This window comes from Bradyrhizobium guangzhouense (assembly GCF_004114955.1).
Lineage (GTDB): Bacteria > Pseudomonadota > Alphaproteobacteria > Rhizobiales > Xanthobacteraceae > Bradyrhizobium > Bradyrhizobium guangzhouense.
On sequence record NZ_CP030053.1, the window covers coordinates 6,779,242 to 7,007,626 of the forward strand.

Here is a 228,385-nt window from a genome sequence, read left to right on the forward strand (position 1 = left end):
GCCTCATTGCCCTCTCCGCCACGCTGCGCAGGTGGCGCATAACCCAAATTCTACACCCCGGCGGAGAGCCGCGCATCGCCCGCTCGCGCGAATCCGCCGCCAAAAACCGCTTCGGCAAAATCAACTGTAACGGCCGTCCCTTTGATCCCGTGAGCGCGGCGAAATGTCGGCCACGGCGGCGGATCGCGCGGCGAGCTGCTGCGGTGCGGCGTCACGCTGTGTGCAGCGCTCGTGTGCGGGTCAATATCTCCAATAAAATCAGATATATAGCCGATCACGACGCGATCGTGACTTGGCTTGACTTGATTATGTGCGGTCAGTATGGTCCGCGCGGCTTTTGAGGGTGGCGGGCGTAATTTCCATTCAACCGCAGCGTTTCGGGTCTTCGTGGCATGGCTCAGGACACGGGACACAGCGGGAATGGAGATCGCGATAGATCGCCCGAGGAAGCTGCGCTTTCCGAACGGCTCGGAAGTCTCGATCAGCGGTTGTCCGAATTTCGCGGCCGCCACATCAAGACCGAGCAACCCGCAGGTGACGGTGGAGACGGAGCGGCCAGAGCCTCGGCGATGGCGCTTGGTTTTCGGTTATCTTCCGAGTTGGTCGCCGGTGTCGCTGTCGGAGCGGGGATTGGCTGGGGTTTCGACCGCTTGCTGTCGACGTCGCCTTTCGGATTTATCGTGTTCATGCTGCTGGGCTTCGTGGCCGGCGTGGTGAACGTGGTGAGGTCGGCGGGCGCAGGTCAGAACAGGCGCGGTGGTTCGTAAAGCCGATCCGACCCACGGAGAGGAATTGTCGCGCCGGTTTCGCCGGTGCGGGCCGGCCCGGCCGGCAGACCGAGACACGCCGGCTCGTCCGGCAGACCAAGAGATGCCGCGCCGATGAAAATCGATCCAATCCACCAGTTCAACATCGAGCCTCTCTTCACGATCGGCCATATCGGCCATCAGACGATCGCATTCACCAATTCATCGCTCTACATGCTGGTGGCCGTCGCCGTCATCTCGATCCTGATGTTGGCCAGCGGCACGCAGCTGGTTCCGGGCCGCCTGCAGTCGGTCGCCGAAATCTCCTACGAGTTCGTCGCCTCGACCATCCGTTCGACCGCCGGCACGGAAGGCATGAAGTTCTTCCCGCTGGTCTTCTCGATCTTCATGTTCCTCTGCGTCTCGAACCTCGTCGGCGTCATCCCCTATACCTTCACGATCTCGAGCCATCTGATCGTGACCGTCGCGCTGGCGCTGCTGGTGTTCTTCACGGTGCTGATCTACGGCGTCGCCAAGAACGGCCTGAAGTTCTTCAAGATTTTCGTTCCTCACGGCGTCCCCGGCTACATCCTGCCGCTGGTCATGTTCATCGAAATCCTGTCGTTCTTCCTGCGGCCGGTTTCCCACAGCGTCCGTCTGTTCGCCAACATGCTGGCGGGCCATATCGCGCTCAAGGTGTTCGCGGGCTTCGTCGCCATGCTGGGCTTCTCGCTCGGCGCGATCGGCTGGGTCGGCGGCGTGCTGCCGCTGGCGCTCACGATCTCGCTCTACGCGCTCGAGATCCTGGTCGCGTTCCTGCAAGCTTATGTGTTTGCGATCCTGACCTGCATCTACCTCAACGACGCCATTCATCCGGGACACTGAGCGGTCCGGGGAATTTCCACCCAAAACCCAATCTTTCTTCCAAGGAGTCTAAAATGGATCCGACAGCAGCAAAACTTATCGGCGCGGGCATCGCATGCATCGGCATGGGCGGCGCGGGCGTCGGCGTCGGCGTGATCTTCGGTAACTACCTCGCCGCAGCCGTTCGCAACCCGTCGGCTGCCCAGGGCCAGTTCGGCAACCTGATCTTCGGCTTCGCCGTGACCGAAGCGCTCGGCATCTTCTCGCTGCTGATCGCGCTGCTTCTGCTGTTCGTTTTCTAAAGAACGACTTCTTCGCGCCGCTTCATCCGAAGCGGCGCGTGACAGCAACAGGAGTACTCCATGGCCGAGAGTCATGGCGAGGCGAAAGCTCCGGAGACCGGCGCCCACACCGAAGCCGACGGCGGTCATCACGCCGGCGCGTTTCCGCCGTTCGACAGCAGCACCTTCGCTTCGCAGCTGGTGTCGCTCGCGATCTTCTTCGTCGCGCTTTACGTGATCGTGTCCAAGCTCGCTCTGCCGAAGGTCGGCGGTGCGATCGAAGCGCGTCAGAACAAGATCGAGGGTGACCTCGCCGAGGCGCAGACGCTGAAGGACCAGTCCGAAGCGGCGCTGAAGGCCTACGAAGGCGAGCTCGCTTCGGCGCGTTCGCGGGCGCAGGCCATCGGCAACGAATCCCGCGACAAGGCGAATGCGCAGGCGGACGCCGAGCGCAAGGCGCTGGAAGAGCAATTGGCGACCAAGCTCGCCGAGGCGGAGAAGACCATCGCCTCGACCCGCACGGCCGCCATGAGCAATGTCCGAGGCATCGCGGCCGATGCGGCAGGCACCATCGTGCAGCAGCTCACGGGCGTCGTTCCGGACGCAGCGTCGGTCAATGCCGCCGTTGATGCGTCCTTGAAGGGTTAGTCGATATGTTCTTCGAACCTGAAACATGGGTTGCCGTCGCCTTCGTCATCCTGATGATCGTGTTCGGCTATGTCGGGGTCTTCAAGAGCGCGATGTCGGCGCTCGACAAGCGCGCCGAGCGCATCAAGGCCGAGCTCGACGATGCGACGCGCCTCAAGCAGGAAGCCGCCAAGGTTCTGGCCGACTACAAGGCCCGCAGCGCCTCGGCCGAACGCGAGGCCGCCGACATCATCGCCAACGCCAAGAGCGAAGCCGAGCGCATCGCGGCCGAGGCCAAGGCGAAGATGGAAGACTTCGTCGCCCGCCGTACCAAGACCGCGGAGAGCAAGATCGCGCTCGCCGAGGCCCAGGCGCTGGCCGATGTCCGCGCCGCAGCCGCGGAAGCCGCCGTGCAGGCCGCCTCCACGATCCTGTCGCAATCGGTCAAGGGACAGGTCGCCGACGATCTGCTCGCCAAGGGCATCACCGAGGTTCGCCAGAAGCTGAACTGAGGATAGAAGCCTCACCCATCAAAAAGCCGGCGCTGATAGCGCCGGCTTTTTTGTTTGTGCGAGGTTGCATCTCCAAACGAGCTGTCATCGCCCGATTTAATCGGGCGATCCAGTACTCCGAGACGATTGTGACTCCTCGATAAGCCGCGGCCTACTGGATGCCCCGGTCAAGCCGGGGCACGACAGCTGAGCGAGTGGCCTACTTCTTCTTCCGCACCTTCGGCTCGGGGCCCAGCGCCTGCGGGTCGAAGCCGACATAGAAGATGTAGGAATCGGCAACCGCCGCCGACGGCACCGGATAGGAGAGGTCCTCGGCGACGAAGGTAAAGGGCACGCTGCCGCCCTCCGTCATCTCGACCGTGGTCCGGTAGGCCTTCGAGGCGATCACCTTCTCGCCGACGCCGCCCTGCACGACAGCGACACGCAGGGGGACTTCGACCGTCGCAGGTGCGCCCGCGGGGCCAGCGATGACGCGGCCCTGGATGCCGATGTGCGCCGTGATCTCGCTGCCATTGCGGATGCATTCGCGCGCCATCTTGCTGATCGAGGCCTGGAAGCGCACGTCGTTGCCGACCGCCGCCTTGCCGGTCGCGCCGACGCCATAGGTGGACGCTCCGGCGCGCACCGTGACCTGCGGGCAATCGATTTCGTCATCGGCAGGCGCGCCCGGCGCGGGCGCAGGCTTGGCAGGCTCGTCGGGTTTGCCACCAAACAGGCTCTTGAAGCGGTCGGTCAGCGATTGCGCTGCGACCGGCGACACGGCCGCAAATGACACCGACAGCGCCAGCGCGATCACCGGACCCCGCCGCAGCGCATTCCGCAATGATCGAAGTTCATTCATGGACGCCAGTACTCCATCACGACATCCCGGCCGATCGGCCGGCTCGTGCGGGTTATATCGCCAAAATCGGCGATCCCAAGGCAGTAAAAAGTGGTGATCCCGGCGCGCAGGGGTAGCTCAGCCGCGGAAATCCTCGTGCAGCAGGCCGAACAGCAGATGGTCCTGCCAGACCCCGTTGATGCAGAGATAGCGGCGCGCCAGCCCCTCGCGGGAGAAGCCGCACTTCTCCAGCACCCGGATCGACGGCGCATTGGTGGGGATGCAGGCGGCCTCGACCCGGTGCAGATTGAGCTCGCCGAACAGCGTCGGCAGCAGCACCCGGAGCGCTGCGGTCATGTAGCCGCGATGGGCATGCGGCTGGCCGACCCAATAGCCGATGGTGCCGGCCTGAACAATGCCGCGCCGGACATTGGCCAGCGTGATGCCGCCGACCATGGCGCCGTCGAGCTCACGGAAGATCAGGAAGGGATAGGAGCGGTCCGCGGCGATGTCCTCGGAATAGCGGCGCAGGCGGCGACGGAAGCCGGAGCGGGTGAGATCGTCCGACGGCCAGATCGGCTCCCACGGCGTCAGATAATCGCGGCTGGTCTCGCGCAGATGCGCCCATTGCAGGAAGTCCGACATCTGCGGCGCGCGCAGCAACAATCCGTTGCCGCGGGGGGCGAGAGCAGCAGGTCCACTGGACGGCAGGCGAAACAGGGCCATGGTGATGCTTCCCGGGGTGGGCGTACGCCAGCGCGGCTCCTGGTGCAGCCGCGCCTTTTAGTGAAGCCGCGCCTTGGCGCGCGCCCGGGTCAATCCTTCCGCAAAAGATACCGCCGTGTCCAGACCCCTGCCGCTGCCTAATGCGACAACTGCAGGGCGGCTGCGCGAAAGCAGCGCACGCGCCGCATCGCGGGTCGATTCGACGCTGACGGCATCGATCCGGGCCACCAGCTCCTGCACGGTCTGCGGCCGCCCATAGGCCAGCACGTGCCGGGCGAGCTGCTCGGCGCGCGAGGAGCAGCTCTCCAGCGCCATCAGCAGCCCCGCCTTCATCTGCGCCTTGGCGCGGGCGATCTCGGCCTCGGTCAGGGTCTCGACCGAATCATTCATGATATCGACCACGACCTCCATCATTTCGGGCGCGTCGGCGGGATCGGTGCCGGTGTAGAGGCCGAAGAAGCCGGTGTCGGTATAGGGCGCGTGGAACGAGTAGATCGAATAGCAGAGGCCGCGCTTCTCGCGCACCTCCTGGAACAGTCGCGACGACATTCCGCCGCCGAGGATGTTGGTGAAGACCTGCAGCGAGAACAGCGACAGATCGGTCTGCGGCACGCCTTCCAGCGCCAGCGTCAGATGCGCCTGCTCGAGCTCGCGATGCACGACCTTGACGCCGCCCTTGCCGAACTGAGCTGCCTGCGGCTTCGGCCCCGGCGTTGCCTCGAAGCTCGCAAAGCGCTTCTCGGCCTCGGCGACGACCTGCTTGTGATCGACGGCGCCGGCCGCCGCCACCACCATGTCGGGGCCGCGATAATGCGTCGACAGGTAGCTCCGCAGCGAGTCGCGATTGAAGCTTTTGAGCGTCTTGGCGGTGCCGAGCAGCGAGCGGCCCATCGGCTGGTCGGGATAGCAGAGCTCGTTGAGATGCTCGAACACGACGTCGTCGGGCGTGTCCTGCGCCGCGCCGATCTCCTGCACGATGACGTTCTTCTCGCGCTCGAGCTCGTCGGGCTCGAAGGCGGGATTGGCGAGAATGTCGGCGAGCACGTCGAGCGCCAAGGGCACGTCGGCCTTCATCACCCGGGCATAATAGGACGTGGTCTCGGTCGACGTCCCGGCGTTGAGGTCGCCGCCGACCGCCTCGATCTCCTCGACGATTTCACGCGAGGAGCGAGCGGTGGTGCCCTTGAAGGCCATGTGTTCGAGCAGATGCGAGATGCCGTGCTCGTTCGGCTTCTCGTCGCGGCCACCGACGCCGGCCCAGACGCCGAGCGCGGCGGTCTCCAGATGCGGCATGTTGTCGGTGACGACGGTCAGGCCGGAGGCAAGCTTGGAAATCTCGACGCTCATCCGGCAACTCCCTGTTTTGCGGCGCGGCTGACCGACAGCACGAACCGCTCGACCTCGGCCTGATCGTTCTTCATCACCTTCATATGTTCTGGTTTGGTCATGAGGCCGTCGAGCCAGGCCGGCAGAAGCGGCCGCTGGCCGCAAGCGGTCTCCACGGCATCAGGGAATTTGGCGGGGTGCGCGGTCGAGAGCACGATGTTGGGCACGCTCGTGTCGGTGGTGTCGCGATCGGCGACGGCGAGCGCGACGGCGGTGTGGGGATCAACGAGCTCGCCGGCCTCGCGCCAGGCGGCGCGGATCGCGGCCGCGGTCTCGGTCTCGTCGGCTCGGCCGGCGTCGAATTCCTCGCGGATCGCGGCGAGCATCGCGTCGGGCAGGACGAAGCGGCCCGACTGCTTCAACTGTTCCATCAGCCGGCGCACGCTCGAGGCATCGCGCTTGCCCGCCTCGAACAGCAGCCGCTCGAAATTCGAGGAGATCTGGATGTCCATCGACGGCGAAGCGGTCGCGTGCACCTCCCGCACCTCGTAGATGCCGGTCTTGAGCGTGCGGGCGAGGATGTCGTTGACGTTGGCGGCGATGCGCAGCGTGCGCACCGGAAGACCCATCCGCTTGGCGACATAGCCTGCAAAAATATCGCCGAAATTGCCGGTCGGCACGATGAAGTCCACCGCCCGCGCCGGCGCACCGGCGGCCACCGCTGACGTGAAGTAGTAGACCACCTGGGCAACGATCCGCGCCCAGTTGATGGAATTGACGCCGGACAGCGAGGTCGCGTCGCGAAAGCGATGGTTGTTGAACATCCCCTTCACGAGCGCCTGGCAGTCGTCGAAATTGCCTTCGACGGCGAGCGCGTGGACATTGGCCGCGCCCGTCGTCGTCATCATGCGCTGCTGCACCTCGGAGATGCGCTTGTGCGGAAACAGCACGATGAGGTCGACATTCTCCAGCCCCGCGAAGGCTTCGACCGCGGCACCGCCGGTGTCGCCTGACGTTGCGACCACGATGGTGGTGCGTTGGCCGCGCTTGGCGAGCACATGATCCATCAGCCGCGAGATCAGCTGCATCGCCACGTCCTTGAAGGCGAGCGTCGGACCGTGAAACAGCTCCAGCACGAATTGATGCGGCGACATCTGGCGCAGCGGCACCACGGCCGGATGACGGAAGGTGGCATAGGCCTCGTTCGCCATGCGGCCGAGCTCGGCGTCCGGAATCTCACCGCCGACGAACGGACGGATGATTTCGACCGCGACCTCCCAATAAGGCCGACCGAAGAAGCCGGCGATGGTCTCCGTCGACAGCCGCGGCCAGGTCACCGGCACATACAGGCCGCCGTCGCGGGCAAGCCCGGTCAGCATCACGTCGCAGAAGCCAAGCTCAGGGGCCTCGCCCCGGGTCGAAATATAACGAGTCAAACTGCCCTCCAAAGGCTGGCACGGTCCCAGTCCGGGCCTTAAGCCTTTGATTTCACGATGTTCCTAGTTCAAGCCAGAGGCTTTGCGGCACCATAGAGTGTTTTGCAGGGCCGCACCATGCCCAACGAAAAAGGGCTGCGGCGATGCCGCAGCCCTTCTCTTGGAAGGTCTGTCGTTGATGTGTGCAGACCCGGTTTTCGTCGCGAGGCCGTCTGCCCCGAAAATCGCTGGTTCGAGCTATCGTTTCCTGTCACGGAATCGTCAAGGAGAAAAACGGCGTGCGACACCAAATGTTCCAGTTTTTCCCGATAAGCCCGGGCGCAGCGTCGGCGATCGCGGCGCCCGGTGCCTGGCACCATTGCCTCTTTTTCCCGACGCTGCGCACGAACGAGGAACGAACGCCCGGCCGCCCCATTATGTCGGCGGAAGGTCTCCGCCGTCGTCCACCATTGCCCGGACGCGCGACAGGCCGGCCCGCCGACTGAGCCGGCTGCATCCTGGAGCAGCCGGCTCAGTCCCTGGCGGGTCAGTTCATGCCGATTTCCACCGCGATCCGGATCAAGTCGGAATGGTTCTTGGCTCCCAGCTTCTGCTTGAGCAGGGAGGTGGTGTTGGCGACGGTCTTGTAGGAGATACCGAGGGCCTCGGCGACTTCGACGATCTTGTTGCCGCGGCCGAGCAGGCGGAGAATTTCGAGCTCCCGCGGCGTCATTTGCGAGGCCGGGTTCGCCTTGATCGCAGCACCCGAGAAGGTCACGGCCTCAGCGAGCTGAGGCGAGATGAAATTGTCGCCCGCGACCACCTTGCGCACGGCCTTCAGCAGGATCCGGGGATCGTCGCCCTTGGAGACATAGCCCTGCGCCCCGAGCTCCACCGCGCGCACCACGAAGGCAGGATCGTCATTCATGCTGAACATGATGATCTTGGCGTCCGGATCGTCCTTGCGGATCCGGCGCATCAGCTCGAAGCCCGAGACGTCAGGCAGGCTGATGTCGATGACCGTGACGTCCGGCCGCTTGCTGATATAGGCCTTGTGTCCGGATTTGGCGTCGCTCGCCTCATCGATGCGGATCGAATGGTCGGAGGCAAACAGGGTGCGACAACCTGACAGCACAACGGGGTGGTCGTCGACGATCAGGACCCGGGTCGCCAGCTTGGTTGTATCTTGCATCGCGCACTCTCTTGTTTTGGCGACTCATAGACTGGCGGGAACAAATGGAAAGAGAGAATCCCGCCAATGCGCGTTAGAATTGACCTAATGTGGCAACGACTTCCATTTAGAACCCAATTGTTCCTCCCGCTCGGCGTGAGCTTTGTCGCCGCGCTGGCCATGGGGGGCGTGTTGCTCCAGAACTTCTCGGCCAGCCAGCTGGCCGACGAGAACGAACCTGGTCGACGCTCAGTCCGGACCATCGCTGTCGCACTCAACAGCACCCTGAGCGCGTCAGACAATCCGCGCAAGCTGCTCGATGCATTCGTCGGCTCATTGGGCACCTCCAATGACATCCAATTCCGCCCTGCGGAGGCGGGTCCCGCGCCTTCCGTGAGGGACGGCCTGCATGGCGTGCATGGCGTGCCGCAATGGTTCGTGAACCTGATCGCCATCCCGGATATCGACGCGGCATCTCCCGTGATCATCGACGGCAGACGCGTTGGCGACATCGTGTTCGTGCCCGACATGACGGCTGATCTGTTCGAGAAATGGGTCGGCCTTCTGGCCCTGACGAGCCTCATCGCCGTGCTGATGGTGTTGACCGGAACGATCGCCTATCTATTCGCGAGATCCGCGCTGCGGCCGCTGCAGGATCTCGGCGCAGGCCTGACGCGCATACGGCGCGGCGATTATGCGACGCCGATCCCGGTCGCGGGGCCGCCGGAAATCCGGCAGAGCTGTGAGGAGGCCAATGCCCTTGCCGCGACGCTCGCGCAATTGAGCCAGCACAATCGCGAGCTGTTGCATCGCCTGGTGTCGCTCCAGGATGATGAGCGGCGCGATCTCGCCCGCGAGCTGCACGACGAGCTTGGCCCGCTGCTGTTCAGCATCCGTGCCGGCACGATCGCATTGAGCGAAGCCTCGCCGCAGACGGGACATCTCGGCAACTCCGTGCAGGAGGTGATGCGATCCATCGAGGCGCTGCAGCAGACCAACCGCCGCATCCTCGACCGGTTGCGGCCGCTCTACATCGAGGAGCTGGGGCTCGAGGCCAGCCTGCGGACGCTGCTCCGTAATTTCCGCGCGCAGGCGCCGCATATCGGCCTCACCGCAACGATCGATCCTGATCTCAACGGGATCAGCGGGCCACTGGCCCAGACCGTCTACCGCGTGATCCAGGAGGCGTTGACCAACGTGCTGCGCCACGCCGGAGCGGGCAATGCCCATGTGGAGGCGACGATATCAGGCGATGCCCTCACCATCGAAGTCTCCGATGACGGAGGCGGCTTTCCCGCCGACAATGTCTTCGGCCGCGGCCTGACCGGCATGCACGAGCGCGTGCGCGCGCTCAGCGGCTCGCTGTCACTGCTGCGTGCGGACGAACGCACCTATGTGCGCTGCCGCCTTCCACTGGAGGAGATGAGGGGCGAGCCGATCTAGACTAGCACACGCCGCAATCGTGCGAGTCCTGCTGCGCCGGCTCGCATAGCGTGCTGTGGATCTTGCCTTCCGCACTGAAACGAAACGATGCGCGAATGCGCAGCGCGCCCGCAACCGAATATTCGAGATCGATGCCGTTCTGGGCCGGGTGGATTTCCTCCAGGCCGAAGCCCGCCGAGGAAAAGGCGCTCAGCTTCGGTCCCCAGTAGGTTTCGATCTCGCGGCGGCCGCGATAACGCCGCGTGCCGTTGCACGTGCATTCCAGCTCGGCATCGTCGGCATAGAGGTCGAGCAGCGTCGCGAGGTCGCCCTTGCGGCAGGCATCCACCCAATCGACGACAAGTCCCATCTGATCGAAATCGCTCAACGCCAGCAATCCTGTTTGCCGCGGAAAAAACCTGGAGGCGGCTTAAGGTCACCCTCGTGAATATGCGCTGAATAATAAAGCCCGGGCGATTGCGGGTTCCCACCGGAAACCTACGGACCCGCGCTGCTCTGTCGCCGTCCCCTCGCCCAGACGGCAAAGGCGATCAGCACGGCGCCCGCCAGGGTGAACCAGGTGATGGCATATTGCAGATGATCGTCCTTCAGATGCACGTCGAGCGGTCCCGGACGCGGAATGCCGTTCGCCGGCACCGGCTGCTCGAGATCGACGTAGAACGGCGCAGTCGTGCCCCAGCCCAGGGCGCCGGCGATCGCCAGATGATCGCGTACGAACCACAACCGCTTGACGCGATTCTCGGCCGGCGTCAGCCATCCGGCCTCTTCCGGGAATCGGAGATAGCCGGTGAGCGCGACGGGCGTGCCGGTAACCAGCTTCTGCACCGCGCGATCCTCGACGCTGCGCTCCTGCATCGTGTTCTCGACGAAGCCCGTATCGATCACCACGATCTCCCCGCCCGGCAGCCGGGCCGGCAGGAACGCCCAGGTGCCGGGCGTTGATGCGTCCTTGCGCACCGCGGAGCCGGACGAATAGACCATCGCGTCCGGCAGGGGCGCATAGGTCGCGGTGAAGCTGACGCGGCGAAACTCGTCGCGCGCAGGGGTCAGCGCGGCCCATTGCTGGGGCGGCGGCAGCGCAACGGGTGCTGCCGCGAGGCGCTCCGTGAGCGCGGCGATCAGCTCGTGCTTGGCGGTGCGGCGCTGCAATTGCCAGATTCCGAGCGCGACGAAAGCCGCGGTCAGCAAAAGCGTGAACAGCATGAAGCCGGTCACGCCGGGCTTGCTCGAAGTCTCGTTCATTTCGCGCGGTCGATCAGCCGGCCGGGTGCCGCCTTGTGATGGAATTGCAGCGCGATCAGGAGGGACTTCATCGAGCGTAACGGCAGCAGCGTGGTGGCGAGGATCAGGGGCAACCAAAGCACCGCGTGCAGCCAGAATGGCGGCTGATACTTGGCCTCGACGACGAGCGCGCAGCCGACCACGATCGCGCCGGCCAGCATGATGATGAAGATCGCCGGACCGTCGCCGGCGTCGATGAAGGCGTAGTCGAGGCCGCAGCGGTTGCAGGAGGGCGCCAGCGTCAGGAAGCCCGCATAGAGCTTGCCCTCGCCGCAGCGCGGGCATTTGCAGGCGAGCCCGCGCAGCGCGCTTTGCAGCACGGTGGGCTGGGTCTGTGGCGTCTCGGTGGTTTCGTTCATCACACCCAAGCCTAGCACAGTTTCGGCCAAGATCCCCGCGGGATCCCGGTAGCGCGAAAACGAAAGGGCGGCCCTGCGGCCGCCCTTTGCAGATTGATCCGTTACGGCTCAGTGCGCGCCGTGGGCCATGGTCTCGGCGCCGTGTCCCCAGACATAGATACACAGGAACAGGAACAGCCAGACCACGTCGACGAAATGCCAGTACCACGCGGCGAACTCGAAGCCGAGGTGCTGCTTGGGCGTGAAGTGGCCGGCATAGGCGCGTGCCAGGCACACGATCAGGAAGATGGTACCGACCAGCACGTGGAAGCCGTGGAAGCCGGTCGCCATGAAGAAGGTCGCGCCGTAGACGTTGCCGGCGAAGGAGAACGCCGCGTGGCTGTACTCGTAGGCCTGCACGCAGGTGAAGGTCGCGCCCAGCAGGATGGTGAGGATCAGGCCATACTTCAGGCCCTGGCGATCGTTCTCGAGCAGGGCGTGATGCGCCCAGGTGACCGTGGTGCCCGAGGTCAGCAGGATCAGCGTGTTGAGCAGCGGCAAATGCCAGGGATCGAAGGTCTCGATGCCATGGGGCGGCCAGGTGCCCGGCACCGCGCAGGCGCCGGCAGCCGTGCCGAGGCCGCAGCCGAAGATCGCGTCCCGGGTGGCGTGGACGGCATCGGCCGGGAACAGCGCGGCGTTGAAATAGGCCCAGAACCAGGCGACGAAGAACATCACCTCGGAGGCGATGAACAGGATCATGCCGTAACGGTGATGCAACTGCACGACGCGGGTGTGGTCGCCCTTGTACTGGGCTTCCTTGATCACGTCGCCCCACCAGCTCGCCATGGTGTAGAGCACGCCGACGGTGCCGACACCGAACACGATCGGCGCGGCCGAGAACATGTGGTGCATCCAGGAGATCGCGCCGACCGCCATGATGAAGGCCGAGATGGAGCCGACCACCGGCCACGGAGACGGATCGACCAGATGGTAGTCGTGATGCTTGCCTTGCGCGGTAGCCATTGCGGTCTGTCTCCTCAATCCCGTGCCTATCAGGCACTTATCCCCTTAGTCCAACCCCGGAGCGTCAACCCGGCGGCTGGAGATTTCCCTTGCGCTTGTCGTCATCGCCGGATGCGAGCGGCTTCACCACCGGATCCTTCACCGCATAGAACGTGTAGGACAGCGTGATGGTGCTGAGCCCGTCATTGTCGTGGTCATTCACGATCGACGGATCGACATAGAACACCACAGGCATCTCGCGCTTCTCGCCGGGCGCCATGGTCTGCTCGGTGAAGCAAAAGCAATTGATCTTCTCGAAATAGGACCCGACCGTCAGCGGCGCGACATTGTAGGCGGCCTGCCCTGAGGTGGTGCGCGCGGCCTGGTTGGTGACGGTGTAATAGATGGTCGTGACCTGGCCGATATTGACCTCGATTTCGGTCTGCTCGGGCTCGAACTTCCAGGGCAGGCCGGGCGCGACGTTGGCATCGAAGCGCACGGCGATCTTGCGGGCGATCGGGCCGCTGGCGGGCGCCGAGGTCGCGACTTGCGTCGTGCCGTTGAAGCCGGTGGCGCGGCAGAACCAGTTGTAGAACGGCACTGCGGCGTAGGACGCGCCGATCATCAACGCGACCACGCCGCCGCAGATCGAGGCGACCAGCACGTCGCGGCCCACGCCACCCGAACGGCCCGTCTTGGCCGTTCGGCGCTCGTCCTGAGATATGGTCGGCTTCTGATCCATCTTCCCCTACAGCGGCCGAACTAGAACCGCCGGTCCCTTGACCATGGTGACGGCGAAGAAAAGGATGACGAGCACGCCGAGCGCCAAAGCGATTGCAATGGAGCGCTGACGACGGCTCTTCTTCTGCGCCTCGGTGAGGACGATTCCATCTGGCTCGGGTTTGTCAGCCATTCCTGCCTCATGCGCCCCCAACCATTGCAGCAAGCGCCCGGAACACGACCTCGGCCAGCAAGGTCGCGAACAGCGCGAACAGGTACAGGATCGAGAAGGCGAACAGCTTTCGCGTCGCGCGCAGCGACTGGCTGCGCTCGCGGCGCATATAGACGTTGATCGCGAGCACCAGCATGCCGGCGCCAAGGATCAGCGAGACAATGCCGTAGACGGCGTCGAAATAGCCGAGCGCCCAGGGTGCCGCAGCCACCGCAATCAGCACGATGGTGTAGAGCAGGATCTGGAGGCGGGTCGCGTCCGGACCGGCGACATTGGGCAGCATCGGAATGCCGGCGCGGGCATAGTCGTCGGAACGAAACAGCGCCAGCGCCCAGAAGTGCGGCGGCGTCCAGAAGAAGATGATGGCGAACAGCAGCAGCGGCTCGACGTCGACCGTGCCGGTGACGGAGGCCCAGGCCACCACCGGCGGCAGCGCGCCGGCGGCGCCGCCGATCACGATGTTCTGCGCGGTCCAGCGCTTCAGGCCCATCGTGTAGATGACGACGTAGAAGAAGATGGTGAAGGCGAGCAGCGCGCCTGCGATCCAGTTGACGAGGATGCCGAGCGTCATCACCGAGAAGAAAGCGAGCGTCATGCCGAACGCCATCGCCTCGGGCCGGGTGACACGGCCGCGCGGGATCGGACGGTTCGCGGTGCGCGACATCTTCGCGTCGATATCGCCCTCGAGCGCCATGTTGAGTGCGCCGGAGGCGCCGGCTCCGACGGCGATGCAGAGCAGCGAGGTGATCGCGAGCACCCAGTGGAAATGTCCCGGCGCCATCGCCATCCCCACCAGCGCGGTGAAGATCACGAGCGACATCACTCGCGGCTTGAGCAGCGCGAGGTAGTCACCAACCTCGGCCTCGGAGATGCGGGGATTGATGTCGATGGCGTTGTGATCGAGGACGGACACTTAAACCTACTCGTTTCGTTGTAGAGCCGCGGCGCCCGTCACGGGCGCCGCGGGAGTCGGGTTGCTTACTGCACGCGGGGCAGCACTTCGAACTGGTGGAAGGGCGGCGGCGAGGGCAGCGTCCATTCCAGCGTGGTTGCGCCGGCGCCCCAGGGATTGTCGCCCGCCGGGACCTTCTTCATGAAGGCGTCGAACACGCAGTAGAGGAAGATCAGCACGCCGAAGCCCGAGATGTAGGAGCCGATCGACGAGATCAGGTTCCAGCCAGCAAACGCATCCGGATAGTCGACGTAGCGGCGCGGCATGCCCGACAGGCCGAGGAAGTGCTGCGGGAAGAACACCAGGTTGACGCCAACGAAGGTGAACCAGAAGTGCGCCTTCGCGATCGTCTCGTTGTACATGTAGCCCGTCATCTTCGGGAACCAGTAGTACCAGCCGGCGAAGATCGCGAACACGGCGCCGAGCGACAGCACGTAGTGGAAGTGCGCGACGACGTAGTAGGTCTCCTGCAGCACGCGATCGACGCCCGCGTTCGCCAGCACGACGCCGGTGACGCCGCCGACCGTAAACAGGAAGATGAAGCCCACGGCCCAGATCATCGGAGCGCGGAACTCGATCGAGCCGCCCCACATCGTGGCGATCCAGGAGAAGATCTTCACGCCGGTCGGAACCGCGATCACCATCGTGGCGGCAACGAAGTAGGCCTGCGTCGCCGAGGACATGCCGACTGTGTACATGTGGTGCGCCCACACCACGAAGCCGATGCCGCCGATCGCGACCATGGCGTAGGCCATGCCGAGATAGCCGAACACGGGCTTGCGCGAGAAGGTCGAGACGATCTGGCTGATCATGCCGAAGCCGGGCAGGATCAGGATGTACACCTCGGGGTGACCGAAGAACCAGAACAGATGCTGGAACAGCACCGGATCGCCACCGCCCTCGGGGTTGAAGAAGGTGGTGCCGAAGTTACGGTCGGTGAGCAGCATGGTGATCGCGCCGGCAAGCACCGGCAGCGACAGCAGCAGCAGGAACACCGTCACCAGGATCGACCACACGAACAGCGGCATCTTGTGCAGGGTCATGCCCGGCGCGCGCATGTTGAAAATCGTGGTGATGAAGTTGATGGCGCCGAGGATCGACGAGGCGCCCGCCAGATGCAGCGAAAGGATCGCGAAGTCGACGGCCGGGCCCGGGTGGCCCGAGGCCGACAGCGGCACGTACATGGTCCAGCCGGCGCCGACGCCATTGGCACCGGGCTCGCCCTCGACGAAGCTCGACATCAGCAGCAGCGCGAAGGAAGCCGGCAGCAGCCAGAACGAGATGTTGTTCATGCGCGGGAACGCCATGTCGGGCGCGCCGATCATCAGCGGCACGAACCAGTTGCCGAAGCCGCCGATCATTGCGGGCATGACCATGAAGAAGATCATGATCAGGCCGTGCGAGGTCACGAATACGTTATAGGTGTGCGTTTCGTGGAATATCTGGACGCCCGGGAACATCAACTCGGCACGGATCGCGATCGACATCGCGGCCCCGATGATGCCCGCGATGACCGCGAAGATCAGGTACATCGTGCCGATGTCCTTGTGGTTCGTCGAATAGACGTAGCGACGCCATCCGGTCGGATGGGCGTGCTCGTGGTCATGTCCGTGGTCTTGCGCGTGATCGCCGTGTGCCGCTGCGCTGGTTGCCATTTTCAAATCCTGCCTTGCGTCCCGTTCGGACCTTGGAGGTCCCGCCCTTTATGTCGCTTTCAGTCCCTCTGAGCCGTCGCCCGGCGCTTATTGCGTCGGGCCGGCTGCCGAGGCGAAGGTGCTGGTGTCGCCGCTCGCAAACTTCTTCTTCGCCGATTCAACCCAGGAAGCGAATTCCTGGTCGTTCACCACGCGAATCGCGATCGGCATGAAGGCGTGGTCCTTGCCGCAAAGCTCCGAGCACTGGCCGTAGAACATGCCTGTCTTGGTGGCCTTGAACCAGGTTTCGTTCAGCCGCCCCGGAATGGCGTCGATCTTGACGCCGAAGGCCGGCAGCGCGAAGGCGTGGATGACGTCGGCGCCGGTGACCTGGACACGAATCACCTTGTTGACCGGCACCACCATCTCGTTGTCGACGCCGAGCAGACGGGGCTGCTTGTCCTGGGCCAACAGCGAGTCGAACTCGAACTTGCCGTTATCGGGGTAGGCGTAGGACCAGTACCACTGCTTGCCGGTCGCCTTGATCGTCAGGTCCGCCTTCGGCACGTCGAGCTCGAGGAACAGCAGGCGGAACGACGGCACCGCGATGCCGACCAGGATCAGCACCGGCACCAGGGTCCACACCACCTCGATCAGCGTGTTGTGGGTGGTCCGCGACGGCACCGGATTGGCCTTCGCGTTGAACTTCACCACCACGATCACCAGCAGCGCCAGCACGAACAGCGTGATCACGATGATCAGCACAGACAAGAAGTTATGGAACCAGACGATGTTGTCCATCACCGGGGAGCCAGAGCCTTGCAGATGCCATTCCCACGGCTCGGGCTGCCCGAGCTCGGCGAATGCCGCGCCGCCCGTCGCCAGCATGATGCCAGCCGCCACCACGGCGATGGTGGCCATTCCCAGCAAATGACGGCCCACCCGACTCATCGACATCCTCATGCCGTTCGCGCTCCCCTAACGAAATCACCCCAGGTGCATTCCCCTATTTTTGGGGAACGCTTATTCGATCCGCCCGTCTGACAAACCGCCGCGCAAGAATACCTCTAAGAGGAATTGGGGCCAGATCGCTAGAACGCCGAAATCAAGCCTCTCAAACCATAATTCTTGATCTATCGCAATGCAGTCTTAAGGCCCCTCTGTCAGCGATCACCCGCAAGATATTTCCTAGTAACATCAGACAAAAATACCGTTTCCCGGGATGCCGCGGCTTGACAGCCGGATTGCCCGCTGTAGGCACAGGCGCAGGGCCCCGCAGGAACCTGATTCGTGGCGGCAATGGCGGCCAAGGCGGCGCGGAATTTGCTTGTGAATTGCCTTCAAGACGCCGTCATTCCCGTATCAGTCCTCCAGCGCGAACGACCCGAGCGAGCAGAGGGACCGACCCCGATGGGGCTTTCGAGATGCATGGCTAGATCGGCTCCAAGATCGGCCCTATGGCCGGCTGACCGCCTCACGGCGCTGATCTGTCTTCTGGTCGCTGGCCTTTTCCTTGCCTTACCCGGCCTTGCCCATGCGCAGGGCGCGGTGCGCTCCGTTCATGGCGACTGGCAGATCCGCTGCGACACCCCGCCGGGCGCCCAGGCCGAGCAATGCGCCCTGATCCAGAGCGTGGTGGCGGAAGACCGCTCCAATGCCGGCCTCACCGTGATCGTGCTGAAGACCGCCGATCAGAAGAGTCGCCTGATGCGCGTGGTCGCCCCCTTGGGCGTGCTGCTGCCCTCCGGCCTCGGGCTGAAGCTCGACAACCAGGATGTCGGCCGCGCCGGCTTCGTCCGCTGCCTGCCCAATGGCTGCGTCGCCGAGGTCGTCATGGACGACAAGCTGCTCGGCCAGCTCCGCAGCGCCAAGACCGCCACTTTCATCATCTTCGAGACGCCCGAGGAAGGCATCGGCTTCCCGCTCAGCCTGAACGGGCTCGCCGAGGGCTATGACAAGCTGCCGTAGGGGCTGCTCCGACTTAGTAAATCTCAAGGCACACGGTGCTATCGTCGGCCTCGAAGGACTGAATCGTCGTCACGTGTCGGCGAAGCAAAGCGGCAATCATCGCCGTCGTCTGATTGCCAGTTCGAATCCAAACCACTTTGGGCGGAGAACCCAGCAGGCTCGCCATCTCCGCAAAATCGACATCTTGGGTGACGATCGCGAAGCCATTTGCCTTTGCGAACTCCCAAAGCGCACGATGCTGAGATTCTGATCGAAAAGCAGCTTCATATCGGCGCGGTCACCAATCGCCTCTCGCGGTCAGCAGCATAGGCCAGGCAAGCGCGGATATCGTCGTCCGTCAATTCGGGGAACTCATCAAGAATTTGGGCATGAGTCTGACCAGCAGCCAGCCAGCCGAGCACGTCCGCTACTGCAATCCGCATGTGCCGGATGCAGGGCCGCCCTCCGCGCTTTCCGGGTTCTATGGAGATGATATCCCGGTAATTCATGCAGGTAGCATACCATTGATCGGCATCCGATGCAGCACCTGCGTCAGGGGGGGGGCCGACGTCCAGCTCAGATCCTGTCGTTTCCGTAATGTGACGGCCCCCTCGCGGAACCGGTCCGAAACCATTATCTTGCCTCACATCCCCCGATAATGGACGGACGCATGACCAACCCTGCCACAACCTCCCTGCTCGACCGCGCCAATCTCGACCGCGACCTGGTTCGCAGCGAGGTCGCGCGCGGGCTCTCCGGTGCCGATGACGGCGAATTGTTCCTGGAATACAGCCAGACCGAAGCGCTGATGTTCGACAATGGGCGGCTGAAGCAGGCGACCTACGACACCTCGCAGGGTTTTGGCTTACGCGCCGTCAAGGATGATGCCGTGGGCTACGCCCACTCCTCCGACGTGTCGCTGCCGGCGCTGATTCGCGCCGCCGATGCGGTCGCGGCCGTGCGCGGCGGCTATTCCGGCAGCTTTGCCGCGCCGCCTCCGCACACCAATGTGCGCCTCTATGGCGATGAAAACCCGCTGGACGCACCAGGCTTCGAGACCAAGGTAAAACTGCTCGCCGAGATCGACGCCTATCTGCGCGACAAGGATCCGCGGGTGCGGCAGGTCAGCGTCAGTCTCGGCGCGACCTGGCAGGTGGTCGAAATCCTGCGGCCCGACGGCGAGAGCTATCGCGACATCCGCCCGCTGGTGCGCGTCAACATCTCCGTCGTCGCAGGGCAAGGCGACCGCCAGGAGAGCGGCAGCAAGGGCTATGGCGGCCGCGCCGGCTATGCCGAGTTCATCGAGACCAAATCGTGGCGCGATGCCGCTGACGGCGCGTTGCGCGAGGCCTTGGTCAATCTGGAATCGATTCCCGCTCCCGCGGGCGAAATGGACGTCGTGTTGGGCGCGGGCTGGCCCGGCGTGATGCTGCACGAGGCGGTCGGGCACGGCCTCGAGGGCGACTTCAACCGCAAGAAGACATCTGCGTTTGCCGGCCTGATGGGCCAGCAGGTTGCAGCCAAGGGCGTCACAGTCGTTGACGACGGCACCATTGCCTCACGGCGTGGCTCGCTGTCGATCGACGACGAGGGCACGCCGACCAACCGCACCGTGCTGATCGAGGACGGCATGCTGGTCGGCTACATGCAGGACCGCCAGAATGCGCGGCTGATGAACATGAAGCCGACCGGCAACGGCCGTCGCCAGGGCTATGCCCATGTGCCGATGCCGCGCATGACCAACACCTACATGCTCGCGGGCGACCGCGACCCGGCCGAAATTCTCGCGTCGGTGAAGAACGGCGTGTTTGCCGCGAATTTCGGCGGCGGGCAGGTCGACATCACCTCGGGCAAATACGTGTTCCAGTGCACCGAGGCCTACAAGATCGAGAACGGCAAGCTGGGCGCGCCGCTCAAGGGCGCCATGCTGATCGGCAACGGGCCGACCGACCTGCATCGCATCCGCATGATCGGCAACGATCTCGCGCTCGATACCGGCATCGGCACCTGCGGCAAGAACGGCCAGGGCGTGCCCGTCGGCGTCGGCCAGCCGTCGCTTCTGATGGAACGCATTACGGTGGGTGGAACGGGCGCATGAGCGTTGAGAAGGTAACTGCCGCTCCCAAGCGGAAGAGCTCCGGCTGGGCCGGCCAGTTGATGCAGCTTGCCGGCATCGTCGCCGCCGTCTTCATCGCCAAGGGCGCGCTCGCTGAGCCGTTCTACGTGCCGTCGGGCTCGATGGAGCCGACGCTGCTCATCGGCGACGCGCTGCTCGCTTCGAAATTCCCCTATGGCTATGGCACCTCCTCGCTGCCGATCCAGATCAACCTGCCGGAAACCGGCCGCGTCTTCGCCGAAACCCCGAAGCAAGGCGACGTCGTCGTGTTCCGCTGGCCCGGCGACCGCTCGCAGGCCTGGGTCAAGCGCGTCGTCGGCCTTCCCGGCGACCGCATCCAGATGCGACAGGGGCAGCTCTTCATCAACGACCGTCCCGCCGAATTGAAGCCCGACGGCGTTGGTGCCGCCGAGGACGACAATGGCGGCAGCGAGCCGGCCTACCGTTACGTCGAGACACTGCCGAACGGCGTCTCGCATCTGATCTTCAAGATGCGCGATAACGGTCCGCTCGATAACACGCCCGAGGTTACAGTGCCGCCCGGCCATCTGTTCGTGCTCGGCGACAACAGGGACAATTCGGCCGATAGCCGCGTGCCGCTGCGCTCCGGCGGCGTCGGCCTTTTGCCGGTCGACAATCTGGTCGGCCGTGCCGATGCCGTGCTCGGCTCCTGGGATCTCGGCATGCGCGGCCAGCCGGTCTGGACCTGGCTCTCCGGCTTCCGCCTCGCGCGGTTCTTCACTGCCGTGCACTGAAGTGGGCTCATGACCTTCGACGACGTCAGAAAATTTGCGCTGACGTGGCCGGAGGTCGAGGACGGCACCTCCTACGGCACATCAGCTCTGAAGGTGCGCAAGAAGTTGCTGGCGCGCCTGAAAGAGGATGGCGACAGCCTGGTGATGCCTGACGTGCCGATCGACGAGCGCGCGATGCTGGTCGAGAGCCAGCCGAAGATCTTTTATTTCACCGATCATTACGCAGACTATCCGATCGTGCTGATCCGCCTGTCCGAGGCGAAGCGCGCGATCGTGGAGCCGCTGTTGCGGCGGCGCTGGCGCGTGCTGGCATCGAAGGCGGTGCGGGCGGACTATGATGCGCGCGCAAGCAAGTGACTGACTCATGGATGAGGCCCGCTTCCTCGCGATGGCGCTGACGAACCCGGTCAACGTCGCGATCCTTGACGAGCTTCATCGGCTCGCGCTGCCGGATGCGTGGCTGGTGTCGGGATGCCTGGTGCAAACGGTGTGGAACGTGCTCACGGGCCGCGCCGTCGATCACGGCATTGCCGATTACGACATCTTCTATTTCGACCCCGATACCTCCTGGGACGCGGAGGACGCGGTGATCCGCAAGCTGCAAGCGCGGCTCGATCATCTCGGCGTCAAGATCGAAACGCGCAACCAGGGCCGCGTGCACCTGTGGTACCCGGCCAAGCATGCCCTGCCCTATCCGCCGCTGTCCTGCGCGACTGACGGCATCGACCGTTTCCTGACGCGGAACACGCAAGTGGGCGTGAGGCGTGCGGACGATGGCTTCGTCGTTTATGCACCACACGGGCTTGACGATGTCGCAGGCCTGATTGCGCGTCCCAATCCGGGCCCGAATTTCTCGGCGGCGAATTACATGGCGAAGGCGGCGAGATGGAAGGCGCTATGGCCGGAGCTGACAGTGATTGCCGCGCAGTGAGCTGCCGTGGGGTGGATTAGCGAAGCGCAATCCACCACCTTCGATTCCGTGGAGACAGACAGTGGTGGGTTACGCCTTCGGCTGACCCACCACGGAATCACGACACCTTTCCTACCTGACCACACCCGACGTGAACCCGGCCTTCCGCCGTGGCGGCTTGATATCCTTTTTCAGGAAGCAGCGCGCCTCGCGCCCGGTGTAGCCGGGGCGGGCATAGGTGAAGGCGCGGCACTTGTTGTCGGCGACACAGGCGGCCTTGCAGGCCTCCTCGCCCTCGCCTTCCTTGAGGTCGAAATTGCGCAAATCGCCGCCGGGGCGGTCGATCGAGGTCTCGACGCCCTCGACGCGCGGCTCGATCACGCCGGCACCGCGCACCCCGGAGATGCAGCAATTGGCAGGCTGTCGCGGCGGCACGGTATTCTTGAGCCAGCACACCGCCGCGGCTCCATCGACATCAGGATAGCTGAAGCTCCAGGCGCGGCAGCGACGATCACGCTCACAAAGCAGCGCGCAATCCTCGGGATCACCCGACGTGACCGGCGTGCTGAAATAATCGCCGCCGGGACGGTCGAACGCCGTCTGGGCGCGCGCAGGGACGCTCGCAAAGGCGAGCGCGAGCAGCGCGGCACAGGCCACGGCACAAGCCAAAGCCCTTGCCATCATGACCTTTGCCATGACGGCCCCAGGCAGGCGGCCCTTCCCCATCGGAACAGCTTTCGAGTTATTGACGGCGCTCAGGTTTTTCGGCCGGTCATTTGATCGCCGCAAACCTGTACGGGCGATGAACGGCCTAGAACCTGGTCGTTGGCCTATTTGCCTAGAGCTAGAACGCGTATTCCGCGTAGGCCGGTTCCACCGAGCCGTTCCAGGCGCCGTTGAACTTCTCGAGCATCTCCTCGGCCGGTGTCCGGCCAGAATCGATGATGCGATCCAGCGGCTCCAGATGCCGGGTTTCGTCGCGGCCGATGGCGTCGATGCGGCCGCGGCGACGCAGGCCCGCATGTGCCAATACGAGGCATTCCTTGGCGATCTCGAACAGATAACGGTCCTTGATCCGGGCCTTGAAGCCGAAGCGCGGCACATCGTCACGCAGCGCCTGGCGCTCATGTGCGGTCCAGTGTTTCACCATGTCCCAGGCCGCATCGAGCGACACATCGTCATAAAGCAGCCCCACCCAGAACGCCGGCAGTGCCGGCAGCCGGCCCCAGGGGCCGCCGTCGGAGCCGCGCATCTCGAGATAACGCTTCAGCCGCACCTCGGGAAAGATCGTCGAGAGATGATTGGCCCAGTCCGACAATGTCGGACGCTCGCCGGGGAGATTGTTGTTGCGGCCGTCGAAGAAAGCGCGGAACGAGGAGCCCGACACGTCGATATATTCGTCGCCGCGCTTGACGAAGTACATGGGCACGTCGAGCGCGTAGTCGACATAGCGCTCGAAACCCATGCCGTCCTCGAACGCCCACGGCATCATGCCTGACCGCGCATTGTCGGTGTCACGCCAGATCTCGGAACGGAACGACAGGAAGCCGTTCGGCTTGCCTTCGGTGAACGGCGAATTGGCGAACAGGGCGGTCGCGACCGGCTGCAGCGCCAGCGAGACGCGCAGCTTCTTGACCATGTCGGCTTCGGAGGAGAAGTCGAGATTGGTCTGCACCGTGCAGGTCCGGTACATCATATCGAGGCCGTATTGCCCGACCTTCGGCATGTAGTTGGTCATGATCTTGTAGCGGCCCTTGGGCATCACAGGGATGTCGGCGCGCGACCAGGACGGCGTCATGCCGAGGCCGAGGAAGCCGATGCCGAGCGGGGTCGCGATCTCGCGCACCTGCGCCAGATGCGCCATCAGCTCGCTCTGGGTCTGGTGCACGTTCTCGACCGGCGCGCCTGACAGCTCGAACTGCCCGCCGGGCTCGAGCGAGATCGCCCCGCCTCCGGTAACGTCATAGAGACCGATGATGTTGCCCTTCTCCATGATCGGCTCCCAGCCGAGCAGGAGCTTCATGCCGTCAAGCAGCGCACCGATGCCGCGTGCGCCTTCGTACGGCACCGGACGGTGACCTTCGAGCGTGAACGGCGTCTTCTCGTGCTCGGTGCCCATGCGGAATTCGGACGGGTCCTTGCAGCCGGCCTCGAACCACGCCACGAGCTCGTCGCGCGATTGCAGCGGCGTCATATCGATCTGGTCTCGCGCCATATCAAACTCTAATCAAAACGGCGCTTCGATCGAAGGCGCGCAGGTGACGGGGATGGTCCGCGAACCCCCAGGGGTGCACGGACGAGCTGGTTTGCCGTGCGGTCATCGCGACGGCGTGGTTTCGTTGACGTTGACGACGGGCGGCAGCTTCATCTCGCCGCACGAGCACCCCAGCCGGTCGAGCAGACCGCTGAGCTTGACGGCATCGGCATCGGAGAGTTTCGAGCCGACATATTTCTCGATCGCAGCCGAGTAGGCGCCCCACATCCGCTTCTGCAACTCGCGGCCGGCCTCCGTGATCTCGACGAACTGGCCGCGCTTGTCGATCTTGCATTCACGCCGGGAGGCGAGCCCCTCGTCGACCAGGCGGTCGATCAGCCGCGAGGTGGAGTATTGCGGGATCAGCATCTGCCGCTCGAGTTCCACCGGCCGTAATTCGCCGCTCGGCGCGCGCGACAATTCCAGCAGCGCGTCGTACCATGCCAGTGGCGGGTAGCCGGCCTTCTTCAGGTCCTGCTCCACGCAGTCGAGCACGCGGCTCTGCACCCGCATCAGGCGGATCCAGGCACTGGTGGCCTCGGTTGATGGTTTGCGTTTCATGGTCCCGCTCAAGCTCGTCGTCCGCTTCTTACCCCACTCGATGCACCTGCATCAATCTTGACTATTGGATGCAGATGCATGTAGGCGTTCTTTCGCCCCAACCAAGCGTCAAGAGGAGGAAATTCCATGAAACTGTATTACTCGCCCGGCGCCTGCTCGCTGTCCCCCCATATCGCGCTTCTGGAGGCCGACCTGCCCTATGAGCTGGTCAAGGTCGATCTCCGGGCCAAGAAGCTCGAAAACGGTGAAGACTATCTGAAGGTCAATCCGAAGGGTCAGGTCCCCGCGCTGGGCCTCGATAACGGTGAGATCGTGACCGAAGGCCCGGTCATTGTCCAGATGATCGCCGACAAGGCCCCGGCCAAGGCGCTGGCACCCGCGCGCGACAGTTCCGAACGCTACAAGCTGCTCGAATGGCTGAACTTCCTCACCTCCGAGGTGCACAAGAGCTTCGGCCCGATGTTCGCGCCGGCGCTGAACGACGAGGCCAAGGCCTTCTTTAAAGACCGTGTCATGGGCAAGCTGAAGCACATCGACAGCCAGCTCGCCGGCTGCGACTACCTCATGGGCAAGCAGTTCTCGGTCGCCGACGGCTACCTCTTCACCATGCTGACCTGGGGTGACCGGATGAAGTTCGACCTCTCGGCGATGCCGAACCTGACCGCCTACAAGGCCCGCGTCGCGGCCCGGCCGAAGGTGCAGGAAGCGCTGACGAAGGAAGGGCTGGCGCAGGCGAAGTAAGTCCGCACAGGACGCAAACACACGAAAGGCCGGATCGACGATCCGGCCTTTTTGGTTTCTTGCGTAGCCCGGATGGAGCGAAGCGCAATCCGGGGTCTCTGCCTCCAGCAAGATTGTCCCGGATTTCGCTGCGCTCCATCCGGGCTACAAGTGCCTCAGGCCGCGGCTTTCTTCGGCGCGAAACGGCCGTAGAAGGTCTCGCCCTTTGCCGCCATCTCTTCCAGCAGCTTCGGCGGCGTGAAGCGCGAGCCGTACTTCGCCTCGAGCTTGTGGCAGAGCTCGACGAACTTCTTGGGTCCCATGAAGTCGATGTAGGACAGCGTGCCGCCGGTGAATGGCGCGAAGCCGAAGCCGAGGATCGAGCCGACATCCGCTTCACGCGGATCGGTGATGACGTGATCCTCGACCGTGCGTGCGGCTTCCACGGCCTGCACCACGAGGAAGCGCTGCTTCAATTCCTCGACGTCGAGCGTATCAGGATCGAGCTGCTTCGGCTGCAGCGCCGAGAGGCCCGGCCACAGGCTCTTCGAGCCCTTGCCCTCGGGATAGTCGTAGAAGCCCTTCTTGTTCTTACGGCCGAGGCGGCCCTGCTTCTCGACCATCTCGACCATCAGCTTCTTCTGATCGGGATTGATGGCGTTGGGGCCGAGATCGGCTTCGGTCGCCTTCATGATCTTGAGGCCGAGGTCGAGCGCGACCTCGTCCGAGAGCGAGAGCGGGCCGACCGGCATGCCGGCCATCTTGGCGCAGTTCTCGATCATCGCCGGCGGCACGCCTTCGAGGAACATCTCGTTGCCCTCGGCGACGTAGCGGCCGACGCAGCGGTTGGCGAAGAAGCCGCGGCTATCGTTCACAACGATCGGCGTCTTGCCGATCTGGCGGACATAATCCAGCGCGGTCGCGAGCGCGACATCGCCGGTGTTCTTGCCCTTGATGATCTCGACCAGCATCATCTTCTCGACCGGCGAGAAGAAGTGGATACCGACGAACTTGCCCTGGTCCTTGAAGCTCTCGGCCAGCGAAGTGATCGGCAGCGTCGAGGTGTTCGAGGCGAAGATCACGTCGGGCTTGAGATACTCCTGCGCCTTGGCAAACGTCTCCGCCTTGACCTTGCGGTCCTCGAACACGGCCTCGATGACGAGGTCGACGTCCTTCAGCGCAGCATAGTCCGCGGTCGGCGTGATGCGCGCGAGCAGCTTCTCGGCATCATCAGGCTTGGCGCGGCCCTTCTTGATCTGATCCTCGATCACCTTCTGCGCATGGGCCTTGCCCTTGTCCGCGCTCTCCTGGTCGCGATCGATCAGGACGACGTCGAGGCCGGCACGGGCCGAGACGTAACCGACGCTCGCGCCCATGAAGCCGGCGCCGATCACCGCGATCTTCTTCACCTTGGTCGCGGGCACGTCCTTCGGACGGCGCGCGCCCTTGTTCAGCTCCTGCATCGACAGGAACAGGCTGCGGATCATCGCCGCCGCTTCCTTCGAGCGCAGCACCGAGGTGAAGTAGCGCGACTCGACGCGGAGTGCCGCGTCGATCGGCAACTGCAAGCCTTCATAGACGCAGCTCATGATCGCGCGCGCGGCCGGATAGTTGTCGTAGGTCTCGCGGCGATAGATGGCATTGCCGGCCGGGAACATCATCATGCCGGCCTTGGAGAACACCGGGCCGCCGGGCAGCTTGAAACCCTTCTCGTCCCAGGGCGCGACCGCCTTGCAGCCGCCCTTGATCCACTCCTTCGCGGCCTTGATGAGGTCAGCAGCCGGAACGATGGCGTGAATGAGGTTCAACGCCTTCGCCTTCTCGACGGTGACCGGATCGCCCTTGAGCAGGATCGTCATCGCATCCTGCGGCGGCACCAGGCGCGGCACGCGCTGCGTGCCGCCGGCGCCGGGGAACAGGCCGACCTTGACCTCGGGCAGGCCGAGACGCGTCTTGGGATTCTCTGCGGCCACGCGGTAGTGGCAGCACAGCGTGATCTCAAAGCCGCCGCCGAGCGCGAGGCCGTTGATCGCCGCGGCCCACGGCTTGCCTGACGTTTCGATCGAGCGCAGCACCTGCGAGAAGCGGCGGCTCTGCTCGAACAGCATCTGGTTCGCGGCGGTCTCGCCCTGCTCCTTGAAGACCTTGGCGTAGGCCTGGTTCATGCCCTCGAGCATGGACAGGTCAGCGCCGGCGCAGAAGGCTTCCTTGGCGGAGGTGATGACGACGCCCTTCACGGCGGCGTCGGCCGTGGTTGCCTTGACGATCGCATCGAGTTCGCTGGTCGAGGTCTCGTCGAGCACGTTCATCGAACGACCCGGAATGTCCCAGGTGACCAGCGCGATGCCGTCAGCGTCGGTCTCAACCCTAAAGTTCTTGTAAGCCATGTTGGTTGCTCCTCTGTGCCGCAGCCGATTTCAGGCGCGGCGGTTGACTGTGGTTTCGTAGGGTGGGTTAGCCGAAGGCGTAACCCACCGCTTGGCTGTCCACGCGGAGAGAGAAGAGGTGGGTTACGCCGAGCAGATGCACTTCGTGCATCTGCAGGGCTAACCCACCCTACATTCTTAGACGCGCTCGATGATGGTCGCGGTGCCCATGCCGCCGCCGATGCACAGCGTGACCAGGGCGGTGGACTTGTTGGTGCGCTCGAGCTCGTCGAGCACGGTGCCCAGGATCATCGCGCCGGTGGCGCCGAGCGGATGACCGAGTGCGATGGCACCGCCATTGACATTGATCTTGGCGTTGTCGATGTCGAAGGCCTGGATGTAGCGCAGCACGACCGAGGCAAACGCCTCGTTGAGCTCGAACAGATCGATGTCGGACTTCTTCATGCCCGAGCGCGCGAACAGCTTTTCGGTGACGTCGACCGGGCCGGTCAGCATCATCGCCGGCTCCGACCCGATGTTCGCGAACGCACGGATTTTGGCGCGCGGCTTCATGCCGTACTTGGCGCCCGCTTCCTTGCTGCCGAGCAGTACGGCGCCGGCGCCGTCGACGATGCCCGAGGAATTGCCGGCGTGGTGCACGTAGTTGACGCGCTCGATCTCGGGATGCGACTGCACTGCGACGCCGTCGAAGCCGCCCATCTGCGCCATCATCGTGAACGACGGCTGCAGCTGCGCCAGCGACTGCATCGTCGTCGAGGGACGCATATGCTCGTCCTTGGCGAGGATTGTGAGGCCGTTGATGTCCTTCACCGGCACCACCGACTTGTTGAAGCGACCCTCGTCCCAGGCCTTGCCGGCGCGCTGCTGGCTCTGCACGGCATAGGCGTCGACGTCGTCGCGCGAGAAGCCGTATTTGGTGGCAATCAGATCGGCCGAGACGCCCTGCGGCATGAAATAAGCCGGCACCGCCATCGACGGGTCCATCGGCCAGGCACCGCCCGAGGCGCCGATGCCGACGCGGCTCATGGATTCGGCGCCGCCGCCGATCACCAGATCATGCTGGCCGCTCATGACCTGGGCTGCAGCAAAGTTCACGGCATCGAGGCCGGAAGCACAGAAGCGGCTGATCTGCACGCCGGGGACGGCTTCGCCGAGACCGGCCTTCAGCGCGGCAAAGCGCGCGATGTCGGAGCCGGCCTCGCCGACCGGATCGACCACGCCGAGCACGACGTCGTCGACGGAATCTTCCGGAAGGTTGTTGCGATCCTTCAGCGCCTTCAGCGGCACGGTGGCGAGCGCCAGCGCCGTGACTTCGTGCAGCGCGCCGTCCGCCTTGCCGCGGCCGCGCGGGGTGCGAACGTGATCGTAGATGAATGCCTCAGGCATGACGCCCTCCTGATCTGTTGTTCGAATTCTATTGGTACGGAAGCAGGCTCAGAACGCTTCCGCCGGCAATTCCATGATGGTGGCGCAGCCGGACTGGATGCGCGCGAGATTGGCCGCGGTCTCCGGCAACATCCGCTCCATGAAGAAGCGGCCGGTGACGAGCTTGGTCGAGAGATAGGGCGTCGCGCCGCTCTCGGCAATCTTGGCGTTCGTCACCTTCGCCATCTTGGCCCACATGTATCCGAGCGCAACGAAGCCGAAGAGATGCAGGTAATCGGTTGCGGCGGCGCCCGCATTGTCAGGCTTCATCATCGCGTTCTGCATCAGCCAGGTGGTGGCCTGCTGGAGATGGCCGAGCGAGGTCGAGAGCGGCGCGATGAAGGGCTTGAGCGCCTCGTCGCCGCCATTCTCCTTGGCGAAGGCCATGACCTCGCCGAAGAAGGCCATGATGGCGCGGCCACCGTCGCGCGGAAGCTTGCGGCCGACGAGATCGAGCGCCTGGATGCCGTTGGCGCCTTCATAGATCATGGCGATGCGGGCATCGCGCACGAACTGCTCCATGCCCTGCTCGGCGATGTAGCCGTGGCCGCCATACATCTGCTGCGCCTGCACCGCATTGGCGAAACCATAGTCGGTGAGGAAGCCCTTCAGCACCGGCGTCATCAGGCCCATGTGATCGTCGGCGGCCTGACGGTCCTTCGGGTCCTCGGAGCGATGGGCGACGTCGCTCTTCAGCGCGGTCCACATCACGAAGGCGCGCGCGGCCTCGTTGAAGGCGCGGATCGAGAGCAGCGTGCGGCGCACGTCGGGATGCACGATGATCGGGTCGGCCGGCTTGTCCGGCGCCTTCACGCCGGTGAGCGAGCGGCCCTGCATGCGCTCGCGCGCATAGGCGACCGCGTTCTGGTAGGCGACCTCGGACTGCGCGAGGCCCTGCACGGCGACGCCGAGGCGGGCCTCGTTCATCATCACGAACATGCCCTGCATGCCCTTGTTCTCTTCGCCGATCAGCCAGCCGGTGGCATTGTCGTAGTTCATCACGCAGGTCGAGTTGCCGTGGATGCCCATCTTGTGCTCGATCGAGCCGCAGACGACGCCGTTGCGGGCACCGACTGAGCCATCCGGATTCACGAGGAACTTGGGCACCACGAACAGCGACACGCCCTTGATGCCGGCGGGCGCGCCCTCGATGCGGGCGAGCACGAGGTGGATGATGTTGGAGGCGAGGTCATGCTCGCCGGCCGAGATGAAGATCTTGGTGCCCGTGATCTTGAAGCTGCCGTCGGCCTGGCGCACCGCCTTGGTGCGGAGCATGCCGAGGTCGGTGCCGCAATGCGGCTCGGTCAGGTTCATGGTGCCGGTCCATTCGCCGGCGACCATCTTCGGAACGTAGGTCTGCTTCTGCTCCGGCGAGCCATGAACGATCAGGGCGGCGGTCGCGCCCATGGTGAGGCCGCCATACATCGAGAACGCCATGTTGGCGGAGATCTGGAATTCGTTGACCGCCTGGCTGAGCGTCACCGGCAGGCCCTGGCCGCCGAACTCGGTCGGCGCCGACAGGCCGAGCCAGCCGCCCTCCGCCACCTGCTTGAAGGCGTCCTTGAAACCCTTCGGGGTGGTGACGCTGCCGTCGTCCGCGCGCTTGCAGCCTTCGAGATCGCCGACGCGATTGAGCGGCTGCAGCACCTCTTCGGCGAGCTTGGCGGCTTCGCCCAGAATCGCCTCGCGCACGTCGCTCGAGGCATCGGAGAAGCCGGCGAGATTGTCGTAGCGGTCGATCTGGAAGACGTCGTTGAGCAGGAAGTTCACGTCTTCGACGGGGGCTTTGTAGATCGGCATGATGGTCTCCCGGCAAGCCTTGGTGATGCTGATTTAGGATTGGGCGGCGAGCTGCTCCGCCATCAGGCGATGCAGCATGTTGATGGCCTTGAGCGGACGCACCATCACCTTGAAATGGGTGATGCGTCCCTCGCCATCGAAGGTGATGATGTCGACGCCGTTGATCTCGATGCCGTCGATCATGGTCTTGAATTCGAGCACGGCGCCGTCAGCGCTCTTCCACTCGCCGACATAGCTGAAGCCGGGACCGCCGAGCACCTTCTCGGCACTGGCGAGATATTTGAAGGTGATGTCGCGTCCGCGCTGCGGGGTGTGCACGACCGGGCTCTCGAACACGGCGTCGGGATGCAGCAGCTCCCACAACGCCTTGGTGTCGTGGGACGTCATGTAGGCGTACCAGGAGTCGAGGCCGGTCATTGTCAGGTGCCTCCCAAAGGGCTTTGGCAAAAACGCGAAAACAACCCCATGCACAGTAGCGAAAACAGGAATGCCCAGGGGTCTTCTTCCGGGGGTCTGGAGCCCACCTCATATGCACATTGACGCATATGCGTCGATGCGCATAAAGTCAAGCTGGTTGGTTAATGCGACAGGGAGGCAGGTCACATGGCGCTGGGCGACGCGATCCTCGCATGCCTGACGGAACGTCCGATGACGGGCTACGAGCTCGCCAAGACGTTCGATTCCTCGATCGGCTTCTTCTGGAAGGCCGACCACCAGCAAATCTACCGCGAGCTCTCCAAGCTGCGCGACCGCGGCTACATTCAGGGCCGCGAGGTCGTGCAGACAGGCAAGCCCAATAAGCTGATTTATACGCTGACTCCGGAAGGCCGAACAGCGCTGCGGCACTGGGCCGCGCGGCCGAGCACGCCGCCCTCGATCAAGGACGATCTGCTGGTCCGGCTGCATGCGCTCGACAGCATCGACATCGACCCGATCCGCACCGATCTGATGGACCGGCTGGAGCACCACCGCGACCGGCACGAGAACTACGAGAGGATCCTGAAGAAGCGTTTTCCCGATGGCACCGCGTCCGATGTGCTCGACCTCGGCAATCTCCTGCTGCTGCGCCTCGGCGCGCGGCACGAGCAGATGGTGGCCGACTTCTGCGAGGAGGCGCTCGAGGCGCTGTCGGCGATGTCAGGCAAGGGCACGGTGGTGCCGCTGGAGGACGGCAAGCGGGAGAAGGGCTGAGGCTGGCGGCGCCGGCTTCGCCAAGCACTCGACTGTCATCGCCCGGCCTTGACCGGGCGATCCAGCACTCCGAGACGGCGCGGCTGGAATCGAGAAGCTGCGGCGTACTGGATGCTCCGCCTTCGCGGGGCATGACACCGGTTGTTGGGTTGCCGGACGCGCGCCACGCCTACCCCCCAGGTTCCCGCCGCCCAACTTTAAGACACCGGCGACGACTTCCTTAACCCGTTATTTACCGTAACAGGAAAAAGTCTGACTTCGAGGCAGACGACCCGCGCCAAATCCGATTGTCTTTGCAACTGGCACGCGTGGGGAGACTGGAGGCGTCGGGTGGGGCGCCGGAGTCGGAACCGGACAGAGTCATGAATTCGCGCGTATCGTGGAGTGTTGACGGCATCGATCCATCCGTCCGAGAGCGGGCCGAAGCTGCTGCGCGCCGTGCCGGCATGTCACTCAACGATTGGCTGAACTCCACGCTCGGCGAGACGGCCTCGCCGAACTTTCGCGGGCCCTACGAGCAGCCGCGCCAAGACCAACGTCAGGATCAACGTCAAGATCCGCGTTCGCAGCAGATGCAGAGTCAGGAGAGTCGCGAAGTCGCTGACATCCATCAGCGGCTCGACGCCATCACCCAGCAGATCGAACGGATTTCAAAGCCCGCCGCCCCGCGTCAGGACTCTTCTCGTGAAAGAGACGTCTCGCGCGAGCAGGGCGTCGCCCGCCAGCTCAACGATGCGATCTCGCGGCTCGACGCCCGCCTGTCGCAGATCTCGCGGCCCCAGCAAGCGCAGCCGCAGCAGCCTCCGGCGGCGCGCCCGGCGCCTGCGCCCTCTCCCGTTGAAACGCGCCATCGCCAGGCCGATGCGGTCGAGCGCGCGGCGGCGCAGGTCTATCGCAATTCGCCTCCCTTGAGCCCCGCGTCGTTCGACGTCGCCGTTGCCGAGATCACCGCGCGCCAGAGCGAGCTCGACGGATTCGCACCGCGGCAGGTGCCGCCGCGCGCCGCGCCGTCGATCGCGCCCTCCGCGGCTCCCTACGCGCCCCCCATGACACCCATGGCGGCGCCGCCCGCGCCTGCCTATACTCCGCCGCCACCGCAAGCGGGGCCGGATTTTTCCTCGCTCGAGCGCCATCTGCTCAAGATCACGAGCCAGATCGAGTCGCTGCAGCGGCCGGACCAGACCGAGCAGGCGATCAACGGCTTCCGCGCCGAGCTCGCCGAGATCCGCAACGCCATCACCGAGGCGATGCCGCGCCGCGCGATCGAATCGATCGAGAACGAAATCCGCTCGCTGCACCGTCGCATCGACGAGACCCGCTCCAACGGCACCGACGGCCAGGTGCTGTCGGGCATCGAGCACGCGCTCTCCGACATCAAGCAGGTGCTGCGCACGCTGACGCCGGCCGAGCAGCTCACCGGCTATGACGAGGCGATCCGCAACCTCGGCGCCAAGCTCGATTTGATCCTGCGCGCCAATGACGATCCGTCGACGGTGCGCCAGCTCGAGGGCGCGATCTCGGCGCTGCGCGGCATCGTGTCCAACGTCGCCTCCAACGAAGCACTGGCACGCCTCTCCGAGGACGTGCAGCTGTTGTCGTCCAAGGTCGACCAGGTCAATCGCGCCTCGGACCGCGGCGACAGCTTTGCGGTGCTGGAGCAGCGCATCGCCGCGCTCACCGCGGCGCTGGAAACGCGCGAGCGGCCGCAACCCGCCGAGAGCACCGAACATCTGGAAGCCGCGATCCGCGCGCTGTCCGACCGTTTCGACCGCATGCAGGTCGGCAACGACTCCGCCTCGACCTTCGCGCATCTCGAGCAGCGCGTCTCCTATCTCCTGGAGCGGCTGGAGGCCGCCTCGGATCAGCGCGGCGGCAATTTTAGCCGTGTCGAGGACGGGCTGCACGACATCCTCAGGCATCTGGAGCGCCAGCAGGCGACCTATTCCGCCCTCGCCGAGAGCCGCAATGCGGCGCCGTCGCCCGATTCCGGCATGGTCGACCTCGTCAAGCGCGAGCTGTCCGACATCCGCTTCAGCCAGGCCGAGACCAACCGCAGCACCCAGGATTCGCTGGAGGCCGTGCACAACACGCTCGGCCATGTCGTCGATCGCCTTGCCATGATCGAGGGCGATCTGCGCGCGGTGCGAACGGCACCGCCGGCCCCTGCACCACAGCCGATGACAGCGCCCATGCCGGCGCCGATGCCGATGGCGGCTCAGCTCGAGCCGGCGCCGATGGCACGCGAGCAGCGGCCGGCTCAGCCGCAGCAGCCGAAATACGATCCGAAGCCCGAACTGCCGAATCCCGCCGCCCAGCAGCATCCGCAATCCGGCTTCGTCGCCGCGCCGCGCGAATTTCACGCCGCCGCGCCTGCAGCGCCGCCGCCGCCGATGGCACAGCAGGTCGCACCACCTTTGCCGCCGCGCGCGATCAGCGAGATCCTCGAGCCGCACACGGCCCCGGTGCGCGCCGCGATCGCGCCCGAACTGCCGCCGGATCATCCGCTCGAGCCCGGCACCCGTCCGAGCGGTCGCCCCGCCACGCCGTCCGAGCGCATCGCTGCGTCCGAAAGCGCGATCAGCGAAATCCCGGCCGCACCGAAAGAGCCGGTGTCGTCGTCGAGCTTCATCGCGGCCGCGCGCCGCGCCGCGCAGGCTGCCGCCGCGCAGCCGCCCGAGAAGCCCGCCCGCGGCGTCAAGGCCGCGATCGCAGCGCGTACCAAGGACAAGGCTCAAGGCAAAGCACAGGCCGCAGGTTCGGAAGGCGGCTCGACCATCACGTCGAAGATCCGCTCGCTGCTGGTCGGCGCCAGCGTGGTCGTGATCGTGCTTGGAACGTTCAAGATGGCGATGAACCTGCTCGACGGCGGCAGCCCGCCGCCGGCGCCGCAGGCGATGGAGAATACGAGCCAGCCGGCGCCACAGGCGCCGCCGCCGGTCGAGAGCAAGCCGCCCGAGCAGGTCACCCCGTCGATGACCTCGCCGACGCCGATCGGCAAGCAGTCCCTGAACAATGCCGCGCCGGCGGCCGGCAGCACGGCTTCGGTCGAAATTCCGCCCGCGCCCGCCGCGGCAGCGCCGCCGCCCGCGGCGAACAGCGACGTCACCGGTGCGCTGTCGGGCACGAGCCGCGCGCGGCTCGGTGTCGTCCAGATCCCGCCGAGCGAGAAGCTGCCTGACGGCATCGCCGGTCCCGCCCTGCGCGTCGCCGCGATGAAGGGCGATGCGACCGCGGCCTACGAGATCGGCGTGCGCTTTGCCGAGGGCAAGGGCGTCGCTGCAAATTACGACGAAGCCGCCAAGTGGTACGACCGCGCCTCGCAGGCCGGCGTGGTGCCCGCGACCTTCCGCCTCGGTACGCTCTACGAAAAGGGCATGGGCGTGAAGAAGGACGCCGACATCGCCCGCCGCTACTACACGCAGGCGGCCGAGCGCGGCAACGCCAAGGCGATGCACAATCTTGCGGTGCTCGACGCCGACGGCGGCGGACGCGGCGCCAATTACAAGAGCGCGGCGCAGTGGTTCCGGAAAGCGGCCGACCGCGGTGTCGCCGACAGCCAGTTCAACCTCGGCATCCTCTACGCCCGCGGCATCGGCGTGGAGCAGAACCTCGCCGAATCCTACAAATGGTTCAGCCTGGCTGCCGCCCAGGGTGATGCGGACTCATCGAGCAAGCGCGACGACGTCGCAAAACGCCTCGACCCGCAATCGCTCGCCGCCGCCAAGCTCGCGATCCAGACCTTCAGTGCCGAGCCGCAACCCGACGACGCCGTCAACGTCCCGACACCCGCAGGCGGCTGGGACAGCGCCCCGCAGGCCGCCGCCAAGCCCGCGCCGAAGCCGGTCGCGACGAAGAAGTCGGCGTCAGCGGCGCGTTGATTTAAGATGCCATCTCCTTTGGTCGTCGCCCGGCTTGACCGGGCGACCCAGTATTCCAGAGACCTTCGTCGGATAGCCCGCTCTCACAACGACCGCTGCGGCGTACTGGCTGCCCCGGTCAAGCCGGAGCATGACAGTGGAGCAAGATCACGGCGCCTCAACCACCGTCGGCACGCCGGGCTCCAATAATCGCAGCCGCGTTCCGAAACCCAGCACATCAAAGGTCTTGCGCAGGTCCTCGCCGTTCTGGCGGAAATGGGCCCAGCCTTCGGTGTGCACGGGCACGATCATGGCGTCCGGAAACGCACGCGCGGTTTCGATGGTGTCGTTGGTGTCCATGGTAAGATGGAACGGGCCGCGCGTTTGCGCGGCGCCGGCGAACGGCATCACCACGCCGCATTTGAAGCGGCGCGCCACTTCGGCAACGCCGTCGAACCAGGTGGTGTCGCCGCTGATATAGACGGGACGCGTATCTTTCCGGCTGGACTGCACCACGAAGCCGATGACGTCGCCCGACAGCGGCTCGATGCCGGCAGGGCCGTGACGCGCCGGCGTCGCGGTGATGGTCAGCGTGTTGCCGTCATCGTCCTTCAGATGCGCGGTCGCCCAGGGCGCGAGGCCCTCGACGTGGCCGCCGAGACGTTTGGCACCGGCCTCCGTGGTCAGCGCGCGCGGTGCCTTCAGCAGATAGTCGCGGCCGGAGGTGTCGAGATTGTCCGAATGCTGGTCGTGGCTGAGCAGCACGGCATCGATGGGGCCGATCGCATCGGCCTTCATCGCAGGACCGACGGTCTTCTCCAGCTTCACATGCGGCAATTGATAAGCGCCCGGCGCATCGAAGGTGGGATCGGTGAGCAGGCGAAAGCCGTCGATCTCGATCAAAGCGGTGGGGCCGCCGATCAGGGTGATGGAAACAGGCATGGGAACTCCTCCTACGCCACTGGCTTTGCGGGGCGCGTCACCAGGTAAATGCCGAGCGCCACCGGAATGATCCCCAGCAAGTCGCGCGCTTCGACGTGTTCGCCGAGCACGAGATAGGCGAACAGCATGCCGAGCGGCGGCATCAGGAAATGATAGGCACTGGCCGCGGTCGCGCCACACACTTTCAGGAGATGAAACCAGAGCCAGTAGGCGAGGATCGAGCCGCCGAGCACGAGGAAGGCGAAGGCGCCGATCAGGCTCGGGGTAAAGTCGATCGCGTGGATATCGGCGAAGGTCAGCGCGACCGGCGTCAGCACGATGCCGGCGGCGAGGTTCTGCACGCCATTGCCGATCCACAAACTGCCCTTGGGCGCGAACAGCTTGAACAGGATGGTGCCTGATACGATGGAGGCGAGCGAGGCCAGCGTGAAGAGAATGCCGTGCAGCGAGTCGGTGCCGACCGCGAGGCGGTGCCAGACGATAGCCGTGACGCCGACGATGCCGAGCAGGAGGCCGCTCGCCTTGCGCAGAGTTATGCCCTCGCCGAGCAGCAGCGCGGCGAGCGCCGCCGTGAACACCGGATTGGCCGAGACGATCAATCCGCCGAGGCCGGCGGAGACCGATTGCAGCCCGGTGTAGCCGAGCCCGAGATAGAGTGCGTTGTTGGCAATGCCGATAATCGCGAACATCAACGCATCACGCCACGACAGCGACCAGTCGCCGCGGATCAGCGTGGCGCCAAGGATCAAAATGCCGGCGAGCGAGAAGCGCGCGGCGAGCAGGATCAGCGGCGGGCAATGGGTGACGCCGATCTTGCCGGCGACGAAGGCATAGCTCCAGAGCAGGCAGAACACGCCGATGGCGAGCGGCAGGGTGTTGAAGCGGCTTTGAGGAACCGAAATTGAGGGCGCGAGGGACATGTGGGCATTCTCCTGAGCTCTCGATCTAGGGACCCGGCTTGCCATTTGGAAATTAAATGATTAACTCGCCATCAGTGGATTTTCGAATGGAGTGATCCATGCTCGATCTGGAGCTTCTGCGCAGCTTCGTCTCGGTGGTCGAAGCCGGCGGCTTCACCCGCGCCAGCGAGCGCGTTCACCGCACGCAATCGACCGTCAGCCAGCAGATCAAGCGGCTGGAGGAAGATGTCGGCCAGGTGCTGCTGCACCGGGACGGCAAGGACGTGCGCCCGACCGAGGCCGGCGAGCGCCTGCTCTCCTATGCGCGGCGATTGCTGGCGCTTGCCGAAGAGGCGCGCGACGTGCTGCGCGAGCCCGACGGCGGCGCGGTCCGGCTCGGCATTCCCGAGGATTTCGCGGCGTATCGTCTGGCAAAGCTGCTGGGCGCGTTCTCGCGCTCGCATCCGAACCTGCGGCTCGATGTGCGCGCCGACCAGAGCAAGAACCTCGCCCGCGATCTCGAGCGTGGCGAGCTCGATCTCGCGCTGTTCAAGCGCGAGGCCGGCGGCAAGGATGCGATCGCGGTGTGGCCGGAGGAGGTGCACTGGGTCACCAGCAAGAGCCATCCTGTCGACGTCAATGCGCCGTCAGTGCCGCTGATCGGCTTTCCGCTCGGCTGCCTCTACCGCGCCGGCGCCATCCACGCGCTGGAGAGCGCCGGCCGCGCCTGGCACATGTCCTACATGTCGTCGAGCCTCGCCGGCATCCAGGCCGCGGTCGCCGCCGGCATGGGGCTGAGCATTCTGTCGGAGATGTCGATCCAGTCAGATCACCGCGTGCTGACCGCGAAGGACGGCTTCGCGCCGATCAACAAGACCGAGGTGGCTCTGATGGCCGCGCCGAATGCGAGCTCGGCGACGTTGCGGCTGGCGGATCGGCTCGCGGAGTTTTGCGAGGACGTGCAGGCGAAGGCGGCGTGATGAAGCTTCGTAGGGTCGGTTAGACTAGCCCTGCGGTTGCGCAACGCGCAATCGCTCGGCCTAACCCACCACTTTAGTTTCCGCAGAGACAGAAGTGGTTGGTTAGCCAAGCAGATACGCTTTGCGCATCTGCTTGGCTAACCAACCCTACGAACCACTTGCTTCAATAACACCGCGACGCTGCGATCGCGTGGACGCGGCGGTCGCCGAGCAGATGGGCGACGAAGCCGTTCTTCGGAAAGATCTTTGCGAACGCTACGTCGCGGATGCTGAGGCCGCCGGCATAGGCGCCGAAGGCGGGCATCACGGCGCGCATTCCGTCGCTGGCGAAACAGCGCCGCTCCATCGAGCGGCCGCGCGTGGAGATTCGGGCCTTGGGATGGAGATGACCGGCAATCTCGCCAGGCGCGCCTGATGGCTCGTGGCGGAAGGTGATCGGTCCAACAGCGACTTCGTCGGCGACGGTGCCGCCGAGATCGCGCGGCAGCATCGGATCGTGATTGCCCGAAATCCAGATCCAGTCGCGGCCCGTTTGAAGCGCGGCGACGGCGGCGCGGTCATCGGCGGACAGGCGCTCATGGGCCGAGCGGTCGTGAAAACTGTCGCCGAGTGCGATGACCGTCTTGGGATTATGGCGGGAGATGGCAGCAGCGAGGCGGCTGAGCGTTGCCAGCGTGTCGTAAGGCGGCAGCAGCACACCACGCGTGGCGAAGCTGGAACCCTTTTCCAAATGCAGATCGGAGACGACAAGCAGGCGCTGCTCGTCCCAGTACAGCGCGCCGGAGAGATCGGCGGCGAAGGTCACATCGCTGATGCTGACCCTGGAAACGCGCATGTCCTCGACATCCTCCGATACTCGCGCGCCTGTCGTCACGTCTTACCCGCTTCTATCCATCGCTTCCTTGACCAGCTCGTCGGCGGCTTCGGCCAACAGCTCGTCTGCAGCTTCGCCATAAACTGACTCGCGGCCGATTTCCAGCATCACGGGCACGGCGAGCGGGGAGACGCGGTCGAGTTCCCGGTGGGTGATACGGCCCTGGATGCGCATCAGCATGTCGCTGAGGCGGCGCAGATCGAGCAGGCCGGTGGCGGCATCGGCGCGCGCGGCGCGCAGCAACACGTGATCGGCCTGGTGTTTTCGCAGGACATCGTAGACGAGATCGGTCGAGAACAGCACCTGGCGGCGGCTTTTCTCTTCACCGGTGTGGCGACGCGCGATCAGCCCGGAGATGATGGCGCAGTTGCGGAAGGTGCGCTTCATCAGCGCCGATTCGGCGAGCCAGGCCTCCAAATCGTCGCCGAGCATATCAGGGTCGAACAACGCGTTGAGATCGATGCGGCCATCCCTGATCATGAAGGACAGGTCGCCCAACGCCCAGATCGCCACCGCATATTCGTTGGCGACGAAGCCGAGCGGCCGGGCGCGGGCGCGCTCGAGCCGGCGCGTCAAGAGCATGCCGAGCGTCTGGTGCGCGAGACGGCCTTCGAAAGGATAGCAGACGATGTAATGCTTGTTGGCGCGCGGAAAGCTTTCGACCAGCAGCTCGCGCACCGCGGGCACCCGGCTGACGTCCTTTTGCAGGGAGAGCCAGTCGCGCACCTGCTCCGGCAAACCCTTCCAGGCCCTGAAGTCGTCGAGCAGACGGCGGACGCGTTCGGCGAGATAGGTCGAGAGCGGGAACTTGCCGCCCATATAGGACGGCACTTTCGGGTCCTTGTCATGCGCGCGCGAGACGTAGACCTGGTCCTCGACCAGGGTCTCGTAGCGCACCACCTCGCCGGAGAACACGAAGGTGTCGCCGGGCGAGAGGCCCTCGATGAAGGCCTCTTCGATCTCGCCAAGCAGGCGGCCGCCGCGCGCGATCACCCCGGTCGAACCGTTCCCACCGCCGCGCGAGCGCACCAGGCGCACTTTCAGCATATCGTCCTCGACGATGGTGCCGACATTCATCCGGTAGCTCTGCCGCACCTTTGGGTTGGCGACGCGCCAGCGGCCCTCCTTGTCCTGCTTGATGCGGGCAAAGCGTTCATAGGTCTTCAGCGCGTAGCCGCCGGAGGCGACGAAATCGACGACGTCGTCGAAATCCTGCCGCGACAGGTTCGCGTAGGGCGCGCCGGTGCGGACCTCGGCATAGAGCTCGTCGGAGAGGAACGGCTCGCCGCAGGCGCAGCCGAGCACGTGCTGGGCCAGCACGTCGAGCGCGCCTGTACGTAGCGGCGGCGTATCCTGCGCATTCTCGGCGATGGCGTCGATGGCGACGCGGCACTCCAGCACCTCGAAGCGGTTGGCGGGCACCAGCACGGCGCGCGAGGCTTCATCGAGACGGTGGTTGGCGCGGCCGATGCGCTGCATCAGGCGCGAGGAGCCCTTGGGCGCGCCGATATTGACGACGAGATCGACGTCGCCCCAGTCGACGCCGAGATCGAGCGAGGAGGTACAGACCACGCCGCGCAGGCGCCCCGCCGACATGGCGTCCTCGACCTTGCGGCGCTGGGCGACGTCGAGCGAGCCGTGATGCAGGGCGATGGCGAGGCCGTCGTCGTTCATGCTCCAGAGATTCTGGAACAGCATCTCGGCCTGGCTGCGGGTGTTGACGAACACCAGCGTGGTCTTGTTCTGCTTGATCAGCTCGTAGATCTCGGGCAGCGCATGGCGCGCGCTGTGGCCCGCCCAAGGCAGGCGCTCGCGCGTGTCGAGCATCTCAACCTGCGGCGGCGCCGCGCCGCCGGCGACGACGATGTCGGCGGCGACCTCCTTGCCCTCGGGCTGCGGCACCAGAAAGCGCGCGAGCTGCTCCGGCTCGGCCACCGTCGCCGACAGACCGATGGCGCGCATCTGCGGCGCGAGGCGCCACAACCGCGCGAGGCCAAGCGACAGCAGGTCGCCGCGCTTGGACGTCACCAGCGCGTGCAGCTCGTCGAGCACGATACGCTTCAAGGAGGAGAACAGGAACGGTGCGTCGTCGGAGGACAGCAGCAGCGCGAGCTGCTCCGGCGTGGTCAGCAGAATATCTGGCGGATAGCGCCGCTGCCGCTGGCGCCGCGACACCGGCGTGTCGCCGGTGCGGGTCTCGACCTTGATCGGCAGATTCATCTCGGCGATGGGGCGTTCGAGATTGCGGGCGATGTCGACGGCGAGCGCTTTCAGCGGCGAGATGTAGAGCGTGTGCAGGCCGGCACTGCGCTGCACGCTGCGGCCGGTGGAGATGACGGATTTCGCAGGCGTCGTCGGCGCAGTGCTCAATTCCGCCAGCGTCGGCAGAAATCCCGCCAGCGTCTTGCCGGCGCCGGTCGGTGCGATCAGCAAGGCCGAACGATCCGCGCGCGCCTTCTCCAGCAGCGCGAGCTGATGGTCACGCGGCGCCCAGCCGCGCGACGCGAACCATTGCTGGAAGCGGTCGGGCAGCAGCGCGGCCGGCTCGGCCGGGATTTGGAGGATGCGGGGCGGCACGGCGTTAGACGTAAGCCGTGGGGACGGGTTCGTCGAGGGGTGGGCACCACGAGCTGGGGGCGCCCCTTCCCTCTCCCATTGTGGGACCCCTTGTGGGAGATGGTGGATCGCCGCGAAGCGGCGAGACGGGTGAGGGGTATCTCTCCGCGAATTATTCTCTTCCGAGCGCGCCGAGAGAACCCCTCATCCGGCGCTTCGCGCCACCTTCTCCCACAAGGGGAGAAGGAAGAACCATCTACTCCACCACCGGCTTGTCGGAGACCTCCCAGTCCTTGCCGTTGAAGATCTGGGTGAACAGCGTCTTCATCGGCGTGTAGTCGTCGGGCGTGTAGCTGTAAGTCACGCCGTCGAGGAAGAAGGGCGAGTGGAAGCCGTTGAGGTTCGAGGCCTGCTTCAGCACATTGGCCCGCGTCAGCTCATCGCCGCAGCGGCGCAGGATCTCGCCCATGGTGACGGCCTGGCCGTAGCCGGCATAGGCGATGGTGTTGTCGGGTGCGACGTTGGGCAGATATTTCTTGCGCAGCTCCTCGAACGCCATGGGACCCGGATCCTTTTCCCAACGGCCGGGCCCGGCATCCTTGGAATAGCTGATCGCGACGATGTCCTTGGCGTTCTCGAAGCCGGCGGCGTTGAGAATGGATTTGCCGGTCGAGCCGGCCGAGAGCAGCTGCAGCGGCTTCCAGCCGAGCTCGGCCGCTTTCCGGATCGACTGCGACGACGCCTTGCCGGTGGAGATGTTGTAGAAAACGTCGGCGCCCGACTTGGAGAGATTGATCAGCTGGGAATCGATAGTGGGATCGGTGAGATCATAGGTCTGCTCCATGATCACGGAGGCGGTGCCGCCGGCATCCGCCAGCACCTTCTTGAAGGGCCCAAGGAAGTCGCGGCCGAAATCGTCGTTCTGGTAGAGGATGCCGATCTTGGCATTCGGCTTCACGCCAAGGACATGCCGCGCCAGGATGCGCGCTTCGGTCGGATAAAGCGGCAGGCCCGCCATCGTCCATTTGAACTCCTTCGGATTATTCCACTTCGAGGCGCCGGTGTTGAGCAGCAGCTGCGGCACGCCCTTGGAGTTCAGGTATTTGTGCACGGCGGTCTGCGGCGCGGTGCCGAGCGAGCCGTAGAGTGCCAGCACCTCCTCCTGCTCGACCAGGCGCCGCGTCGCCTCGACGCATTTCGGCGCGCTGTAGGCGTCATCGAGCGTGAGGAAATTGACCTTGCGCCCGTTGATGCCGCCGCCCTCGTTGAGCATCTGGAAATAGGCTTCGCCGACACGCCCCAGCACGCCGTAGAGCGAGCCGGGGCCGGAATGCGGCACGGTCTGTCCGATCTTGATATCGGTGTCGCTGGCGCCGGCATCGTATTTTTTCTCCGCGGCCCAGACATAGGGCGCGGGCAGGACGGATGCGGCGATGGTGGCGAACGCGGCGGCGCTGACATCGCGCCGCGATGGATTTTTCGTCATTGTTGTTTCTCTCCCTGGTGCCGCGCATTGTGCTGGCATCGCAGCTTCGCTCGCAAGCAGGAAGTCGTCGGTTTGCGACGCAATGATGCTTAAATTGCTGGGCGTTTAGCGCCTAGACTCAAGTTTTCTCTTAAGTTCTCTCGGCGACGATGACGAGGCCGCGCACCGGCTCGTTGTTCTCGTTGCGCGGCGAGCACGGCTCCAGCGTGAGCAGCTTCAGGGCGGCTTTCGCAATCGCACCCCGCACATATTCCGTCGAGTGGGCATAGCGCAGGCCTTCGCCGAGCACGATGCCATCGCCGTCATGCGTCTCCAGCGTGAAGGCGAGCGTGCCGCCCGATAAGAGCACGCGCTTGGTCTCGGTGAGAACAGGCGCGAGATCGGAGAGATAGACGAAGGCATCCGCGGCGACGACGAGGTTCGCGCTTGCATCGGGCTTGGTGCGCAGGCCCTCGATCATGTCGGCGACCTCGAGCTCGGCATAGAGCCCGGTGGCGCGCGCCTCCTTGATCATGCCCGATGACAGGTCGATGCCGATGAAATGATCGACCTGCTTGGCGAAGGCGGCGGCCGCAAGGCCGGTGCCGCAGCCGAGATCGATGGTGCGCTTGAAGAAGGCCGGCTTCTTCGCAGCAACGCGCGCGGCCAGCACCGCCTTGAAGATCAGCGCGGGGGCGCGATAGCCGAGATCGTTGATCAAAGCGTGCTCGAAGCGCGGCGCGTATTGGTCGAACAGCGCCTGCACATAGGCCTTGGGCATTTCGGAGAGCTGCGCGTCGCCGAGCCGGATCAGGTGCAGGCCGGCGCCGTGCTGATCCTCGGGATCGGATCGCCGCGCTTCCCGGAAGGCTGCGATCGCCTTGTCGCGCTCGCCGAGCTGCTGACGGATCTCGCCGAGCGTGAACCAGGCCGAGGTGAAGTCAGGCGCGAGCTCGATGGCCTGCTCCAGCAGATCGGCGGCAGCGGGCAGATCGCCCTTGAGCTGGAGGTCGCGCGCGAACTCGAAACGGCGGTCGGCCATGAGATCGCCGGAGGTCAGGAACAGGCGGAGCGGCATTGCAGGAACCGAAGGATGACTCGAAGAATTGGCAGCGCAGCCTATATGACAGAAATGCGCCCGCAAGACATCCTGCTGCCAACTGCTGACGGCCTGTGCTGCAAGCCCGGCGGCTTTCACATCGATCCCGTCCGTCCGGTGGAGCGGGCCGTGATCACCCACGGCCATTCCGACCACGCCCGCGCCGGCCATGGCGCGGTGCTGGCGACGCAGGAAACGCTCGACATGATGCGGCTGCGCTATGGCGAGAATTTTGCCGGATCGACACAGGTCATCAGCTATGGCCAAGACATCAGGCTCGGCGACGTCAAGGTGAGGTTTCACCCGGCCGGCCATGTGCTCGGCTCGGCGCAGATCGCGGTGACCTGCAAGGACACCTGCATCGTCGCATCAGGCGATTACAAGGATGCGCCGGACCCGACCTGCGTCCCGTTCGAGCTGGTGCCCTGCGACGTCTTCATCACCGAGGCGACGTTCGGGCTGCCGGTGTTTCGCCACGGCGATGCCGCGGACGAGGTGAAGAAGCTGCTGGCGTCCGTCGCGCTGTTTCCGGAGCGCGCGCATCTCGTCGGAGCCTATTCGCTCGGCAAGGCCCAGCGCGTGATCGCGCTGCTGCGCAAGGCCGGCTATGACGCGCCGATCTATCTGCATGGCGCGATGGAGAAGATCACCGAATATTATCAGAGCCGCGGCATCGATCTCGGCGAGCTCAGGCCGGTGATGGGCATGAAGAAGGCGGCACTCGCCGGCACCATCACGCTGGCGCCGCCGTCGGCGACGTCTGACATCTGGGCCCGGCGCTTTCCTGATCCCGTCACGGCTTTCGCGTCGGGCTGGATGCGCGTGCGCGCCCGCGCGCGGCAAGGCGGTGTCGAGCTGCCGCTGGTGATCTCCGACCATGCCGATTGGGACGGTCTCACCGCGACCATCGCGGCGACCGGCGCCGGCGAGATCTGGGTCACCCACGGCCAGGAAGACGCGCTGGTGCATTGGTGCAAGAGCCGCGGCCTGCGGGCGCAGCCGCTCGATCTCGTCGGCTATGGCGAGGAAGAGGAGAGCGAGCCGCCGGCTCCAGGCGAGGCCGGGGCATGAACCGCTTCGCCGAACTGCTGGACCGCCTCGCCTACGAGCCCGGCCGCAACAACAAGCTGCGGCTGCTGACAGGGTATTTCCGCGAAGTCGGCGATCCCGACCGCGGCTACGCGCTGGCCGCGCTCACCGGCGCGCTCAGCTTCAAGCACGCCAAGCCCGCACTGGTCCGCGACCTCATCGCATCGCGCACGGATGAGGTGCTGTTCGGGCTGAGTTACGATTATGTCGGCGATCTCTCCGAGACGGTGGCGCTGATGTGGCCGAAGGCGGCGATGGCTGCCCACAACAACCCGCCCCCTCCAACGCTGACCGAAGTCGTCACCACGCTGCGCACGCTCGGCAAGAGCGAGCTGCCCAAGCAGCTCGAACGCTGGCTCGACGAGTTGGACGAGACCGGCCGCTGGGCACTGTTGAAGCTCGTCACCGGTGCCCTGCGCATCGGCATCTCCGCGCGGCTGGCCAAGACGGCGGCCGCCGCGCTCGGCGACAAGGATCCGCATGAGGTCGAGCTGATCTGGCCCGGCCTCAGCCCGCCCTATCTCGACCTGTTTGCGTGGCTGGAGGGCCGCGCGGAAAAGCCCGTCAATCGCGACCCCGCGCCGTTCCGGCCGGTGATGCTGGCGCATGCGATCGAGGATAGCGATTTCCAAACCCTCGATCCCGCCGACTACATCGCCGAATGGAAATGGGACGGCATCCGCGTGCAGGCGGTTGCGGGCCGCGACGACCATGGGGAAATCACCGCGCGGCTCTATTCGCGCACCGGCGAGGACATCACGGGGAGCTTCCCGGATCTCGTGCCCTCTCTGCGCCTGCCCGGTGCGATCGACGGCGAGCTGTTGATTCTGCGCGAAGGCCGCGTGCAGAGCTTCAACGTCCTGCAGCAGCGGCTCAACCGCAAAATCGTCTCGCCGAAGCTGATCAAGGAATTTCCGATTCACTTGCGCGCCTATGATCTGCTCGGCGACGACGAGAACGATCTGCGCGAGCTGCCGTTCGCCGATCGGCGCGAGCGGCTGGAGACCTTCATCGCAAAGCTTGGCGATCCCCGCATCGATCTCTCGCCCACCGTTCCCTTCGCAAGCTGGGATGCCCTCACCGCCGCGCGCGCCGATCCCGCGAGCGCCGGCGCGGGCGAGGATGCCGACGCCGTCGAAGGCGTGATGCTGAAGCGGCGCGATGCGCCCTATCTGCCGGGACGGCCGAAGGGCCAGTGGTGGAAATGGAAGCGCGATCCGCACATCATCGACGCCGTGCTGATGTATGCGCAACGCGGCCACGGCAAGCGCTCGTCCTATTACTCCGATTACACCTTCGGCGTCTGGACCGCGACCGAGACTGGCGACGAGCTGGTGCCGGTCGGAAAAGCCTATTTCGGCTTCACCGACGAGGAGCTGTTGCAGATCGACCGCTTCGTCCGCCGCAACACCACGGAAAAGTTCGGCCCCGTGCGCCATGTCGTGCACGAAGCGGACAAAGGGCTGGTGCTGGAAGTCGCCTTCGAGGGGCTGCAACGCTCGCCGCGGCACAAGTCAGGCGTCGCCATGCGCTTTCCCCGCATCAGCCGCCTGCGCTGGGACAAGCCGCCGCGGGAAGCCGACCGGCTGGAGACGCTGGAAAAGATGCTGAAGGCCGAGGAATCCCTACCAACAATTAAGGTGGCGGCGTCCGCAGACGGCCATTGACGCCCCCTTACGGGTTCCCCATGTCCCCCGCCGTGACCTATAATCGGGACGAATCCCGCTGAGGAGTTTGAAATGGTCCAAGACGTCAGAGATTTGCCGGCGGGCCATAGCGATGGCCTGCACCGCTTTCTCGGCGGCTCGCCGCTGGCGGTAGCGTTTCGCCTGGTGCTGCTCTCGATCCTGGTCGGCGTCGTGCTTGCGGCGATCGGCTTCGATCCCTGGAACATCCTCATCAGCATTCGCCTGCTGTTCCGGCACATCTGGGATCTCGGCTTCGATGCCGTGAACTGGCTGTGGCGCTACTTCCTGCTCGGCGCCGTCATCGTGATCCCGATCTGGCTGTTGTCCCGCATCTTCGGTTCTCCGCGCCGCTAGGACCCTGTGAAATGCGCGGCCGGCGCAAGCACGCCATGCCGGCCGCGGTGGTGCATTCGGCGCAGGGGTCGGATACACGCAGCTGATGCACGCCCCTGTTCATCCCAAAGTCGGCAGCCGCCAGGTCTTCGCCATCGCCGGTCCCGCGATGGTCGCAAACCTGACCACGCCGCTGATCGGCGTGGTCTCGACCACCGCGATCGGCCGGCTCGACGATGCCGCCCTGCTCGGCGGCGTCGCGATGGCGTCCGTCATCTTCGACTGCCTGTTCTGGCTGTTCGGCTTCCTGCGCATGAGCACGCTCGCTTTCACCGCGCAGGCGCTCGGCGCCGGCGAGACGCGCGAAGAGACGGTGATTCTGGTGCGCGGCTTCATCGTCGCCGGCCTGATCGGCGGCGCGCTGATCGTGCTGCAGCTGCCGCTGGCCGGCGTGCTGTTCGATCTGATGGGCGGCAGCGCGGGCGTCACGCACGCCGCGAAAACCTATTTCATGATCCGGATCTGGTCGTCACCCTTCGCGTTCGCCAACTACGTCATCCTCGGCTGGCTGGTGGGACAGGCGCGCGCCAATCCGGCGCTCGCGCTCCAGGTCGTCATCAACCTCATCAACATGGCGGCGACGATCCTTTTGGTGCTGGTCTACGATACCGGCATCGCGGGCGCTGCGATCGCAGCGCTGCTGTCGGAAGGCGTCGGCTTCGTGCTCGGCGTCGTGGTCTGCCGGCGCTTTGCGCATGGCGGTTTTGCCGTTCCGCGCGCGATGCTGTTCGACCGCGCCAAGCTGATGCGGCTGTTGGCCGTCAATTCCGACATCATGATCCGCACCGCGGCGCTGATCACCGTGTTCCTGTTCTTCACCGCCAAGGGCGCGCGCGCCGGCGACGTGACGCTGGCCGCGAACTCCGTGCTCAACAATTTCCTGCTGGTCAGCGCCTTCTTCCTCGACGGCCTCGCCAACGCTGCGCAGCAGCTCTGCGGCCGCAGCTTTGGCGCGCGCGATGCCAGGGGATTTGCCGATTCGACCCGGCTGGTGCTGCTGTGGGGGCTCGGCTTCGCGCTTGTTGTCGCGGTGGTGTTCGCGCTGTTCGGCCCTGATATCATCAACTTCATGACCGCGAGCGAGGACGTCCGTCGTGCCGCGCGCGAATTCCTGCCGTTCATCGTGCTGGCGCCGATCCCCGGCGTGTTCGCCTTCGGCTTCGACGGCATCTATGTCGGTGCCACCTGGGCCCGCGAGATGCGCAACCTGATGCTGGCTTCGCTGGCGATCTTCCTGGGGATGTGGTGGGCGTTGCAGTCGTTCGGCAATGCCGGCCTGTGGTGCGCTCTGCTGGCGTTCTACGTCGCGCGTGGGGGATTGCAGGGGGCGCGGTATCCGGCGCTGTATCGGATGACGTTCGCCAAGTCATAGCTCTCGTGTCCCGGACGCGCGAAGCGCGAGCCGGGACCCGGAATGCGGCGGCATGGGCCCCGGTTCAACAGCGCATCACGCCGCGAAGACGCGGCGCACTGCGCTGCGCCCGGGGCACGAGACCGTCTTACATCCCCGGCCAGTCTTCCGCCGTCAGCGTGGCTGCATCGGCGCCGACGATCTCGGAGAGCGAATCCCGTCCGGTGCGCAGCAGCGTCGAGGTCAGATCGCGCTTGATCTCGTCGACGAGGCCGAGGCCCTTATAAACCAGCGACGAATAGAGCTGGATCAGGCTCGCGCCGGCGCGGATCTTGGTCAGCGCGGCGCCACCGGAGTCCACGCCGCCGACACCGATCAGCGGGAACGCACCCTCGACGCGGACATAGGTCTCCGCGACCATACGCGTCGACAGGCGGAACAGCGGCCGCCCGGACAAGCCGCCCGGCTCCTTCGCGCGCATCTCCTCACGCAACGTGCTCGGCCGTGCGATCGTCGTGTTCGACACGATCATGCCGTCGACCCGGCGCGAGCGCGCGACCTGCACGACGTCGTCGAGCTGGGCGAGGCTCAAGTCGGGCGCGATCTTGAGCAGCACCGGCGTGTCGCCGGCCTTCTGCCTGACGCGCTCGCGCGCGTCGATCACGCGTCCGAGCAGATCGTCGAGCAGCGCGCCTTCCTGCAGATTGCGCAGGCCCGGCGTGTTCGGCGAGGAGACGTTGACCGTGAAATAGCTGGCGACCGGCGCAAAGGTCTCGATCAGCTTGACGTAATCGGCGACGCGATCCGGCGAATCCTTGTTGGCGCCGACGTTGACGCCGACGATGCCGCCATTCGCCGCGCGCGCGGCGAGCCGGCGCAGGGCGACCTCGGCGCCGTCATTGTTGAAGCCCATGCGGTTGATGACGGCCTCGTCGCGCTCGAGCCGAAACAATCGCGGCCGCGGATTGCCCGCTTGCGGCTTCGGCGTGACCGAGCCGATCTCGACAAAGCCGAAGCCGAGCCGCAGCAGCGCGTCGGGCACCTCTGCGCTCTTGTCGAAACCCGCAGCCATGCCGATCGGGTTCGGGAAGTTGAGCCCGAAGGCGCGCACGGCAAGCTTTGGATCATCGGTGCGCGGCTTCACCGGCGGCAGGAAGCGCAGGCCCTGGATGGCCAGGCGATGCGCGTCCTCCGGATCGAGCCAGCGCAGCACCGGCAGCGAAAAGGCGTCGAAGGCGCGGATCACGGGGCCAGCTCCGGGGTGTCGTGGCCGCCATCGGAGCGCATGCTGAGGTTCATCACCGAGATGACGGCGCCGAGATCGAGCTCGCCATAGAGATGCGGAAACAGCTCGTCGTTGCGCGAGCGCTCCCAGCGCAATTCGGCGCCGCACGCATCGCCGTCCACCTCGACCAGGAACAGCGCACGCTGGCCGAAATAGTGCTTGCGCAAGGTCTCCGGAACCTGGGGCGCGGTCGAGAAATGGATGAATCCATCGCGCGCGTCGTCCGCGCTACCCCGGTACACGCCCTGCCGTTCCGCTTCGCGCCAGGCCGAGGCCGGACAGATTTTGTAGATCTTGACCACCGCTTACCGGAGCCCTGTTTGCTCGTTGAGTCAGTTCTTCGACTCAGCTCTTTGAGTCTCTTGGGGTTTTTCGTCTCGAATGGGTCTTAAAACCCGGCGCGACCGTAAAGGCCGCCCCCACCGAACTCAAGAGTAGAGGGTGCCCCTTGCGCGAAAAACGGAAAACCGGTTGATTTGAGGATAGTTTTCCTGAGTTGCGACGGGCTGGACCTTCCATGGTCAGACAGGCCAAAGCGCAGAGGATACTGACCCACGACCAGATCTGGGCCGCGCTGGACCGGTTGGCCGCGCGCGCCGGACTGTCGTCGTCTGGCCTTGCCAAGCGGGCCGGGCTCGACCCCACCACGTTCAACAAGTCCAAGCGTGTCACCAGCGATGGCCGCGAGCGCTGGCCCTCCACCGAATCGATCGCGAAGGCACTGGCGGCGGCGGACTCGTCGATCGAAATTTTCGCCAGGCTGATCGACGACGACACGGGGGATGGTCGCACGGTACCGCTGCTCGGTATCGCGCAAGCCGCAACGAGCGGCGCGTTTGACGAATCCGGTCTGCCGTCCGGCAAGGGCTGGAGCGAGATCGCGCTGCCGACTGCTGACGACAGTCGCGCGTTCGCACTGAAAATTACCGGCAACGCGCTGCTGCCTGTCTATCGCGACGGCGATGTCATCCTGGTCTCGCCCGGCGCACCGGTGCGCAAAGGTGATCGTGTGATGGTGAAGACGAAGGCGGGCGACGTGCTGGTCGCGACGCTGAAGCGCCGTACGGCGAAGGTGCTGGAGCTGCAGCCGCTCGATGCGGCGTTCGAACAGCTCACGATGGCGGCCGGTGATGTGGCGTGGGTGGCAAGGATCGTGTGGGCGAGCCAGTGAAAGTTGCACCGCTGTCATTCCCCGCGACCCGGCTACGCCAAGGCTTCGCCGAGGTTTCAATCTTGGGCGCGCCGAAGCTTTAGCGCAGGCGGCAAGCGGGGAATCCAGTACGCCGCGGCCTCTCGGCGTGATCACAACTGCCTCGGAGTACTGGATCGCCCGGTCAAGCCGGGCGATGACAGCGAGGTTATGCCTCACGCACTCCGTGCCAGCGCGCCGTCGATCATGTTGACCGCGTTCTGCACGCCGTACACCGCGACGAAGGAGCCGAAGCGCGGGCCCTTCTCCTGGCCGAGCAGCACCTGGTAGAGCATGTTGAACCAGTCGAGCGTGACGCCCGGGCGGCCGTCCTTGCCCTTCTTGACCTGGTCGAGGAACGGCTCGCGGCGGCCGATCTCGTAGACGACGTTCTGGATGTCTTCGGCCGAGGCCTCCGCCGGAAGCTGCGAGAGCGCATCGCGCAGATCCTGCAACGCGGCGCGCTCGGTGTCCGTGGGCACGCGGAACTGCTTCGTCGGCGCGACGAAATCGCGATAATAGTTGATGGCGTAGCCGACCATCGCGTCCAGCTTCGGATGCGTCTGCGGGCTCACGCCGGGCCGATAGCGGCCGATGAAACCCCACAGCGTCTCGGCATTCTCCGCATTCGACGACGACACCAGCGTCAGCAGCAGCTGGAACGTGACGGGCATGTCGCCCTGTGGCGGCTTGCCGTTGTGGATGTGCCAAACGGGATTGCCGAGCTGCTGCTTGTCATCCTGCTTGGGAAAGCCATCGATGAATTGCTGATAGTCGTCGACCTGGCGCGGGATGACGTCGAAGAACAGCCGCTTCGCCGCCTTCGGCTCGCGGTACATGAACAGCGACAACGATTCCGGCGAGGCGTAGCGCAGCCACTCGTCGATGGTCAGGCCGTTGCCCTTCGACTTCGAGATCTTCTGGCCCTTCTCGTCGAGGAAGAGCTCGTAGTTGAAGCCTTCCGGCGGCGCGGCGCCGAGCGCCCTGGCGATGGCGCCGGACAGCTTCACGGAATCGATCAGATCCTTGCCAGCCATCTCATAGTCGACGCCGAGCGCAACCCAGCGCATCGCCCAGTCGGCCTTCCACTGACATTTGACATTTCCGCCGGTGACCGGCGTTTCGACTTCCTGATTGGTATCGGGATCGACATAGGTCACGGTGCCCGCGGCGACGTCGCGGCGGATCATCGGCACTTGCAGCACGACGCCAGTGGTCTTGCTGATCGGCAGGAACGGCGAATAGGTCGCGCGCCTGTCAGGGCCGAGCGTCGGCAGGATGATGTCCATGACCTTGTCGTAGGCAGCCAGCATCTTGAGCAGCGTCGCGTCGAAACGGCCGGACTTGTAGTAGACGGTCGAGCTCGCGAATTCGTAGTCGAAGCCGAAATGATCCAGGAACGCGCGCAGCCGCGCGTTGTTGGCGTCGCCGAACGACGGATGCTCGTTGGAAAAGGGATCAGGCACGGACGTCAGCGGCCGCCCCAGATATTGCGCCAGCAGATCCTTGTTCGGCACGTTGTCAGGCACCTTGCGGAAGCCGTCCATATCGTCGGAGAACGCCAAGAGGCGCGTCTTGGTCTTGTCCTCGGTGAGCACGCGGAAGGCATGGCGCACCATCGAGGTGCGCGCGACCTCGCCGAACGTGCCGATATGCGGCAGGCCGGAAGGACCGTAGCCGGTCTCGAACAGCACCTCGTCCTTCGGGCTCTTCTTCAGCCGCGCGACAATGGCCTTCGCCTGCTCGAACGGCCAGGCGTTGGATTGTTCGGCGAGCGCACGAAGATCGCTCGGGCTCATGTTGGGATCGATAACGGACATCAAGGGGCCTCCGGGCCGCGGAAAATAGCGATTTCCGGGCAGAATGCAATTTTGTGGGGCGACGCAGCCGCCTCCGTCGTCATTGCGAGCGTAGCGAAGCAATCCAGAATCTTTCCGCGGAAACAGTCTGGATTGCTTCGTCGCAAGAGCTCCTCGCAATGACGGCGGAGAGAGCAGCGACCCGGTTAGAACGGGCTCACCGAAAAATACTTCAGCCACAGATCGGTGTAGCGGCCTTTTTCCCAGACGCGGAACAGGGCCCAGTTCAGGGCCTGGCGCAGCACGTCGTTGCCCTTGCGCACGGCGATGCCGATGCCCTCGCCGAAGAAGCGGCTCTCGACGAAGGGGCCGCCGGAGAAGGCGCAGCAATCGCCCGAGTCGGTGCCGTTGATCCAGAACGCCAGCGAGATGGCGTCGCCGAAGATGAAATCGACCTCGCCCTTGCGGAGCGCAGCACGGAGCGCATCGTCGTTGGGATAGGGGTGCAGCTCGGCGTCGGTGAACATCGCCTTCAAATAGGCCTCGTGCGCCGAGCCCGCGATGACGCCGACCTTCTTGCCTTCGAGATATTCGGGCCGGATCTCCGGCATCACCGCATCCTTGCGCGAGGCGAAGCGCGCCGGCACGCGGTAATAGGGATCGGTGAAGTCGACGCGCGCGCGAAGCTGCGGGCTCACCGCCATGGAGGCGATGATCGCATCGCCCCGGTTGGAGGTGAGCGCATCGACCAGCGTCTCGAAGCGGCGCATCTGCACGGTGCAGCTGACCTTGATCTCCTCGCACAGGCTGCGGGCGAGATCGACATTGAAGCCGGCCGGATTGCCGTCGGCACCGGTGAAGTTGAACGGCGGGTAATCGGTCTCGGTCAGGAAGCGGATCACGGTCAGGCGCGACAGGTCGGGCCGCTCCGGCCGCCGTCGCGGGTCCCAGAAACCGGGCACGGCTTGGGGGGCAGCTTGGGGCGCGACCGGGGTCGTCGCCTGGGGCGCCGCGGGGGGTTGCTTGGCCGGTATCTGGGCTTTTGCGGAGGGCAGGCCTGCGAGCAGGCAGGCCGCGACAGCCAGCCCCGTCAGCAAGCCACGGACAGATTTGGACGATTTCGCCTGTTGCGATGGAGCCATCGGCCGGAAATGAATGAATTTCATTGGGATCGGAAGGCCTTATAGACCATCCGGCTACGAAGGCGAGTGGAGAATGCCGTTAAGGCCACGGTGTGCTCCCTCCCCGCTTGCGGGGGAGGTTGCTCCGAGGGATGCCGACCGATCGTTACACTCTTCCTACAGATACTTCTTCAAGTCCGCCGCGGCCTCTTCCGGGGTTCGCTTCAGGTTGAACGGCGAGACGAAGCGGCCGTCGCGGTCCATCAGGTAGATCAGCGCGGTGTGGTCCATGGTGTAGTCGCCATCCTTGGTCGGAACCTTCTTGGCATAGACCCGGTAGGAGGTGATCACCTTGGCGGTCTCGGCGGGATCGCCGGACAGGCCTTCGAGATGCGGATCGAAGCTGGAGAGATAGTCCTTCATGACCGCAGGCGTATCGCGCTCGGGATCGACCGAGATGAAGATTGCGTTGACCTTGTCGGCGTCCCTGCCCATGGCGCGCAGCACTTCCGACATCTCGAACAGCGAGGTCGGGCAGACGTCAGGGCAATGGGTGTAGCCGAAGAAGATCAGGGTCGGCTTGCCCTTGAGGTTCGCCTGGGTGACGGTCTTGCCGTTCTGGTCGGTGAGCTGGAACGGGCCGCCGATTGAGGCCGGCTGCGTCACCTTGCTGACGCCACCCATGGCCCAGAACAGCACCAGCAGGCCGACGACGAGGCTCGAGGCGAAGGCGGTCGCGATCACCAGCGGACGGGCAGTGGAGCTCATGAGCGGAAAACTTCCTGTCGCGGGTCAGAAGCAGGCGGCAAAGCCGGTCCTGATCATTTCGAAGAACACCTGGGTGCCGTAGTGGAACCAGAGCGCGAGCGCACCGATCACCATCAGCCCGCCGGCCGAGGCGCCGGCCCACAGCAGCACGGACGGCGTCCGCCCGGCATTGGGCGAATTGTCCTCCAGAGGATGTGCCGGTTGCGCTGATTGAGCCATGACAAGGATCGGGTTCCCTGCCTTTCAAATAGGCTTCAGCCCGCCCACGGGCAAGCGCCACGGGCGGACCGCCGATCACGTCATGCTGACAGTCTTAGTGAAGCAGCTGGCCCCGGGCCGACTCCAGCTCTTCCGCTTTCGGGGAAAGTCGGGGCGAGGCCGGCTTGAGCGCCGAGGCCTGCGCGTCCAGGTAGCAGGGCTTGTACATCGCCTGAAGCTGCTTGCCCTTGAGGAACAGCATGTGCGGCGTGAGGCCGCCGCGCTGTGAAATCCAGCGCTTCACCTGCGAGGGATACATCGCATAGAGCATCTGGGTGGCTTCGGGATTGGTGACGGCGCGGCCGTTGCTGCCGAAATCCCAGGCCGCGTGGAAGCCGAGCGTGGCGTGCGAGGTGACACAGATGCGGTCGCGCGGGATGGCGCCGAGGACGATGGTGCAGGCGGACGCGCAGAGACCATCGATGATGACGGTATCACCGGATTGGCGCAGATCCTGGTACTTGTCGACGTAGGTTCCGATCCGGCCGCCGCGGTCATCCGCGATCCGAACCACCGCGTGAGACGCCCCCATGCAAGCGATCAAGCAAACCGCCGCAAGCAACCCCGTCAGAAACTTCATTGGCCCCCGCCCCAGTCGTTGTCGAATCTGCGTGTCAGGTGGTGATGCGCGCCTAGCGTCCGTCGTAACCGTGTTTTTGTCTAGGCAGGCCGGCTCGCTCAAAACAAATTCAAATCCAGTGTTGCGTCCGCGCTGCACTCGGCCTGCCTCAATCCCAAAGTGGAACAAGTTAACGATGCCTTACGCGACACGCCCTTGATCTCAGTTACGGCAACTGGCTTCAATCCCGGGCGACTACAGGGGGGAACTCAGATGACTGAGCAGGCGGACGTCATCGTCGTCGGCGGAGGACTGTCGGGACTGGTGGCAGCGACCGAGATTGCCGACGCCGGCAAGCGTGTGATCGTGGTCGACCAGGAAGGCGAGCAGTCGCTCGGCGGCCAGGCGTTCTGGTCGTTCGGCGGATTGTTCCTGGTTGATTCGCCGGAGCAGCGCCGGCTCGGCATCAAGGACTCCTTCGACCTCGCGATGCAGGACTGGCTCGGCAGCGCCGGCTTCGATCGCGACGAGGATTTCTGGCCGCGAAAATGGGCCGAGGCTTACGTCGCGTTCGCCGCCGGCGAGAAGCGCGACTGGCTGCGCGCGATGGGCCATCGCATCTTCCCCGTGGTCGGCTGGGCCGAACGCGGCGGCTATGATGCGATGGGCCACGGCAATTCGGTACCGCGCTTTCACGTCACCTGGGGCACCGGCCCCGGCATCGTCGAGCCGTTCGAGCGCCGCGCGCGCGAGGCCGCGAAGGGCGGCCGGCTGGTTTTCAAGTTCCGCCATCGCGTCGATGCGCTGTCGATCACTGACGGGACCGTTGACCGCGTCAGCGGCGCGATCCTCGCGCCTGACAGCGTCGAGCGCGGCATGAGCTCCTCGCGCACCATCGTCGGCGAGTTCGCGCTGAAGGCGCAGGCCGTGATCGTCGCGTCCGGCGGCATCGGCGGCAATCATGATCTGGTGCGGACGAACTGGCCGAAGCGGCTCGGCGATCCCCCGAAGTTCATGATTTCAGGGGTGCCCGAGCATGTCGACGGCCGCATGATCGGCATCACGGAGAAGACGGGCGCGCGGCTGATCAATCGCGACCGGATGTGGCATTACGTCGAGGGCATCCAGAACTGGTCACCGATCTGGCCGCGCCACGGCATCCGCATCCTGCCCGGCCCGTCCTCGATGTGGTTCGACGCCACTGGCATGCGGCTGCCGGCGCCGCTGTTTCCAGGCTCCGACACGCTCGGCCAGCTCAAATACATCATGTCGACGGGTTATGATTATTCCTGGTTCATCCTGACGCAGGCCATCATCAAGAAGGAATTTGCGCTGTCTGGCTCGGAGCAGAATCCTGATCTCACGGGCAAGAGCTGGCGCATGACCCTGCGCCGCGCCACCAACAAGGGCGCGCCGGCGCCGGTGGAAGCGTTCAAGAGCCACGGTGTCGACTTCATCGTGCGCGACAGAATCGAGGATCTCGTCGCTGCCATGAACAAGCTCGCCGGCAACGATCTGCTCAAGCTCGAGCACATCAGGATGCAGATCGAGGCGCGCGACCGAGAGATCGCCAACCCCTATGTCAAGGATGCGCAGGTGATGAACATCCACAACGCGCGGCGCTATATCGGCGACAAGCTGATCCGCACGGCATCACCGCACCGCATTCTCGATCCGGAGAAGGGGCCGCTGATCGCGGTCAAGCTCAACATCCTCACCCGCAAGACGCTGGGCGGCTTCGAGACCGATCTCGACTCGCGCGTGTTCGGCGCGGAGGGAAGCGTCATTCCCGGGCTCTATGCGGTGGGCGAAGCCGCGGGCTTCGGCGGCGGCGGCGTGCACGGCTATCGCTCGCTGGAGGGCACCTTCCTCGGCGGCTGCCTGTTCTCGGGCCGCAATGCCGGGCGGGCGGCAGCGAAAGCGGTGGGATGACCGAGCGCATGCGTCGCCGGCCATTCATGCATGGCGGGCAACGCAAGGCGTGCCCGGGGGTGGTACAGCGCGGGGCGCTGCGCTAGACAGGGCCGCCATTCCCCGAAGGAGATCCGCAAATGAGCATTCAGCGTTTTGAAACCGGCCCGCGCATGAGCCAGGTCGTCGTGCACGGCGACACCGTCTATCTCGCCGGCGTCGTCGCCAGCAACGCGGCCGGCGAAAGCGTGACCAAGCAGACCCAGGACATCCTGAAGACCATCGACGGCCACCTCGCCAAGGCCGGCACCGACAAGTCGAAGCTGCTGTCGGCCACGATCTACATCACCGACATGAAGACGTTCCAGGAAATGAACGCGGTCTGGGACGGCTGGGTGTCGCCCGGCAATACCCCGGCCCGCGCCACCGTCGAGGCGAAGCTCGCCGCGCCGCAATACACCGTCGAGATCATGGTGATCGCGGCGAAGTAGTTCGCGTTTGAAATTGGCGCGCGCCTGAAGTGCGATCATTGCACTTCAGCCTCTTGTTGGCGCATGATCCGGTCGGGAAACCGCTTCACACTTTCCCGGATCATGCGCATGACCTCAGAGGTAATCGATCGGCGCGCGCGAACCTTCGATAGTGGCGGTCAGCCGAACCACGGCGCCATCGAAGGAGAGCACCATGACCGACCACGTCACCATCGCCCGCCGCTATATCGATCTCTGGAACGAGCGCGCGCAGAATCGCCGGAGCGAACTGCTCGGCGAATTCTGGACGGCGGATGCGAGCTATGTCGATCCGCTGATGAAAGGCGACGGCCGGGACGGCATCGATGCGCTGATATCAGGCGTACAGCAGCGCTTTCCCGACTTCAGGTTCAGCCTGATCGGCGAGCCCAACGGCTACGGCGACCATGTCCGCTTCAGCTGGGGTCTCGGCCCTGACGGTGTCGATAGCCCGATCAAGGGGACAGATTTCGCCGTGCTGAAGGACGGGCGGATCAAGAGCATCACGGGATTCCTGGATCAGGTCCCCGCGGGCGCGTGAGCCGCGAGCGCCACATTCTTCCTTCTCCCCTTGTGGGAGAAGGTGGCGCGCAGCGCCGGATGAGGGGTTGCTTCCGCGAACTCACATGCGAGAGGCGACTCGCGGAGAGAGACCCCTCACCCGTCTCGCCGCCGTGCGGCGAGCCACCCTCTCCCACAGGGGGAGAGGGGAAGAGCGCACTCGACAGCGATCAAGCTAGCCGATACGCAGCCTTGGCATTCACCGCAAACGCCTTCTCGCGCGCGCGCGGCCCGAGCTTCGCCAGGCATGCCTCCAGCGCGCTCTTGATCTCGCCGTAGCTGCCGGCGAGCAGGCACACCGGCCAGTCCGAGCCGAAGATCAGGCGGTCCTCGCCAAAACATTTCGCGACGTGCCGGACGAACGGAAACAGCCGCTCGGCGTCCCAATCGTCCCACTTCGCTTCCGTCGCGAGACCTGAGACCTTGCACCAGACGTTCCCGCACGCCGCGAGCCGCGCGATGCGCTCGGACCATTCGGCACTGCCGCCGTCGGCGATCGGCGGCTTTGCGGCGTGGTCGAGCACGAAGCGGGCTTGCGGAAAGGCTTTTGCGGTCGCGATCGCGGCGGGCAGCTCGCGGGTGCGGACGAGGAAATCGTAGGTGAGATCACGCGCGAACATTTCGGCCAGCCCGCGCCGGACCTCCGTGCGCAGCAGCCAATCGGGATCGGCCTCATCGTGAACCTGGTGGCGGATGCCGACCAGCTTGGCGCCGCCCGGCAAGGTGCGCAGGCGATCGAGCGTGTCGCCGAGCGCGGCGTCTGTCAGGTCGGCCCAGCCGACGACACCGATGACGGAAGGCGTCGCATGCGCGACGCCCAAGAATTCCTCGGTCTCCGCAAGCGACGAGCGGCATTGCACCAAAATGCTGGCGTCGATGCCGTTCGCCTTCAGCAACGGCGCGAGATCGGCGGGACCGAAGGCGCGGCGGATCGGCGCAAGCTCAGGCGCCATCATCCAGGGGTAGTCGGCGCGCGCGGGATCCCAGAAATGCTGGTGGGCGTCGATGGCCATGGCTCACGCTCCGCCCGGCAGCGGCGCCCGCGCGTCGACGAGGTTCTTGGCGCGCAGCTCCTGCCAGAAGGCTTGCGGCACCGCGCGCTCCGACATCGCGATGTTGTCGGCGACCTCGCTGGCGTTGCGCGCGCCCATCACGGCGACGGTCACGGCCGGATGGGCCATGCAGAACTGGAGTGCGGCGGCCTTCAGCTCGGTGCCGTACTTGCGGCAGAGCCGGTCGAGCTCGAGCGCGCGCGCCACCAGCGCCGCGCCGGCGTCCTCATAGTTGAACTTCGCGCCCGTGTGCGGATTGGCAAGGATACCGCTGTTGTAGATGCCGCCGAGCAGGATGCCGATGTTCTTCGCGAGGCAGACCGGGAACAGCGCATCCAGCGCGCCCTGATCGAGCAGCGTGTAGCGGCCGGCGAGCAGGAAGCAGTCGACCGGCACGGCTTCGGCGAAACGCGTCAGCATCTCGGACTGGTTCATGCCGGAACCGATCGCTTTCACGGTGCCGTCGTCGCGCAGACGCATCAGTGCGCGGAAGGCGCCGCTGACGGCGTCGTCGTAGTGATCGTCAGGGTCATGCACGAGCAGCACGTCGACGCGATCGAGCCCGAGGCGACCGAGACTTTCCTCGACCGAGCGCATCACCCCGTCATAGCTGAAGTCGAATTTCGGCCGCAGCGCCGGCGCGTCCTTGAAATGATCGTCCTCGACCGTTGTCGCATCAGGCGCGCGCAGCAGGCGGCCGACCTTGGTCGAGATCGCATAGGACTCGCGCTTCTGCTGCCGCAGGAAAGCACCCAGTCGTTGCTCGGCGAGGCCAAAGCCGTAGAGCGGCGCGGTATCGAAGAAGCGGACACCGAGCGACCAGGCCTTTGCGACGGTCGCCTCCGCATCCGCATCGCTGACCGCCGAAAACAGGCCGCCGAGCGGCGCCGAGCCGAGGCCGATCGACGTGACATCGAGATTATGAGCTAGCCGCGCTTGTTTCATCTTATTCACCCTGCGGGCTTCTTTCCTTCTCCCCTTGTGGGAAAAGGTGCCTTGCCGAAGGCAAGGCGGATGAGGGGATCTCTCCGCGCCTATCATGCGAGTTGGACTCGCGGAGAACCGCTCACCCGGCTTCGCTATGCGAAGCCACCCTCTCCCACAAGGGGAGAGGGTGGTCGGCGCAGGAACGTTGGGCTGGTAACGTTCCTACTTCAACAGTTTGGCGACGTTATCCTTCGTCACGAGGTCGAGGCCGGTGTAGATCACTTCCGGAACCTTCTGGCCCTTCTTGATCGCGAGCAACGTGTCCATCGACTTCTCGCCCATTTCGAACGGGCGCTGGCCGGTGAGCGCGTTGGAGTAGCCGTCGCGCAGCAATTCGAGCTGCATCTTAAGCGTATCGGCAACGACGAGCGTCAGCTTGCCGCTGTCGATATCCTTCTTGTTCTTGTTGACGAAGGCCTTGAAGCCCTCGGGCGCGAACATCGGCCAGCCGCCGACCGGAACGATCGCGGCAAGGTCGGGCGTCGCGGTGCGAAGATCTGTCATCTGCTGCACCGCAAGCGCGGAATCGTCGTTGCAGAAGGTCGGCGACCCCTGCACTTCGACCCACTTCGAGCCCTTCAGCGCCTCGCGAACGCCATCGACACGTTCGGCAAGGTTCTTGGCACCCGGGCCACCGGAGACCATGGCGTATTTGCCGCCCTCGGGCCGAAGCTGCAGCAATTGCTTGCCGAGCGCGACGCCGAAGTCCTTGTTGTTGGTGCCGATATAGGCGAGCCGCTTGGAGCCCGGCGCATCCGCGTCAAACGTGATGACGGGGATGCCGGCCGCGGTTGCAGCCTCGATCGACTTGGTCATGGACGCGACGTCGGCCACCGAGATCGCAAGGCCATCCACCTTCTGGGTGATGAAGTCCTGGATGATCTGCGCCTGCGTCGCCGGCTCGTGCTCGATCGGCCCCTTGTAGATGCACTCGACGTTGCCGAGTTCCTTGGCTCGCTTCATGCAGCCGTCACGCGCCACGTCGAAGAACGGATTGTTCATCGCCTTGGGGACGACGGCGAACTTGTAGGTCTGGGCAAATGCCGGGGCCGCCATCATCGCGATGGTCACGCCGGCCAACAGAAGCTTCTTCATGCTTTCCCTCCACACAGTGATGCCTATCCATTTGTGATGTGATGCTCCGGCAGGCGGATAGACGCTCTTTCGTTGTCCTTCCGGAGTAACTCGTTAAGTCATGTCAAGTCATGCGCGAGCGGATGCGATCGACCAGCACGGCAAGAATGATGATCACGCCCACCAGCGTCTGCTGCCAGTAGGAGTTGACCTGCGCCAGCACGAGGCCGTTGCGGATCACCTCCAGCAGCACGCAGCCGACGATGGCGCCGAGCGGACCGCCGAGGCCGCCGGCGAGATTGGCGCCGCCGATGACGGCGGCGGCGATGACGTTGAGCTCGTAGGACGTCGCCATGTTCGCGGGCGCGGATCCCAGCCAGCCCGAGATGATGATGCCTTGCAGGCCGGCGGCGAGCGCGCAGAGCACATAGACTTCGATCTTCACGCGCACGACCGGGATGCCGGTCAGTTCCGCCGCCTTCTCGTTGCCGCCGAGCGCGAAGACGTGGCGGCCGAAGGTCGTATGATGCAGCACGACCGCCATCACCAGGGCGAGGATCACCAGGTAGATGAAGGGCGCGGGCATGCCGTACACGTCACCCGAGGTCAACGAGTAGAACAAATCGGCATCGGGCCCGCCAGGAAAGCTGCCACGGCCGTTCGAGACGACGTACGCGAGCCCGCGCACGATCGACAGCATTCCGAGCGTGGTGACGAAGGGCGACAGCCCGAGCACCGCAATGCAGAAGCCGTTGATCATCCCGACGATGAACGCGGCGAGCAGCCCTGCAAGCACCGATATCAGCAGGATCAATCCGGGTACATTGGCGATGACCGTCTTGCCGTCGGTTGCCATGTGGACGAAGTACGATCCCGGCGCCGACAGCTCGACCATGACCATGGAGGTGATCATGGCGGAAAAACACATCATCGAGCCGACGGAGAGATCGATGCCGCCGGTGATGATGACGAAGGTGATTCCGAGCGTGGCAATGGCGATGAAGGAAAAGTTCTTCGCCACGTTCTGCATATTGCCTTCGGTGAAGAAATAAGGGCTGGCAAAACGCATCACGATCATCAGCACCACGAGCGCCAGCAGAACGTAGCCGGTCTGCGAGGCAAAGATGCCGCGGTGCCACCATTTGCTGCGGCCGACATTGGTGAAGGAGATCGGGTTTTCCATGGGTACGGACATTACGCCGCCTCCTTCGCGCCGGTGATCAGGGCGGTGACTTCCTCGGGGGATGTGTCGTGGATCGGCTTGTCGGCCCGCTTCTCGCCGCGGCGCATGACGATCACGCGGTCGCAAACCGCGAACACGTCGGGCATGCGGTGGGAGATCAGCATGACGGCGACGCCCTGCTCCTTCAGACGGTGGATCAGGCTCAGCACTTGCTCGACCTGGCGCACGGAGATCGCGGCTGTCGGCTCGTCCATCATCACGAGCTTTGCGTTGGACAGGCGCGTGCGCGCGATCGCCACCGCCTGACGCTGGCCGCCGGACATCTGCTTGACCAGATCATGCGGCCGGGTTTCCGAGCGCAGCTCGCCGAACAGGTCCAGCGCGCGCGACGCCATCGCCTTGTGATCGAGCAGCGCGATGGGACCGAATTTGCGCTTGAGCTCACGGCCGAGAAAGACGTTCGCCGCGGCCGACAGATTGTCGGCAAGCGCGAGGTCCTGATAGACGACCTCGATCCCGACCGCACGGGCATCGACCGGGCGGCTGAAGTGGACGGCATTGCCGTCGAAGCGGATTTCGCCTTGGCTTGGACGGAAATTGCCGGCGATGATCTTGACCAGCGTCGACTTGCCGGCGCCGTTGTCGCCCATCAGGCCGACCACTTCGCCCGGATGGACGTGCATGTTGACGCCATGCAGCGCGCGGATCGCGCCGAACTCCTTGCCGATCCCGGTCAATTCCAGCACCGGCTGGCCGCTTGTGGAAGAGGTTGTCATGCTGGCCCCGCTCAGACGTACCGGTTGACGAGAGATTCGAGATATTCCTGACGGCCCGACCGCGGCTGCGGATCGAAGCCGGAGGCAAGCGCACGATCGGCAAGATCGGCCAACGATCGCTTGCCCGCCATGATCGCCTGCCCCTCGCTAGCGGTCCATCCGGCATACCGCTCGGCGACCGGTCCGGTCAGTGCTTCGTCGTCGAGCATGTCGGCCGCGGCAAGCAGCCCCCGTGCGCAGGCATCCATCGAGCCGACATGGGCGTGGATGAGATCGTCAGGATCGATCGATTGACGCCTGATCTTTGCATCGAAATTGAGACCGCCGGTGGTGAAGCCGCCTCCCTTGATCAAGTCGTGGAACACCAGTGCCAGCTCCGGCACGTTCATGGCGAACTGGTCGGTGTCCCAGCCGAGCAGATCGTCGCCTCTGTTGATGTCGAGCGAGCCGAACACGCCGAGCGCCTGGGCCAGCGCCACCTCATGCTGGAAGGAATGGCCGGCGAGGATGGCGTGGTTCTGCTCGATGTTGAGCTTGACGTCCTTGAGCAGGTCATAGCGTTGCAGGAAGCCGTAGCAGGTGGCGACGTCGAAATCATATTGATGCTTGGTCGGCTCCTTCGGCTTGGGCTCGATCAGCAGCGGACCCTTGAAGCCGATCTTGTGCTTGTGCTCGACGACGAGCGAGACGAAGCGGCCCAGCTGGTCGAGCTCGCGCTTGAGATCGGTATTGAGCAGGGTCTCGTAGCCTTCGCGGCCGCCCCACAGCACGTAGTTCTGCCCGCCGAGCCGGTTGGTCACCTCCAGCGCGGCGCGGACCTGGCCGGCGGCATACGTGAAGATATCGGGGTCGGGATTGGTCGCCGCGCCCGCCATGTAGCGACGATGCGTGAACAGGTTCGCGGTGCCCCACAGCAGCCGCACCTTTGCCGACGCCATCTTCTTTTCGAAGATGTCGCCGATCGCATTGAGGTTGGCGACGGATTCGGCGAGCGTCGCGCCTTCGGGCGCGGCATCGACGTCGTGGAACGTGAAGAAGGGCACATCGAGCAGGCGGAACAGCTCGAAGGCGATGTCGGCCTTGGCGCGCGCCATCGCCATCGCGTCGGTGCCGTGATGCCAGGGACGCAGAAACGTCTCGCCGCCGAAGGGATCGCCGCCGGGCCAGCAGAACGAATGCCAGTAGCAGACTGCAAAGCGCAGATGATCCTCGAGCCTCTTGCCGCGGACGACGCGGTCCTTATCATACCAGCGGAAGGCCAGCGGGTTTTTGGCGTCCTTGCCGCCATAGGCGACCGGGTCGGCTGCGCCGAAGAATTTTGGTAACGCGTTCACAGTGAAAACTCCTTCAGCGCGGGGTAGAGCTTGCGCCACTGGTGATAGGCCTCGTCATAGGCCGCAGTGCGCGACGGGTTGGGTGTTGACGTCGCAAGGCGCCGCGGACGCGTGCAGATCTGCGCGGGATCTTCAGCCGTGGCGGCGAGCCGGCCGAGCCGGGCAGCGCCGAGCGCGGCGCCGACTTCGCCTTCCTCGACGCGGTGCACGGGAATGCCGAGCACGTCGGCGCAGATCTGCGCCCACAGCGCCGAGCGCGAGCCGCCGCCGACGAGATCGACTTCCGAGATCGCCGAGCTGGCGCTGCCGAGCGCGGCGAGATTGTCGCGTGCGGCAAAGGCGACGCCTTCGAGCACGGCCTGCACCATTGCATCGCGCCCGGTGGCGCCGCGCAGGCCGACGAAGGCGCCGGCCGCTGCGGCATCATTATGCGGCGTGCGCTCGCCGTCCAGATAAGGCAGGAACTTCACCGGGCCAGGTCCGGCCACGGTGTCACCGAGCGGCGCGAGCAGCGATGCCGTCGGCGTCGCCATCACGCCGGAGAGCCAGGCCAGCGATGCCGCGGCCGAGAGCATCACGCCCATCTGGTGCCAGAGGCCGGGCAGCGCATGACAGAAGGCGTGCACGGCGAAGGCCGGCGCCGGTGCAAATTTGTCGGTGACGCGGAAGATGACGCCGGAGGTGCCGAGCGACAGGAAGGCATCGCCCGGCGCGATCGCCCCGAGCCCGATCGCACTTGCCGCGTTGTCGCCGGCGCCGCCGGCAACGACGACGTTCCCTGCCATGCCCCAGCGCTGCGCGAACTCGCCGGCAAGCATTGCGCTCGCCTCGCTGCCCTCGACCAGGCGCGGCACGTGGTGCAGATCGAGCCCAGTGGCGTGCAGCAGCAGCGCCGACCAGCGGCGCTGGCCGACGTCGAGCCAGAGCGTGCCTGCGGCATCCGACATGTCCTCGACCATCTCGCCGGTCAGGCGATAGCGGACATAGGCCTTTGGCAGCAGCACCTTGGCGACGCGCTTGAAAACATCGGGCTCATGCCGCGCGACCCACAGCAGTTTTGGCGCTGTGAAGCCGGGCATCGCCAGATTTCCGGCGATGGCGTGCAGCGAGGGGCAGCGCCGCTCGAGCTCGACGCATTCGGCATGCGAACGGCCATCGTTCCAGAGGATCGCCGGCCGCAGCGGGCGTCCATCGGCGCCAAGCAGCGTCGCGCCATGCATCTGACCCGACAGGCCGATGCCGCGCACGCCGGCGACATCGCCGGGATGAGTGGCGGCGAGATCGTCGACGGCACCGATGGCGGCCGCGACCCAGGAATCCGGATCCTGCTCGGACCACAACGGCTGCGGATGCGACAGCGCAAGCTCGCGCGCGGCCGTCGCGACGACCGCGCCAGCCTCGTTCACAAGCACCGCTTTCACACCGGACGTGCCGATGTCCAATCCGATAAACAAACGCGTCCCTCCCTCTTCGTTTTGAGCGTGACCCGTCCGGAAGCCATACGCTTCCGGATCACGCCGCCACGGTGCACGATCTGACGTCGCGCTTTCCGCAATCACTCAACTCAACACTCCGCACCGTGCCCTTCGGCTACGGCAGATTATCCCGCATCAGGATGTCGATGCGAATTTTCTCCTGTTCACTCAAGATCGGCTCGTTGCGCGCAAGCGACAGCAGGACGCGCACGGCGGCGCGCGCCTCGTGCCCCGGATTCTGCGAGATCGCAACATCCAGCGTGCCTTGCAACAACAATCGTCGCGTCATCGCCGTGAGATCGTGAGCGATGAAGACGATCTGCTTGTCGCGGCCTGCCTCGGTCAGGGCCGTGGCCACGCCTTGCGTGCCCGCGCCGACATTGTAGAGGCCGATGATGTCAGGATGCTTGCCGAGGAGCCGAGAGATCAGCTGCTGCGAGCGGTCGTCCTCGTCCCGCCCCTCGAGCAGGGGCAGGATGTCGAGGTGCGAAAACTCCGACGCCATCACCTGATTGAAGCCAAAAATGCGCTCGGCATGGTCGCGCAGGCCCTGTGAGCCGGCGATGATGGCAATCTTGCCGGACCTTTGGCCGACCAGCCTTCCGACCAACGCACCGGCGGTGCGGCCCGCGGCGATGTTGTCAATGCCGACATAGTGGTGACGGCGCGAGGACGGCACGTCGGACACCAGCGTCACGACCTTGATGCCACGGTCGACGAGATCGTTGATGGCGGCGCGCACGCTCGGATGGTCGAGCGCGACGACGGCGACGCCGTCATATTCGCTGCCGGCGAGCTCCTCCAGCGAAGCCGCCAGCACCGACGGGTCGAACACGTCGGTGATGACCATCTCGACGGCAAGGCGGCGGGCGGAGAGCCATGCCGACATCTCGCCGAGATAGGCCTGGATCTGCAGCATGAACGGGTTGGCCCCCGTTGGCATCACGAAGGCAAACCGGCGCGCGCGGCCGCGCGCGAGCTCGGCCGCGGCCACATGCGGCTGAAAGGCGTTGCGCGCGATGATCTCCTGGACGCGACGCACCGTGTCCGGCCGCACGCCGGGACGGTTATGCAAGACGCGATCGACCGTCGCCAGACTGACACCGGCCTCGCGGGCAATGTCCTTCAGCGTCAGCGCGGCGGAGACGGTCAGACTTTCGGAAGTCTCTTGGGCCATGGCTGAAGGCTAGCAGAGGCGTTTTGAGGTGCGCAACTCATTTTGAGGGACAGGACGGCATATTCGAGCGCCGGTTGCGCCGGGGCTCGACCTAGCTATTTGTTTTGACGCGTTTTATTTGCGCTAACCGTTATCCACTTCGCTTGAAAACGCTTCTGCGCCGAGATCGAGCGTCAGGAAGAGACTGTTGGGATCGTCGACATAGCCCTCGAACGGGGCGCAGGGCACGAAGCCATGGGCTTGGTAGAGCGCGTGCGCCGGCTTGAAATAATCCCAGGATCCGGTCTCGAGGCTGAGCCGTGTCATGCCGCGCCTGCGCGCCTCGGCAATAATGTGGCGGAGCATCAGGCCACCAAAGCCGCGGCGGCGCGTGGTCTGCAGCGTGTGCATCGACTTCACCTCACCGTGGCCAGCGGAGAGCGTCTTCAGCGCCCCGGTCGCGACCAGCGTCTCGCCGTCCCAGCCGGTCCAGAACGCGACGTCGCTGGCCCGAAGGCCGGCGAGATCGAGCGCGTGCGCGCTGCCCGGAGCGGTCTGGGCCCGTGCCGCCGTGACGTGATGGTCGAGCAATGCGACGACGCGCGGGTCGAAAGTGTCGCCGGTGCGGATCTGCATCGTCATGGCCTCACATCATTTGCGAGCGTCTTCTGCATGAAGACGAGATCCAGCCAGCGGCCGAATTTGCAACCGACCTCGGGCATGCGGGCGACCTCGACAAAGCCGAGCGAGGCGTGCAGGCCGATCGAGCCGGCATTGAGGGCCTCGATCCCGGCGATCATGGCGTGCTTGTTCTGCGTCGTGGCGCGCTCGATCAGCGCGGCCAGCAGGCTGCGGCCAATGCCGGCGCGATGATGCCGCTCGTCGACATAGACCGAATTCTCCACGGTATGGCGATAGCCAGGGAAGGGACGGAAATCGCCGAACGATGCGAAGCCGACGACATCCCTGCCCTTCATCGCGACCAGCACGGGATAGCCCGCCTGCTGCCTTGCACGAATCCATTCGCGCCGCGAGGCGAGATCGGCCGGCCCGTCGGTCCAGACCGCCGTGGTGTTGAGCGCGGCGAAATTGTAGATGGCGAGGATGTCCGCGGCATCCTCCAGCGTGGCGTCCCGTACGATCAGCGACATCATAATTTCCCGTAAGACGTGCCGCGCCTGGTGATGATGACGTAGCGGGCATCCTGTTTGGTTTCGTTCTCGAAGGTCACCGCACGCATGACATCGAAGTCGAGACAGTCGCCCTCGCGCAAGCGCACCGTCTTGGCGTCGATATGCACGCAGACCGCGCCCTCCAGCATCAGCAGCTGCTGGGTGAAGGCGTTGCGGCCCCAGGGGCTGTAGGGCACCCGCGCGCCGGCCGGCATGTCGACGACGATGATCTCGATGCCGCTCGCCGCATCCACCGGCGAGGCATGGCGCCGCCGGTAGCCGCTGTCGGGGTCGCGCCATTGTGGCTGATCGGCGAGCCGCGTCAGCCGCTCCGGCGGTTTCTCCGAGAGCGCGACGACGTCGCTGAGCGAGACGTCGAGCGCCGCGCAGAGCTTGTTGAGCAGCGCCGCGGTCGCGCTGCTCTGCGCCCGCTCCACCCGCCCGATCATGGCCCGGCTGACACCGGAGCGGCTGGCGAGCTCGTTCAAGGTCATGCCGGCCTGCGTCCTCAAAATCTTCAAGCGGCGACCGATTGCGCGATCGAGTTTCTGCTGGTCCATGGCCTTCCGATCCAAACATCGTCCGGCGCATGGACCGCATCCGCCGGATGGGAAGAGCTTAGAGCGGAGCAGCGGCGCGTGCCGGGAGCGAAAGACTAATATATTGGAATCTTTGCGCGCGGTGCAGCCCCCGGTGCGGGACGCGCCGGACGGGCCATGCCAGGGCAGCAGAGGTTCGTGCCCCTAACAGGAGCCCAGCTTGTCGATGCGCTTTTGATGGCGGCCGCCCTCGAACGCGGTGCTCAGGAAGGCTTCGACGCATTCCTTTGCGACCACGTCACCGGTCGTGCGTCCGCCGAGCGCCAGAACATTCGCGTCATTGTGCTGGCGGCAGAGCCGCGCGCCGGTGACGTCGTGCACGAGCGCGCAACGAATGTGCGCATGGCGATTGGCGGCGATGGAAATGCCGATGCCCGATCCGCAGATCAGGATGCCGCATCCGGCTTTGCCGTCCTTGATGGCATCGGCCAGCTTGTGGGCGAAGTCGGGATAGTCGACGGACGCGGCGCTGTCAGTGCCGAGGTCCAGCCAGGTCACACCTGACAGCGCTGACTTCAAGGCTTCCTTGAGGGCAAAGCCGCCATGGTCACAGGCAATCGCGACCAAGCGCGTGGTTTCGTCCTTGTCGGCCATTTGCTGTCCCGGGGAATTGGAGCGGGCGAAGGGAATCGAACCCTCGTATGCAGCTTGGGAATTATTTTCGCACCCTACACACGGTTGACCGTTAGCGCAAATAGTGACCATTACACAAGTACTTAGCTTGTGCTATCGTAACCGCAGATGCACGCAACAATCCACCATATTCCGCCCCTCGCGGTGCCTAGGAGGTGCCTGAAAGTGCCTGAAAAAATCTCGCTCACCGATGCCGGTGTGCGGGCCTTGAGGGCACCGAGCACCGGACAGATTACCGTATGGGACACGCAAAGCCCATTGGGGGTTCGCGTCTCCCAAGGCGGTACCAAGACCTATGTCGTTATGATCGGGTCCGGCAAACGGCATACGATCGGCAAGGTCACAGTGGTCAAACTTACCGAGGCCAGAGAAGAGGCGCGGCGGCTGATCGCCGCCAAAACCCTCAAAATGTTACAGCCCAAGCAAAGCAGCATCAGCTTTGAGACTGCCCTGCCACTGTTCTTAGACCAGCACTACAAAGGCAAATCGGTCCGCTCTAAGGATGAGGCCACCCGTACCCTCACAAACCACTTCAAACCTGCCATAGGTAAGAAGCAGCTGCATGAGATCACGGACGAGGACATAAGTAAGGAGTTGTCGAAACTCGACCATGTGCCGAGCGAACAGCTACACTCGTTCCGCTTCCTGCGGACGTTTCTAAAGTGGTGCACCCGGCCTCCTCGGAAATACATCGCGAGGAGCCCGCTTGAAGGCTACGAGCCACCCGGCCAGGACGTTAAGAGATCCCGCGTCTTATCCGACGCGGAGCTAGTGGCCATCTGGAATGCTTGCATTGGCACGTTTGGTGACATGGTTCGCCTGCTTATTCTTTGGGGCACGCGCAACGGCGAGACAGGCCGCTTGCGACGTGCCTGGGTAGATGGCCTACTCATCACCATTCCCGGACAGCACACGAAGAACAAGCGAGCACACTCGATACCGCTCCTGCCTATGGCGCTCGCGATCTTGAAGCGTCAAGACAAGATGGGCGACAACTACCGAGACAAAAGCTCCGACTATTACTTCCCCGGCAAAACTCCCAAGAGCCACTTTAACGACGGGTCATGGGGCAAAGCCAAGCAGGAGCTAGAGCGGGAATCGGGGGTCACGAATTGGCAGCTTAGAGATATCCGCCGCACAGCCAGGTCTAACTGGGCTAAACTTGGCATCAGGCGCGAGATAGCCGAGCTATTGTTAAACCACGTCACGGGCTCGAATAAGAACGAGCTGGACGAGATTTACGACCGCTACGATTACCTCGATGAGAAGCGAGCTGCTCGTACGCATACGACGAAGACCGCCTGATTGACGGATGCGCGCGGGCACGGCGGGGTCTATGATGGCGTTGGGTGAAGGTCAGGCGGCTTGCTGATCGGTTGGCTTATCGGCTTGGCGCAGGAGCTTCCATTCCCAGGGCAGCAGTTCGTGCAGCCGCGATGTGGGAAGATCGGCGATCCGGGCGAGGACGTCGGCGAGCCAGGCCTTGGGATCGACGTCATTGAGACGACAGGTCGTGATCATCGTCAGCATGATGGCGGCACGGTCGGCACCACGCTGGCTGCCGGCGAAGGTCCAGTTGCGCCTTCCCAATGCGATACCTCTCAATGCGCGCTCAGCACAATTGTTGGTCAGGCAGATCCTGCCATCGTCGAGGAAGCGGGCGAAGCCCTCCCAACGCCTGAGCATGTAGTTGATCGGCTTCAGGACCTCGGAAGAGTGCGAGAGGGTTTCGCGCTCGCGCAGCAACCAGGCATGCATGTCTTCAAGAAGCGGCTTGCTTCTCTCCTGGCGCACGGCACGCCGCTCGTCGGCATTTCGGCCGTTGATGGCGCGCTCGATCTCGAACAGGGCGTCGAGACGCTTGACCACCTCCAGCGCGATCGGAGAGACCGGTTTGCCCTTCTTGCCTTCCCGAGCATTCTTCTCGATGTCAGCCAACTCGAAGAAGCCCCGCCGCGCATGGGCCAGGCAAAATGCCGGCGCGATCGGTAGAACCTTCCTCTGCGGGTCGAACAGGGGCTCAAAGCCGCTGTAGCAGTCCGCCTGTAGGATACCGGTGAAGGTGGCCAGATGCTTCTGGGGGTGTGCGCCGCGACGGTCGCCCGAAGCGTAGTAAACCGCCGCCGGCGGCGCAGGCCCGGCGAACGGCCGGTCATCCCGCACATAAGTCCAGATCCGGCCGGTCGTGCACTTGCCCTTCGCCAGGATGCGGATGGTGGTGTCGTCCCCATGAAGGCGCTCGGCCGCGAGCACATGGTGCTCGATCAGCTGGAACAGCGGCATGACGGCGAAGGTCCCGTGGCCGACCTGGTCGGCCAACGTCGACAGCGGTAAATCGATCCTCTCGGCCTTAAATCGCACGCTCTGGCGGTTGAGCGGGATATGCATGCCGAACTTGTCGAACAGGATCGTCGCCAGCAGTTGTGGGCCTATGAAGCCGCGCGGCGTGGCATGGAACGGCGCAGGCGGCTGGCTGATCTTCTCGCAATCGCGGCAGGTGAACTTTTCGCGCACCGTCTCGATGACCTTGAAGCGACGCGGGATCTCCTCCAGCGTCTTGGTCACATCCTCGCCGACCTTCGCCAGCCGCGATCCGCCGCAGCAGGCACAGGTCGTGGGAGCCTCAATGACGACGCGTTCGCATTCTATGTCGTCCGGCCATGGCTTGCGCACCGGCCGCTTGCGCGTGAAGGGGCGGACGTTCTGCGTCTTCGCCGCTGCGGCCTGCGCGGCAAGCTCATCCTCGCTCGCCGTGGTGGCGAGTTCTTCGAGCTCCAATTCCAACTGCTCGATCAGGCGCGCCGTGCGCTCGGAGCGCTGCCCGTGCAGTTCGCGTTTGAGCTTCTCGATCCGTAGCTCGAGATGCGCGATCAGCGCCGCGTTATCCGACAGCTCCGCCTGTGCGCTGGCAGCCATCGCTTCGGCTCGTAGCCGTGCCTCACGCTCGGCTTGCAGCGCGGCCAGCGCACTGACAAGGTCCGACGGGAGGTCGTCCGGCTTCGATATCATGGAGCCATTGAATCAGATCGAGCGGCAGATTCAAACCCAAAACCGTTATCCGACCCGCGTCGGACGCTGGGTTTCTTGCGGGGTGCGCCAATCGATTCCGGACAACAGATAGCTCAATTGCGCCGACGAGATCGTCACTGCTTCGCCTGCAACCGATGGCCAGATGAACCTTCCTCGCTCGAGTCTTTTGGTAAAAAGGCATGCTCCCTGGCCATCGTGCCAGATCAGCTTCACAAGATCGCTGCGGCGACCGCGGAAGACAAACAAATGACCGCTAAGCGGGTCCTTGCGCAGCACCTCCTGCACTTGGAGAGCCAACGACGGAAAGCCTCGGCGCATGTCCGTGTAGCCGGTCGCGAGCCACACTCGCGCGCCAGTCGGAACCGGGATCATCGGCGGACCAAAGCATCGAGAACGCGACGTAGCGCGTCTCCGTCCACATCGCCATCGACCCGGATGCGGTGCCCACTACCAAGGTCGATCTCGATGATGCCCTGGCTCTTCCGCCGACGCGCCGGCGCCAATGGCACTTCGGCAACCTCCCGCGGCGGCATAGACGGCCCGGTCTCGACAGGCACGAACGGCGCTACACTCGCTTCACCATGCTTGCAAAGCTCCTTACGCCACCTGAACAGCTGGCTCACATGAAGCCCGGCCACGCGAGCCACCTCGGAAACATTGGCACCGGTCTCGAGCGACGCTGCAACAAGCCGTTCCTTCTCATCCTGCGACCACCGGCGCCGCCGCTCGACCGATGTGATCACCTCCGCCCTCGAAATCGTCATAGCGCTTCTCCTAGGATTACCCCTAGGACCTGCAGCGTTCGCCTCCGTCAAACAAGGCGGCCTTCCTCGTAGGCGTACAGCTGCTCTCAAGAAGTGGGAAGCGCACATTAAGCAGTTGCTCCGCACAAACGCAAAGATTGCAGCATAGCCCGCTTACAAGCGGGCCTTTTCTTTGATAGGTTAGCGCCGCGGCCGTCTAACCGAGCCGTGGCCACTGGCTCCAACCCGGAGCAAGTGACCATGACTGATTACACGGTTGTCGATTTGAAAGGACTTCGGAAGCTGGGTATTCACTACTCACGCACGCAGCTTAAACGGCTTATGTTTGAGAAGCGGTCGTTTCCTGTATGGTTTCCCTTACAGAACGAACCGAAGGCTCGGAAGGTCTGGTGGCTACGAGAGATCGTGGCATGGCTAGAGGCCCGCTCTTCGACAAGTAATCGCACCCGCTCCTAACGGAGCTTTCCTCGACGGAGGAACGGAATCGGCCCCAGAGATGGGGCCTTTTCTGTATCGGAACGTATATCCTTAGTGTACCGACATTGCTGCGCGTCGAAAAACGCCGACGCCACAACAACATTTCCGCCACAACTTGCCTCCGCTAGCGCTCCGAGCAAACCTGTTTCTCTGCCTAATCCTAGCGGCCTAGCAGCCGGTCCCGTCCAGGGACACGGGCGCAACAGGTTTGCTCGGAGCGCTGCGCGCCCAGAGGACAAGTTGGGCGGTGACAGTTCTTGCCACTACATCTCCGCACGCGCGGGACATGCTACAATCGTGCAGGTGTACTTGCCGAGATCGCAGCGCGTCAGCGCGGCCTTTACGTTCCACGATACAATTACAGTGGACCGTACATTCTTTCGCGGTTGGCAGTCCCGCCAGGCATCTCGGCTAGGCAGACGAGCTCTACTTGGCCAGCGAGTGCCAACCCAAACGTATGAACCATTTGCTCATCGGCTTAGAGGACAAGACACAGCACATACTGGACTGTGCCGAGCCAGGTGCACTTTTGATAGATGATGGAGGACCGCTAACAGAACAATTCATTGAGCGGTTCAGGCCGCGTGTATTTGATCCTGAGAAGCACAGTTTCAATCCGCTAGCGCAGCGCACCGTTCGACAAATGCGCGACTTCGCCGCAATACTGTACGACGGCAAAGAGCACCTAATGACCTACCGGGATGGTAGGCGCGCGCTGACACAGATGCTGTTGCAGGCAACTAAGATCGACGATCTACCCCTCATCAAGCACGTTGGATACCCCGAAGCACGCGCCACCATGAACGACCTACTGTTGTCCCCGACGCTATCGCGCGTGCTCTGCGGAGAACCAAACTTTACCTTCGACATCACTGTGGTTGCCCGACTCGATCGCGCAAAGCTCGGTGACTTCGACGCCTTCGTGCTCGCCGGGTTGCTCGCTGGCCAGGCTAACGGACAGGTCATCATCCCCGACTTTGGCTTTTATGGCAGAGATCTTCACCGCGCTCTGATCCGCCAAAATCGCCTTATAGCTGGCGTCAACAGGCTCGCCGAGCTTCCCGCACTGCAACACATCCTCCTCACTATCAAAGACAAAGTGCCAGCCGGCTGTGTCTTTGAGGACGCTGAGTTGCTGGCCAAATACGCCAAGCTGAAGCCCGGCGATGTGGGCTACTCCGATTTCGTCTGGCGTGCGATGGCCTGACTCGACTCTCGGAAGTAGAAATGGATAAACTGCTCCCATTTTTCGGGGGCATTGCATGACCGACCATACCCAACATTTGAAAAGCACTTATTGGGAGATCAAATATAGGGAGTGGCGACCCGTCATTCTTCTTCTACCGTTCGCCGCCTTCTTTGTTGGAGCACTTTTTTCATGGTTGCTCTTCCCAAGAACCATCACCGTTGAAACTCCTATCGAAAAAATTGTTACTCTTACCAAAGAAATCCCAGCAACCATTACTCAGCCGGCAGACGATCGGAAGATAAATACCACCTACAAAGATGCTTCCTGCGATGGGAAACAAACAGACATCAAGCTGCCCGCGCGGACAGCATTTACATTTCCAACTCGTTGCCGGATTACAGTAGGATTTCTCACAAAGGCAGACAGTCACAAGGTTGTTCTGCTTTACGACACAGCGGCTCCTAAAGGATCACACATCCTACTACCCGATGGTCAGACCATTTCCGTCAATGCGACGGGCGAGCTTATTATTGACAGCTTAGATCAAGACATCGTCATGGTGTTCAACACTAGCCCGAGATGACACCACACATCACCGATCACCAACTGCCTGGTCGCGATGGTGTTCGTGTGCTTGTGCGCTTGGACATAACGCCCGCGGAGCATGTACTGATCTTCAAGTACCGTATGGGCGCTGATGCGATCGACTTCTCTGTGTTCTACCAAGGCCGCAAACTTACGTTTGGTGATTTTTACGGCGGCACCCACTCAACTATTTGGGACCTCGACAGCCCACACCAAGCCCGCGCGTTTGTAGATGGTCTGCGCAAGGGCTTTGCCCAATTTGAACAATTCCTAGCCAGCAATCGTAAGCCCGTTCAACAGCCAGAGCCGCCTAAACCGACGTGGGACTTCTTCAATACAGATGCGCGATTTACTAGCACATGGATCGTCGGAAAACCTGAGTGGGGCAAGACAACGCTCATGAGTGCCCTGATCCAGAGGGACTTAGAGAGGGTCAAAGAGGGCAAGGCGAGCCTCATTGTCATCGACAGTCAGCATGAGGAACTGGGTAAACATCTTCCACGGCTCCCGTGGTTCGCGCCAGGCCAGCCGCTGCATGAGAAACTGATCTATCTCGAACCGGATTTAGAGCACCCGCTGGCGCTCAACTTTTTGAACTTCAAGGGCTACCATAAACTCTCAAAAAATGAGCAGGCGACGCGACGCGCTGCCATTATCGAGATGCTCAACTTTTTCATGGGCGCGACGACTAGTGACCCCTCCGGCTTTATGAAAACCATCATTGGCTACTGTGTGCGCGCCCTCGCCCTGTATCCCGAGCCAACTATCATGGACTTCAAAGATCTCTTGGTTGAGGGGCGATTGGCCAACCTGATGAAGAAGGACGAGTACAAGCACCTAAAAGACCAACTTGACGACGAAACCAAGCGCTTTCTCCTCACCGATCTATTTAAGAGTTACGGCCAGAGCCTCAGCTCAGTCGCGACGCGCATCAACGCGATTGGCGGCGACGACTGGATGAAGGCCTTTTTCTCTAACAAGGAAAACAGGTTCGACCTGTACGACATACTTAGAGAACCACATGTTATTGTCATCAACACTCGTGAGCACCGGCTGCAATCGAAGGAGGTACTGGGGCTATTTGGCCGCTACTTCATTGCGCTCTTGATGGGCGTCGTGCGCACGCGTACGGGCGGCGGATTACCGTGCTACGTCCACATCGACGAGGCTTGGCAATACATTGCCGACGAGCCAATTGTGCAGGATCTTATTGCGACCGCAAGACGGCAGAAGATCGCGATTACGTTCGCGCAACAGCAGCCGAGCCAGATAAGCAATACGGCGGTACGTAAAGCGCTTCAAACGTGCGGGGTGCAGATTAGCGCCGGCCGCCAAAAGCATTATTGGAATGTCATGGTTCGGGGCGAAAACCACGAGATCAAGGCACCGCACATCGACTTCAGTAAGATTGATGGCATGCCCGACCCGGAGTGGGAGATTATCTTACAGCGCATGTACGACAACTATTGCGTTCCAACGAAGAAGCCAACCGGACCGCCGCCAGAGATGGAGGATGCGGTCTAACTTTATTTTTGGGCTACCCTGCACGCCGTTGACCACTATGACCGCTCACATTTTTCGCGAGGTACAATGGTTGCTATACCTCGCGCATGGAAAACGCAGCTCACAAAAAGCGATTTAGCGCCTATCGTGCTCGGCGTCCGGGATCTCGCCCGCTACTAACACTTGAGGCGGCAAAAGCTGCTGATGATGTTGCGCTCAATATTCTCGACTTCATGCAGCGGTATGACCTGCTGCCTCCGTCTTACGTGAAGGCGCAGCCATTCTCCACACCAGCCTATATCGAGAAGTGCCTGACTGTCCTTCAGAAGGGTCACTACGTCGGCATCCCCAAGGCTCAACCAAAGGACATCTATGCCTTTCACTGGTTAGAGGTGTGGCCCCGAGGGTTCAGCTATCTAGGGGATCGCGCACTTGGTCGTGCGCTTGTGAACGATCCTTTCCCACACAAGTGCCTCCGTAGCGTGATCGAGTATCATCGCGATCAACTCCCCGCGCTCGTCACCCCACTGGCAGTCCCATCCATCGAGCTACGCGCAAAGACTCTTTATCCGGACAATCACTGGAAGATTGAGTACCGCGAGGTTAAGACCGCCACGATGTACTTCTTTGAGGAAGATGACACTGGCACTGAGCGCGGCCGGGGTGATGAGAATTTTGAGCGCTATGACAAATCGCTGCGCACAATGATCCGCGAATACAACGAGTACTTCGTGCACGGTCACTATTTGAACCAATTCTCGACGATCTCGGTTTTGATCCACACGACGAAGAAGCGGCGCGTCGATACCATACTTTCGATCGTTGACGAGGAGATGGCTCCTCAGTGGAAGCCTCGCATAGCAATTAAAGCCGTGCCGGACTTTCTTGAGTATCCGGAGCTGCTGCCGAAGCCAAACGACAATATCGTGGCGACTGACTACGTGCGCATCGGCAAGTCTGGCCAGCGCGAGCGCTTCAACATCATGGACACCCTGAAAGCAACCGAACTACGCAAGAGAGGAGGTGAGATAAGTGGTCGATAAGGAGAAACTTGCGCGCCTCGTGGCGCTCAAGAAGACCCTGGACGATACCGAGAATGAGATAAATCAACTCCTCGCTGGCGGTTCAGTCCAGGCCCAGACACCAACACCTGAAAAGCCTAAGTCTGGGAAAAAGTGTGGAGCATGCGGTGAGGTGGGCCACCGTGCTGATGGCTGCCCCAATAGGCCCAAGGCAACCGAAGTCACGATCGAAGCGACAGAACCTACCGAGACGACGACCGAACTGCCCCAACCTCAACTGTAAGAAAACGGCCCGCGCAAATGCGGGCCTAACTTTGTGTGGAGCAGAATTCTTCAGCGCGTTGTAGCACCTTCGCCGCGTTCAGCAGATCGCCTGTACCGAGCTGGTCGGTCTCCTTCCAGTCGCTGCCGTCTTTGTAGCTCTTGCTGAGAACCGTGTTGTAGTGCGATCCGTTCTGCCAGAAGGTCGCGGTCACGTAACCGAGTTTGAACTTCACTACGGGCTGACTGGCCATGTTGGCTCCTATCCCCGCTTAGGTGCGGGCCGCTCCATTCCTTCATACCTCTTGTTTGGTTGCCATCTTAACCCAATGGCCATGCCGTTCCCCGCAGAAGCACGAACAGATCGAGCAGCCTCGTACGGAGCCCTTCTTTGCGAAGAGCGGCCCGCACCCAATGCCTTCTAAACGGAATGGTACACTATCCGTAGAGGTTCACTACGGGAGCTGTCCCATGCCCTTCTATGACTTCGAGGCCATCAAGGCTTCCACCGACATCCTGAAGGTCGCTGAGGATCTTCAGCTCACGCTCAAGAAGTCTGGCGCTGGCTACCGCTGCGCTTGCCCCGCTTGCGGTGCAAATAACGAGCGCGGCTTGGTCATTACGCCGGGCAAAGGCTACTACTGCTTTGCCCAGATGAAGGGCGGCGACGTAATTGCCCTGGTCGGCCACACGCTCAATATCGGTACCAAGGAAGCCGCCGGTTGGCTCCAGGAAATGTACTTTACAGGTGAAGGTACACGTACTGTACAGTCGCAAGAAGCAGGCCAAGTGCCAACCGTGCCCCCGAAGAAAGAGAGCCGGGAGAAACCGGCCGCTTCCTTCAACCCGAACGCCTATCTCGCCAAGCTCCGATACTCGGACGAGATCGCGGCGCTCGGCATCAGCCAGCAGGATGCGGAGGCGATAGGAATCGGTTGGAGCAACAGCGGAATGCACAAGGGGATTGCCTTTGCGCTTCGCTATGATACCGGCGAGATCGCGGGCTTTTGCTCGGTGATTGGCGGCGAAGTGAAGTTACCGAAACAGCTACTTCCTCGCACAGTTCACGTGCTCAAACGCTCCGCTTAGGCGGAGCTTTTCATTTGACGAACCCCCGGCGCATTATGCCGCGAGAACATGCCGTCAGATCAGCGAAAGCGACGGGCGAAGGCCAAAGCAGCGAAGCTTCACAACCGTAAATAGCGCTGCTATAGTCGTGCTTTTGGGGGACAGAATGCCGACACGCTTCCAGCAGACATGGGTCAGAACCTTTACCAGCAGTGATGACCACGGTGACACGCAAATCTTTTTTGAGGACATTCCGACCGTTGTCGTTCAAGTACAGCGCGACAGAAAGGAACCTCAGATATTGGTTTCTTGCAGATTTTATAAGGCGAGCGGGCCGCCTGTAGACCGCACTATCAAGCCAAACGATCCACCATACATCACGACCGCAACAGGGCTGATGGTCAGTATGACGCCCAGCGGAGTGCAAGGGAGCAAGACCGAAGCCGTTACGGCCATTTGGCCAGCATCGAAGAAACCAAACAAAACAGCTAGCTCCCTATCAAAGAAGCTCGGGCAGGGAGCTTTGCCAGTCAGGCTGAGCAAAAAGGCCGCCAAAAAGTCGAAGCAAACGAAGAAGCGTCGATAACCCTGGTCGCGCTAGAATGGCCAGTGATGCATCAGGGTTTCGATTGCATCCTTCATGTGGACTTTCACTACCTCTTTGAGGCCTAGCATGGCGCCATCGATCGTTTGCGCCTTTACGTTGTTTGCAAATGTGATGCTGGCAGTTCTGAGCGCTAGGATCGTACGCCTAATCCAGCCAACACTAACCTCTCCCGACTTAATCTTTTCCAGGCCACCCTTGAGATCGCTCACCACTGCATCGCGCTCTTGCGTGCGCTCAGCAGCATAACCATTATCTTGCTCGATCGCCTGAGTAGCTGCGCTCAGCTTGTCGACTGCCTCGGCAACGACCGGGTCGGCAGGGTCGAGCTTGATAGGAGCCCACTCATTTACAGGATCAGGTCGGCTCACTTCGAGGGCAACATCCATCTTGAGTGGCCCGACCGAAGGCTCGAAATCGCCGTCCGAAATCTCGAGTTCAAAAGCGCGCTGATTTACCTTCTGGAGTGCTGCATACAGCCACCCTCTAGCATCGCCCGAAACCTTTGCCTTGAAAAACACGTTGCCCGGCGTGTTCTCCAGTTCGGAAGCTAGCTCCTCCATCTTAGGAGTCTTCTTCCAGATCGTTGGCCCAAAGTGATCTTCGATTATTTCGATCGCACCTTGGCTCAGCATTATCCTAATGGCTTCCGCTCTTAACGCGGCATTCTCGACGTAGCAGTACTCTTGATCCGAATCGTGATCTCGGACAGTGAATTCACGCTGCCAAACGACGTCCGTGTAGAACTGCTGAGCGTACTGAGAGTGAATATAGAGCGCCAAAAGGTAGTACTCAGGAGCAAGATTCAGAAAAGACTGCTTGTCCACCTTCGGAGCCATCGGCAATCAACCTTGCAGTGCAACATCGAATGAGAGCACCCATTGTGTCATTTGCGATACAGGCGAATCAAGCCGACTTGGGTAGGCAGGCTGTGCATGGCCGCAAACATGGTAACGGCGGTATGCAATGCCGAGGCCAACGTGCCGGGGGGAATACTTAAAGAGCCGCGCCAGGGGGCAGCGGCTCTTTTTTATTCCGGGGCTGGCTCGCTGCCCTCTAGGTCGGGTGGAGCAGGCGCGTCGAATGCAGTATCTTCGGCAGGAGATGGCCCGCATTGTGTGTCGGCTAAGAACTTCTCCTGCGACCATTTCTCGGACTTCTCTCGCGCCGTTCTCTCCGCTGCTGTCTCGCCATAGGTCTCGCGTTGGAAGGCTTCGACTTTAGCGGTAAGCCGGGCGGCAGCGTCTAAGGCGCGGTTCTCTCGCTCTTGTGCCTCATCCCGTGGCTCTACCCAATTGGGATTATCAATCTTCCCCACCGTGCGGATGTACCGCTGGCGGGGCCTTCCGAGCTTATCTCGATAGGCTTCCACCTCTTGCAGATAGATGTGCGGGCCGTTGCGCTTTTCTCTGATGTACGACATGCGACCAAGTTGCCGAACTCAGCGAAATGGTCAATTGCACGGCATTACACATGATGACCGTGGTATATTTCTCTAATTAATAGAGAGGTGCGTTTGCGGCCACAAATACGCGAGCCACACGTACATCAGCACAACGGCTGGCCAGACGTCAAACAGCTTCGCGATGAACTCAAGCCAGTTCACCAGATTCGATCTTAATCAATGTGGGTTTGCAAAGAAGCCAGTCAACACGCCAATCATGAAAGCGAGCACCTGCTTCACCATCTCCATCGACCCGCGCCGAACTGTGGCTTCTCGCGAGAGAGTTGCTGTTACCGCGAACCAGACGAAGGCCGCAGCGACTAGCCCTGCCGCTCCAATGACAAGATAGATTTGTATAGATCCCGCGTGCTCGGCGACTAGAATGGAGCTGCTCGCGGCGTTGGCCGGCCGCATGATGCCATTGACGCTGAAAAGATGGATCAACTCTCGCAAGCTGCTATCGAAGAAGTACGAAAATAGCAGGCCGATTACCACCGCTATGATCGCGGCTATCACGGACTCGGTAGCCAGCACGGGTCGAAGCGTAAACAATGACCGAACACCAACGATTGCGCGGTCGAGCACAGTTGCGTTATGGAAAACCCGGGAAAAGCGAGAGGACGTTAGGATAGTGTCCTTCTCTTGAAGCTGGTTGATGATAGCGTCGACGCTCTCTCGGCGAGACTTCAACGTCTCATAGTCCGATAGAAGCCTGTTTAACTCGTCAACCAGTTCATCCCGGTCTTTTGCAACTTGCGACCAGAAATATAGCATTTGGCGCCGGTACGCCGGATTACTTTCGTCTTCCTCATTCAGTACCATTGACTCGCCCCACAATCGCGCAGCGAGCATAGGCAAAGAGGCCCACTATCGCAATGGTCCGAATTGCGGTTAGAGCTTAAGCCGCATCAATAAAGGATAATCAACCAAGCGATTGGGACGAGCGCCGTGAGTATGATTGCTATCCGTAGCGGCCAGCGGACTACGTCAATATGCACCTCTCTTAGTATCATGTTAAGTTCGCTTCCTGCTGCCCTAGGTTTGTCAAGCGGGTACCTCGCTATGCGACGATTATGGCCTTTGCGACTAATGCTAAGCTCTATCATCCGTACAGCCGTCATTGTGATGGCCCTCGCTGTGTCGGCCAGAGCGCAAGACGTTCAAGATGGCAACTGGAATCGGCAGGCTCACCATAACTCAGCGGTGTGCGCTGCGAATGAAACCAGTCGGGTCGCTTGCCGCCCCTCCAAGACGCTGCTCGATATCAAGATAGAAGTACCCGCGGATCGAGTGCGTCTATTGTACTTAGACCACCACGAGCCGCTCCTGAACTTAGCTCAAGAAAAGCGCCAAGAAGGACGTTCAGGAGATTACGGGCCGCGAGAGGGAGGAGCCGGAGGAGGCGGTGGACTGCCACCGGAAATCATTCCTGCACTTCTGATCCTATTAGCGGCCTCACTTGCTGTGAGCGAAGGGCTTAAGCTGCGCGACTACCTCAAAAAGCCCCCCGTTGCTGCCGCCAAAGATGCCGACGTCGTCGAGTGCTCCGTCTTCGGTCCTCATGCCGCTCGACCTGGCGATCAGATTATGATCTCAGCTTTTCTGCATCCGCCGAAGCGTCGCAAGCGCGCGCGTTTCCTTGCTAAAGCGATGGACCTATCCGCCACCTTGAGAGGCAGGTGCTCCGAAATCGCGATCATGCGTGGCGCGACTGTGACGATAAGCCTTTCGGTCAACACACTGTACGTCGACGAGCCCGCTCAGAGCATGGTTTGGCAGGGATTGCCCGTATCCTGCGAGTTTGTCGTGACGATCCCGAATAAAACGGACGGGCAGAGCTTTTTTGCTGCGGTACGCGTGAGTGTCGAAGGGCGTCTAGTTGGGCGGGTCAAATTCAAGATCATGTCAGACCGAAATGCCGACGGGCAAGATCGGGTAAGCTTGGGTGATCTGTCCCGGTATAGGATGCCGTTTATCTCCTACGCCACAAGCGATCGTAAGGAGGTGTTGAAAAGAGTGCAAATTCTCCAAATTATGAAAACAAAGCTCTTCATGGACATGCTATCGCTCGACCCCGGTGACCGTTGGGAAAAAAAGCTCTATGAGCATATCAGTCGTTGTGACTTATTCCTGTTGTTCTGGTCGCAGGCAGCGAGAGACTCTCATTGGGTAATTCGTGAGGCTGAATATGCGCTGGAGCGACAACGTTCTGGTGCAAATAACGACATCGAAATTGTACCTGTGATTTTGGAGCAAGGCGTTTCCCCACCCGCGAACCTTTCTCACCTGAACTTCAATGACCCGATCTTCTATTTAATCTTGGGTACAAAAGGCGCGGAAGCACCGAAAAGTTAGACTGCTCCTTGCAGGTTTCTGCTTAGGTATCCGCCGAACAGCATCAACAGTATCTTGAAGTTCGACAAGCTGGCCACTGACACCTATTGCTTCAGCTTTGCCAGGCGATTCCTCGCCCTCTCCACGTCTGCCTGAAACTGCTCGTTCTGTGGCTGGCGCTCCACAAGAGTTTGCCGGATTTTTAGTGCAGCATCCAGGGCAGTCTTGGCCTCATCCGTTCGATCGAGGCGGGCTAGCGCGTCACCGACGCCCGCATAGGAATCACCCAGATCGGATAGAAAATTGATATTTTGCGGGTCGAATTCAACAATCCTTTTCCTCAAATCCAAGGCGTTCTGCTCGGCTTCGAGCGCTTCCCCGTAATTTCTTTGGTCCCACAGCAGATCGTTCAACCGAGACCATGAAGTCGCAAGTGCGGATTTCATCTGGATGTTCTTCGGATCCTTGTCTGCTAAGTCTTTTCGTATGTCGAGGCCTCTCAACAAGTTAGAATGACTATCATCGAGGTGCTTCGCAAACCGATATGCAATTCCTAGATTCGTATACGACGCGGCGAGCTGCTCCCTTGCAAGACTATTTGTCTGATCCACATCGCTCCATCTCTTGCAGAGTGCAACTCCGTTTTGAGCAGCCTCAATGGCTTCCGAATACCGGTCTAAGTCAAGGTTCGCTAGATAGAGTTCGTCATAGTAGTAACTGAACATATTCAGTAAGATGACGTCGTCCGTCCCGCTTAGCCGCGCTACTGCCGCTCGCTGTGTGAGGAGTGTATCGAGCGCATCTAGAGGTCTTTTCTGCGCTCTAAGCTTTTCAGCAAGAAGCTTATGCGCCGCAAGCGCTTCAGACACCTTCAACACGCTCGTTGCTTCGTTAGCCTGCAATTCGTCGGCTAGTCTGACCATTTCTTCCACTGCCGCTAACGATCCTTTTGCGTCGCCCCGCGCCTCCTTTACAATCGATATAGACCCTAAGTTGACCAGCTGAGCAGACTTGATGGCTGAGTTACTCGGATCGGCATGCATCGAAGCTGCGCACGCGGAAACGGCTTCCTCGAAAACGGTCATACTGGCGTCCGTCGCACCTAGATTAAAACGGACCTGCCCCAGTTGCATTAACGCAATGCAGAAGGTTCCCTTCTCCCAATTATTTAGGGGATCGAGGCTAGTGATTTTCCTTCGAATTGAAACCACATCCGCAAACCCAAGCTCGGCCTCTTGTAAATGACCAGTTGTCTGAAGTAGGTAGGCCGTCGAGCTTACCACGAACGCCAGTTTATCCAGCTTTTGAACGTTAGTTGGGTCTAAGTCTGATATCTTTCGACGAATCTCGCGCGCGCCGCGGTAGAACTCTATTGCTTCAGCCGAGCGACCTCGGCGTTCCAAGCTGATTCCAACGTTCTGCTTTGACTGAGCAAGCGCGCCCATCCAGTCTACGTTGCTTGCATCACTTGAGGCGAGTGAGGAACTGATTGATAAAGCCTCGTTATAGGAAGTGTAAGCGTCCTCGGCGCTTGTCGAGTTTAGAATCAAGTCCCCGAGGCTATTCAATGCTAGGATTAAATTGTACTTGTAGGGATTGTGAGCGGGGTACCGCTGGAGCAGTGCCCTATCGGCTTTGATCACTAGATCGATGGATGCTCTCGCAGCATCTAACTTTCCCTGAGTACTCAGGAGATCAGCTAATCGCTTGAGTGCAGCCGCGAGACTTTCTTGCCACCGCGGATCTGCAGGATAGTCCCTAGCCAACGCCTCCAACAGCTCTTTCGCTAGAACAAATTGCTTGTTTGCGTCTCCAAGTCTATTTTCTTGTTTCAGAATGTCCCCGACCCTCAAATGGGCCCAAGCAATGTCGTTGCGAGTGTCGGGAGACATACCTTTCTCTGACGCATATTGAGTGAGCTTGGCTAATGACTGCTCAGCATCTATCAAAGCTTTCGTGACGTCGCCCGTATCCATGTGGCCGTCAGCCAGCGCTCCATAGAGCTGAGCTTCTCGCGATGCGAGTTCTGCAGATCTCACTCCCTGTTCAGATAGTCTTCCGAGTAGGCGCTCTACTTCTTGCAACAATTCAGCGATCACAGGAGCTGGCACGCCAAACCTACTCTTGAAGTTTGTCGTTTTTGCTGTGACCGATCTCGCCGTCTCAAGCGCCCAGTCTAAGCGCTGTTCGGCTTCCCGCCGGCGCTCATGAGCGATCCACGCTTCCACACCGGCAGCAATGGCTAGCACTCCCATTGTTGCTGCAATAGCCGACACTGCGGCCAGTCGCCTGCGTGCAGCTCGAGCCGCTCTCCTTCTGATTTCGTCAAGGCCGATCCCCAGGAGTCCAGCGATCACTTTGAGCTTTGCAAGATCTCGACCATCTGCAGATTCTCTTGCATCTGCCGCAACAGGTTCGTCATCCAGATCGGAAAGCGTCCCTTCAGCGGTGACGCGATGCTTCAGTGCGGGAGGGAAACATTCCGCCTGTGCGTCGTTCGGCTCTCCGTCAACAATGATCGCGATTACGCGTGAGGACCTGCCCGAGGCCTTGAACAGTCGGATCTCTTCGTTCACATGAACGCTCTTAGCCGCTCGAGGTGAACAAACAACGATGAGAAACTCTGAGCTGCTAAGCGCGTGCGCGGTCGCCTCTTTTAGCGAAGGGCCGCTGGCAAATTCCTCGCGATCCGCGAAGATTGGGCGAAGATTCGCTGGGATTGCCCCCATTGGGGTGTCGCGTCCGACCAGATCCCGACTTACCCGAAATTTCTCTAATTCCCGGTGCAACCACTTTCCCCAGTCAGCATCCTTGTGACTGTAGGAAATGAATGCACGGTATCGAATGCCGGGATTGCGCACCGGTTGATCCACATCCTCTTGGCTCATTCACGAATAGAGCGCTGGTTACTGATGAGTGCGCTTGAATCAAGTTGTAGAAATTTCCTCCAAGCAGAAGCCCTTTGCCTCGGCCTCTGCCTTAAATTCCGCCGTCAGGTCCCTCCGGTTCGGGTGCGGTCTACCGTCCCATATCATTAATGCGATCGCAGACGACGCTCTCCCCCCGGCAAACAAGAGCGCTTGCTCCAGAATCGCAGCGTTCACCGCTGCGTAATCAGGACCGCGATCGTCTCCAATATTTTCGATCAGATTGTTTCTTCTAACTGCGGCCGAGGTAACGCGGTCATAGATGTCAGCCCAAACGCGGGATGGAGCACAATCGATCACCGAGGACGTTCGAAACGATGCAATCGTAGATGGCAACAAAATTCGATATTGAATCGAAAGTTCTTCAGCCGCATCCAAAAGAAGCAGATCAGCTCCACAAGCGCCGGAAGATATAATGATCTCGATCTCGCGCCTGAGAAGGTAGTCTAAAATTAGCCGTCTAACTGAAGCAATCCGAGCTACTGCGAAACTCGAGTTGCGCGCATCCGGAGCATCTATCCTTCGGCCAGCAGCCGCAATCACCCACCTCAAGTTATGCTCCCACGCGTCGATGGGGATCGAAGAAGTCCACGAAGTGCTCTTCCTTAACCATTTTGAGAGCCGCCACGCTTCCGAGCGTATCGAGATCGCTTCGATTTTCCGCCCTGCTCATTTCCCTCAAGCTTTCGGCTCGTTCGGCGTAAGCGGGAAGCCCCAATTCGGTGAGAGCCTTGGCTTCAAGACGTATATTGTATCGAAGATATGTTAGCAGGGGAGCACCTCCGAGAAAGTCGGTTTCTAGCTCTCCTACTTCCTCATCGATCGGTAGACGGGTCGGGCTATTCGAAAGGTATTGAAGCATCAGCTGATTGAGCCAATTTGCGTCATCCATGAGCATCGCCGGCACACTTGATGCCCAATTCCATAGTTTCGCTCCCATGACATCCTGGAAAGATGCAGCCTGATCCCAAAACCCGGTACCAACTGAAACGAGTAAAAGGTTGCGCTCCCCAACAGGCCACTGGAATGGAAATCCTCTCAACGTAGCGACTAAGAAAAGCAAGAGTGACGGATTGTTGTGAAGACTTACCCCACCATCCACGAACGCGCCACTCAACCCTTCGCCAATATCGATCTGCTCTGGATCAAAGTACGTTGGAGCGGCTGTGCTTGCTCTTACGATCCGTCTTAAAAGCAGCCCCTGATTGGCAGCGAAGTACTTACCGAGTGGGTGATTGTGAAAGGGCCACGTACTGTTTGTGTCGGCTCGCTTCGTCACGATGCACAAACCCGTCTTGACGCTCTCATCTCCAAGCGTCTTATCTTCGAAGTATTCGCCTAGTTTGCGTCTCAAAGGCTCAGCGCTATACCTCCCGCGCAACAATCCGAAGCGGCGTATTCCAAGGTCATCAGTACGATCGTTGAAAACCTCTCCCCCGAAATCTAGGTAGATGGCTCGGACTTCATCTGCCGACATACCAATCGCAAGTGCCGCAGCGATGATAGCGCCAGTGCTAGTGCCCCCGATCAGGTCGAAGTAGTCCGCCAAGACCAATTCCGGACGATCGTACCGGCCACGCAAAATAGTCTCGATGCGCTTCAAGAATCCTATCGTGAGAGCACCGCGTATCCCGCCGCCATCTAGCGCAAGTATGCGCTTCGGGCCGGTTGATTGAAGTCGGCTCAGCAGAGCTGACATCGATCGCAATCTCCAAATAGTGACGACTCGTCAGGCGCTCTCCACTGCCTTTTTGATCGCATCGAAATTGAACGAGAGCGCCCAGGTCGCCCCATTGTTTATGAGGGGTTTTGGACTATCGTATGCCTTCTCGACTTTCACGCCAATGAGCTTCTTCTTAGCATCTACCGCAGTTTGGATCTCCCAGGTTATCCAGTCGCTGGACGCACTTTGTTTTCCCACGATGCAAAGCAGGTGGGAAGCCTTTGCAATCAGTGGTTTGATTTTGCTCTTAATGTACGTAGCGTTGGTGCTGTTGATAGCGTCCTTCAAGGAGCCATTGTAGAGTTCGAAATCAAACTCCTTGTTCTTGTCCCATGCCAGTAGCAGATTCTTGTAATGGGCATCATTATCGTAATCAAAACTTATAAAGATGACCTTCTTAGCCATGCTCCCCCCTGAGGTAGATTGAAGGACTGATTTAAGCACCTTCTTCTACAAGTTGCAAAGGGGAAAGAGGCGCCTTAGCGCTCTGAAAGGCGTTGGTCATCTCAGCGGGACGTGAGGGATCCATGGACTACGAGAAGATATGCTTCGTTGTAATGCCGTTTGGCAAAAAGACTGTAGAGGGCAAGATTGTCGATTTCGATTTGCTGTATGAACAAATTTTTGAACCCGCCATCAGCGGCACAGTTCTACCGGAAGGAGGCTTCCTGGAGCCGCACAGGACCGACAGGGATTTCTTCAGCGGCGATATAAAATTGGATATGTTTCAGTATCTAGAATACTCGCGATTCGTTCTTGCCGACATTACAGGATTGAACTTCAACGTTGGCTATGAACTCGGTGCCCGACACCGCGCACGGGAGTCCGGAACGGCCATCTTCCGGCAAGTGCAGTTTGCGCCGCCGTTTGACATCAGCTCGATCAAAGCATTCCCCTATGAGTACGAGCCGAACGAGGAGGCAGAAAAGTCTCGCGAGCTGGTAAAACGCGTGTTGACGGAATCTCTCCTTCAAAATCGTCTGGATAGCCCCGTTTGGCTCGCGCTGTCCACACAGCGCAAAACTAACGATATCGATCTGGTGCTGAACGACGCCGAAAACGCAATCCGTTCGCTAGATTGGATCCGCGCTATGGATATCTATCGCGGCGCACTGAAGCTTTGGCCCGCGAACTCTCATGTCAAGATGATGCTAGGTCTTCTCTGTCGGGATCGAGGGATCTGGAACGAAGCTATCACTCAATTCGACGGAGTCGTCGCCATCGTTCCGCTCTATGGCGAAGCACATCGCGAGAAGGGGGTTGCAGAAAATAAGCTCGCTCAACGAGAACATAAGCCTTTGGATACGCGGCCTGCCCCCGGTGAGATCGCCCTGCGTCGAGCTGTTGAACTGAACAGTAAGGATTTCGATGCTTACGCTTCACTTGGAGGGGTCCTGAAAAGAGCAGGCAGATTCCAGGAGGCGTTGGAAGCCTATGAGGAGGCGGTGAGCCTTTCTGGTGGACATCCTTATCCTTTGCTCAATGCTCTCAAACTTCGAGTGCCGTTGACTGGCCGATTGGATTTGTCATCGCAGGACAAACTTCGTCTAATCCGGGCTGAGCGGCTCCGCGACGGCCAAGCAAAATTAACTCCCGCCTTTGATAGCCCCTGGTGTTTTTTCGATCTCGCCGAGATTCGGCTCTATCGTGGCGATGTCGAAGGCTTTCTTTCGGCTGCGAGAGCTGGGCTTTACGAAATCACGGACAATTTTCAGTGGGATACGTTCGTGAGTAGCCTTGAACTGCTGCGTCCAGCCGCGACAGAGTTGCCTTGGCTTTCTGATGCACTTCTACGCCTCGCAACCGTGATATGACGCATGAATGCATCAACAGGGTCGCAGCATTGGAGGTGGCAAATAGGCACATGAGAACACCATTGGCCCGCCGACAAATCAATACTACTCCAAAGCGGAAGCCGAACATCTGGCTGTATATGGTCGCTGGGGAGAATAACTCCGACTGGGCGAAGCTAGACGCCGACGGATTTGACACTTGGAAAGGTCACCCGAGAACTAAGGTCGGCGATCTCATTTTGATGTACAGAACGGCTCCTTACAGCGACATTGCGTGTATTTTTACTGCCATCTCCGACGCTCGCGCGACGGTCCACACTCGGGAATTTCCTTGGAAAGTCGCCGTTGATCCGGGAGGCGGCTTTCGGCTGCGGAAAACGATTAAGTTGACCGAGCTTAAAGATGAGCCGCGTCTAGCAGGACGGTCTTTTCTGAAAAAACAACAAGGAGCCACATCAAGGAAGCTTGATCTTGAAGAACAAGGTGCTTGGCGGGGACTCCGCAAGATACTGGAAGACCGCAATCCGGGCCTGAAGGAATATCTTCTTCGGTGAACCCAGCAACAAACATCAACGGTGTTTCTCTCCTACGCATCCACCGACCGACACAGGGTTCAAACCCTGTATGAACTGCTGCGGCGCGACGGAATTGAAGTTTGGCTAGATCAAAATGAACTTGTTGCCGGCGAAAAGTTCAACACGATCATCAAAGATGAAATCAATTCATGTCGGGCCGTCGTTGTGTGCATCTCTGAGAACTGGCTAAAAAGAGCTTATGCCCAAAAGGAACTAGCGTGGGCCTTGGAACGAGCCGCGATGTACGACGATTTCCTGTTTCCAATCAACTTAGACGGTTGCGCAACTCCAAGACGCCTGAAAGAGGAGGGCCAAATCTACAACATGCAAAGCCGCAACAAACAGGCCCAGCTGAGAAAGCTCATTGACCGTTTAAGGTCCACATTAGTGCGTGCTTGAGCTAACGATGAAGACGATATCGGCTACTCTCAAGCACTAATTGTCCGTGGGGATAACCATACGCCTGCAGAGCACCGCCGGTTTATCATCAAGCTATGCAAGACAACCAAACGCGACAGGACACGACAAGTCGCGACGGTTCGCCCGATGAGCTCTATTCCCTCTCTCTCGACGAAGCCGTCGACATATTTGAGGAAGCCGGTCTCCCCCGCACGCTCCGCGCAATTCAGCGGTACTGCGCTTTAGGCAAGCTCGACTCGCACAAGGTTGAGACGCCTACTGGCGAGAAATATTTGGTTACTCCTCACTCGGTTGAGCGGCTAATAAAATACATAAAGGAAGTATCGCGACCAGGCGCGACTAGTCACGACAATTCGCGCCTGGTCGCGACTGTTCGCGCACTGGGAGTTAAGCCTGAAGTCGAGCCGCGGCCAGTCACGACAAGTATCGACAAGCCACGACCTGTCGCGACAAGCGACGACAAATATGTGTCGATGCTTGAGAATCAAGTCGAATTTTTGCGCGGCGAAATCTCGGTCAAGAATACTCAGATAGCGGAGTTGACCGAGCGCGCCCGTGAGACCAACCATTTGATAGCAGGCTTACAAAAAATGTTTCCGCTGCTCGCCGCACCCGACCGCCGGGGTGGGGAGGATGGGCAACAGCCGTAGTGGCTCTCCACACGGCGCGGCCAAGTCGAAACGATTTTTCTGACTTATAATTTAGCTACTGATCTATGGCAGCCAAGCAAACAACAACGACCGGTCAGGACGCGCCGTCAACGGTCGAAAAAATTTACATGGAGAATACGCTGCTCCGCATTTCCGGCGCGTTGTTCTGCCATGATGCGAAGCGCGCTTCGACCCGCACTCAAGAAATTGCACTCAATCACAACGCCAAAGAAAAGGCAGTGTTCATCCGGCCAGACCCGGCGCTGGGTCAGCCCGGTCCGCTCGCACACAAGATTTTTGTTGCCCTTATCAAGAAGCACTCAAACTACGGCCGTCCAATTCGTAGCGATATATCGTTCACCAAGCGCGAACTCACTCGACTCATTGGGCGCAAGAAGTGGGGTGGTCGCGACAGCGAGGAGCTGACCCTTGCGCTGCGTGAGATACAATACGCATTCGTTCGCACCAACTTCAAAACAGATGAAGGCAGGCACGCCGAGCACAGCTTCAATATCTTTCCAGAAGTTTATCTGGAGCGCCGGGAAAGGGAGACCGACCCTGTTGAACGATGTACGGTAACGCTCGCACGTCCCATTGTTGAGTCCCTCAAGGACGAGCACTTCACCTGTCTCAATCATGCGCTCATGGCGCAGCTCGGCACGATCGGCCAGGCACTGTATATGCGCTTGTTCTTCCATTTCGCAAACTTGTATATGGACAATTCGCGTAAGCGACCAACGTTTAGGAAGCGCTACGAAGATGTCTGTACGGAATGGCTTGGTGGGCTCACTGTTCATGCCCAACCGTCAGTCATAGAGCGGGACCAACTAGGTCCACATCTGAGGAAGCTCCGCGCGCTAAGTTTTCTGGCATCATACGACATCGCACGCGCCGCGGATGGGAAGGGATTTGTCTTGAGCTTCCGTCCTGGCGCCGCGTTCATCACCGACTACGAACGCTTTTATCGCGGTTGTCAGGCTGAAATGCAGTTCGAATTTCAGAGTGACCAGCACGAGACGGCCGAGCCGCTCAAGATCGCATATATGTTTTTGGAGAAACGCACCGGCCAGCCGGCCGCCGCTATCCCGTATGTTCCAACTAAGGACGTTGAGACCGCGAAATTTCTGCTGGCGAAGGTGCCATTTGACGAGATGCCTCAGTTCATCGACTACGCGCTCGTAGAAGCCAAGAAGACAAACTTTGATGTGAAAACATTAGGTGGGCTCAGGCAGTACCTGGCAAGCTATATTGAGCGCCGGCAGCGCCGAGCAGCCGACACTAAAGCCGCACAGCAGGCATTATCAGAAGAGCACGCCGAAGAAGAGCGTATCGAATATGGCACGTACCGACGCAGGGCGGCGGACGTACTGTTTGTTTCGCTGTCCCTCAGCGAACAAGAAGAAATCCGAGCGCTGGTCATGACGGAAGTAGGGAAGGGAGGCGGTCCGATCCGGTCACATCTCGCCGATATGGCGCGAGCCCGCATCACGGCCGAGCGGCACCCAGACAAGATCCAACCGTTTGAGGATTGGAGAATGACGAGACGCTCATATGGCAAAGCGAGTTAAGACAAGAATTAAAGAGCTTAGTGATCGGCTGTCCTTGTGGACGGATGAGGATATTGATGTGCTAGAAAACGCCATCTGCCAGATTGAGGAGCGCCGCTTCGACGAATATCACACCGTAGAAGATGAGCGACGGCCTTTCGATGGAACCAAACGGCACCAGCAGGCGGGGTGTGCTATAATGTCGCTATGAGTAATAAGCTGAGAGAACTCTTGGAACGCGCAGAGACTTGGCCCGAAGAGGTCCAGGAGGAGGCTGCCGAGACCTTGTTGTCGATCGAACAGAGCTTCACTGATGGTTACGTCCTCACGGCAGAGGATCGGGAAGCACTAGCACGTAGTGCAGAGGACGTCCGCCAAGGCCGATTTGTCCGAGATAGCGCAGTTTCTGAGTTCTTCGACCGCTATCGTACTATATGAGGCTTAGGGTCGTCAGCACGGCCTTTGCCGAGCTTGCTGAGATTGCTGAATTTATCGCCCGGGACAATCCCGATGCATCAAGGGGGGTCGTGAGGCGTATCGAAGAAGTATTTACGCGGATCAAGCAATTTCCATATATGGCCCACCCAGCCGACACATCAGACATTCGAATTTATCCGGTGCGGCCATTTCCGTATCTAGTGTTCTACAGCATCGAGCAGGATGAGATTATCGTACGCAACGTTCGGCACGAAGCACGACGCCGTTCAAATAGGTGAGTGGAAAAGAATGGCTCAACAGAGCCATTTTGAAGTGTCGCACAATATATGTTTCGCGACACATGAATTTCGGCTTGTCAATGTGCTGTCCCTCTTAGCTGGCCGGACAGGAGTTGCGCCAGATGTGGATAATGCCGTCTCGGCCGGGGGGTCTCACCCAAAGAACTGGGGGGTTTGACCCAACATAGCGGGGGGTTTGACCCAAGGAATTTAAAATCGGATTCTCGTGATACGTTGCGAAATAAGGGAATTTTGGAGATCGCGATCCGCTCTAATAGAATCTAATATATTTAATACACCAGTGTGTGCTCTTTGAAGGATAAGGAGCGACCCGGCGCGGGCCGCACGCTTGCCCTTTCCTCTCCTGGTCCGTCAGCTTGTAAGCGCCTCAGCGGCTCACGAAAATACTTTCAAAGTCCGTGCGTAACCGCTGCTGAAGAAAGTCGTACGCCTTCTCATCTTTGACTATTTCCATTGGCAGCGCATCAAGACGGTTGAGTATCGCTGTCCTCACGTTTCCCATAGCTGCTTGGTTCTTATCCTGATCTGCCTCAAGCTTGATCACACGCTCGGTTAAGATACGGATCGCTTCCTGGAGCTGCGCCGAATTGGCATCGAGTTGTGGCCTTGTCACCAGATTTAGACTGAGTTCACCTGGCCCCCCCGTTCCCGTCCCGGCGGCGTTTACAGTAACTGAGGCGCTCTCGAGTTGCACCGGGCTGCGCGCAGTGCCCCCTGTATCCTGCCCTCGCCACGAGACGCGCAAGTTAGCAGTTGTCGATGTCAGTTCGGAAACTGACCCGAACTGGGGTGCCGCCGGTTGCAACGCGCCAAGTAGGTAGCCAGCACTGATTAGACAAATGAGCCCGACTCGCCGAACAATTGTGATCATTCTCGTTTCCTTACGAATTGCTCGTTCTGACAGAAATAGGTTGTAGCGACCTTGCGGCGCTCGAGAAAGATGGCCAATCCCTCATTGTGCTCGAACGAACGTACTGGCAAGATCGGATTTCAGTCGCTGTTGGAGCAGGGCGTAAGCTTGCTCGTCGCGAGCCAGTGCCAACGGCAGATCGCCGATCTTCTTCAATAGCTGATCTCGGACTTCTGCTATTAGTCGTTCTTGTTGATCTAGTCGTGTTCGCAGCGATGCGATCTCGTTTGACAACAAATCGAACTTGCCCTGTACCAGCTGACGCGTCTCTTCCGATGTATAAACAACAAAGATCGGATCAGCGGGTTTGGGAAAGCCGCTAGCCCACGCTATTTCTCCCGAGTTAGAAAACCTTTGCCAGTGCAGGGGTTGAGCTCCCCCAACAATGGAGAGGCGCGCCACGCGCTCCTCGCTGTGCGCCTGCGTTGCCCAACTGCCAAGAATGAAAAGGATGGCTGAGAGCGCTCTGTGAGAGTTCATCAAATTTTCTCCTATTGCAACTTATCACCCAACAGTGGACGATAAGCCAGATTGTTGCAATGTTAGCGTGTAGGCAAGTCATATAGGATTTGAGAAGATGCGCCTGTTTTTTGCTGCACTCGCTCTTTCTTTGGTCGCTCCCGTCTCGAATTTGCATGCGGAAGATTGGACTGAGCAGCAGCGTGCGGATTTGCATGCCGCAGGCTTTAAATATGGCATCACAACCATCCGAGCGATGGCTGTGTGGATGGATACCGCGCTGCCACCCCCAACAGCCGAAGTCAGCGCTGTCCAGCGGCAAGCGCTTGAGAAGGTGATGCAAGGCTATATTAAAGAGCGGCAAAGCAGCCAAGGAACACTCATGACGTTCAAGGGCAGCGCCGAGTTCTTGGTTGATAGCACGGCGGTCAGCATGGCGGCCACCGGCGTTGGGCTGGTGCCTGCGGCTATTTTCAAGACCAGTGCGCAAGCTGCCTCTGACGTGTTTTTTTCAGGCATGGAGGCCGATATCAATCGAAACCTCACGGTATACCTCAAGAAGATCGAGCCGCAGTTGCTCAAGGTCGCTGGAGGCGATTACGAAACGCTACGCAAAGAGACGACGGCGGGTCTTAAAGATAAGCTCGACCAGCAGACAACGGTCTTTGCAGAATTAAACAATATGGTCGGTAGCGACCCACTAGCCCGCGAGCGTGCGCAAGGGATGGTGATAGAAGCCATTCGGGCAACGAGCAAGGCGACGCTTGATAAAATTGAATCGCTAGATGAACGACTAATCGGCGTGGAGCAGCGTGTCGGAAAGCTTGCCAACGCGGTCGCAAAGTTTGAGCGAAGGACAATAGCCGTGCTCGATCGACATGAGAAGGCACTGCGCTCCTTGAGCGACGACATGAACACCATGCGCGAGGCCGTTACTGCAATCGACGGAAGGCTCAAGACGCAAGAGCGTAATGCCGGGTTTGTGAATGATTTTGTGTTTGACAGCATGCCGCCGGGCACCAAGGCCGCGGCGCTGAGGGGTGGCTTCCTTAAGGAGCGCTTCGCATGTCCACCTGCAAGCCCGAGCTGCGATGGCCCTGCGCTGAAAGACGACTTGATTAAGCGGTTTGAGGCAGAGGCACGTATTGCGTCGCATGTCGCAACCGTAAAAGAGACCGTAATGGCGCTAAACGATGTCGCCACTATAGCAACCGATCTGGGCATCAATATCCCAGGCCTCAACAACGCGGTCCAGTATGGCTCAGCGGCTGCAAACGCTTTTGCATCATTTGCCTCGGGCAATTACCTCGGAGCAATTGCTTCCGTTACTGGCGTGTTTCGAAAGAGGTCAGATCCTGAGGCCGAACGGTTCAAAATGCTGATGAGCTATCTTCGACAGCAATTTGAGGTCATTAACGCCAAGCTCGACGCCATTCTCGAAAATCAAAAGAGGATGATGGAAGCCCTCGGCAAATTGTCGGAGCAAATGCGCACTTATTACGTGTCGCTCGACGAGCGTCTTATCCGAATGGAATTCGAGCTGAAGCGAGTGCGCGATATCGGTCTAACGAACTTGTGGCAACCTTGGACCTCTTGTCAGGCAGTCTATGAGCACCTGCTTAGAAACGAGGCCCAATATCGGTACGTGGCGCAGGGCGATTTTGTTCGAATGGACGATCTCTATGCAGCAATCGATACAATCGGAGAATCGGCCAAGAGCTGCGCAAAGCTCGGCCAGGAGCGAACGACAACAATCACCTCGTCGGAATGGTTTGGCAACTTCCTTGACGTAAGGCTCGTGCGCGACGGCATGGTTGATCCGTTGCCTCCCCTTGAGCGGGGCGAATTCCACTCGAAAAGCCAACTTAATGCTTTCATCGAGAATGTTCACGCGCCTTCGTACCGCGTGTTGATCGATCTGCTCGGACGTCACGGTCTCCCACTTGACCGCGGGCTGGAACTGCTGGTTAGCCCTGGCTTCTACGTTAAAGATCTACCTCACCGGCTGGCACAAAAGCCGGCTGGGGAAGGGTGCGGGTTGACTGGCTACCTTCAAGATCGCGTCCAGCGCCTGATCTGCGGAACTGGCGACCCGCTAACGAACGCTACGACTTTGATAACAACTCCGATGTCCGTCGACGGCGCACTAAGGGTGACGCAGTGGCTTTTGGCGGTATCCCGCTTCGCAGATCTAATTGACCAAAGCACGGGCAATATCGTTCCGCGATCGCAGCTTCTGGCATACGCTGCGAAGACCGCAAATAGTATTAGCCCCGGGCGCGATATCCTTGAGAAGACACAAGCGATGCTCGACGCCGCTGTTGCCGGCTACAGCGTTCTTTACGGGGACCTAACAGCACGCTCGATTGTTGACGCGTTGTTCAATCCCCCTCCAGCGGGGGAGGAGGAGGCGAAGCGTCAAGCAGAGTTGAAGAAGCAGCTGATCAGCATGCTAAAGGAAAACCCTTTCCTTTCGCACAATGTGGTCCAGATCTATCTGAATGACCGATACCGCAAGCTCCATCCGCTTTCGGATGGAAAGCCTTCTGAGCTGGTATATCGTACGGCATACGAAGGCGCTCTCACATCGACTACCGATCCTTCGTTTCTGCTCAGAGGCGTTTTTGGCGACGATCTCAAGTTTGTCGTCGATGGGGCAAAGAACCAGATTCGGCTTAATCTCAGCGGGGCGGCGGCCGATGCTGATACCGTCCTCATCCCAATTGCGGAACCGCAGGCTTTCGTCGCGGGTCGGCTAATCTATCCGGCACGTATGACGCGACTGATGGACGCAAGAACTCGGGTTGCAGAGCGGCTCGCAGACTATCGCAGCTTCTCTGGGTTAAACAAACTAGAGCAAACAGCTGTTGCTTGGGCAGTTGCACGTGCAGAGCATCTGTCTCCCGAAAAGAGCAAGGCTCAGGACATAAAGCCATGATGGGAAGAAGTAATCGATCAATCACGTTACTTGTTTTGGCGTGTGCCACGTGACTTGGCAAGTGCCCAAATTCTAACGCAGGAGGAGGTCCTCATCCCAGGTTTGGGTTCAGAACGAGCGATGTGTGCCGAAGTGGCCGGCGTGAAGGAATGTTTGAAGATGACGCCTTCGCCACAGATAGCCCCAGACTTGCTTCAAGCCGGTCCAACCGTCGCAATAGCCGTAGCAGCGCGCCTGATTGCTGCCGGAAACGCCCAGAGTGGCGGCAAATTAGAAGAAGCCAAAAGCGCAATCACGGATAATACGGCTGCATTGGCCGCCCTCGCGTTAGAACTCAAACAGCGGAACGAGTTGACCCTGCTCCGTCTACGTGCAGAGATTTTGGCGCGAATAGAGCGCCTGCCAATTGAACTTGCCAAGGATGAAAAAGCCTATGCACTTCTCAAGCAGCGCATTAGCACTGATCTGGAACCGGTCTTTATGCCTCGAAAGCCTTGAGAAATCGTTGTTCCGAAGCAATCGTATCTGGCGGCGCATGCTGCCAACGAATAAAAAACCTGCAGGATAGGATTGGCGATCTGCGCGGAGGAATCGCAGATCTTGCCTGCGGGCCGTCTGTCAGCTGCCGATTGTATCAGTGCGATGGGATTGGGGAAAGCCTACCCATTGTCCGAAAACTTGCCGGAGCGCCTCACCCCTGCAGACGATTTCGTGATCGGCCAGCAGTTTCTGAACTGCTCACTGGTGTACTGGCAGACTTGGCCGGACTAACGTCCGGCTTGCCGCACCAACAGACAGATCTCACCGTGCGTCCGTCGCGAGTTGTGCGGCCGTGGCGCCACACACACCGAATTGGGAACGATCCCGTGCAGGTCCAAATAGTTGATCCTCCCCTCCCCATTTCGGGGATTGCTTGCAGTATCAACCACAACAGACGAGAAGGCGACCGCTGAAGAGAGATTTGGGGGATGAAGGTGCCTATTGGTGCCTAAGGTTCACAAAGCTTCAGCTAAGTATTGGAGCGGGCGAAGGGAATCGAACCCTCGTATGCAGCTTGGGAAGCTGCCGTTCTACCATTGAACTACGCCCGCCGATGCGCGTGTCTTGCGCTCATCCTGATTAGCCGAGACGGTGTCCGGCGCCAAGCGGTTTGGCGCGTCAGGCCGGACGGATGTTAACGTCCTGGCAAGATTTTGGGTGCGCCGAATTGTGGCAGTGTTATGATCGCCCTGTCGGGGGAGAAACGTGCACTGAGTGGGGCGTGTGCATGGTGGGGCGTGCCTACACGATATTTGACACGGCGATAGGGCGCTGCGGCATCATCTGGAGCAGCACCGGCGTGGTTGCCGTGCAACTGCCCGAGGCGCGGGAGATCGACACCCGCCGCCGGATTTTCCAGGTCCATCCTGAAGCGCGCGAGCAGGCGGTGCCTGTCAACACCGAGCTCGCGATCGAGGGCATCGTGGGCTTGCTGCAGGGCAGCGACCCCGATTTTTCCGACGTCAGCCTCGATGCCGGCGGCGTGCCGGCTTTCAACCGGCGGGTCTACGAATACACCTGCACCATCCCGCGCGGGGAGACGCGCACCTATCACGAGATCGCCAAGGCGCTGGGCGCCTCCGGTGCGGCGCATTCGGTGGCGCAGGCGATCTCCAAGAATCCCTACATGATCATCGTGCCTTGCCACCGGGTGCTGGAAGCGGGCGGCTATGCCGACCGGATCTCGCCTTACGGCGGTGTGATCTCCAAGCGCCGCCTGCTGGCGCTGGAAGGCGCTCACCCGATCGCCAGCAAGACGCTGTTCGAGGTGCTGCTGCCCGTTGCCCCGCCGCGGTCGCCCTCCTAAATACGTCGGATGGATGCGACCACGCTGCTGACGTCACAAGCGATGACGGTCTCCGAGTTTCGCTGCGACGCGGGGCCGGGCGATCAGCCGTTTGCCGAGTGCCGCACCGGCCATTCCATCGCCTATGTCCGCTCAGGCAGCTTCGGCTGCCATTGCCGCGCCGGCTTCTTCGACCTGGTGGCGGGTTCGCTGCTGGTCGGCGCACCCGGCGAGGAATACACCTGCACGCATGAGCATGTGTCAGGCGACGTCTGCCTCGGCTTCTTCTTCAGCGAGACTCTGGTCGATGCCCTCGGCGGACGCCGCGAGACCTGGCAAGTCGGCGCCGCACCGCCGCTGCCCGAGCTGATGGTGCTGGGCGAGCTCGCCCAGACGGCGGCAGATGGCAACAGTGATCTGGGCCTCGACGAGGTCGGGCAGATTCTCGCCGGCCGCTTTGTCGAGATCGTCTCGGGCATCCGGCGCAAGCAGGTCACGCCGACGGCGCGCGATCGCCGCCGCGCGGTCGAGGCCGCGTTGTGGATCGACGACAATTCGCACGCCGCGATCGATCTGGAGCAGGCCGCGCAGCTGGCGGATTTGAGCCCGTTCCATTTCCTGCGGCTGTTCTCCAACGTACTGGGCGTCACCCCGCATCAATATCTGGTACGCTCGCGGCTGCGGCACGCGGCCCGGCTGCTCGCGGACGACGACATCGCGGTCACCGACATCGCCTATGACGTCGGCTTCGGCGACCTCTCCAACTTCGTCCGCACCTTCCACCGCGCCGCCGGCCTGTCGCCGACCAAGTTCCGGCAGGCCTCGAAGGGGATGCGCAAGATTCTCCAAGATCGGTTCACTCTCAACTGACTAGGGTCGTCTCCGGCGCGCGCCACGAGCGGCGCGCTTTGCAATGGAGACGACCATGTATGATCATATCGGACTGCGCGTTGCCGACCTCGACGCCGCCATGCGCTTCTACACCGCAGCGCTGGCGCCGCTCGGTTACGTGCTGTGCTCGAGCGGCGACGGCTATGCCGGCTTCGGGCCGAAGGGCGAGCCGGCGCTCTGGCTGCATCTGAACAAGGGCCGCAAGGCCGACGGCGCGCATATCGCGTTTCGCGCCGGGGATCATGACGCGGTCAAGGCGTTTCACCGCGAGGGCCTGAAGAGCGGCGGCCACGACAATGGCGGCGCCGGCCCGCGCAAGGATTACAGCCCGACTTACTATGCGGCGTTTTTGATCGATCCCGATGGCAACAATGTCGAGGCGGTTTGTGCATGAGCTGCGACGAGACGCGCCACATACGCTGTTATGCCCCGGCTTGACCGGGGCATCCAGTACGCCGCAGCTTCGCGGCTCAATCACAACGGCCGCTGGAATACTGGATCGCCCGATCAAGTCGGGCGATGACACCTGAGATGATGGCCCGATCCACGTCTCTTCACACATCTTAGGAAACCCTCATGGCCTCCATCCACAACGACGTTCCCCTCCCCGCCCCGCCCCGCGACGTCTGGGATGCGGTGCGCGATTTCGGCGCGCTGCCTCAGCGGCTGGTGCCGGGCTTCGTCACCAGATGCGAGCTCGACGGCGATGCGCGCGTCGTGACTTTTGCCAATGGCTCGGTTGCGCGCGAAGTGCTGGTCGATCGCGATGATGTCAGGCAGCGGCTTGTCTATGCGATCAACAACGAGCGGCTGAAGCATTACAGCGCTTCGGTGCAGGTGATCGCCGAAGGCGAGACGAAATGCCGCCTGATCTGGATCATCGACATGCTGCCGAATGAGCTTGCCACTTACGTGCAGGAGCAGACGAAGGCGGCGGTTGCCGCCATGCACAAGGCTTTCCCAGCTCCAGCTGCAGCGTGATCTTTCTCACAGAGCCCGCTCCTCAACGGCCGTAACCATGGTCGCGTGCGTCCTGACGGCCTCGCCCTCCCGGCGGCGCCACGCACGCGAGGAGCATGCCATGAGAGGTGCGGACAAGGTGATCTGCCAGGCGGCTGCCGTGCTGCTGCTGTTTTCGATTTCGAGCGCGCCGGCCAAGGCGCAATTCGCAGGCCTCGGAGGTGCCGGAGGCGAGGACATGATGACCCAGATGGCGCCGATGCTGGAGATGATGAAGGCGAAGATGGGCAAGCGCCGCTTCGCCATGCTGATGCAGACCATGGGCCCGATGATGAGCCGCATGATGGAGAATGGCGGCGGCGGACCAGGCGGCATGATGGGCGGCGGCACAATCCCGATGGGAATGGGCGGCATGGGCGGCGGCGATATCATGGGCATGCTCGGCGGCGCCGGCGGCGGCGACATGATGACGATGATTCCGCAGATGATGCGGCTCGCCAATCTCGGCGGTGGTGGCGGCCATCGCCGCCACCGGCATCGCTAGTCGGCAACCGACAGGACCGGCCGGGCCGCAGGTTTCGCGTGGCGCGGTCCCCAGCGCGTCAGCACCACGCTGGAGCATGAGAGCACGCCGAGCACGACCATCGAGCTGGCGGCGAGCCAGAAGAAGCCTTGCGCGGTGGCGTCGTGCGTCGACAACCACCAGCCGCAGGCGGAGATGTAGATCAGCCGCGCCGTCTGCGCCAGCACCGGGCCGATCACCTTGGCTGCGCCTTGCGAGGAGAAGTACATCGTCGAGGCGAGGCCGATGAAGGCGTAGAACGGCGCCACGGTCGAGAGATATTGATGGCTGGTCGCGCGCACCGTGGCGCTGTCCGTAAAAATGTTGACCCAGAGATCGGGGAACAGCGCGACGAGGCAGGCCGGCGCGCCGACGGCAGCGAAAGCGCTCGCGCCTGCGATCCAGGCGATGCGCCGCGCGCGGGCGATGCGGCCGGCGCCGACGGCCATGCCGATCATCGGCACCGAAGCGATGCCGAACGAGAACGCGATCGATGTCAGCAGGAATTCGAGCCGCGCGCCGATGCCGTAACCGGCAAGGATCGCGGTTCCGAACTTCGCCAGCATGTGGGTGAAGATCGAGATCGTCAGCACCGACTGCAGCGGCGAGAAGCAGGCGATGGCGCCGACCTTGAGGATGTCGAAGAACATCACCCATTGGATGCGCAGTCCCCGCAGTTTCGGAACGACGCGCGCGCGACCTGAAAACAGGTACCAGCCCATCACGCAGATGTTCATGGAATAGGCAATCAGCGCGCCGGCGGCGACGCCGCGCATGCCGAGCTGCGGAAAGGGCCCGAGCCCGAGGCCCAGCGTGCCGCCGAGCACGATCTGCCAGGCCGCGGAGTTGAGGATGAGAAGCGACGGCAGCCGCATATTGCCGGTGCCGCGCAGCACGCCGGCCATGGTGTTGAGCGTCCAGGGCAACACGGCGCCGCCAAAGAACACCTGAGTGTAGGCGATCGCATGCGCCAGCACAGTGCCGCGGCCACCGAGCATCGTGAGCACCTGAGGCCCGAAGATCAACATGCCGAGCATGAACACGAGGCCGAAGGTGATGCCGATCAGCAGCGCATGCGCGGCCAGCGTCCCGGCGCGCTCGCGATCGCCGGCGCCGAGCGCGCGGGCAATGGCGGAGGCCACGGCACCGCCCATGGCGCCGCCCGACATGGTCATGGTCAGGATCACGGTCGGAAACACCAGCGCCATCGCGGCCAGCGCTTCCACCCCGAGACGACCGATATAGGAGGTCTCCGCGATCACCACGCAGGTGCCTGCCGAGAGCGCGACAACATTCGGCCAGGCGAGCCCCAGCAGCGTGCGCAGGATCGGCCCGTCGGTCAGCGCGCTGCGTACGGGGCGCGCGGGCGGCGGTAGCGGACGTTCCTGCTCATCGACCGGGATCTCGGCGACCTCAGTCATTTCCTCTCCCGGACACATGCGCCATTTGCGGCGCGGCAATGCTTAGGTGCATCAATCAATTTGCTCGCGCCGAAGGCGCGGATGCGCACTTGTTAGCACGCTGGTTGCCGATTGCTCCTGCGCCGGGTGCAGGCGTGCCCTGCGGCAGCGCATTTCAAGGGGCGGAATTACGCGACGGTCCAGACCAGCGGCGGGCGACCGCCTGCAACGGAGCGCAGATGCACGCCGATGTGCCGGCCGCATCCCGCAGCAAGCCCCTCGAACAACCCTTCAAGCACCTTGGCACAGGCGCCGTGATAATCGGCGACGTCGTCCATCAGCTTCCAGCTCTGCTGGCGGATTTCGAACATGCCATCGGATTGCGTGGTCTCGGCCGCATCGTCCTGCGCGGCGAGCAGTGCGTTGAGGAAGGATGCGAACTCGCTCGCACCGCCGCGGCGCATCGCCAGCGGCGCCGCGATCTCGTCGAATAACTGCATGCCGATCAGCTTGCCGGTGACGTGCAGGAGATAGCCGGCATCTTCCGGCCCGAACAGCTGCACCATCACCGGTGCGGCGGTGCGGACATATTCCATGGCGTAGTTGCGGTAGGCTCTTTCCAGCCGCGGCTTCGGCCAGCTCGACACCGGCAGTGCCGGCGCGGTTTTCGCATCGAACAGCGGCGCTTCGAGATGCCGCGCGTAGACGAGGCGCTGATCCGGTTCGAGCGGATGGTCGTATTGGTGATAATAGCCTTCGAGTCCATCCTGGCCGTCAACGCTCTGCTTGGTGCAGACGAAGCCGAGCCTGAGATCACCGAGCACGACGCCGTTGTTGGCGTGCCAGCCGCGCAGCATCGCACGGCTGACTTCGCCGGGCACGCCGCAGATCGCCGGCCCTTTCCAGATCCAGCGCGGCGGCGGATAGCGGATCCAGGCCTTGGTGTCGCTCTCATGCATGTATTCGACATGCACGCCGCCGATCCAGTTGGAGAGATAGTGATATTGCGCCGCCGCCACCGCCGGCGGCAGATGATCGATCCCGAGCTTCCTCAGCCCCGGCAGGAAACGCTCCTGCTGCTGGCGGCGAAACACGCGGAAGACGAATTCGGCGGCATCCGCCGTGCCGCGTCGCGTGACCACCGTGAGGATCAGGCCGGTGAAGTAAGCGTGATAGAGATCGGCGACCGCGCGCCAGCGTTTCCATTGCGCTTCTTGCGCGGCGTCTGCTGCGGACATGTTCGCTCCCGATCGTTATTTTGATCGAATGTGTCACTGCTCTGGAGTGCAGGCAACCTCACGCTTGCGCCGGACGCCCTGCTTGGCGGCCCATCAATTCCGCGTTACGAAGTTTGCGAAGTCTTCGCCGCCCGCTCGCGCTCGACCCGCTCGGTGACATCGCGCGCCATCGCCACAGAACCCTGCACGTTGCCAGCGGCGTCACGAACCAGCGCAAAGGTCATTTCGATGTATAGCTTGCGCCCGCTCTTGTGCAGCGCGCGGGTAAGCGTCGGCCGGCCCGCAGGCTTCATCGTTCTGTTGGCGAGCGCGGCCTCAAAGCCTTTCCAGTGCGCGGCGCGCAGATGCTCGGGAATGATCAGATCGAGATTCTGGCCGAGCGCGTCCTCTGCCGTGAAGCCAAACAGCGCGGTCGATGCACGGTTCCAGCGTGTGATCGCGCCGGAGCGATCCGAATAGATCAGCGCGTCGGCGACGGCGTTGAGGATGCTTGCGTCGAGTTGGGATTGATCGGTCACGCAGACACCTCGCATATCGCCGGATCCAGCGCATCCTGCCATGCATTCGATATCATCGCCCGACCGCCGCTCTCAACGCTGCTCTCCTGCGCGGCGAATACCTTCGACCCGAAGCGCATAGTCCTCGGGCCGCATCCAGGGCGGCCTATGCTGCCAGCGTCGAAGCTGCTCCACAGATTGCGAGGGAATATGTTCGAGTGCCTCGCGCGCCTCATCCAAACGTCCGAGATGAGCGAGTGACGCGGCGATCCATTGGTGAATGCCGGCGTAATCCGGACGCAGTCGCGCGACCCGACGCAATGTCTGCAGCGCAGCGAGCTGGTCCCGTGAAAAAAACTGCAAAATCCCGCACCAGACTAGCCAAAGCCAAATCAGGGGATCGTGTGGGCTGGCACGCATCGCCTGGTGCAGCCTTTCGAGTGCTTCCTCTCGATGCCCGCCAAACCCGAGCACGCAACCAAGCATGCTGATGACAAAGGCGCTGTTTGGATTGAGAGCAACTGCGCTGCGCGCTTCGGCGATCGCTCCCTCCCATTCGCCACCCCACATCATCATATGCGCCAGCACGGCATGCGCCATCGCATCCTTGCCATCCAGCGATACCGCGATTTGCGCCTCTTCACGCGCCGCTCCTTGAACCTCCAGGAGGGGGCGAGTCGAGAAGTGCCAGATCTCCCACTGGAGGGCCAGCGCATATCCATAGTGGCCGGGAGCAAAATTCGGATCGAGCGCCAAAGCTTGGTTGAAGAAGCCCAGGGCGGTTTTGTTCTCCTCCGGTCGGTACTTGTGGAAATGCCAAAGGCCGCGCTGATAGGCTTCCCACGCATCAAGCCGTTCCGGCGGCTTGCGTAGCACGCGCTTCTGCTCGGCGGCTGCCAATGCCGGCTCGATGACAGCGGCGACGCTCGCGGCGATTTCATCCTGCACTTTGAAAATGTCGCTAAGTTCGCGGTCGTAGCGTTCGGCCCATAGATGCACGCCTGTCAGTGCATCGATCAACTGTCCCGTGATCCGTATTCGGTTGCCAGCTTTGCGCACCGATCCCTCAAGCACGTAGCGAACGCCCAGCTCGCGCCCGACCTGCTTCACATCGACGGCATGTCCTTTGTAGATGAAGCTCGAATTGCGGGCGATCACAAAAAGCCACCGGATACGCGAGAGCGCGGTCGTGATCTCGTCCACCATGCCGTCTGCGAAATATTCCTGCTCAGGATCGCCGCTCAAGTTCTCGAACGGCAGCACGGCGATGGAGGGGCGCTCGGGAACAGCAAGAGAGCTCTCGGCCGCAGCTTGGTCGGGCTTCAAGCGCGTGACTTCTCTCGTTTCTCTCACCTGTCCGACGAAACGGAATCCCTTACGCGGCAATGTCTTGATCAGCCGCTGCACCTGCCCGGAATCGCCTATGGCGCTTCGCGCGCCATTGATCCGGGTGGTTAGCGCAGAATCTGAAACGATGCGTCCTTTCCAGATCGCAGCGATCATGTCGTCTTTGCTGACCACACGTTCGCGATTGATGATCAGGTACTCGAGGAGATCAAAGACTTGCGGCGTGACGACAATGAGGTCCCCGTCGCGGTGCACTTCGCGCCGATCCGTATGGAGCGTGCAGTCCGCAAAGGAGTAGAGCAAACGCGCTCTCCTATGGTATTATGACACCGTGAAGGGCGTTACGCCATAAGGCAACTGTAAGAAGAATGGAAGCTGCCTGTAAAGCGCTTCCGATGACCTCCGGGCATCCTCGTGCGAGGCCGAGCAGCATGCGCTGCCTGCCGATCTCGCGTCACGAGGGAGGTCATCATGAGAGGCCTGGTTTCGCTGGCGACGCTCTTGCTCTGCGCCGCGTTCATCCTCGCTTCCACGAGCGACGCCGGCGCGCAATGCTCCGCGCGGGATGTGTTGCAGAGGCAGTTGTCGCTCAAGGCGACGCCCGCGGTCCCGAGACTGCAGGGTCCGGTCGTGTCCGCTTCGGATGTTGCTGGATGGAGAGCGATCATCATCGGGACATTCCCAGATGCGTTTGCGCTTTCTGGCGCACTGAGTGCGATCGGTTGCGGCATCGGCGACACGGCCGCCGCGGCTCTTGCCACGCCGGCCTTCACCGTCAGCGACACTCGTAGGGTGATGGAGCTTGTGACAGTGTCGGCGGCCGACATGGGCTTCAAGAACGAGACGGTGTCGTTGCGGCAAATCCACGATTTTGCGCAGCAGTTGGGCTTCGGGCTCGCGCCGCCCGAAATCGCACTGCAGCTCCGACTTCAATATCTCGACCAGCCCGTTGGCGAGTTTCTCATCGTCGGCATGAAGCCGATCCGGACATGGACGGGTGAAGAAATCGTCCTGACCGTGGCCAATGGGGGAGCTGGCCTCATTCTCATTGGCCAAGATGGTCGCTACGACGCGGAAATACCGGTGACTTCCCGTTTTGTCTTTGTACGCCCGGCGCCTGGCGCGCCAGCGGCACTTGCCGAAGCTAATTTTCCGGATTGACCGAGGCGGCAATGAGAACGATGAATCGGACATCAATCTCGGTCTGCCTGCTGCACTTGTTGTTCACTACTGCAACGCTTGCGCGAGACGACGGCCGCTATGCGAACTCCCCGCTTAAGCCCTGGTTCGAGAGTCTGCAGAGCGAATTCGGGAAGTGTTGTGAGGACTCTGACGCCTACGTGGTATCCGAACCGAACTGGAAGTCCGATCACGGGCAATACAGCGTTCGTATCGACGACGAATGGGTGCTCGTGCCGGACGGCGCTGTCATCAAACAACCCAATCTCGCCGGGCGGACGATGGTATGGAAGCTCTACATGGATGGCCATCCGCGCGTCCGCTGTTTCATTCCGGGCAGCATGACCTGATGCGTCGCCAATCTACGCGCCGGGCGGACAAACCATGCCCGAATTTGCGCTGCGGCCGGCGCTACACCCGAAAATGCTTGCTGAGCTTGAGGCCCTGCGCCTGGTAATTGGAGCCGATACGCTGGCCGTACATCGCGTCGGGGCGCGCCAGCATCTTCTCGTAGACGAGGCGGCCGACGATCTGGCCGTGCTCCAGGATGAACGGCACTTCGCGCGAACGCACTTCCAGCACGGCGCGCGCGCCTTGCCCGCCCGCACCGGCATAGCCGAAGCCGGGATCGAAGAAGCCGGCATAGTGCACGCGGAATTCGCCGACCAAGGGATCGAACGGCACCATCTCCGCGGCGTAATCCGGTGGGACCTGCACGGCTTCCTTGGAGGCGAGAATGTAGAACTCGCCGGGATCGAGGATCAGGCTGCCGTCGGGACGGGCCGAGATCGGCTCCCAGAAATCTTCCACCGCATAGCCGGAACGGCGATCGACATCGACGACGCCGGTGTGGCGCTTGGCGCGGTAGCCGACGAAGCCACTGCCCTTCTCGCCGGAGAGATCGACCGAGACGGCGACGCCGCCGGTGAGATCGGCATCGTCAATGTCGACGAGACGCTCAACGGCATGCAAGCTTTCGAGCGCGTCGGCATTGAGGATGGCATCGCCCGTGCGGAAGCGCACCTGCGACAGGCGCGAGCCTTCGCGCACCAGCACGGGAAACGTCTTCGGGCTGATTTCGGCATAGAGCGGACCGTGATAGCCGGCGCCGATCATGTCGAAACGACGCGTGCCGTCGGCGATGACGCGGGTGAAGACGTCGAGCCGGCCTGTCGAGCTTTTCGGATTGGCCGCCGCGACGATCTCCGGCGGCAGCGCCAGGCTCTCCAGCAGCGGCACGATGTAGACGCAGTTGGTCTCCAGCACCGCACCGTCGGCAAGGCTGAACTCGTGCAGCTTCAACTGGTCGATGCGCTCGGCGACGGTGGCGCCGGGGCCGGGCAGGAAGCTCGCACGCACACGATAGGCGATATCGCCGAGGCGCAGGTCGAGACTCGCCGGCTGGATCTGGCTTTCGACGAAATCATAGGCGGGCAGGATGAGGCCCGCTTCCGCCATCGCCGCGATCATGCGGTCGGGCAGGATACCATTGGCGTCGGCGGCAACCGTGAACGTCAACCGGGGGTCCTCATCAGGGGTCAAGTACATCCGGACTTGCGGAAAATACGAGCCTTTTACGGCTATCCGATGGACGCCTTGACGGAAAGGGCATTGCGGAATATGAGCATCACTTATCCCGTGGTGATTTGAGCCGGCCGGCTTGCAGCCACGTTAAATAAGTCGCTAAACAGGCCGGGGACCTCTGTGATCCCGGCCCGTGGAGATATCCAGGCCGGTTTTTTTGTGACCGTTTTCGACGAGACGGTCATCTCGGAGGGTCCTATGTCGAAGTCGCCTGCCTCTTACCGCCCCGAAACCCGCCTGGTCCATTCCGGCACCCTGCGCTCGCAATATGGCGAGACGTCGGAAGCGCTGTTCCTGACCCAGGGCTACGTCTACAACAGCGCCGAGGAGTGCGAGGCGCGGTTCAAGGGCGAGGACCCGGGCTTCATCTATTCGCGCTACTCGAACCCGACGATCGCGATGTTCGAGCGCCGCATGATCGAGCTCGAAGGCGCAGAAGCGGCACGCTCGGCGGCGACGGGCATGGCCGCGGTGACGACGGCGATCCTCGCGCCGCTCAAGGCCGGCGACCATGTCGTGGCGTCGCGTGCGCTGTTCGGCTCGTGTCTCTACGTCATCCAGGATCTGCTTCCGCGCTACGGCATCGAGACCACGCTGGTCGACGGTGCCAATCTGGACCAATGGCAGCGCGCGGTGAAGCCGAACACCAAGACCTTCTTCCTGGAGAGCCCGACCAATCCGACGCTCGACGTGCTCGACATTCCCTCGATTGCCGAGATCGCGCACAAGGGCGGTGCGCGGCTGGTGGTCGACAACGTGTTCGCGACGCCGATCTGGCAGAGCCCGCTTGCGCTCGGGGCCGACGTCGTCGTCTACTCCGCGACCAAGCACATTGACGGCCAGGGCCGCTGCCTCGGCGGCATCATCCTGTCCTCGGAAGCTTTCATCGCCGAGCACATCCACAATTTCATGCGCCAGACCGGCCCGTCGATCTCGCCGTTCAACGCCTGGGTCCTGCTCAAGGGTCTGGAGACGTTGGGTGTGCGCGTGCGCGCGCAGACCGACACGGCAGCGCGCATCGCCGACGTGCTGGCGAGCCATCCGAAAATCTCGCGGCTGGTCTATCCCGGCCGCGAGGACCATCCGCAGGCGGCACTGGTGAAGAAGCAGATGCGCGGCGGCTCGACGCTGGTCGGCTTCGAGGTCAAGGGCGGGAAGGCGGCTGCGTTCCGCGTCCTCAACGAACTGAAGCTTGCAAAGATCTCGAACAATCTCGGCGATGCCAAGAGCCTCGTCACGCATCCGGCGACCACGACGCATCAGCGGCTGAAGCCGGAGGATCGCGCGGCGCTCGGCATCAGCGAGGGATTCATCCGCTTCTCGGCCGGCCTCGAGCATGCGGATGATCTGATCGAGGATCTGACGGCGGCGCTCGAGAAGGCGTGATTGCTTGGTAGGGTGGTTTAGCCAGCAGGCTGCGCAAAGCTCAGTCGGCTGGCGTAACCCACCCTACGAAGATACGGCACAGCCACTTACATCGGCCGGTACGTCCGCACGTCCGCAGGCACATTCACCCCGAGCTTGATCTGGCCGACCGAGTGGATGATGTCGTCGCCGAGCAGCTGGGCGAAGCAGGCATAGCCCCAATCGTTCATGTGCAGCCCATCGGCGATCACGAAACTCTCGACCGGAAGCGCCTGCTTCTCGTGCCAGTCGCGCATCACCTCGAAGCGCGGGAAGATGCCGACGTGACGAAGCTCGGCGACCTTGCCGAGCAGCTTCACCATCTTGCCTGCGCTTTCGGGACGCTCGGTGACCCTGGGCGAATATTGCGGGTCGACCAGCACGACGTCGGCATCGCCCGCCGCCTGGATCCGGGCGATGCCGTCCTCGACCATCCTGGCGGTGTCGCCGGGATCGAGATTGCGCAGCACGGCGTTGGTGCCGACCTGCCAGATCACGAGATCCGGATGCACGTCGATCACCTCCTTCTGGAGGCGCTTCATCATCTCGGGCGCGTCTTCGCCGCCGACGCCGGCATTGATGACGGTGATGTCAGCGGTCGGATATTGCCGGCGCAGCTGCGCGGCGAGACGGTTGGGATAGTTGAAATCGGGCGAGCTCGCGCCATAGCCCGCCGTCGACGACGAGCCGAACGCGACGATCACGACGGGCTTGCCCGCGACGAGCTTACCCGCGACATGCGGCAGCGAGCCCATCGTCTTCGCGCTGCCTTTCGGCGGCAAGCACGGCACGCGGCTGAAAATATCGCCGGCGGATTTCGCGACCTGCTTCACCTTGTCGATGGCGCGCGAAGTGAGGCCGCGCTGCTCGCCGGGCGGCTGGGTCGTCGCAGCAACCGTCGTCTGCGACGGCGATGCGGGCGCGGGGTTAGCAGCTTGCTGCGGAGCTGATGTCGCCTCGGCGGCCTGAGCTCGAGCAGGGGCCTGCACCACAGGCGTCAGCATCAGCAGCACGGCTGCTGCGGGCGCGGCCAACCATGTCGACAGGCCAAAAGGGCGGAAAGAACTCATTAACGCTAGACCTCAATTCTGCTGCTGGGCCTGCTCCAGATGGGCGGCGTCGATCACAAACTGCGCCAACGCCCGGCCAAGGCAATCATGGACCTGCTTCGCCAGCTCAGGGCCGCGCGAGGGGCTGAACAGGTCGAACTGACCCTGATCATTCCACTGCCGCATGATCGCGAAACGGTCGAACAGCGGGATATCATGCTCCTGCGCCACCACCCGCATATTGTCGAGATAGGGCGGCGCCGAGATCATGGATTCGGTACGCGGGCTGTACTGCAAATTCATCAAGACGACGTCAGCCCCCGCATTTTGCAGTGCAGCGACTCCATCGGTCACAGCGCCGCGAAAATCGTCGGGATCGATGGATCGGATAGCATCCACCGTCCCGGTCTGCCAGATGACCAAAGTAGGTGTTTTTGCTTCCATCAGCCTAACGAAGGTTCCGGCAGCTTCCTCCGCCGTCTTCTTGCTCTGTATTTCTACGGATACGTGCACGACCTCCGCAGGGGGCAGCTTCTCTTTCAAGATCGCCTCCATCCGCGCCGGATAGGAGCTGCTCTCGGACGATGGGATCGTCGTCGACCGGCTTCCGATCACCAGGATCTCGAGCGGCTTGCCCGCCTTGACGGCTTCGGCGACCTTCTGGAGCTGGCTCTCGGTGGCGAGCAGATAAGGCGGCAATTCGCAGGCTGCGGGGATCGCGGGCGCGGCAGGCGCAGCATCCTCCGCGCGCGCCGAAGGCGCGGTGAGGTACCCGCACAGCAGGATCAGGCTCAGGAGAACCTTCGCCTTCATCAGCCCCCTCCCGCCAGATCGGCGTTGCCGACGGCGTTTTTGATTTTCGCACCGCTCTTGTCAGCTACGCGCTTGTACCATGAAATCAGCCAGGCCATCGCCCACATGATCAGAATCCCCGAGAGACTAATCAGCGCATGCATGGCCGGGCCGCTCGCGACCTCGGCCAGGATGAAATGGCCGGCAAAGGCCAGGAAGACACCGAGACAGAATATCTCCAGCGAGTGCTGGCCGCACACGATCAGCGGCCGCAACCACGGCGATTTCAGGCCCGGCCATTCCCGCGGCAGAAAACGCACGGTGAGCGCGGCCAGCGCCAGGAAATGCGTGAAGCGCAGCACGTCGAGGTCGGTCTTGTCGATCGGATACATCCACTGCTCGATCAGCTTCGGCATGAAGTGCGAAAGCTGCGGGACGTACCAGGTCAGCGTCACGTAGAACGCCGCGACGAGATAGGCGATCGAGATCCACATCGTCACGGGCGACGCCAGGATGCGCGACATGCGTCGCGCACCTCCGAGCGCGCACCATGCGCCGAACACGAACAGCAACTGCCAGGCAAAGGGATTGAACGCCCAGAAGCCGTTGGGATAGGCGGAGAAGTAGAGGTCGAACTCCCAGGTCGCGGCGTAAAGCAGGGCCGAGAACGCGAGCGTGACATCGGGCCGCCACTTCATCGACCACAGGATCAGCGGCAGCGCGAGCATCAAGACGATATAAAGCGGCAGCACGTCCATGTTGACGGGACGGAAGCGCAACAGCAGCGCCTGCACGATGGTGACGTCGGGCTGCTTGAGAAAATCCATGATGCCCATCTCTTCGGTGTAGAGCGGGTTCTCGAAGCTGGTCGCGACGTAGGAGATTTCGGCGAGGAAGATCGTGAACAGGAAAACGTGGGCGACGTAGATCTGCCAGACCCGCCGCAGCACCCGCGCGGTGGCGATGACGAAACCGTTCTCCAGCATCGCGCGGCCGTAGACGAAGGCTGCGGTGTAGCCCGAAATGAAGATGAAGATCTCGGTGGCGTCGCTGAAGCCGTAATTGCGGATCGTGAACCAGGTCAGCAGATTGGGCGGCAGATGGTCGATGAAGATCAGCCACAGCGCGAGGCCCCGGAACAGATCGAGCCTGAGCTCGCGCTCGCCAATGGCAGGCAGCGTAATGGCCGGCGCGGCGACGCGGGGCTTTGCGTCGACAGGCTTGGCCTCCGCCGGCATGGCGCCAGCGGTTCCCGCGATCGTCGATCCCGTCACTTGATCGGCAATGGTCATGGGGGCCCAGAAACCCTTCCGCAAATCGCGACGTTTCAGGAGTGTACCGGTCCGATCGCCGCCTCGCAAAGCGGCCGGATCACAATTGGTGCCTACTTCTCCGTGAATTCGGGCGGGACGATGTCGCCTGGGCCACCTGCGGCGTTTGGTTCCTGGCTGGGTTTTCGTTATGATGGCAACCATGTACCGCGCCGTGACCCGTCAGATCGAAGTGACCGTCGAGCCGAACTTTGTTCCGGCGGAGTCCTCTGCCGAGCGGTCCCGCTATTTCTGGTCCTATACCATCGTCATCACCAATTCCGGCGACGAGACCGTACAGCTCAAGACACGGCACTGGATCATCACCGATGCCACCGGACGGCAGCAGGAGGTCAAGGGCGAGGGCGTGATCGGCGAACAGCCGACCCTCGCCCCCGGCGAGCGCTTCGAATATACCTCCGGCGTGCCGCTTTCGACCGCCTCCGGCTTCATGACCGGCCGCTACCTGATGGTCAGCGAGAGCGGGGAGCGCTTCGAGATCGACGTGCCGACCTTCTCGCTGGACAGCCCTGACAACAAGCGGGTTTTGAATTAGGGGCGGGCGGCACCCACAACTGTCATGCCCCGGCTTGACTGGGGCATCCAGTACGCCGCGGCCTCTCGATTCATCGCTGCCGTCTCGGAGTACTGGATCGCCCGATCAAGTCGGGCGATGACGCCGAGTATGTGGCTCGCAATGACGGAGGGTGAGCGCGTTACGCGTCTTCCACGCCCGCCTCTTCCGGCGTGAACTCGTACACCGAGCTACAGAACTCGCAGGTCACGACGACCTTGTCGTCCTTGACCATGGCGGAGCGATCGTCGGGCGAAAAGCTCTTCAGCATGGACGCAACCGCGTTGCGCGAGCAGGAGCATTGCGCTTTCAGGACCAGCGGATTGAACACGCGCACGCCGCGCTCGTGGAAGAGGCGGTAGAGCAGCCGTTCGCCGGAGAGATCGGGATCGATCAGCTCGACGTCCTCGACCGTCTCGATCAGCGAGCGCGCCTCGACCCAGGCATCGTCCTCGGCGACGCTGTGAACCTCGAGGCCCTCGGGCGCATCGCCGGGGTGCAGGTCGGCCTGGCGCGCGCGCTCCGGCGCCTTCGGCAAGAACTGCATCAGCATGCCGCCGGCGCGCCAGCGATGCTTGCCGCCGTCGCTCGATCGCCACTCCTCGCCGACCGCGAGACGCACGCGCGTCGGGATCTGCTCGGAGCGCAGGAAATATTCGTGGGCGGCGTCTTCCAGGCTGCCGCCGTCGAGCGCGACCAGGCCCTGGTAGCGGCTCATGTCCGGCCCCTGGTCGATGGTCATGGCGAGGTGGCCGCGGCCGAGCAAGGTGCCGGAATCCTTGGCATCACCGAGACGCGCGGCATCGAAGCGTGCATAGGCGCGCAGGCGATCCGGCGCCTGATAGTCCACCACCAGGAACGACACCGGCCCGTCCGTCTGGGCCTGCAGGATGAAGCGGCCCTCGAATTTCAGCGCCGAGCCGAGCAGCGTCGTCAGCACGATGGCCTCGCCGAGCAGCTTGCCGACGGGCGCGGGATAATCGTGCTTGGTCAGGATGTCGTCGAGCGCCGGGCCAAGGCGCACCAGCCGACCGCGCACGTCGAGCGCGTCGACCTCATAAGGCAGCACGGCGTCATCGACGGGAACCGCTGAAGGCGCGCGAACCGGGCCTTCAGGCCCGGCTTTCATGTCAGGGGATTGGGAAACCATGGCGCTTTATCTGGGGTCGGAGGGCGGAAATGGAAGGGGGCGCGGGCAACGCGCTCAGACGCGGCTTTGATTACGCAAACTGTACCGCAAACTCGATGTCGTCCTGGCGAAAGCCAGGACCCATAACCTCAAGGTGGAGTTGTGGCGCGAGACGGCAATGACCAATCTTCGCCAAACTACGGTCGGTGGTAATGGGTCCTGGCTTTCGCCAGGACGACGATTAACACCATGCGCGCCTTACTTCACCGCGTCGAAGCACCAGGCCAGAATGCCCTTTTGTGCGTGCAGGCGGTTCTCGGCCTCGTCGAACACGACCGATTGCGGACCGTCGATCACCTCGTCGGTGACCTCCTCGCCGCGATGGGCGGGCAAGCAGTGCATGAACAGCGCATCGGGCTTTGCCAGCGACATCAGCTTGGCATTGACCTGATAGGGCTTGAGCACGTTGTGACGGTGCTCGCCTTCCTTGTCGCCCATCGACACCCAGGTGTCGGTGACGACGCAATCGGCGCCCTTCACCGCGGCCTCGGGATCGGTGCCGAGCACGATCGGCGCATTGGTCGCCTTGATCCAGTCGCGCATCACCTTCTTCGGGGCAAGCTCCGGCGGCGTTGCGACATTGAGCTTGAACTTGAAGCGTTCGGCGGCATGAGCCCAGGACGCCAGCACGTTGTTGTCGTCGCCGGTCCAGGCCACGGTTCGCCCCTCGATCGGGCCGCGATGCTCCTCATAGGTCATGAGGTCGGCCATCACCTGGCACGGATGCGAGCGACGCGTCAGGCCGTTGATGACGGGTACGGTTGCATACGCCGCGAGCTCGAGTAGCGCCTCGTGGTTGAGGATGCGGATCATGATGGCATCGACATAGCGCGACAGCACGCGCGCGGTGTCGGCAATGGTCTCGCCGCGACCGAGCTGCATCTCGGCGCCGGTGAGCATGATGGGCTCACCGCCGAGCTGGCGCATGGCGACGTCGAACGAGACGCGCGTGCGGGTCGACGGGCGCTCGAAGATCATCGCCAGCGTCTTGCCTTCGAGCGGCCTGACCGGCTGATGCGCCTTCTGCTTCGCCTTCATGGCGGAGGAGGCCGCCAGCATGCTCTTGAGCTCCGACAGCGGCAGCTCGTTGATATCAAGGAAATGCTTGGGACCCTTGCTCATCAGCTTGCCGCCCGCTTGTTGCCTGACAGCGCCGTGCAGGCGCGTTCGAGCCTGATGACGCTGTCCTCGATCTCGGCCTCGGTGACGATCAAGGGCGGCAGGAAGCGCACGACATTGTCGCCGGCGCCGACGGTGAGCAGCTTCTCGTTGCGCAAGGCTGCGACCAGATCACCTGACGGCACCACGGCCTTGATGCCGATCAAGAGCCCCTCGCCGCGGATTTCGCTGACGATATCGGGGTGACGGTCGATCACGGAGGCGAGCTTCTGCTTGAGCAGCAGCGACATCTTCTGCACGTGATCGAAGAAGCCGGGCTTGAGCATGACGTCGAGCACGGCGTTCGCGGCCGCGATCGCCAGCGGATTGCCGCCGAAGGTCGAGCCGTGCGAGCCGGGGCCCATGCCGGCGGCCGCATCCGCCGTCGCCAGGATCGCGCCGATCGGGAAGCCGCCGCCGAGCGCCTTCGCCAGCGACATCACGTCTGGTGTGACGCCGGTGCGTCGATAGGCAAAGAGATCGCCGGTGCGGCCCATGCCGGTCTGCACCTCGTCGAAGGCGAGCAGCAGGCCCTTTTCGTCGCAGAGCTGGCGCAACGCCTTGAGGAAGGCCGATGTCGCCGGACGTACGCCGCCCTCGCCCTGGATCGGCTCGATCAGGATGCCGGCGGTGTGAGGACCGATTGCCTTCTTCACGGCTTCGATGTCGCCATGCGGGATCTGGTCGAAGCCCTCCATCGGCGGACCGTAACCTTCGAGGTATTTTGCCGAACCGGTCGCGGCCAGCGTCGCCAGCGTGCGGCCGTGGAAGGCGCCTTCGAAGGTGATGATGCGGTAGCGTTCCGGATGGCCCTTGGAGAAGTGATGATGGCGGACCAGCTTGATCACACCCTCCAGCGCTTCGGCGCCGGAATTGCAGAAGAACACGAAGTCGGCAAAGCTCTCGTTGCAGAGACGCGCAGCGAGCTTCTCGCCATCCGGGCTCTGGAACAGGTTCGACATGTGCCAGAGCTTCGTGGCCTGCTCCTGCAGCGCCTTGACCAGCGCCGGATGGGCATGGCCGAGCGCATTCACCGCCACGCCCGAGGTGAAATCGAGATAGCGATCGCCATTGGTTGCGATCAACCAGACGCCTTCACCGCGCTCAAAACCGATGTCGGCCCTGGCGAAAACGGGGAGCAAATGCGGCGTTGCGCTGTTGGTCATGACGGTCTCTTTGGTGGTCACTCAGGGTGTTTCGGACGGCCTGAACGCGCCTTGCGCAGCGCGTCATTTGGACCGGAAAACGAAACGTGCCGCCTTTTAAGGGCGGCACGCGCAACCATCTTATGCTTGGCAATACGGGTGTCAATGCCGCCCGGAAAGCCCCGCGAAATGCTGAATCCGTAGTCTTGCGGTGGCGATTTTGCGGGATTTTCGCCACGGAACATGTGGAAGCGAGTCGGCGGACTCTTGCGCGTGAGTCACGCCATATTGTAGCGTTTGGCTTGTCAGATACGACATCTCGTGCAGCGGTTCTGATCCCAAAAGTCCTCATGTACCGGCGTAAACGCCCGGGCGCATTTGGTGCGCCCGGCGAGCCTTAAGGGATTCTGGCGGCACGGGTTTTTCGAGGCTTAGGCATTCGTCGTGAGGCCCCATAGATGGCAGGCGCCGGCGAAGGAAAGGGTGCAATGACGGTTTTGACCTGGTCGGATGATCGTGTCGAGCAGCTGAAAAAGCTCTGGGAGGCCGGACTTTCGGCGAGCCAGATCGCCGCTGAGCTCGGTAACGTGACCCGCAACGCCGTGATCGGCAAGGTGCACAGGCTCGGCCTGTCCGGCCGCGCCAAGAGCCCCTCATCAGCAGCTCCCCGACCGCGCAAGGCACGTCCTGCGCAGCACATGATGCGGGTGAGCCGCCCCATCGCGCGCGGCAACACCGCGCTGGCGCAGGCCTTCGAGGTCGAGGTCGAGGCCGAACCGGTCACTTACGACAACGTGGTGCCGATGAGCCAGCGGCTGTCGCTGCTCGAATTGAACGAGGCCACCTGCCACTGGCCGGTCGGCGATCCCTCGAGCCCGGATTTCTTCTTCTGTGGCGGCAAGGCGCTGTCCGGCCTGCCCTACTGCGCCCAGCACTCGCGGGTGGCGTATCAGCCGGCCGCCGATCGCCGTCGCGCTCCGGCGAAGCCCGGCACGCGCTGAGCACAGCTCGAGACGACATCGTCCGGGATGATCGAGACAAAAAAAAGCGCGCCCCAAGGCGCGCTTTTTTGTTTTTCCTGCGCGTAGCTAGCTTGACGTCTGCTCGGCCTTCGCGAAGCGATCGTCGAGGGCGTAGCCGGCGCCGCGGACGGTGCGGATCGGGTCCTGCTCGCGGCCGAGATTGAGCAGCTTGCGCAGGCGGCCGATATGCACGTCGACGGTGCGCTCGTCGATATAGATGTCGCGACCCCAGACGCTGTCGAGCAGCTGCTCGCGCGAGAACACCCGGCCGGGATGCTCCAGGAAGAACTCCAGCAGGCGATATTCGGTCGGGCCGAGATCGATCGGCCGGCCCGAGCGCGCCACGCGGCGCTTCTCGCGATCGAGCTCGATGTCGCCGAAAGCCAGCACGGTCGCGAGCCGCTCGGGGCTGGCGCGCCGCAGCAGGCCCTTCACCCGCGCCAGCAGCTCGGGCACCGAGAACGGCTTGACGATGTAGTCGTCGGCGCCGGTTGCGAGGCCCCTGACACGCTCGCTCTCCTCGCCACGCGCGGTGAGCATGATGATCGGCAGCTGCTTGGTGTCGGAGCGCGCGCGCAGCCGCCGGCACAGCTCGATACCGGACAGGCCGGGCAGCATCCAGTCGAGCACGATCAGATCGGGGATGTGCTCCTTGAGGCGGGTATCGGCGTCGTCGCCGCGCATCACCGTCTCGACGTCATAGCCGTCGCCTTCGAGGTTGTAACGAAGCAGCTCGGTGAGAGCTTCCTCGTCCTCAACCACCATAATGCGTGCGCCCATGGGGTCGTCGCTCCTTGAGGATTCAGGTATTGGGGATCGTCGTGGCGAAGGTCGTCATGTCGCCTTTCGGCCGCTTGTCGGTGATGGCCTGGCCTTCGATCATGTAGAACACGGTCTCGGCGATGTTGGTGGCGTGGTCGCCGATCCGCTCGATGTTCTTGGCGCAAAACATCAGATGGATGCAGAACGAGATGTTGCGCGGATCCTCCATCATGTAGGTGAGGAGCTCGCGGAACAGCGAGGTGCAGATGGCGTCGACTTCCTCGTCGCCCTTCCACACCGCCATCGCCGCCGGCAGATCGTGCGCGGCATAGGCGTCGAGCACCGACTTGACCTGCTGCTGCACGAGGTCGGTCATGTGTTCGAGGCCGCGGAACAGCTTGAGCGGATGGAAATCGGTCTCCAGCGCCGCGACGCGCTTGCCCATGTTCTTGGCGAGATCGCCGATCCGCTCGAGATCGGTCGCGACGCGCATCGCGCCGACGATTTCGCGCAGGTCCACCGCCATCGGCTGGCGGCGGGCGATGGTGAGCACGGCGTGCTCCTCGATCCTCTTCTGAAGCGCGTCGATCTCGGCGTCGGTGTTGACGACGCGCTGGCCGAGCGCGACGTCGCGACGGATCAGTGCGTCGACGGAATCGACGATCATGCGCTCGGCGAGGCCGCCCATTTCCGCAACCGACCGTGTCAGTTCCTGGAGGTCGGTATCGAAAGCCTTTGCGGTATGTTCAGAACCCATGTCCGTCTCCTCAGCCGAACCGGCCGGTAATGTAATCCTGCGTGCGCCGGTCGGACGGCGACGTGAAGATCTTGCTGGTGTCGTCGAACTCGATCAGCTCACCGAGATACATGAAGGCGGTCTTGTCGGAAACGCGCGCCGCCTGCTGCATGTTGTGGGTGACGATCGCGATCGTATAGTTCTCCGACAGCTCCTGGATCAGCTCTTCGACCTTGGCGGTCGAGATCGGGTCCAGCGCCGAGCAGGGCTCGTCGAACAGGATCACCTCGGGCCGCACCGCGACGGTGCGGGCGATGCAGAGACGCTGCTGCTGGCCGCCGGAGAGCGACAGGCCGGACGCGTTGAGCTTGTCCTTGACCTCGTTCCACAGCGCGCCGCCGCGCAGCGCCTTCTCCACGCGGTCGTCCATCTCGGACTTCGAGATCTTCTCATAGAGGCGGATGCCGAAGGCAATGTTCTCGTAGATCGTCATCGGGAACGGCGTCGGCTTCTGGAACACCATGCCGACGCGGGCGCGCAGCAGATTGAGGTCCAGCTTGGGGTCGAGGATGTTGGTCTGGTCGAGCATCAGCTGACCGGTGACGCGCTGGCCGGGATAGAGGTCGTACATCCGGTTGAAGATGCGCAGCAGGGTCGACTTGCCGCAACCCGACGGGCCGATGAAAGCCGTGACGCGGTTGGTGCCGAGCGCCAGATTGATGTTCTTCAGGGCGTGGTGCTCGCCATAATAGAAGTTGAGGCTGCGCACCGTCACCTTGGCCGGGGCTTCCGGCAGCGGCTGCTGGGCATGCGGAAGCCCACCGGACGCGCTCATCGACACGGAAAGATCACTCATTTTGCGGTCCTCTCGGCGCCGAGAATGCGCGCGCCAATGTTCAGGGCTAGCACGGTCAGGGTAATCAGCAGCGCGCCGCTCCAGGCAAGCTGCTTCCAATAGGCGTAGGGGCTCTGGACGAAGTTGTTGATGGTCACGGGCAGGTTCGCCATCGTCTTGTTCAGGCTGAGGCTGAAGAACTGGTTCGACAGCGCGGTGAAGAGCAGCGGCGCGGTTTCGCCGGCGACGCGGGCGGTGGCGAGCAGCACGCCGGTGATGAGGCCGGAACGGGCGGCACGATAGGCGATCCGTTTGATCACCAGCGAACGCGGCAGGCCGAGCGCCGAGGCTGCCTCGCGAAGCGCGTTGGGCACCAGCGACAGCATGTCCTCGGTCGTGCGCAGCACCACGGGGATCACGATCACGGCGAGCGCGAGCGAACCTGCGATCGCCGAGAAGCCGCGCATCGGCACCACCACCGCGCCGTAGATGAACAGGCCGATGATGATCGAGGGCGCCGACAGCAGGATGTCGTTGATGAAGCGGATCACCGAGGTCAGCCTGTCGTTGCGGCCGTACTCGGCCAGATAGGTGCCGGCGAACAGGCCGAGCGGCGCGCCGATGCCGACGCCGATCACGGTCATGATCAGCGAGCCGATGATGGCATTGCGCAGGCCGCCTTCGGTCGAGCCCGGCGGCGGCGTGTCAGCGGCGAACAGGTCGAGGCTGAGGCCGGCCACCCCGTTATAGAGCAGCGTCATCAGGATCAGCGCGAGCCAGGTGACGCCGAAGGCGGCGGCGCCGATGCAGAGCCCGCGGATGACGATGTCCTTGCGGCGGCGGCGTGCGTAAATCGGGTTCATGTTACTTCCCCGCCTTCTTTTCCAGGCGCAGCAGCATCAGCCGGGCGCCGGCGAGCACGAAGAACGTCAGCACGAACAGCAGCAGGCCGAGCAGGATCAGGCCGGACTGGTGCAGGCCGTCGCTCTCGGCGAATTCGGATGCGATCGCCGCCGAGATGGTGGTACCCGGCGCGAAGATCGAGGACGAGATGCGGAACGAATTGCCGATGATGAAGGTCACCGCCATGGTCTCGCCGAGCGCGCGGCCCAGCGCCAGCATGACACCGCCGATGATGCCGACGCGGGTATAGGGGATGACCACGCTGCGTACGACTTCCCAGGTGGTACAGCCGACGCCGTAGGCGGCCTCTTTCAGCACCGGCGGCACCGTCTTGAACACGTCGACCGAGATCGAGGTGATGAAGGGCAGCACCATGATCGCAAGGATCAGCGCGGCGTTGAACAGGCTGAGATAGGACGGGGGCCCCGCGAAGATCGCGCCGAGCACGGGGATGCCCTCGAAGATCTTGATCATGAAGGGCTGGAAGGTGTTGGCCAGGAACGGCCCCAGCACGAAGAAGCCCCACATGCCGTAGATGATGGAAGGAATGCCCGCGAGCAACTCGATGGCCATGCCGATCGGGCGGCGCAGCCATTGCGGGCACAGCTCGGTGAGGAAGATCGCAATGCCGAGACCCACGGGAATGGCGATCAGCATCGCGATGAAGGAGGTGACGAGCGTGCCGTACATCGGTCCGAGCGCGCCGAGCACGGGCGGATCCGCCGACGGGGCCCAGCGCTGCGTCCACAGGAACGCGAAGCCGTATTCCTTCATCGCCGGGACGGCGCCGATGATCAGCGAAACGATGATGCCGCCGAGAATGAGAAGAACCGAAATCGCGCTGAGACGCGTGATCCAGTAGAAGGTGACATCGCCGAGCTTGAACGCGCTCAAAGCCTTGGCGCGATCATACGGACCGGCGGCATCAATCACATCGCTCTCGACAGCCATATCTGCCACGCCGATCCCCTGTAGCAAGAATATACTTTTTTGGTTGATGTCGTGCCCCGGATAGAGCGCGAGGCTGATCCGGGGCCGAAAGGTCGTGCGGTCCACGATGCGGCCGTTGCAGGCCGCATCGTGTCCCGAGAGCAGAGAGATTAGCTCTTGATGTCAGCCGACCAGGTCTTCTCGATCAGCTTTACGACGTTGTCGGGCATCGGGATGTAGTCGAGCTCTTCGGCAGACTTCGCACCCTTTTCAAAGGCGAACTTGAAGAACTTCAGCGCTTCCTGCGACGCGGCCTTGTCGGTGGCGTCCTTGTGCATCAGCACGAAGGTCGTGGCGACGATCGGCCAGGACTTGTCGCCGGGCTGGTCGGTGAGGATCAGGTAGTAGCCCGGAGCGCTGGTCCAGTCGGCGTTGGACGCGGCAGCCTGGAACGCCTCGTTGGTCGCGTCGACGGTCTTGCCGGCTTTGTTGACCATCTTGGTGTAGGTCAGCTTGTTCTGCTTGGCATAGGCGTATTCGACATAGCCGATCGAATTCTTGGTCTGGGCGATATTGCCGGCAACGCCTTCGTTGCCCTTGGCGCCGACGCCAACCGGCCACTCGACGGCAGTGCCTTCACCGACCTTGCTCTTCCAGTCGGCGCTGGTCTTGGAGAGATAGTTGGTGAAGTTGAAGGTGGTGCCCGAACCGTCCGCGCGGTGAACGACCGAGATCGCATCCGAAGGCAGCTTGGCATTCGGGTTCAGCTTCTTGATCGCAGCGTCGTCCCACTTGGTGATCTTGCCGATGAAAATGTCGGCGAGGGTGGCGCCGTCGAGGACGAGCTCGCCGGCCTTCACGCCTTCAACGTTCACGACCGGGACGATACCACCCATGACCATCGGCCACTGGGCGAAGCCGTCCTTCAGGAGCTGATCCGCCTTCAACGGAGCATCGGTCGCGCCGAAGGTCACCGTCTTGGCCTGGATCTGCTTGATGCCGGCGCCGGAACCGATCGACTGGTAGTTAACACCGTTGCCCGATTCCTTCTTGTAGGCGTCGGCCCACTTGGAGAGGACGGGGAAGATGAAGGTCGAGCCGGCACCGGTGATGTCGGCGGCGAACGCCGTCGTCGTCGTCGTTGCGGCGACCAAGCCGGCAGCGACGATGGTCTTGAGGAAATTCATGCTGGTCTCCATACAGGGGAGCGAAGCGCCATCAGCGCCCGATCGCGCTCCCCGCGCCGCCCCTTTAGGAGCGGTCGGCTGAGCTTTTACGAAGGTTTCGTGACAGTCGGATGACAGCGATAAGCAATTGAAATCGCTTCGCTTTATTGCTTAAACTAAAGTCTTAGCCTGGGGGAAACAGGCGGTGAAAGTTGCACCCTGCTTGGGCACGCTTTCGATCAAAAGACGGCCGCGGTGACGGTTAAGAATATGTTTCACCAGCGATAATCCGAGCCCCGTCCCCCCCTGCGAGCGACTATCGCCGACGTCGACCCGGTAGAACCGCTCGGTCAGGCGCGGCAGGTGCTCGGGCGCGATGCCCGGGCCGAAATCCCGCACCATGACCCGGACTTCCTGAGTTGGGTCGGCCGCGGCAGGCAGCATCAGCGACACGATGACTCGTCCGCCGGAGGCGCCGTATTTGAGCGCGTTCTCGATCAGGTTCTCGAACAGGCGGAGCAGTTCCTCACGGTCGCCGGCGATCATGACCGGGCCATCGGGCAAATGGGTCTCGACCTCGACCTGCCGCTCCCGCGCCAGCGGCTCCAGCCCGTCGGCGACCTGGAAGATGATCGGCAAGAGGTCGACCAGAGTGTCGGGCCGCACATGCGCCGACAGCTCCACCCGTGACAGCGACAGGAGGTCGTCGATCAGGCGCGCCATGCGCGTCGCCTGGTTGTGCATGATGCCGAGGAAGCGCTCGCGTGCCTTGGGATCGTCCTTGGCCTGGCCCTGGAGCGTGTCGATGAAGCCTGACAGCGCGGCCAGCGGCGTGCGCAATTCGTGGCTGGCATTGGCGACGAAGTCGGCGCGCATCTCCTCGACCCGGCGCAGCGGCGTCTGGTCGTGGAAGGTCATCAGCATGCACTTGTCGGCGCCGCCAAAATTGGTCGGCACCGGCACGGGTGTGATGATCAGCTCCATCCAGCGGTCGACCGGAACATGGTCGAGATAGGTCGCGCGCCGCTGCTCGGTGGTGGCAATGGACTCGCGCAGCGCCGTGATGATCTCCGGCGAGCGCAGCGCGAACTGGGCGAGCTCGTTCTTGCGCAGCGCCGGCGCGAGCTGGGCGGCGGCCGCATTGAGATGGATGACCCGGCCGGCGCGGTCGAGCAGCACCGCGGGATCCGGCATGCCGGCGACGACCGCGGCCACCGCGGCGCCTTCAACCGGATTGACGCGCCTCACGTCCTCGCGCGAGGCGGCGGTATCATGCAGCCGCCATGGGATCAGCGCCGCGGCGGCGATGCAGAGGAACACCGTCACCCCCCGCACCACCGACAACTCGCCGAGCGAAACCACGACCGACAGCGCCAGAGCCGCAGCGATCAGGATGATGGTCGAGTGCCGCAGCCGGTCGGACCAGGACTGCACCGTGGGAGACGAGGGAGCGTCGATCGCCATCGGGCCGGGCTTCTCCTATGTTCGCTTTGCACCGGTCAGGCGCCGCCGCCGTCGCTGCGCTTTCTCACATAAGCGGCTTCAGGCGGTGGACCTGGGTCGAGCTTGAGCGCCGCCTGCTGCAGACGTTTCGATCGGGCGCCGATGATAACCTCCCGAAACGTCAGCAAGATTACAGAGATGACGAAAGGGGACAGATAATAGAGGACCCGGAACAGCAGCATGCCGCCGAGCAGTTCCTCACGGTCCATCTGCCAGAGGCCGACCAGCATGGCGGCGTCGAAGACCCCTAAGCCCCCGGGCGAATGGCTGGCGAAGCCGAGCAGCGTCGCCGAGACGAAGATGACCGCGACCACGACGAAGCCGAGATTGGGCTCGTCGGGCACCAGCACGTACATGGCAAGCGCACAGAAGCCGAGATCGATGATGCCGATGGCGATCTGCAGCAGCGTCAGCGGACCGCCCGGCAGCACCACGGTCCAGGGCCCGCGCCCGACCACCCGCGGCTGGGTCCAGACCCAGACCACGTAAGCGACCAGCGCCACGATGATCATCATCGCGATGGTGCGGTTCAACCAGGGCGGCAGTTGGTCGATCGCGGCGGCCGCCTCCGGATGATAGGAGATGCCGAGGCCGAGCACGGCGGCATTGCCGAGCCAGAAAGTGAGGCCGGCCAGGAAGCATATTTTCGCGACGTCGATCGCGTTGAGGCCGTAGGCCGAATAGATGCGATAGCGCACGGCGCCGCCGGTGAAGACACTGGCGCCGACATTGTGTCCGATCGAATAGCTGGTGAAGGCTGCGAGCGCGTTGATGCGATAGGGCACGTGGGAATGGCCGATCGCGCGCACGGCAAACAGATCGTAGAAGGTCAGGGTGAAATAGCCCGCGGCGACGAACAGCGCGGCCATCGCAATCTGGCGCGGCTCGGTGCTCTTGATCGCCTCGATCACCTCGTTCGTGTCGATGCCGCGCAGCATGTGGTAGAGCACATAGCAAGCGATGCCGATGACCGCGACGCTGATCACAACTCCAAGCTTATGCAGGATTTGCTTCTGGCGCAGCAACGTCATCGCCCTGCGTATGGCTTCCAGCATCTAGACCTCGAACAACGCTTCAGCGGCCAGGGTGGCCGGCGAACAGGCGAACGACGCAGTGGCACTCGACGAACCCTCGCCGTCGGCTCCGGTCTCGCGCATGCCCCCCGTCCCTCCACTAGCGCGTTTTGGGGCGGAGTGGAATTCGCCAATGTGAACAAAATCACGTGCCTTCAATATTTTAGGCAGGCTTGCGAGCTCGTGATGCACGGTTTGGCACTTTCGGCGGCAAGGCTGACGCGAATCTCCATGGCAATCCTGCGCAGCCGCCGTGAAGTTTTGATGATTTCGACCGGACAATGTTCCGTCACGCCTTAAGTCGAAATCAATCTATGGATCGGGTCCGCCTGTTGAAAGAGGGGCCTACTGCGTCGACCGGCTGCGGGCGCACGATGATGTGGCCGACGCCTTCGCTCCCGATCGCCGGTTGCACTGCGATATCACAGATGTCAACGCAGCCGCCCGCCAAGGCAGCCGCGCCGGGCATGTTGCCTGGAGGTAGCGTCCTCATCAGGCTGCAAGCTGAAGGCGCAATGCCTCGATGCCGGCAATCCGGCCGACGACAGACCGGCAGCGTTTCAGGCTGCGGGCTGGCTGCGCGAGACCACCCAATAGCGTAGCCATGCGCCGATGGTGCAGCCGACGAGATAGCAGGCGAACATCACGAGGCCGAGGTCGAGCCAATAGCCGAAGCGGCCCGGCACCACATGCGCGAAAGAGGCCGCGACCAGGCCGGCGACGAGCACGGCGAGCCAGCGCGCCGTCACCTTCGAGGTGCCGTTGCCGCGCTGGACCACCGAGATCCAGCCTATGCAGAAGCCCAGCAGCACCGAGCCGATCAGCCAGCCCATATGAAACGAGACGAGATAGGGCATGATCATCTCACCAGAAATTCGATGCGGCGGTTCTGCGCCTTGCCGTCGTCGGTGTCGTTGCCGGCAACAGGCTGCGTGCTGCCATAGCCGACCGCGGTGAAACGGTCCGCCGGCAGGCCGGCCTTGACCAGATAGTCGATCACCGCCTGCGCGCGCTTTTCGGAGAGCGCCTGGTTGAAGGAATCCTCGCCGTCGGCATCGGTATGGCCGGCGACCTCGATATTGGTGGTGGGGCAGCGCAAGGCGGTCTCGATCAGGTGATCGAGAACGCCTGCGGAGTCGGGATCAATGTCGGCGCGCTTGGACTCGAACCGGATCTTGCCCTTGGCCAGCAGCTCCGAGAACAATTGCTGGCAGACAGTGCCGTCGACCGGCCCTGCCGCGGGCTTCACGGTGATTTCGGGCTTGTACTGCCAGGTCTTTGGAAAATCCTTGCCGAGGCCGGCGCGGATGTCGCTGGCCGCGCCTTCGTACAGCGCGTCGCCCGACAGCTTCACCTCGCGATCCGAGACCACGAGCGTACCGGTCGACAGTCGTGACAGCGCGCCGAGTGCTGCAACGACCGCGGTGTTGAACGAAGCAGGCGCACCGATGCTGGCCTTGAGATTGTCGACCACCTTCTCGGTGAAGAATTTTCGCGACGCGCTGTTTGCGATCGCGGCGTGCACGCTGTTGTCGGGCACGTAGCCGGTCAGCGTCACCGTGGCGGCGACCGGATCCTTGTAGGCCTGGAAGATGTAAGGCGGCGCCTTGATCTCGTTGGCGGCGATCGAAAAGCCCTCCGGCAGGTTCTTCAGCGCGGCGGCGATCGCCTCGCGGCCGCCGAGGTCGCGCGCCATGCCCGACAGATTGACCTTGGTGTCGGAGATCGTGATCTTGCCGTCCTTCAACTTGCCGATTTGGTCGAGCAGCAGCATCGCCGCCGCCTCGAAGCGCGCCGGCGCGCCGCGGGCGAGACCCATCTGATCAGCGACCTCGCCCCCGTTGACCTCTTTTCGCGCGGCCTCGGTGAGGCGCGCCTTCATCGACGGCAGGGGTGCGGAGCCCGACAGCGTCACCCGCACCACGTCACGCTCGGCGTTCCAGACGAAGGGCTTTGCTTCGGGAACAAGGCGGGTCTGGTCGTCGACCAGCCGAACGCCGGGGACCATCTCGACCGTCGTCACGGCGTCGCGGCGTCCCTCCTCGGAGAAGGCGTCCGCCGCGAGGCGCACGTCACGGCCGTCCACCGCGATCCGGGTCTTGTCCAGGACCGTATCCTTGAGCGCGGCCGAGCTGCGGGCCGACAGGTCGGCCTCGACCGGCAAGGTGTTATTCCAGGCCGCAAATCCCCACATGACGGCCAGGGGAATCAGCCCCGGCCACCATTTGCTGGCCCACCTGAAAAGCATCTGCATTCGACGACCCGAACTCTGGAACCGGAGACAAAACAAACCCTTGGCAGGCTGTCAAACCGGAAATGGGGCCCTTTCAGGGGCCACCCGTGAACAATTGGAATAACTTTTTCTTCAAGGGTCAGTCCCTACATTGGGGGCGGAATGCCCAGGGGTCGGCCAGCCGGTCATGAAACAACTGCGTAACAACGTCATTCGCGCCGGGCTGGGAGCACTCTATTTCAGCGGCGCGCATCATCTGCTGCGTCCGCTGCTATCGGGCGTCGGTGCCATCTTCATGCTGCACCATGTTCGGCCCGCCCGTGAGGGCGGGTTCCAGCCGAACCGGCATCTCGAGGTGACCCCCGACTTTCTGCGCGCGACACTGTGCCATTTGCGCTCGCGCGAGATCGACATCGTCAGCATGGACGAGCTGCACGAACGGCTGGTTCAGGGCCGGTTCGAGCGCCGCTTCGCCGCCTTCACCCTCGATGACGGCTATCGCGACAACAGGGACCATGCCCTGCCGGTGCTGCGCGAATTCGACGCGCCCGCGACCGTCTATGTCGCCAGCGACTTCGCGGAAGGCACGGGGCGGCTGTGGTGGACCGCGCTGGAAGCCGTCATCGCCAAGGCCGAGCAGGTCGACGTCACGATCGGCCATTCCGCGCTGCGGCTCGATGCAAGCACGCTGCCTGCGAAGCAGGCGACGTTCGATCGCCTGCACGACTGGCTGCGCGCGCTGCCGGGCGAACACGATCTGAAGCGCGAGATCGAGGCGCTCTGCATTGCGCACGGGATCGACATGGCAGCGCTGTGCCGCAGTCTCTGCCTGTCGTGGGACGAGGTGAAACGGCTCGCGGCGGATCCGCTTGTCACGATCGGTGCCCACACCATCAGCCACTGCAATCTTGCCAAGCAGAGCGAGGAGACCGCCACACAGGAGATGGCGGTGAGCCGCGCGCGGATCGAGCATGCGCTGGAGCGCGAGGTGCTGCATCTCGCCTACCCCTATGGCGACCGCGAGGCGGCTGGGACGCGCGAATTCGCACTGGCCGCATCCGCCGGGTTCAAGACCGCAGTGACAACTCGGCCCGGCATGCTGTTCGCCGAGAACGCCGATCACATGACCGCGTTGCCGCGCGTTTCGCTCAACGGAAATTACCAGGATGCGCGCATCCTGCCGGTGCTGACCTCGGGTGCCGCGACCGCGATGTGGAACGGCTTTCGCCGGTTTGCGGCGGCATAGCCCTCACACTCCGCAGTCAGCCACATTCCCACCGTTCCTTGACTCCCCTCCCCGTGACGCTCAAAACGTCGCCAACCCAAGGAAGGCGTCAAGGGAGGCACCATGTCGAACGATCTATTCTCGCTCAAAGGCCGTATCGCACTCGTGACCGGCGGCTCGCGCGGCATCGGCAAGATGATCGCGGCCGGCTTCCTCGGCGCAGGAGCTGCAAAGGTCTATATCACCGCGCGCAAGGCGGGCCCCTGCGAAGCCACTGCGAAAGAGCTCTCGGCGCGATATGACGGCGAATGCATCGCGCTGCCGATCGACATCTCGACCGTCGAAGGCTGCAACAAGCTCGCAGCCGAGATCATCAAGCTCGAGCCGAAGCTCGACATTCTCGTCAACAATGCCGGCGCGGCCTGGGGCGCGGAGTTCGACGAATTCCCCGAGAGCGGCTGGGACAAGGTGATGGACCTCAACGTCAAGTCGCTGTTCTTCCTGACCAAGGCACTGGCCAAGCCGCTCCGCGCGGCGGCCTCGCACGAGCGCCCGGCGAAGGTGATCAACATCGCCTCCGTCGACGGCATCTTCGTCAATCCGGGCGAGACCTATTCCTACGCGGCCAGCAAGGCTGCCGTGATCCATCTGACCCGGCGCATGGCGACGAAGCTGATCAAGGACAACATCAACGTCACCGCGATCGCGCCGGGTGCGTTCAAGTCCGACATGAACCGCGCCGCGCGCGATCACTCTGATGAGGTCGCAAAACGCATTCCGTCGCGGCGCATCGGCAGCGACGAGGACATGGCGGGCGTTGCGATCTATCTCGCCTCGCGTGCGGGCGATTACGTGGTCGGCAACACCATCGCGGTGGACGGCGGTGTGGTGTACGCGAATGCGGGGCTGGAGATCGCGGGGTAGAGGGCGCGGCCGCGCATAGTTCTCACCACGCACTCGCTGTCATGCTCCGGCTCGACCGGGGCATCCAGTACGCCGCGGCCTCTCGGCTCTATTACAACCGTCTCTGGAATACTGGATCGCCCGGTCAAGCCGGGCGATGACAGTGACTGTGTGGCGCGGCCGTCGCGTCTCGCTCGCAGACCTTACGTCTCGATCTTCACGTACTCGAAATCGCCGGGCTTGTTGTCGATGCCGACCTTCGGCGGCGAAATCCACGACGCGAACTTGCCGGTTTCGGTGACGGGCTGCATCAGGGAGGTGATGAAATCACCGTCGGCGGTCGAGGGCAGCCAATCGTCCCTGCGTTTGGCCCAGGTGGCATCGTCGATCAGGATGCCGTCGGGCGTCGCGTGCACGTCCTTGAACTCGCCGATATGGCGGTGGAAGGCGACGTTCGGCAGCGTCAGCTTGAAATCGTAGCCGGCAGTCGAGATCACCTTGTTCCAGCGCAGCATGCCCTTGACGCAATCCTGGCTGTAATCGTCGCGCAGGCGCATGTTGAGCGCGGTCAGCGCCGGCTCGTCGACCAGCTTGATCTCACCGTTGATCAGCTTGAGCACCGGATAGGTCGAATTCTTGAGCTGGTGATCGTCGTCGATCTGGGTCTCGTGATAGCGGCCCTTGATGCCGGTGTTGAAGGCGTTGGCCGCGTTGGTCGAGACTTCCGAGCCAAACAGATCAAGCGACAGCGTGTAGTGCAGGTTCAGCTTCTTCTGGATGGTCGGCAGATCGATCACGCCGAGCGCGCGGACCTTGGCGATGTCGGTGGGATCGGTGATGCCGGCATCGCGCATCGCGTCACACGTGCGCTGCACGACGCGGGTAATGCCGGTCTCGCCGACGAACATATGGTGCGCTTCCTCGGTCAGCATGAAGCGGCAGGTACGCGACAGCGGATCGAAGCCCGATTGCGCCAGCGAGTGCAGCTGCATCTTGCCGTCGCGATCGGTGAAATAGGTGAACATGAAGAAGGACAGCCAGTCCGGTGTCGCCTCGTTGAAGGCCCCCAGCATGCGCGGTGCGTCGGCATCGCCGGAACGGCGGCGGAGCAAATCGTCAGCTTCTTCACGGCCGTCGCGGCCAAAATACTTTTGCAGCAGATAGACCATCGCCCAGAGGTGACGGCCTTCCTCGACGTTGACCTGGAACAGGTTGCGCATGTCGTAGAGCGAGGGCGCGGTCTTGCCGAGATGGCGCTGCTGCTCGACCGAGGCCGGCTCGGTGTCGCCCTGGATCACGATCAGGCGGCGCAGCATGGCGCGGTATTCACCCGGCACTTCCTGCCAGGCCGGCTCGCCGTAATGCTCGCCGAACGGCACGACGCGGTTCTCTTCCTGCGGGGCCAGCAGAATGCCCCAGCGATATTCGGGCATGCGGACGTAATCGAACTTGGCCCAGCCACGCGGATCGACGGAATAAGCGGTGCGCAAGTACACCAGCGATTCCTGGAAGCCCTCGGGGCCCATGTCGCTCCACCAATCCATGTAGCCGGGATGCCAGCCCTCCAGCGCCTTCAGCACCTGGCGGTCTTCGGCCAAATTCACGTTGTTCGGAATCTTGGTCGAGTAGTCGACGTTCATGATGTTCATGTTCATGGCCGTGCTCTCCTTAAACCCGCGTCATATCGAATTTCGGCTTCTGGCCGCTGCCATAGCGGCGCAGTGCGCCTTCCTCGCCGACGGCGTTGGGGCGCTGGAAGATCCAGTTCTGCCAGGCGGTGAGGCGCGCGAAGATCTTTGATTCCATGGTCTCGGGGCCGACGAAGCGCAGGCTCGCTTCCATGCCGGTGAGGCTGTCGGGCGAGAAGCTGGCACGCTCCTCCAGGAACACGCGAACCTCGTCGTCCCAATCGATGTCGTCGAGCGCGAAGGTGACGAGGCCGAGCTCCTCGGCCTGCTCGGCGTCGAGCGCGGTGCCGAGCGTGGCTTCGGCGCGCTCGACATCGGCCGGATCGGCCTGGAAGCGCGACTCCAGCCGCGTCAGGCCATGGCTCATCGGATAGGGGCCGAAATTCATTGCCGACAATTCGATCGACGGCGGCGGCTGATTGTCACCCTGGCGGGTGCCGATCAGCATGTAGGAACGGTCGGCGGCGAAGACGAGCTCGGCGAGCGTGCCGGCAAAGCAGGAGCCGGGCTCGACCAGCGTCACCAGCGTGCGCGAGGTGACGTCGATGCGCTTGAGCACGCGCTTCCAATAGTGCCTGATCTCGTTGACCAGCCAATGCGCCTTGTTGGCTTCGAGGAAGGCGTCGCTGGCGAGCACATGGGCGCGGTCGCCATGGCTCTTGAAGACGAGCATCGCGATCTCGAGCTCGTTGATGCGCAGGTGCAGGATGGCATCGTCGAGTTCGCGCGCCACCTGCAACGGCCAGAACGACGCTCCTTGCGCCATCATGCCGTCGATGTCGGCCGGCGGAGCCGCCTCAGGCGCCTTGATCGAGATGGTGGCGATGCGCGCGGCGCGATCGATATCGACGGTGACGAAGCCGTAGCGAATGCTGGTCTCGTCGATCACGCGCTTGAGCGGAGAGAGCGTGATGCCCTTGCCGCTGCCGGCGCGCTTCGACTTTCCGGCGAACTCCTTGGCACGCTCGACGATCCTGCCTTCCAGCTTGGAGTTCGGCGCGATCTCGTCGACCAGGCGCCACTGCACGGCGCGCTTGCCTTTCACGCCCTCCTCGATGGTGCAGAAGAAGTCGGCGTGGTCGCGGCGCACCTTGCGCTTGTCGACGACTCGGGTGAGCCCGCCGGTGCCCGGCAGCACCGCAAGCAGCGGCACTTCCGGCAGCGCGACGGCGGAGGCGCCATCGTCGGCGAGGATGATGTGGTCGGTCGCGAGCGCCAACTCGTAGCCGCCGCCGGCGGCCGAGCCGTTCACCACGGTGATGAAGCGCTGGCCGGAATTCTCGGAGGAATCTTCCATGCCGTTGCGGGTCTCGTTGGTGAACTTGCAGAAGTTCACCTTGTGCGCATGGGTCGAGCCCGCGAGCATGCGAATGTTGGCGCCGGCGCAGAACACGCGGTTCTTGGCCGAGCGCATCACCACGACCTTCACTTCAGGATGCTCGAAGCGCAGCCGCTGCACCGCGTCCGCCAGCTCGATGTCGACGCCGAGATCGTAGGAATTGAGCTTGAGCAGATAGCCCTCGAACAGGCCGCCATTCTCGTCGACGTCCATGGTGAGCGTCGCGACGTCACCGTCGACCGCAAGCTTCCAATGCTTGTAGCGGGACGGTTCGGTCTGGAAATCGATGAATGTCGCGCCGCCTGCGAGGCGCCGATCTTCGCCGGCCATGGGCCACCCCTGAGCTTGTCTTGGTTCTACCGTTAGATGCACAATAGTGCATATTCAGGAGCGCGTCTAGCCCTCGTTGGTCAACATATGCACTTTGCTTCATGAAAGTGTCTACGATCGCACGATAGCGCCGAGTGCGATCCAGTCGGCCTTGGTCAGCTGGGTCCGGCCGAGCTTGGCCTGGAGCAGCGCCGTCAGCGCCGGCACTGGAAAGCTCTCGACAAAGCCATCGCCGCTAGAGGACACCTTGCGCGCGCTCAGCGCCCGCAACTCGGTCAGCGCCTCGCCGAACAGCCTCGTAGCCGAATGCGCCTTCTGCATGCGCAGCCTCAAGTTCGCGTTGGCGACGTGGACGCAGGCCCGCAGCAAAATACGCTCGCGGCCGCCTTGCGGGGCCGCGGCCCACAGCGCCTCCAGCACCTCCTGCGATTCCCAGAAATAGCCGCGGTCGTTCAATGCGAGCCCATAGCGCAGCGCCGGATGGCGTGCCGGCACGTAGCCGCGGAAGGCCGGAGGCACCAGCGCCTTGGCCAGATCAAGCGTCTCGTAATCCGCATCGCCCGCGCCGGCTTCGCCCGGCAAATGGGCCCATCGCGGCCATGGCAGCGGGCCACTCGCATGTGAAGGCACATTCATGGATGTGCCCCCGCATGGTCATGCCGCGTGTCCCCGGAGTCCCTGATCGTCGCGCAGGGCCGCTCTTGCAAATTGCTCAATCGCGTCAAGCGTCACCCCTGGCGCTTCACGATGCGGGGAATGGCCCGCGTCTGAAATAATTTTTGGATCTACCGGACAATAGCACTCTTCCTGCGCGATTTCGACCTGCCGCAGGGTCCCATATTGATCGTCGCTTCCCTGCACGACGAGGACGGGAACGCGGACATAGGCCAGATATTCCGAGATGTCCCAGTCGCGGAATTTCGGGTCGAGCCAAGCGCCGTTCCAGCCATAGAAGGCGTTGTCGACGTCCTTGTGCCAGCGCGCGAGCTTTGCCCTGAGGTCAGTGGTCTCATAGGTGGCCTTGATCGCGGCAATGGATATCACCGAGACGTCCTCGACGATGAAATGCGGCGCGATCAGCGCGATGCCTTGCAGGCGATGATCCTGGTGTGAACCGGCATAGATCGCCGCGATCGAGCCGCCGTCGGAATGGCCGAGCAAGAGGCCGCGGCTGAAGGGGATCGCGTCGAGCACCTTCGGCAGCACGTCCAGCGCCTCGCGGTGCATGTAATCGAGCGGCCGCGGCAATGCGACCGGGCTCGACTGTCCGTAGCCCGCGCGCGAATAGGCGAAGATACCGGCTCCGGTCGCCTGCTGAAGCTTTTGCGGGAAATCGCCCCAGAGTCCGACGGAGCCGAGGCCTTCATGCAGCATGACGATGGTGGGTGCGTCGGCGACCTGTGGCGCCAGCCAGGCGTATTCGAGGCTGGCGCTGCCGATGCTGAGGAAGCCGTTGGCGGCGAGTTTGGTCATTTCTGCGCTCTTCTCTCTCCGTCATCATGCCCGGGCTTGACCCGGCCACGACGACTCATTGCTAGTTCGCACCTTCCCGCAACTTGAACCGCTGGATCTTTCCCGTCGCAGTCTTCGGCAGCGAGTCCACCACGTCGATCCAGCGCGGATATTTCCACGGGCCGATCTTCTGCTTGACGTGCTCCTTCAGCATCTCCTGCAAATGCGTCGTCTGTGCGCCCGGGCGCAGCACGACGAAGGCCTTCGGCTTCAACAGGCCTTCGGGATCGGCTTCGGGCACGACGGCGGCGTCCAGCACCGCGGGATGCGTGATCAGTGCGCTCTCGACCTCGAAAGGCGAGACCCAGATGCCGGAGACCTTGAACATGTCGTCGGCACGACCACAGAAGGTGTAGCGGCCCTCGGCATCGCGGACATATTTGTCGCCGGTGCGCGTCCATGGGCCTTCAAAAGTGCGTCGGCTTTTGTGACGCTGATTCCAATAGCCCTCGCCGGCGGAGGGCGCATCGACCAGGAGCTCGCCGACCTCGCCGTCGGCGACATCTTGACCAGCCTCATTGACCAGCCGCACCGCATAGCCCGGCACCGGCTTGCCCGAAGAGCCGTATTTGATGTCGCCGGGCGCATTCGACAGAAAGATGTGCAACAGCTCGGTCGAGCCGACGCCATCGAGAATGTCGACACCGAAGCGCGATTTCCAACTGTTGCCGACGGACTCCGGCAGCGCCTCGCCGGCCGAAGTGCAGATGCGCAGAGCCTTGCCGCCGCGCTCGCTCTTCATGGTCTCGTCGTTCAGCATCGCCGCGAACAAGGTCGGCACACCATAGAAGATCGACGGATTGAACCTGTTCATCAGGTCGAACATGCGCGCCGGCGTCGGGCGCTCGCTGTTGAGGATCACGCTGGCGCCCACAGACATCGGGAAGGTCAGCGCGTTGCCGAGGCCATAGGCAAAGAACAATTTTGCCGCGGACAGGCAAACGTCGCCCTCGCGGATGCCGAGCACCTGCTTGGCGTAGGTGTCCGCGGTCGCCTGCAAATTCGAATGAATGTGACGCACACCCTTTGGCATGCCGGTCGAGCCGGACGAATAGAGCCAAAACGCGGGCTCGTCCGGATGCGTCGCGGCGGTGGTGAACTTGTCGCTCTCGCCTGCGATTTCTTCCGCGAGCTGCTTGTGGCCGTTTTGCTTGGCGCCGGAGACCACGACATGCTCGAGATCAGGCATGCGGCCGACCACGTCCTTGATGACAGGATAGAGCGCTTCGGACACGAACAACACGCGGGCGCGGCAATCGGCGAGGATGTAGGCGTATTGATCCGCGGTCAGCAGCGTGTTGAGCGGCACCGGCACGATGCCGGCGCGGATCGCGCCCAGAAACACGATCGGGAAATCGACCGTATCGAGCATGATCATCGCCACACGCTCCTCGCGGCGGACGCCGAGCCGGCGCATCATGTTGGCAGCACGGCGGGTCTGTTGCTGGAGCTCGCCATAGGTGAGCCGCGACACGGTATCGTCGAAGGCGAGCTTGCCTCCCCTGCCCTCCTCGACGTTTCGGTCGAGCAGCCAGGTCACCGCGTTGTAGGATCCCTCGCTCACGGTCGTCTCCCCGAATTTAGAATTATAATTCATAGAAAGACACTGCGACAGCTTGCTGTCAATGCTATCTGGCACTATGTTTCATTAAAGCGCGCCGCAGGACCTCCTGTAAAGAAGCCCCATGACCGACAGTCCCGACGCCGAATCCCGCTTTCTCGAACAGCTCGGCCAGCGCGTGCGCACCATGCGCGCGCTGCGCGGCATGTCGCGAAAAGTGCTCGCCAGGGTATCAGGAATTTCGGAGCGCTACATCGCGCAGCTCGAGAGCGGCAAGGGCAATGTGTCCATCGTTCTGTTGCGCCGCGTCTCCGATGCGATGGGCGCGCATCTCGAAGACCTGCTGCCCTCGGCCGATCCGACGCCGGACTGGCAGATGTTTCGCGACCTCCTGCGCAAGGCGACGCCGGCGCAGATTGCGCAAGCCAAAGACCTGCTCGCCGGGGGCAGCGCGTCAGCGCCGCGACGCGCGCCTTTCTGCGGCATCGCGCTGATTGGCTTGCGCGGAGCCGGCAAGTCCACGCTTGGGCGAATGCTGGCGAAGAAGATCGGCTGGAGTTTCGTCGAGCTCAACAAGGAGGTCGAGCAGCAGAACGGCCTCTCGGTCGCCGAGATCATCGCGCTCTACGGCCAGGAAGGTTTTAGGCGCATGGAGCAGGCGGCCCTCCAGCAGCTGCTTGCCCGCAACGAGCTGATGGTGCTGGCGACCGGCGGCGGCATCGTCTCCGAGCCTTTGACCTTCGACCAGATCCTGACGTCGTTCTACACGATCTGGCTGAAGGCCGAACCGGAAGAGCACATGGCGCGCGTGCGCCGCCAGGGCGATCTCCGCCCGATGGCTGATGATCGCTCCGCAATGGCGGAGCTGCGCAACATCCTGCTCAGCCGCGAGCCGCTGTATTCGCGCGCGGCGGCGGTGGTGGATACGGCGGGATTGTCGGTCGATGCGGCAGCGGCAAGACTGATCGATGCGGTGAGGCCGGTGCTGCAGAACGAAGCACGCAGCTTCGGGCTGCGCAGTGTGGCGCTGTAGACCTCGCGGCATCCAAATCCTCCCCTGTCGTCCCGGACAAGCGCGCCACAAGCGCGCGCAGATCCGGGACGACAGAGGAGTTTGTGGGTGCACCACAATGTCACTATATCAGCGCTGAGCGGCAATAATTGGGACCAGCAATGACCGATAGCGACGTCACCATCTCCATGTTCGAGCGCATCGGCGGCCGTGCAACGATCGACCTTCTGGTCGACCGCTTCTACGATCGTATGGACACGCTGCCGGAGGCGAAGGTGATCCGCACCATGCATGCGGACGATCTCGGTCTGATCAGGGACGTCCTGAAGCGCTATCTGACGGAATGGACCGGCGGCCCGAAGCTCTATACTCCCGAAAAGGGCCATCCGCGGCTGCGACAGCGGCATATCGGCTTTGCCATCGGCGATGCCGAGCGCGACGCGTGGCTGCTCTGCATGCGCGGCGCGATGGAGGAGACCGTCGCCGACCTCGCTGCACGGCAAGACCTCGACAAGGCGATATCGGGCCTTGCCGACTGGATGCGCAACCGGACGTGAGGCCGCTCACCGGGCGTGGCCGATACTTCGGACGCGGCTAGATCGACCAGTAATTCGGATGCTGGTAGGCCCGCGAGCGGTCGCCCCAGTCGAACTCCTCGCCATCGAACTCGCAGGGGCCGCTGGTCAGTTGCTCCGGCGTCAGCTCGACCTGGAAGGCCTGACGGCCCGTATCATATTTCAGTGCGCTCCACTGCACCGGGTAATGGTGATGCGTCCCGAGCAAGCCGCCGGTCTTGACCACGGCGTAGGCGACCGTTCCGCTCACCTTGTCGAGCATCAACCGCTCGATCGTGCCGAGCTTGGTGCCGTCACAGCCATAAACAGCGACGTGCTGCACGCGATCACTGGGAACCATGGTGTGTTGCATGGCGTGCTCCCTGGTCTTGGATGGCGCACATGATAGCACAGCGGCGCAATGCAGGGTGGGTTAGCGCCAGCGTAACCCACCTCTTTAGCTCCCGCGGTGCGAGAAGTGGTGGGTTACGCCGAGCGACTACGCTTCGCGCAGCCGCACGGCTAATCCACCCCACAAGCCTACAGCAATAGCGACCGCACCTCCTCCGCCCCATCGCGCAGCAGCGGCAGGAAGCGATCGATCAGTTCCTGCGCCGGCACGCGATCGACATGGGCGCCCATGTTGATGGCCGCGACGATCACACCGTCGTATCGGCGCACCGGCACCGAGATCGAGCGAAAATGCGGCTCGGCCTCGCGGTCGACCAGCGAATAGCCTTGCGCGCGGTCCGCGACGATGCGCGCCAGCAGCGCCTTGGGATCGGTCACCGTCCGCGGCGTCAGCGCCTCGCGTTTCGTCTTTGTCAGGCGCGCGAGCAGATCGGAATCGTCGAGCTGACTAAGCATGGCTCGGCCGACCGAGGTGCAGAAGGCCGGAAGCCGATAGCCGATCTCCAACCCGCCGGAGAACATCCGCGCCGGACTGCTGCGCGCGATGAACACGACGTCGTCGCCGTCGAGCACCGCGAGCGAGGAGATTTCGTTGGCCGCGGTCGCGACCCGATCGAGCATGGGTTGCACGACCGTAACGAGCTGGTTGGAACGCAAATACGACGCTGCCAGCGTCAGCACATGCGGGGTCAGCGAGAACAGCTTTCCGTCGCCGCCGACAAAGCCGCCACGCTGGAGCGTGAACAGCATGCGTCGCGCGGTGGCACGCGGCAGCTCGGCGGCACGGGCGAGATCGCTGAGGGTCATCGGACCTGTATTGGTGCCGAAACATTGCAGCAGCCGCAGACCGCGATCGAGGGCTTCGACGAAATCCGTCGCACGCTCGTCCGTCTCGCTCCGCTTCACCTTGGGCATCGGTTCCGGCTCATCTGCAAAATAGTGCTTGCTGCCGGTCCCAGGCATGTCATAATTCGCCCATTCGTTCAATAGGCGAACACAACGCACTCCGCAAATAAGGACGCGACCGCCATGATGAGCCAGGAGCAGAACGACCTGATCACCCGCACCGGGCCGAAGGCCCCCTGCGGCAAGCTGATGCGGAGCTACTGGCAACCGGCGGCGCTGGTCGACGAGCTCGAGGGCGAACGGCCGATCCGTCCCGTCAAACTGCTTGGCGAGAACCTAGTGTTGTTCCGCGACGAGCAGGGACGCTACGGCCTGATCGACCGCCACTGCGCGCATCGCGGCGCCGACCTCGCCTTCGGGCGGCTCGAACATGGCGGCCTGCGCTGCGCCTTCCATGGCTGGCTGTTCGACGCATCGGGGCAGTGCATCGAGACGCCGGCGGAGCCGAAGGATTCAAAGCTCTGCCAGAACATCCGCCAGCGCTCTTATCCCGTGGTGGAGAAGAGTGGCATCCTCTGGGCTTACCTTGGCGAAGGCGAGCCGCCGGCATTCCCTGAGATCGACTGCTTCGTCGCGCCCGGCACCCACACCTTTGCTTTCAAGGGTCACATGGCCTGCAACTGGCTGCAGGCGCTGGAGGTCGGCATCGATCCCGCGCACGCCTCCTATCTGCATCGCTTCTTCGAGGACGAGGACACATCGACCGCCTACGGCAAGCAGTTCCGCGGCGCGTCGGCCGGCTCGGACATGCCGATGACGAGAATCCTGCGCGAATACGATCGCCCGATCATCAATGTCGAGCATACCGAATATGGCCTTCGGCTGATCGCGCTGCGCGAGATCGACGAGGAGCGCACCCATGTGCGCGTCACCAACCAGCTGTTCCCGCACGGCTTCGTCATTCCCATGAGCACGGAGATGACGATCACGCAGTGGCACGTGCCTCTCGATGACGAGAACTGCTACTGGTACGCGATCTTCACCAGCTATTCGAACCCGGTCGACAAGAAAAAGATGCGTGACCAACGGCTCGAGCTCTATGAGCTGCCCGACTACATCTCGCGGAAGAACCGCAGCAACGATTACGGCTTCGATCCGCACGAGCAGCAGACCGCGACCTATACCGGCATGGGCACCGACATCAACGTACACGACCAGTGGGCGGTGGAGTCGATGGGCGCGATCCAGGACCGCACCAAGGAGCATCTCGGCTCGAGCGACAAGGCGATCGTGCAGTATCGCCGCCTGCTGCGGCAGGAGATCGAGAAGGTCGGCGGCGGCGAGAAGCCGATGCTGTTTTTGGACGAGGCCAGTGCGCGCAGCATCCAGGGCCCGGCGACGATGGACGGCATCGGGCCGACCCGCGGCTGGGAGACCTACTGGATGGAAGTCGACGTCAAGCGGCGCCGCGGCGCGCCGTGGACCGCGCCGGTGCCGAAGGAGATCGCGGATAACGTGCATCGGCTGACGGCGGCGGAATAACAATGCCATTCGCCGCCAACCGGAGCGAGTTGAGACGGCGTCTCCACAAATTCTACCGTCATGCCCCGCGAACGCGGGGCTACGCCGCGCCCCCTCGTGGACACGTCACCGCCTCTGGAATACTGGATCGCCCGGTCCAGCGGGCGATGACAGCGTGGATTGAAGGAGTAACCGAGTGACTTTCGTCGCGCGTCATGCGCTATGGTCGGATGAGCAGAAGGACGCCGCGGCGCGCATGCGGCGCATCGTCGAGGAGAGGAACCTCGAAGTCATCCGCCTTGCCTTCCCGGACCAGCACGGCATCTTGCGCGGCAAGACGATCATCGCATCCGAGGCGATCGCATCGCTGGAGAGCGGCTGCTCCATCACCACGACCATGCTTGCCAAGGACACCTCGCACCGCACGGTGTTTCCGGTGTTCACGTCAGGTGGCGGTTTCGGCATGAAGGAGATGGAGGGCGCGGCCGACGTGCTGATGGTCGCCGATCCCATCACGTTCCGTGTGCTGCCCTGGGCGCCGACGACGGGCTGGGTGCTGTGCGACCTTTATTTCCAGGACGGGCGCCCGGTGCCGTTCGCGACGCGCGGCCTCTATCGCAAGGTGCTCGACGAGCTCGGCCGCCGCGGCCATGATTTCGTGGCGGGGCTCGAGGTCGAATTTCACATCTTCAAACTCGATGATCCGCATATGCTTGCCGAAGACGCGGGCCAGCCGGGCACGCCGCCATCGGTGAGCCTGCTCTCTCACGGCTATCAATACCTCACCGAGCAGCGTTTCGATCAGATGGAGCCGGTGCTGGAGATCTTGCGGCGTGACATCGTCGCGCTCGGGCTGCCCTTGCGTTCCGTCGAGGTCGAGTTCGGGCCGAGCCAGTGCGAGTTCACCTTCGCTCCCAGAAAGGGCCTGGAGCCCGCCGACAACATGGTGCTGTTTCGCTCTGCCGTGAAGCAGATCGCGCGCCGCCATGGTTATCACGCCACCTTCATGTGCCGGCCGAAATTGCCGAACCTGTTCGCCAGCGGCTGGCACCTGCATCAATCGATCGTCTCGCGCGCAAGCGGCGAGAACCTGTTGATGCCCAACGAAGCCGGTCAGCCGCTCAGCGAGTTCGGCCGCTTCTATCTCGCCGGCCTGCTCGATCACGCCCGCGCCGCCACCGTGTTCACGACCCCGACCATCAACGGCTACAAGCGCTACCGTTCCTATTCGCTGGCGCCCGACCGTGCGATCTGGGGTCGCGACAACAGAGGCGTGATGATCCGCGTGCTCGGCGGCCCTGGCGATGCCGCAACGCGGCTGGAAAACCGCGTCGGCGAGCCCGCCGCCAATCCCTATCTCTACATGGCCGCGCAAATTCTCTCGGGCCTGGACGGCGTCGACCGCAAGCTCGATCCCGGTCCCTCGGCCGACACGCCTTACGAGACCAAGGCGCCGCTGCTGCCGAAGTCCCTGCGCGATGCGGTCTCGGCGCTGAAGGACGATCCGTTCTTCCGCGAAAAGTTCGGCGCGGAGTTCGTCGACTATTACTCCCACATCAAGAACGCCGAGATCGACCGCTTTCTGGCCGAGGTGACCGACTGGGAGCATCGCGAATATTTCGAGGTGTTCTGAGCTACGTCGTCGCCGGATTTGGTAGCGAGCTGTGCGTCTCTCCTCCGTCATTGCGAGGAGCTCTTGCGACGAAGCAATTCAGACTGCTTCCGCGGAAAGACTCTGGGTTGCTTCGCTGCGCTCGCAATGACGGGAGGGAGCGTGGCTAGATTCCCAAATATTTGTGCTGCAGATCCGGCTCGGCCATCAGTTCGTCCGACGTGCCGGACCAGACCGTCTTGCCGCGTTCGATGATGTAGTGGCGATCGCAGATGCGGGCGAGGTGGTCGACGTTCTTGTCGACGACCAGGATCGACTGGCCCCGGCTCTTCAGCATCGACAGGCAATGCCAGATCTCGTCACGGATCAGCGGTGCGAGGCCTTCGGTTGCTTCGTCCAGGATCAGGAGCTTTGGGTTGGTCATCAGCGCGCGGCCGATGGCCAGCATCTGCTGCTCACCGCCGGAGAGCTGGTTGCCCATGTTGGTGGCGCGCTCGGCAAGGCGCGGGAACAGCACGTAGATCGCGGCGAGCGTCCAGGGATTGGCACTGCCAAAGCGATCCGCGGCGGCCGCGACCAGATTTTCGCGGACGGTGAGGTTCGGAAAGATCTGGCGTCCCTCGGGGACCAGCCCGACGCCGAGCTTCGCGATCCGATAGGACGGCTGCGTCCGTACGTCGGTGCCTGCAAAGCGGATCGCGCCCGATCGCGCCGGCGTCAAGCCCATGATCGAGCGGATCGTGGTGGTCTTGCCCATGCCGTTGCGGCCCATCAGCGAGACCATTTCACCAGCCTTGATCGACAGCGACAGGCCGAACAGCACCTGAGAGAGGCCGTAGCAAGTCTCGATGCCGTCGACGTCGAGCAGCGTGTCAGCCATGATGCGTCACCACATGCGCCTCGCCGAGATAGGCGCGCTTGACATCCTCATTGGCACGGATCGCGTCGGGATCACCGGAGGCGATGACGCGGCCATAGACCAGCACCGAGATGCGGTCCGCAAGCGCGAACACTGCCGGCATGTCGTGCTCGACCAGCACGATCGAGACCTCTTTGCGCAGCTCCTGGAGCAACTTGACCATGCCCTGGGATTCGGTGACGCCAAGACCGGCCATGGGCTCGTCGAGCAACAACAATTTCGGCTTGCTGGCGAGTGCGACGGCCAGCTCGACCTGGCGCCGCTCGCCATGGCTCAGCTTCGACACCAGGACATCGGCGCGGTGGCCAAGTCCGACGCGGTCGAGCGCAGCATGCGCGGCATCGCGCAGGCCCTTCTCCTTGCGCGCATTGGCGAAGAAGCGGAACGAGGTGCCGGCGTGCGCCTGGGCCGCCAGCGCGACATTGTCGACCGCGGTGAAGTCGAGCAGCAGCGAGGTGATCTGGAACGAGCGTGCGAGGCCCAGCGCGCAGCGGCGATAGGCCGGCAAGTAAGTGATGTCGCGACCCGCCAGCGAGACGCTGCCGGCATGCGGCGCGAGATGCCCGGTGAGCTGGCTGATCAGCGTGGTCTTGCCGGCGCCATTCGGGCCGATGATGGCGTGCAGCTCTCCGCGCGCGACGTCGAGCGAGACGTGATCGGTGGCGACGATGCCGCCGAAGCGGCGCACCAGCCTTTCGACACGGAGCAGCGGTTCAGCCACGGCCGATCCTCCCGAGCAGGCCCATGATGCCGCCGCGGCCGAACAGCACGATCAACAGCAGCAGCGGGCCCATGATCAGCGCCCAATATTCGGTGATCTGCGACAGGAACTCTTCCAGCAGCAGATAGACCACCGCGCCGATGACGGGGCCGAACAGCGTGCCCATGCCCCCCAGGATCACCATTACCATGAGATCGCCGGAGCGGGTCCAGTACATCACGGCCGGGCTGACGAAATCGGTGTTGTTGGCGAGCAGCGCGCCGGCAAGGCCGCACATCGTCCCCGAGATCACGAAGCAGACCAGTTGATAACGCTTTGCCGGAAAGCCGATCGCCTGCATGCGCTGCTCGTTGGAGCGCAGGCCCTGCACGACGAGGCCGAAGCGCGAATTGACGATGCGCCAGATCAGGAAGATGACGCCGAACAGGCAGGCGAGACAAAGATAATAGAACTGCGCGCGGTCCGACAGGTTGATCAGGCCGGCGAAATCGCTGCGCTTGTAGACGGTGAGCCCATCGTCGCCGCCATAGCGCGCGAGGCCCGAGGCGACGTAGTAGGCCATCTGAGCGAAGGCCAGCGTGATCATGATGAAATAGACGCCGCGGGTGCGAAGCGAGAGCGCGCCGATCACCAGGGCGTAGATCGCGGACGCCGCAAGCGCGACCGGAAACTGGATGAAGCCGGAACCTACGCCTTCCTGCGCGAGCATACCGACGGCATAGCCACCGATGCCGAGATAGGCGGCGTGGCCAAAGCTCATCATGCCGCCAAACCCCATGATCAGGTTGAGGCTCGCGGCCGCCAGCGCCAGGATGACGATGCGCGTGAACAGCGTCAGGATGAAGATGTTGCCGGATACGGAGGAATAGAGCGGCAGCAGCACGAGGCCTGCCAGCATCAGGGCCGTTACGGCCTTGCTCACGCTCAACCCCTTCATCGACGCAAGCTCTTCATCTGCGATTGGCCGGAAACAGCCCCTCCGGCCGCACCACCAGCACGATCGCCATCAGGAGGTAGATCAGCATGGAGGACAGTGCAGGCGCGGCGGTGGAGGCTGCGGCGCCGCTCAGCACCTGCCGCAGCAGATTGGGCAGGAACGCACGGCCGAGCGTGTCGATCATGCCGACGAAGATCGCGGCGAGGAAGGCGCCGCGGATCGAGCCGATGCCGCCGATCACGATGATGACGAAGGCGAGGATCAGGATGTTCTCACCCATGCCGATCTGCACGGTGAGGATCGGCGCCTGCATCAGGCCGGCAAGGCCTGCGAGCGCCGCGCCCAGGCCGAACACCAGCGTGTAGAGCAGCTTGATGTTGATGCCGAGCGCGCCGATCATCTCGCGGTTGGAGGCGCCGGCCCGGATCAGCATGCCGATGCGGGTGCGCATCACGCCGAGATAGAGCAGCAGCGCCACCAGCAGCGCCACGATGATGATGGCGAGGCGGTAGGCAGGATAGTGAATGCCGGGCAGGATCGGCACCGGCACCGTGAGCCAGGCCGGCAGCGGCAGCGCAAGTCCCGCCGGTCCCCAGATCAGGCGCACGGCTTCGTTGAAAAACAGGATGAGGCCGAAGGTCGCGAGCACATGGTCGAGATGGTCACGCCCGTAAAGATGTCGCAGCGCGCTCATTTCCAGCACGATGCCGAGCACCAGCGTGGCGCCGAGCGCCAGCAGCGCGCCGAGCAGGAAACTGCCGGTCCATGCCGCGAAGGTCGCGGCGAAGTAGGCGCCCATCATGTAGAGCGAGCCGTGCGCGAGGTTGACGAGATCCATGATCCCGAACACCAGCGTCAGGCCGGCCGCGAGCAGGAACAGCAGCAGGCCGAACTGCAATCCGTTCAAGAACTGTTCGACGACGAGCAGCATCAAAACTCTTTCAGGCGCATCCAAACGCGCGCCGATGTTCGAACACGGTCGCCATCAGTGAAAGAGCTCCCCCTGCCTCTACAAGGCCGAAAAATGGGTAATGGCAGTATCGTTCCGAGGCAAGAGCGATTCCGCGCCAGACATGCACTTTGTTGCATGCCGGTGCATGTGACCTGAATCGGCCCGGCAATGAGAGTTGCCACGCAGGATGGGACAGCCTGCCGCACCTAAGCGACGCCCTCCCCCCGTTTCCAGGGAGAGGGCATGAAGCGAGGTCGGAATGGAGGAGGTGACGTCTAGTGCGACGTGACCTGGCGGGGAAGATCGTCCGGCACATTGAGTTCGCTATTGGCCGTCGAGGCCTCCAGCGCGGCCATCCGGAAAAGGTAGGCAAGCGTCGCCAACCCCGAATCTTCAGCCATCTGCGCGAGCTCGAGCGCCATGTCGGACATGTAGCCGAGATTCTCGTCCTTGGTTTGCGCCATGATCTGGCTATCTCGCATCATGTTCGACATTTCAGGCGCTCTTTCGTTGCGCGGCGGTGCGGCCGCAAAGGTTGGCATGGGCGATGCAATCGAGACGCGGTCCGTCCTGACGGACGACCGACGCAATGCCGATACGGTCATGCAGGGCATCGACCGTCTCCTGGCGAATGTCGATGGTCGCCGCCATGGTCCAGGCATCCTCCACCAGCGCGGGCAGGCCGAGCGGTGTCACGACGAAGCCGGCCTCATGGAAACGCGGCAGCCACCAGGTCTCCATGATCGCGCTGACCCGCGCGATTCCCTGGTCGAGACAGAACTCCTGCACCGCGGCCATCAGTTGCAGATTGAGTGCGCCATCGCGGCGATCACGAACGACGAAATAGCGCGACCACTCCCAGACCAGCGGATCCTCGGGCCAGCCGCGCACGGCCGCCAGATGCGGAAACACCTCGCCCATCATCGAGGGCTTGGTGGTCGGATAAAGCCGGTGGCCGCCGACGACGCGGCGCCCCTCCAGCGCGAGCAGATAGACGGTGTCCTCGTTGTCATAGGAATCGATCTCGCGACCATCCGGCCTGCGAAGCGTTTCCCAGTGCCGCTCCTCGACGAATATGTCGTGGCGCAGCCGGAAATGCTGCTCGAGTACGTCTTCGTATAGGTGGCGATTAACTGCGGAAATTGCGTGTATCATGAAAACCCCCATCCAGCCTCAATGGAGGTAGCCTCCGCGAAAAGGCGCGGAGTCGATATTGGGAAATTTCCCAGTACGCGCTTAAGGATTGATGATCTTGTGGCGAATCGCGAGTGCAACCGCATGCGTACGGTTGACGGCTCCAAGCTTGCGCGCGGCGGTTGCAAGATGCTCCTCCGCGGTGCGCTGCGTGATGTTGAGGATCTCGCCGATCTCCCACGCCGACTTGCCCTGCGAAGCCCAGGCGATCACCTCGCGCTCGCGCGGGGTCAGGCGCGCGCATCGGCTCGGCGCAGGATCGAGCAGACGTCGAATGTGGTCGAAGCCGTACATCGCCATCAGATGCAGAGCCGGCTTGCTGCGCGGATTGAGATCGAGATGGACTCCGCCGAGCGACACCGCGGCCTCGTAGCCGGTGAGGCCGTGGATGGGCACGATGAAGCCGCGCGACATTCGGAAATCGTTGGCGCGGTTCATCACCTCCGCCGCGTCAGGCTCGAGTTCGGCATCATACGGCGCTTCCGACCACTCGAAAGGGTTGAGCGATTGCCGGCACAGGCGCACCACAGGATCGACGCGATCGTAGTTGTTTTGCGTGTAGAGACTGAACCAGCCCGCGGGCCAGCGCTTGGCGAGCACCATCTGCGCGAATCGCTGATCGGGATTCGGCAATCCGGTCACGATAATGGTCTCGAAGCCGAAGCGACCGAACGCCGTTTCGAGTGCGTCCATGGCATCCGGGACCCTGTCATAGGCTCCCAGCCCCTCGATGAAGTCCAGCGCCTCGCGGCCATAATCAACGGCGGACATCGATGCGTTCCCTGACCCTCGCGCCCCCCGTATAACACGGCTTGGGGGACCGTCTCAATTCGCCCGCGCCCGTAATTCTCCGGTGTGGCATTGCTACCGGAGATCCAATCTACTTGTGGAGGAAGTGACCTCCAGTTACACCTAGGCGTCTAGAGCGGGAAAGCCACTATGGAAGACGAGAACATCGCGCTCAACAGCGTGCTCGGCCTGGAATTGAACCGCGTGTTTTTTGCCGTCCGCGATACGGCGAACAAGCAGAAGATCATCGAGTTCGCGCGTGACGTGCTGCAAAGCGAACGCGCGGAACGCCCCGGCAGCGTGTCGCCTGAGGGGCCGGCGAGCTAGAACGCAGCTGCAGCAAACGACGCCGGCGCAACGCAATGCGCGACGATGCCCTTCGGTTTGAGCGGGCCGATTTCAGGACATTCCGATAGCGAAATTCATCCGCTCGCATCGTCATGAACGAGCTCCGCGCGCCCTGGAGCAGAAAGCGGCCGCTTCGCCATTCACATTACCCGATATTTGACGCTGGATGATCTTGCATCGCTCGTGAGATGATCGCCGCCACGATCGTCTTTCGGATACCAAGACCATGATGACGTTGCGCCAGGTTGAAGTGATCCGTGCCGTGATGGTGACGGGCACCATTGGCGGCGCGGCCAAGCTGCTGAACGTATCGGCGCCGGGGATCAGCCGGCTGGTCAAATACACCGAGCGCTCGCTCGGCATCCGCTTCTTCCAGCGGCAGAACGGCCGCTATTTCCCGACCCCGGAAGCCGAGAACATCTTCGAGCAGATCAACGGCGTCTACAAGAAGGTCGACGACCTTTCCGAGATCATCTCCAAGATCGGCCGCGGCGGCTTGTCGGAACTGCGCATCGGCTCGGTGCCGAGCATCTCGCAAGTGATGGTGCCGCGCGCCATCGAGCGCGTCCGGCGCCGCTATCCGGATCTCGGCATCGACATCAACATCCTCAAGATCGAGGAAGCCATCGACTATCTGCTGCTCGGCCGCGGCGAGTGCGTGGCGATGAGCTACCGATTAGAGCATTCCGGGCTCGACTTCCTGCCGCTCGCCTCCGGCGAACTCTATTGCATCGTGCCATCAGGCCACGAACTCGCCGGCCGCAAGCAGGTGTCGGCGGCCGAGATCACCCGCTATCCGCTGATCGGCATCGATCCCAACGATCCCTACGGACGGATCATGGCCGAGATCTTTGCGCGCCATAAGCTCGACTACAACATCACCATCCGCGCGCGCTTCGGCACCACGGTCTGTGCGCTGGTCAAGGCGGGGCTCGGCATCGCCATCATCGACCAGTTCACGGTGGCTCATGGCGGCTATCCCGGCATCGAGCTCATCAAGATCACAGAGCCGACGCGGTTCGACACCTATATCGCGGTCAAGCGCGGCGCGCCGCTGTCGCTCCATGTCGAGTATTTCATCGAATCCCTGCGCGCCGAGATGCGCGCGGTCGAGTCGTCACGCGGCAACGGCAAGCCGGCGCCCGCGCGGCCGCGAAAAAAATAACATTATGTTAGGTTTAGGGGACGAAAGGGTAATTGTGTTAGGCAAGGGAATGACTATCGTCCCTCTTGGAATTGCGCGGATTTCCCCGCTAATGACCTGATATCAACGCGCCCCAAGAGACGACCGATAGACGATCGAGAGATCGATCGACAGACCATCAAGGGACGATCAAGAGACGATTGTGGATCATGTCTAGCCGCGGCCCTGCTGCCTCCAAAAAACTCCTGACCGGCCTGATCGGCGCGCCGATCGCTCATTCCGCCTCACCCGCCATGCATGAGCGCGCCGCCGAAGCGTTGGGCCTGCGCGGCCACTACCAGCTCATCGAGGTCGCCGGCGCGGATGCGACCGGGCTGAGAATGATGCTTGAGGGCGTGCGGCGGCTCGGCTTTGCCGGCGTCAACGTCACCTTCCCCTACAAGGAGGCGGTGGTGCCGCTGCTCGACGAGCTGGCATCGACGGCGGCCATTATGGCGGCGGTCAACACCGTCGTCGTCAGGAATAACAGGCTGATCGGCCACAACACCGACACCACAGGCTTTGCCCGCGCCGTCAAGCCGCTGCTGGCTCCTTCGGGAAATGCAGTGGCCGTGATCGGCACCGGCGGCGTCGGCAAGGCCATCGCGTTTGCGCTGGCGAGCCTGAAGGTGGCTGACCTGCGCATCTTCGACAGCGATCCCGCTCGGGCCGAAAAGCTCGCCGCGCTGCTGGCCAAGCATGGCGGCGCGCGGGTGGCCCGAAGCGTCGAGGACGCGCTTGATGGCGCAACCGGCCTCGTCAACGGCACACCGGTCGGCATGCTGCCGAACCGGGACACACCGGTTCCAGCCTCGCTGCTGCGCGAAAACCTGTGGGTCGCCGATGCCGTCTATTCGCCGCTGATCACGCCGCTTCTCGCCGCAGCGCGAGAGAAGGGTGCGCGGATCATGACGGGACGGGAGCTTGCGATTTACCAGGCCGCCGATGCCTTCGAATTGTTCACGGGCCTTGCCCCATCGACTGAAGTCATGGGAGAGGCTTTTGACGCCGTGATGGCCGCGCGCAGCGCCGCCTATCAGGCAGCTTGAGGCGAAGCGGCCGGATACAAGGCCGCTTGCAAAGATGAAACGGGAGGAGAGGACGATGAAATCGACGCTATTGGTGAGCGCGCTGCTCACTGCCATCACGACCACGGGCGCCTTCGCGCAGACGATCAAGCTTGCCGACGTCGCTGAACTTTCCGGGGGCGGCGCCACCGTCGGCACCAACTGGAAGAACGGCATCGACCTCGCGATCGAAGAGATCAATGCCAAGGGCGGCGTTCTCGGCCGCAAGCTCGAGGTCACCCACGCCGACTCGCAATCGAATCCGGGCGTAGCACGCGCACAGGTGCAGAAGGCGCTCGATGCCGAGCCCTATGTGCTGCTCGGCCCCGGCTATTCCGGCTCGGTGAAGGTCACAGCTCCGCTCGCCGCCGAAGCCGGCATCACCCAGATCATGGGCGGCGAAGCTGCCGAGCTGACGCAAGCGGGCAACAAGTTCCTGTTCCGCACCTCGTTCGGCCAGCAATCCTCGATGCCGAAGGTCGCAAAATACATTCACGACGACATGAAGGCGAAGACGGTCGCAGTGGTCTGGGTCAACAATGACTTCGGCAAGGGCGGGCGTGACGTCATCATCAAGGACCTCGAAGCGCGCGGCACCAAGGTTGTCGCCGATCTCTCCACCGAAGCGGGCCAGGCCGATTTCGCCGCCGACGTCGGCAAGATCAAGGCCGCCAATCCCGACGCCGTGTTCATCTACCTGAATGAAGAAGAAAGCGCGCGCATCCTGAAGGAGCTGAAGCGCCAGGGCGTCACCGCACCGCTGATGGGCGAGACCACGCTGATCGGCCAGAAGGTGATCGAACTCGCCGGCGATGCCGCCAACGGCGCGCGCGGCCATGTCGGCCTCACCACGGATGCGCCGGTCGACCTGATCAAGGGTTTTCGTGACCGCTTCTCGAAGAAGTACAATTACGTGCCTGACCATAACGGCCTGAAGGGCTACCTCGCCGTCTACATGGTGAAGGCCACCACCGAGAAGATGGGCAAGGTTGATCCCAAGGCGTTCGCCGACACGCTGCATGGCCTGACGATCAAAGCCTCCGAAGAGCCGGGCATTCTGATGGACGTCACCTTCGACCAGAACGGCGACATCGATCGGCAGAGCTTCCTGGTCGAGGTGGTCGACGGCAAGCAGGTGGTGAAGCAGGTCTTGCCGAAGCTGAAGTGAGGCTTTGCTCTCTCCCTCGCCCCCGCTCTTCGCGGGGAGAGGGTCGGGGTGAGGGGTGCTTCGGCAAAGACGGTGGGAGACGTGCTCGCGGAGACGGCCCCCTCACCCCGCCCTCTCCCCGTAAGAACGGGGGGAGGGAAACGACGGAGCGGAGCGAGGCGCACGAGAGGGGAAAATGTCCAATCTGTTCGATCTTCTGGTCGCAGGCCTCGCCACCGGCGCGATCTACGCGCTGGTCGCAGTCGGCTTCACGCTGCTGTGGCAGACCTCGCAGACCATCAATTTCGCGCAAGGCGAGTTCGTGATGCTGCCGGCATTCCTGATGCTGGCGGCAATGCATGTCGGCGCGCCGTTCTGGCTCGCGATCATCCTCGGCATTCTGCTGTCGATGATCCTGCTGGGCCTTGCCTTCAAGATGCTGCTGGTCGACCCGATGATGCGCCACGGCGTGCTGCCGCTGGCGATCGCGACCATGGCACTCGCCATCGGCATCAAGGAAGCCGTGAAGCAATTCTTCAGCGCCGAGGCCTCGCCCTTCCCCTCGATCGTGCCGACCGGCGACATCACCGTGCTTGGGCACGTCGTCTCGCTGCAAAGCATCGGCGTGCTGGTCGTCGCGATCCTGGCTGTCTTCGGCCTGACCACGCTGCTCAACCGCACCTCGCTGGGTCACCAGATGCAGGCGGCGGCGCAGAACCCGATGGTGGCGCGCATCATCGGCGTGCCGGTCGAGCGCATGATCCTGCTGACCTTTCTGATCAACGCTTTCCTGGTCGCGCTGGCCTCGCTGCTGATCACGCCGATCTACCTGGCGAAATTCTCGTCCGGCGAGGTGCTGGGACAGGCGGCCTTCATCGCTGCCATTGTCGGCGGCTTCAACCAGGTGCGCGGCGCGATCGCCGGCGGCCTCTTGATAGGTGTGCTCGACAACCTCGCTGCCGCCTACGTCTCGACACAATACCGCGCCGCCGTTCCAATGATCTTCCTGATCGCCGTGATCCTGTTCCGACCGCAAGGACTGCTCGGCCGCGCCGAGGAGCGCACGGTATGAGCGGATTCGCCAAACCCCTGAAGATCGCGCTCGGTCTCATCGTCATCGCCGGCCTGATCGTCGTGCCGATGAACTTCAATCGCTACGGCCTGTTCATCCTAAGCCAGTGGGCGGTGATGACCATCGCCGCGATGGGGCTCAACCTCACGCTCGGCTATGCAGGCCAGGTGTCGCTGGCGCAGGGCGCCTTCGTCGGCATCGGCGCCTATGCATCGGCGATCATGACGGCCCATGGCTGGCCGCTGCCGGTCGCGATCCTTGTCGCGATCGTGCTGAGCTTCGCGGTCGGCTGGCTGCTCGGCTATCCCGCGCTCCGCGTCCAGCATCATTACCTCGCCTTCGTCACGCTCGCTTTCTCCACTCTCGCCTTCCTGGTGTTCCGCAACGAGAGCTGGCTCACCGGCGGCATCTACGGCATCTCCAACATCCCGCGGCCGCATATCTTCGGTATTGCGACCAACAAGCCGCTGCCGTTCTACTATGTCTGCCTCGGTTCGCTCGCGATCGTGTCGCTGGCGGTGTGGTGGCTGATCCGCTCGCCCTGGGGCCGCGCCTTCATGGCACTGCGCGAGAATCCCCTGCGCGCACAATCGCTGGGCATCGACACCCGCCGCTATACGCTGATGGCGTTTGCGATCGGCTCCGCGCTCGGCGGCGTCGCCGGAGCACTTTATGCGCCGCTGACGCAATATATCGACCCCGTTCCCTTCAACCTGTCGCTCTCGCTCGATCTCTTGATGATGGTGATCGTCGGCGGCGCCGGCTTTTATTTCGGCCCCTTCCTCGGCGCGATGATCGCGGTGCTGCTGCCGGAATGGCTGCGCTTCACCGAAGGCTATTACCTGATGCTCTACGCGATCGCGGTGATGGGCCTGCTGGTCTGGTCGCCGACCGGCATTTTGGGGATTCTTGATCGCTACATGGCCGCACGGCGCACCAAGGCAGCCTCCGCGCTGCGTGCCGTCGCAAAATCCCGGCTGGAGACGGCGCAATGAGTGCGGTGCTCGAGGTCACTGACATCAAGAAGAGCTTCGGCGGCATCACCGCGGTCGACGGCGTCTCCTTCGACGTCCGCGAGGGCGAGATCCTCGGCCTGATCGGCCCGAACGGCTGCGGCAAGTCGACCCTGTTCAATTGCATCCTCGGCCAGCTCACGCCATCAGCCGGCGAGGTCAGGCTCGACGGCAAGCTCGTCACGGGCTTGCGCCCTTCCGAGCTCAACAAGCTCGGCGTCAGCCGCACCTTCCAGCTTCTGCAGGTCTTTCCAAAACTCTCGGTGCGCGAGAACCTGATCCTCGCGGGCCAGGAGCATCAGGGCAACATGGCCTCGCGCCTGGTCGGCCGCTCCGATGCCGGGCTGACGGAGGCCGCCAACCAGATGATCGGCTTCTTCAAGCTCGATCATCTCGCCGCTGAACCTGCCGGCGGCCTCTCCTACGGCCAGCAGAAGCTGCTCGATGCCGCCATGGCCTTCATGGGGGGCCCGCGCCTGGTGCTGCTCGACGAGCCCGCCGGTGGCGTCAACCCGTCGATGCTGGCCGATCTGAAAGAGCGGCTGGTCGCGATCAACCGCGAGAAGAACGCCACCTTCGTCGTGATCGAACACAACATGGAGTTCGTGATGTCGCTGTGCTCGCGCGTGATGGTGATGGCCGAAGGCAAGGTGCTGGCGATGGGACGGCCGGACGAGGTCCGGAAGAACCCGGCCGTGATCGAAGCCTACCTCGGACATTAGGGAGCCGATCATGAGCGACCCGATCCTCTCGGTTCACAACCTCGTCGGCGGCTACGGCAAGATGACGATCCTGAACGGCACGACGTTTTCGGTGCCGCAGGCGACCATCACCACGATCATCGGCCCCAACGGCGCCGGCAAGTCTACCGTGTTCAAGGCGATCTTCGGTCTCCTGAAGCTGCGCGAGGGCAAAATCAGCTTTGCCGGTCGTGACGTCACGAATTTGAGCCAGCGCGCGCTGCTCAATGCCGGCATCTGCTACGTGCCGCAGGGCCGCAACATCTTTCCGGAACTCTCGGTCCGCAGCAATATCGAGCTCGGCGGGGTCTCCGCCGGCAAGGGCATCGACCTGCCGACGCGCATCGAGGCTGCACTCGACCTGTTCCCCGCACTGCGGCGCAAATCCACACAGCAGGCCTCGACACTGTCGGGCGGCGAGCAGAAGCAGCTCGAGATCGCCCGCTCGCTGCTGCTCGAACCGAAGCTCGTGCTGATCGACGAGCCCTCGATCGGGCTGTCGCCGCTGATGGTGCAGCAGACCTTCGATATCCTGAAGAGCTTGCGCGATCGGGGCGTCACCATCCTGATGATCGAGCAGAACGCGCGCTCGGCGCTGGAGATTTCCGACATCGGCATCGTGCTCGAGCTCGGCCAGACCCGCATGGTCGACAAGGCCGAGCGCATCCTGAACGATCCCAGGATCGGGCAACTGTTCCTTGGGGGCGCAATGGAGGACAACGCAGCATGAACAAGCGCTCGATCGCAACCGTCTCCCTCTCAGGCGCCCTCGACGAAAAGCTGCGTGCGATCGCATCCGCAGGCTTCGAGGCGGTCGAGATTTTCGAGAACGACCTGTTGTCGTTCGGTTCAAAGCCACGCGACATTGCAAAGCTCTGTAAGGATCTCAATCTCGAGATCTGCGCGTTCCAGCCGTTCCGCGATTTCGAGGGCATGCCGGAGCCGCAGCGCACGCGCAACTTTGCCCGCGCCGAGTGCAAGTTCGATCTGATGCATGAGCTCGGCACTGATCTGTTGCTGATCTGCTCCAACGTCTCCCCCAGCTCACTCGGCGGCATCGACCGCGCCGCCGACGATTTTCGCGAGCTGGGCGACCGCGCCGCCAAGCGCTCCTTGCGCGTCGGCTACGAGGCGCTGGCCTGGGGCCGCCACGTCAACGATTACCGCGATGCCTGGGAGATCGTGCGGCGCGCCGATCATCCCGCGATCGGCGTCATCCTCGACTCTTTTCACGCGCTCGCGCCGGGCTTCCCCGTCCGCGCCATGGCCTCGATCCCCGGCGACAAGATCTTTCTGGTGCAGCTCGCCGACGCGCCCAAGCTCGAGCTCGACATCCTGTCGTGGAGCCGGCACTTCCGTTCCTTCCCCGGCCAGGGCGATCTGCCGGTCGGCGAGTTCATGCAGGCGGTCGCCGCGACCGGCTATACCGGTCCGTGGTCGCTGGAGATCTTCAACGACCAGTTTCGCGCCGGCTCGGCAGCACAGACCGCTGTCGACGGCCTGCGTTCGCTGATCTTGTTGCAGGACCACCTCGCCCCGGACTGGCCAAAGCTCGTCGGCGAGCCCCTGGCTCCGAAGCCCAAGAGCAGCGGCACCGGCTTCATCGAATTCGCCGTCAATGAGACCAAGGCCGGCGAGCTTGCGCAATTGTTTTCACAGCTCGGCTTCCGCAAGACCGGCAAGCATCGCAGCAAGATGGTGGAGCGGTGGTCGCAAGGCAAGGTCGAGCTGGTGATCAACTCCGAGACCGACGGCTTTGCGCATTCGCACTACGTCACGCACGGTCCCGGCGTCTGCGCCATCGCGCTCGACGTCGACAATGCCGGCCTTGCCATGCAGCGGGCCGAAACGCTGAAGGCGCGCACCTTCTACCAGCCGGTTGGACCGGGCGAGCTGGAGATCCCCGCCATCCACGGCGTCGGCGGCAGCCTTCTCTACTTCCTCGACCAGGCCGGGAAGAACTGGGACACGGATTTCGCGCCTGTCGCGAGCGACGCAAGCACCGATGCGCTGCTCGCGGTCGACCACATCGCGCAATCGATGCCGTATGACGAGATGCTGTCCTGGCTGCTGTTCTACACCGGCATCCTCGATCTCAAGCGGTTGCCGCAGATGGAGATCGCCGACCCCAGGGGCCTCGTGCAGAGCCAGGCCCTCATCAATGGCGACCGGAGCCTGCGCTTCGTCGTCAACGGCTCCTCCGCCAACCGCACGCTGCCCGCGCGCTTCATCTCCGAGTTTTTCGGCTCGGGCGTGCAGCACGTCGCGTTTGCGTGCGAGGACATCTTCGCCGCCGTCGCCGCGATGCGTGCCCGCGGCGCCGGCTTCCTGGACATTCCTGACAATTACTACGACGACATCGAGGCCAAATACGACCTCGCCCCCGATGTCATGGCAAAACTCCGCGCCAATCACATCCTCTACGACCGCGAGGGCGACGGCGAATTCTTCCAGGTCTACACCCACATTTTCGACGAGCGCTTCTTCTTCGAGATCGTCGAGCGGCGGAGCTATCAGGGATTCGGCGCTGCCAATGCCGGCATCAGGCTCGCCGCGCAGGCCCGCGAGGTGCGCCCATCGAGCGTGCCGCGGGCGTAGGCTCTATCCGCGCCGTCATTGCGAGCGTAGCGAAGCAATCAAGACTCTTTCCGCGGAGGGATTCTGGATTGCGTCGCTGCGCTCGCAATGACGGAGGAGAGAGCTGAGAACTCCTCTCCCCGCATCCGCTTCGCTAAAGCTTCGGCGAGACAGTTGCGGGGAGAGATAGAGTAGAGCCTCACTTCATCGGGCACTTGTCGTGGAAGCGGTCCTGATCGTTGGTGACGATGGTGGCAACGGTCTTCAGCGAGAGCTCGCCGCCGGCGCCCTTCACCACGTCCTGCAGATAGAAGTTCTGGATCGGGATGTGGTTGTTGCCGTATTTGAACGCGCCACGCAGCGACTTGAAGTTGGCCTTCTCCATCTCGGCCTTCATCGCGTCCTTCTTGGACGTGTCGCCGCCAACGGCGACCACCGCGCTGTTGATGAGCTGCGCCGCGTCATAGGCCTGCGCGCCGTAATAGGTTGGGCGAAGACCCGTGTATTTCTTGCGATAGTCGGCGACAAAGCGCTTGTTCTGCTCATTGGGGAGATCGTTGACCCATTCCTGCGCGCCGGGAACGCCAAGCGCGTTCTCCTTTTGAAGCGGCAGGGACAACTCATCGACGGTGAAGGCGGTGTAGAGCGGCATCGTGCTCTTCAGTCCAGCCTGCGCATATTGATTGAGGAACTGCACGCCGGCCGCACCCGGATAAAACACGAAGATCGACTCGGCCCCGGAGGCGCGCGCCTTGGAGAGCTCGGCGGAGAAATCAAGCTGGCTCGGCCAGACCGTGTACTCCTCGCCCTTGACCTCGCCCTTGAACGTGCTCTTCAGGCCCGCGAGCATGTCCTTTCCGGCGGCATAGTTCGGGCCGATCAGGAACACGCTCTTGACGCCGTTCGCGTTCATGTAGAGGCCCACGGCGGCCGGGGTCTGATCGTTCTGCCAGGAGGTCGAGAACACATAAGGGCTGCACAGCTCGCCGGCGAGCTGCGACGGGCCGGCATTGGCTGATATCAGGAAGGTCTGCGAGTCCACCGCGGTCTTGAGAGAGGCGAGCAGCACGTTCGACCAGATGTAGCCGGCCAGGAAATCGACCTTGTCGGACTGCACCAGCTTCTCGGTCTTCTGCTTGCCGACATCGGGCTTCTGACCATCATCCTCATAGATCACCTCGACCGGCTTGCCGCCCATCTTGCGCCCGAGATGGTCGAGCGCGAGCTCGAACGAGTTGCGCATGTCGTTGCCGATCACGGCCGTCGGGCCGCTGAAGGTCGAGACGAAACCGATCTTGATGGTGTCGCCGGCGGATGCCGGATTTGCCAGCACCAGCGCCGCTGCGCCCGCCAGCCAGAATGCCGTCCTCATAGCAACTCCCCTCCCTATTATTGATCCCGGAAACGGGTGATCGCCGCCCCGAGCCTGTCTCTATTGAACGCAAAATCTGTCGCCCCGCCAATGGCTCAGCGGCTGCCCCTGCACCATATTTCGCCCCAATCGGAGATGGCAAGAAATATAATTCTACCTGCTTTGCCCGAGGCCGGCCCAGGGCCGGTCCGGGATCTGCGGTACTTCCGCGGGGACTATCGATACGCCACGCCAATTCCATCATTGATGACGGCTATTGGACCACGGCGCCCAATCCGCTCTTAAATGAGGGAATGAAACAGCGAGAGATTCGAGGGTGCACCATGGCCGCAAATCCCCATCGCGTCGTCATCGTCGGCGCCGGCTTCGGCGGGCTGGAGACGACCTACCGGCTTGCCGGTGCACCGGTCGAGATCACGCTGATCGACCGCCGCAACCATCACCTGTTTCAACCGCTGCTTTACCAGGTCGCGACCGCCTCGCTCGCGACCAGCGAGATCGCCTGGCCGATCCGTCATCTCATGCGCGACCGGCGCGAGGTGACGACGCTGTTTGCAACGGTGAGCGGCGTCGATGCGGCACGCCGATGCGTGCTGATCGATGACGGCAGCGAGGTGCCCTACGACACGCTGGTGCTCGCCACCGGCGCGCGTCACGCCTATTTCGGCCATGACGAGTGGGAGAATTGGGCGCCGGGACTGAAGACGCTGGAAGACGCGACCACGTTGCGTCGTCACATCCTGGTGGCGTTCGAACGTGCCGAGCGCGAGACTGATCCCGCGAAGCGCGCTGCCCGTCTGACCTTCGTGATCGTCGGCGCCGGCCCGACCGGCGTCGAACTCGCCGGCACCATCGCCGAGATGGCGCACCACACCCTGCCCGGCGACTTCCGCAACATCGACACCACCAAGGCGCGCGTCGTGCTGATCGAGGCCGGCCCCCGCGTGCTGGCAGGCTTTCCGGACGACCTGTCGGCTTACGCGCAAGCCTCGCTGGAGAAGATCGGCGTCGAGGTCGTGCTGGGGCAGGCCGTCACCGAGATCAACCGCGAGGGCGTGGTATTCGGCGGTCAGTTGTTGAATGCCAAGACCCGGATCTGGGCCGCTGGCGTCCGTGCCTCGCCCGCCGCCGAATGGCTGGGCGCACCAAGCGATCGTGCCGGGCGCGTGCAGGTCGAGGGCGATCTCACCATTCCCGGCCATCCCGAAATCTTTGCGATCGGCGACACCATCAACATCAACGCGTGGGACGGCAAGCCCGTGCCGGGCATCGCCCCGGCGGCGAAGCAGCAGGGCAAGCATGTCGCGGCGACCATCAAGGCGCGGCTGCAGGGCGCGCCGACCGGCCCGTTCCGCTACAAGCACGCCGGCAGCCTCGCACAGATCGGCAAGCGGCTCGCGGTGATCGATTTCGGCAAGGTCAAGCTGCGCGGCACCATCGCGTGGTGGATCTGGGGCGTCGCCCACATCTACTTCCTGATCGGCCTCCGCCATCGCCTCAGCGTCGCGCTGAGCTGGCTGTGGATCTACGCGCGAGACCAGCGCGCGGCCCGGCTGATCACGCAGGGGAGCAGCAAGGTGGTGTAAGAAGGTTCTCGTGTCCTGGACGCGGCGCGGCATGAAATGACGTGACGCAGAGCCGGGACCCAGAACCGTGGCCCCGGCTCTGCAGCGCGGCGCTATGCGCCGCACTGGGTTGGGGCAAGCGCCTGCCGACGGCACGACGAGCTACGGCGTCTTGCAGACGAAATTCGCCGCATCCTCGCTGTCGCCCTGCCCGGAATACGCGGCGTAGCTCGGATACGGACATAGCGGCCGCGTGCGGCCCGGACTCCAGGACGCAGGGACTTCCTTGTTGGCGGGATTGGCCGACGCGATGATGCGCTCGGGTGCCTTGCCTTTCTCCACCCAGTCAATCAGCGCGGTCAGTGCATCGAACTTGTCGAGGGTGACGCCGCCACCGCAGTGCGTTTCGCCCGGAATCGTAAACAAGCGCGCGACGCCGTCGGCGTGCCCCTGCAGGTTCTTGTCCAGCCGGTCGTACCAGCGGATGGTGTCGTTCACCGAGAACACCGGATCGGCCTGGCCGTGATAGATCAGCATCTTCCCGCCAGACTTCTGGAGCGATGCGAGCTTTGGATCATCGACGTCGGGCGGCGTCATGAAGTCCATGGCCGATTCCGTGAAGGTCGCGTCCTTGGTGAAAATCTTTGGTGCGTCCTTGTCGAAATCATAGGCCTTCAGTGCCTCGACCAGCTTCTCGTTGCTGCCCTCGACCGCGACCGGGGGCGTCGAGAAGATATAGTTCAGCGAAGCTGCACCCATGGTGGCGATGATCGGGTAATTGTTCCAGGGCGCGACGGGGCTCTCGACCTTCCAGGTGCGCCAATTGCCGGTGCCGATGCCACCATCGAGCGGCCAGTCGGAATAGAGCGCCTCACCTTTCGAATTCTTCGGTCCAGCGAGGCTCATCTTCAGGGCGTCGACCTTGGCTTCGGACAAACAGGCGCTGTTCTGCCCCGGCGCGCAGACCAGGCTCTTGAGATCGAACGCCTTCTGACAGGCGGCGAGATTGGCCGTCAGCCCATCCTTGACGCCGTCGAGCGCATCGCAGGCCTCCGTAATGCGCGAGGAAACGAGCTGGGCGTCCTCCTTGGTGATGGATTTGCGCAGATCAGGATCAGCTTTCAGAAAGGCCTGCACGTCCCAGGCATGCTGGATCGCAGCGCGCGGCAGGTCGAAGCCAGGATTGCCGACGAGGAAGCCGTCGTAATTTTCCGGCATGCGCGAAGCCGCGACCATGGCGTGACGCCCGCCGTTCGAGCATCCCGCCATATAGGAGCGATCCGGCTTGCGTCCGTAATGCAGGGCGATGATCTGCTTTGCGACCGGCGATAGCGTCATGTCGGCGGCATAGCCATAGTCGCGCCGCGCCTGTGGATCGAGGCCGAACGCCGCTCCCGCGGTCAGGCCCAGCGATTTGTTCGCGGGGTCCGATCCGGAATGGCCACTGTCCGACGACAGCACGGCAAAGCCGCGCGTCAATGGCACTGAGCCACCGGAGGCCGAGCCCTCGGGCAGGCTGCCAAGAGCGGGCACGACGACGCCGTCGTTGCCGCCATTGACCTGATGCAGGAAGCGGCCGTTCCACTCGGCCGGCAATCGCAATTCGAACCCGATGGCATACTGCTTCCCGTCGGCTCCGGTGCGCCGGTTGGCGAGCCCCGTCAAAATGCAATGCTTGGGAAGACCGTTAGCGGCGTCCTGCGTTTTGGATCCGGTGATCTCGATGCCGGAGATGCCGAGCGAAGCCGTTGTGACCGGCGAGCAGGCTTCGCCGTCGGCGCGAGCCAAGGCGGTCGATCCCAGAAGCGCGGCCAGCGCGGCGGTCGATATCAAGCCAGTCCTCATGCAGACCTCCCTATTTAGTTATATGTTATAATCATTACCTCCATTTCCTATTTTGGCAAGTGCCGCCGCACCGCGGCATGTACCGGCGACGCGAAGCATCATCCGCATAGAGAGACGCCAAGCCGCAGCACGCAGCCAATCGGTATTCGGCTCCGCTAGCCGCAGGCGATCCACTCCGCCGACGCATGGTCGTTCAACCGCGCCACGGCGTCGGCGCGCCGCGTCAGCACGGCACGCTGGTTGATGTAACCTTTATCGGTGATCTCGCCGCCATCGACCGACGGCGGCTCGGTGAGCAGCAGCGCGCGCGTCGCGTGTCCGGAGGAATTGGCGCTCTGCTGCTTCAGTTTGGCCAAGCCTTGCGCGATCGTAGACCGGACCCTGTCATGCGCCAGCAGGTCGCTCACATCAGCAGTGTCCGGCAGGCCAGCATGAGCCCGGCACGCGGCGATATTCGGGAACACCAGGAAGCGCACCTCGTCGCCGCCATGGCCGCTGACGACGATATCCTGAGCCAGCGGCGCCAGCGCGGCGATGCCGGCGACGCGCAACGTGCCGACGCTGACCCAGGTGCCGGAGTTGAGCTTGAAATCCTCGGCGACACGGCCGTCAAAGAACAAGCCACGTTCGGGCCGCTTCGGATCCGCAAGCTTCACGGCGTCGCCTATGAGATAGAAGCCCTCCTCGTCAAACGCCTGCTTTGTCAGCTCCGGCGCTTTCCAATAGCCAGGCGTGACGTTGGGGCCACGCACCCGCACCTCCAGCTTGTCGCCGGAGGTCACGAGCTTCAACTCCGTACCAGGAATCGGCACGCCGATATTGCCGGAACGCTCCGCGAGGAAATGACAATCGGTCGCCAGCGGCGAGGTTTCCGTCGAGCCCCAGGCCGAGACCATCGGTAGCGCACGGCCAATGGTTTCGATGGAGAGCTGCTCCAGCGCGTCCCAGAGATTCTGCGGCAAGGCGGCACCGGCGTAGAAGGCGAACTTCACCTCGCGAAAGAAACGCCGGCGCAGCTCCTCGTCGCCACGCAGCGCCGCGATCAGCATGTCAAAGCCACGCGGCACGTTGAAATAGACCGTCGGCATCACGCTTTTCAGATTGGCGAGCGACGTTGAGAAGAGGCCGGGCGCGGGCTTGCCGCCGTCGATATAGAGCGAGCCGCCGTTGCGCAGCACGAGATTGAAATTGTGGTTGGCGCCGAACGTGTGGCTCCAGGGCAGCCAGTCGAGGATGACAAGATCATCGCCGTGTTCAAGAAAGGTCCAGGTCTGCGCCTTGGCCTGCTGGCTCGATGTCAGCATGCGCTGGGTGTTGATGACGGCCTTCGGCGTGCCGGTCGAACCCGAAGTGAACAGGAATTTTGCGATCGTATCCGGGGTCACGGCAGCGAAGGCCCTTGCAACGTCAGGCGTCTCGGCCGTCGCAGCGATGGCACGGAAAGCGAGCGCATCAGCGTCGCCAGCGACGCCACTAATGATCTGCGCCGTATGCAACGGCTTGATCGCAGCGAGGGCTGCCGCGAACGGCTTTGTGGCGGAAACATAGATCGCGCCGGGCTCGAGCAGCGCGATCATGCTTTTCAGCTTGTCGAAATCCCTCGACATCAGCGAATAGGCCGGCGAGATTGCGGCCGAGGGCACGCCGACATGCTGAGCCGCGAGCGCGAGCAGCGCATGGTCAATGCCATTGTCGGAGAGAATGACAAGGGGACGCTCCGCGCTCAGCTCTTGCGCCAAAATCCACGAGGCCGCCGCGCGAACCCGCCGCAAGGCACCCGCGTAAGTCACGGTGGCCCACGGCGTGTCGGCACTGTCGCGCTCCGCGAGGAATGTCCTGTCCGGTGTTTGCCGCGCCCATCGTTCCAGCCAGTCGCCGATACAACGCGCGCTATCGCGCAGGGGCTCGGGCGAGCGCAGCACGACGCTGCCGTCGGCGCGATGCTCCGCGACTGTCTTGGGCGTTGCGAACAGGCTCGAAGCGTCACCGCGTGGGGCCGACGTCATGTTTTCCTCCTCGCCCGTAACAGGGATCGGCCGCAACCTCGTTCCGGGCTGCTTTGCCGATAATGTCGGGCATGACAATTGTTGTCGTCAACAACAATCTTCCGTTGGAGCCGCCGAGGCGTTAAGGTCGCGCGGCAGGAGATCCCACGTGACAACCGGCGCAGGCCAGACCCCTCACCGCAGACGCGCCGGCAACGGCGCGGCGCGACGGATCGACGCGGATGAGATCGGCCTCGATACGCTGGTTGGCCACGCCGGCTACGCGGTGCGGCGCTTCCAGATCTGGATCTTTCAGGACTTCATCAAGACGCTTGAAGAGGTCGATATCAGGCCGACGCAATATTCGGTGCTGACTTTGATCGGCGCCAATCCGGGGCTCTCGCAGATGGCGGTGGCAAAGCGCCTCGGCATCGAGCGCGCCCGGCTGGTGCATCTGCTCGATAGCCTTGAAGAACGGAAGCTGGTGAAGCGGATCAAATCGAAATCGGACCGGCGCTCGCACGCGCTCCACCTCACCACGCAGGGCGAGACAGCGCTGGCAAAATTCAAGCGCCTCGCCGCCGAGCACGAACGGCATGTCGAGCAGAAGCTCGGCAAGGCCAACCGGGAGCGCCTGCTTCAGATCCTCGCTGGCTTTACCTGACACTGGCTGCACATGATTTGGGCAAATGCCCTGAGCCGGGCGTCGCTGCAACAGCCTGCTCGCTCATCAGCATTGCTCCCAAGCGGCTGATCTTGCTGTAAGATCCGGAGCGGCCGTGCTGCCCGGATAATGTACACAATGGCACATCGCTTGCTTCATTCCGGGTGAAGACATGTTGCCGGAGTTTTGACGCCATGGGGGCTGAACTAGGGGCTGAGCAGCCTGAAACGATCGCCGCGATTGTGGCCGCGCATCGCGCCGGCACGCTCACGCCGGCGCAGACGATCGCGCGCACGTATCAGCGCATCCGCGAGCGCAACGATCCCGCCGTCTTCATCAGCCTGCGCGACGAGAAGGACGCGATCGCCGAGGCCGAAAAGCTTGCGGCGCGCGCGGATGCCGCCAGCTTGCCGCTCTATGGCATTCCCGTCGCGGTGAAGGACAATATCGACGCACTCGGATTTCCGACCACGGCGGCCTGTCCGGCTTTCTCCTACACGCCGACCCATGACTCGACCGCGGTGGAGCGGCTGCGCGCGGCGGGCGCGATCATCATCGGCAAGACCAATCTCGACCAGTTCGCCACGGGCCTCGTCGGCGTGCGCTCGCCCTATGGCATCCCGAAGAATTCGATCCGCGAGGATCTCATTCCCGGCGGCTCGAGCTCGGGCTCGGCTGTCGCGGTCGGCGCGGGACTGGTGCCGTTGTCGCTCGGCACCGACACCGCCGGCAGCGGCCGTGTGCCGGCAATGCTCAACAACATCGTCGGGCTGAAGCCGAGCCTCGGCATGATCTCGACCGCCGGCCTGGTGCCGGCCTGCCGCACGCTCGACTGCATCTCGGTGTTCGCGCTGACGGTCGACGATGCCGCGCTCGCGCTCTCGGTGATATCAGGCCCCGATCAGGCAGATCCGTTCTCGCGCGACCGGCCACTTGAGCCGACCATCCCCTTCCCTGCGAAGCTGCGCCTCGGCGTGCCTCGCAACGGGCAGCTGATCTTCTTCGGCGACAAGAAATCGGAAGCCGCCTACGCAGATGCGCTGAAGCGCTGGTCCGCACTTGGGGCAACGCTGGTCGAGTTCGATCTCGAGCCGTTCTACGAGACGGCGCGGCTGCTCTATGAGGGCCCGTGGGTCGCCGAGCGCTATCTCGTGATCAAGAATCTGCTGGCCTCCGCACCCGACTCGATCCATCCGGTGACGCGCGAGATCACCGCGGCCGGCGCGCGGCTGACGGCAGCCGAGACCTTCTCCGCGCTTTATCGCCTGCAAGGCCTGCGCAAGATCGCCGAGCGCGCGTTCGCCAACATCGATGCGCTGGTGCTGCCGACGGCGCCGACGGCCTATACGACCGCGCAGGTGCTGGCCAATCCGATCGAGCTCAACAGCCGGCTCGGCACCTACACCAATTTCGTCAACCTGCTCGATCTCTGCGGCCTCGCTGTGCCGGCGTCGATGCGCACGGACGGCATCCCGTTCGGCATCACGCTGCTGGCGCCTGCAGGACGCGATGGGATGCTTGCGAGCATCGGCCGCGTCTTCCATGCGGATACCAAGCTGACCGTTGGCGCCAAGGGCGTGGCGCAGGCACCGCTTGCTGCCCTTCCCGGAAACAGCAGCGACGAAATTCCGATCGCCGTCGTCGGCGCACATCTCTCCGGCATGGCGCTGAACGGGGAATTGAAGGCGCTGAATGCGAGGCTGATCGAGGCGACCAGGACTGCGCCCGACTACAAGCTCTATGCGCTTCCGACCACGCCGCCGAAGCCCGGCATGTTGCGCGTCGAAGCCGGCAAGGGCGCATCGATCGAGCTCGAGATCTGGTCGCTCTCGTCGTCCGCGTTCGGCCAGTTCGTGAATGCGATTCCGGCGCCGATGGCGATCGGAACGATTCGGCTGGCGGATGGTCGTAGCGTGAAAGGGTTTCTCGTCGAGCCGGAGGCGCTGGGCGAGGCGCGCGACATCACGGTGTATGGGGGATGGCGCGCGTATATGAAGGAAGCCGCCACGACATAGGCGTGCCCTACACCGACACCGCGTAAATCTCATACTCCCCGCGCACCAGCTCGATATGAGCGCGCATCGCGGCCGCGGCGCCCTGCTTGTCACCGCGCATGATGGCGACGACGACGCGGTCGTGCTCGGCTTGTGACTTGGCGAGACGGCCAAGATTGCGAAACTGGGCGCGGCGGAACGGCTGCACGCGGACGCGGGTCGCCAGCGTGATCTCGGCGATGTAGCCGTTCTGCGAGCCCGCATAGATCGCGTTGTGGAAGCGTTCATTGACCTCGTGGAAGCGATCGGGATTGCCGGCGTAGCTGAGCACGCGCAACTCCTCATGGATTGCCTCCAAACCGTGACGCTCGGAGGCCGACATACGTTCGGCCGCAAGGCCGGCACACAATGCCTCCAGCTCCGCCATCGCCTCGAACATGCTCTTGAGACGCTCGATCGAGGGCTGGGCGACGACCGCACCGCGGTGGGGGCGCGCCTCGACCAGGCCGCTCGTGACCAACTGACGCAGCGCTTCGCGCACCGGAGTGCGCGACACGCTGAAGCGCCGTGCGATGTCGGTCTCGTCCAGCGGCGCGCCAGGGGCCAGAGTTCCCCGCACGATCTCGTCGGCGAGCTGGAGACGCAGCTCCTCCGCGCGCGTGACCTTCTGCACCGACGGCGAGGCACGGTCGACGCGCGGCACCACCGGTTCGGCCGGCAGTGTCCCGGGCGGAAAATCGTCAAGCGTCATACGGTCAGGTCTCTTTCGACTCGTCGATGATGCTGACATGGGCCGCGACGACGCGCCAGCCCTCCGGGAAGCGAATCCAGGTCTGCATCTGGCGGCCGACCTTGCCGGGGGCCGTGTCGCGATAGAACAGGGTGGAGGCCACCGCCGTGTCGCGGCCATAGCTCGATATCACCGTCTTCGCCCTGCGACGGTTAAGGCCGACCGGCGACCGGCCGGCGCGGAAGCCGGAGATTGCCTCATAGCCATAGAGGTTCTCACCGATGCCATAGCGCAGCGTGCGGGGATCGTTGCGGAAGAGTTCACCGAGCACGGCGACGTCGTTGCTGACGAGGGCCTGCTCATAACGCTCGAACGCGGCTCTGACTTCCGCGATCACGTCGGCGAGATCGATCTCCATCTCAAAATCCTCTTAAAGTCCCCTTGGGGCTGGCGCGGCAACCACGCCCATCTTTTCCAATGCGTACGCGACGCGGAGCGCGATGTCTTCGCGCCAGGGCGCGCAGATGATCTGCACGCCGATCGGCATCGGCTCGAGCGGCACGGGCACCGCGACCACCGGCAGACCGATGAAGGAGATCGGCTGGGTGTGGATGCCGATATTGGCACGCACCGGCAGCTCGACGCCGTCGAGATTGAAATTGACCTGGCCGAGCTTCGGCGCCGTGCAGGGCGTTGCCGGCGCGAGCAGCACGTCGACGGACCTGAATATCTCGGCAAGCTGCGCGCGATACCAGCGGCGGAATTTTTGCGCACGATCGACCAGCGCCGCCGGCACCATCGCGCCGGCGATCAGCCGGTCGCGTACGGCCGGATCGAAATCGTTCGGGCGCTTGCGCAGGCGATCGAGATGCAGCGAGGCACCTTCGGTGGTGGTGATGACGTAGGCCGCCGCGCGAGCGCGCGAGGCTTCGGGCACGTCGACCACCTTGGTCGCGTTGAGTGCCTTGGCGACACGGCTGACCGCCTCGACGGCTTCCGGGAACACGTTCGTCTGGAAGTGCCCGCCGGCGATTGCGATGCGCAGATCCGAGACCGGATTGGCGAGCAGCGGCAGCGTCGGCTCCAACCCACGCGTCGTGCAAGCGCCATCGTCGGCATCCGGGCCCTGCATGGCGTCATAGGCAAGCGCGAGGTCGGTGACGGAACGTGCGAACGGGCCGAGATGGTCGAGGCTCGCGACGAACGGGAACGAGCGCGCGCGCGACAGCCGGCCATAGGTCGGCTTGAGGCCAAAGATGCCGCAGAAGGAAGCCGGCACGCGGATCGAGCCGTTGGTGTCGGAACCGAGCGCGATCGGCACCAATGCACTGCCGACGGCGCTGCCCGAGCCGCCGGAGGAGCCGCCGCTCATCCGCGTGGTGTCATGCGGATTGCGTGAGGGACCGTCATGGATGTTCTCGCCGGTGAAGTCGTAGGCGTATTCGCCCATGTTGAGTGCGCCGACCAGCACAGCCCCGGCGGCCTCCATCCGCTCGATCAGCGTCGCGTCGCGCCCGGCGGGTGCGAGATCGCGGTTGATCTTCGAGCCGGCCCGCGTCGCCAGGCCTGCGACGTCGAACAGATTCTTCACCGCGAAGGGCACGCCGGCGAGCGGGCCGACGGTCTTGCCGACCGCGATGTCGGCATCGATGGCTTTCGCTCTCTCGCGCGCGCGATCGGCGGTGACGTCGGTGAAGGCGTTGAGGGTGGTGTCGCGCTGCTTGATGCGGGTAAGAGCCGATTCAGTCGCATCGATTGCGGACATCTTGCGGGCTGCGACCGCGCTCGCAATCTCGGCGGCCGTCATCTCTGGCTTGGAGGTCATGGCAGCATCAGGCCGTGAAGATCGGCGCCGGCTCGGTCTCGTCCGGCAGCGCGAATTCGTCGACCATGCGGCCAAGCCGCAGCGACACCTCGAGATTGGCGCGCACCGCAGGCCTCCAGGCTTCCTCGACCGGCAGCGCCAGCGCTTTCGATACGGCGTCGATATAATCGTCCAGCGGCTCGGCCATCACGCTCCCAAATAGTCTCTCAGTGTATCTGCAGCGGCGGATGCGGGATCGCCGTCAGCAGCTCCTTGGTGTAGTCGTCCTGCGGATCGCTCAAGACCTGCTCGGAAGCGCCCTCTTCGACGATCCGCCCCGCCCGCATCACAATGACACGATCGCACAACAAGCGCACTACATTCAAATCATGCGAAACGAACAGATAGCTCATACCTAGCCGCGCCTTCAGGTCCTGGAGCAGGTTCAGGACAACCGCCTGCACCGAGACGTCCAGCGCCGCGGTCGGCTCGTCCAGGATGACCAGCTTCGGATGCAGCGCGATGGCGCGGGCGATGCCGACGCGGGCCTTCTGGCCGCCGGACAGCTGGTGCGGAAAACGATCGAGCAGATTGTGCGGCAGGCCGACCATGGTGGCCAGTTCCTCGCAGCGGGCGCGAAGCGCGTCGCGGCCCCTGATATCGCCGAGCTGAATGATGGGATCGGCGATGGCGCGCGCGGCGGTGAAGCGCGGGTTGAGACTGTCGGTCGGATCCTGGAACACCATCTGGATACGGCTGCGCTGCGGCAGCCGGGCGAAGCTGGCAGGCTGAATACCGCCGATGTCCTCGCCGTCGAACTGGATCAGGCCGGAAGTCTGGTCCAGGAGGCGCATCACCATCATCGACGTGGTCGATTTGCCGCAGCCGGATTCGCCGACCAGGCCGACGCTCTCGCCATGGCCGATCGCGAAGCTGATGCCGTCGACGGCGCGGAACATGTCCGGCTCAACGGGCGGCTTGCGGCCGAACAGTTTTCCGAGCGTGGCGGTGGCGCCCTGGCGGGGATATTCTTTCACCAGCTTTTCGATGAGCAGGAGAGGCTTTTGGCTCTCCGCGGCGGCGGATGGTGCTGGCTCCGCGGGGGCGGCGAGTATCGCACCCTCCTCCTCCGGCAGCAGGTCTCTCAGCGACACCCCGAGCCGCGGCGTCGCGCGCATCAGTTTCTTGGTGTAGGGGTGCTGCGGGCTCGCGAAGATGTCGGCGGCCTTGGCGGTCTCGACGACGCGACCCTTCTCCATCACCACGACGCGGTCGCAATAGGCGGCCGCCAAGCCCAGATCGTGGGTGATCAGGATGGTCGACATCGCCTTGCGCTTCGTCAGCTCGACGATCAGGTCCATCACCGCCTTTTGCGTGGTGACGTCCAACCCGGTGGTCGGCTCGTCGGCGATCAGCAGCTGCGGATTGCAGGCGAGCGCCAGCGCGATGACGACGCGCTGGCACATGCCGCCCGACAGCTCGAACGGATAAGCGTGGTAGCGCTCGCGCGGGCGGGCGATCTTGACCTGCTCCAGCGCCTCGATCGCCCTCTCGCCGTGATCGGCAACCTGGGCCTGCTGCACATGGGTGCGCAAGACGTCCTCGATCTGGTCGCCCACCTTGCGGATCGGGTTGAGCGCGGCGCGCGGGTTCTGGAAGATCATCGAGACTTCGCGGCCGCGCAGATCGCGCATCTGGGCTTCGCTCGCGGCCTTCACGTCGATGCCGGAGAACATCACCGATCCTTCGGCGATCTTGCCGGCGCGGTCGAGGATGCGCATCACCGCGTAGGAGGTCACCGACTTGCCGGAGCCGGACTCGCCGACGATGGCGAGCGTCTCGCCCTTGGCGACGGAGATGTTGACGTGCTGCACGGCCTTGACGATGCCGCGGCGGGTGGTGAATTCGACGGTGAGATCCTGGACGTCGAGCAGCGGCTGGGCGGTCACGAATGCCTCCGGTCGCTCACAGGCGCGAAAACAACCCCATGCACAGTAGAGGCGGCACTGAAATCATTGGCGAATTTCTGCCGATCCATCACGTCCTCCGCTGCGGATCGACGATGTCGCGGAGGCCGTCGCCGAGCAGGTTGAAGCAGAACACGGCGATCATCAGCGCAAGGCCGGGGAACAGCGCGATCCACCATTCGCCCGAGACCATGAAGCCCGCGCCCTCGGCGACCATGATGCCCCATTCGGCGGTCGGCGGGCGAACGCCGAGGCCGATGAAGGAGAGGCCGGCGGCATTGAGGATGGCGTAGCCCATGGTCAGCGACATCTGCACGATCATGATCGGCATGATGTTCGGCAGGATATGCACCAGGAGGATGCGGAATTCGCCGTTGCCTGACAGCCGCGCGGCCTGCACGAAGCCGGCGTTGCGGCGGACATTGGCCTCCGCGCGCGCGACGCGGGCGTAGAGCGGGAAGTTCACGATGGCGGTGGCGAGAATGATGTTCTGCACGGTGTTGCCGAGCGCGGCGACGATGCCCATCGCCAGCACGAACAGCGGGAAGGCCATGATGGTGTCGGCGATGCGGCCGACGATGCGATCGGTCCAGCCGCCGAAATAGCCGGCGGCGATGCCGGCAAGGCCGCCCATCAGGAACACCAGCACGACGGAGGCGACCGCGATGAAGGTATCGAGCCGCGTCGCCACCACGACGCGGCTGAAGATGTCGCGCCCGAGCTGATCGGTGCCGAACCAGTGCGCGGCCGACGGTGGCTTCAGCGCCGCCGCCGTGTCGGAGGCGAGCGGATCGTAGGGCACCACATAGGGGCCGAAGATCGCCGCGATCAGGATCAGGATCAGCAGCGCGAAAGCAAAACCCGTGACCTTGTTCTCGCTCAGCACATAGCGGGTCTGTTCGAGGATCGCGGATAGTCCCGAGGTACGCGCGGGACCGACGGGTTCAACGGCTGGCGCAACGGAGCTCATGGTTTAGCCCTCCAGCCTGACACGCGGATCGATCACGCCGTACAAGATATCGATCACGAGATTGAGCAGCACGTACATCACCGCCATGGTGAGGACAAAGCCCTGCACCGGCGCGAAGTCCGATGAGATCAGCGCTTCCACCGCGTAAGAGCCGATGCCGGGCCAGGCGAAGACTTTTTCCACCAGCACGTTGGCCCCTAACAGGAACGAGAACACCATGCTGAGCGTGGTGATCACGGGCAGCATCGCGTTGCGGAAGGCGTAGGTGACGATGACGGTCGTCGGCGACAGGCCGCTGGCGCGCGCGGTGCGGACGAATTCGGACGCCAGCACCGCCAGCATCGAGGCGCGGGTCATGCGGGCGATCGGCGCCAGCGAGAAGATCGCAAGCGTCGTCGCCGGCAGGATGAGCTGGCTCAGCGCCGAGCGGAACGCCTCGAAGTCGCGTGCGAGCAGCGTGTCGATCAGGTAGAATCCGGTGACCGTCGGCGGCGCGCTGTAGAAGACGTCGAGCCGGCCGAGCGGCGCGGGCGACCAGCCGAGCTGGAAGTAAAAGAAGTAGACCAACACCAGGCCGGTGAAGAACACCGGCAGTGAGACGCCGGCTGTCGTCGTGATGCGACATAAGTGATCGACCCATGATCCCGGCCGCGTCGCCGCCAGCACGCCGAGCGGAATGGCGATGACGATGGAGACGATGAGGCCGAGCAATGTCAGCTCGGCCGAGGCCGGCAGGCGATTGCGGATCTCGGTCGCGACCGGCTGTCCCGTGGTGAGCGAATTGCCGAAATCGCCATGCGCAAGATCGTTGGTGTAGCGGAAGAACTGCTCGATCAGCGGCTTATCGAGGCCGAGCTTCTTCCTGACCTGCTCGACCGCTTCCTTGGTCGCGGCGGGACCCGCGAAATACGCGGCCGGATCACCCGGCAGCGCGCGCGTCAGCAGGAAGGTCACGATGACGACGCCGATGAGCGAGGGAATCGCAAACATCAGGCGCTTGCCGATCATGGTCAGCATGGGGCGCTCCTGCGCGGGCTTGCTTCGCCTCTCCCGCTTGCGGGAGAGGCCGACGCGCCCCGGGCGATGCGAAAGCATCGTCCCGAGCGTGGCGGGTGAGGGCTCTCACTACCTAGGGACATCCCCCGTAATCCCTGGCGATCCCAACGCGGAGACACCCTCTCCCCAACCCTCTCCCGCAAGCGGGAGAGGGAGCCCACTGCCGATGCCGATGCGTCGCTGACGATCAGCATGATCCTTCACCCCTTCGCCATCGCGCGATAGTCGAGCCTGCGGTGGAACCAATACTGGTAACCGCTGATGTTCTTCTGCATCGCGACGTTGACGAAGGGTTGATACAGCGGGATGCGCGGGATGTCGGTGAAGGCGAGATCGACAAAGCCCTTCACGTCGGCATCGTAAGCTGCCTTGTCGCCTGATGCGGCCGCGGTGCGCGCGCCGTCGATCAGCTTGTCCATCTCCGCCGACTTGTAGCTCATGGTGTTGAAGACGGAATTGTTGCCGTGATAGCACCAGTAGAAGAAGTATTCGGGGTAATCGAGCCAGCCCGAGAACACGTTGGTGAAGAGCGGCATCTCCTTCTTGTTCAATTCGGTGCGCCAGTTGGCGCCGGGCACCTTGTTGATGGTGGTCTTGATGCCGATCTGCGCCAGACTCTCCTGCACCAGCACGCAGAGCGGCTCGTTGACGCCGGCGAAATTGAGATCAAACGAGATCGTGGTCTCGAAGCCGCCCGCGAGCCCCGCTTCCGCCATCAGCGCCTTCGCCTTGTCCATGTCGGTGTTGTATTTGTGCGGCTGCGGCCAGGCGACTTCGGTCGGCTTGTCCGCAGGCGCGCCGAACATCGGGTTCGCCAGCCCGAACATCACCGCGTCCATGATCTTCTGATAGGGCAGCGCATAGGCGACCGCCTGGCGCACCTTCGGATTGTCGAAGGGCGGCCTGGTGACGTTCATGCCGATATATTGGATGCCGTTGGAGAACGGCAGCGAGACGACGTTGAGCTTGCCGTTCGCCTTCATCTCCTGAAAGTCCTTGTTCGGCAGCTCGTAGGAGACGTCGGCGTCCCCGCGCTCCAGCAGCGCGCGGCGGTTGCCGGCCTGCGGCACCATGCGCCAGATCACGCGCTTGATCTTCGGCAAGGGACCGCAGACCCAATCGTCGTTGCGCTCCATCACCACTTCCGTGCCGGCAGTCCATTTCGTCACCTTGTAGGCGCCGGAGCCCGCGGTCTGCTGCTTCGTATATTCGAGACCCCAGGGGTCCTTCTCGCTGGAATGCTTCTTCACCAGCTCGGAGTTGACGATGCAGGGCACGATGACGGCGAGGTCGGGGATCGTCAGCCTGTCCTTCTTCAGGAAATCGATGCGCACGGTGTAGTCGTCGATCACGACGAACTGCTCCGGCTTGGTGAGCGAGCCCGCGCTCATCTGGAAGGTCGGGAAGCCGCCGACGCTGACGGCGCGGTCGAGCGACCACTTCACGTCCTTCGCGGTCACAGGCGCGCCGTCGTGAAATTTGGCGTTCTTGCGCAGCTTGAAGGTGACCGACATATCGTCGATCTTGAACTCTTCGGCGAGCTCGCCCTTGAACTTGTCGCGGTCGTAATAGGGCACGCCGCCGGGACCGCTCTTCATCTCGTGGCTGATCAGGCGGTCGTAGCAATTCCACGACACCTCATAGCCGGGCACGTTGGTGCCGACGCCGTGGATGTCGAGATTGTTGGGGCCGCCCTCGGAGACGATCAGCAGCGTCTCGGAGCGGGCATCGGCATAGGCCGAGGTGATGACATCAGGCGCGGCCGGAAGCGCCGCGCCAGCGGCCAATCCGGAAACGGATTTAAGGAAATCGCGGCGCTTCATGAGACTGCTCCAACACGGAAGTTTCTGGTTGGAACAGGATTCGCAAGGTTCGTGCCAAGGGTTAGCGGGAGGTTAAATCAAGTGTAAACAGTTGATATTCCTGATGTACTGTCGAATACGCGGTCGAGAAGCCGTGGCTTGAGTTCCAGGCATTGCATGCAAAGAAAGACATTTTGCTTATTTAATAGGCCGCGATTGAAGTCAGCACAACCAATAGGCAAGGGCCGTCATTCCCCCCAGATCAGCTCCTGCAATTCGACCAGATCATTCGCCTTGTCCTGCCAGCCCTCGATGCAGATGTGGCTGTTGAGGTCGCTGGCGTGGTGCAGCAGCATCAGGGCCATCAGGCGGCGCTTCAGCGCGAAGTCGGGATTTGTATAGCCAAAACCTTCGAGCAGGCTGCGCACCCTGCCCGGCCGGCCCGCCGACATGAAGGCGCTGGGACCGAGCAGATCGTAATCGCGCCAGCCCGCCCGGACATCGCCGAAATCGAACAGGCCGGCGAGCGACCATTGATCGTCGCGGCTGGCGAGCAGGAAATTCTCGGGAATGTATTCGCCGATCAGGATCACCGGCGGCGCGTCCATCGGGATCAACCTCGCCGCGTCGCGCAGGAGGTCGTCGAGGCCAGCAAGGAATTTCGGCGCAAGGCCGAGACGCGTGTGCCTGTCGCGACAGCCCCGCATCTGCGCGCGCATGAACGCGTCCCAGGGCGGCTCGAGCCCGGCGAGCGGGCCGAGCGGCGCGCGCTGCACGGACGCGATGGTCTCGCCGATCTGGCGCAGTACGCGCTGTTTCTGCGTTTCCGGCAGGTGCGGCCAGACCTCCGAGCCAAGCGTGCCCGATAGAAGCGTGATGACGAGATAAGGCCAGCCGTCGCGCTCGCCCTCGGCGACGATCTCTGGGATCGGCAGATCAAGCCGGCCATTGAGCTGCATCAGCGAGCCACGTTCGGAGACGAATTGCGCGCGCAGCAGCGGCGGGAAGATTTTCAGGATCAGGCGGTCGCCAAGCCCCACGACGAGATTGGTGCCGGTTGCAAAGACATGCGGCGAGGCAATGTCGAGGCCGTGGCCGCGCGCGATATCGAGCGCGATCGGCAGCCATTGCGACGGATCGAAGCGAAAGGCGCGAAAGCTTTTCGCGTCGGCGAAGTGAGGCAACGTTTGCGATGGAGCCATTGTCATCAGTGTACTTTTTCTGGCTTCGGTGCCAGCCAAGAAGACGGTGCACCTCTCCCGCTTGCGGGAGAGGTCGCGCCGAAGGCGCGGGGGAGGGGGCGCACCGTGCTCGCGGCCACAGCCAAGTTCATCCGCAACATTACCGCTCCGGGCTGGCGCGTTCGAACTGGCGCAGCAGCTTGTTGCCGCGCTCGACCGCGGCATCGAGCGCGGCTTGCGCGCTCTTGTGGCCGGCAAAAGCCTGCTCGAGCTCTTCCTCGATGGTGCCACGGATCAGGTTGAAGGAGCCGAGCCTGATGCCCTTCGAATTCTCGGTCGGCGGATGCAGCGTGATCTCCTCGAACGAGATCGCCGAGCCCGGATTGCGCTCATAGAAGCCTTGCGCGCGCGTCAACTCGAAGGCGGCGCGGGTCACGGGCAAATAGCCCGTGTTCTGGTGCCAGGCCGCCTGCACGCCTGGCTGCGACAAATAGGCGAAGAACCGCGCCACGCCCTTGTATTCCGTGCGCGGCCGGTCGCGCAGTACCCACAGCGTGGCGCCGCCGATGATGGAATTCTGCGGCGCGCCCTTCACGTCCGGCCAGTACGGCATCATGCCGTAGCCGATCTCGAACTTCGAATTCGCCTTGATGTCGGCGCGCGTCGCCGACGAACCGATAAAGATGCCGCATTCGCCGTTCTGGAAACGCGGCTCGGCGGCTTGCCCGCGACCGCTATAGTCGAACAGTTTCGTCTTCTGCCATTCGGCGAGCTGGGCGACGTGCTTGACCACGACCGGATTGTTGATGGTCAATTCCGCATCAAGGCCAGCAAAGCCGTTCCCGCGCGTGGCCAGCGGCAGATTGTGAAACGCCGAGAAATTCTCGATGTGGATCCAGGACGGCCACGACGTGGTGAAGCCGCACACGGCGCCGCGCTCGCGCAGGCGCTTTGCGGCCTGCCCAAGCTCTGGCCACGTCTTCGGCGGCGTCTCCGGGTCGAGGCCGGCGTCGCGAAACATGGTCTTGTTGTAATAGAGGATCGGCGTCGACGAGTTGAACGGGAAGGACAGCAGATTGCCCGTGGCATCGGTGTAATAGCCGGAGACCGCCGGGAGATAATCGTTGAGCGAGAACGGCTCGCCCATGTCGCGCATCATGCTGTAGACCGGATAGATCGCGCCCTTGGCCGCGTTCATGGTCGCGGTGGCGACCTCGTTGACCTGGACGATCGCGGGCTGGCTGCGCGAGCGGAAAGCGAAGATCGCTGATGTCACCGTCTCGGTGTAGTTGCCCTTGTAGGCAGGCACGATGCGGTAGTCCGACTGCGAGGCGTTGAAGTCGGAGGTGAGCTTCTCGAGCTGCTTGCCGAGCTCGCCCGACATGGCGTGCCACAGCGCGATGTCGGTGGTGGCGCGCGCTTGTAAGGTGAATGTAAGGGCCGCAGTGGCGGCGGCGACCTGCAAAAGGCGCAATGCTGAAGTCACGATGGCTCTTCCGTATGACGACGCAAAAGGCGACCACACCCTGCTTAAGGCGCGCTCCTCACGGTTTCAACCGGGAATGAAGCCGGACGGCGGCGCACAATCATCCGACCGGGCGGGATGGCCTTCCCTTTACCATCTGGAATCTTCATCTTGACGCGTTTTCTTTACGCGAACCGGTATCCACTTCGCTCGAAAACGCTTTAGATTGCATTGAACCTTTTGGTCCCGTCATAGACTCCATCTCCGAGGGGTTGAGTGTGCCAGTGTTAAACCGTGCCGAACTCTCACGGACCGGGGTGATTTTCGTCGCGCTTCTGCTCGCCATCTGCGCGACGAGCGCCGCTGCGCGTGAATTCCGCGCCGCCGACACCCAGACCGAGGATTACCCGACCGTCCAGGCGCTGCGCTACATGGGCGCGCTGATCTCTGAGCGCACCGGCGGCCGGCACGAGATCAAGGTGTTTCACTCCCGCCAGCTCGGCGAGGAGAAAGAGACGATCGAGCAGACCCGCGCCGGCGCGATCGACCTCAACCGGACCAATGTGGCCCTGATCGGCAATTTCGTCCCGGCGATGAACGTGCTCGCCATGCCGTTCCTGTTCCGGTCCATCGAGCACATGCAGAAGGTGCTGGACGGGCCGATCGGCAAGGAAATCCTCGGCAGCTTCGAGCCCTATGGCTTCGTGGGGCTCGCCTTCTACGATTCCGGGGCACGCTCGATCTACAACAACGTCCGTCCGGTCAAGAGCCTCGCCGACCTCAAGGGATTGCGGATCCGGGTGCAGCAATCGGAGTTGATGAGCGAGATGATCCGCGCGCTCGGCGCCGAGCCGGTCGAGCTGCCCTATGGGCAGGTGCTGACGGGGCTCTCGACCCATCTGATCGACGGCGCCGAAAACAACTGGCCATCCTTCGTGACGACAGACCATTACAAATACGCCGGCTACTACACCCTCACCGAGCACACGATGAGCCCGGAGGTGCTGGTGATGTCGCTCAAGGCCTGGAGGAGCCTGTCGGCCGAGGACCAGACCATCTTCAGGGAAGCCGCGGCCCGCTCCAGCCTGTACATGCGCGAGAAATGGCGCGACCTCGAGGAGCAGTCGCAGCGCAAGGCGGAGGCCTCCGGCATCATCGTCACGAGGGATATCGACCGCAAGCCGTTCGAGGACGCGATGGCGCCGATCTACGCCAAGGCCGCGCAGGATCCCACTGCTGCCGCGCTGATCGAACGCATTCGCAAGGTGGAGTGACGCCGCGTGATCGCGCCCGGCACCAGCGAGAGCGCAGAGCGGCCGGCCGGCCCGATCGGGCGGCTGCGCGCGCGTCTCGTCGGCGTGCTGCGGGCGGTGCCGATCCGCTGGCGTATCCTCTCGATCGCGGCGCTGAACTCCGCCGTGGTGATCGTGCTGGTGGCGATGATCTGGAACGGCGCGCAGGTGCTGAGCTCCGCATGGGACGACGTACGGCAGGTGCGCGAATCCGACCGGATCCTGGCACTGCTCGAGAGCGAGACCGGGCGGCTGCAGAACCTGATCCACCGCTACATCAACCAGCCGAGCCCGGACCTGTTTGCCGAGATCCTGCTGCTGCGCGAGGCCGTGCTGGGCACGCTGGCCGACCGCGCCGCCAAGGACCCAATGCTGTCGGGGTCGGTCGAGGAGCTGGAGCGCACCACCGACCGCTTCCTCAACGGCTTCGGCGAGCTGCGCAGCGTGCAGGCGACCATTGCCAAGACCTATGAGGAGCAGGTGCAGGGCCCGGCCAAGGACATGGCCGGCCTCTATTCCATCATCGAGGGCGCCACCGGCCACCGCGACGCGCTGATCTGGCCCTCGCTCGGCAAGTCGCGCGAGGCCTTCACCGCGATGCTGGTCGCGGCCAATTCCTATTACCTGTCGCTGTCGCCGGGTGCGGCCGACGATGCGCGCCGCAACACCGAGACGATCGAGAAGACCATTCCCGTCATGATCGATCTCGCCGACAACGATTTGCAGAAGATGGCGCTGCAAAAGCTCGCCACGCGCACCACGGCGCTGCGCGAAGGTTTTGCAAAACTGTCGGAGCAGTTGACGAACCGCACCGAGCTGCTGCGCAACACCATCGACGCCAGCCAGGCCGAAGCGATCGGCGCCATCGACGATCTCTCGACCAAGATGCGCCAGCGCGAGCAGAAGGCGCAGGAGACGTTCGACCGCACGCTGGCGGATATTTCGCGGCGGGTGCTGTCGATCGCGGTGATCTTCCTCGGCATCATCCTCACCGCCGGCGTGCTGATCGCGCTGTCGATCCGGCTGCCGCTGCAACAGATCATGACCGCGATGCGCGCGATCACGCTCGGCGATCTCGGCCGCGAGGTGCAGGGCACACGCGCGCGCGACGAGGTCGGCGCCATGGCGCGCGCGGTGGAGGTGTTCCGCGAGAACGCGATTGCCAAGCGCCAGACCGAGGACGAGCTGCGCGCGTCCAAGGAAAAGGCCGAGAGCGCGCTGCTCGAGCTCAACACCGCGCAGCAGAATCTGATCGACGCCGAACGGCTCGCGGCCCTCGGCGGCCTCGTCGCCGGCGTCGCGCACGAGGTCAACAACCCGATCGGTATCAGCCTGACGGTGGCCTCGAGCTTTGCGAGGCGCAGCGAGATCTTCGAGGCTCAGCTCAGGGGCGACGGGGGCCTGCGCCGCTCGCAGCTGGAGGAATTCGTGCAGTCCTCGCGCGATGCCTCGCAGCAGCTGGTCGCCAACCTCACCCGCGCCGGCGAGCTGATCCAGTCGTTCAAGCAGGTCGCGGTCGACCGCTCCCACGCCGAGCGGCGGCAGTTCTCACTCAGCGAAGCCACCGACCAGATCATCGCGAGCCTGCGGCCCGTGCTGAAGCGCTCGCCGATCACGCTCCAGGTCGACGTGCCCGAGGGGCTGCTGCTCGACGGCTATCCCGGCTCCTATGGCCAGATCCTGACCAACCTGTTCCTCAATGCCGCCAACCACGCCTTCGCCGACAGCCGCGCGGGCACCATCACGATCTCGGCCCGGCCGCGCGGCACCGAGGATATCGAGATCATCTTCGCCGACGACGGGGCCGGCATGACCCCGGACGTGCAGCGCCAGGCCTTTGACCCATTCTTTACCACCCGCCGCAATGAAGGTGGCACGGGACTGGGCTTGCATATCGTCTATAACCTTGTCACCCAGCAGCTCGGCGGCCGGATGATGCTGGAATCCAAGCTGGGACAAGGCACTACTTTTCGGATTATCATGCCGCGGATCGCCAAGGGCGGCGCGCAAAGCACAGAAAGTGACGGGACTTCTCAATGGCCGAACAGGACGATGTCCTCCACCTGATCGACGACACCGGTACCGCGTCGGAGGACACGGACGCCCGGAAATGGAAAATCGCCGTCATCGACGACGATCCGGCCGTGCATGACGGCACCCGTTTTGCGCTCTCGGACTACAGCCTGAACGGCCTGGGGCTCGAAATCCTCTCCGCGCATTCCGCGGCGGAAGGCCGCAAGCTGATGGCGGAGCACAGCGACATCGCCGCGGTGCTGCTCGACGTCATCATGGAGACCGACGTCGCGGGCCTGGAGCTCGTCGAATACATCCGCAACGTGCTCAAGAACGAGACCGTGCGCATCATCCTGCGCACCGGCCAGCCCGGCCAGGCGCCGGAGCGGCGCGTGATCGTGCAGTACGACATCAACGACTACAAGGCCAAGACCGAGCTCACCGCCGACAAGCTGTTCACCTCGCTGACCGCGGCGCTGCGCTCCTACCAGCAGCTCGAGCGCATGGTGCAGACGCGGCGCGGGCTCGAGATCATCATCGATGCGGCCTCGACGCTGTACGACTTCAAGTCGATGCAGCGGCTCGCCGAGGGCGTGCTGACCCAGCTCGCCTCGCTGCTCAATGTCGACTGCGCAGGCATCCTCGTGCTGCGCGACAATGGCGGCGTCGACGCCGAGCTCTCGGTGCTCGCCGGCAGCGGCTGCTACAGCCGCTTCATCGGCACGACCTCGTCGAAGGCGCTCGACCCCGATCTGCGCCAGCTGGTCGAGGACGCGTTCCAGCGCCGCAAGAACGAATTCGCCGACCACCGCAGCGTGATCTATTTGCGCACCGGCTCGGGCCGCGAGGTCGTGGTGCTGCTGCAGTCCGAGCGCGACCTGTCCGAGACCGACCGCTCGCTGGTCGAGATCTTCTCGAGCCGGCTCTCGATCGCGTTCGACAACGTCATCCTCTATCAGCAACTCCAGGACGCCAACACCCAGCTGGAAGACCGCGTCGCCCAGCGCACCCGCGCGCTGATGCAGGCCAACCGCCGGCTCTCGGCGCAATGGCTGCGGCTGCAGCGCGCCAACGGCTTCAAGAACGAGATTCTCGGCACCGTCGCGCATGATCTGAAGAATCCGCTCGGCGTCATCCTCGGCCGCACCGAGATGCTGAAGGAGCTGATCTCGACCGGCGCCTCGTCGTCAGGCGTGGTCGCCCAGGTCGATCATATCAGAGACGCCACGAAGCGGCTGACCACGATGGTCGACCATCTGATCTCGGACGCGATGGCCGATGCCTTCGACATCACCATCCGCCGCGAGCCGGTCGACGTCGCGGCGCTGGTCAAGGAGGTCGCCGAGGCCAACCAGCCGCTCGCGGTCAACAAGCAGCAGACGATCAGCGTCAGCGCGCCCGCCAACATCGTCACCATGTGCGACACCGACCGCATCCGCGAGGCGATCGACAACCTGATCAGCAACGCCATCAAATATTCGCCGATCGCGGGCAAGATCACCGTCGCGGTCACCCATGAGGGCAACGACACCATCGTCCGCGTCAGCGACGAGGGCGCCGGCCTGTCGCCGGAGGATCTCGGCCGCCTGTTCGGCCGGTTCCAGCGGCTCTCCGCAAAACCGACGGCAGGCGAGAGCTCGACGGGGCTTGGGTTGTCCATCGTCAAGCGTATTATCGACATGCATGGCGGCGAGGTCACCGCCGATAGCAACGGCCCGGGCAAGGGCTCGACCTTCACCATCACCCTGCCCGCGACCGAAATGCCGTGATTTGAGTGTGACATGACACAAAGCCAGCACATCATGATCGTCGACGACGAGGCCCCGGCCCGGGAGATGGTCGGCGATTACCTCAAGATGCACGGCTTCACCGTGACGCTGTGCGACGGCGGCAAGTCCTTGCGCACCGCGATCGACGGCAGCATGCCCGATCTCGTCGTGCTCGACCTCAACATGCCCGAGGAAGACGGCCTGTCGATCATCCGCGACCTCAAGAGCCGCATCAACGTGCCCGTGATCATGCTCACGGCGACCGCGAGCCCGATCGACCGCGTCGTCGGCCTCGAGCTCGGCGCCGACGATTACGTCGCAAAGCCCTGCGAGCTCAGGGAATTGATGGCGCGCATCCGCTCGGTGCTGCGGCGGAGCACGCCGGCGAAATCGGCAGGCAGCGACGCGGCGCCGGCGAAATCGGACAAGGATCAATTGGTGCGCTTTGGGACAAAGTGGCTCGACCTCGAAGCCCAGGCCCTGCGCGACGACGAGGGCAATGAGCATCCGCTGACCGCGTCCGAGTTCGGGCTCTTGAAGGTGTTCGCGGCCAATCCGAAGCGCGTGCTGTCGCGCGAGCGCCTGCTGGAGCTCGCCAATGCGCGCGACGCCGAAGCCTTCGACCGCGCCGTCGACCTGCGCATCATGCGCATCCGCCGCAAGATCGAGCCCGACCCGACCAAGCCTGCCGTGATCCGCACCATCCGCGGCGGCGGCTATTTGTTCTCGCCGCAGGGCGAGAAGGCGTAGGCCGGGCACGCGGACACGCACTGCGCGCGCCCCGGGACGACGGCAATGGGCGTAACGCCCCCAAACGCAAGCCCCGGAAATTCGTTCCTCCCAGTCCGATTCTGCGGTATCGTATTTTCCAAGCCTTGAAATTCCACGCTTTTTTACACCGAATGTTTCGTCGCAAGTCGAGCGACGAAACAATTTGGCGGCGCACGAAACCATTTTCCCCTTTTCGTGCAGACGTCCCGAAACGTTGGCTGATTAACACTTTGGTCCAAGGAAACGCCGCTCGGTTGCGGCGCACCGGGGAGCCAGGTCAATGCCGAACGTCATCGCCATCAACGCCCAAGCCAGCCAGAGCATCATTGCTGCCCAGGCGACCTCGGACGACATGCTTCTCGAAAGCATTGCCGACGGCAACCGGACGTCCATGCACATTCTTTATTGCCGTCACAATGTGCGGGTCTACCGCTTCATCCTGCGCATCGTCCGTGACGCCACCACGGCCGAAGACCTCGTCAGCCAGGTGTTCCTGGACGTGTGGCGGACCGCCGGCCAATTCCAGGGCCGCTCGCAGGTCTCGACCTGGCTGCTCTCGATCGCCCGCTTCAAGGCGCTGACCGCGATGCGCCAGCGCCGCTTCGAGGACATCGACCAGGAAGACGTGCGGCAGATCCCCGACGATTGCGACACGCCGGAGACCTCGCTCGACCGCAGCGATACCAGCGCCATCCTGCGCGCCTGCGTCCAGAAGCTGTCACCCGCACATCGCGAGATCATCAACCTCGTCTACTACCATGAGAAGTCGGTGGAGGAGGTCGGACAGATCATCGGCATCCCCCAGAGCACGGTGAAGACGCGGATGTTCTACGCCCGCAAGCAACTCGCCGATTTGCTTAAGACTTGCGGCGTCGACCGCTTCGCCGCCTAAGCCTAAGGATTTCAATGGGATAGGACCGGATTTCCGGCCCCATCCCGGGACACGAAAGCGTTACCGCCGACGAAACAAATGAAACAAAGCACAACATCAGGCGGAAAAACTTCGTCCCTATAAAGATCGCATACGGTTTCGTTAAACCCTCCCAAGACCTCCAGCGACCCGGACGGGATGCCCCCCTCCGGGTCGTTTTGTATTTGGCCCGCCTCGCGCGGCTGGCTCCCGCCTCTCCCGCTTGCGGGAGAGGCCGACGCACTCGCAGAGTGCGGCGGGTGAGGGCTTTTTCCTCTGGGGGATTGTCCCGCTGTAGAGATACCCTCTCCCCGACCCTCCCCCCGCAAGCGGGGGAGGGAGCGCACTGCCGCCTGGGCCAGCGCCTTGCCTGTCACGAACGTGTGACGCCCCGTAACGACAGCCCCACTGCATCCGAACTGCCCTCGTGACCTCCATCACGAGTGCCCCATGCTCGAGCTTCTCTTCGCTATCCTCGCCGGCATCCTCACCATCGCCGCACCCTGCACGCTGCCGATGCTGCCGATTTTGCTCGGCGCCTCGATCGGGCATTCGTCGCGGGCGCGGCCGGCACTGATCGCGCTCGGCTTCATCATTTCGTTCTCGGCGGCGGCGCTGCTGCTCGGCGCGCTGACGAAACTGTTCGATTTCGATCCGAATGTGCTGCGCGAGGCGGCGGCGATCCTGCTGCTCGGCTTTGGCCTTTTGATGCTGTGGCCGGCGCCGTTCGAATGGCTGTCGATCCGGCTCAATGGCTGGCTCAATCTCGGCGCGGTGGGCGGCGCACAGCGCGAGGGCGCGCTTGGCGGCCTCGTGCTCGGCACCACGCTCGGCCTGGTCTGGACGCCCTGCGCCGGCCCCGTGCTCGGCTCGATCCTGACGCTGGTCGCGACGTCGAAGAATCTCGGCTGGGCCGGCACGCTGCTGGTTGCCTATGCGATCGGCGCAGCGATCCCAATGCTGGCGATCGCCTATGGCGGACAGGCCGCGACCACACGCGTGCGCAGCCTGTCCCGCATCTCGCCGCGCCTGCAGCAGGGCTTTGGCGTGGTCGTGATCGCCTTCGCGCTTGCCGCCTACTTCCAATACGACACGCTGATCGTGGCGTGGCTCACCGGCTTTTACCCCACCGGCCAGATCGGCCTGTGATCCCTCACCTCTCAACGGAGAACACGTCCATGACTTTCAAGCTGCTCGCCGTCTCCGCCGCCCTGATCGGCTTCACTGTGACCGGCGCCGTGATCCCCGGCATCTGCGACGAAGCCACGCCCCCAGCCGTCAAGGTCGCGGCCGCGAGCCAGGCGGTGACCGCGCCCGATTTCGCCGGCATCAGCAACTGGTTCAACTCGAAGCCGCTGAACATCTCTGATCTCCGCGGCAAGGTCGTGCTGGTCGACTTCTGGACCTATGGCTGCGTCAACTGCGTCAACACGCTGCCGCACGTCACCGACCTCTATGCCAAGTATAAGGACAAGGGCCTCGTCGTGGTCGGCGTGCACACGCCGGAATTCCCGTTCGAGCGCTCCGCCTCCAACGTGCAGGCGGCGCTGAAGCGCCACGGCATCACCTATCCGGTGGCACAGGACAATGACTCCAAGACCTGGGATGCCTACCGCAACCAGTATTGGCCGGCGCAATATGTGATCGACCAGACCGGCAAGATCGTGTTCCAGCACGAGGGCGAAGGCCGCTACGACGAGATCGACCGCACGGTGGCCAAGCTGCTCAACGCCAGCAGCTAAGGCCGATTGCGGCGGCTCAGCGTTGTTGCTTGACTCCACGGACCCGTCCGTGGAGGTTCGCGGCGACGCAAAACCAGCCGCCGCAATGAACGACGCGACCACCAGCAACGACATCCGCCTTCGCGAAGGCTCCTCGATCGCGCAGCGGCTCGTCGTGGCCGGCTCTGCGGCGGCCGTTGCGCTGTGCTTCACGCCGGGGCTGTTCACCCACGATGCCCTCGAGATCGTCATCTCGGTGGTCGCGCTGCTGGCGGGGGCCGCTTTCGTTGGCGTGGTGATGCTGACGCCGGCGGTGGTGTGGATCATCACGCCGGACGAGATCCTGATCGGACGGCAGCGTCCGTTCGGAAAGCTCCAGACGCGAATCGTCGCGAAGGACGACATCTCGGGATTGCAGGTTCCCGGCAGCAAGACGGCAAAGGCCCGCTTCCAGCTCGCCTTCACGCTGGCCTCCGGCGAGCGCCTGACCTCCCCGCCCCTGTCCGACGTGACCCATGTTCATGACACCGTGGCGCGGATCGCGGCGCAGTTCGACGTCCCTGACGTCGAGGCGCCCGTCAATCCGCTCGATGCCAGCAATTCCGAGATGCGTCTTGGCGATCCGGTCGAGCCATTTTCGCAGCGCGACCTCAGGATCGCGGCCTTGATCGCCGTCGCGCTGAGTGTCGCACCCTATGCCTACAGGCTCTGGCGTGGCCTGCCGCCCCAATGGATCGATTACCTGCTGCTGCCGCTGGGTCTGATCGCGGCATTCGGCGTCTACCGATTTGCCAACCTGGTCACCGGCGCGTTCTGGATCATCCGCGAGGGCGATATTCGTGTCGAACGCCTCTGGGGCAACGGCCAACCGCGCGTGGATCAAATCGAAGGGCACGACATCAAGGCGATCACGGTCGATCGCCGCGGCCGCTCCGAGGACGAGCACTGCATCGTCGTGATTCGCCTCCACTCGGGACGGCGGTTTCGCAGCCCCAGGATCGGCTCGCGCAACGAGGCTCGCGCCGTGGGCGCCGAGATCGTGCGGCGGCTGGGGATCGGGCCGGAGGCCAGTCAGATCTGACCGATTGGCGAACTTGACCTAACCGCGAGCTCGGTCTGAGCCTCTCCCCGCCCCTCCCCCGCACGCGGGGGAGGGAGTGCACCGACATCGAGGCACAATCTGTGCTTTTCGCGCCAACCCACCCTGTTCATGGTGTTGATCCCCGTCAAAAAACCAAAGCATTCTCGTGACATACCAATCGGGCACGCCTTGAACTTGCCACGAAGCTGCCCCTGAGTTCAGATGGTTCGGAACGATTTGCGCTGTGGCAGCGGGGAGAGCTTGAAATGACGGATTTTCGTCGCCTGACGGCGACATTATTGGCTGCAATGGGCCTGATCCTGTCCGCGCCGCAAGCTTTCGCGCAACAGCCTGATCGCGGCGACGAGCCGGGCTTGATCGCCGACGACAGCTATGAGCTCGATCCGGAATGGCAGAAGCAGGTCGTGTACTACCGCACGACCGAGCCGCCGGGCACCATCATCATCTCGACCGCCGAGCGCCACCTTTACCTGATCCAGCCTGGCGGGCGTGCGATCCGCTACGGCATCGGCGTTGGCCGTGACGGCTTCCAGTGGCAGGGCCTGGTGCAGATCACCAACAAGAAGGAGTGGCCGGACTGGACGCCGCCGCCGGAGATGATCCAGCGCCAGCCCTATCTGCCGCGCTTCATGGCCGGCGGCCCCGGCAATCCGTTGGGGGCCCGCGCCATGTATCTCGGCAACACGGTCTACCGCATCCACGGCACCAACCGGCCCGATACGATCGGCACCAAGGTGTCCTCGGGCTGTTTCCGCCTGGTCAACAATGACGTCGCCGATCTCTACGATCGCGTTCCTCTCGGCACCAAGGTGGTGATCCGTCAGAAGCCCGAGCTCTAGGCCTATCGTTCGCGCACGATCGCTTGGAATTTCCTAGGGATCGTGCGTCCCGCCTTTTCCAGAATTCCTTGTCCCGATTTTTTCGAGAGAGCAACATGATGCGCACATTTCGAGGCGGCCTGCTGATCGGGCTCGCGGTCGCCGTGCTGGTCGCCGCCCTGGCCATTACCTACGAATTCTACGACACCCGCACCTTGAAGCGCACCGTGCGCCGCGGCGAGGTGCTGTGCGGCGTCAACAAGGGCCTGCCGGGCTTCTCGATCCCCGACGACAAGGGCAACTGGACCGGCTTTGACGTCGATTTCTGCCGTGCTGTCGCGTCGGCGATCTTCGACGATCCGAGCAAGGCGAAGTTCATTCCGCTCGATGCCAGCGAGCGCTTCAAGGAATTGCAGAGCCGCAAAGTCGACATCCTCTCGCGCAACTCCACCTGGAGCCTATCGCGCGAGCTCGAATACGATCTCTATTTCCCTGCCGTCGCCTATTACGACGGCGAAGGTTTCATGGTGCCGCGCTCCCGCGACAAGGAGACCTCGCTCGACCTCGCCGACAGCAAGGTCTGCGTGCAATCGGGCACCACCACGCTGCTCAACCTCGCCGACTACTTCAAAGCCAACAACATGAAGTATGAGCTGGTGAAGTTCGACAAGCTGGAAGACGTGGTGAAGGCCTACGACACCGGCAAGTGCGATACGCTCACCGCCGACGTCTCCCAGCTCTATGCGCTCAGGCTGAACCTGTCCAAGCCCGCCGACCACATGATCCTGCCCGACGTGATCTCCAAGGAGCCGCTCGCGCCCGTCGTGCGCCAGCGCGACGACGACTGGATGATGATCGTGAAATGGACGCTCTACGCGATGATCAATGCCGAAGAGCTCGGCGTCACCTCGCAGAACATCGACGAGGCCCTGAAGTCGAAGAAGCCGGAAGTGATGCGGCTGGTCGGCACCGAGGGCAATTACGGCGAGCAGCTCGGCCTGACCAAGGACTGGGCCGTGCGCATCATCCGTCATGTCGGCAATTACGGCGAGATGTACGAGCGCAATATCGGCGCGAAGTCGCAGCTGAAGATTCCGCGCGGCATGAACCAGCTGTGGAATGCCGGCGGCGTTCAGTACGCGCCGCCGATGCGGTGAGTTGGTCTAACCGCCGTCATTGCGAGCGAAGCGAAGCAATCCAGAATTCCTCGGCGGTGACGACCTGGATTGCTTCGCTTCGCAATGACGAGCTTGGGGCGAATTCTCTCCACCCACTCAACTGTCATCGCCCGGCTTGTCCGGGCGATCCAGTACGCCGCGGCCTCTCCGTAGATCACTACTGTCTCTGGAACACTGCGTCGCCCGGTCGAGCCGGGCGACGACACCGCGTATGTGGCGCGCCCTTCGCGCCTCGCCTCAATACCCCCGCGCGCGCGCCAGCTGCTCGGTGTGGTAGTTGGAATCCCCGAACAGCTCCTCGCAGACCCGCGCGCGCTTCATGAAGAAGCCGATGTCGAACTGGTCGGTCATGCCCATGCCGCCGTGCATCTGCACGCCCTCCTGCACCGCGCGGGTGGCGGTCGTGCCGGCCTTGGCCTTGGCGACGGCGACGGCTGAAGCGGCCTTGGCGACGTCGACATCCAGCGCCTGCAGCGCTTTCATGGTGGCGGCGCGGGTGATCTCGATGTCGACATAGAGCTCGGCGGCGCGATGCTGCAGCGCCTGAAATTCGCCGATCAGCTTGCCGAACTGCTTTCGGTTCTTGAGGTACTCGACGGTGCGGTTGAAGACTTCATCGCTGAGACCGACCATTTCGGCAGCGACCGCGCCACGACCGACGTCGAGCACACCGTCGAGCAGCGCCGCGCCCTGGTCGACCTCGCCGAGCACGCTGTCGGCATTGACCTCGACATTCGCAAGCTCGATCCGCGCCGCATTGTGCGCGTCCACCATGATGGTGCGCTCGATCGACACGCCCTTGGCCTTGGGATTGACCAGGAACAGCGTCAAGCCATCGCGCTCGCCGGCGCTACCTGCCGTGCGCGCGGCGACGATGAAGAGATCGGCGACGTGGCCGTCGACGACAAGAGCCTTGGCGCCGGACAGTTTGAAACCATTGCCGGCACGGACGGCCTGCAAGGCGGTCTGGAGCGGCCGGTGCTTGGCGCCCTCGTCGATTGCGAGCGTCGCGAGCAGCGAGCCGTTGGAAATTTTCGGCAGATATTCCGCCTTCTGCGCGGCGTTGCCGCCGCGGCTCAGCGCCGAGGCTGCGACCACGGAGGTGGCGAGGAACGGTGACGGCATCAGGGTGCGGCCGATTTCCTCCATCACGACTCCGGCCTCCATATAGCCGAGCCCGCTGCCGCCGAATTCTTCCGGCACGAGCAGGCCGGCAAAGCCCATCTCGGCGAAGGAATGCCAGAGCTCCCTGGAGAAGCCGGCGGGATCCTTGCTGTCGCGCAAGGCGCGCAGGTGCGACACCGGCGCCTTGTCGCTGATCAGCCCGCGCGCGGAATCGCGGAGCATTGATTGTTCTTCGGTGAGGACGAGGGCCATGTGTCTAGGTCTCTGGTATCGCGTGGAATGCATGTTGTTGCTGTCATTCCGGGGCACGCGAAGCGTGAACCCGGAAGCCCGAGGTTCCGGGTTCGATGCTACGCATCGCCCCGGAACGACGGCGGAGTTACGCCCCCGGCAAATCCAGGATGCGCTTGGCGACGATGCCGAGCATGACCTCGGTGGTGCCGCCCTCGATCGAGTTGGCCTTGGTGCGCAGCCAGGCGCGCGGGCGGGCGCCCTGCTTCGAGCGTTCGCTCTCCCATTCCAGCGCGTCGACGCCGCCGGCCGACATCAGGATCTCGTAGCGGCGCTTGTTGAGCTCGGTGCCGTAATATTTCATCGCCGAGGAGAACGCCGGATGCGCCTGGCCGGCCTTGGCGAGATCGACCGCGCGCTCGGCGCAGGCCGCCAGCGCAGCCTCATCGACGTCGAAGGTCGCGATCCGGCCACGCAGCATCGCATCATCGAGCTTGCCTTGCGCGTCCGCGCCGACGCTGTCGGCTGCGATCTGGCCGAGCGGACGGCCGACGCCGCGCTCGCCCATTCCCGAGATCATCGCGCGCTCATGCTGCAGCAGATATTTTGCGACGTCCCAGCCGCGATTGACGGTGCCGACCACATGCGACTTCGGCACGCGGACGCCGTCGAAGAAGGTCTCGCAGAACGGCGAATAGCCGGAGATCAATAGGATCGGCTTGGTCGTCACGCCTTTCGATGTCATGTCGAACAGGATGAAGCTGATGCCGTCGTGCTTCTTGGCGGTGGGATCGGTGCGCACGAGGCAGAAGATCCAGTCGGCGTAGTTGGCGTAGGAGGTCCAGATCTTCGACCCGGTGATGACGAAATCGTCGCCGTCGCTCTCGGCGCGGGTCTGCAGCGAGGCGAGATCGGAGCCGGCGTTCGGCTCGGAATAGCCCTGGCACCAGCGGATCAGGCCCGCAGCGATTTTTGGAAGATGCTCCTTCTTCTGCGTCTCGTTGCCATATTTCAGCAGCGCCGGCCCAAGCATCCAGATGCCGAAGCTCGACAGCGGCGGGCGCGCGCCCATTTTGGCCATCTCGGAGCGCAGCACCTTGTGCTCGGCGGCGCTCAAGCCCCCGCCGCCATATTCCCGAGGCCAGTCAGGCACGGTCCAGCCCTTGTCGCGCATGCGCTCGAACCAGACGCGCTGCGGCTCGGAGGAGAATTTTGCGTTACGCCCGCCCCAGAACACGTCGGCATCACCAGTCGCGGGCTTGCGCATCTCCGGCGGGCAATTCGCTTCCAGCCATGCGCGCGTCTCGGCGCGGAATTGTTCGAGTTCGGCGGTGTCACTCTCGCTCATGGTCGTTTCCATCATCAAAACTTGTTGGGCGCGACTCTGGGCCAAGCCCTCGCGGAATTCAACCACTTCCATGGCTGATGTCGGCTATAGTCGCGGCGCGATGGTGCTTGAAAACAAAGAGGAAACGCGAATGCGCTTAAAGCTTCTTTCGCCTGGCGAAATGAACGAGAGCCAACGGCAGACCTATGACGAGTCGATCGCCGGCAAACGCGGCAAGCCGCCGGCGCCGATGATGGCCTGGCTCAACAGCCCCGACATGGCCCGTCACGCCACGCGGCTCGGCGAAGTGTTGCGCTACGACACGATGTTTCCGGCAAAACTTTCGGAGATCGCGATCCTGGTGACGGCGCGGCATTGGACCGCGCATTACGAATGGTACGCGCACAAGCGGCTCGCGCTCGCGGGCGGCATGAAGCCCGAGATCATCGACGCTATCCGCGATCGCCGCACGCCCGATTTCGACGAACCCATGGGAAAGATGATCTACGACCTCGCGAAGTCGCTGCATGAGGGCCACGGCGTCGAGAAAGGTCTCTACGACGAAGCGGTGAGGCTGCTCAGCGAACGCGGCGTCGTCGAGGTGATCGGGCTGTGCGGCTATTACACGATGGTATCGATGACGCTGAACACGTTCGAGTTCGAGCTGCCGGAGGGCGAGGTGCCGGAGCTGACCTGAGTCTCGCATCTGGAAACGCTGGGTTTCGGGATCAGCGAGTGGCGCAGTCCCGGTGCCCGGCTTAAGTGGGGTTGAGACACGGAGCAGCCACATGTCGCAAACATCACCCGTCGCCGCCGGCACCCGCATCGGCCACGTCCACCTCAAGGTCGCCGATCTCGATCGCGCGCTCGGCTTCTATTGCGGGGTGCTCGGCTTCGAGCTGATGCAACGCATGGGCTCGGGCGCCGCCTTCATCTCCGCCGGCGGCTATCATCACCACATCGGGCTCAACACCTGGGAAAGCAAGGGCGGCTCGCCGCCGCCGCCAGGCACCACCGGCCTGTTTCACACGGCGATCCTCTATCCGACCCGACCGGCGCTGGCGGATGCGCTGCACCGGGTGCTGACATCAGGCATCGCGCTTGACGGCGCGAGCGATCATGGCGTGTCCGAGGCGCTGTATTTGCGCGATCCGGACCAGAACGGCGTCGAGCTGTATTGGGACAAGCCGCGGGAGCAATGGCCGACAGGCCCGGATGGGAAGCTCGCGATGTTTACCAAGCGGCTGGATGTGGAAGCGTTGTTGAAGCAGCGGGAGAGTTGAGAGCCTCCACTCTCTCCTCGTCATTGCGAGCGCAGCGAAGCAATCCAGGCTGCCGCCGCGGAGGCAGTCTGGATTGCTTCGTCGCAAGGGCTCCTCGCAATGACGGAGTGCGTTGAGGCGGCGTTGCGTCTCTACGCAACTTTCGCCCGCGGCTTCTCTCGCACCATGATCAACGCCGCGGCCATTACTTCCAGCGCAATGCAGAGATAGAACGGCAGCGCGTAGCCGCCGGACCAATCGCGCAAGAAGCCGACGACGCCGGGGCCGAACGCGTAGGTCACCTGGTTGATCGCGGTGTTGAGGCTGATCAGCACGCCGAATGAAGCGCTGTCGAATTCCTGCTGCACGATCAGCGACGGCAGCGTGATGAGATTGCCGACGGAGAAGCCGAACACGGCGCAGGCGGCGATCAGCACATAGTCACCGTGCAGGTTGATGACCACGCACAGTGCGGCCGCCTGGCTGAGGAACGACAGTGCCGAGGCCAGCCGCTGGTCGAGCCGGTCGATCACCATCGAGAACAGGACACGGCCGATCACCGCCATCGCGGTGAGCACCGCGACCGCCATTGCGGCGCGTTCGCGCCCGATCGCGGGATCGAGGAACGAGATCAAGTGCACGATGAAGCCGACTTGCGCGAACAGCACCAGCGCGAACGCAATCGTCACCGTGAGGAAGCCGACATCGCGCAGCGCTTGCTTGCGAATCTGCGTCGATGATTGCGGCCTCGCTTTTGCCGCCCCGTGCCAGCCATGAAGATCGGGCGGCTTGCCGACAACCAGCAGCATCACGGGCACGAGGAGCACCAGCATGGCGCCCGCCGCGGCATACATCGCATTGGCAAAGCCGGTATGGCTGATCAACGTCACCAGCAGCGGCACGCCGACGATGCCACCGAAACTGGCGCCGTTCAGCGCCAGGCTGATCGCCATGCCGCGCTTGTGGTCGAACCACAGGCTGATCGTGTTGGTGATCATGGCGAGACTGGTGCCGGCCCAGCCGAAGGCGAGCACCGCATCCGCAAGATAAAGCTGCCAGGGCTCGCGCACCGCGCCGACCGCGACGCCAGCTGCCGCCATCGCCAGCGTGCCTGATATCAGGCAGAGGCGCGGGCCATACTTCCGGACGGCCTCGCCGACAAAGACGACCAGCAGCGCGCCGAACAGGTAGAAGAACGTCGTGCCCGACGAGACCAGCGAGGTCGGCCAGCCCCTTGCGCGCTGCAGCTCGGCGACATAGACGCTCTGGCCGTAGAAGCCGAGTCCCCAACCGAAGGTCGCGAGCAGGAAGCAGACCGCGACGATGCGCCAGCCTTCGTAGCGGAGCGATGTTTCGTCGACTGGCACGGTGGTGTGGGGATTGTCGAGCATTTGCGCTTCTCCTTCGCGTCCCCCGCGTTGTGATCGTCTGTCCATGACGACCATCATGTATCGATGTGGAAGCAGAAAATCACTTCGACCTGGATCGAAGTATCGACGTTGCTGACAGCCTCCTGCCAATCGGATGTCACAGTCAGATCGCGTCCGGGAACTCGCCCATAGCGGCCTCGAGCCGGGCCTTGCGGCGGCGGGCCCAGGACGCCGCCGAGAGCGCGATCAGGCCGATCGCAACCGGCGGGAACACCACCATGTTCACCGCGGACCAGCCGTAATTCGCGAGCAGCTGGCCCGAGGAGAACGAGCCGATCGCCATCATCCCGAACACCAGGAAATCGTTGAAGGCCTGCACCTTGTTGCGCTCCTGCGGCCGGTGCGTCTCCAGCACCAGGGCGGAGGCGCCGATGAAGGAGAAATTCCAGCCGACGCCGAGCACGATCAGCGTCGCCCAGAAATGCATCGCGGTGATGCCTGATAGCCCGATGCTGGCGGCGCCCGCTTCGAGCAGCAGACCGATGGCAACGATCCTGGGTGCGCCTAGGCGGGAGATCAGCGCGCCGGTGAAGAAGCTCGGCCCGTACATGGCGACGATGTGCCATTGAATGCCGAAATTGGAGTCGGACAGGCTGAGGCCGCACATCTTCATCGCGAGCGGCGCCGAGGTCATCACCAGATTCATCATGGGATAGGCGATGACGCCGCACAGCGCCGCCGCGATGAAGCGCGGCTGGCTCACGATGGTGAGCAGCGGCCGTCCGCCGTGCAGATCGGCCGGCGCGGGCTTGGGCATATCGACACCGGCGACGATGCCCATCGCGACAAGCGCGACCGCCGCCTGCACCAGGAAGCTGAAGGCGAACAGATAGGGCGACCAGACGTCCATGGTCCATTGCACCAGCTGCGGACCGAGCACGCCGGCGAACACGCCCCCCGCCATCACCCACGACACGGCCTTGGGCCGATAGCCCGAGCTGGCGCCGTCGGCCGCGGCGAAACGATAGGATTGCGCCACGGAGCCGTAGAGGCCACCGAGGAAGGTCGCGAGACAAAACAGCGCGAACGAGCCATGCAGGATCGCAAACGAGCCGGTGAGACCGGTGAGCGCGCCGAGGCCTGTACCGATGACGAAGGCCCAGCGGCGGCCGAAGCGGCGCGAGATCGCGCCTGTCGGCAGCGTGCCGGCGGCAAGCCCCACGACGTACATCGAGAGCGGCACGGTTGCGAGCGACATGTCGGGCGCGAGCGTGGCGCCGACGATCGAGCCGGTGGCGAAGATCACGGCCGAATTGGCGCCGGTCAGGGCCTGCGCCGCGGCAAGGCGCACCACGTTGCCACGCACGCGGGCGTCGTCGGCGATCTCATTGGCAGTAGTCACGTCTAGCATCGGCGTTTTCGCCCAAGGCCGTATTTATATGGGGTGCTGATTCCCGGCACTATGGAGGGGCCGAAAGAGCCGGGCAACCGCCGCAAACGGGCGCAGGCCATGCCTCCGGCGCAATTGGGCCGATGATACCGGCCCGCGCTCTTGACGGCTTGCGCTCGATCAAATCCTATCCGCCGCGATTTTTGGGGAGTTTCGTTCATGTCCGCCAGTGACAGGCCTACGCCCAGCGCGCCCGACGACGATCCCTGGCTCTGGCTGGAAGAAATCGACGGCGCCCGCGCGCTCGATTTCGTCGAGCGGCAGAATCGGGCGACGCTGCAGCAATTCGGCGGCGCGGCGTTCGAACGCGATCGCGACCTGCTTGCGGCGATCTACGACCGATCGGACAACATTCCCTATGTCAGCCGTCGCGACGGCTTTCTCTACAATCTCTGGAAAGACGCCGCGAACCCGCGCGGCCTGTGGCGGCGGACCACGCTCGCGGAGTTTCGCAAGGCCGAACCGGCCTGGGAGATCTTGCTCGACATCGACCAGCTCGCCGCATCGGAAGGCGCGGACTGGCTGTTCGGCGGAGCATCCACCCGGATCGGAAGCACGCGGGTCATCCTGAGCCTGTCGCGCGGCGGCAGCGATGCCGTCACCTTGCGCGAATTCGACATCGCGACGAAGCAATTCGTCGCTGATGGCTTCGTCCTGCCGGAAGCCAAGAGCGGCGTCGATTGGGTCGATACCGATACGCTGCTGCTGTCGAGCGCGCTCGGCGAGGGCATGGCGACAAATTCCGGCTACGCGAGAACCGTGCGGCTGTGGCGACGCGGGACCGGTGTCGAGCAAGCGCCCGTGATCTTCGAGACGACCGCCGACCATATGCGGGCCTACACCTATGTCGACGACACGGCGGCAACACCGCGCGTCTGGTTCATCGATCAATCGGACTTCTTCAATTTCAGCTCCTCGCTCGGCACCGCATCCGGTGCAACCACGAAGCTCGACCTGCCCAGCAACATCTGGATGCAGGTCCATGGCGACTGGCTTTCGGTCAAGCCACGCCAGACCTGGTCGATCGCGGGACATAGCTATGCCGCCGATGCGATGCTCGGCATGTCGCTCTCCGCATTCCTGGCGGGAGGCCGCGATTTCACGGTGTTGTTCGAGCCCGGGCCGCGGCGGGCGTTGCAGGGCTTCTTCTGGAGCGGCGGCAAGCTCGTGCTGTCGATCCTCGACGAATTGCGGCCCGTCTTCGAAATCTGCACGCCATCGGCGTCAAGCTGGAGCAAACGGCGGCTGCAGGGGTTACCCAATATCGGCGTCGTCGATGTCTGGAGCCTCGACCGCCACGAATCCCAAAGCAATGGCGACCTGCTCGCCAATGTGCAGGACCCGCTGACGTCGCCGGCATTGATGCTGATCGAGCGCGGCGTCGGAAGCCCTGACGTGCTCAAGCAGGCGCCGAAGATTTTCAACGCCGAGGGCCTCGTGGTGACACAGCACGAGGCCATCTCTGTCGACGGCGAGCGCATTCCCTATGTGCAGACCGGCCCCGCTGGGGAGACCGGCGACGCGCCTGTCTATATGAGCGCCTATGGCGGCTTCGGTCTCGCCGTGAAGCCGGAATACAATTCGTCGCTCGGCAAGCTCTGGCTGGAGCGCGGCGGCACGATTGTGCAGGCGAATTTGCGCGGCGGCGGCGAGTTCGGCACCCGCTGGCACGATGCCGGCCGCTACGCCGGCAAGAAGCTGTCGCATGACGATTTCGCCGCCGTTGCCGCCGATCTCGTCCGCCGCGGTGTGACCACGCCGAAGCGTATCGCCGCGCAGGGCGGATCGAATGGCGGCATCCTCATCACCAACATGCTGGTGCGCTACCCCGAGCGGTTCGGCGCGCTGTTCTGCACCATCCCGCTGATCGACATGCGCCGCTACACCAAGCTGCTCGCGGGCGCGAGCTGGATTGCCGAATATGGCGACCCCGACAAAGCCGAGGAGTGGGAGTGGCTGAAGACCTACTCCGCCTATCACAACGCAGAGCCAGGTCGGTCCTATCCGCCGATCCTGATTGCGACGACCCGCCGCGACGACCGCGTCCACCCCGGCCACGCGCGCAAGATGGCCGCAAAGCTCCAGGCGATGGGCTACGAGGCCTGGTTCTACGAGCCCGCCGCCGGCGGCCATGGCTACGGCAAGGACAACAAGGAGCGCGCCGGCTTCCAGGTGCTCGGCTTCCAGTTCTTGAAGGAGAAGATCGGGTGGAGGGATGGCGAGGCCTGACGGCCTCGCGCTTACCCGCGCGCAAACACCAGCGTCAGATTGTTCGCCGGCATCTCGATCGTATCGATCAGATCAAGGCCCGCACCACGCGCCAGCGTCTCGACATCACCGATGTCGCGGACGCCCCATTCGGGATTACCTTCGCGGAGCGACGTATCGAACACCGCGTTGCTGAGCGCAGTGTGCTTGCCGCCGCGCTTGAACGGGCCATAGAGGAACAGCTGGCCATCGGGCCGCAGATAGCGCCCGGCGCCCGCGAACAGGCCCTCGGCCACGGTCCAGGGCGCTATGTGAATGACATTGGCGCAGAACACGGCCGCGAGATCGTTCGGCCCCTGCCCGCTCTTCATTTCCGGACACCAGCCGGGATCGGACAGATCGATCCGCAGGGGGCTGCGGATGTTGGTCAGGCCCGAATGCACGCGCCAGGCCTCGATGCTCTTCACATGGCGCTGATTGAGGTCGCTCGGCCACCAGACGAGGTCAGGCGTGTGGCGGGCGAAATGGACCACGTGCTGGCCGGTTCCACTGCCGACCTCGACGACGTCGCCCGACCGCCCAGCGAGGTGCTTTTCGAGCGCCGCCCAGAGCGGCTCGTGATTGCGATGGAAGGCTGGGGCATCGAGACGGCCGTCCGACTCGACCCGCCCGCCATCCCTGCCAAATTCAACGACATATTCAGCCAATTCATGTCCCCGGAAAATGAGAAAGCAGTCGAAAACCCCAGCAAGGACCAAACGCCCCGAACAAATCGCCGGTTAAATCCGGCCTGATGAACGATCTATCTCTTCAGTTGCAATGCGGAAGATATTAACGCCATTTTGCGGCCTGCATAGTCTTGATTGTCAGGGCATGTCCTTTGTGCTTTGAGCACTATATTTCTCCGGACGAGACCCTTGAAATAATGCTTCGGAACGACGCCGTGACCGCCCTTCCTCGCAAGCCCGCCCTGCTTCTCGCGCTGGTCGTCCTCACCGGCCTCGCCGCACGCCCGGCGTGGGCGCAATCGACCGTCAGCGAGGGCCAAAAGCTCGCTTTCGACCGCGGCAAGGGCAATTGCCTGACCTGCCACGTCATCAAGGGCGGCGATTTGCCCGGCACGATCGGCCCCGAGCTGAAGGATCTCAGGGCAAAATACCCCGACCGCAACGAGCTGGTTGCGATCCTGTTCGACGAGACCAAACGAAACCCGCAGACCATGATGCCGCCGTTCGGCCGCAACCGCATCCTGACGGAGCAGGAGATCAACGCGATCGTTGATTTCCTGCAGACGCTGTAACGGCCGGCCAAGGAGACCCGACATGACGACGCATACCGGCGCTCATCCGACGCGACGCCTGATCCTGCAGGGCGCGGCTTCGGTCGCGCTGATCGGCCTCGGCAATCTCGCATTCGCCCCCGCGCACGCCGCGGCCAATGACAAATACCCGGAAGAGGCGTTCAAGCTGAAGAACGAGGCGGATGCGATCAAGGCGCTCTATGGCAGGGCCGCCGAGCCGTCCGACAAGGTCAAGCTCGACGCGCCCGAGATCGCCGAGAATGGCGGCGTGGTGCCGATGTCGGTGACGACGACGCTGGACAAGGTCACCTCGATCTCGTTCTTCGTCGCAGAGAACCCGTTCGCGCTGGCGGCGTCCTACAAGTTTCCCGAGGGCACGATTCCCGCTGTCGCCAACCGGCTGAAGATGGCGAAGACCAGCAACGTGACCGCGATCGTGGAAGCCGATGGCAAGCTCTACAGCGCGACCAAGGAAGTGAAGGTCACCGTCGGCGGCTGCGGCGGCTAAAGGAGATCAGAGATGGCATCCAGCATTCGCGTCCGCGCAACGTCCAACGGCGATATCACCGAGGTGCAGACGTTGATCCAGCACCCCATGGACACCGGCCTGGTCAAGGACGCCAAGGGGGAGTTGATCCCTGCGCATTACATCCAGGAACTGAAGTTCGCATGTAACGGCAAGGACGTCTTCGTCGCCAATTGGGGCACCGCGATCTCCAAGGATCCCTATGTGAAGTTCAGCTTCAAGGGCGCCAAGAAGGGCGACGACCTCACGATCTCCTGGACCGACAACAAGGGCGGCTCCGACCAGACCACCGCGAAGATCGCGTGATGAAGGCTGGCTCCGCCCTCCTGCTGTCTTCGCTGAGCGCCGCGATCGTCGCGCTCGCGCTTACTGCGACCTCAGTGGTCGCGGCCGACAAGGTCGATCCCGCCGCCGACGCCAAGGCGTTCCAGACCTTCTTCTTCCAGAAGTTTCCAACCGTGAAGCACGAGGATTTCGTCAACGGTCCTTATTCCCTGAACGAGGACATGAAGCGGCAGTGGCTGGAGAAGGAAGAATTTCCCCCTTACGAGTTCGCGCTCGACGCCGGCAAGGAGATGTTTGCGACGCCGTTCAAGAACGGCAAGACCTATGCCGACTGCTTCCCGAACGGTGGCCTCGGCATTCGCCAGAACTATCCTTATTTCGACACCAAGGAAGGCAAGGTCGTCACGCTGGAGCTCGCGCTCAACCGCTGCCGCGAGGCCAATGGCGAGACGCCCTACTCCTACGTCAAGGACGAGATGGCCTCGCTGACGGCGTACATGGCCTTCACCTCGCGCGGCAAGCCGATGGACATCAAGATTCCCGATGATCCGCGCGCCTTGGAGGCTTTCGAGAACGGCAAGCGCTATTTCTACACCCGCCGCGGTCAACTGAACTTCTCCTGTGCGAGCTGCCATGTGCAGAGCCCGGGCCAGCGCATCCGCGCCGAGGTGCTGGCGCCCGCGCTCGGCATCCTCAACGCGATGCCGATCTACCGCTCCGAGTGGAGCGGCATGGGCACGATCAGTCGCCGCTTCATCACCTGCAACAGCCAGACCCGCGCGGTTCCGCTGGAGCCGCAGTCGGACGAATACCGCGACGTCGAATATTTCCTGTCCTACGTCGCCAACGGCCTGCCGATATCGGGTCCAGGGGCGCGACCATGAGCGCGGCCATGAAGCGAACACTTACCTTGACCATGTTGCTGACCTTGAGCCTCGCGCCATCGGCGCGCGCGGCAAATGAAGCAGATTACAAGGCGGCCTACGCCGCCGCGGAGGCAGCATCCAAGGAGGCCGCCGGCATGCGCAACCAGTGGACCACGACCGTCTCGACGCTGGCAGCCGCCAAAAAAGCGGGCGACGGCGGCAATTTCGACGGCGCCGTGGCTGCAGCCAAGGAGGCCGAGGCGCTGGCGAAGGCTTCGGTCTTCCAGGCAACCTCCGAAAAAGACGCCTGGAAGGCGATGGAAATCCGCTAAACTCAAATCCAGCTATTTTTTGAGCATGATCTTGCCGGAGAACCGCTACACACTTTTCCGGGTCATGCTCGCGGAACTGCCGAGAACCGGCGCGGAGAATGTGTGATGGCGATCCGCCGCCGCGAATTCCTGAAGAGCTCAGCAATTGCTGCCGCATCGCTTGCCTTGCCGCGGTTCGCCCGCGGTGCCGAGACCGCCAGCATCTACGACATCGAGCGCTTCGGTAACGCGCGGATCCTGCACACCACCGACACGCATGCGCAGCTCAATCCGGTTTATTTCCGCGAGCCCAGCATCAACATCGGCATTGGCGAGATGGCGGGGCGACCGCCGCATCTGGTCGGCCGCGCGTTCCTGGAGCACTTCGGAATCCGGCCCGACAGCGCGGATGCCTATGCCTTCACCTCGGTCGAGTTCGAGAAATCCGCCGGCCGGTTCGGGAAGCTCGGCGGCTTCGCTCATCTGAAGACGCTGATCGACCGCTTGCGCAACGATGTCGGCGAAAAGCGCGCCATGCTGGTCGACGGCGGTGATCTCTGGCAGGGCACGGGCCTTGCCAACGTCATGCAGGGCCGCGACATGGTGGAGGTCGCCAACCTGCTCGGCATCGAGGCGATGACCGGGCATTGGGAGTTCACCTATGGCGAGCAGGCGCTGCGCGACAATCTCGAGCACTTCAAAGGCGAGTTTCTGGCGCAGAACGTCTTCCTGACCGAGGAGGCCGCGTTCAACGACGCCCCGGCCTTCGACAAGGCGACGGGGCGCGTGTTCAAGCCGTCAATCATCAAGGAGCTCGGTGGCCATCGCGTCGCCGTCATCGGCCAGGCCTTTCCTTACGTGCCGATCGCGCATCCCAAGCGGTTCACGCCGGACTGGACCTTTGGCATCCGCGAGGAGGAGCTGCAGAAGCATGTCGATGCCTTGCGCGGCGCCGACAAGGTCGACGCGGTGATCCTGCTGTCGCACAACGGCATGGACGTCGACCTCAAGCTCGCAAGCCGTGTGAGCGGCATCGACGTCATCCTCGGCGGCCACACCCATGATGCCGTGCCGCAGCCGATTGCGGTGAAGAATGCCGGCGGCACCACACTCGTCACCAATGCCGGCTCCAACGGGAAATTTCTTGCCGTGCTCGATCTCGCGCTCGACAAGGGCAAGATCGGCGACGTCAGATATCATCTGCTGCCGGTTTATTCCGAGCTGTTGAAGCCCGATCCAGCGATGGCCGAGCTGATCGGAAAGCTGCGCGCGCCACATGTCACCGACTGGTCGGAAAAGGTCGCAACGCCGGACCGGCTGCTTTATCGTCGTGACAATTTCGCCGGCCCCATCGACCAGCTGATCTGCACCGCGCTGCGCACCGAACTCGATGCCGAGATCGCACTGTCGCCGGGCTTCCGCTGGGGCATCACCGCGCTATCAGGCCAGCCGATCACGATGGAAGACGTGCTCGCCGAGACCGCGATCACCTATCCCGAAACCTATGTGCAGGAGATGACGGGCGCGGAGATCAAGGACGTGCTGGAAGACGTCTGCGACAATCTCTTCAATGCCGATCCCTACCATCAGCAGGGCGGCGACATGGTGCGCGCCGGCGGGCTCAGCTATACCTGTAGCCCCAACAACGCGATTGGCAGCCGCATCTCCGAGCTGAAGCTCGACAATGGCAGGGCGATCAGCGCCGGCAGACACTACAAGGTCGCGGGCTGGGCCTCGGTCAACGGCCAGCAGGGCGCGCCGGTGTGGGACGTCGTTGGCAAATATCTGCGCTCGGGCCGGATGTTCCAGGAGAAGCTCGGAAGCGGCGTCACGCTCAAGGGCGTGGACGGCAATCCGGGCATCGCAGGATAGCGATGATGCGGTCGCAAATTGTTCGCGCGATCATGCTGGTGCTGCTCGCCTGGGCCGCGGCGCCAGCCGCGTTTGCACAAGAGGTGCCGCTACAGGACAAGCCGTTCGCCGAGCACAAGATCGTGCTGCAGCTCTCCGACGCCGATGCCAGGAAGCAAGCGCTGGTGCTGAGCGTCGCCAACAATCTGCTGAAGGCCTATGATCCCGACAAGATTGCGGTCGAAGTCGTCACCTTCGGCCCCGGCATCGATCTGCTGCTGGCAGGCAGCGAGCGCCGCAAGCAGGTGGAAAGCCTGATCGCGCAGGGCGTGCGCTTCGACATCTGCCTCAACACCGTCGACACGATCGAGCGCGAAACGGGCAAACGGCCCGAGTTCATCCCGGCGGCGACGCCGGTGCAGGTGGGCGTGGGGCAGATCCTGTTTCTGGCGGAGAATGGGTACACGGTGGTGAGGCCTTAGGGGGCGCCCCAGACAGCGTTGTGGAACGTCATCGCCGCATACTCGCTGTCATTCCCCGCGTAGGCGGGGAATCCAGTACGCCGCAGCCCCTCCGTACCCCTCGCCGTCTCTGGAATACTGGATCGCCCGCCTTCGCGGGCGATGACAGCAGTGGGTGGGGCCGCCATCGCGCCACGATTAAAATCTTCTAAAATTTCTTCCCCGCGCAGTGAATTACTTCTCCTTCTACCCTCCGGCGTAGTAGAATTCTCGAAATCACTCCACGCCGGGTCCTGCCATGATCTTCCGCCAGCTCTTCGACAGCGTTTCGGGAACCTACAGCTATCTCCTGGCCAGCCGCCCCGGCGGCGAGGCGCTGATCCTCGATCCCGTGCTGGAAAAGGTCGATCGCTACTGCCAATTGTTGCGCGAGCTCGATCTCAAGCTGGTCAAGGCGGTCGACACCCATCTGCATGCCGACCATGTCACCGGTCTCGGCGAGCTGCGCGACCGCACCCATTGCGTGACCGTGATGGGTGACCAGACCAAGGCCGACGTGGTGGCGATGCGCGTCGCCGACGGCGACAAGGTGACGATCGAAGGTCTCGCGCTCGACGTGATGTACACGCCTGGCCATACCGACGATTCCTATTCCTACCTGATGGGCGACCGCGTCTTCACCGGCGATACGCTTTTGATCCGCGGCACCGGCCGCACCGATTTTCAGAACGGCTCGTCGCGCGCGCAGTACGATTCGATTTTCAATCGCCTGCTGAAGCTGCCTGACGAGACGATGGTGTTCCCGGCGCACGACTACAAGGGTGACACCGTCTCCACCATCGGCGAGGAGAGGCGCTACAATCCCAGGCTCCAGGTGCGTTCGGTCGACGAATATATCGAGCTGATGGCCAATTTGAAGCTGCCCAATCCGAAGATGATGGACGTGGCGGTGCCCGCCAACATGCGCGTCGGCCTGCATCAGGAAGAGCTCGAGAAAGAAGGCCGCGCGCTCAGCGCCGTCGAGGCGATCCGCTCGCTGCATCGGCCCGACATCCTGCTGGTGGATCTGCGCGAGACCAACGAGCGGATCAAGCACGGCATGCTCGAAGGCGCGCTGCACACGCCCTATCCTGGCATCGAGGAGAGCCTCAAGCCAGGCGGCATGCTGCGCGAGGTCGCGGCCGCGACGGGGCGCCGCGTCGTGTTCTTCTGCGCGTTCGGCGAGCGCTCGGCGATGGCGGTTACTGCTGCCAAGGAGGCCGGCCTCTCCAACACCGCCCATATCGCCGGCGGCATCGATGCCTGGAAGAAGGCGGGCGGACCGGTGGTGCAAGCCTGACGACAGCGCCGCAGGCCCTTGAGATAGGTCAGGAACCGCATAGATTTCACGCTTAGAAGCGGATGACGCATCACCATCCGGGACCAGCCATGGCCAAACCAGCCAAACCTAGCGAACCGCCGCAGACCAAGGCCGCAGCCGACAAGGCGAAGCAGCCACCGCCGCCGCGCGACACCGATGACGATTACGAAGACGGCGACATCGCCACGCCGAAGCGTGATCGCTACGGGAGTGATGACGAGCCGTTGTGAGGCTCTCCGCCGTCGTCCTGGCGAAAGCCAGGACGGCATTCGTGGTCCTTCACACCACCCGCACTACCTGCCATGCGCCTGCGTTCATGGACAAATAACCTGATGCCCCGATAGTTTGCACTCTCTTGGGGAGTGAAACGGAACTGCAATGGTCGACGTTCTCGCCGCACCGCAGCAAGGCAAGGCGGACAGCGCGCTGCGCACGCTGACCGGGATTTCGATCGCGCATTGGGTCAGCCATTTTCATCTGCTGGTCCTGCCGATGCTGTTCCCGTTCCTGAAGGTTCGGCTCGGCGTCGGCTATGTCGAGCTCGGCTTCGCGCTCACGGTGTCTGCCGTGGTCTCCGGGCTGACGCAGGCGCCGACCGGCTATCTCGTCGACCATTTTGGCGCGCGCAAGATCTTGCTCGGCGGACTGACCCTCGGCGGCCTCGCGCTCATCATGCTCGGCCTGCATCTGAGCTACGCCTCGCTGATCGCCTGCGCCGTGCTGCTCGGGCTCGCCAACAGCGTCTATCATCCGGCCGACTACGCAATCCTCGCCGAGCACATGGACGAGGCGCGGATGGGCCGCGCGTTTTCGGTGCACACTTTTGCCGGCTATTTTGGTGGCGCGGTTGCGCCGGCGATCGTCGCAGCACTGATCACGGTGTCCGGCGGCGTCGGCGCGCTGCTCGCCTCGGGCGCGATCGGCGTGCTGGTGGCGGTGCTGCTGGTTGTCATGGCCATTCCCGATGCCGGCGCGCACAAGACCAGGCCCGGCAACGCGGATGCTCCGAAGCAGGCGATCATCACGCCGGCGCTGATCACGCTGACCGCGCTGTTCATGCTGCTCAGCCTGTCGGTGGCCGGCATCAACAATTTTGGCGTGGTCGCGCTGATGAGCGGCTACGGCGCGACGTATTCGGTTGCGAACGTCGCGCTGACCGCGTTCCTCGGGTCCAGCGCCGTGGGCGTGCTCGCCGGCGGCTTCCTCGCCGACCACACCGAGCGTCACGGCTATGTGGCCGCCGCCTGCTTTGCGGCCAATGCCGTCATCGTGCTGCTGATCGCGTTGGTGACGCTGCCGGGCTGGGCGCTCACCGCCACGATGGCTACCGCGGGCTTCCTCTCGGGCGTGATCGCGCCGTCGCGGGACATGCTGGTGCGCAATGCCGCACCTCCCGGTGCAGCGGGGCGCGCTTTCGGCATCGTCTCCACCGGCTTCAATCTCGGCGGCATCGTCTCACCGCTGCTGTTCGGCTGGATCATGGACCAGAGCGCGCCGCACTGGGTGTTCGGGGCGTCGGTGATCTTCATGCTGGCGACGGTGGTGCTGTCGCCGTTCACCGAGCGGAAGACGCAAGCCGGGGCGTAGCCACAAGTTCAACTGTCGTCCTGGCGAAAGCCAGGACCCATTACCTCGGGGAGTCGTCGTGCGAAGCTGGTCACTCCGGGTCTTCGCCAAACGTCTCCCGGTGGTTACGGGTCCCGGATCTGCGCGCGCTTAGGGCGCGCTTGTCCGGGACGACGAGCCGATAGAGTCAGAGCACAACAACAAACAAGACAAAACGGGAAGAAACACCATGAGCACCCCCGATCTCGTGATCCGCGGCGGCACCGTTGCGGACGGCCATGGCGGCGCGCTGTTCGAGGCCGATGTTGCCATCGCCGGCGGCAGGATCAGCGAGGTCGGCAAGGTCGCGTCCAAGGGCAAAGAAGAGATCGACGCGCGCGGAAAGCTCGTCACGCCGGGCTTCGTCGACGTGCACACGCATTACGACGGCCAGGTGACCTGGAGCCAGGACATCACGCCGTCCTCGCAGAACGGCGTCACCACCGCGATCATGGGCAATTGCGGCGTCGGCTTTGCACCATGCAAGCCCGCCGATCACACCCGCCTGATCCAGCTGATGGAAGGCGTCGAGGACATTCCCGAGCCGGTGCTCAGCGCCGGCATTCCCTGGGCCTGGGAGAGCTTTCCCGACTACATGGACTGGCTGAGCAAGCGCGAATTCGACATCGATGTCGGCGCGCAGCTGCCGCATGCGGCGCTGCGTGTCTACGTCATGGGCGAGCGCGGCGCGCGCCGCGATCCCTCGACGGCGGAAGACAATGCGGCGATGGCCAAGCTCGCGGGCGAGGCGGTACGGTCCGGCGCGCTCGGCTTCTCGACCTCGCGTACGCTGAACCACCGCACCTCGACCGGCGACTTCACGCCGACGCTGAAAGCGGGCGAGGACGAGCTCACCGCAATTGCGGCCGCGATGCACAGCCAGGGCCGCAGCGTGCTGCAATTCGTGCTCGATCTCTCCACCATCCAGGAAGACCTGCCGATGATGCTGCGGGTGGCCGACAGCACGAAATGCCCGATCTCGTTCTCGATCACGCAGAACGACAGATCGCCCAACCGCTGGCGCCAGACGCTGGATGAAATCAATGCGGCCGCGAAACGCGGCCTCTCCGTCACGGCGCAGATCGCGGCGCGCCCGATCGGCCTCCTGCTCGGGCTCGAGCTGTCGCGCAATCCGTTCCAGACTCATCCGAGCTACAGGAGAATCGCGCATCTGCCGCTCGGGGAGAGGCTGGCACGACTGCGTCAGGCTGACGTGCACAAGGCAATCCTGAGCGAGACGGCGACGTCGACCGACGATCCGCTGTTCTTCCGGCCCAACTATGACAAGATGTTCCTGCTCGGCGATCCCCCCGATTACGAGCAGCCGCCGGAGAATGCGCTCGGCCCGCAGGCACGCAAGCAGGGTCGCCAGCCGGAGGAGCTCGCTTACGACGCGATGCTCTCGGACGGGGGCCGCGGCATGCTCTACGTGCCGTTCCTCAATTATTCCGACGGCAATCTCGACGCGACGCGCGAGATGCTGATCGACCCGCAATCGGTGCCTGGCCTCTCCGACGGCGGCGCCCATTGCGGCATCATCTGCGATGCCAGCTTCCCGACCTATCTGCTGACGCACTGGACGCGCGACCGCAAGCGCGGCGAGAAGCTGACGATCCCCTTCGTGGTCGCGGCGCAGTCGCGCAAGACGGCGCTGTCGGTCGGTCTAACCGATCGCGGGCTGATCGCGCCGGGCTACAAGGCCGACATCAACGTGATCGACTACGACCGGCTGCATCTGCATCCGCCGAAGGTGCACTATGATCTGCCGGTCGGGGGACGCAGGCTGCTGCAGGACGTCGACGGCTATGACGCCACGATCGTGTCGGGCGTGGTGACGCGGCGGCAGGGCGAGGCCACCGGGCGACGGCCGGGGAAGCTGATTCGGGGCGCGCAGGGGATGAATTAGCGGAGGCTGCATGTGAGGCGCGATAGCCGCGCCTCATTCTCAGTGTCGCCCCGGCGCAGGCCGGGACGACAGCTGGAGGTGTAGCTGGCAGCGTCTATCCAACCCGCCCCTTACGTCGGCGACACTGCGCGCTTCAGCGGCGCCGTCTGCGCCGCGGCACCCCGCGTCAGCCTGGCCTTTTCCGTGTTCGGCCAGAGCAGCAGCAGGCCGACCACACCGGAGCCGATCATGATCACCGCGTTGATGGTAAATCCGGTCATGTAGCCATCGATCATGCTGCCGGCGCGCTCGATCACCTTGCCCATCACGTAGGGCGCGATGATGCCCGAGAGCGTGTAGAGCGCGCCATAGATCGCGAGGATGGCGCCGCGCTGCGAGGCCGGGGTGAACTCGCCGAGCATCGGCGGGCAGACGACGTAGATCGCGCCGCAGAGACCGGAACCGACCACCAGCAGCGCGATCTGCAAGCCCGCGCCCTGCATGTGCGGCATCGTTGTGAGAATGAGGCCCCCGATGATCAGCGGCACCGAGCCCAGCACGCCACGCGACATGCGCGTGGTGTAGCCGCGCACCATCATCACCTGCGAGATCCAGCCGGTCAGAATCACGATGGTGGCGCCGAACACCCAGGGCAGGATCGAGACCCAGCCGGCGGCGCTCTGCGAGTAGCCAAGTCCCTTGACGATGAAGGACGTAAACCAGGTGAGTCCGAGCGACAGCGCCCAATAGGCGCCGAAGGTCGCGATCACGCAGCCGAGGAAAGTGCGCGAGGTGAGAAGCCGGATGTAGGGAATTTTCGGCTCACTGACGGCGAGCGTCTGCGTGTCCTCGAGCGGGCCTTCCTTGCCCAGCGCCAGCCAGGCGCAGACCCAGATCAGCCCGACCACGCCGAGCGCCCCAAAGGCATAGTGCCAGGAGTGATTGACGATGATCCAGTTCAGCGCCGGCACGGCCAGGATGACGCCGAAGGCCGAGCCTTGCGTCAGGACCGCGGTCGGCAGCGTCCGCTTCTCGTCCGGGAACCACTTGTAGATCGCGTGCGTCGCGACAGAAGCCGCCGGACCTTCGCCCGCACCGAGCGCGATGCGGCAGATCAACAGCGTCGTGAAGCTGACGGTGCCGACCATCGGAAACTGCGCCAGCGCCCAGATCACGGCGAGCGTCAGCAGCACATAGCGCGTCGCCACCTTGTTGACGAGGAAGCCGACCACGATGGCCGAGATCGAGAACAGGAAGAAGAACGAGGAGCCGAGCAGGCCGAACTGCGCAGGCTCGAGCTTCAGGTCGGTCATGATCGGCACGCCGGCGAGGCCGACGACGATCTTGTCCGCGAAGTTCACCACCATCAGGAGAAAGAGGAGAAAAGTGACGGTCCAGGCGCCCTCCGGCGTTGCCGTGGATCCCCCTGCCGTCTTAGCCGCCGCGGACGGCGTTCCCTGAGCGCTCATCATTCTCCCCGTATGTCTTTTTGTCGGCACTTTTTGATTTGGCCGTCTTGGGAGCTAACAACGGCTTGAACGGCAACGCAACCCCGGCATTTCCGCGGCAAGTGTGCTACGCACCATGGAGTTAATTCCGTCCGGCGAACAGACCTTGCTGAGCATCCGAAACCTCTCCAAAACCTTCACCTCGGCCGGCGAGCCCGTGCAGGTGCTGCGCGGCGTCGATCTCGACCTCGGTGCGGGCGAACGCGTCGCGCTCACAGGCGAATCCGGCAGCGGCAAGAGCACGCTGCTGCATTTGATCGCTGGGTTAGATGCCGCCGATGGCGGCACGATCTGCCTTGAGGACACCGAGATCACCAAGCTTACAGACGCCGGCCGCGCCGAGGTTCGCCGCGACCGGATCGGTCTCGTGTTTCAGCAGTTCAACTTGATCCCGAGCCTGTCGGTTGCCGACAATCTTGCTTTCCAGGCCCGCATCGCCGGCCGGCACGATGCGGCCTGGACCAAGGAGCTGATCGAACGGCTCGGGCTCGGCAACCTGCTCAAGCGTTATCCGGAGCAGATATCAGGCGGCCAGCAGCAGCGGGTCGCGATCGGCCGGGCGCTGGCGACAAAACCCTCGCTGCTGCTCGCGGACGAGCCGACCGGCAATCTGGATGAAGCCACCGCCGACGACGTGCTGGCGCTGACGCGCGATCTCGTCGCACGCACGGGCTGCGGTTTCCTGATGGTGACGCACAGCCTGCACCTGGCCGGCACGCTCGACCGCCACATCGTTCTCCATGCGGGACGGATCGCATGAGGCGCGCGCTATGGGTGCTGGCGGTGCTGCTGAGCCATTGGCGCCGGCACCGGATGCAGTTCGCAACGCTGCTGATCGGGCTGATCGCGGCGACCGCGCTGTGGAGCGGCGTGCAGGCGATCAACCAGCAGGCCCGCAGCGCCTATGACCGCGCGGCGGCGACATTTGGCGGCGTTCGCACGGCGACATTGGTGGCGTCTGATACGGCGACCTTCCCGCAAGAGCTCTTTGTAAAACTCCGCCGCGCGGGCTGGCCGGTCTCGCCGGTGCTGGAAGGCCGGGTTCAGATCAACGGACGCTCGATCCGGCTGCTCGGCATCGAGCCGGTGACGCTGCCTGCCGATGTCGGCAATGCACCGCGGCTCGGAGCCGCGGACCTCAGCAGTTTCGTGGCGGCGCCCGGACAGACGCTGGTGGCGCGGGAGACGCTGAGCGATTTGCACGAGGACGAAGGCACGACGCCCTCGATCAGCAGCGGCGCAAAGCTGCCGCCACTGCATGTGCAGCCGCAGCTGGTGCCTGACGTGCTGGTGGTCGATATCGGCGTGGCGCAACGGCTTCTCAACAAGCCGAATCTGGTCTCGCGGCTTTTGATCGGCAAGGCCAAGGGCAAGCCGGCGGCGCTGCAAAGCGTCGTCGGCGATCGGTTGCGCCTGATGGAGCCGACCGCCGAGACCGAGCTGGAACGGCTCACCGACAGCTTCCATCTCAACCTCACCGCCTTCGGCCTGCTGTCGTTCTTCGTCGGCCTCTTCATCGTCAACTCGGCCGTCGGCCTTGCCTTCGAGCAGCGGCTGCCGATGCTGCGCACCTTGCGCGCTTGCGGCGCCTCGGCGCGGCTGGTCAACTCCGTGCTGGTGATCGAGCTGGTGGCGCTGGCGCTGGTCGCGGGGCTGATCGGGCTCGTCTGCGGCTACGTCATCGCGGCGGCGCTTTTGCCTGATGTCGCGGCGTCGCTGCGCGGACTCTATGGCGCACAGATTCCGGGGCAGCTCAGCTTGCGGCCGGAATGGTGGCTCGCCGGCATCGGCATCAGCGTGCTGGGTGCGATCGTGGCGGCCGCGACCAGTTTGATCAAGGCGATCAGGATGCCGGTGCTAGCGACCGCGCAGCCGCGGGCCTGGCAGCAGCGGCAGCGCCGCTGGCTCGTCCTGCAAAGCGCCGCAGCGTGCGCGGTGCTCGCGGTCGCGCTGCTGCTGCTTCGTTACGGCCAATCGCTGATTACTGGCTTTGGCGTGCTGGCTGCGCTGATGCTCGGCGCGGCGCTGATCCTGCCGGCCTTCCTCGAGCTGCTCCTGCTCGCAGGCCAGCGTCTTGCGCGCGGGCCGCTGGCACGGTGGTTCTGGGCCGACAGCCGGCAGCAGCTCTCGGGACTATCGCTGGCGCTGATGGCGCTGCTGCTCGCGCTATCAGTCAATGTCGGCGTGTCCACCATGGTGGAAACGTTCAGCCGCACCTTTGTCGGCTGGCTCGACGGACGCCTCGCCGCCGACGTCTATATCAGCGCCGCCGACAATGCGCAGAGCATTGCGATCCGCAATTGGCTGAAGGACCGCAGCGAGGTGCAGGCGATCCTGTCGGGCGGGCGCGCGGAGACGCAGGTCGCGGGCCAGCCGGTGGAATTGCTCGGCCTGCCCGATCACGCGCTCTATCGCGAGCGCTGGCCGCTGCTGGAGACCGCGCCGCGCGCCTGGACGCGGCTCGTGCCCGGCAATGCCGCCTTCATCAGCGAGCAGCTGAGCCGCCGCCTCAATATTCGCGTCGGCGACGTCATCGACGTGCCGGCGCCGGGCGGGAGCTGGGAGCTCGACATCGTCGGCATCTATGCCGATTACGGCAACCCCAAGGGCCAGCTCGCGGTGAACGTCGCCGCACTGATCCGGCAGTTTCCGCAAACGCCGCAGACGCGGATCGGGCTGATTGTCCCGCGTGACAAAATCCCCGGCCTGATCGCGGCCTTGCAGAAGCAGTTCGCGCTCGACGACCGCGCGGTGGCCGATCAGGCGACGGTAAAGGCGGAATCGATCCGTATCTTCAACCGCACGTTTGCGGTGACGTCCGCGCTCAATGCCTTCACGCTCGGCGTCGCCGGCATCGCGCTTCTGACCAGCCTTCTGACGCTTGCGAACTCGCGCCTGCCGCAACTCGCGCCGCTCTGGGCGATCGGCATCACCCGGCCGCGCCTTGCCGCCATCGAGCTGACCAAAACGCTGTCGGTCGCGCTGTTCACCTCGCTGCTCGCCGTGCCGCTCGGGCTGCTGGTGGCCTGGTGCCTGATCGCGATCGTGAATGTGAAGGCGTTCGGCTGGCGCCTGCCATTCCACGTGTTTCCGCTGCAACTGGTGGAGCTGGTTGCGGTTGCGCTGGTCGCCTCGCTGCTGGCCGCGCTGCTGCCGGTGCTGCGGCTGGCGCGGATGCAGGCCGCACACCTCGTCAAGGTGTTTGCCAATGAGCGCTGATCGGGTTTCGCGGCGCGCATTTGCTGGCGGCATCGTCGCGCTTGCTCTCGCGCGCCGCGCCGGGGCGCAAGGCTATGCCGGGCTCGGCGAGACCGCCGACGGCTTCGCGAGGGTCACGCCTGGAAAAGTGTTCACCTTCCCCGCCGATCACGGGCCGCATCCGGATTTTCGCATCGAGTGGTGGTATCTGACGGCAAACCTCGTCGACAGCGCTGGCGCCGCTTGCGGACTGCAATGGACGTTGTTCCGCCAGGCTGCAAAGCCGGGGCCGCAAGAAGAAGGCTGGGCCAATCAGCAAATCTGGATGGCGCACGCCGCGGTGACGCGTGCCGACACGCACCGCTTCAACGAGCTGTTCTCACGCGGCGGCATCGGACAGGCGGGCGTCGAGGCCAAACCTTTCATGGCGTGGATCGACGATTGGGACATGAAGGGATCTGGGCGCACCGACGATCGCACCTTGTCGCCGGTGACGTTGAAGGCCTCAGGTACGGATTTCAGCTATGCGCTGACGCTGGAGGCCGATCGCCCGGTCGTGTTGCAGGGCGACGGCGGCTACAGCCGCAAGTCCGAGCGCGGACAGGCGTCGTACTATTACAGCCAGCCGTTCTATCGCGCGCGCGGCACGCTCACGATCGACGACATCCAGGTCGAGGTCTCTGGGCAGGCCTGGATGGATCGCGAATGGAGCAGCCAGCCGCTCGACACCGATCAGACCGGCTGGGACTGGCTGTCGTTGCATCTCGCCTCCGGCGACAAGCTGATGCTGTATCGGCTGCGCCAGAAGGACGGCAAGGACTATCCATTCGGCAATTGGATCAGCGCCGCGGGTGAGACACAGTTGATTGCGGGCCACGACATCCAGATGAGCCCGAAGGCCACAGCCGAGGTTGCAGGCCGCAAGCTGCCGGTGGAATGGCAGATCGCCATCCCCTCGCGCTCGTTCTCGATTTCCTGCAAGCCGCTCAATCCGAAGGCGTGGATGGGGACCGGCTTTTCCTATTGGGAAGGGCCGATCAGCTTTGCCGGCACGCATGACGGCGTTGGCTATCTCGAGCTGACCGGGTATTGAGGCGCGATCTGTTTGAAGGGATTCCGCGATGTACCATCTGACCGCACTCGTCACGCTGCTGGCGCTGGCATTCTATTTCTTCACCTGCATCAATGTCTCGCGGTCGCGGACCAGGACCGGCGTCAAGGTGCCGGCGATGTCGGGCCATCCGGATTTCGAGCGCGCCTTCCGTATCCAGATGAACACGCTGGAGTGGATGCCGATCTTCCTGCCGTCGCTGTGGCTGTTCGCGATCTATATCAGCGACGCCATTGCAGCCGGCATCGGCGCGGTCTGGATCGTCGGACGCATCGTGTATTTCATCGGCTATTCGCAGGCCGCCGCCAAGCGCGGACCGGGGTTTGCGATCCAGGCCATTGCGGCGATCGCGCTGTGGGCGGGGGCGCTGTGGGCGGCGGTGTCGAGGGTGGTGTGAGGCAACTGCGCTGCCACACACTCGGTGTCGTCCTGGCGAAAGCCAGGCCCCATAACCACAGGGCGTGGTTATGGGCTCGATGGTGACTCCGACCTGCCACGACAATTGTCTATCGGGGTAATGGGTCCTGGCTTTCGCCAGGACGACAGAGCACCTACTTCGTCAGCGGACAGCCGCTGTCCTTGGCCGTCGCAAAGGCCTGGTCGCCGGGGACGACGGCGAGCTGCTTGTAATAGTCCCACGGCTTCTTCGATTCCGAGGGCTTCTTGACCTCGAACAGATACATGTCGTGGACCATGCGGCCGTTCGCGAGCACCTTGCCCTTGGCGAAAGCGTCGTCGACCGGCAGCTCCTTCAGCTTCTTGGCGACCGCGTCAGTGTCCTTGGTGCCGGCGGCCTTCACCGCCTTCAGATAGCTCAGCGTCGCCGAATAGGTGCCGGCATGGATCATGCTCGGCATTCGGCCGGTGCGCTTGAAGAAGCGCTCGGAGAAGGCCCGCGAAGCATCGTCGTGATCCCAATAGAAGCCTTCGGTCAGGACCAGGCCCTGCGCCGCCTGCAAGCCCAGACCGTTGACTTCGGCGAGCGTCATCAAGAGGCCCGCGAGCTTCTGGCCACCCTGCACGATGCCGAATTCGGCCGCCTGTTTGATCGAGTTCGTGGTGTCCTGGCCGGCGTTGGCAAGACCGACGATCTTCGCTTTCGAGCTCTGCGCCTGCAGCAGGAAGGAGGAGAAGTCGGACGAGTTGAGGGGCACGCGGACCGAGCCCAACACCTTGCCACCACTGGCCGTGACGATCTCGCTGGTGTCCTTTTCCAGCGCGTAGCCGAAGGCGTAGTCGGCGGTGAGGAAGAACCAGGTGTCGCCACCGGCCTTGGTCAGCGCACCGCCGGTGCCGACCGCGAGCGCGTGAGTGTCGAACGCCCAGTGGAATCCGTAGGGCACACACGACGCGCCCGTGATGGCCGACGTCGCGGCGCCGACCACAATGTCGATCTTCTTCTTTTCCTTCGACAGCTCCTGCACGGCAAGCGCGACCGACGACGTCGTCAGCTCGGTGATCATGTCGACGTTCTCGGCGTCATACCAGCGACGCGCGATGGAGGTGGCGAGATCAGGCTTGTTCTGGTGATCGGCGGTGACCATCTCGATCTTCTGGCCGAGCACCTCGCCGCCAAAATCCTCGATCGCCATCTTGGCCGCTTCGACCGAGTACTTGCCGCCGTAATCGGCATAGACACCGGACTGATCGTTGAGGATGCCGATCTTGACGCCTTGCGCGAAGGCTGGCGCCGCCAGCAACAGGGCGGACGCTGCGACAGCGGCCAAAAGTCCTGATTTCATTCGTTATCTCCCGGCAGTGTTCTGTTTTGAAATCGCGCGGATAGTAGTGAAGAACAGCGCGCGTGCCCATTCATTTCGTGTTGGTGGTTAAGTATCGAAGATGCGTGCGACATTCTCCGTTGTCGTCCCGGGGCGCGCGTAGCGCGAGCCTGGGACCCATAACCACAGGGAGAGGTTTTGCGAAGACTCGGAGTTAACGGTGTCGCCCCACACTCCTCCCTGGGGTTATGGATCCCCGCCTATGCGGGGATGACACCGAGGGCATGGAAACAGAGATGACCACAGCAATCAGCCCGCCACCCCCGCCCCCTTCTCGTTCCGCCCCTCGGCCAGGTTCCGCACCACCACATAGAAGATCGGGGTGAACAGCAGGCCGAACAGCGTGACGCCGATCATGCCGAAGAACACGGCGACGCCGACGGCTTGACGCATCTCGGAACCTGAGCCGGACGAGATCACCAGCGGCAGCACGCCGAGGATGAAGGCGAAGGATGTCATCAGGATCGGCCGCAGGCGCAATCGGCAGGCCTCGATCACGGCCTCCAGCCGCGGCTTGCCTTCCTTCTCGATGTCGCGCGCGAACTCGACGATCAGGATCGCGTTCTTGGCCGCCAACCCGACCAGCACGACGAAGCCGATCTGGGTGAGGATATTGACGTCCTGGCCCATGATGCGCACGCCGATGGTGGCCGCGAGCAGGCACATCGGCACGATCAGGATGACTGCGAAGGGCAGCGTCCAACTGCCATATTGCGCCGCGAGCACGAGATAGACGAACAGCACGCAGATCGGGAATACGTAGAGGCCGGCATTGCCGCCGTTGATCTGCTGATAGGACAGGTCGGTCCATTCGAAGGTGAAGCCGCTCGGCAAAGTCTCGTCGGCGAGCTTCTTGATGGCGTTGAGCGCGGTCGTCGAGCTCGTGCCCGGTGCAGGCTCGCCCTGCAATTCGGACGCCGCGTAGAGATTGTAGCGCGCGACGCGGTCGGGCCCCGAGACGTCCTTGAAGTCGACCACGCTGCCGAGCATCACCATGTCGCCCGAGGCATTGCGCGTGCGCAGGCGCGCGAGGTCGGCGGGCTCTTTCCGGAACGGGAAATCAGCCTGCGCGGTGACGTGGTAGGTGCGGCCGAACAGGTTGAAGTCGTTGACATAGGTCGATCCGAAATAGGTCTGGATCGTGTCGTTGATGTTCGAGATGGGTACGCCGAGCTTCTGCGCCTTGGTGCGGTCGATGTCGACGAACAGCTGCGGCGTATTGGCCGAGAACGGCGAGAACACCGTGGGGGCGAGGAGTGCGGGCGATTTGCGCGCGGCGGCGACGAGCTCCTCGGTCGCCGATGCCAGCAGCTCCGGTCCACGGCCCTGCCGGTCCTGGATGCGGATGGCGAAGCCGCCGCCGGTGCCGATGCCGGGCACGGCGGGCGGCGGAATCACGATGATGAAGGCACCCTGGATCGCGGCGAGGCGCTTGCGCAGCTCGGCCGTGATGACATTGGCCGTCAGGCCCTTCTTCAGCCGCACCTCGGGCTCGTCGAACACAGGGAACAGCGCGGCAGCATTGCCGGCCTGCGTTCGTGTCGCGCCCGAGAACCCGGCGAAGGCCGCCACGCGGATGATGCCTGGCGTGTCCAGCGAGATCCGCTCGATCTCCCGCACGATCTCGGTGGTTCGCGCCAGCGATGCCGCCCCCGGCAACTGCACCGAGACGATGACGTAGCCCCGATCCTGCGCGGGGATGAAGCCCTGCGACGTCGTCCCGATCAACCAGCCAGCGCTGCCGATCAGCACGACATAAATCAGCAGCATCACCACCGAGTGCCGGATCACGAAATTGGCGAGACCAGCGTAGCCATGCGATAGCCGATCGAAGACACGATTGAAGGTGCTCGTGAAGGCGTTCCACCCGCGCGCGAGCAGATTCCAGGCGGCAGGCGGCCGCTTCTCCTCATGCGGAGTGAGGATCTGCGAGGCCAGCGCCGGCGACAGCGTCAGCGAGCAGAAGCAGGAGATCGCGGTCGCAACTGCGATGGTCACTGCGAACTGCTGGAAGAACTGACCGGATATGCCGCCCAGAAACGCCGTCGGCACGAACACCGCGCACAGCACCAGCGCAATCGAGACCAACGCGCCGCCGACCTCCTCCATCGTCTTCAACGCGGCGTCGCGCCGGCTGAGGCCATGCTCGAGATGCCGCTCGACATTCTCGACCACGACGATGGCGTCGTCGACCACGATGCCGACCGCAAGCACAAGTCCGAACAGCGTCAGATTGTTGATGGAGAAGCCGAGCGCCGCCATCACCGCGAAGGTGCCGACCAGCGACACCGGAATCGCGATGATCGGGATGATCGCCGGCCGCCAGCCCTGCAGGAACACCAGCACGACGACGACCACGAGCAACATGGCCTCATAGATGGTCTTGATCAGCTCGTGGACGGACTGCGCGATGAACTCGGTCGGATTATAGCCGATGTTGAAGTCTAGACCCTTCGGGAAGCTCTGCTTGAGCTTCGCCATGGTGTCGGAGATGTTCTTGGCGGTCGCTAGCGCATTCGATCCCGGCCGCTGCGTCACCAGCATCGCGACCGCGGATTTGCGCAGCAGGAAGCTGTTGGTCGAATAAGCGAGCGCACCGAGCTCGATGCGGGCAACGTCGCGCAAGCGTACCGTGCGGCCATCGGAGCCGGCCTTGATCAGGATGTCCTCGAACTGCTTCTGATCCTTCAGTCGCCCGGTGAAGACGAGGTTTGGCTGGAAGGCGCGGTCGGCAATCGGCGGCTCCGCGATCTGGCCGCCGGCGATCTGCACGTTCTGGGCGCGGATCGCGGCCAGCACCTCGGTCGAGGTCAGGCCGAGATTGGCGATACGATCAGGGTCGAGCCAGAGTCGCATCGAATAGTCGCGCGCGCCAAAAATCTGGATGTCGCCGACGCCGTCGATGCGCAGCAGCTGGTCGCGGACCTGGAGCAGCGCGTAATTGGAGATGTAGAGCTGGTCGAACGTGTCGTCCGGCGACAGCATGAACACGACCATCAGGATGTCGGGCGAGTTCTTGCGGGTGACGACGCCGTTGCGCTGCACCTCGTCCGGGAGCTGCGGCTGCGCGATCGCGACGCGGTTCTGCACCAGCACCTGGGCCTTGTCGAGGTCCGTGCCGAGCTTGAAGGTGACCGTGATCGTCAGTTGTCCGTTCGAGGTGGCCTGGCTGTAGAGATACAGCATGTCCTCGACGCCGTTGATCTGCTGCTCGATCGGAGCGGCGACGGTGTCGGACACGGTTTGCGCCGAAGCGCCGGGATATTGGGTGGTGACGACGACGGTCGGCGGCACCACTTGCGGATATTCGGAGATCGGCAGCGTCGAATAAGCGAGCGTACCGACGATCAGGAGCACGATCGACAGCACCATCGCCAGGATCGGCTGGTTGATGGACAGGCGGCCAAGATTCATGATTTGTCACCAGCCTTCGCACCGGTCTTGCCACCTGCCGGTGCTTGAGCAGGCGATGGGGCGACCTTGGCGCCGACTCGGGCGCGCTGGATGCCATTGACAATGACGCGGTCATCCGCGTTCAGCCCTTCGCGGATGACGCGCAGGCCGTCATCGAGCGGCCCGAGCACGACAGGGCGCGCTTCCACGGTATCGTCGGGCTTCACCACGAAGACGATCTTGCGCGACTGGTCGGTCGCGACTGCGACGTCGGGAATCAGCAGCGCTTCATAGGGCGCGCTGCCGATCAGGCGGACCCGGCCGAACTGGCCGGGCAGGATCGACAGATCGGTGTTCTTGACCACGGCGCGGCTGCGCAGCGTGCCGGTGGAGACATCGAGACGGTTGTCGAGGAAGTTGATCGAGCCGTCATGCGACGGCTTGGTCTCGCCTGCGAGCGTCACCTGCACGGGGTTCGCGGTGTCGCGCGAGCTTGGGCGTTTGCCCTCGAACCACAGCTTGCTGTATTTGATGAAGGTGGTCTCATCCATGTCGAAATAGATGTAGATCGGGTCGAGCGAGACGATCGAGGTCAGCAGCGTCGAGGTGCCGGTGTCGCTGCCCTGCACGAGGTTGCCGGGGCTGACCAGATGGCGGCTGACGCGGCCGGTGAGCGGCGCGGTGACATGGGTGAATTCGATATTGAGCTGGGCGGCTTTCAGTGCACCCTCGGCCTGGGTCTCGGCGGCGTGCGCGGCCTGCAAGGCCTGGCGGCGCTGGTCGACGACCTGCTCGGAGACCGCGCTGGTCTGCACCAGGTTCAGGCCGCGATCGAGCTCGCGCTTGGCAAGCTCCACCTTGGCGCGGGCGTCGGAGAGCTGGCCGTCGGCCTGCTCGGCCACCGCCTCGAACGGACGCGGGTCGATGACATAAAGCAAATCGCCCTGATGCACGATGGCACCGTCCTGGAACTCGACCGAGTTGACGAAGCCGCCGACACGCGGGCGCACCTGCACCTCCTCGACCGCCTCGAAGCGGCCGGTGAACTCGTCCCAATCAGTGACGGTGCGCTTGACCGGCTGGGCGACGGTCACCGGCGGTGGCGGTGGCGCCGCCGCTTGAGAGGTCGGTTGCCCGCAAGCGATGAGCGTGAAGGCCGCTGCAACGAGAGCGGCTAGCGCGTGAGGCCGGGCCTGAACGAATTCGTGCGTTTTGACAAATTGCTCGCTTCCGTCCGGTCCACTCATCCCAGGTCCTCGCATGAAAGCCGCGGAAAATGCAGGGTAGTCCTCTACCCACGGGCGCCACAAGATGGGTGGCGATGATGAAATCTTCAAGACTACGCCACGCACAATGCTCGACTGGATGTCCTAGCCTGATGACGGGTTGACAGGGCGTGCTTCCGGAAAGTCGTCATGCCCGGACGATGCGGAGACGCGGTCCCCTCGTCCAGCAGAGGGAAAAGGAGGCCGGCGTCTTCGCACATGACGGGCGCTGCCGGCTCGGCTAGATTGGCCCTCACAAAAACAAGACGAATTGTCCGAGGAGGACAGACGTGTACCAGGGACGTGTCGTTTACGGCGCGATCGAAGAGGTCGTGTTCGGCCATCCGGCGGCGGAGGCCATCGTCGCGCAGATGGACCGGCTGGGAACCCGCCGCGCCTTCCTGATGGTCTCGGGGACGCTGAACCGCCAGACCAACGAAATCGCCGAGATCGTGCAAGCGCTGGGTCCGCGCTGCGCCGGGCTGTTCGATGCGATGCCGGCGCACACGCCGCGCGAGGCGGTGATCGCAGCCACCAATGCCGCGCGCGAGGCCGGCGCCGACCTCATCGTCACCGTGGGCGGCGGCTCGATCACCGACGGCGCCAAGGCGGTGCAGCTCTGCCTGGCCAATGGCATCGACGATATCGCGGGCATCGACCGCATCCGCGTGCACAAGGGCGTCGCGCCCGAGATGACCACGCCGACCGTGCGGCAGATCAGCGTACCGACCACGATTGCCGGCGGCGAGTTTTCATCGATCGCCGGCGTCACCGACCGCAGCACGCATGTGAAGCAGATGCTGCGCCATCCGCTGACGGTGCCGCGTGCGACCATTCTCGATCCTGCGATCACCGTGCACACGCCGGAGTGGCTGTTTCTTTCGACCGGCATCCGCGCCATCGATCATTGCGTCGAGGCGATCTGCTCGCACGAGACGCACCCCTATGCCGACGCGCAGTCGGTGAAGGGCCTCGCCATGCTCGCCGACGCGCTGCCGCGTGTGAAGGCCGACCCGAGCGATCTCGACGCGCGGATGGACGCGCAGATCGGCACCTGGCTGTCGATGGGTGCGCTTGCGGCCGGCGTGCCGATGGGCGCGAGCCACGGCATCGGCTATGTGCTGGGCGCGGCCTTCAACGTGCCGCACGGGCACACCTCCTGCGTCATGCTGCCGGCGGTGATGCGATGGAATGCGAGCGCCAATGCCGAGCGCCAGATGATCGTCGCGGCTGCGATGGGTTTTCCCGGCCACAACGCCGCCGACGTGCTCGATGCCTTCATCCGCTCGCTCGGCATGCCGCGTCGCCTTGCCGATGTCCGCGTCTCGCCGGAGCATTTCGACGCCATCGCCGACCAGGCGATGCGCACCAACTGGATCCCGCGCAATCCGCGCAAGATCGAGGATCCTGCGCAGATACGCGAAATCCTCGATCTCGCCGCATGATCTAAAGCCGGAGGACTGATGTACCCAGGTCTGCATGCCCGCCTGCGCCCGCTGCAACCCGCCTTCATCATGGCGACAACCGGCGAGACGGTCACCTATCGCGAGCTGGACGCGCGAAGCAATCGGCTGGCGCACCTGTTTCGCAAGCATGGCCTGAGGCGGCTCGATCACTACTCGATCTTCATGGAGAACAACTCCAGATATCTCGAGGCCTGCGGCGCGGGCGAGCGGTCCGGGCTGTACTACACCTGCATCAACTCCTTCCTGACGGCGGGCGAGCTTGCTTATCTCCTCGTCAACAGCCAATCGAAGATCCTGATCACGTCGGTGGCGAAGCTCGACATCGCCCGCGAGGCGATCCAGGGCTGCCCCGACATCAAGCTCTGCATCGTCGCCGACGGCCCCGGCGAGAGCGATCGCATCGTAGGACTTGCCGACGTCACCGTTGACCTGCCGAAGACGCCGATCGCGGACGAGTGGCTCGGGACGGCGATGCTCTATTCGTCGGGCACGACGGGACGGCCGAAAGGAATCCTGCGGCCGCTGCCGGAAGAGCCGCCCAAGTACAATCTGCCGCTGTTCGATTTCCTCACCAAGCTCTGGCACTACCGCGAGGGCATGGTCTATCTGTCGCCGGCGCCGCTCTACCACTCCGCGCCGCAGGCCGCCGTGAATCTCACGATCCGCATGGGCGGCACCGCGATCATCATGGAGCACTTCGATCCCGAGCGTTACCTCCAACTGGTACAACAATGGGGCATCACCCACACCCAGCTGGTGCCGACGATGTTCTCGCGGATGCTGAAGCTGCCGGAAGAGGTGCGCAAGCGCTACGATTTGTCGTCGCTCGAGATCGCGATCCACGCCGCAGCCCCCTGCCCCGCATTGGTGAAGGACGACATCATCAAATGGTGGGGCCCGATCATCCACGAATATTACGGCGCCACCGAAGGCCTCGGCTTTACCGCTTGCAACAGCGAGGAATGGCTCGCGCATCGCGGCACGGTGGGGAAGGTGTTACTCGGCGACCTCCACATTCTCGACGAGAACATGCAACCGTGCCCGACCGGCACGCCCGGCCAGGTCTGGTTCAAGACGGGATCGCCGTTCGAATATTTCAACGATCCCGAGAAGACGAAAGAGGCGCGCTCGGCCGACGGCAGCATGAGCACGGTCGGCGATGTCGGCTATGTCGACGCCGACCGCTTCCTCTACCTCACCGATCGCGCCACCTTCATGATCATCTCCGGCGGGGTGAACATCTATCCGCAGGAATGCGAGAATTTGCTGATCACCCATCCGAAGGTCGCGGATGCCGCGGTGTTCGGCGTGCCCAATGCCGATCTCGGCGAGGAGGTAAAAGCCGTGGTGCAGCCGATGCCGGGCGTGATGCCCGGCGACGCGCTCGCCGAAGAGCTGATCGCCTTCTGCGCAAAATCGCTGTCGCGGCAGAAGGTGCCGCGCTCGGTGGATTTCGAGAAGGAATTGCCGCGGCTGCCGACGGGGAAATTGTACAAACGGCTGCTGAGAGATCGGTACTGGGGGAACAAGACGTCAAGGATTGTGTGAGGGCGAGCCTTTCGCTTGTCCGGGACGACGGCGGAGTTTGTGGAGATCGCAACGCGCACCATCGGTACGGGAACCGTGCGTTCGCACCTGCACTCTCACATTGTGAGAGAATCGCCCCGCGGCTTTTCGTCATCCGAATTACCGAGACCGTGCGAGCGCTTGCCCGTTGCCTCCCTCCACACGGCTCGGCTATCGTCCGGTCAAACAGGCCAAAACGGCCTAAGAGACCAATGTCCAGGGAGGACCGAGGATGCGGAGCGTGTGGGCGCTCGCCGCGGCAGCGGCGTTGTCTTTGCTGGCGTTTTCGACCAATACAATCGCGGGTGAGCCCAAACAGGGCGGAATCCTGCGGATGTATCACCGCGACAGCCCGGCGAATGCGTCGATCCTCGAGGGCGCGACCTATTCGGTCAACGTGCCCTTCATGGGCGTGTTCAACAATCTCGTCATCTACGATCAGCACATCGCGCAGAACAGTCCTGATACACTCAGGCCCGAACTGGCCGAGAGCTGGTCGTGGAGCGGTGACAACAAGAAACTGACGTTCAAGCTCCGCCAGGGCGTCAAATGGCATGACGGCAAGCCGTTCACGTCGGCCGACGTCAAATGCACATTCGATCTCCTGATGGGCAAGTCGCAGCAGAAGCTTCGGCAGAATCCGCGCAAGGCCTGGTACAGCGAGGTCGACGACGTCACGCCCAACGGCGACTTCGAGATCTCCTTCAACCTGAAGCGGCCGCAGCCCTCGCTGCTGGCGATGCTCGCTTCCGGCTATACGCCGATCTACCCCTGCCACGTCTCTCCGGCGGACATGCGCACCCATCCGATCGGGACCGGGCCGTACAAATTCGTCGAGTTCAAGGCCAATGAATCGATCAAGCTGACGCGGAATCCGGACTATTGGAAGAAGGGCCTGCCCTATCTCGACGGCATCGAATACACCATCATCCCGAATCGCTCGACTGCGATTCTCGCCTTCGTCGCCGGGAAGTTCGACATGACGTTTCCGACGCATATCACCATTCCGCTGCTGAAGGACATCAAGTCGCAAGCGCCGAACGCGGTCTGCGTCGTCGAACCGACCAACGTCTCGACCAACATCATCGTCAATTCGAGCTCGCCGCCGTTCGACAACATCGATATCCGCCGTGCGATGTCGCTGGCCCTGGATCGGAAGGCCTTCGTCGATATCCTGTTCGAGGGCCAGGCCGACATCGGCGGCACCATGCTGCCGCCGCCGCAAGGCATCTGGGGCATGCCCAAGGACAAGCTCCAGACCATTCCGGGTTACGGTCCGGACGTGAATGCAAACCGCGAGGAAGCGAAGAAGCTGATGCAGAAGGCGGGTTACGGCCCCGACAAGCATCTGGCCGTGAAGATTTCGACGCGCAATCTCGCGGAATATCGCGACCCCGCGGTGATCCTGATCGACCAGCTCAAGAGCATCTACATCGACGGCGAACTCGACGTCGTGGAGACCGCCAACTGGTTCCCGAAGGTCGCGCGCAAGGACTACATGCTCGGCCTCAATTTGACCGGCAATTCCGTCGACGATCCGGACCAGT

At 63.3% G+C, this 228,385-nt stretch carries 219 protein-coding genes, 1 tRNA gene and 1 riboswitch (2 of these 221 running past the window's edge); of the genes, 99 read left to right on the top strand and 121 right to left on the bottom strand.

Annotated features, from left to right (window positions below; genetic code table 11):
* Together XH91_RS32255 and XH91_RS39125 are read right to left on the bottom strand one after the other, a co-directional pair.
* Positions 1–7, bottom strand: partial view of a hypothetical protein gene (locus XH91_RS32255; protein WP_164933531.1) — the beginning only. It extends 512 nt beyond the left edge of the window; 7 of the gene's 519 nt are visible here — the first part of the coding sequence; it begins with the start codon at positions 5–7; its stop codon lies off the left edge, out of view.
* Between the two features lie 43 nt (positions 8–50).
* Positions 51–278, bottom strand: a complete 228-nt coding sequence (locus XH91_RS39125) for a hypothetical protein (protein WP_164933532.1) — start codon at positions 276–278, stop codon at positions 51–53.
* A gap of 114 nt (positions 279–392) precedes the next feature.
* Here XH91_RS39125 and XH91_RS32265 point away from each other — a divergent pair, with 114 nt between their 5' ends.
* The 5 genes from XH91_RS32265 to XH91_RS32285 all read left to right on the top strand — a co-directional run bounded on the left by XH91_RS32265 (position 393) and on the right by XH91_RS32285 (position 3,030).
* Positions 393–767 carry an AtpZ/AtpI family protein gene (locus XH91_RS32265; protein WP_128954345.1) on the top strand — a complete coding sequence of 125 codons (375 nt, stop codon included), beginning with the start codon at positions 393–395 and terminating at the stop codon, positions 765–767.
* Between the two features lie 114 nt (positions 768–881).
* Positions 882–1,631, top strand: coding sequence for a F0F1 ATP synthase subunit A (locus XH91_RS32270; protein ID WP_128954346.1), 750 nt, complete (start codon positions 882–884; stop codon positions 1,629–1,631).
* Positions 1,632–1,684: 53 nt separating this feature from the next.
* Positions 1,685–1,912: a F0F1 ATP synthase subunit C gene (locus tag XH91_RS32275; RefSeq protein ID WP_092238250.1), complete on the top strand. Its 228-nt coding sequence runs from the start codon at positions 1,685–1,687 to the stop codon at positions 1,910–1,912.
* A gap of 60 nt (positions 1,913–1,972) precedes the next feature.
* Positions 1,973–2,539 (top strand): F0F1 ATP synthase subunit B family protein, encoded by a 567-nt coding sequence (locus XH91_RS32280; protein ID WP_128954347.1) that lies wholly within the window; start codon positions 1,973–1,975, stop codon positions 2,537–2,539.
* A 5-nt stretch (positions 2,540–2,544) separates the two neighbouring features.
* Positions 2,545–3,030 carry a F0F1 ATP synthase subunit B family protein gene (locus XH91_RS32285; protein ID WP_128954348.1) on the top strand — a complete coding sequence of 162 codons (486 nt, stop codon included), beginning with the start codon at positions 2,545–2,547 and terminating at the stop codon, positions 3,028–3,030.
* A gap of 199 nt (positions 3,031–3,229) precedes the next feature.
* Here XH91_RS32285 and XH91_RS32290 read toward each other — a convergent pair whose 3' ends face one another.
* The 5 genes from XH91_RS32290 to XH91_RS32310 all read right to left on the bottom strand — a co-directional run bounded on the left by XH91_RS32290 (position 3,230) and on the right by XH91_RS32310 (position 8,509).
* Entirely contained in the window at positions 3,230–3,871 is a 642-nt protein-coding gene (locus tag XH91_RS32290) for a hypothetical protein (RefSeq protein WP_128954349.1), read from the bottom strand.
* 117 nt (positions 3,872–3,988) lie between these two features.
* Complete coding sequence (locus XH91_RS32295; protein WP_018316343.1) at positions 3,989–4,576, bottom strand: GNAT family N-acetyltransferase; 588 nt, start codon at positions 4,574–4,576, stop codon at positions 3,989–3,991.
* 57 nt (positions 4,577–4,633) lie between these two features.
* A complete protein-coding gene (locus XH91_RS32300; protein ID WP_128954350.1) occupies positions 4,634–5,923 on the bottom strand; it encodes a M16 family metallopeptidase in 1,290 nt (429 codons plus the stop codon).
* Entirely contained in the window at positions 5,920–7,338 is a 1,419-nt protein-coding gene (gene thrC, locus XH91_RS32305) for a threonine synthase (RefSeq protein WP_164933533.1), read from the bottom strand. The genes XH91_RS32300 and thrC overlap by 4 nt, the downstream gene beginning before the upstream one ends.
* A gap of 526 nt (positions 7,339–7,864) precedes the next feature.
* On the bottom strand, positions 7,865–8,509 hold the full coding sequence (locus XH91_RS32310; RefSeq protein ID WP_128954352.1) for a response regulator transcription factor: 645 nt from the start codon (positions 8,507–8,509) through the stop codon (positions 7,865–7,867).
* Positions 8,510–8,596: 87 nt separating this feature from the next.
* On the opposite strand from XH91_RS32310, the gene XH91_RS32315 reads away from it, so the two are divergent.
* Positions 8,597–9,931 carry an ATP-binding protein gene (locus tag XH91_RS32315; protein WP_128954353.1) on the top strand — a complete coding sequence of 445 codons (1,335 nt, stop codon included), beginning with the start codon at positions 8,597–8,599 and terminating at the stop codon, positions 9,929–9,931.
* Between the two features lies 1 nt (position 9,932).
* On the opposite strand, the gene XH91_RS32320 is transcribed toward XH91_RS32315, so the two are convergent.
* From XH91_RS32320 to coxB, 9 genes are all read right to left on the bottom strand, one after another.
* A complete protein-coding gene (locus XH91_RS32320; RefSeq protein WP_128954354.1) occupies positions 9,933–10,298 on the bottom strand; it encodes a nuclear transport factor 2 family protein in 366 nt (121 codons plus the stop codon).
* A gap of 110 nt (positions 10,299–10,408) precedes the next feature.
* On the bottom strand, positions 10,409–11,173 hold the full coding sequence (locus XH91_RS32325) for an SURF1 family protein (protein WP_128954355.1): 765 nt from the start codon (positions 11,171–11,173) through the stop codon (positions 10,409–10,411).
* Positions 11,170–11,571: a DUF983 domain-containing protein gene (locus XH91_RS32330; protein WP_128954356.1), complete on the bottom strand. Its 402-nt coding sequence runs from the start codon at positions 11,569–11,571 to the stop codon at positions 11,170–11,172. Before XH91_RS32330 ends, XH91_RS32325 begins: the two co-directional genes overlap by 4 nt.
* A 108-nt stretch (positions 11,572–11,679) precedes the next feature.
* A complete protein-coding gene (locus XH91_RS32335; protein ID WP_128954357.1) occupies positions 11,680–12,576 on the bottom strand; it encodes a cytochrome c oxidase subunit 3 in 897 nt (298 codons plus the stop codon).
* A 64-nt stretch (positions 12,577–12,640) separates the two neighbouring features.
* Positions 12,641–13,297 carry a cytochrome c oxidase assembly protein gene (locus tag XH91_RS32340; RefSeq protein WP_128954358.1) on the bottom strand — a complete coding sequence of 219 codons (657 nt, stop codon included), beginning with the start codon at positions 13,295–13,297 and terminating at the stop codon, positions 12,641–12,643.
* Between the two features lie 6 nt (positions 13,298–13,303).
* Positions 13,304–13,468 (bottom strand): CoxF protein, encoded by a 165-nt coding sequence (locus tag XH91_RS32345; protein WP_128954359.1) that lies wholly within the window; start codon positions 13,466–13,468, stop codon positions 13,304–13,306.
* Between the two features lie 7 nt (positions 13,469–13,475).
* On the bottom strand, positions 13,476–14,420 hold the full coding sequence (locus XH91_RS32350; protein WP_128954360.1) for a heme o synthase: 945 nt from the start codon (positions 14,418–14,420) through the stop codon (positions 13,476–13,478).
* A 65-nt stretch (positions 14,421–14,485) separates the two neighbouring features.
* Positions 14,486–16,114 carry a cytochrome c oxidase subunit I gene (gene ctaD, locus XH91_RS32355; RefSeq protein ID WP_128954361.1) on the bottom strand — a complete coding sequence of 543 codons (1,629 nt, stop codon included), beginning with the start codon at positions 16,112–16,114 and terminating at the stop codon, positions 14,486–14,488.
* Between the two features lie 87 nt (positions 16,115–16,201).
* Positions 16,202–17,056 (bottom strand): cytochrome c oxidase subunit II, encoded by an 855-nt coding sequence (gene coxB, locus XH91_RS32360; protein ID WP_128954362.1) that lies wholly within the window; start codon positions 17,054–17,056, stop codon positions 16,202–16,204.
* 447 nt (positions 17,057–17,503) lie between these two features.
* On the opposite strand from coxB, the gene XH91_RS32365 reads away from it, so the two are divergent.
* Positions 17,504–18,061 carry an invasion associated locus B family protein gene (locus XH91_RS32365; protein ID WP_164938315.1) on the top strand — a complete coding sequence of 186 codons (558 nt, stop codon included), beginning with the start codon at positions 17,504–17,506 and terminating at the stop codon, positions 18,059–18,061.
* 13 nt (positions 18,062–18,074) lie between these two features.
* Here XH91_RS32365 and XH91_RS40150 read toward each other — a convergent pair whose 3' ends face one another.
* Both XH91_RS40150 and XH91_RS32375 read right to left on the bottom strand, forming a co-directional pair.
* Complete coding sequence (locus tag XH91_RS40150) at positions 18,075–18,257, bottom strand: DUF5615 family PIN-like protein (RefSeq protein ID WP_164933572.1); 183 nt, start codon at positions 18,255–18,257, stop codon at positions 18,075–18,077.
* 67 nt (positions 18,258–18,324) lie between these two features.
* Positions 18,325–18,549, bottom strand: coding sequence for a DUF433 domain-containing protein (locus XH91_RS32375; RefSeq protein ID WP_128954364.1), 225 nt, complete (start codon positions 18,547–18,549; stop codon positions 18,325–18,327).
* Positions 18,550–18,710: 161 nt separating this feature from the next.
* On the opposite strand from XH91_RS32375, the gene tldD reads away from it, so the two are divergent.
* The 4 genes from tldD to XH91_RS32395 are packed head-to-tail and all read left to right on the top strand — an operon-like array spanning position 18,711 to position 21,842.
* Positions 18,711–20,138, top strand: a complete 1,428-nt coding sequence (gene tldD, locus XH91_RS32380) for a metalloprotease TldD (protein WP_128954365.1) — start codon at positions 18,711–18,713, stop codon at positions 20,136–20,138.
* A complete protein-coding gene (lepB, locus tag XH91_RS32385; RefSeq protein WP_128954366.1) occupies positions 20,135–20,911 on the top strand; it encodes a signal peptidase I in 777 nt (258 codons plus the stop codon). Before tldD ends, lepB begins: the two co-directional genes overlap by 4 nt.
* Before the next feature lie 9 nt (positions 20,912–20,920).
* Entirely contained in the window at positions 20,921–21,268 is a 348-nt protein-coding gene (locus XH91_RS32390) for an MmcQ/YjbR family DNA-binding protein (protein ID WP_128954367.1), read from the top strand.
* Between the two features lie 7 nt (positions 21,269–21,275).
* Positions 21,276–21,842 carry a nucleotidyltransferase family protein gene (locus tag XH91_RS32395; protein WP_128954368.1) on the top strand — a complete coding sequence of 189 codons (567 nt, stop codon included), beginning with the start codon at positions 21,276–21,278 and terminating at the stop codon, positions 21,840–21,842.
* A 111-nt stretch (positions 21,843–21,953) separates the two neighbouring features.
* Here the strand turns inward: XH91_RS32395 and XH91_RS32400 are convergent, their stop codons facing one another.
* From XH91_RS32400 to XH91_RS32410, 3 genes are all read right to left on the bottom strand, one after another.
* On the bottom strand, positions 21,954–22,547 hold the full coding sequence (locus XH91_RS32400) for a PAN domain-containing protein (protein WP_128954369.1): 594 nt from the start codon (positions 22,545–22,547) through the stop codon (positions 21,954–21,956).
* Between the two features lie 118 nt (positions 22,548–22,665).
* On the bottom strand, positions 22,666–24,036 hold the full coding sequence (locus tag XH91_RS32405) for a glutamate--cysteine ligase (protein ID WP_128954370.1): 1,371 nt from the start codon (positions 24,034–24,036) through the stop codon (positions 22,666–22,668).
* A 102-nt stretch (positions 24,037–24,138) separates the two neighbouring features.
* Positions 24,139–24,636, bottom strand: a complete 498-nt coding sequence (locus XH91_RS32410; RefSeq protein WP_128954371.1) for a MarR family winged helix-turn-helix transcriptional regulator — start codon at positions 24,634–24,636, stop codon at positions 24,139–24,141.
* Positions 24,637–24,762: 126 nt separating this feature from the next.
* On the opposite strand from XH91_RS32410, the gene gstA reads away from it, so the two are divergent.
* Complete coding sequence (gene gstA, locus XH91_RS32415) at positions 24,763–25,377, top strand: glutathione transferase GstA (RefSeq protein WP_128954372.1); 615 nt, start codon at positions 24,763–24,765, stop codon at positions 25,375–25,377.
* A 155-nt stretch (positions 25,378–25,532) separates the two neighbouring features.
* Here gstA and XH91_RS32420 read toward each other — a convergent pair whose 3' ends face one another.
* From XH91_RS32420 to XH91_RS32435, 4 genes are all read right to left on the bottom strand, one after another.
* Positions 25,533–27,743, bottom strand: a complete 2,211-nt coding sequence (locus tag XH91_RS32420; RefSeq protein ID WP_128954373.1) for an FAD-dependent oxidoreductase — start codon at positions 27,741–27,743, stop codon at positions 25,533–25,535.
* Positions 27,744–27,920: 177 nt separating this feature from the next.
* Positions 27,921–29,129, bottom strand: a complete 1,209-nt coding sequence (locus XH91_RS32425; protein ID WP_128954374.1) for an acetyl-CoA C-acetyltransferase — start codon at positions 29,127–29,129, stop codon at positions 27,921–27,923.
* 48 nt (positions 29,130–29,177) lie between these two features.
* Positions 29,178–30,968 (bottom strand): acyl-CoA dehydrogenase C-terminal domain-containing protein, encoded by a 1,791-nt coding sequence (locus tag XH91_RS32430; RefSeq protein WP_128954375.1) that lies wholly within the window; start codon positions 30,966–30,968, stop codon positions 29,178–29,180.
* Positions 30,969–31,001: 33 nt separating this feature from the next.
* The gene (locus XH91_RS32435) at positions 31,002–31,385 is read right to left on the bottom strand and encodes a nuclear transport factor 2 family protein (RefSeq protein ID WP_128954376.1); all 384 of its coding nucleotides are present in this window, start codon (positions 31,383–31,385) and stop codon (positions 31,002–31,004) included.
* A 186-nt stretch (positions 31,386–31,571) separates the two neighbouring features.
* Here XH91_RS32435 and XH91_RS32440 point away from each other — a divergent pair, with 186 nt between their 5' ends.
* Both XH91_RS32440 and XH91_RS32445 read left to right on the top strand, forming a co-directional pair.
* Positions 31,572–32,159, top strand: coding sequence for a PadR family transcriptional regulator (locus XH91_RS32440; protein ID WP_128954377.1), 588 nt, complete (start codon positions 31,572–31,574; stop codon positions 32,157–32,159).
* Positions 32,160–32,521: 362 nt separating this feature from the next.
* A complete protein-coding gene (locus tag XH91_RS32445) occupies positions 32,522–36,037 on the top strand; it encodes a tetratricopeptide repeat protein (RefSeq protein ID WP_164933535.1) in 3,516 nt (1,171 codons plus the stop codon).
* 147 nt (positions 36,038–36,184) lie between these two features.
* Here the strand turns inward: XH91_RS32445 and XH91_RS32450 are convergent, their stop codons facing one another.
* Both XH91_RS32450 and XH91_RS32455 read right to left on the bottom strand, forming a co-directional pair.
* Positions 36,185–36,958, bottom strand: coding sequence for an MBL fold metallo-hydrolase (locus XH91_RS32450; RefSeq protein ID WP_128954379.1), 774 nt, complete (start codon positions 36,956–36,958; stop codon positions 36,185–36,187).
* A gap of 11 nt (positions 36,959–36,969) precedes the next feature.
* Positions 36,970–37,878: a DMT family transporter gene (locus XH91_RS32455; RefSeq protein WP_128954380.1), complete on the bottom strand. Its 909-nt coding sequence runs from the start codon at positions 37,876–37,878 to the stop codon at positions 36,970–36,972.
* A 98-nt stretch (positions 37,879–37,976) separates the two neighbouring features.
* On the opposite strand from XH91_RS32455, the gene XH91_RS32460 reads away from it, so the two are divergent.
* Positions 37,977–38,837, top strand: coding sequence for a LysR family transcriptional regulator (locus XH91_RS32460; RefSeq protein ID WP_128954381.1), 861 nt, complete (start codon positions 37,977–37,979; stop codon positions 38,835–38,837).
* Between the two features lie 163 nt (positions 38,838–39,000).
* Here the strand turns inward: XH91_RS32460 and pdeM are convergent, their stop codons facing one another.
* From pdeM to XH91_RS32480, 4 genes are all read right to left on the bottom strand, one after another.
* The gene (gene pdeM, locus XH91_RS32465; protein ID WP_164933536.1) at positions 39,001–39,672 is read right to left on the bottom strand and encodes a ligase-associated DNA damage response endonuclease PdeM; all 672 of its coding nucleotides are present in this window, start codon (positions 39,670–39,672) and stop codon (positions 39,001–39,003) included.
* Positions 39,673–39,714: 42 nt separating this feature from the next.
* On the bottom strand, positions 39,715–42,288 hold the full coding sequence (locus XH91_RS32470) for a ligase-associated DNA damage response DEXH box helicase (protein ID WP_128954383.1): 2,574 nt from the start codon (positions 42,286–42,288) through the stop codon (positions 39,715–39,717).
* A 235-nt stretch (positions 42,289–42,523) separates the two neighbouring features.
* Complete coding sequence (locus tag XH91_RS32475) at positions 42,524–43,753, bottom strand: ABC transporter substrate-binding protein (protein WP_128954384.1); 1,230 nt, start codon at positions 43,751–43,753, stop codon at positions 42,524–42,526.
* A gap of 130 nt (positions 43,754–43,883) precedes the next feature.
* Positions 43,884–44,810: a class I SAM-dependent DNA methyltransferase gene (locus XH91_RS32480; protein WP_128954385.1), complete on the bottom strand. Its 927-nt coding sequence runs from the start codon at positions 44,808–44,810 to the stop codon at positions 43,884–43,886.
* Positions 44,811–44,864: 54 nt separating this feature from the next.
* Between XH91_RS32480 and XH91_RS32485 the strand changes: the two genes are divergently transcribed.
* The 4 genes from XH91_RS32485 to XH91_RS32500 all read left to right on the top strand — a co-directional run bounded on the left by XH91_RS32485 (position 44,865) and on the right by XH91_RS32500 (position 49,373).
* Positions 44,865–45,902 carry a ligase-associated DNA damage response exonuclease gene (locus tag XH91_RS32485; protein WP_128955065.1) on the top strand — a complete coding sequence of 346 codons (1,038 nt, stop codon included), beginning with the start codon at positions 44,865–44,867 and terminating at the stop codon, positions 45,900–45,902.
* Positions 45,899–47,587: an ATP-dependent DNA ligase gene (locus XH91_RS32490; RefSeq protein ID WP_128954386.1), complete on the top strand. Its 1,689-nt coding sequence runs from the start codon at positions 45,899–45,901 to the stop codon at positions 47,585–47,587. The genes XH91_RS32485 and XH91_RS32490 overlap by 4 nt, the downstream gene beginning before the upstream one ends.
* Before the next feature lie 72 nt (positions 47,588–47,659).
* The gene (locus XH91_RS32495; protein ID WP_128954387.1) at positions 47,660–47,962 is read left to right on the top strand and encodes a DUF6460 domain-containing protein; all 303 of its coding nucleotides are present in this window, start codon (positions 47,660–47,662) and stop codon (positions 47,960–47,962) included.
* A gap of 85 nt (positions 47,963–48,047) precedes the next feature.
* Complete coding sequence (locus XH91_RS32500) at positions 48,048–49,373, top strand: MATE family efflux transporter (RefSeq protein WP_128954388.1); 1,326 nt, start codon at positions 48,048–48,050, stop codon at positions 49,371–49,373.
* 127 nt (positions 49,374–49,500) lie between these two features.
* On the opposite strand, the gene XH91_RS32505 is transcribed toward XH91_RS32500, so the two are convergent.
* The gene (locus XH91_RS32505) at positions 49,501–50,598 is read right to left on the bottom strand and encodes a quinone-dependent dihydroorotate dehydrogenase (RefSeq protein ID WP_128954389.1); all 1,098 of its coding nucleotides are present in this window, start codon (positions 50,596–50,598) and stop codon (positions 49,501–49,503) included.
* Positions 50,595–50,939 carry a DUF952 domain-containing protein gene (locus tag XH91_RS32510; protein ID WP_128954390.1) on the bottom strand — a complete coding sequence of 115 codons (345 nt, stop codon included), beginning with the start codon at positions 50,937–50,939 and terminating at the stop codon, positions 50,595–50,597. Before XH91_RS32510 ends, XH91_RS32505 begins: the two co-directional genes overlap by 4 nt.
* A gap of 215 nt (positions 50,940–51,154) precedes the next feature.
* On the opposite strand from XH91_RS32510, the gene XH91_RS32515 reads away from it, so the two are divergent.
* On the top strand, positions 51,155–51,808 hold the full coding sequence (locus XH91_RS32515) for a S24 family peptidase (RefSeq protein ID WP_128954391.1): 654 nt from the start codon (positions 51,155–51,157) through the stop codon (positions 51,806–51,808).
* A 194-nt stretch (positions 51,809–52,002) separates the two neighbouring features.
* On the opposite strand, the gene XH91_RS32525 is transcribed toward XH91_RS32515, so the two are convergent.
* From XH91_RS32525 to XH91_RS32545, 5 genes are all read right to left on the bottom strand, one after another.
* Complete coding sequence (locus tag XH91_RS32525) at positions 52,003–53,646, bottom strand: lysine--tRNA ligase (RefSeq protein WP_128954393.1); 1,644 nt, start codon at positions 53,644–53,646, stop codon at positions 52,003–52,005.
* Between the two features lie 185 nt (positions 53,647–53,831).
* Entirely contained in the window at positions 53,832–54,767 is a 936-nt protein-coding gene (locus XH91_RS32530; RefSeq protein ID WP_128955066.1) for an ABC transporter substrate-binding protein, read from the bottom strand.
* Positions 54,768–54,923: 156 nt separating this feature from the next.
* The gene (locus XH91_RS32535; RefSeq protein WP_128954394.1) at positions 54,924–55,514 is read right to left on the bottom strand and encodes an SCO family protein; all 591 of its coding nucleotides are present in this window, start codon (positions 55,512–55,514) and stop codon (positions 54,924–54,926) included.
* 24 nt (positions 55,515–55,538) lie between these two features.
* Positions 55,539–55,733, bottom strand: coding sequence for a hypothetical protein (locus XH91_RS32540; RefSeq protein ID WP_128954395.1), 195 nt, complete (start codon positions 55,731–55,733; stop codon positions 55,539–55,541).
* 94 nt (positions 55,734–55,827) lie between these two features.
* Positions 55,828–56,352 (bottom strand): Clp protease/crotonase-like domain-containing protein, encoded by a 525-nt coding sequence (locus XH91_RS32545; RefSeq protein ID WP_164933537.1) that lies wholly within the window; start codon positions 56,350–56,352, stop codon positions 55,828–55,830.
* 252 nt (positions 56,353–56,604) lie between these two features.
* Between XH91_RS32545 and XH91_RS32550 the strand changes: the two genes are divergently transcribed.
* The 3 genes from XH91_RS32550 to XH91_RS32560 all read left to right on the top strand — a co-directional run bounded on the left by XH91_RS32550 (position 56,605) and on the right by XH91_RS32560 (position 59,292).
* The gene (locus XH91_RS32550; protein ID WP_128954397.1) at positions 56,605–58,263 is read left to right on the top strand and encodes an FAD-binding dehydrogenase; all 1,659 of its coding nucleotides are present in this window, start codon (positions 56,605–56,607) and stop codon (positions 58,261–58,263) included.
* 119 nt (positions 58,264–58,382) lie between these two features.
* Positions 58,383–58,733, top strand: a complete 351-nt coding sequence (locus XH91_RS32555) for a RidA family protein (RefSeq protein ID WP_128954398.1) — start codon at positions 58,383–58,385, stop codon at positions 58,731–58,733.
* 193 nt (positions 58,734–58,926) lie between these two features.
* Complete coding sequence (locus XH91_RS32560; RefSeq protein WP_128954399.1) at positions 58,927–59,292, top strand: nuclear transport factor 2 family protein; 366 nt, start codon at positions 58,927–58,929, stop codon at positions 59,290–59,292.
* Positions 59,293–59,482: 190 nt separating this feature from the next.
* Here the strand turns inward: XH91_RS32560 and XH91_RS32565 are convergent, their stop codons facing one another.
* From XH91_RS32565 to rpiB, 12 genes are all read right to left on the bottom strand, one after another.
* Positions 59,483–60,325 carry an amidohydrolase family protein gene (locus XH91_RS32565; protein ID WP_128954400.1) on the bottom strand — a complete coding sequence of 281 codons (843 nt, stop codon included), beginning with the start codon at positions 60,323–60,325 and terminating at the stop codon, positions 59,483–59,485.
* A gap of 3 nt (positions 60,326–60,328) precedes the next feature.
* On the bottom strand, positions 60,329–61,309 hold the full coding sequence (locus XH91_RS32570; protein ID WP_128954401.1) for an aldo/keto reductase: 981 nt from the start codon (positions 61,307–61,309) through the stop codon (positions 60,329–60,331).
* A gap of 204 nt (positions 61,310–61,513) precedes the next feature.
* Complete coding sequence (locus XH91_RS32575; protein ID WP_128954402.1) at positions 61,514–62,446, bottom strand: sugar-binding protein; 933 nt, start codon at positions 62,444–62,446, stop codon at positions 61,514–61,516.
* A 103-nt stretch (positions 62,447–62,549) separates the two neighbouring features.
* Positions 62,550–63,620: an ABC transporter permease gene (locus XH91_RS32580; protein ID WP_128954403.1), complete on the bottom strand. Its 1,071-nt coding sequence runs from the start codon at positions 63,618–63,620 to the stop codon at positions 62,550–62,552.
* Positions 63,620–64,384, bottom strand: coding sequence for an ATP-binding cassette domain-containing protein (locus tag XH91_RS32585; RefSeq protein WP_128954404.1), 765 nt, complete (start codon positions 64,382–64,384; stop codon positions 63,620–63,622). Before XH91_RS32585 ends, XH91_RS32580 begins: the two co-directional genes overlap by 1 nt.
* A gap of 11 nt (positions 64,385–64,395) precedes the next feature.
* A complete protein-coding gene (gene xylA, locus XH91_RS32590; protein WP_128954405.1) occupies positions 64,396–65,718 on the bottom strand; it encodes a xylose isomerase in 1,323 nt (440 codons plus the stop codon).
* Positions 65,715–67,172, bottom strand: a complete 1,458-nt coding sequence (xylB, locus tag XH91_RS32595) for a xylulokinase (RefSeq protein ID WP_128954406.1) — start codon at positions 67,170–67,172, stop codon at positions 65,715–65,717. Before xylB ends, xylA begins: the two co-directional genes overlap by 4 nt.
* 136 nt (positions 67,173–67,308) lie before the next feature.
* A complete protein-coding gene (locus XH91_RS32600) occupies positions 67,309–68,370 on the bottom strand; it encodes a LacI family DNA-binding transcriptional regulator (protein ID WP_128954407.1) in 1,062 nt (353 codons plus the stop codon).
* 123 nt (positions 68,371–68,493) lie between these two features.
* Positions 68,494–68,985, bottom strand: a complete 492-nt coding sequence (locus tag XH91_RS32605; protein ID WP_164933573.1) for a GNAT family N-acetyltransferase — start codon at positions 68,983–68,985, stop codon at positions 68,494–68,496.
* Between the two features lie 2 nt (positions 68,986–68,987).
* Complete coding sequence (locus XH91_RS32610) at positions 68,988–69,500, bottom strand: GNAT family N-acetyltransferase (RefSeq protein WP_164933538.1); 513 nt, start codon at positions 69,498–69,500, stop codon at positions 68,988–68,990.
* Complete coding sequence (locus tag XH91_RS32615) at positions 69,500–70,081, bottom strand: helix-turn-helix domain-containing protein (RefSeq protein ID WP_128954410.1); 582 nt, start codon at positions 70,079–70,081, stop codon at positions 69,500–69,502. The genes XH91_RS32610 and XH91_RS32615 overlap by 1 nt, the downstream gene beginning before the upstream one ends.
* A 183-nt stretch (positions 70,082–70,264) precedes the next feature.
* Positions 70,265–70,714 carry a ribose 5-phosphate isomerase B gene (gene rpiB, locus XH91_RS32620; protein WP_128954411.1) on the bottom strand — a complete coding sequence of 150 codons (450 nt, stop codon included), beginning with the start codon at positions 70,712–70,714 and terminating at the stop codon, positions 70,265–70,267.
* A gap of 204 nt (positions 70,715–70,918) precedes the next feature.
* Between rpiB and XH91_RS32625 the strand changes: the two genes are divergently transcribed.
* Entirely contained in the window at positions 70,919–72,058 is a 1,140-nt protein-coding gene (locus tag XH91_RS32625; protein ID WP_164938316.1) for a site-specific integrase, read from the top strand.
* Between the two features lie 51 nt (positions 72,059–72,109).
* Here the strand turns inward: XH91_RS32625 and tnpC are convergent, their stop codons facing one another.
* From tnpC to tnpA, 3 genes are read right to left on the bottom strand one after another with little or no spacing between them, the layout of a single operon-like run.
* Positions 72,110–73,762, bottom strand: coding sequence for an IS66 family transposase (tnpC, locus tag XH91_RS32630; protein ID WP_128950307.1), 1,653 nt, complete (start codon positions 73,760–73,762; stop codon positions 72,110–72,112).
* 45 nt (positions 73,763–73,807) lie between these two features.
* The gene (gene tnpB, locus XH91_RS32635) at positions 73,808–74,128 is read right to left on the bottom strand and encodes an IS66 family insertion sequence element accessory protein TnpB (protein ID WP_430644539.1); all 321 of its coding nucleotides are present in this window, start codon (positions 74,126–74,128) and stop codon (positions 73,808–73,810) included.
* A gap of 23 nt (positions 74,129–74,151) precedes the next feature.
* A complete protein-coding gene (gene tnpA / locus XH91_RS32640) occupies positions 74,152–74,547 on the bottom strand; it encodes an IS66-like element accessory protein TnpA (protein WP_128957938.1) in 396 nt (131 codons plus the stop codon).
* 934 nt (positions 74,548–75,481) lie between these two features.
* Here tnpA and XH91_RS32645 point away from each other — a divergent pair.
* The 5 genes from XH91_RS32645 to XH91_RS32665 all read left to right on the top strand — a co-directional run bounded on the left by XH91_RS32645 (position 75,482) and on the right by XH91_RS32665 (position 79,606).
* Positions 75,482–76,231, top strand: coding sequence for a hypothetical protein (locus XH91_RS32645; RefSeq protein ID WP_128954414.1), 750 nt, complete (start codon positions 75,482–75,484; stop codon positions 76,229–76,231).
* 55 nt (positions 76,232–76,286) lie between these two features.
* Entirely contained in the window at positions 76,287–76,796 is a 510-nt protein-coding gene (locus XH91_RS32650) for a hypothetical protein (protein ID WP_128954415.1), read from the top strand.
* Complete coding sequence (locus XH91_RS32655) at positions 76,793–78,322, top strand: type IV secretory system conjugative DNA transfer family protein (protein WP_128954416.1); 1,530 nt, start codon at positions 76,793–76,795, stop codon at positions 78,320–78,322. The genes XH91_RS32650 and XH91_RS32655 overlap by 4 nt, the downstream gene beginning before the upstream one ends.
* Before the next feature lie 86 nt (positions 78,323–78,408).
* Positions 78,409–79,344 (top strand): hypothetical protein, encoded by a 936-nt coding sequence (locus XH91_RS32660; protein ID WP_128954417.1) that lies wholly within the window; start codon positions 78,409–78,411, stop codon positions 79,342–79,344.
* Positions 79,334–79,606 (top strand): CCHC-type zinc finger protein, encoded by a 273-nt coding sequence (locus tag XH91_RS32665; protein WP_128954418.1) that lies wholly within the window; start codon positions 79,334–79,336, stop codon positions 79,604–79,606. Before XH91_RS32660 ends, XH91_RS32665 begins: the two co-directional genes overlap by 11 nt.
* A gap of 25 nt (positions 79,607–79,631) precedes the next feature.
* Here the strand turns inward: XH91_RS32665 and XH91_RS32670 are convergent, their stop codons facing one another.
* The gene (locus XH91_RS32670; protein ID WP_128954419.1) at positions 79,632–79,838 is read right to left on the bottom strand and encodes a hypothetical protein; all 207 of its coding nucleotides are present in this window, start codon (positions 79,836–79,838) and stop codon (positions 79,632–79,634) included.
* 217 nt (positions 79,839–80,055) lie between these two features.
* Here XH91_RS32670 and XH91_RS32675 point away from each other — a divergent pair, with 217 nt between their 5' ends.
* Together XH91_RS32675 and XH91_RS32680 are read left to right on the top strand one after the other, a co-directional pair.
* Positions 80,056–80,673: a CHC2 zinc finger domain-containing protein gene (locus tag XH91_RS32675; RefSeq protein ID WP_164938317.1), complete on the top strand. Its 618-nt coding sequence runs from the start codon at positions 80,056–80,058 to the stop codon at positions 80,671–80,673.
* A gap of 145 nt (positions 80,674–80,818) precedes the next feature.
* On the top strand, positions 80,819–81,238 hold the full coding sequence (locus XH91_RS32680) for a hypothetical protein (protein WP_128954421.1): 420 nt from the start codon (positions 80,819–80,821) through the stop codon (positions 81,236–81,238).
* Between the two features lie 11 nt (positions 81,239–81,249).
* Here XH91_RS32680 and XH91_RS32685 read toward each other — a convergent pair whose 3' ends face one another.
* From XH91_RS32685 to XH91_RS32695, 3 genes are all read right to left on the bottom strand, one after another.
* A complete protein-coding gene (locus tag XH91_RS32685; RefSeq protein WP_128954422.1) occupies positions 81,250–82,095 on the bottom strand; it encodes a hypothetical protein in 846 nt (281 codons plus the stop codon).
* Positions 82,096–82,286: 191 nt separating this feature from the next.
* On the bottom strand, positions 82,287–82,679 hold the full coding sequence (locus tag XH91_RS32690; RefSeq protein ID WP_128954423.1) for a hypothetical protein: 393 nt from the start codon (positions 82,677–82,679) through the stop codon (positions 82,287–82,289).
* 198 nt (positions 82,680–82,877) lie between these two features.
* A complete protein-coding gene (locus tag XH91_RS32695) occupies positions 82,878–83,522 on the bottom strand; it encodes a hypothetical protein (protein WP_128954424.1) in 645 nt (214 codons plus the stop codon).
* Positions 83,523–83,825: 303 nt separating this feature from the next.
* Here XH91_RS32695 and XH91_RS32700 point away from each other — a divergent pair, with 303 nt between their 5' ends.
* Positions 83,826–85,055, top strand: coding sequence for a toll/interleukin-1 receptor domain-containing protein (locus XH91_RS32700; RefSeq protein WP_164938318.1), 1,230 nt, complete (start codon positions 83,826–83,828; stop codon positions 85,053–85,055).
* A gap of 83 nt (positions 85,056–85,138) precedes the next feature.
* Here XH91_RS32700 and XH91_RS32705 read toward each other — a convergent pair whose 3' ends face one another.
* From XH91_RS32705 to XH91_RS32720, 4 genes are read right to left on the bottom strand one after another with little or no spacing between them, the layout of a single operon-like run.
* The gene (locus XH91_RS32705; RefSeq protein ID WP_128954426.1) at positions 85,139–87,922 is read right to left on the bottom strand and encodes a toll/interleukin-1 receptor domain-containing protein; all 2,784 of its coding nucleotides are present in this window, start codon (positions 87,920–87,922) and stop codon (positions 85,139–85,141) included.
* Positions 87,923–87,961: 39 nt separating this feature from the next.
* A complete protein-coding gene (locus XH91_RS32710) occupies positions 87,962–88,513 on the bottom strand; it encodes a hypothetical protein (protein WP_128954427.1) in 552 nt (183 codons plus the stop codon).
* Position 88,514: 1 nt separating this feature from the next.
* Entirely contained in the window at positions 88,515–89,660 is a 1,146-nt protein-coding gene (locus tag XH91_RS32715; protein ID WP_128954428.1) for a patatin-like phospholipase family protein, read from the bottom strand.
* A 30-nt stretch (positions 89,661–89,690) separates the two neighbouring features.
* Positions 89,691–90,089 (bottom strand): TIR domain-containing protein, encoded by a 399-nt coding sequence (locus XH91_RS32720; protein WP_128954429.1) that lies wholly within the window; start codon positions 90,087–90,089, stop codon positions 89,691–89,693.
* Positions 90,090–90,211: 122 nt separating this feature from the next.
* On the opposite strand from XH91_RS32720, the gene XH91_RS32725 reads away from it, so the two are divergent.
* The 6 genes from XH91_RS32725 to XH91_RS40155 all read left to right on the top strand — a co-directional run bounded on the left by XH91_RS32725 (position 90,212) and on the right by XH91_RS40155 (position 95,385).
* Complete coding sequence (locus tag XH91_RS32725) at positions 90,212–91,498, top strand: tetratricopeptide repeat protein (RefSeq protein WP_128954430.1); 1,287 nt, start codon at positions 90,212–90,214, stop codon at positions 91,496–91,498.
* A 62-nt stretch (positions 91,499–91,560) separates the two neighbouring features.
* Positions 91,561–92,031, top strand: a complete 471-nt coding sequence (locus XH91_RS32730) for an EVE domain-containing protein (RefSeq protein WP_128954431.1) — start codon at positions 91,561–91,563, stop codon at positions 92,029–92,031.
* 21 nt (positions 92,032–92,052) lie between these two features.
* Positions 92,053–92,451 (top strand): toll/interleukin-1 receptor domain-containing protein, encoded by a 399-nt coding sequence (locus tag XH91_RS32735; protein ID WP_128954432.1) that lies wholly within the window; start codon positions 92,053–92,055, stop codon positions 92,449–92,451.
* Between the two features lie 95 nt (positions 92,452–92,546).
* On the top strand, positions 92,547–93,122 hold the full coding sequence (locus XH91_RS32740) for a hypothetical protein (RefSeq protein ID WP_128954433.1): 576 nt from the start codon (positions 92,547–92,549) through the stop codon (positions 93,120–93,122).
* Between the two features lie 65 nt (positions 93,123–93,187).
* Positions 93,188–94,690 (top strand): replication initiator protein A, encoded by a 1,503-nt coding sequence (locus tag XH91_RS32745; RefSeq protein ID WP_128954434.1) that lies wholly within the window; start codon positions 93,188–93,190, stop codon positions 94,688–94,690.
* A 413-nt stretch (positions 94,691–95,103) separates the two neighbouring features.
* Positions 95,104–95,385, top strand: coding sequence for a type II toxin-antitoxin system RelE/ParE family toxin (locus tag XH91_RS40155; protein ID WP_128954435.1), 282 nt, complete (start codon positions 95,104–95,106; stop codon positions 95,383–95,385).
* Positions 95,386–95,773: 388 nt separating this feature from the next.
* On the opposite strand, the gene XH91_RS32755 is transcribed toward XH91_RS40155, so the two are convergent.
* The gene (locus tag XH91_RS32755) at positions 95,774–96,277 is read right to left on the bottom strand and encodes a hypothetical protein (protein WP_128954436.1); all 504 of its coding nucleotides are present in this window, start codon (positions 96,275–96,277) and stop codon (positions 95,774–95,776) included.
* Positions 96,278–96,358: 81 nt separating this feature from the next.
* Entirely contained in the window at positions 96,359–96,796 is a 438-nt protein-coding gene (locus tag XH91_RS32760; RefSeq protein ID WP_128954437.1) for a hypothetical protein, read from the bottom strand.
* Between the two features lie 97 nt (positions 96,797–96,893).
* Between XH91_RS32760 and XH91_RS32765 the strand changes: the two genes are divergently transcribed.
* Positions 96,894–99,713 carry a hypothetical protein gene (locus XH91_RS32765; protein ID WP_128954438.1) on the top strand — a complete coding sequence of 940 codons (2,820 nt, stop codon included), beginning with the start codon at positions 96,894–96,896 and terminating at the stop codon, positions 99,711–99,713.
* A gap of 120 nt (positions 99,714–99,833) precedes the next feature.
* On the top strand, positions 99,834–100,211 hold the full coding sequence (locus tag XH91_RS32770; RefSeq protein ID WP_128954439.1) for a hypothetical protein: 378 nt from the start codon (positions 99,834–99,836) through the stop codon (positions 100,209–100,211).
* Positions 100,212–100,730: 519 nt separating this feature from the next.
* Here the strand turns inward: XH91_RS32770 and XH91_RS32775 are convergent.
* Positions 100,731–100,804: transfer RNA gene (locus XH91_RS32775), tRNA-Gly, on the bottom strand.
* A gap of 176 nt (positions 100,805–100,980) precedes the next feature.
* Between XH91_RS32775 and XH91_RS32780 the strand changes: the two genes are divergently transcribed.
* The 5 genes from XH91_RS32780 (at position 100,981) to XH91_RS32800 (ending at position 103,933) form a co-directional block, all read left to right on the top strand.
* On the top strand, positions 100,981–101,559 hold the full coding sequence (locus XH91_RS32780; protein WP_128954440.1) for a methylated-DNA--[protein]-cysteine S-methyltransferase: 579 nt from the start codon (positions 100,981–100,983) through the stop codon (positions 101,557–101,559).
* A gap of 9 nt (positions 101,560–101,568) precedes the next feature.
* Entirely contained in the window at positions 101,569–102,408 is an 840-nt protein-coding gene (locus XH91_RS32785) for a helix-turn-helix transcriptional regulator (protein ID WP_128954441.1), read from the top strand.
* 55 nt (positions 102,409–102,463) lie between these two features.
* The gene (locus tag XH91_RS32790; RefSeq protein WP_164933539.1) at positions 102,464–102,823 is read left to right on the top strand and encodes a VOC family protein; all 360 of its coding nucleotides are present in this window, start codon (positions 102,464–102,466) and stop codon (positions 102,821–102,823) included.
* Between the two features lie 182 nt (positions 102,824–103,005).
* On the top strand, positions 103,006–103,410 hold the full coding sequence (locus XH91_RS32795; RefSeq protein WP_128954443.1) for an SRPBCC family protein: 405 nt from the start codon (positions 103,006–103,008) through the stop codon (positions 103,408–103,410).
* Between the two features lie 100 nt (positions 103,411–103,510).
* Complete coding sequence (locus XH91_RS32800; RefSeq protein WP_164933540.1) at positions 103,511–103,933, top strand: hypothetical protein; 423 nt, start codon at positions 103,511–103,513, stop codon at positions 103,931–103,933.
* On the opposite strand, the gene XH91_RS32805 is transcribed toward XH91_RS32800, so the two are convergent.
* The 4 genes from XH91_RS32805 to XH91_RS32820 all read right to left on the bottom strand — a co-directional run bounded on the left by XH91_RS32805 (position 103,930) and on the right by XH91_RS32820 (position 108,736).
* Complete coding sequence (locus tag XH91_RS32805) at positions 103,930–105,372, bottom strand: MATE family efflux transporter (protein WP_128954445.1); 1,443 nt, start codon at positions 105,370–105,372, stop codon at positions 103,930–103,932. The genes XH91_RS32800 and XH91_RS32805 overlap by 4 nt on opposite strands.
* Before the next feature lie 167 nt (positions 105,373–105,539).
* Positions 105,540–106,589 (bottom strand): hypothetical protein, encoded by a 1,050-nt coding sequence (locus XH91_RS32810; protein ID WP_128954446.1) that lies wholly within the window; start codon positions 106,587–106,589, stop codon positions 105,540–105,542.
* A 104-nt stretch (positions 106,590–106,693) separates the two neighbouring features.
* Positions 106,694–107,107, bottom strand: coding sequence for a PAS domain S-box protein (locus XH91_RS32815; RefSeq protein ID WP_128954447.1), 414 nt, complete (start codon positions 107,105–107,107; stop codon positions 106,694–106,696).
* Positions 107,108–107,179: 72 nt separating this feature from the next.
* The gene (locus XH91_RS32820) at positions 107,180–108,736 is read right to left on the bottom strand and encodes a winged helix-turn-helix domain-containing tetratricopeptide repeat protein (RefSeq protein WP_128954448.1); all 1,557 of its coding nucleotides are present in this window, start codon (positions 108,734–108,736) and stop codon (positions 107,180–107,182) included.
* A gap of 168 nt (positions 108,737–108,904) precedes the next feature.
* Here XH91_RS32820 and XH91_RS32825 point away from each other — a divergent pair, with 168 nt between their 5' ends.
* Positions 108,905–109,594, top strand: a complete 690-nt coding sequence (locus XH91_RS32825; protein WP_128954449.1) for a hypothetical protein — start codon at positions 108,905–108,907, stop codon at positions 109,592–109,594.
* A gap of 11 nt (positions 109,595–109,605) precedes the next feature.
* A complete protein-coding gene (locus XH91_RS32830) occupies positions 109,606–109,962 on the top strand; it encodes a hypothetical protein (RefSeq protein ID WP_128954450.1) in 357 nt (118 codons plus the stop codon).
* Positions 109,963–110,023: 61 nt separating this feature from the next.
* Here XH91_RS32830 and XH91_RS32835 read toward each other — a convergent pair whose 3' ends face one another.
* Entirely contained in the window at positions 110,024–111,160 is a 1,137-nt protein-coding gene (locus tag XH91_RS32835; protein WP_128954451.1) for a 2'-deoxycytidine 5'-triphosphate deaminase, read from the bottom strand.
* 80 nt (positions 111,161–111,240) lie between these two features.
* Positions 111,241–111,320: riboswitch (SAM riboswitch) on the top strand.
* A gap of 74 nt (positions 111,321–111,394) precedes the next feature.
* Here XH91_RS32835 and XH91_RS32840 point away from each other — a divergent pair.
* Positions 111,395–112,582: an O-succinylhomoserine sulfhydrylase gene (locus XH91_RS32840; protein ID WP_164933543.1), complete on the top strand. Its 1,188-nt coding sequence runs from the start codon at positions 111,395–111,397 to the stop codon at positions 112,580–112,582.
* A gap of 86 nt (positions 112,583–112,668) precedes the next feature.
* Here XH91_RS32840 and XH91_RS32845 read toward each other — a convergent pair whose 3' ends face one another.
* From XH91_RS32845 to XH91_RS32855, 3 genes are read right to left on the bottom strand one after another with little or no spacing between them, the layout of a single operon-like run.
* Positions 112,669–113,670 (bottom strand): SGNH/GDSL hydrolase family protein, encoded by a 1,002-nt coding sequence (locus tag XH91_RS32845; RefSeq protein ID WP_128954452.1) that lies wholly within the window; start codon positions 113,668–113,670, stop codon positions 112,669–112,671.
* A gap of 12 nt (positions 113,671–113,682) precedes the next feature.
* The gene (locus XH91_RS32850) at positions 113,683–114,462 is read right to left on the bottom strand and encodes an SGNH/GDSL hydrolase family protein (protein ID WP_128954453.1); all 780 of its coding nucleotides are present in this window, start codon (positions 114,460–114,462) and stop codon (positions 113,683–113,685) included.
* The gene (locus XH91_RS32855) at positions 114,462–115,733 is read right to left on the bottom strand and encodes an OpgC domain-containing protein (protein ID WP_128954454.1); all 1,272 of its coding nucleotides are present in this window, start codon (positions 115,731–115,733) and stop codon (positions 114,462–114,464) included. The genes XH91_RS32850 and XH91_RS32855 overlap by 1 nt, the downstream gene beginning before the upstream one ends.
* 181 nt (positions 115,734–115,914) lie before the next feature.
* Between XH91_RS32855 and apaG the strand changes: the two genes are divergently transcribed.
* A complete protein-coding gene (gene apaG / locus XH91_RS32860) occupies positions 115,915–116,307 on the top strand; it encodes a Co2+/Mg2+ efflux protein ApaG (protein ID WP_164933544.1) in 393 nt (130 codons plus the stop codon).
* Positions 116,308–116,467: 160 nt separating this feature from the next.
* Here the strand turns inward: apaG and XH91_RS32870 are convergent, their stop codons facing one another.
* The 3 genes from XH91_RS32870 to XH91_RS32880 all read right to left on the bottom strand — a co-directional run bounded on the left by XH91_RS32870 (position 116,468) and on the right by XH91_RS32880 (position 119,838).
* Complete coding sequence (locus tag XH91_RS32870) at positions 116,468–117,475, bottom strand: Hsp33 family molecular chaperone (protein WP_128954456.1); 1,008 nt, start codon at positions 117,473–117,475, stop codon at positions 116,468–116,470.
* A 237-nt stretch (positions 117,476–117,712) separates the two neighbouring features.
* Positions 117,713–118,636 (bottom strand): ornithine carbamoyltransferase, encoded by a 924-nt coding sequence (gene argF, locus XH91_RS32875; protein WP_128954457.1) that lies wholly within the window; start codon positions 118,634–118,636, stop codon positions 117,713–117,715.
* Positions 118,636–119,838, bottom strand: a complete 1,203-nt coding sequence (locus XH91_RS32880) for an aspartate aminotransferase family protein (RefSeq protein ID WP_128954458.1) — start codon at positions 119,836–119,838, stop codon at positions 118,636–118,638. Before XH91_RS32880 ends, argF begins: the two co-directional genes overlap by 1 nt.
* Positions 119,839–120,305: 467 nt before the next feature.
* Between XH91_RS32880 and XH91_RS32885 the strand changes: the two genes are divergently transcribed.
* The gene (locus tag XH91_RS32885) at positions 120,306–120,818 is read left to right on the top strand and encodes a GcrA family cell cycle regulator (RefSeq protein ID WP_018644522.1); all 513 of its coding nucleotides are present in this window, start codon (positions 120,306–120,308) and stop codon (positions 120,816–120,818) included.
* A gap of 87 nt (positions 120,819–120,905) precedes the next feature.
* Here XH91_RS32885 and phoB read toward each other — a convergent pair whose 3' ends face one another.
* The 10 genes from phoB to XH91_RS32935 all read right to left on the bottom strand — a co-directional run bounded on the left by phoB (position 120,906) and on the right by XH91_RS32935 (position 131,001).
* Entirely contained in the window at positions 120,906–121,619 is a 714-nt protein-coding gene (gene phoB / locus XH91_RS32890) for a phosphate regulon transcriptional regulator PhoB (protein WP_128954459.1), read from the bottom strand.
* A 22-nt stretch (positions 121,620–121,641) separates the two neighbouring features.
* On the bottom strand, positions 121,642–122,358 hold the full coding sequence (phoU, locus tag XH91_RS32895; RefSeq protein WP_128954460.1) for a phosphate signaling complex protein PhoU: 717 nt from the start codon (positions 122,356–122,358) through the stop codon (positions 121,642–121,644).
* Between the two features lie 10 nt (positions 122,359–122,368).
* Entirely contained in the window at positions 122,369–123,193 is an 825-nt protein-coding gene (pstB, locus tag XH91_RS32900; RefSeq protein ID WP_128954461.1) for a phosphate ABC transporter ATP-binding protein PstB, read from the bottom strand.
* A complete protein-coding gene (pstA, locus tag XH91_RS32905; RefSeq protein WP_128954462.1) occupies positions 123,190–124,035 on the bottom strand; it encodes a phosphate ABC transporter permease PstA in 846 nt (281 codons plus the stop codon). The genes pstB and pstA overlap by 4 nt, the downstream gene beginning before the upstream one ends.
* Before the next feature lies 1 nt (position 124,036).
* On the bottom strand, positions 124,037–125,026 hold the full coding sequence (gene pstC / locus XH91_RS32910) for a phosphate ABC transporter permease subunit PstC (RefSeq protein ID WP_164933575.1): 990 nt from the start codon (positions 125,024–125,026) through the stop codon (positions 124,037–124,039).
* 149 nt (positions 125,027–125,175) lie between these two features.
* A complete protein-coding gene (gene pstS, locus XH91_RS32915) occupies positions 125,176–126,192 on the bottom strand; it encodes a phosphate ABC transporter substrate-binding protein PstS (protein WP_128954464.1) in 1,017 nt (338 codons plus the stop codon).
* Positions 126,193–126,342: 150 nt separating this feature from the next.
* Entirely contained in the window at positions 126,343–127,635 is a 1,293-nt protein-coding gene (locus tag XH91_RS32920) for an ATP-binding protein (RefSeq protein WP_128954465.1), read from the bottom strand.
* Positions 127,636–127,670: 35 nt separating this feature from the next.
* Positions 127,671–128,729 (bottom strand): putative bifunctional lysylphosphatidylglycerol flippase/synthetase, encoded by a 1,059-nt coding sequence (locus XH91_RS32925; protein WP_128954466.1) that lies wholly within the window; start codon positions 128,727–128,729, stop codon positions 127,671–127,673.
* Between the two features lie 578 nt (positions 128,730–129,307).
* Positions 129,308–129,604, bottom strand: coding sequence for a hypothetical protein (locus XH91_RS32930; protein WP_164933545.1), 297 nt, complete (start codon positions 129,602–129,604; stop codon positions 129,308–129,310).
* 2 nt (positions 129,605–129,606) lie between these two features.
* Positions 129,607–131,001 carry an OmpA family protein gene (locus XH91_RS32935; protein WP_128954468.1) on the bottom strand — a complete coding sequence of 465 codons (1,395 nt, stop codon included), beginning with the start codon at positions 130,999–131,001 and terminating at the stop codon, positions 129,607–129,609.
* A 166-nt stretch (positions 131,002–131,167) separates the two neighbouring features.
* On the opposite strand from XH91_RS32935, the gene XH91_RS32940 reads away from it, so the two are divergent.
* Positions 131,168–132,226 carry a polysaccharide deacetylase family protein gene (locus tag XH91_RS32940; RefSeq protein WP_128954469.1) on the top strand — a complete coding sequence of 353 codons (1,059 nt, stop codon included), beginning with the start codon at positions 131,168–131,170 and terminating at the stop codon, positions 132,224–132,226.
* Positions 132,227–132,328: 102 nt separating this feature from the next.
* Positions 132,329–133,129, top strand: coding sequence for an SDR family oxidoreductase (locus XH91_RS32945; protein ID WP_128954470.1), 801 nt, complete (start codon positions 132,329–132,331; stop codon positions 133,127–133,129).
* A gap of 182 nt (positions 133,130–133,311) precedes the next feature.
* Here XH91_RS32945 and boxB read toward each other — a convergent pair whose 3' ends face one another.
* The 5 genes from boxB to XH91_RS32970 all read right to left on the bottom strand — a co-directional run bounded on the left by boxB (position 133,312) and on the right by XH91_RS32970 (position 139,541).
* A complete protein-coding gene (boxB, locus tag XH91_RS32950; protein ID WP_128954471.1) occupies positions 133,312–134,763 on the bottom strand; it encodes a benzoyl-CoA 2,3-epoxidase subunit BoxB in 1,452 nt (483 codons plus the stop codon).
* Positions 134,764–134,776: 13 nt separating this feature from the next.
* On the bottom strand, positions 134,777–136,465 hold the full coding sequence (boxC, locus tag XH91_RS32955) for a 2,3-epoxybenzoyl-CoA dihydrolase (protein ID WP_128954472.1): 1,689 nt from the start codon (positions 136,463–136,465) through the stop codon (positions 134,777–134,779).
* Positions 136,466–136,576: 111 nt separating this feature from the next.
* The gene (locus XH91_RS32960) at positions 136,577–137,101 is read right to left on the bottom strand and encodes a DUF309 domain-containing protein (protein WP_128954473.1); all 525 of its coding nucleotides are present in this window, start codon (positions 137,099–137,101) and stop codon (positions 136,577–136,579) included.
* Between the two features lie 18 nt (positions 137,102–137,119).
* Positions 137,120–137,938, bottom strand: coding sequence for an alpha/beta fold hydrolase (locus XH91_RS32965; RefSeq protein ID WP_128954474.1), 819 nt, complete (start codon positions 137,936–137,938; stop codon positions 137,120–137,122).
* Positions 137,939–137,999: 61 nt separating this feature from the next.
* Complete coding sequence (locus XH91_RS32970) at positions 138,000–139,541, bottom strand: benzoate-CoA ligase family protein (RefSeq protein ID WP_128954475.1); 1,542 nt, start codon at positions 139,539–139,541, stop codon at positions 138,000–138,002.
* 121 nt (positions 139,542–139,662) lie between these two features.
* Here XH91_RS32970 and XH91_RS32975 point away from each other — a divergent pair, with 121 nt between their 5' ends.
* Entirely contained in the window at positions 139,663–140,571 is a 909-nt protein-coding gene (locus tag XH91_RS32975) for a helix-turn-helix transcriptional regulator (protein WP_128954476.1), read from the top strand.
* Positions 140,572–140,711: 140 nt separating this feature from the next.
* Positions 140,712–141,107, top strand: coding sequence for a group II truncated hemoglobin (locus XH91_RS32980; protein WP_128954477.1), 396 nt, complete (start codon positions 140,712–140,714; stop codon positions 141,105–141,107).
* 37 nt (positions 141,108–141,144) lie between these two features.
* Here the strand turns inward: XH91_RS32980 and XH91_RS32985 are convergent, their stop codons facing one another.
* Together XH91_RS32985 and XH91_RS32990 are read right to left on the bottom strand one after the other, a co-directional pair.
* The gene (locus XH91_RS32985) at positions 141,145–141,477 is read right to left on the bottom strand and encodes a PRC-barrel domain-containing protein (RefSeq protein ID WP_128954478.1); all 333 of its coding nucleotides are present in this window, start codon (positions 141,475–141,477) and stop codon (positions 141,145–141,147) included.
* A gap of 167 nt (positions 141,478–141,644) precedes the next feature.
* Positions 141,645–142,430 carry an IclR family transcriptional regulator domain-containing protein gene (locus XH91_RS32990; protein WP_128955068.1) on the bottom strand — a complete coding sequence of 262 codons (786 nt, stop codon included), beginning with the start codon at positions 142,428–142,430 and terminating at the stop codon, positions 141,645–141,647.
* Positions 142,431–142,544: 114 nt separating this feature from the next.
* Here XH91_RS32990 and XH91_RS32995 point away from each other — a divergent pair, with 114 nt between their 5' ends.
* The gene (locus XH91_RS32995) at positions 142,545–143,903 is read left to right on the top strand and encodes an aromatic ring-hydroxylating dioxygenase subunit alpha (protein ID WP_128954479.1); all 1,359 of its coding nucleotides are present in this window, start codon (positions 142,545–142,547) and stop codon (positions 143,901–143,903) included.
* Positions 143,904–144,078: 175 nt separating this feature from the next.
* Positions 144,079–145,515 (top strand): glutamine synthetase family protein, encoded by a 1,437-nt coding sequence (locus XH91_RS33000; RefSeq protein WP_128954480.1) that lies wholly within the window; start codon positions 144,079–144,081, stop codon positions 145,513–145,515.
* A gap of 145 nt (positions 145,516–145,660) precedes the next feature.
* Here XH91_RS33000 and XH91_RS33005 read toward each other — a convergent pair whose 3' ends face one another.
* From XH91_RS33005 to XH91_RS33035, 7 genes are all read right to left on the bottom strand, one after another.
* Positions 145,661–146,374, bottom strand: a complete 714-nt coding sequence (locus XH91_RS33005; RefSeq protein ID WP_128954481.1) for an ABC transporter ATP-binding protein — start codon at positions 146,372–146,374, stop codon at positions 145,661–145,663.
* On the bottom strand, positions 146,367–147,134 hold the full coding sequence (locus XH91_RS33010) for an ABC transporter ATP-binding protein (RefSeq protein WP_128954482.1): 768 nt from the start codon (positions 147,132–147,134) through the stop codon (positions 146,367–146,369). Before XH91_RS33010 ends, XH91_RS33005 begins: the two co-directional genes overlap by 8 nt.
* Entirely contained in the window at positions 147,127–148,071 is a 945-nt protein-coding gene (locus tag XH91_RS33015; protein WP_128954483.1) for a branched-chain amino acid ABC transporter permease, read from the bottom strand. The genes XH91_RS33010 and XH91_RS33015 overlap by 8 nt, the downstream gene beginning before the upstream one ends.
* 13 nt (positions 148,072–148,084) lie before the next feature.
* The gene (locus tag XH91_RS33020) at positions 148,085–149,002 is read right to left on the bottom strand and encodes a branched-chain amino acid ABC transporter permease (protein WP_092251677.1); all 918 of its coding nucleotides are present in this window, start codon (positions 149,000–149,002) and stop codon (positions 148,085–148,087) included.
* Positions 149,003–149,298: 296 nt separating this feature from the next.
* Positions 149,299–149,517, bottom strand: coding sequence for a hypothetical protein (locus tag XH91_RS33025; protein WP_128954484.1), 219 nt, complete (start codon positions 149,515–149,517; stop codon positions 149,299–149,301).
* A gap of 1 nt (position 149,518) precedes the next feature.
* Positions 149,519–150,178 carry an acyl-homoserine-lactone synthase gene (locus XH91_RS33030; RefSeq protein ID WP_164933546.1) on the bottom strand — a complete coding sequence of 220 codons (660 nt, stop codon included), beginning with the start codon at positions 150,176–150,178 and terminating at the stop codon, positions 149,519–149,521.
* An 81-nt stretch (positions 150,179–150,259) separates the two neighbouring features.
* Positions 150,260–150,988 carry a LuxR family transcriptional regulator gene (locus XH91_RS33035; RefSeq protein WP_128954486.1) on the bottom strand — a complete coding sequence of 243 codons (729 nt, stop codon included), beginning with the start codon at positions 150,986–150,988 and terminating at the stop codon, positions 150,260–150,262.
* A gap of 168 nt (positions 150,989–151,156) precedes the next feature.
* Between XH91_RS33035 and XH91_RS33040 the strand changes: the two genes are divergently transcribed.
* The 9 genes from XH91_RS33040 to XH91_RS33080 all read left to right on the top strand — a co-directional run bounded on the left by XH91_RS33040 (position 151,157) and on the right by XH91_RS33080 (position 160,174).
* Positions 151,157–151,333, top strand: a complete 177-nt coding sequence (locus XH91_RS33040) for a hypothetical protein (protein WP_128954487.1) — start codon at positions 151,157–151,159, stop codon at positions 151,331–151,333.
* Between the two features lie 247 nt (positions 151,334–151,580).
* Entirely contained in the window at positions 151,581–152,519 is a 939-nt protein-coding gene (locus XH91_RS33045) for a LysR family transcriptional regulator (protein ID WP_128954488.1), read from the top strand.
* 188 nt (positions 152,520–152,707) lie between these two features.
* Positions 152,708–153,586, top strand: a complete 879-nt coding sequence (locus XH91_RS33050) for a shikimate dehydrogenase (protein ID WP_128954489.1) — start codon at positions 152,708–152,710, stop codon at positions 153,584–153,586.
* Positions 153,587–153,641: 55 nt separating this feature from the next.
* The gene (locus XH91_RS33055; RefSeq protein WP_128954490.1) at positions 153,642–154,772 is read left to right on the top strand and encodes an ABC transporter substrate-binding protein; all 1,131 of its coding nucleotides are present in this window, start codon (positions 153,642–153,644) and stop codon (positions 154,770–154,772) included.
* A gap of 175 nt (positions 154,773–154,947) precedes the next feature.
* Complete coding sequence (locus XH91_RS33060; RefSeq protein WP_128954491.1) at positions 154,948–155,823, top strand: branched-chain amino acid ABC transporter permease; 876 nt, start codon at positions 154,948–154,950, stop codon at positions 155,821–155,823.
* On the top strand, positions 155,820–156,818 hold the full coding sequence (locus XH91_RS33065; RefSeq protein WP_128954492.1) for a branched-chain amino acid ABC transporter permease: 999 nt from the start codon (positions 155,820–155,822) through the stop codon (positions 156,816–156,818). The genes XH91_RS33060 and XH91_RS33065 overlap by 4 nt, the downstream gene beginning before the upstream one ends.
* Positions 156,815–157,558, top strand: coding sequence for an ABC transporter ATP-binding protein (locus XH91_RS33070; protein WP_128954493.1), 744 nt, complete (start codon positions 156,815–156,817; stop codon positions 157,556–157,558). Before XH91_RS33065 ends, XH91_RS33070 begins: the two co-directional genes overlap by 4 nt.
* Positions 157,559–157,568: 10 nt before the next feature.
* Positions 157,569–158,306 carry an ABC transporter ATP-binding protein gene (locus tag XH91_RS33075; RefSeq protein WP_128954494.1) on the top strand — a complete coding sequence of 246 codons (738 nt, stop codon included), beginning with the start codon at positions 157,569–157,571 and terminating at the stop codon, positions 158,304–158,306.
* Positions 158,303–160,174, top strand: coding sequence for a bifunctional sugar phosphate isomerase/epimerase/4-hydroxyphenylpyruvate dioxygenase family protein (locus tag XH91_RS33080; RefSeq protein ID WP_128954495.1), 1,872 nt, complete (start codon positions 158,303–158,305; stop codon positions 160,172–160,174). Before XH91_RS33075 ends, XH91_RS33080 begins: the two co-directional genes overlap by 4 nt.
* Positions 160,175–160,352: 178 nt before the next feature.
* Here XH91_RS33080 and XH91_RS33085 read toward each other — a convergent pair whose 3' ends face one another.
* The gene (locus XH91_RS33085) at positions 160,353–161,525 is read right to left on the bottom strand and encodes an ABC transporter substrate-binding protein (RefSeq protein ID WP_128954496.1); all 1,173 of its coding nucleotides are present in this window, start codon (positions 161,523–161,525) and stop codon (positions 160,353–160,355) included.
* A gap of 323 nt (positions 161,526–161,848) precedes the next feature.
* Here XH91_RS33085 and XH91_RS33090 point away from each other — a divergent pair, with 323 nt between their 5' ends.
* Complete coding sequence (locus XH91_RS33090; protein ID WP_128954497.1) at positions 161,849–163,111, top strand: NAD(P)/FAD-dependent oxidoreductase; 1,263 nt, start codon at positions 161,849–161,851, stop codon at positions 163,109–163,111.
* A gap of 141 nt (positions 163,112–163,252) precedes the next feature.
* On the opposite strand, the gene XH91_RS33095 is transcribed toward XH91_RS33090, so the two are convergent.
* Positions 163,253–164,935: a tannase/feruloyl esterase family alpha/beta hydrolase gene (locus XH91_RS33095; RefSeq protein ID WP_128954498.1), complete on the bottom strand. Its 1,683-nt coding sequence runs from the start codon at positions 164,933–164,935 to the stop codon at positions 163,253–163,255.
* A 155-nt stretch (positions 164,936–165,090) separates the two neighbouring features.
* Entirely contained in the window at positions 165,091–166,941 is a 1,851-nt protein-coding gene (locus XH91_RS33100) for a feruloyl-CoA synthase (RefSeq protein ID WP_164933547.1), read from the bottom strand.
* A gap of 148 nt (positions 166,942–167,089) precedes the next feature.
* On the opposite strand from XH91_RS33100, the gene XH91_RS33105 reads away from it, so the two are divergent.
* Both XH91_RS33105 and atzF read left to right on the top strand, forming a co-directional pair.
* Positions 167,090–167,584, top strand: coding sequence for a MarR family winged helix-turn-helix transcriptional regulator (locus XH91_RS33105; RefSeq protein WP_128954500.1), 495 nt, complete (start codon positions 167,090–167,092; stop codon positions 167,582–167,584).
* Positions 167,585–167,778: 194 nt separating this feature from the next.
* On the top strand, positions 167,779–169,599 hold the full coding sequence (gene atzF, locus XH91_RS33110) for an allophanate hydrolase (protein ID WP_128954501.1): 1,821 nt from the start codon (positions 167,779–167,781) through the stop codon (positions 169,597–169,599).
* A 7-nt stretch (positions 169,600–169,606) separates the two neighbouring features.
* Here the strand turns inward: atzF and XH91_RS33115 are convergent, their stop codons facing one another.
* The 10 genes from XH91_RS33115 to ugpB all read right to left on the bottom strand — a co-directional run bounded on the left by XH91_RS33115 (position 169,607) and on the right by ugpB (position 180,574).
* The gene (locus tag XH91_RS33115) at positions 169,607–170,329 is read right to left on the bottom strand and encodes a GntR family transcriptional regulator (protein ID WP_164933548.1); all 723 of its coding nucleotides are present in this window, start codon (positions 170,327–170,329) and stop codon (positions 169,607–169,609) included.
* Positions 170,330–170,333: 4 nt separating this feature from the next.
* The gene (hpxZ, locus tag XH91_RS33120) at positions 170,334–170,726 is read right to left on the bottom strand and encodes an oxalurate catabolism protein HpxZ (RefSeq protein ID WP_128954503.1); all 393 of its coding nucleotides are present in this window, start codon (positions 170,724–170,726) and stop codon (positions 170,334–170,336) included.
* Between the two features lie 12 nt (positions 170,727–170,738).
* A complete protein-coding gene (locus tag XH91_RS33125; protein WP_164933549.1) occupies positions 170,739–172,133 on the bottom strand; it encodes an AtzE family amidohydrolase in 1,395 nt (464 codons plus the stop codon).
* Positions 172,134–172,140: 7 nt separating this feature from the next.
* Positions 172,141–172,320: a DUF4089 domain-containing protein gene (locus tag XH91_RS33130; protein WP_164718544.1), complete on the bottom strand. Its 180-nt coding sequence runs from the start codon at positions 172,318–172,320 to the stop codon at positions 172,141–172,143.
* A gap of 19 nt (positions 172,321–172,339) precedes the next feature.
* On the bottom strand, positions 172,340–174,061 hold the full coding sequence (locus XH91_RS33135) for a dipeptide ABC transporter ATP-binding protein (protein WP_128954504.1): 1,722 nt from the start codon (positions 174,059–174,061) through the stop codon (positions 172,340–172,342).
* An 88-nt stretch (positions 174,062–174,149) separates the two neighbouring features.
* Positions 174,150–175,049 carry an ABC transporter permease gene (locus tag XH91_RS33140; protein ID WP_128954505.1) on the bottom strand — a complete coding sequence of 300 codons (900 nt, stop codon included), beginning with the start codon at positions 175,047–175,049 and terminating at the stop codon, positions 174,150–174,152.
* Positions 175,050–175,052: 3 nt separating this feature from the next.
* Positions 175,053–176,066 carry an ABC transporter permease gene (locus XH91_RS33145; RefSeq protein WP_128954506.1) on the bottom strand — a complete coding sequence of 338 codons (1,014 nt, stop codon included), beginning with the start codon at positions 176,064–176,066 and terminating at the stop codon, positions 175,053–175,055.
* Between the two features lie 239 nt (positions 176,067–176,305).
* Complete coding sequence (locus XH91_RS33150; RefSeq protein WP_128954507.1) at positions 176,306–177,928, bottom strand: ABC transporter substrate-binding protein; 1,623 nt, start codon at positions 177,926–177,928, stop codon at positions 176,306–176,308.
* A 227-nt stretch (positions 177,929–178,155) separates the two neighbouring features.
* Positions 178,156–179,115: an aminoglycoside phosphotransferase family protein gene (locus XH91_RS33155; protein ID WP_128954508.1), complete on the bottom strand. Its 960-nt coding sequence runs from the start codon at positions 179,113–179,115 to the stop codon at positions 178,156–178,158.
* A gap of 133 nt (positions 179,116–179,248) precedes the next feature.
* Positions 179,249–180,574, bottom strand: coding sequence for a sn-glycerol-3-phosphate ABC transporter substrate-binding protein UgpB (gene ugpB / locus XH91_RS33160; protein WP_245477256.1), 1,326 nt, complete (start codon positions 180,572–180,574; stop codon positions 179,249–179,251).
* A 257-nt stretch (positions 180,575–180,831) separates the two neighbouring features.
* Here ugpB and XH91_RS33165 point away from each other — a divergent pair, with 257 nt between their 5' ends.
* From XH91_RS33165 to XH91_RS33210, 10 genes are all read left to right on the top strand, one after another.
* A complete protein-coding gene (locus XH91_RS33165) occupies positions 180,832–181,827 on the top strand; it encodes a TRAP transporter substrate-binding protein (RefSeq protein ID WP_128954510.1) in 996 nt (331 codons plus the stop codon).
* A gap of 54 nt (positions 181,828–181,881) precedes the next feature.
* Positions 181,882–183,912, top strand: coding sequence for a sensor histidine kinase (locus tag XH91_RS33170; protein WP_164933576.1), 2,031 nt, complete (start codon positions 181,882–181,884; stop codon positions 183,910–183,912).
* A complete protein-coding gene (locus XH91_RS33175; RefSeq protein ID WP_128954511.1) occupies positions 183,882–185,627 on the top strand; it encodes an ATP-binding response regulator in 1,746 nt (581 codons plus the stop codon). Before XH91_RS33170 ends, XH91_RS33175 begins: the two co-directional genes overlap by 31 nt.
* Positions 185,628–185,639: 12 nt before the next feature.
* The gene (locus tag XH91_RS33180) at positions 185,640–186,377 is read left to right on the top strand and encodes a response regulator (protein WP_128954512.1); all 738 of its coding nucleotides are present in this window, start codon (positions 185,640–185,642) and stop codon (positions 186,375–186,377) included.
* A gap of 301 nt (positions 186,378–186,678) precedes the next feature.
* Entirely contained in the window at positions 186,679–187,290 is a 612-nt protein-coding gene (locus XH91_RS33185) for a sigma-70 family RNA polymerase sigma factor (protein ID WP_128954513.1), read from the top strand.
* A gap of 468 nt (positions 187,291–187,758) precedes the next feature.
* Positions 187,759–188,457, top strand: a complete 699-nt coding sequence (locus XH91_RS33190) for a cytochrome c biogenesis CcdA family protein (RefSeq protein WP_128954514.1) — start codon at positions 187,759–187,761, stop codon at positions 188,455–188,457.
* 29 nt (positions 188,458–188,486) lie between these two features.
* The gene (locus XH91_RS33195) at positions 188,487–189,050 is read left to right on the top strand and encodes a thioredoxin family protein (RefSeq protein ID WP_128954515.1); all 564 of its coding nucleotides are present in this window, start codon (positions 188,487–188,489) and stop codon (positions 189,048–189,050) included.
* Between the two features lie 85 nt (positions 189,051–189,135).
* Positions 189,136–190,110 (top strand): hypothetical protein, encoded by a 975-nt coding sequence (locus XH91_RS33200; RefSeq protein ID WP_128954516.1) that lies wholly within the window; start codon positions 189,136–189,138, stop codon positions 190,108–190,110.
* Between the two features lie 266 nt (positions 190,111–190,376).
* A complete protein-coding gene (locus tag XH91_RS33205; RefSeq protein WP_128954517.1) occupies positions 190,377–190,970 on the top strand; it encodes a L,D-transpeptidase in 594 nt (197 codons plus the stop codon).
* A gap of 98 nt (positions 190,971–191,068) precedes the next feature.
* Entirely contained in the window at positions 191,069–192,106 is a 1,038-nt protein-coding gene (locus tag XH91_RS33210) for an amino acid ABC transporter substrate-binding protein (RefSeq protein ID WP_128955071.1), read from the top strand.
* 258 nt (positions 192,107–192,364) lie between these two features.
* Here the strand turns inward: XH91_RS33210 and XH91_RS33215 are convergent, their stop codons facing one another.
* Together XH91_RS33215 and XH91_RS33220 are read right to left on the bottom strand one after the other, a co-directional pair.
* Complete coding sequence (locus tag XH91_RS33215; protein ID WP_128954518.1) at positions 192,365–193,504, bottom strand: acyl-CoA dehydrogenase family protein; 1,140 nt, start codon at positions 193,502–193,504, stop codon at positions 192,365–192,367.
* A 127-nt stretch (positions 193,505–193,631) separates the two neighbouring features.
* Complete coding sequence (locus XH91_RS33220; RefSeq protein WP_164933550.1) at positions 193,632–194,831, bottom strand: acyl-CoA dehydrogenase family protein; 1,200 nt, start codon at positions 194,829–194,831, stop codon at positions 193,632–193,634.
* Positions 194,832–194,961: 130 nt separating this feature from the next.
* Here XH91_RS33220 and XH91_RS33225 point away from each other — a divergent pair, with 130 nt between their 5' ends.
* Positions 194,962–195,507, top strand: a complete 546-nt coding sequence (locus tag XH91_RS33225; RefSeq protein WP_128954520.1) for a carboxymuconolactone decarboxylase family protein — start codon at positions 194,962–194,964, stop codon at positions 195,505–195,507.
* A 91-nt stretch (positions 195,508–195,598) separates the two neighbouring features.
* Positions 195,599–196,093 carry a VOC family protein gene (locus XH91_RS33230; RefSeq protein WP_128954521.1) on the top strand — a complete coding sequence of 165 codons (495 nt, stop codon included), beginning with the start codon at positions 195,599–195,601 and terminating at the stop codon, positions 196,091–196,093.
* Between the two features lie 131 nt (positions 196,094–196,224).
* Here the strand turns inward: XH91_RS33230 and XH91_RS33235 are convergent, their stop codons facing one another.
* Together XH91_RS33235 and XH91_RS33240 are read right to left on the bottom strand one after the other, a co-directional pair.
* Positions 196,225–197,463, bottom strand: coding sequence for an MFS transporter (locus XH91_RS33235; RefSeq protein ID WP_128954522.1), 1,239 nt, complete (start codon positions 197,461–197,463; stop codon positions 196,225–196,227).
* Between the two features lie 142 nt (positions 197,464–197,605).
* Positions 197,606–198,853 (bottom strand): MFS transporter, encoded by a 1,248-nt coding sequence (locus XH91_RS33240; protein WP_128954523.1) that lies wholly within the window; start codon positions 198,851–198,853, stop codon positions 197,606–197,608.
* 198 nt (positions 198,854–199,051) lie between these two features.
* On the opposite strand from XH91_RS33240, the gene XH91_RS33245 reads away from it, so the two are divergent.
* The gene (locus XH91_RS33245) at positions 199,052–201,121 is read left to right on the top strand and encodes a prolyl oligopeptidase family serine peptidase (RefSeq protein ID WP_128954524.1); all 2,070 of its coding nucleotides are present in this window, start codon (positions 199,052–199,054) and stop codon (positions 201,119–201,121) included.
* A gap of 11 nt (positions 201,122–201,132) precedes the next feature.
* On the opposite strand, the gene XH91_RS33250 is transcribed toward XH91_RS33245, so the two are convergent.
* Positions 201,133–201,807: a DUF938 domain-containing protein gene (locus tag XH91_RS33250; RefSeq protein ID WP_128954525.1), complete on the bottom strand. Its 675-nt coding sequence runs from the start codon at positions 201,805–201,807 to the stop codon at positions 201,133–201,135.
* A gap of 236 nt (positions 201,808–202,043) precedes the next feature.
* Between XH91_RS33250 and soxX the strand changes: the two genes are divergently transcribed.
* From soxX to XH91_RS33305, 11 genes are all read left to right on the top strand, one after another.
* On the top strand, positions 202,044–202,400 hold the full coding sequence (soxX, locus tag XH91_RS33255; RefSeq protein WP_128954526.1) for a sulfur oxidation c-type cytochrome SoxX: 357 nt from the start codon (positions 202,044–202,046) through the stop codon (positions 202,398–202,400).
* Between the two features lie 22 nt (positions 202,401–202,422).
* Positions 202,423–202,908, top strand: a complete 486-nt coding sequence (gene soxY, locus XH91_RS33260) for a thiosulfate oxidation carrier protein SoxY (protein ID WP_128954527.1) — start codon at positions 202,423–202,425, stop codon at positions 202,906–202,908.
* A gap of 12 nt (positions 202,909–202,920) precedes the next feature.
* Entirely contained in the window at positions 202,921–203,232 is a 312-nt protein-coding gene (gene soxZ, locus XH91_RS33265) for a thiosulfate oxidation carrier complex protein SoxZ (RefSeq protein WP_128954528.1), read from the top strand.
* Positions 203,232–204,095 carry a sulfur oxidation c-type cytochrome SoxA gene (soxA, locus tag XH91_RS33270; protein ID WP_164933551.1) on the top strand — a complete coding sequence of 288 codons (864 nt, stop codon included), beginning with the start codon at positions 203,232–203,234 and terminating at the stop codon, positions 204,093–204,095. The genes soxZ and soxA overlap by 1 nt, the downstream gene beginning before the upstream one ends.
* A gap of 8 nt (positions 204,096–204,103) precedes the next feature.
* Positions 204,104–204,409, top strand: coding sequence for a hypothetical protein (locus XH91_RS33275; RefSeq protein WP_128955072.1), 306 nt, complete (start codon positions 204,104–204,106; stop codon positions 204,407–204,409).
* Between the two features lie 105 nt (positions 204,410–204,514).
* Positions 204,515–206,260 carry a thiosulfohydrolase SoxB gene (gene soxB / locus XH91_RS33280; protein ID WP_128954530.1) on the top strand — a complete coding sequence of 582 codons (1,746 nt, stop codon included), beginning with the start codon at positions 204,515–204,517 and terminating at the stop codon, positions 206,258–206,260.
* Positions 206,261–206,262: 2 nt separating this feature from the next.
* On the top strand, positions 206,263–206,721 hold the full coding sequence (locus XH91_RS33285) for a DsrE family protein (protein WP_128954531.1): 459 nt from the start codon (positions 206,263–206,265) through the stop codon (positions 206,719–206,721).
* 277 nt (positions 206,722–206,998) lie between these two features.
* Complete coding sequence (locus XH91_RS33290) at positions 206,999–208,039, top strand: MBL fold metallo-hydrolase (protein WP_128954532.1); 1,041 nt, start codon at positions 206,999–207,001, stop codon at positions 208,037–208,039.
* An 89-nt stretch (positions 208,040–208,128) separates the two neighbouring features.
* The gene (locus tag XH91_RS33295) at positions 208,129–208,290 is read left to right on the top strand and encodes a hypothetical protein (protein ID WP_164933552.1); all 162 of its coding nucleotides are present in this window, start codon (positions 208,129–208,131) and stop codon (positions 208,288–208,290) included.
* A 148-nt stretch (positions 208,291–208,438) separates the two neighbouring features.
* Positions 208,439–209,647: an MFS transporter gene (locus XH91_RS33300; protein WP_128954534.1), complete on the top strand. Its 1,209-nt coding sequence runs from the start codon at positions 208,439–208,441 to the stop codon at positions 209,645–209,647.
* A 208-nt stretch (positions 209,648–209,855) separates the two neighbouring features.
* Entirely contained in the window at positions 209,856–211,571 is a 1,716-nt protein-coding gene (locus XH91_RS33305; protein WP_128954535.1) for an N-acyl-D-amino-acid deacylase family protein, read from the top strand.
* A gap of 110 nt (positions 211,572–211,681) precedes the next feature.
* On the opposite strand, the gene XH91_RS33310 is transcribed toward XH91_RS33305, so the two are convergent.
* On the bottom strand, positions 211,682–213,019 hold the full coding sequence (locus XH91_RS33310) for an MFS transporter (protein WP_128954536.1): 1,338 nt from the start codon (positions 213,017–213,019) through the stop codon (positions 211,682–211,684).
* 145 nt (positions 213,020–213,164) lie between these two features.
* Between XH91_RS33310 and XH91_RS33315 the strand changes: the two genes are divergently transcribed.
* Genes XH91_RS33315 through XH91_RS33330 form a run of 4 tightly spaced genes read left to right on the top strand, consistent with a single transcriptional unit; the run spans position 213,165 to position 217,764 of the window.
* Positions 213,165–213,818 (top strand): ABC transporter ATP-binding protein, encoded by a 654-nt coding sequence (locus tag XH91_RS33315; RefSeq protein ID WP_128954537.1) that lies wholly within the window; start codon positions 213,165–213,167, stop codon positions 213,816–213,818.
* Entirely contained in the window at positions 213,815–216,277 is a 2,463-nt protein-coding gene (locus tag XH91_RS33320) for an ABC transporter permease (protein ID WP_128954538.1), read from the top strand. Before XH91_RS33315 ends, XH91_RS33320 begins: the two co-directional genes overlap by 4 nt.
* Positions 216,267–217,349 (top strand): lipocalin-like domain-containing protein, encoded by a 1,083-nt coding sequence (locus XH91_RS33325; protein ID WP_128954539.1) that lies wholly within the window; start codon positions 216,267–216,269, stop codon positions 217,347–217,349. The genes XH91_RS33320 and XH91_RS33325 overlap by 11 nt, the downstream gene beginning before the upstream one ends.
* 28 nt (positions 217,350–217,377) lie before the next feature.
* Positions 217,378–217,764, top strand: a complete 387-nt coding sequence (locus XH91_RS33330) for an MAPEG family protein (protein ID WP_128954540.1) — start codon at positions 217,378–217,380, stop codon at positions 217,762–217,764.
* A 154-nt stretch (positions 217,765–217,918) separates the two neighbouring features.
* Here XH91_RS33330 and XH91_RS33335 read toward each other — a convergent pair whose 3' ends face one another.
* From XH91_RS33335 to XH91_RS33345, 3 genes are all read right to left on the bottom strand, one after another.
* Complete coding sequence (locus XH91_RS33335; protein WP_128954541.1) at positions 217,919–219,109, bottom strand: ABC transporter substrate-binding protein; 1,191 nt, start codon at positions 219,107–219,109, stop codon at positions 217,919–217,921.
* Positions 219,110–219,397: 288 nt separating this feature from the next.
* The gene (locus XH91_RS33340; RefSeq protein WP_128954542.1) at positions 219,398–222,562 is read right to left on the bottom strand and encodes an efflux RND transporter permease subunit; all 3,165 of its coding nucleotides are present in this window, start codon (positions 222,560–222,562) and stop codon (positions 219,398–219,400) included.
* Entirely contained in the window at positions 222,559–223,788 is a 1,230-nt protein-coding gene (locus tag XH91_RS33345; RefSeq protein WP_164933553.1) for an efflux RND transporter periplasmic adaptor subunit, read from the bottom strand. The genes XH91_RS33340 and XH91_RS33345 overlap by 4 nt, the downstream gene beginning before the upstream one ends.
* 308 nt (positions 223,789–224,096) lie before the next feature.
* On the opposite strand from XH91_RS33345, the gene XH91_RS33350 reads away from it, so the two are divergent.
* From XH91_RS33350 to XH91_RS33360, 3 genes are all read left to right on the top strand, one after another.
* Positions 224,097–225,251, top strand: coding sequence for an iron-containing alcohol dehydrogenase (locus XH91_RS33350; RefSeq protein WP_128954544.1), 1,155 nt, complete (start codon positions 224,097–224,099; stop codon positions 225,249–225,251).
* Between the two features lie 18 nt (positions 225,252–225,269).
* Complete coding sequence (locus XH91_RS33355) at positions 225,270–226,820, top strand: AMP-binding protein (RefSeq protein ID WP_128954545.1); 1,551 nt, start codon at positions 225,270–225,272, stop codon at positions 226,818–226,820.
* A 250-nt stretch (positions 226,821–227,070) separates the two neighbouring features.
* Positions 227,071–228,385, top strand: partial view of an ABC transporter substrate-binding protein gene (locus XH91_RS33360; protein ID WP_128954546.1) — the 5' portion only. 284 nt of this gene lie beyond the right edge of the window; 1,315 of the gene's 1,599 nt are visible here — the first part of the coding sequence; it begins with the start codon at positions 227,071–227,073; its stop codon lies beyond the right edge, outside the window.

Bases quoted from the DNA above. Each gene is read 5' to 3' on its own strand.
- XH91_RS32265 (WP_128954345.1), top strand. From the start codon at position 393: ATGGCTCAGGACACGGGACACAGCGGGAATGGAGATCGCGATAGATCG.
- XH91_RS32270 (WP_128954346.1), top strand. From the start codon at position 882: ATGAAAATCGATCCAATCCACCAGTTCAACATCGAGCCTCTCTTCACG.
- XH91_RS32275 (WP_092238250.1), top strand. From the start codon at position 1,685: ATGGATCCGACAGCAGCAAAACTTATCGGCGCGGGCATCGCATGCATC.
- XH91_RS32280 (WP_128954347.1), top strand. From the start codon at position 1,973: ATGGCCGAGAGTCATGGCGAGGCGAAAGCTCCGGAGACCGGCGCCCAC.
- XH91_RS32285 (WP_128954348.1), top strand. From the start codon at position 2,545: ATGTTCTTCGAACCTGAAACATGGGTTGCCGTCGCCTTCGTCATCCTG.
- XH91_RS32290 (WP_128954349.1), bottom strand. From the start codon at position 3,871: ATGAATGAACTTCGATCATTGCGGAATGCGCTGCGGCGGGGTCCGGTG.
- XH91_RS32295 (WP_018316343.1), bottom strand. From the start codon at position 4,576: ATGGCCCTGTTTCGCCTGCCGTCCAGTGGACCTGCTGCTCTCGCCCCC.
- XH91_RS32300 (WP_128954350.1), bottom strand. From the start codon at position 5,923: ATGAGCGTCGAGATTTCCAAGCTTGCCTCCGGCCTGACCGTCGTCACC.
- XH91_RS32310 (WP_128954352.1), bottom strand. From the start codon at position 8,509: ATGCAAGATACAACCAAGCTGGCGACCCGGGTCCTGATCGTCGACGAC.
- XH91_RS32315 (WP_128954353.1), top strand. From the start codon at position 8,597: ATGTGGCAACGACTTCCATTTAGAACCCAATTGTTCCTCCCGCTCGGC.
- XH91_RS32325 (WP_128954355.1), bottom strand. From the start codon at position 11,173: ATGAACGAGACTTCGAGCAAGCCCGGCGTGACCGGCTTCATGCTGTTC.
- XH91_RS32330 (WP_128954356.1), bottom strand. From the start codon at position 11,571: ATGAACGAAACCACCGAGACGCCACAGACCCAGCCCACCGTGCTGCAA.
- XH91_RS32335 (WP_128954357.1), bottom strand. From the start codon at position 12,576: ATGGCTACCGCGCAAGGCAAGCATCACGACTACCATCTGGTCGATCCG.
- XH91_RS32340 (WP_128954358.1), bottom strand. From the start codon at position 13,297: ATGGATCAGAAGCCGACCATATCTCAGGACGAGCGCCGAACGGCCAAG.
- XH91_RS32345 (WP_128954359.1), bottom strand. From the start codon at position 13,468: ATGGCTGACAAACCCGAGCCAGATGGAATCGTCCTCACCGAGGCGCAG.
- ctaD (WP_128954361.1), bottom strand. From the start codon at position 16,114: ATGGCAACCAGCGCAGCGGCACACGGCGATCACGCGCAAGACCACGGA.
- coxB (WP_128954362.1), bottom strand. From the start codon at position 17,056: ATGAGGATGTCGATGAGTCGGGTGGGCCGTCATTTGCTGGGAATGGCC.
- XH91_RS32365 (WP_164938315.1), top strand. From the start codon at position 17,504: ATGGGGCTTTCGAGATGCATGGCTAGATCGGCTCCAAGATCGGCCCTA.
- XH91_RS32375 (WP_128954364.1), bottom strand. From the start codon at position 18,549: ATGAATTACCGGGATATCATCTCCATAGAACCCGGAAAGCGCGGAGGG.
- tldD (WP_128954365.1), top strand. From the start codon at position 18,711: ATGACCAACCCTGCCACAACCTCCCTGCTCGACCGCGCCAATCTCGAC.
- lepB (WP_128954366.1), top strand. From the start codon at position 20,135: ATGAGCGTTGAGAAGGTAACTGCCGCTCCCAAGCGGAAGAGCTCCGGC.
- XH91_RS32390 (WP_128954367.1), top strand. From the start codon at position 20,921: ATGACCTTCGACGACGTCAGAAAATTTGCGCTGACGTGGCCGGAGGTC.
- XH91_RS32395 (WP_128954368.1), top strand. From the start codon at position 21,276: ATGGATGAGGCCCGCTTCCTCGCGATGGCGCTGACGAACCCGGTCAAC.
- XH91_RS32400 (WP_128954369.1), bottom strand. From the start codon at position 22,547: ATGGGGAAGGGCCGCCTGCCTGGGGCCGTCATGGCAAAGGTCATGATG.
- XH91_RS32405 (WP_128954370.1), bottom strand. From the start codon at position 24,036: ATGGCGCGAGACCAGATCGATATGACGCCGCTGCAATCGCGCGACGAG.
- XH91_RS32410 (WP_128954371.1), bottom strand. From the start codon at position 24,636: ATGAAACGCAAACCATCAACCGAGGCCACCAGTGCCTGGATCCGCCTG.
- gstA (WP_128954372.1), top strand. From the start codon at position 24,763: ATGAAACTGTATTACTCGCCCGGCGCCTGCTCGCTGTCCCCCCATATC.
- XH91_RS32420 (WP_128954373.1), bottom strand. From the start codon at position 27,743: ATGGCTTACAAGAACTTTAGGGTTGAGACCGACGCTGACGGCATCGCG.
- XH91_RS32425 (WP_128954374.1), bottom strand. From the start codon at position 29,129: ATGCCTGAGGCATTCATCTACGATCACGTTCGCACCCCGCGCGGCCGC.
- XH91_RS32430 (WP_128954375.1), bottom strand. From the start codon at position 30,968: ATGCCGATCTACAAAGCCCCCGTCGAAGACGTGAACTTCCTGCTCAAC.
- XH91_RS32435 (WP_128954376.1), bottom strand. From the start codon at position 31,385: ATGACCGGCCTCGACTCCTGGTACGCCTACATGACGTCCCACGACACC.
- XH91_RS32440 (WP_128954377.1), top strand. From the start codon at position 31,572: ATGGCGCTGGGCGACGCGATCCTCGCATGCCTGACGGAACGTCCGATG.
- XH91_RS32445 (WP_164933535.1), top strand. From the start codon at position 32,522: ATGAATTCGCGCGTATCGTGGAGTGTTGACGGCATCGATCCATCCGTC.
- XH91_RS32450 (WP_128954379.1), bottom strand. From the start codon at position 36,958: ATGCCTGTTTCCATCACCCTGATCGGCGGCCCCACCGCTTTGATCGAG.
- XH91_RS32455 (WP_128954380.1), bottom strand. From the start codon at position 37,878: ATGTCCCTCGCGCCCTCAATTTCGGTTCCTCAAAGCCGCTTCAACACC.
- XH91_RS32460 (WP_128954381.1), top strand. From the start codon at position 37,977: ATGCTCGATCTGGAGCTTCTGCGCAGCTTCGTCTCGGTGGTCGAAGCC.
- pdeM (WP_164933536.1), bottom strand. From the start codon at position 39,672: ATGCGCGTTTCCAGGGTCAGCATCAGCGATGTGACCTTCGCCGCCGAT.
- XH91_RS32475 (WP_128954384.1), bottom strand. From the start codon at position 43,753: ATGACGAAAAATCCATCGCGGCGCGATGTCAGCGCCGCCGCGTTCGCC.
- XH91_RS32480 (WP_128954385.1), bottom strand. From the start codon at position 44,810: ATGCCGCTCCGCCTGTTCCTGACCTCCGGCGATCTCATGGCCGACCGC.
- XH91_RS32485 (WP_128955065.1), top strand. From the start codon at position 44,865: ATGCGCCCGCAAGACATCCTGCTGCCAACTGCTGACGGCCTGTGCTGC.
- XH91_RS32490 (WP_128954386.1), top strand. From the start codon at position 45,899: ATGAACCGCTTCGCCGAACTGCTGGACCGCCTCGCCTACGAGCCCGGC.
- XH91_RS32495 (WP_128954387.1), top strand. From the start codon at position 47,660: ATGGTCCAAGACGTCAGAGATTTGCCGGCGGGCCATAGCGATGGCCTG.
- XH91_RS32500 (WP_128954388.1), top strand. From the start codon at position 48,048: ATGCACGCCCCTGTTCATCCCAAAGTCGGCAGCCGCCAGGTCTTCGCC.
- XH91_RS32515 (WP_128954391.1), top strand. From the start codon at position 51,155: ATGGTCAGACAGGCCAAAGCGCAGAGGATACTGACCCACGACCAGATC.
- XH91_RS32525 (WP_128954393.1), bottom strand. From the start codon at position 53,646: ATGTCCGTTATCGATCCCAACATGAGCCCGAGCGATCTTCGTGCGCTC.
- XH91_RS32530 (WP_128955066.1), bottom strand. From the start codon at position 54,767: ATGGCTCCATCGCAACAGGCGAAATCGTCCAAATCTGTCCGTGGCTTG.
- XH91_RS32535 (WP_128954394.1), bottom strand. From the start codon at position 55,514: ATGAGCTCCACTGCCCGTCCGCTGGTGATCGCGACCGCCTTCGCCTCG.
- XH91_RS32540 (WP_128954395.1), bottom strand. From the start codon at position 55,733: ATGGCTCAATCAGCGCAACCGGCACATCCTCTGGAGGACAATTCGCCC.
- XH91_RS32545 (WP_164933537.1), bottom strand. From the start codon at position 56,352: ATGAAGTTTCTGACGGGGTTGCTTGCGGCGGTTTGCTTGATCGCTTGC.
- XH91_RS32550 (WP_128954397.1), top strand. From the start codon at position 56,605: ATGACTGAGCAGGCGGACGTCATCGTCGTCGGCGGAGGACTGTCGGGA.
- XH91_RS32555 (WP_128954398.1), top strand. From the start codon at position 58,383: ATGAGCATTCAGCGTTTTGAAACCGGCCCGCGCATGAGCCAGGTCGTC.
- XH91_RS32560 (WP_128954399.1), top strand. From the start codon at position 58,927: ATGACCGACCACGTCACCATCGCCCGCCGCTATATCGATCTCTGGAAC.
- XH91_RS32565 (WP_128954400.1), bottom strand. From the start codon at position 60,325: ATGGCCATCGACGCCCACCAGCATTTCTGGGATCCCGCGCGCGCCGAC.
- XH91_RS32570 (WP_128954401.1), bottom strand. From the start codon at position 61,309: ATGAAACAAGCGCGGCTAGCTCATAATCTCGATGTCACGTCGATCGGC.
- XH91_RS32575 (WP_128954402.1), bottom strand. From the start codon at position 62,446: ATGAAGAAGCTTCTGTTGGCCGGCGTGACCATCGCGATGATGGCGGCC.
- XH91_RS32580 (WP_128954403.1), bottom strand. From the start codon at position 63,620: ATGTCCGTACCCATGGAAAACCCGATCTCCTTCACCAATGTCGGCCGC.
- XH91_RS32585 (WP_128954404.1), bottom strand. From the start codon at position 64,384: ATGACAACCTCTTCCACAAGCGGCCAGCCGGTGCTGGAATTGACCGGG.
- XH91_RS32600 (WP_128954407.1), bottom strand. From the start codon at position 68,370: ATGGCCCAAGAGACTTCCGAAAGTCTGACCGTCTCCGCCGCGCTGACG.
- XH91_RS32605 (WP_164933573.1), bottom strand. From the start codon at position 68,985: ATGCAGATCCGCACCGGCGACACTTTCGACCCGCGCGTCGTCGCATTG.
- XH91_RS32610 (WP_164933538.1), bottom strand. From the start codon at position 69,500: ATGTCGCTGATCGTACGGGACGCCACGCTGGAGGATGCCGCGGACATC.
- XH91_RS32615 (WP_128954410.1), bottom strand. From the start codon at position 70,081: ATGGACCAGCAGAAACTCGATCGCGCAATCGGTCGCCGCTTGAAGATT.
- rpiB (WP_128954411.1), bottom strand. From the start codon at position 70,714: ATGGCCGACAAGGACGAAACCACGCGCTTGGTCGCGATTGCCTGTGAC.
- tnpC (WP_128950307.1), bottom strand. From the start codon at position 73,762: ATGATATCGAAGCCGGACGACCTCCCGTCGGACCTTGTCAGTGCGCTG.
- tnpA (WP_128957938.1), bottom strand. From the start codon at position 74,547: ATGACGATTTCGAGGGCGGAGGTGATCACATCGGTCGAGCGGCGGCGC.
- XH91_RS32645 (WP_128954414.1), top strand. From the start codon at position 75,482: ATGAACCATTTGCTCATCGGCTTAGAGGACAAGACACAGCACATACTG.
- XH91_RS32650 (WP_128954415.1), top strand. From the start codon at position 76,287: ATGACCGACCATACCCAACATTTGAAAAGCACTTATTGGGAGATCAAA.
- XH91_RS32655 (WP_128954416.1), top strand. From the start codon at position 76,793: ATGACACCACACATCACCGATCACCAACTGCCTGGTCGCGATGGTGTT.
- XH91_RS32660 (WP_128954417.1), top strand. From the start codon at position 78,409: ATGGAAAACGCAGCTCACAAAAAGCGATTTAGCGCCTATCGTGCTCGG.
- XH91_RS32670 (WP_128954419.1), bottom strand. From the start codon at position 79,838: ATGGCCAGTCAGCCCGTAGTGAAGTTCAAACTCGGTTACGTGACCGCG.
- XH91_RS32675 (WP_164938317.1), top strand. From the start codon at position 80,056: ATGCCCTTCTATGACTTCGAGGCCATCAAGGCTTCCACCGACATCCTG.
- XH91_RS32680 (WP_128954421.1), top strand. From the start codon at position 80,819: ATGCCGACACGCTTCCAGCAGACATGGGTCAGAACCTTTACCAGCAGT.
- XH91_RS32685 (WP_128954422.1), bottom strand. From the start codon at position 82,095: ATGGCTCCGAAGGTGGACAAGCAGTCTTTTCTGAATCTTGCTCCTGAG.
- XH91_RS32690 (WP_128954423.1), bottom strand. From the start codon at position 82,679: ATGTCGTACATCAGAGAAAAGCGCAACGGCCCGCACATCTATCTGCAA.
- XH91_RS32695 (WP_128954424.1), bottom strand. From the start codon at position 83,522: ATGGTACTGAATGAGGAAGACGAAAGTAATCCGGCGTACCGGCGCCAA.
- XH91_RS32700 (WP_164938318.1), top strand. From the start codon at position 83,826: ATGGCCCTCGCTGTGTCGGCCAGAGCGCAAGACGTTCAAGATGGCAAC.
- XH91_RS32705 (WP_128954426.1), bottom strand. From the start codon at position 87,922: ATGAGCCAAGAGGATGTGGATCAACCGGTGCGCAATCCCGGCATTCGA.
- XH91_RS32715 (WP_128954428.1), bottom strand. From the start codon at position 89,660: ATGTCAGCTCTGCTGAGCCGACTTCAATCAACCGGCCCGAAGCGCATA.
- XH91_RS32720 (WP_128954429.1), bottom strand. From the start codon at position 90,089: ATGGCTAAGAAGGTCATCTTTATAAGTTTTGATTACGATAATGATGCC.
- XH91_RS32725 (WP_128954430.1), top strand. From the start codon at position 90,212: ATGGACTACGAGAAGATATGCTTCGTTGTAATGCCGTTTGGCAAAAAG.
- XH91_RS32740 (WP_128954433.1), top strand. From the start codon at position 92,547: ATGCAAGACAACCAAACGCGACAGGACACGACAAGTCGCGACGGTTCG.
- XH91_RS32745 (WP_128954434.1), top strand. From the start codon at position 93,188: ATGGCAGCCAAGCAAACAACAACGACCGGTCAGGACGCGCCGTCAACG.
- XH91_RS40155 (WP_128954435.1), top strand. From the start codon at position 95,104: ATGAGGCTTAGGGTCGTCAGCACGGCCTTTGCCGAGCTTGCTGAGATT.
- XH91_RS32755 (WP_128954436.1), bottom strand. From the start codon at position 96,277: ATGATCACAATTGTTCGGCGAGTCGGGCTCATTTGTCTAATCAGTGCT.
- XH91_RS32760 (WP_128954437.1), bottom strand. From the start codon at position 96,796: ATGAACTCTCACAGAGCGCTCTCAGCCATCCTTTTCATTCTTGGCAGT.
- XH91_RS32765 (WP_128954438.1), top strand. From the start codon at position 96,894: ATGCGCCTGTTTTTTGCTGCACTCGCTCTTTCTTTGGTCGCTCCCGTC.
- XH91_RS32770 (WP_128954439.1), top strand. From the start codon at position 99,834: ATGTGTGCCGAAGTGGCCGGCGTGAAGGAATGTTTGAAGATGACGCCT.
- XH91_RS32780 (WP_128954440.1), top strand. From the start codon at position 100,981: ATGGTGGGGCGTGCCTACACGATATTTGACACGGCGATAGGGCGCTGC.
- XH91_RS32785 (WP_128954441.1), top strand. From the start codon at position 101,569: ATGGATGCGACCACGCTGCTGACGTCACAAGCGATGACGGTCTCCGAG.
- XH91_RS32790 (WP_164933539.1), top strand. From the start codon at position 102,464: ATGTATGATCATATCGGACTGCGCGTTGCCGACCTCGACGCCGCCATG.
- XH91_RS32795 (WP_128954443.1), top strand. From the start codon at position 103,006: ATGGCCTCCATCCACAACGACGTTCCCCTCCCCGCCCCGCCCCGCGAC.
- XH91_RS32800 (WP_164933540.1), top strand. From the start codon at position 103,511: ATGAGAGGTGCGGACAAGGTGATCTGCCAGGCGGCTGCCGTGCTGCTG.
- XH91_RS32805 (WP_128954445.1), bottom strand. From the start codon at position 105,372: ATGACTGAGGTCGCCGAGATCCCGGTCGATGAGCAGGAACGTCCGCTA.
- XH91_RS32810 (WP_128954446.1), bottom strand. From the start codon at position 106,589: ATGTCCGCAGCAGACGCCGCGCAAGAAGCGCAATGGAAACGCTGGCGC.
- XH91_RS32825 (WP_128954449.1), top strand. From the start codon at position 108,905: ATGAGAGGCCTGGTTTCGCTGGCGACGCTCTTGCTCTGCGCCGCGTTC.
- XH91_RS32830 (WP_128954450.1), top strand. From the start codon at position 109,606: ATGAGAACGATGAATCGGACATCAATCTCGGTCTGCCTGCTGCACTTG.
- XH91_RS32835 (WP_128954451.1), bottom strand. From the start codon at position 111,160: ATGTACTTGACCCCTGATGAGGACCCCCGGTTGACGTTCACGGTTGCC.
- XH91_RS32840 (WP_164933543.1), top strand. From the start codon at position 111,395: ATGTCGAAGTCGCCTGCCTCTTACCGCCCCGAAACCCGCCTGGTCCAT.
- XH91_RS32845 (WP_128954452.1), bottom strand. From the start codon at position 113,670: ATGAGTTCTTTCCGCCCTTTTGGCCTGTCGACATGGTTGGCCGCGCCC.
- XH91_RS32850 (WP_128954453.1), bottom strand. From the start codon at position 114,462: ATGAAGGCGAAGGTTCTCCTGAGCCTGATCCTGCTGTGCGGGTACCTC.
- XH91_RS32855 (WP_128954454.1), bottom strand. From the start codon at position 115,733: ATGACCATTGCCGATCAAGTGACGGGATCGACGATCGCGGGAACCGCT.
- apaG (WP_164933544.1), top strand. From the start codon at position 115,915: ATGTACCGCGCCGTGACCCGTCAGATCGAAGTGACCGTCGAGCCGAAC.
- XH91_RS32870 (WP_128954456.1), bottom strand. From the start codon at position 117,475: ATGGTTTCCCAATCCCCTGACATGAAAGCCGGGCCTGAAGGCCCGGTT.
- argF (WP_128954457.1), bottom strand. From the start codon at position 118,636: ATGAGCAAGGGTCCCAAGCATTTCCTTGATATCAACGAGCTGCCGCTG.
- XH91_RS32880 (WP_128954458.1), bottom strand. From the start codon at position 119,838: ATGACCAACAGCGCAACGCCGCATTTGCTCCCCGTTTTCGCCAGGGCC.
- XH91_RS32885 (WP_018644522.1), top strand. From the start codon at position 120,306: ATGACGGTTTTGACCTGGTCGGATGATCGTGTCGAGCAGCTGAAAAAG.
- phoB (WP_128954459.1), bottom strand. From the start codon at position 121,619: ATGGGCGCACGCATTATGGTGGTTGAGGACGAGGAAGCTCTCACCGAG.
- phoU (WP_128954460.1), bottom strand. From the start codon at position 122,358: ATGGGTTCTGAACATACCGCAAAGGCTTTCGATACCGACCTCCAGGAA.
- pstB (WP_128954461.1), bottom strand. From the start codon at position 123,193: ATGAGTGATCTTTCCGTGTCGATGAGCGCGTCCGGTGGGCTTCCGCAT.
- pstA (WP_128954462.1), bottom strand. From the start codon at position 124,035: ATGAACCCGATTTACGCACGCCGCCGCCGCAAGGACATCGTCATCCGC.
- pstC (WP_164933575.1), bottom strand. From the start codon at position 125,026: ATGGCTGTCGAGAGCGATGTGATTGATGCCGCCGGTCCGTATGATCGC.
- pstS (WP_128954464.1), bottom strand. From the start codon at position 126,192: ATGAATTTCCTCAAGACCATCGTCGCTGCCGGCTTGGTCGCCGCAACG.
- XH91_RS32920 (WP_128954465.1), bottom strand. From the start codon at position 127,635: ATGGCGATCGACGCTCCCTCGTCTCCCACGGTGCAGTCCTGGTCCGAC.
- XH91_RS32925 (WP_128954466.1), bottom strand. From the start codon at position 128,729: ATGCTGGAAGCCATACGCAGGGCGATGACGTTGCTGCGCCAGAAGCAA.
- XH91_RS32930 (WP_164933545.1), bottom strand. From the start codon at position 129,604: ATGCCCTATCTCGTCTCGTTTCATATGGGCTGGCTGATCGGCTCGGTG.
- XH91_RS32935 (WP_128954468.1), bottom strand. From the start codon at position 131,001: ATGCAGATGCTTTTCAGGTGGGCCAGCAAATGGTGGCCGGGGCTGATT.
- XH91_RS32940 (WP_128954469.1), top strand. From the start codon at position 131,168: ATGAAACAACTGCGTAACAACGTCATTCGCGCCGGGCTGGGAGCACTC.
- XH91_RS32945 (WP_128954470.1), top strand. From the start codon at position 132,329: ATGTCGAACGATCTATTCTCGCTCAAAGGCCGTATCGCACTCGTGACC.
- boxB (WP_128954471.1), bottom strand. From the start codon at position 134,763: ATGAACATGAACATCATGAACGTCGACTACTCGACCAAGATTCCGAAC.
- boxC (WP_128954472.1), bottom strand. From the start codon at position 136,465: ATGGCCGGCGAAGATCGGCGCCTCGCAGGCGGCGCGACATTCATCGAT.
- XH91_RS32960 (WP_128954473.1), bottom strand. From the start codon at position 137,101: ATGAATGTGCCTTCACATGCGAGTGGCCCGCTGCCATGGCCGCGATGG.
- XH91_RS32965 (WP_128954474.1), bottom strand. From the start codon at position 137,938: ATGACCAAACTCGCCGCCAACGGCTTCCTCAGCATCGGCAGCGCCAGC.
- XH91_RS32975 (WP_128954476.1), top strand. From the start codon at position 139,663: ATGACCGACAGTCCCGACGCCGAATCCCGCTTTCTCGAACAGCTCGGC.
- XH91_RS32980 (WP_128954477.1), top strand. From the start codon at position 140,712: ATGACCGATAGCGACGTCACCATCTCCATGTTCGAGCGCATCGGCGGC.
- XH91_RS32985 (WP_128954478.1), bottom strand. From the start codon at position 141,477: ATGCAACACACCATGGTTCCCAGTGATCGCGTGCAGCACGTCGCTGTT.
- XH91_RS32990 (WP_128955068.1), bottom strand. From the start codon at position 142,430: ATGCCCAAGGTGAAGCGGAGCGAGACGGACGAGCGTGCGACGGATTTC.
- XH91_RS32995 (WP_128954479.1), top strand. From the start codon at position 142,545: ATGATGAGCCAGGAGCAGAACGACCTGATCACCCGCACCGGGCCGAAG.
- XH91_RS33005 (WP_128954481.1), bottom strand. From the start codon at position 146,374: ATGGCTGACACGCTGCTCGACGTCGACGGCATCGAGACTTGCTACGGC.
- XH91_RS33015 (WP_128954483.1), bottom strand. From the start codon at position 148,071: ATGAAGGGGTTGAGCGTGAGCAAGGCCGTAACGGCCCTGATGCTGGCA.
- XH91_RS33020 (WP_092251677.1), bottom strand. From the start codon at position 149,002: ATGCTGCTCGTCGTCGAACAGTTCTTGAACGGATTGCAGTTCGGCCTG.
- XH91_RS33025 (WP_128954484.1), bottom strand. From the start codon at position 149,517: ATGTCGAACATGATGCGAGATAGCCAGATCATGGCGCAAACCAAGGAC.
- XH91_RS33030 (WP_164933546.1), bottom strand. From the start codon at position 150,178: ATGATACACGCAATTTCCGCAGTTAATCGCCACCTATACGAAGACGTA.
- XH91_RS33035 (WP_128954486.1), bottom strand. From the start codon at position 150,988: ATGTCCGCCGTTGATTATGGCCGCGAGGCGCTGGACTTCATCGAGGGG.
- XH91_RS33040 (WP_128954487.1), top strand. From the start codon at position 151,157: ATGGAAGACGAGAACATCGCGCTCAACAGCGTGCTCGGCCTGGAATTG.
- XH91_RS33045 (WP_128954488.1), top strand. From the start codon at position 151,581: ATGATGACGTTGCGCCAGGTTGAAGTGATCCGTGCCGTGATGGTGACG.
- XH91_RS33050 (WP_128954489.1), top strand. From the start codon at position 152,708: ATGTCTAGCCGCGGCCCTGCTGCCTCCAAAAAACTCCTGACCGGCCTG.
- XH91_RS33055 (WP_128954490.1), top strand. From the start codon at position 153,642: ATGAAATCGACGCTATTGGTGAGCGCGCTGCTCACTGCCATCACGACC.
- XH91_RS33060 (WP_128954491.1), top strand. From the start codon at position 154,948: ATGTCCAATCTGTTCGATCTTCTGGTCGCAGGCCTCGCCACCGGCGCG.
- XH91_RS33065 (WP_128954492.1), top strand. From the start codon at position 155,820: ATGAGCGGATTCGCCAAACCCCTGAAGATCGCGCTCGGTCTCATCGTC.
- XH91_RS33070 (WP_128954493.1), top strand. From the start codon at position 156,815: ATGAGTGCGGTGCTCGAGGTCACTGACATCAAGAAGAGCTTCGGCGGC.
- XH91_RS33075 (WP_128954494.1), top strand. From the start codon at position 157,569: ATGAGCGACCCGATCCTCTCGGTTCACAACCTCGTCGGCGGCTACGGC.
- XH91_RS33080 (WP_128954495.1), top strand. From the start codon at position 158,303: ATGAACAAGCGCTCGATCGCAACCGTCTCCCTCTCAGGCGCCCTCGAC.
- XH91_RS33085 (WP_128954496.1), bottom strand. From the start codon at position 161,525: ATGAGGACGGCATTCTGGCTGGCGGGCGCAGCGGCGCTGGTGCTGGCA.
- XH91_RS33090 (WP_128954497.1), top strand. From the start codon at position 161,849: ATGGCCGCAAATCCCCATCGCGTCGTCATCGTCGGCGCCGGCTTCGGC.
- XH91_RS33095 (WP_128954498.1), bottom strand. From the start codon at position 164,935: ATGAGGACTGGCTTGATATCGACCGCCGCGCTGGCCGCGCTTCTGGGA.
- XH91_RS33100 (WP_164933547.1), bottom strand. From the start codon at position 166,941: ATGACGTCGGCCCCACGCGGTGACGCTTCGAGCCTGTTCGCAACGCCC.
- atzF (WP_128954501.1), top strand. From the start codon at position 167,779: ATGGGGGCTGAACTAGGGGCTGAGCAGCCTGAAACGATCGCCGCGATT.
- XH91_RS33115 (WP_164933548.1), bottom strand. From the start codon at position 170,329: ATGACGCTTGACGATTTTCCGCCCGGGACACTGCCGGCCGAACCGGTG.
- hpxZ (WP_128954503.1), bottom strand. From the start codon at position 170,726: ATGGAGATCGATCTCGCCGACGTGATCGCGGAAGTCAGAGCCGCGTTC.
- XH91_RS33125 (WP_164933549.1), bottom strand. From the start codon at position 172,133: ATGACCTCCAAGCCAGAGATGACGGCCGCCGAGATTGCGAGCGCGGTC.
- XH91_RS33130 (WP_164718544.1), bottom strand. From the start codon at position 172,320: ATGGCCGAGCCGCTGGACGATTATATCGACGCCGTATCGAAAGCGCTG.
- XH91_RS33140 (WP_128954505.1), bottom strand. From the start codon at position 175,049: ATGAGCTCCGTTGCGCCAGCCGTTGAACCCGTCGGTCCCGCGCGTACC.
- XH91_RS33145 (WP_128954506.1), bottom strand. From the start codon at position 176,066: ATGCTGACCATGATCGGCAAGCGCCTGATGTTTGCGATTCCCTCGCTC.
- XH91_RS33150 (WP_128954507.1), bottom strand. From the start codon at position 177,928: ATGAAGCGCCGCGATTTCCTTAAATCCGTTTCCGGATTGGCCGCTGGC.
- XH91_RS33155 (WP_128954508.1), bottom strand. From the start codon at position 179,115: ATGACAATGGCTCCATCGCAAACGTTGCCTCACTTCGCCGACGCGAAA.
- XH91_RS33175 (WP_128954511.1), top strand. From the start codon at position 183,882: ATGGCCGAACAGGACGATGTCCTCCACCTGATCGACGACACCGGTACC.
- XH91_RS33180 (WP_128954512.1), top strand. From the start codon at position 185,640: ATGACACAAAGCCAGCACATCATGATCGTCGACGACGAGGCCCCGGCC.
- XH91_RS33185 (WP_128954513.1), top strand. From the start codon at position 186,679: ATGCCGAACGTCATCGCCATCAACGCCCAAGCCAGCCAGAGCATCATT.
- XH91_RS33190 (WP_128954514.1), top strand. From the start codon at position 187,759: ATGCTCGAGCTTCTCTTCGCTATCCTCGCCGGCATCCTCACCATCGCC.
- XH91_RS33195 (WP_128954515.1), top strand. From the start codon at position 188,487: ATGACTTTCAAGCTGCTCGCCGTCTCCGCCGCCCTGATCGGCTTCACT.
- XH91_RS33200 (WP_128954516.1), top strand. From the start codon at position 189,136: ATGAACGACGCGACCACCAGCAACGACATCCGCCTTCGCGAAGGCTCC.
- XH91_RS33205 (WP_128954517.1), top strand. From the start codon at position 190,377: ATGACGGATTTTCGTCGCCTGACGGCGACATTATTGGCTGCAATGGGC.
- XH91_RS33210 (WP_128955071.1), top strand. From the start codon at position 191,069: ATGCGCACATTTCGAGGCGGCCTGCTGATCGGGCTCGCGGTCGCCGTG.
- XH91_RS33215 (WP_128954518.1), bottom strand. From the start codon at position 193,504: ATGGCCCTCGTCCTCACCGAAGAACAATCAATGCTCCGCGATTCCGCG.
- XH91_RS33220 (WP_164933550.1), bottom strand. From the start codon at position 194,831: ATGAGCGAGAGTGACACCGCCGAACTCGAACAATTCCGCGCCGAGACG.
- XH91_RS33225 (WP_128954520.1), top strand. From the start codon at position 194,962: ATGCGCTTAAAGCTTCTTTCGCCTGGCGAAATGAACGAGAGCCAACGG.
- XH91_RS33230 (WP_128954521.1), top strand. From the start codon at position 195,599: ATGTCGCAAACATCACCCGTCGCCGCCGGCACCCGCATCGGCCACGTC.
- XH91_RS33235 (WP_128954522.1), bottom strand. From the start codon at position 197,463: ATGCTCGACAATCCCCACACCACCGTGCCAGTCGACGAAACATCGCTC.
- XH91_RS33240 (WP_128954523.1), bottom strand. From the start codon at position 198,853: ATGCTAGACGTGACTACTGCCAATGAGATCGCCGACGACGCCCGCGTG.
- XH91_RS33245 (WP_128954524.1), top strand. From the start codon at position 199,052: ATGTCCGCCAGTGACAGGCCTACGCCCAGCGCGCCCGACGACGATCCC.
- soxY (WP_128954527.1), top strand. From the start codon at position 202,423: ATGACGACGCATACCGGCGCTCATCCGACGCGACGCCTGATCCTGCAG.
- soxZ (WP_128954528.1), top strand. From the start codon at position 202,921: ATGGCATCCAGCATTCGCGTCCGCGCAACGTCCAACGGCGATATCACC.
- soxA (WP_164933551.1), top strand. From the start codon at position 203,232: ATGAAGGCTGGCTCCGCCCTCCTGCTGTCTTCGCTGAGCGCCGCGATC.
- XH91_RS33275 (WP_128955072.1), top strand. From the start codon at position 204,104: ATGAAGCGAACACTTACCTTGACCATGTTGCTGACCTTGAGCCTCGCG.
- soxB (WP_128954530.1), top strand. From the start codon at position 204,515: ATGGCGATCCGCCGCCGCGAATTCCTGAAGAGCTCAGCAATTGCTGCC.
- XH91_RS33285 (WP_128954531.1), top strand. From the start codon at position 206,263: ATGATGCGGTCGCAAATTGTTCGCGCGATCATGCTGGTGCTGCTCGCC.
- XH91_RS33290 (WP_128954532.1), top strand. From the start codon at position 206,999: ATGATCTTCCGCCAGCTCTTCGACAGCGTTTCGGGAACCTACAGCTAT.
- XH91_RS33295 (WP_164933552.1), top strand. From the start codon at position 208,129: ATGGCCAAACCAGCCAAACCTAGCGAACCGCCGCAGACCAAGGCCGCA.
- XH91_RS33300 (WP_128954534.1), top strand. From the start codon at position 208,439: ATGGTCGACGTTCTCGCCGCACCGCAGCAAGGCAAGGCGGACAGCGCG.
- XH91_RS33305 (WP_128954535.1), top strand. From the start codon at position 209,856: ATGAGCACCCCCGATCTCGTGATCCGCGGCGGCACCGTTGCGGACGGC.
- XH91_RS33310 (WP_128954536.1), bottom strand. From the start codon at position 213,019: ATGAGCGCTCAGGGAACGCCGTCCGCGGCGGCTAAGACGGCAGGGGGA.
- XH91_RS33320 (WP_128954538.1), top strand. From the start codon at position 213,815: ATGAGGCGCGCGCTATGGGTGCTGGCGGTGCTGCTGAGCCATTGGCGC.
- XH91_RS33325 (WP_128954539.1), top strand. From the start codon at position 216,267: ATGAGCGCTGATCGGGTTTCGCGGCGCGCATTTGCTGGCGGCATCGTC.
- XH91_RS33330 (WP_128954540.1), top strand. From the start codon at position 217,378: ATGTACCATCTGACCGCACTCGTCACGCTGCTGGCGCTGGCATTCTAT.
- XH91_RS33335 (WP_128954541.1), bottom strand. From the start codon at position 219,109: ATGAAATCAGGACTTTTGGCCGCTGTCGCAGCGTCCGCCCTGTTGCTG.
- XH91_RS33340 (WP_128954542.1), bottom strand. From the start codon at position 222,562: ATGAATCTTGGCCGCCTGTCCATCAACCAGCCGATCCTGGCGATGGTG.
- XH91_RS33345 (WP_164933553.1), bottom strand. From the start codon at position 223,788: ATGAGTGGACCGGACGGAAGCGAGCAATTTGTCAAAACGCACGAATTC.
- XH91_RS33355 (WP_128954545.1), top strand. From the start codon at position 225,270: ATGTACCCAGGTCTGCATGCCCGCCTGCGCCCGCTGCAACCCGCCTTC.